Annotated in this window: 177 protein-coding genes; 100 read left to right on the top strand and 77 right to left on the bottom strand. The window is 64.7% G+C overall.

Going from position 1 to position 194,184, the window contains the following annotated elements; translation table 11 throughout:
• Nucleotides 1–372: 372 nt before the first annotated feature.
• Nucleotides 373–774 (top strand): hypothetical protein, encoded by a 402-nt coding sequence (locus CH271_RS14980; protein ID WP_094634108.1) that lies wholly within the window; start codon nucleotides 373–375, stop codon nucleotides 772–774.
• Here the strand turns inward: CH271_RS14980 and CH271_RS14975 are convergent.
• Nucleotides 746–955: a hypothetical protein gene (locus tag CH271_RS14975; RefSeq protein WP_094634107.1), complete on the bottom strand. Its 210-nt coding sequence runs from the start codon at nucleotides 953–955 to the stop codon at nucleotides 746–748. The two genes, CH271_RS14980 and CH271_RS14975, sit on opposite strands and share 29 nt — an antisense overlap.
• A gap of 94 nt (nucleotides 956–1,049) precedes the next feature.
• Here CH271_RS14975 and CH271_RS14970 point away from each other — a divergent pair, with 94 nt between their 5' ends.
• From CH271_RS14970 to CH271_RS14950, 5 genes are all read left to right on the top strand, one after another.
• Complete coding sequence (locus CH271_RS14970) at nucleotides 1,050–1,577, top strand: MarR family winged helix-turn-helix transcriptional regulator (protein WP_094634106.1); 528 nt, start codon at nucleotides 1,050–1,052, stop codon at nucleotides 1,575–1,577.
• A gap of 72 nt (nucleotides 1,578–1,649) precedes the next feature.
• On the top strand, nucleotides 1,650–2,843 hold the full coding sequence (locus CH271_RS14965; RefSeq protein WP_094634105.1) for a homogentisate 1,2-dioxygenase: 1,194 nt from the start codon (nucleotides 1,650–1,652) through the stop codon (nucleotides 2,841–2,843).
• On the top strand, nucleotides 2,840–3,628 hold the full coding sequence (locus tag CH271_RS14960; protein ID WP_094634124.1) for a hypothetical protein: 789 nt from the start codon (nucleotides 2,840–2,842) through the stop codon (nucleotides 3,626–3,628). Before CH271_RS14965 ends, CH271_RS14960 begins: the two co-directional genes overlap by 4 nt.
• 31 nt (nucleotides 3,629–3,659) lie before the next feature.
• Nucleotides 3,660–4,826, top strand: a complete 1,167-nt coding sequence (gene fahA / locus CH271_RS14955; RefSeq protein ID WP_094634104.1) for a fumarylacetoacetase — start codon at nucleotides 3,660–3,662, stop codon at nucleotides 4,824–4,826.
• 174 nt (nucleotides 4,827–5,000) lie between these two features.
• Nucleotides 5,001–6,545: a multicopper oxidase family protein gene (locus CH271_RS14950; protein WP_094634123.1), complete on the top strand. Its 1,545-nt coding sequence runs from the start codon at nucleotides 5,001–5,003 to the stop codon at nucleotides 6,543–6,545.
• Between the two features lie 30 nt (nucleotides 6,546–6,575).
• Here the strand turns inward: CH271_RS14950 and CH271_RS14945 are convergent, their stop codons facing one another.
• From CH271_RS14945 to CH271_RS14930, 4 genes are read right to left on the bottom strand one after another with little or no spacing between them, the layout of a single operon-like run.
• Complete coding sequence (locus CH271_RS14945; protein ID WP_094634103.1) at nucleotides 6,576–7,208, bottom strand: response regulator; 633 nt, start codon at nucleotides 7,206–7,208, stop codon at nucleotides 6,576–6,578.
• Nucleotides 7,205–8,422 (bottom strand): sensor histidine kinase, encoded by a 1,218-nt coding sequence (locus CH271_RS14940; protein ID WP_256986420.1) that lies wholly within the window; start codon nucleotides 8,420–8,422, stop codon nucleotides 7,205–7,207. Before CH271_RS14940 ends, CH271_RS14945 begins: the two co-directional genes overlap by 4 nt.
• Nucleotides 8,409–9,041, bottom strand: coding sequence for a response regulator (locus tag CH271_RS14935; protein ID WP_037187600.1), 633 nt, complete (start codon nucleotides 9,039–9,041; stop codon nucleotides 8,409–8,411). The genes CH271_RS14940 and CH271_RS14935 overlap by 14 nt, the downstream gene beginning before the upstream one ends.
• Nucleotides 9,038–10,219 carry a sensor histidine kinase gene (locus CH271_RS14930; protein WP_170945871.1) on the bottom strand — a complete coding sequence of 394 codons (1,182 nt, stop codon included), beginning with the start codon at nucleotides 10,217–10,219 and terminating at the stop codon, nucleotides 9,038–9,040. Before CH271_RS14930 ends, CH271_RS14935 begins: the two co-directional genes overlap by 4 nt.
• Nucleotides 10,220–10,402: 183 nt before the next feature.
• Between CH271_RS14930 and CH271_RS14925 the strand changes: the two genes are divergently transcribed.
• Both CH271_RS14925 and CH271_RS14920 read left to right on the top strand, forming a co-directional pair.
• Nucleotides 10,403–11,485: an ABC transporter permease gene (locus tag CH271_RS14925; protein ID WP_094634102.1), complete on the top strand. Its 1,083-nt coding sequence runs from the start codon at nucleotides 10,403–10,405 to the stop codon at nucleotides 11,483–11,485.
• Nucleotides 11,482–12,165 carry an ABC transporter ATP-binding protein gene (locus CH271_RS14920; protein ID WP_037187594.1) on the top strand — a complete coding sequence of 228 codons (684 nt, stop codon included), beginning with the start codon at nucleotides 11,482–11,484 and terminating at the stop codon, nucleotides 12,163–12,165. The genes CH271_RS14925 and CH271_RS14920 overlap by 4 nt, the downstream gene beginning before the upstream one ends.
• A gap of 32 nt (nucleotides 12,166–12,197) precedes the next feature.
• Here the strand turns inward: CH271_RS14920 and CH271_RS14915 are convergent, their stop codons facing one another.
• Nucleotides 12,198–12,713 (bottom strand): Lrp/AsnC family transcriptional regulator, encoded by a 516-nt coding sequence (locus CH271_RS14915; RefSeq protein WP_094634101.1) that lies wholly within the window; start codon nucleotides 12,711–12,713, stop codon nucleotides 12,198–12,200.
• 160 nt (nucleotides 12,714–12,873) lie between these two features.
• On the opposite strand from CH271_RS14915, the gene hppD reads away from it, so the two are divergent.
• Nucleotides 12,874–14,079 carry a 4-hydroxyphenylpyruvate dioxygenase gene (hppD, locus tag CH271_RS14910; RefSeq protein ID WP_094634100.1) on the top strand — a complete coding sequence of 402 codons (1,206 nt, stop codon included), beginning with the start codon at nucleotides 12,874–12,876 and terminating at the stop codon, nucleotides 14,077–14,079.
• A 28-nt stretch (nucleotides 14,080–14,107) separates the two neighbouring features.
• Here the strand turns inward: hppD and CH271_RS14905 are convergent, their stop codons facing one another.
• Nucleotides 14,108–14,593 (bottom strand): Lrp/AsnC family transcriptional regulator, encoded by a 486-nt coding sequence (locus tag CH271_RS14905; RefSeq protein WP_037187587.1) that lies wholly within the window; start codon nucleotides 14,591–14,593, stop codon nucleotides 14,108–14,110.
• 158 nt (nucleotides 14,594–14,751) lie between these two features.
• Here CH271_RS14905 and pdhA point away from each other — a divergent pair, with 158 nt between their 5' ends.
• From pdhA to CH271_RS14880, 5 genes are all read left to right on the top strand, one after another.
• A complete protein-coding gene (gene pdhA / locus CH271_RS14900) occupies nucleotides 14,752–15,867 on the top strand; it encodes a pyruvate dehydrogenase (acetyl-transferring) E1 component subunit alpha (protein WP_094634099.1) in 1,116 nt (371 codons plus the stop codon).
• On the top strand, nucleotides 15,864–16,868 hold the full coding sequence (locus CH271_RS14895) for an alpha-ketoacid dehydrogenase subunit beta (protein WP_094634098.1): 1,005 nt from the start codon (nucleotides 15,864–15,866) through the stop codon (nucleotides 16,866–16,868). Before pdhA ends, CH271_RS14895 begins: the two co-directional genes overlap by 4 nt.
• On the top strand, nucleotides 16,865–18,121 hold the full coding sequence (locus CH271_RS14890; protein ID WP_094634097.1) for a dihydrolipoamide acetyltransferase family protein: 1,257 nt from the start codon (nucleotides 16,865–16,867) through the stop codon (nucleotides 18,119–18,121). The genes CH271_RS14895 and CH271_RS14890 overlap by 4 nt, the downstream gene beginning before the upstream one ends.
• The gene (gene lpdA, locus CH271_RS14885; protein WP_094634096.1) at nucleotides 18,118–19,485 is read left to right on the top strand and encodes a dihydrolipoyl dehydrogenase; all 1,368 of its coding nucleotides are present in this window, start codon (nucleotides 18,118–18,120) and stop codon (nucleotides 19,483–19,485) included. The genes CH271_RS14890 and lpdA overlap by 4 nt, the downstream gene beginning before the upstream one ends.
• 322 nt (nucleotides 19,486–19,807) lie before the next feature.
• Complete coding sequence (locus CH271_RS14880; RefSeq protein WP_094634095.1) at nucleotides 19,808–20,542, top strand: hypothetical protein; 735 nt, start codon at nucleotides 19,808–19,810, stop codon at nucleotides 20,540–20,542.
• Between the two features lie 82 nt (nucleotides 20,543–20,624).
• Here the strand turns inward: CH271_RS14880 and CH271_RS14875 are convergent, their stop codons facing one another.
• Nucleotides 20,625–21,926: an MFS transporter gene (locus CH271_RS14875; RefSeq protein WP_094634094.1), complete on the bottom strand. Its 1,302-nt coding sequence runs from the start codon at nucleotides 21,924–21,926 to the stop codon at nucleotides 20,625–20,627.
• Nucleotides 21,927–22,221: 295 nt separating this feature from the next.
• On the opposite strand from CH271_RS14875, the gene CH271_RS14870 reads away from it, so the two are divergent.
• Nucleotides 22,222–23,631 carry an FAD-binding oxidoreductase gene (locus CH271_RS14870; RefSeq protein WP_094634120.1) on the top strand — a complete coding sequence of 470 codons (1,410 nt, stop codon included), beginning with the start codon at nucleotides 22,222–22,224 and terminating at the stop codon, nucleotides 23,629–23,631.
• Here CH271_RS14870 and CH271_RS14865 read toward each other — a convergent pair.
• The 5 genes from CH271_RS14865 to CH271_RS14845 all read right to left on the bottom strand — a co-directional run bounded on the left by CH271_RS14865 (nucleotide 23,615) and on the right by CH271_RS14845 (nucleotide 28,179).
• Entirely contained in the window at nucleotides 23,615–24,727 is a 1,113-nt protein-coding gene (locus tag CH271_RS14865) for a helix-turn-helix domain-containing protein (RefSeq protein ID WP_094634093.1), read from the bottom strand. The genes CH271_RS14870 and CH271_RS14865 overlap by 17 nt on opposite strands.
• A 30-nt stretch (nucleotides 24,728–24,757) precedes the next feature.
• Nucleotides 24,758–25,126, bottom strand: a complete 369-nt coding sequence (gene paaI / locus CH271_RS14860; RefSeq protein WP_179274719.1) for a hydroxyphenylacetyl-CoA thioesterase PaaI — start codon at nucleotides 25,124–25,126, stop codon at nucleotides 24,758–24,760.
• A gap of 23 nt (nucleotides 25,127–25,149) precedes the next feature.
• Nucleotides 25,150–25,467: an EthD family reductase gene (locus tag CH271_RS14855; protein ID WP_094634092.1), complete on the bottom strand. Its 318-nt coding sequence runs from the start codon at nucleotides 25,465–25,467 to the stop codon at nucleotides 25,150–25,152.
• Nucleotides 25,464–27,491 (bottom strand): phenylacetic acid degradation bifunctional protein PaaZ, encoded by a 2,028-nt coding sequence (gene paaZ / locus CH271_RS14850; RefSeq protein ID WP_094634091.1) that lies wholly within the window; start codon nucleotides 27,489–27,491, stop codon nucleotides 25,464–25,466. Before paaZ ends, CH271_RS14855 begins: the two co-directional genes overlap by 4 nt.
• Nucleotides 27,492–27,567: 76 nt before the next feature.
• Nucleotides 27,568–28,179 carry a TetR/AcrR family transcriptional regulator gene (locus tag CH271_RS14845; RefSeq protein WP_094634090.1) on the bottom strand — a complete coding sequence of 204 codons (612 nt, stop codon included), beginning with the start codon at nucleotides 28,177–28,179 and terminating at the stop codon, nucleotides 27,568–27,570.
• Nucleotides 28,180–28,290: 111 nt separating this feature from the next.
• On the opposite strand from CH271_RS14845, the gene CH271_RS14840 reads away from it, so the two are divergent.
• The 11 genes from CH271_RS14840 to CH271_RS14790 all read left to right on the top strand — a co-directional run bounded on the left by CH271_RS14840 (nucleotide 28,291) and on the right by CH271_RS14790 (nucleotide 38,026).
• Nucleotides 28,291–29,490: a thiolase family protein gene (locus tag CH271_RS14840; RefSeq protein ID WP_094634089.1), complete on the top strand. Its 1,200-nt coding sequence runs from the start codon at nucleotides 28,291–28,293 to the stop codon at nucleotides 29,488–29,490.
• The gene (locus CH271_RS14835) at nucleotides 29,487–30,209 is read left to right on the top strand and encodes an enoyl-CoA hydratase/isomerase family protein (protein WP_094634088.1); all 723 of its coding nucleotides are present in this window, start codon (nucleotides 29,487–29,489) and stop codon (nucleotides 30,207–30,209) included. The genes CH271_RS14840 and CH271_RS14835 overlap by 4 nt, the downstream gene beginning before the upstream one ends.
• The gene (locus tag CH271_RS14830; RefSeq protein ID WP_094634087.1) at nucleotides 30,206–31,057 is read left to right on the top strand and encodes a 3-hydroxyacyl-CoA dehydrogenase family protein; all 852 of its coding nucleotides are present in this window, start codon (nucleotides 30,206–30,208) and stop codon (nucleotides 31,055–31,057) included. The genes CH271_RS14835 and CH271_RS14830 overlap by 4 nt, the downstream gene beginning before the upstream one ends.
• Complete coding sequence (locus tag CH271_RS14825) at nucleotides 31,054–31,824, top strand: enoyl-CoA hydratase/isomerase family protein (protein ID WP_094634086.1); 771 nt, start codon at nucleotides 31,054–31,056, stop codon at nucleotides 31,822–31,824. The genes CH271_RS14830 and CH271_RS14825 overlap by 4 nt, the downstream gene beginning before the upstream one ends.
• 121 nt (nucleotides 31,825–31,945) lie before the next feature.
• The gene (gene paaA / locus CH271_RS14820; RefSeq protein WP_008712389.1) at nucleotides 31,946–32,893 is read left to right on the top strand and encodes a 1,2-phenylacetyl-CoA epoxidase subunit PaaA; all 948 of its coding nucleotides are present in this window, start codon (nucleotides 31,946–31,948) and stop codon (nucleotides 32,891–32,893) included.
• The gene (gene paaB / locus CH271_RS14815) at nucleotides 32,890–33,252 is read left to right on the top strand and encodes a 1,2-phenylacetyl-CoA epoxidase subunit PaaB (protein WP_032404451.1); all 363 of its coding nucleotides are present in this window, start codon (nucleotides 32,890–32,892) and stop codon (nucleotides 33,250–33,252) included. Before paaA ends, paaB begins: the two co-directional genes overlap by 4 nt.
• A 28-nt stretch (nucleotides 33,253–33,280) precedes the next feature.
• Complete coding sequence (gene paaC, locus CH271_RS14810; protein ID WP_094634085.1) at nucleotides 33,281–34,198, top strand: 1,2-phenylacetyl-CoA epoxidase subunit PaaC; 918 nt, start codon at nucleotides 33,281–33,283, stop codon at nucleotides 34,196–34,198.
• Nucleotides 34,199–34,239: 41 nt separating this feature from the next.
• Nucleotides 34,240–34,701: a 1,2-phenylacetyl-CoA epoxidase subunit PaaD gene (gene paaD, locus CH271_RS14805; protein WP_094634118.1), complete on the top strand. Its 462-nt coding sequence runs from the start codon at nucleotides 34,240–34,242 to the stop codon at nucleotides 34,699–34,701.
• Complete coding sequence (gene paaE, locus CH271_RS14800) at nucleotides 34,701–35,795, top strand: 1,2-phenylacetyl-CoA epoxidase subunit PaaE (RefSeq protein ID WP_094634084.1); 1,095 nt, start codon at nucleotides 34,701–34,703, stop codon at nucleotides 35,793–35,795. Before paaD ends, paaE begins: the two co-directional genes overlap by 1 nt.
• A 16-nt stretch (nucleotides 35,796–35,811) precedes the next feature.
• Nucleotides 35,812–37,119, top strand: coding sequence for a phenylacetate--CoA ligase PaaK (gene paaK / locus CH271_RS14795; protein ID WP_094634083.1), 1,308 nt, complete (start codon nucleotides 35,812–35,814; stop codon nucleotides 37,117–37,119).
• Nucleotide 37,120: 1 nt separating this feature from the next.
• Nucleotides 37,121–38,026: a helix-turn-helix domain-containing protein gene (locus CH271_RS14790; protein ID WP_094634082.1), complete on the top strand. Its 906-nt coding sequence runs from the start codon at nucleotides 37,121–37,123 to the stop codon at nucleotides 38,024–38,026.
• A 10-nt stretch (nucleotides 38,027–38,036) separates the two neighbouring features.
• On the opposite strand, the gene CH271_RS14785 is transcribed toward CH271_RS14790, so the two are convergent.
• From CH271_RS14785 to styD, 9 genes are all read right to left on the bottom strand, one after another.
• Nucleotides 38,037–39,272, bottom strand: coding sequence for an acyl-CoA dehydrogenase family protein (locus CH271_RS14785; RefSeq protein WP_094634081.1), 1,236 nt, complete (start codon nucleotides 39,270–39,272; stop codon nucleotides 38,037–38,039).
• Nucleotides 39,273–39,387: 115 nt separating this feature from the next.
• Entirely contained in the window at nucleotides 39,388–40,335 is a 948-nt protein-coding gene (locus tag CH271_RS14780; protein WP_170945868.1) for a helix-turn-helix domain-containing protein, read from the bottom strand.
• 120 nt (nucleotides 40,336–40,455) lie between these two features.
• On the bottom strand, nucleotides 40,456–41,985 hold the full coding sequence (locus CH271_RS14775) for a GMC family oxidoreductase (RefSeq protein ID WP_094634079.1): 1,530 nt from the start codon (nucleotides 41,983–41,985) through the stop codon (nucleotides 40,456–40,458).
• A gap of 102 nt (nucleotides 41,986–42,087) precedes the next feature.
• Nucleotides 42,088–43,797 (bottom strand): amidohydrolase, encoded by a 1,710-nt coding sequence (locus CH271_RS14770; protein WP_094634078.1) that lies wholly within the window; start codon nucleotides 43,795–43,797, stop codon nucleotides 42,088–42,090.
• 22 nt (nucleotides 43,798–43,819) lie between these two features.
• Entirely contained in the window at nucleotides 43,820–44,305 is a 486-nt protein-coding gene (locus CH271_RS14765; protein WP_143546060.1) for a hypothetical protein, read from the bottom strand.
• A gap of 11 nt (nucleotides 44,306–44,316) precedes the next feature.
• A complete protein-coding gene (locus tag CH271_RS14760) occupies nucleotides 44,317–45,735 on the bottom strand; it encodes an APC family permease (protein WP_094634076.1) in 1,419 nt (472 codons plus the stop codon).
• On the bottom strand, nucleotides 45,728–47,674 hold the full coding sequence (locus CH271_RS14755) for a primary-amine oxidase (RefSeq protein WP_094634075.1): 1,947 nt from the start codon (nucleotides 47,672–47,674) through the stop codon (nucleotides 45,728–45,730). Before CH271_RS14755 ends, CH271_RS14760 begins: the two co-directional genes overlap by 8 nt.
• 86 nt (nucleotides 47,675–47,760) lie before the next feature.
• Nucleotides 47,761–48,330, bottom strand: coding sequence for a TetR/AcrR family transcriptional regulator (locus tag CH271_RS14750; RefSeq protein ID WP_082323530.1), 570 nt, complete (start codon nucleotides 48,328–48,330; stop codon nucleotides 47,761–47,763).
• Between the two features lie 287 nt (nucleotides 48,331–48,617).
• Nucleotides 48,618–50,102 carry a phenylacetaldehyde dehydrogenase StyD gene (gene styD, locus CH271_RS14745; protein ID WP_094634074.1) on the bottom strand — a complete coding sequence of 495 codons (1,485 nt, stop codon included), beginning with the start codon at nucleotides 50,100–50,102 and terminating at the stop codon, nucleotides 48,618–48,620.
• Nucleotides 50,103–50,403: 301 nt separating this feature from the next.
• Here styD and CH271_RS14740 point away from each other — a divergent pair, with 301 nt between their 5' ends.
• Genes CH271_RS14740 through CH271_RS14730 form a run of 3 tightly spaced genes read left to right on the top strand, consistent with a single transcriptional unit; the run spans nucleotide 50,404 to nucleotide 53,427 of the window.
• Nucleotides 50,404–51,462 carry a carbon-nitrogen hydrolase family protein gene (locus CH271_RS14740; protein WP_094634073.1) on the top strand — a complete coding sequence of 353 codons (1,059 nt, stop codon included), beginning with the start codon at nucleotides 50,404–50,406 and terminating at the stop codon, nucleotides 51,460–51,462.
• Nucleotides 51,455–52,456 (top strand): phenylacetaldoxime dehydratase family protein, encoded by a 1,002-nt coding sequence (locus CH271_RS14735; RefSeq protein WP_094634072.1) that lies wholly within the window; start codon nucleotides 51,455–51,457, stop codon nucleotides 52,454–52,456. The genes CH271_RS14740 and CH271_RS14735 overlap by 8 nt, the downstream gene beginning before the upstream one ends.
• Before the next feature lie 20 nt (nucleotides 52,457–52,476).
• The gene (locus CH271_RS14730; RefSeq protein ID WP_037187511.1) at nucleotides 52,477–53,427 is read left to right on the top strand and encodes a helix-turn-helix domain-containing protein; all 951 of its coding nucleotides are present in this window, start codon (nucleotides 52,477–52,479) and stop codon (nucleotides 53,425–53,427) included.
• A gap of 2 nt (nucleotides 53,428–53,429) precedes the next feature.
• Here CH271_RS14730 and CH271_RS14725 read toward each other — a convergent pair whose 3' ends face one another.
• Nucleotides 53,430–54,407 (bottom strand): alpha/beta hydrolase, encoded by a 978-nt coding sequence (locus CH271_RS14725; protein WP_052047322.1) that lies wholly within the window; start codon nucleotides 54,405–54,407, stop codon nucleotides 53,430–53,432.
• A gap of 261 nt (nucleotides 54,408–54,668) precedes the next feature.
• Here CH271_RS14725 and CH271_RS14720 point away from each other — a divergent pair, with 261 nt between their 5' ends.
• A complete protein-coding gene (locus CH271_RS14720; protein ID WP_256986419.1) occupies nucleotides 54,669–55,121 on the top strand; it encodes a MarR family winged helix-turn-helix transcriptional regulator in 453 nt (150 codons plus the stop codon).
• Nucleotides 55,118–55,504: a DUF5313 family protein gene (locus tag CH271_RS14715; RefSeq protein WP_094634070.1), complete on the top strand. Its 387-nt coding sequence runs from the start codon at nucleotides 55,118–55,120 to the stop codon at nucleotides 55,502–55,504. Before CH271_RS14720 ends, CH271_RS14715 begins: the two co-directional genes overlap by 4 nt.
• Here the strand turns inward: CH271_RS14715 and CH271_RS14710 are convergent.
• Nucleotides 55,498–57,879 (bottom strand): ATP-binding protein, encoded by a 2,382-nt coding sequence (locus CH271_RS14710; RefSeq protein ID WP_094634069.1) that lies wholly within the window; start codon nucleotides 57,877–57,879, stop codon nucleotides 55,498–55,500. The two genes, CH271_RS14715 and CH271_RS14710, sit on opposite strands and share 7 nt — an antisense overlap.
• A 123-nt stretch (nucleotides 57,880–58,002) precedes the next feature.
• Here CH271_RS14710 and glgX point away from each other — a divergent pair, with 123 nt between their 5' ends.
• Entirely contained in the window at nucleotides 58,003–60,045 is a 2,043-nt protein-coding gene (gene glgX, locus CH271_RS14705) for a glycogen debranching protein GlgX (RefSeq protein WP_094634068.1), read from the top strand.
• A 60-nt stretch (nucleotides 60,046–60,105) separates the two neighbouring features.
• Here the strand turns inward: glgX and CH271_RS14700 are convergent, their stop codons facing one another.
• The 3 genes from CH271_RS14700 to CH271_RS14690 are packed head-to-tail and all read right to left on the bottom strand — an operon-like array spanning nucleotide 60,106 to nucleotide 64,177.
• Nucleotides 60,106–61,812, bottom strand: coding sequence for a glycerol-3-phosphate dehydrogenase/oxidase (locus tag CH271_RS14700; RefSeq protein WP_037187502.1), 1,707 nt, complete (start codon nucleotides 61,810–61,812; stop codon nucleotides 60,106–60,108).
• Nucleotides 61,809–63,326, bottom strand: coding sequence for a glycerol kinase GlpK (glpK, locus tag CH271_RS14695; RefSeq protein ID WP_037187500.1), 1,518 nt, complete (start codon nucleotides 63,324–63,326; stop codon nucleotides 61,809–61,811). The genes CH271_RS14700 and glpK overlap by 4 nt, the downstream gene beginning before the upstream one ends.
• A complete protein-coding gene (locus CH271_RS14690; RefSeq protein ID WP_032379865.1) occupies nucleotides 63,323–64,177 on the bottom strand; it encodes an MIP/aquaporin family protein in 855 nt (284 codons plus the stop codon). The genes glpK and CH271_RS14690 overlap by 4 nt, the downstream gene beginning before the upstream one ends.
• A 121-nt stretch (nucleotides 64,178–64,298) precedes the next feature.
• Between CH271_RS14690 and CH271_RS14685 the strand changes: the two genes are divergently transcribed.
• The 5 genes from CH271_RS14685 to CH271_RS14665 all read left to right on the top strand — a co-directional run bounded on the left by CH271_RS14685 (nucleotide 64,299) and on the right by CH271_RS14665 (nucleotide 68,995).
• Nucleotides 64,299–65,282 (top strand): sugar-binding transcriptional regulator, encoded by a 984-nt coding sequence (locus CH271_RS14685; protein ID WP_094634117.1) that lies wholly within the window; start codon nucleotides 64,299–64,301, stop codon nucleotides 65,280–65,282.
• 76 nt (nucleotides 65,283–65,358) lie between these two features.
• A complete protein-coding gene (locus CH271_RS14680; RefSeq protein WP_373454622.1) occupies nucleotides 65,359–66,600 on the top strand; it encodes a DUF6745 domain-containing protein in 1,242 nt (413 codons plus the stop codon).
• A 49-nt stretch (nucleotides 66,601–66,649) separates the two neighbouring features.
• Nucleotides 66,650–67,105: a hypothetical protein gene (locus CH271_RS14675; protein WP_037188815.1), complete on the top strand. Its 456-nt coding sequence runs from the start codon at nucleotides 66,650–66,652 to the stop codon at nucleotides 67,103–67,105.
• A 131-nt stretch (nucleotides 67,106–67,236) separates the two neighbouring features.
• Nucleotides 67,237–68,568 carry an MCE family protein gene (locus CH271_RS14670; protein WP_094634067.1) on the top strand — a complete coding sequence of 444 codons (1,332 nt, stop codon included), beginning with the start codon at nucleotides 67,237–67,239 and terminating at the stop codon, nucleotides 68,566–68,568.
• Between the two features lie 67 nt (nucleotides 68,569–68,635).
• Nucleotides 68,636–68,995 carry an STAS domain-containing protein gene (locus CH271_RS14665; RefSeq protein ID WP_094634066.1) on the top strand — a complete coding sequence of 120 codons (360 nt, stop codon included), beginning with the start codon at nucleotides 68,636–68,638 and terminating at the stop codon, nucleotides 68,993–68,995.
• Here CH271_RS14665 and CH271_RS14660 read toward each other — a convergent pair.
• Nucleotides 68,972–70,120 carry a PP2C family protein-serine/threonine phosphatase gene (locus CH271_RS14660; protein WP_094634065.1) on the bottom strand — a complete coding sequence of 383 codons (1,149 nt, stop codon included), beginning with the start codon at nucleotides 70,118–70,120 and terminating at the stop codon, nucleotides 68,972–68,974. The two genes, CH271_RS14665 and CH271_RS14660, sit on opposite strands and share 24 nt — an antisense overlap.
• Nucleotides 70,117–70,917: an alpha/beta fold hydrolase gene (locus CH271_RS14655; protein ID WP_037187486.1), complete on the bottom strand. Its 801-nt coding sequence runs from the start codon at nucleotides 70,915–70,917 to the stop codon at nucleotides 70,117–70,119. Before CH271_RS14655 ends, CH271_RS14660 begins: the two co-directional genes overlap by 4 nt.
• 86 nt (nucleotides 70,918–71,003) lie before the next feature.
• On the opposite strand from CH271_RS14655, the gene CH271_RS14650 reads away from it, so the two are divergent.
• Nucleotides 71,004–72,056, top strand: a complete 1,053-nt coding sequence (locus tag CH271_RS14650; RefSeq protein ID WP_170945867.1) for an NAD(P)H-binding protein — start codon at nucleotides 71,004–71,006, stop codon at nucleotides 72,054–72,056.
• 23 nt (nucleotides 72,057–72,079) lie between these two features.
• Here the strand turns inward: CH271_RS14650 and CH271_RS14645 are convergent, their stop codons facing one another.
• From CH271_RS14645 to CH271_RS14605, 9 genes are all read right to left on the bottom strand, one after another.
• Nucleotides 72,080–73,162, bottom strand: coding sequence for a GGDEF domain-containing protein (locus tag CH271_RS14645; protein ID WP_052047318.1), 1,083 nt, complete (start codon nucleotides 73,160–73,162; stop codon nucleotides 72,080–72,082).
• 120 nt (nucleotides 73,163–73,282) lie between these two features.
• Complete coding sequence (locus CH271_RS14640) at nucleotides 73,283–74,767, bottom strand: amidase (protein ID WP_094634064.1); 1,485 nt, start codon at nucleotides 74,765–74,767, stop codon at nucleotides 73,283–73,285.
• Nucleotides 74,768–74,866: 99 nt separating this feature from the next.
• Nucleotides 74,867–76,330: a benzaldehyde dehydrogenase gene (locus tag CH271_RS14635; protein WP_094634115.1), complete on the bottom strand. Its 1,464-nt coding sequence runs from the start codon at nucleotides 76,328–76,330 to the stop codon at nucleotides 74,867–74,869.
• A 48-nt stretch (nucleotides 76,331–76,378) separates the two neighbouring features.
• The gene (locus tag CH271_RS14630) at nucleotides 76,379–77,887 is read right to left on the bottom strand and encodes a GMC family oxidoreductase (RefSeq protein ID WP_094634063.1); all 1,509 of its coding nucleotides are present in this window, start codon (nucleotides 77,885–77,887) and stop codon (nucleotides 76,379–76,381) included.
• Between the two features lie 159 nt (nucleotides 77,888–78,046).
• Entirely contained in the window at nucleotides 78,047–78,964 is a 918-nt protein-coding gene (locus tag CH271_RS14625; protein WP_094634062.1) for a helix-turn-helix domain-containing protein, read from the bottom strand.
• Between the two features lie 3 nt (nucleotides 78,965–78,967).
• Entirely contained in the window at nucleotides 78,968–79,252 is a 285-nt protein-coding gene (gene catC / locus CH271_RS14620; protein WP_094634061.1) for a muconolactone Delta-isomerase, read from the bottom strand.
• A 5-nt stretch (nucleotides 79,253–79,257) separates the two neighbouring features.
• The gene (catA, locus tag CH271_RS14615) at nucleotides 79,258–80,124 is read right to left on the bottom strand and encodes a catechol 1,2-dioxygenase (RefSeq protein WP_094634060.1); all 867 of its coding nucleotides are present in this window, start codon (nucleotides 80,122–80,124) and stop codon (nucleotides 79,258–79,260) included.
• A gap of 43 nt (nucleotides 80,125–80,167) precedes the next feature.
• Nucleotides 80,168–81,271 (bottom strand): mandelate racemase/muconate lactonizing enzyme family protein, encoded by a 1,104-nt coding sequence (locus CH271_RS14610; protein ID WP_094634059.1) that lies wholly within the window; start codon nucleotides 81,269–81,271, stop codon nucleotides 80,168–80,170.
• Nucleotides 81,268–82,197, bottom strand: coding sequence for a LysR family transcriptional regulator (locus CH271_RS14605; RefSeq protein WP_094634058.1), 930 nt, complete (start codon nucleotides 82,195–82,197; stop codon nucleotides 81,268–81,270). Before CH271_RS14605 ends, CH271_RS14610 begins: the two co-directional genes overlap by 4 nt.
• A 206-nt stretch (nucleotides 82,198–82,403) precedes the next feature.
• On the opposite strand from CH271_RS14605, the gene benA reads away from it, so the two are divergent.
• From benA to CH271_RS14575, 6 genes are all read left to right on the top strand, one after another.
• Nucleotides 82,404–83,789, top strand: coding sequence for a benzoate 1,2-dioxygenase large subunit (gene benA / locus CH271_RS14600; RefSeq protein WP_094634057.1), 1,386 nt, complete (start codon nucleotides 82,404–82,406; stop codon nucleotides 83,787–83,789).
• A 1-nt stretch (nucleotide 83,790) separates the two neighbouring features.
• A complete protein-coding gene (benB, locus tag CH271_RS14595; protein ID WP_037187472.1) occupies nucleotides 83,791–84,330 on the top strand; it encodes a benzoate 1,2-dioxygenase small subunit in 540 nt (179 codons plus the stop codon).
• Nucleotides 84,331–84,361: 31 nt separating this feature from the next.
• Nucleotides 84,362–87,082, top strand: coding sequence for a benzoate 1,2-dioxygenase electron transfer component BenC (benC, locus tag CH271_RS14590; protein WP_094634056.1), 2,721 nt, complete (start codon nucleotides 84,362–84,364; stop codon nucleotides 87,080–87,082).
• Between the two features lie 60 nt (nucleotides 87,083–87,142).
• Complete coding sequence (locus CH271_RS14585; RefSeq protein WP_094634114.1) at nucleotides 87,143–89,830, top strand: LuxR C-terminal-related transcriptional regulator; 2,688 nt, start codon at nucleotides 87,143–87,145, stop codon at nucleotides 89,828–89,830.
• A 152-nt stretch (nucleotides 89,831–89,982) separates the two neighbouring features.
• Entirely contained in the window at nucleotides 89,983–91,332 is a 1,350-nt protein-coding gene (locus CH271_RS14580) for an MFS transporter (RefSeq protein ID WP_052047317.1), read from the top strand.
• Nucleotides 91,329–92,576: a benzoate/H(+) symporter BenE family transporter gene (locus CH271_RS14575; protein ID WP_094634055.1), complete on the top strand. Its 1,248-nt coding sequence runs from the start codon at nucleotides 91,329–91,331 to the stop codon at nucleotides 92,574–92,576. The genes CH271_RS14580 and CH271_RS14575 overlap by 4 nt, the downstream gene beginning before the upstream one ends.
• 17 nt (nucleotides 92,577–92,593) lie before the next feature.
• Here the strand turns inward: CH271_RS14575 and CH271_RS14570 are convergent, their stop codons facing one another.
• The 6 genes from CH271_RS14570 to CH271_RS14545 form a co-directional block, all read right to left on the bottom strand.
• Nucleotides 92,594–93,769 (bottom strand): 4-hydroxybenzoate 3-monooxygenase, encoded by a 1,176-nt coding sequence (locus tag CH271_RS14570; RefSeq protein ID WP_094634054.1) that lies wholly within the window; start codon nucleotides 93,767–93,769, stop codon nucleotides 92,594–92,596.
• Between the two features lie 67 nt (nucleotides 93,770–93,836).
• Complete coding sequence (locus CH271_RS14565) at nucleotides 93,837–94,589, bottom strand: IclR family transcriptional regulator (protein WP_094634113.1); 753 nt, start codon at nucleotides 94,587–94,589, stop codon at nucleotides 93,837–93,839.
• Nucleotides 94,590–94,625: 36 nt separating this feature from the next.
• A complete protein-coding gene (locus CH271_RS14560; protein WP_094634053.1) occupies nucleotides 94,626–95,768 on the bottom strand; it encodes a citrate synthase 2 in 1,143 nt (380 codons plus the stop codon).
• 42 nt (nucleotides 95,769–95,810) lie between these two features.
• Nucleotides 95,811–97,316 carry a carboxyl transferase domain-containing protein gene (locus tag CH271_RS14555; RefSeq protein WP_094634052.1) on the bottom strand — a complete coding sequence of 502 codons (1,506 nt, stop codon included), beginning with the start codon at nucleotides 97,314–97,316 and terminating at the stop codon, nucleotides 95,811–95,813.
• Nucleotides 97,313–98,512, bottom strand: coding sequence for a CaiB/BaiF CoA transferase family protein (locus CH271_RS14550; protein ID WP_037187382.1), 1,200 nt, complete (start codon nucleotides 98,510–98,512; stop codon nucleotides 97,313–97,315). Before CH271_RS14550 ends, CH271_RS14555 begins: the two co-directional genes overlap by 4 nt.
• Before the next feature lie 211 nt (nucleotides 98,513–98,723).
• Nucleotides 98,724–100,094 (bottom strand): SLC13 family permease, encoded by a 1,371-nt coding sequence (locus CH271_RS14545; protein WP_094634051.1) that lies wholly within the window; start codon nucleotides 100,092–100,094, stop codon nucleotides 98,724–98,726.
• A gap of 195 nt (nucleotides 100,095–100,289) precedes the next feature.
• On the opposite strand from CH271_RS14545, the gene CH271_RS14540 reads away from it, so the two are divergent.
• The 7 genes from CH271_RS14540 (at nucleotide 100,290) to CH271_RS14510 (ending at nucleotide 109,614) form a co-directional block, all read left to right on the top strand.
• Complete coding sequence (locus CH271_RS14540; RefSeq protein ID WP_094634050.1) at nucleotides 100,290–100,988, top strand: FadR/GntR family transcriptional regulator; 699 nt, start codon at nucleotides 100,290–100,292, stop codon at nucleotides 100,986–100,988.
• Nucleotides 100,989–101,172: 184 nt separating this feature from the next.
• On the top strand, nucleotides 101,173–102,333 hold the full coding sequence (locus CH271_RS14535; protein WP_094634049.1) for an acyl-CoA dehydrogenase family protein: 1,161 nt from the start codon (nucleotides 101,173–101,175) through the stop codon (nucleotides 102,331–102,333).
• Nucleotides 102,334–102,369: 36 nt separating this feature from the next.
• On the top strand, nucleotides 102,370–103,578 hold the full coding sequence (locus tag CH271_RS14530) for an acetyl-CoA C-acetyltransferase (protein WP_094634048.1): 1,209 nt from the start codon (nucleotides 102,370–102,372) through the stop codon (nucleotides 103,576–103,578).
• A gap of 35 nt (nucleotides 103,579–103,613) precedes the next feature.
• Entirely contained in the window at nucleotides 103,614–105,788 is a 2,175-nt protein-coding gene (locus tag CH271_RS14525; protein WP_094634112.1) for a 3-hydroxyacyl-CoA dehydrogenase NAD-binding domain-containing protein, read from the top strand.
• A gap of 28 nt (nucleotides 105,789–105,816) precedes the next feature.
• Complete coding sequence (locus CH271_RS14520) at nucleotides 105,817–106,446, top strand: TetR/AcrR family transcriptional regulator (protein WP_037187367.1); 630 nt, start codon at nucleotides 105,817–105,819, stop codon at nucleotides 106,444–106,446.
• A 133-nt stretch (nucleotides 106,447–106,579) separates the two neighbouring features.
• Entirely contained in the window at nucleotides 106,580–108,127 is a 1,548-nt protein-coding gene (locus CH271_RS14515; protein WP_094634047.1) for an acyl-CoA synthetase, read from the top strand.
• Entirely contained in the window at nucleotides 108,124–109,614 is a 1,491-nt protein-coding gene (locus CH271_RS14510; RefSeq protein WP_094634046.1) for an aldehyde dehydrogenase family protein, read from the top strand. Before CH271_RS14515 ends, CH271_RS14510 begins: the two co-directional genes overlap by 4 nt.
• Nucleotides 109,615–109,618: 4 nt before the next feature.
• On the opposite strand, the gene CH271_RS14505 is transcribed toward CH271_RS14510, so the two are convergent.
• From CH271_RS14505 to CH271_RS14485, 5 genes are read right to left on the bottom strand one after another with little or no spacing between them, the layout of a single operon-like run.
• Nucleotides 109,619–110,818 carry an MFS transporter gene (locus CH271_RS14505; RefSeq protein ID WP_094634045.1) on the bottom strand — a complete coding sequence of 400 codons (1,200 nt, stop codon included), beginning with the start codon at nucleotides 110,816–110,818 and terminating at the stop codon, nucleotides 109,619–109,621.
• 3 nt (nucleotides 110,819–110,821) lie between these two features.
• Entirely contained in the window at nucleotides 110,822–111,484 is a 663-nt protein-coding gene (locus CH271_RS14500; RefSeq protein WP_094634044.1) for a class II aldolase/adducin family protein, read from the bottom strand.
• Nucleotides 111,484–112,419, bottom strand: coding sequence for a carbohydrate kinase family protein (locus tag CH271_RS14495; RefSeq protein WP_037187356.1), 936 nt, complete (start codon nucleotides 112,417–112,419; stop codon nucleotides 111,484–111,486). Before CH271_RS14495 ends, CH271_RS14500 begins: the two co-directional genes overlap by 1 nt.
• Nucleotides 112,416–112,895: an SRPBCC family protein gene (locus CH271_RS14490; protein WP_037187354.1), complete on the bottom strand. Its 480-nt coding sequence runs from the start codon at nucleotides 112,893–112,895 to the stop codon at nucleotides 112,416–112,418. The genes CH271_RS14495 and CH271_RS14490 overlap by 4 nt, the downstream gene beginning before the upstream one ends.
• Nucleotides 112,877–114,304, bottom strand: coding sequence for a flavin monoamine oxidase family protein (locus tag CH271_RS14485; RefSeq protein WP_094634043.1), 1,428 nt, complete (start codon nucleotides 114,302–114,304; stop codon nucleotides 112,877–112,879). The genes CH271_RS14490 and CH271_RS14485 overlap by 19 nt, the downstream gene beginning before the upstream one ends.
• A gap of 138 nt (nucleotides 114,305–114,442) precedes the next feature.
• On the opposite strand from CH271_RS14485, the gene CH271_RS14480 reads away from it, so the two are divergent.
• The 4 genes from CH271_RS14480 to CH271_RS14465 all read left to right on the top strand — a co-directional run bounded on the left by CH271_RS14480 (nucleotide 114,443) and on the right by CH271_RS14465 (nucleotide 116,768).
• The gene (locus tag CH271_RS14480; protein ID WP_082323467.1) at nucleotides 114,443–115,054 is read left to right on the top strand and encodes a TetR/AcrR family transcriptional regulator; all 612 of its coding nucleotides are present in this window, start codon (nucleotides 114,443–114,445) and stop codon (nucleotides 115,052–115,054) included.
• A gap of 476 nt (nucleotides 115,055–115,530) precedes the next feature.
• On the top strand, nucleotides 115,531–115,950 hold the full coding sequence (locus CH271_RS14475) for a hypothetical protein (protein ID WP_141216999.1): 420 nt from the start codon (nucleotides 115,531–115,533) through the stop codon (nucleotides 115,948–115,950).
• 133 nt (nucleotides 115,951–116,083) lie between these two features.
• Nucleotides 116,084–116,218 carry a hypothetical protein gene (locus CH271_RS29320; protein WP_255138846.1) on the top strand — a complete coding sequence of 45 codons (135 nt, stop codon included), beginning with the start codon at nucleotides 116,084–116,086 and terminating at the stop codon, nucleotides 116,216–116,218.
• A 304-nt stretch (nucleotides 116,219–116,522) separates the two neighbouring features.
• A complete protein-coding gene (locus CH271_RS14465; RefSeq protein ID WP_037187347.1) occupies nucleotides 116,523–116,768 on the top strand; it encodes a hypothetical protein in 246 nt (81 codons plus the stop codon).
• A 52-nt stretch (nucleotides 116,769–116,820) separates the two neighbouring features.
• Here the strand turns inward: CH271_RS14465 and CH271_RS14460 are convergent, their stop codons facing one another.
• The gene (locus CH271_RS14460; protein ID WP_037187345.1) at nucleotides 116,821–117,405 is read right to left on the bottom strand and encodes a TetR/AcrR family transcriptional regulator; all 585 of its coding nucleotides are present in this window, start codon (nucleotides 117,403–117,405) and stop codon (nucleotides 116,821–116,823) included.
• A gap of 111 nt (nucleotides 117,406–117,516) precedes the next feature.
• Here CH271_RS14460 and CH271_RS14455 point away from each other — a divergent pair, with 111 nt between their 5' ends.
• The 4 genes from CH271_RS14455 to CH271_RS14440 are packed head-to-tail and all read left to right on the top strand — an operon-like array spanning nucleotide 117,517 to nucleotide 121,923.
• Entirely contained in the window at nucleotides 117,517–118,431 is a 915-nt protein-coding gene (locus tag CH271_RS14455) for a metal-dependent hydrolase (protein WP_094634040.1), read from the top strand.
• Nucleotides 118,428–119,546 carry a PDR/VanB family oxidoreductase gene (locus CH271_RS14450; RefSeq protein WP_094634039.1) on the top strand — a complete coding sequence of 373 codons (1,119 nt, stop codon included), beginning with the start codon at nucleotides 118,428–118,430 and terminating at the stop codon, nucleotides 119,544–119,546. Before CH271_RS14455 ends, CH271_RS14450 begins: the two co-directional genes overlap by 4 nt.
• Before the next feature lie 17 nt (nucleotides 119,547–119,563).
• Nucleotides 119,564–121,093 carry a flavin-containing monooxygenase gene (locus CH271_RS14445; protein ID WP_037187340.1) on the top strand — a complete coding sequence of 510 codons (1,530 nt, stop codon included), beginning with the start codon at nucleotides 119,564–119,566 and terminating at the stop codon, nucleotides 121,091–121,093.
• Nucleotides 121,090–121,923: an SDR family NAD(P)-dependent oxidoreductase gene (locus CH271_RS14440; RefSeq protein ID WP_094634038.1), complete on the top strand. Its 834-nt coding sequence runs from the start codon at nucleotides 121,090–121,092 to the stop codon at nucleotides 121,921–121,923. Before CH271_RS14445 ends, CH271_RS14440 begins: the two co-directional genes overlap by 4 nt.
• Nucleotides 121,924–121,946: 23 nt before the next feature.
• On the opposite strand, the gene CH271_RS14435 is transcribed toward CH271_RS14440, so the two are convergent.
• Entirely contained in the window at nucleotides 121,947–122,600 is a 654-nt protein-coding gene (locus CH271_RS14435; protein WP_094634037.1) for a TetR/AcrR family transcriptional regulator, read from the bottom strand.
• A 125-nt stretch (nucleotides 122,601–122,725) separates the two neighbouring features.
• On the opposite strand from CH271_RS14435, the gene CH271_RS14430 reads away from it, so the two are divergent.
• From CH271_RS14430 to CH271_RS14415, 4 genes are read left to right on the top strand one after another with little or no spacing between them, the layout of a single operon-like run.
• Nucleotides 122,726–123,859, top strand: coding sequence for a VOC family protein (locus CH271_RS14430; protein WP_094634036.1), 1,134 nt, complete (start codon nucleotides 122,726–122,728; stop codon nucleotides 123,857–123,859).
• Nucleotides 123,856–124,791 (top strand): fumarylacetoacetate hydrolase family protein, encoded by a 936-nt coding sequence (locus CH271_RS14425; protein ID WP_094634035.1) that lies wholly within the window; start codon nucleotides 123,856–123,858, stop codon nucleotides 124,789–124,791. The genes CH271_RS14430 and CH271_RS14425 overlap by 4 nt, the downstream gene beginning before the upstream one ends.
• Nucleotides 124,788–126,389 (top strand): bifunctional 3-(3-hydroxy-phenyl)propionate/3-hydroxycinnamic acid hydroxylase MhpA, encoded by a 1,602-nt coding sequence (gene mhpA / locus CH271_RS14420; RefSeq protein WP_094634034.1) that lies wholly within the window; start codon nucleotides 124,788–124,790, stop codon nucleotides 126,387–126,389. The genes CH271_RS14425 and mhpA overlap by 4 nt, the downstream gene beginning before the upstream one ends.
• On the top strand, nucleotides 126,386–127,201 hold the full coding sequence (locus CH271_RS14415; RefSeq protein WP_037187326.1) for an SDR family oxidoreductase: 816 nt from the start codon (nucleotides 126,386–126,388) through the stop codon (nucleotides 127,199–127,201). Before mhpA ends, CH271_RS14415 begins: the two co-directional genes overlap by 4 nt.
• On the opposite strand, the gene CH271_RS14410 is transcribed toward CH271_RS14415, so the two are convergent.
• From CH271_RS14410 to CH271_RS14400, 3 genes are all read right to left on the bottom strand, one after another.
• The gene (locus tag CH271_RS14410; protein WP_179274838.1) at nucleotides 127,198–128,298 is read right to left on the bottom strand and encodes an alpha/beta hydrolase family protein; all 1,101 of its coding nucleotides are present in this window, start codon (nucleotides 128,296–128,298) and stop codon (nucleotides 127,198–127,200) included. The two genes, CH271_RS14415 and CH271_RS14410, sit on opposite strands and share 4 nt — an antisense overlap.
• A gap of 53 nt (nucleotides 128,299–128,351) precedes the next feature.
• Nucleotides 128,352–129,476, bottom strand: a complete 1,125-nt coding sequence (locus CH271_RS14405; protein ID WP_094634032.1) for a HoxN/HupN/NixA family nickel/cobalt transporter — start codon at nucleotides 129,474–129,476, stop codon at nucleotides 128,352–128,354.
• 99 nt (nucleotides 129,477–129,575) lie between these two features.
• Nucleotides 129,576–130,178, bottom strand: a complete 603-nt coding sequence (locus CH271_RS14400; RefSeq protein WP_094634031.1) for an SACE_7040 family transcriptional regulator — start codon at nucleotides 130,176–130,178, stop codon at nucleotides 129,576–129,578.
• A 114-nt stretch (nucleotides 130,179–130,292) separates the two neighbouring features.
• Between CH271_RS14400 and CH271_RS14395 the strand changes: the two genes are divergently transcribed.
• From CH271_RS14395 to CH271_RS14370, 6 genes are all read left to right on the top strand, one after another.
• Nucleotides 130,293–131,870, top strand: coding sequence for a carboxyl transferase domain-containing protein (locus tag CH271_RS14395; RefSeq protein ID WP_094634030.1), 1,578 nt, complete (start codon nucleotides 130,293–130,295; stop codon nucleotides 131,868–131,870).
• A 5-nt stretch (nucleotides 131,871–131,875) separates the two neighbouring features.
• On the top strand, nucleotides 131,876–133,870 hold the full coding sequence (locus CH271_RS14390; protein ID WP_094634111.1) for an acetyl/propionyl/methylcrotonyl-CoA carboxylase subunit alpha: 1,995 nt from the start codon (nucleotides 131,876–131,878) through the stop codon (nucleotides 133,868–133,870).
• Nucleotides 133,867–135,033: an acyl-CoA dehydrogenase family protein gene (locus CH271_RS14385; RefSeq protein ID WP_094634029.1), complete on the top strand. Its 1,167-nt coding sequence runs from the start codon at nucleotides 133,867–133,869 to the stop codon at nucleotides 135,031–135,033. Before CH271_RS14390 ends, CH271_RS14385 begins: the two co-directional genes overlap by 4 nt.
• Nucleotides 135,030–135,515: a MaoC family dehydratase gene (locus CH271_RS14380; RefSeq protein ID WP_037187309.1), complete on the top strand. Its 486-nt coding sequence runs from the start codon at nucleotides 135,030–135,032 to the stop codon at nucleotides 135,513–135,515. Before CH271_RS14385 ends, CH271_RS14380 begins: the two co-directional genes overlap by 4 nt.
• A complete protein-coding gene (locus CH271_RS14375; RefSeq protein WP_094634028.1) occupies nucleotides 135,512–136,324 on the top strand; it encodes an HpcH/HpaI aldolase/citrate lyase family protein in 813 nt (270 codons plus the stop codon). The genes CH271_RS14380 and CH271_RS14375 overlap by 4 nt, the downstream gene beginning before the upstream one ends.
• 81 nt (nucleotides 136,325–136,405) lie before the next feature.
• Nucleotides 136,406–136,858 (top strand): MarR family winged helix-turn-helix transcriptional regulator, encoded by a 453-nt coding sequence (locus tag CH271_RS14370; RefSeq protein ID WP_094634027.1) that lies wholly within the window; start codon nucleotides 136,406–136,408, stop codon nucleotides 136,856–136,858.
• 1 nt (nucleotide 136,859) lies between these two features.
• Here the strand turns inward: CH271_RS14370 and bla are convergent, their stop codons facing one another.
• From bla to CH271_RS14355, 3 genes are all read right to left on the bottom strand, one after another.
• A complete protein-coding gene (gene bla / locus CH271_RS14365; RefSeq protein ID WP_094634026.1) occupies nucleotides 136,860–137,789 on the bottom strand; it encodes a class A beta-lactamase in 930 nt (309 codons plus the stop codon).
• 97 nt (nucleotides 137,790–137,886) lie between these two features.
• Nucleotides 137,887–138,696 carry an enoyl-CoA hydratase-related protein gene (locus CH271_RS14360; RefSeq protein WP_252342000.1) on the bottom strand — a complete coding sequence of 270 codons (810 nt, stop codon included), beginning with the start codon at nucleotides 138,694–138,696 and terminating at the stop codon, nucleotides 137,887–137,889.
• A complete protein-coding gene (locus CH271_RS14355) occupies nucleotides 138,680–140,215 on the bottom strand; it encodes an acetyl-CoA acetyltransferase (RefSeq protein WP_252341999.1) in 1,536 nt (511 codons plus the stop codon). The genes CH271_RS14360 and CH271_RS14355 overlap by 17 nt, the downstream gene beginning before the upstream one ends.
• A gap of 61 nt (nucleotides 140,216–140,276) precedes the next feature.
• On the opposite strand from CH271_RS14355, the gene CH271_RS14350 reads away from it, so the two are divergent.
• Nucleotides 140,277–140,882 (top strand): TetR/AcrR family transcriptional regulator, encoded by a 606-nt coding sequence (locus CH271_RS14350; RefSeq protein ID WP_252341998.1) that lies wholly within the window; start codon nucleotides 140,277–140,279, stop codon nucleotides 140,880–140,882.
• Between the two features lie 22 nt (nucleotides 140,883–140,904).
• Here the strand turns inward: CH271_RS14350 and CH271_RS14345 are convergent, their stop codons facing one another.
• Nucleotides 140,905–141,726 (bottom strand): endonuclease/exonuclease/phosphatase family protein, encoded by an 822-nt coding sequence (locus CH271_RS14345; protein WP_094634023.1) that lies wholly within the window; start codon nucleotides 141,724–141,726, stop codon nucleotides 140,905–140,907.
• A gap of 144 nt (nucleotides 141,727–141,870) precedes the next feature.
• On the opposite strand from CH271_RS14345, the gene CH271_RS14340 reads away from it, so the two are divergent.
• Both CH271_RS14340 and CH271_RS14335 read left to right on the top strand, forming a co-directional pair.
• Nucleotides 141,871–142,509, top strand: a complete 639-nt coding sequence (locus CH271_RS14340; RefSeq protein WP_094634022.1) for a LysE family translocator — start codon at nucleotides 141,871–141,873, stop codon at nucleotides 142,507–142,509.
• A 51-nt stretch (nucleotides 142,510–142,560) separates the two neighbouring features.
• Nucleotides 142,561–142,791: a hypothetical protein gene (locus CH271_RS14335; protein WP_094634021.1), complete on the top strand. Its 231-nt coding sequence runs from the start codon at nucleotides 142,561–142,563 to the stop codon at nucleotides 142,789–142,791.
• A 32-nt stretch (nucleotides 142,792–142,823) separates the two neighbouring features.
• Here the strand turns inward: CH271_RS14335 and CH271_RS14330 are convergent, their stop codons facing one another.
• Entirely contained in the window at nucleotides 142,824–143,504 is a 681-nt protein-coding gene (locus tag CH271_RS14330; protein WP_143546059.1) for a hypothetical protein, read from the bottom strand.
• Between the two features lie 171 nt (nucleotides 143,505–143,675).
• Entirely contained in the window at nucleotides 143,676–145,295 is a 1,620-nt protein-coding gene (locus tag CH271_RS14325; protein ID WP_094634019.1) for a BCCT family transporter, read from the bottom strand.
• Nucleotides 145,296–147,580: 2,285 nt separating this feature from the next.
• Here CH271_RS14325 and CH271_RS14315 point away from each other — a divergent pair.
• On the top strand, nucleotides 147,581–148,273 hold the full coding sequence (locus tag CH271_RS14315; RefSeq protein WP_094634017.1) for a hypothetical protein: 693 nt from the start codon (nucleotides 147,581–147,583) through the stop codon (nucleotides 148,271–148,273).
• A gap of 18 nt (nucleotides 148,274–148,291) precedes the next feature.
• On the opposite strand, the gene CH271_RS14310 is transcribed toward CH271_RS14315, so the two are convergent.
• The 3 genes from CH271_RS14310 to CH271_RS14300 all read right to left on the bottom strand — a co-directional run bounded on the left by CH271_RS14310 (nucleotide 148,292) and on the right by CH271_RS14300 (nucleotide 150,482).
• Nucleotides 148,292–148,738: a DUF2569 domain-containing protein gene (locus tag CH271_RS14310; protein WP_141216552.1), complete on the bottom strand. Its 447-nt coding sequence runs from the start codon at nucleotides 148,736–148,738 to the stop codon at nucleotides 148,292–148,294.
• 41 nt (nucleotides 148,739–148,779) lie between these two features.
• Entirely contained in the window at nucleotides 148,780–149,301 is a 522-nt protein-coding gene (locus tag CH271_RS14305) for an ImmA/IrrE family metallo-endopeptidase (protein ID WP_094634015.1), read from the bottom strand.
• A gap of 74 nt (nucleotides 149,302–149,375) precedes the next feature.
• Nucleotides 149,376–150,482, bottom strand: a complete 1,107-nt coding sequence (locus CH271_RS14300) for an integrase (protein WP_249305516.1) — start codon at nucleotides 150,480–150,482, stop codon at nucleotides 149,376–149,378.
• A 414-nt stretch (nucleotides 150,483–150,896) separates the two neighbouring features.
• Between CH271_RS14300 and CH271_RS14295 the strand changes: the two genes are divergently transcribed.
• On the top strand, nucleotides 150,897–151,712 hold the full coding sequence (locus tag CH271_RS14295) for an SDR family NAD(P)-dependent oxidoreductase (protein WP_094634013.1): 816 nt from the start codon (nucleotides 150,897–150,899) through the stop codon (nucleotides 151,710–151,712).
• 52 nt (nucleotides 151,713–151,764) lie between these two features.
• Nucleotides 151,765–152,769 carry a GAF domain-containing protein gene (locus CH271_RS14290; protein WP_094634012.1) on the top strand — a complete coding sequence of 335 codons (1,005 nt, stop codon included), beginning with the start codon at nucleotides 151,765–151,767 and terminating at the stop codon, nucleotides 152,767–152,769.
• Nucleotides 152,770–152,864: 95 nt separating this feature from the next.
• Here CH271_RS14290 and CH271_RS14285 read toward each other — a convergent pair whose 3' ends face one another.
• Nucleotides 152,865–153,317, bottom strand: coding sequence for a helix-turn-helix transcriptional regulator (locus CH271_RS14285; RefSeq protein ID WP_094634011.1), 453 nt, complete (start codon nucleotides 153,315–153,317; stop codon nucleotides 152,865–152,867).
• A gap of 1,126 nt (nucleotides 153,318–154,443) precedes the next feature.
• On the opposite strand from CH271_RS14285, the gene CH271_RS14280 reads away from it, so the two are divergent.
• From CH271_RS14280 to CH271_RS14210, 15 genes are all read left to right on the top strand, one after another.
• Entirely contained in the window at nucleotides 154,444–155,778 is a 1,335-nt protein-coding gene (locus tag CH271_RS14280; protein ID WP_249305514.1) for a hypothetical protein, read from the top strand.
• 45 nt (nucleotides 155,779–155,823) lie between these two features.
• Nucleotides 155,824–156,489: a hypothetical protein gene (locus CH271_RS14275; protein WP_249305513.1), complete on the top strand. Its 666-nt coding sequence runs from the start codon at nucleotides 155,824–155,826 to the stop codon at nucleotides 156,487–156,489.
• 3 nt (nucleotides 156,490–156,492) lie between these two features.
• Nucleotides 156,493–158,661 (top strand): cutinase family protein, encoded by a 2,169-nt coding sequence (locus CH271_RS14270; RefSeq protein ID WP_094634009.1) that lies wholly within the window; start codon nucleotides 156,493–156,495, stop codon nucleotides 158,659–158,661.
• A gap of 115 nt (nucleotides 158,662–158,776) precedes the next feature.
• Nucleotides 158,777–160,405 carry a peptidoglycan DD-metalloendopeptidase family protein gene (locus CH271_RS14265; protein ID WP_249305511.1) on the top strand — a complete coding sequence of 543 codons (1,629 nt, stop codon included), beginning with the start codon at nucleotides 158,777–158,779 and terminating at the stop codon, nucleotides 160,403–160,405.
• Between the two features lie 55 nt (nucleotides 160,406–160,460).
• Nucleotides 160,461–161,111 carry a hypothetical protein gene (locus tag CH271_RS14260; RefSeq protein ID WP_094634007.1) on the top strand — a complete coding sequence of 217 codons (651 nt, stop codon included), beginning with the start codon at nucleotides 160,461–160,463 and terminating at the stop codon, nucleotides 161,109–161,111.
• Nucleotides 161,108–161,725 carry a hypothetical protein gene (locus tag CH271_RS14255; RefSeq protein ID WP_094634006.1) on the top strand — a complete coding sequence of 206 codons (618 nt, stop codon included), beginning with the start codon at nucleotides 161,108–161,110 and terminating at the stop codon, nucleotides 161,723–161,725. Before CH271_RS14260 ends, CH271_RS14255 begins: the two co-directional genes overlap by 4 nt.
• A 53-nt stretch (nucleotides 161,726–161,778) precedes the next feature.
• Nucleotides 161,779–163,239: a MinD/ParA family ATP-binding protein gene (locus CH271_RS14250; RefSeq protein ID WP_141216551.1), complete on the top strand. Its 1,461-nt coding sequence runs from the start codon at nucleotides 161,779–161,781 to the stop codon at nucleotides 163,237–163,239.
• Nucleotides 163,240–163,307: 68 nt separating this feature from the next.
• Nucleotides 163,308–163,721: a hypothetical protein gene (locus tag CH271_RS14245; protein ID WP_249305509.1), complete on the top strand. Its 414-nt coding sequence runs from the start codon at nucleotides 163,308–163,310 to the stop codon at nucleotides 163,719–163,721.
• A gap of 55 nt (nucleotides 163,722–163,776) precedes the next feature.
• On the top strand, nucleotides 163,777–164,520 hold the full coding sequence (locus CH271_RS14240) for a hypothetical protein (protein WP_094634004.1): 744 nt from the start codon (nucleotides 163,777–163,779) through the stop codon (nucleotides 164,518–164,520).
• Between the two features lie 35 nt (nucleotides 164,521–164,555).
• Nucleotides 164,556–166,823, top strand: coding sequence for a hypothetical protein (locus tag CH271_RS14235; RefSeq protein ID WP_141216550.1), 2,268 nt, complete (start codon nucleotides 164,556–164,558; stop codon nucleotides 166,821–166,823).
• A gap of 97 nt (nucleotides 166,824–166,920) precedes the next feature.
• On the top strand, nucleotides 166,921–168,495 hold the full coding sequence (locus tag CH271_RS14230) for a hypothetical protein (protein WP_094634002.1): 1,575 nt from the start codon (nucleotides 166,921–166,923) through the stop codon (nucleotides 168,493–168,495).
• A gap of 43 nt (nucleotides 168,496–168,538) precedes the next feature.
• Entirely contained in the window at nucleotides 168,539–170,053 is a 1,515-nt protein-coding gene (locus CH271_RS14225; protein WP_094629896.1) for an ATP/GTP-binding protein, read from the top strand.
• Nucleotides 170,050–170,931: a hypothetical protein gene (locus tag CH271_RS14220; RefSeq protein WP_094634001.1), complete on the top strand. Its 882-nt coding sequence runs from the start codon at nucleotides 170,050–170,052 to the stop codon at nucleotides 170,929–170,931. The genes CH271_RS14225 and CH271_RS14220 overlap by 4 nt, the downstream gene beginning before the upstream one ends.
• The gene (locus CH271_RS14215; RefSeq protein ID WP_249305507.1) at nucleotides 170,928–172,700 is read left to right on the top strand and encodes a type IV secretory system conjugative DNA transfer family protein; all 1,773 of its coding nucleotides are present in this window, start codon (nucleotides 170,928–170,930) and stop codon (nucleotides 172,698–172,700) included. The genes CH271_RS14220 and CH271_RS14215 overlap by 4 nt, the downstream gene beginning before the upstream one ends.
• Before the next feature lie 4 nt (nucleotides 172,701–172,704).
• A complete protein-coding gene (locus tag CH271_RS14210) occupies nucleotides 172,705–173,310 on the top strand; it encodes a hypothetical protein (RefSeq protein WP_094629898.1) in 606 nt (201 codons plus the stop codon).
• 516 nt (nucleotides 173,311–173,826) lie between these two features.
• Here CH271_RS14210 and CH271_RS14200 read toward each other — a convergent pair.
• A complete protein-coding gene (locus CH271_RS14200; protein ID WP_141214649.1) occupies nucleotides 173,827–174,255 on the bottom strand; it encodes a DUF2690 domain-containing protein in 429 nt (142 codons plus the stop codon).
• Nucleotides 174,256–174,409: 154 nt separating this feature from the next.
• Here CH271_RS14200 and CH271_RS14195 point away from each other — a divergent pair, with 154 nt between their 5' ends.
• Nucleotides 174,410–175,198: an NBR1-Ig-like domain-containing protein gene (locus CH271_RS14195; RefSeq protein ID WP_094629900.1), complete on the top strand. Its 789-nt coding sequence runs from the start codon at nucleotides 174,410–174,412 to the stop codon at nucleotides 175,196–175,198.
• Nucleotides 175,199–175,352: 154 nt separating this feature from the next.
• Nucleotides 175,353–176,096, top strand: a complete 744-nt coding sequence (locus CH271_RS14190; protein ID WP_094629901.1) for an Abi family protein — start codon at nucleotides 175,353–175,355, stop codon at nucleotides 176,094–176,096.
• A 22-nt stretch (nucleotides 176,097–176,118) separates the two neighbouring features.
• Here CH271_RS14190 and CH271_RS14185 read toward each other — a convergent pair whose 3' ends face one another.
• Both CH271_RS14185 and mobF read right to left on the bottom strand, forming a co-directional pair.
• Complete coding sequence (locus CH271_RS14185) at nucleotides 176,119–177,372, bottom strand: hypothetical protein (protein WP_141214650.1); 1,254 nt, start codon at nucleotides 177,370–177,372, stop codon at nucleotides 176,119–176,121.
• Between the two features lie 449 nt (nucleotides 177,373–177,821).
• Entirely contained in the window at nucleotides 177,822–182,384 is a 4,563-nt protein-coding gene (gene mobF / locus CH271_RS14180; protein ID WP_094629903.1) for a MobF family relaxase, read from the bottom strand.
• A gap of 214 nt (nucleotides 182,385–182,598) precedes the next feature.
• On the opposite strand from mobF, the gene CH271_RS14175 reads away from it, so the two are divergent.
• The 6 genes from CH271_RS14175 to CH271_RS14150 all read left to right on the top strand — a co-directional run bounded on the left by CH271_RS14175 (nucleotide 182,599) and on the right by CH271_RS14150 (nucleotide 185,446).
• On the top strand, nucleotides 182,599–182,901 hold the full coding sequence (locus CH271_RS14175) for a hypothetical protein (RefSeq protein ID WP_094629904.1): 303 nt from the start codon (nucleotides 182,599–182,601) through the stop codon (nucleotides 182,899–182,901).
• 422 nt (nucleotides 182,902–183,323) lie between these two features.
• Nucleotides 183,324–183,842 (top strand): hypothetical protein, encoded by a 519-nt coding sequence (locus CH271_RS14170; RefSeq protein WP_094629905.1) that lies wholly within the window; start codon nucleotides 183,324–183,326, stop codon nucleotides 183,840–183,842.
• Nucleotides 183,839–184,174, top strand: coding sequence for a hypothetical protein (locus CH271_RS14165; protein ID WP_094629906.1), 336 nt, complete (start codon nucleotides 183,839–183,841; stop codon nucleotides 184,172–184,174). Before CH271_RS14170 ends, CH271_RS14165 begins: the two co-directional genes overlap by 4 nt.
• The gene (locus CH271_RS14160) at nucleotides 184,171–184,551 is read left to right on the top strand and encodes a hypothetical protein (RefSeq protein ID WP_094629907.1); all 381 of its coding nucleotides are present in this window, start codon (nucleotides 184,171–184,173) and stop codon (nucleotides 184,549–184,551) included. Before CH271_RS14165 ends, CH271_RS14160 begins: the two co-directional genes overlap by 4 nt.
• 19 nt (nucleotides 184,552–184,570) lie before the next feature.
• Nucleotides 184,571–185,083, top strand: coding sequence for a hypothetical protein (locus CH271_RS14155; protein WP_094629908.1), 513 nt, complete (start codon nucleotides 184,571–184,573; stop codon nucleotides 185,081–185,083).
• A 150-nt stretch (nucleotides 185,084–185,233) separates the two neighbouring features.
• Complete coding sequence (locus CH271_RS14150) at nucleotides 185,234–185,446, top strand: hypothetical protein (RefSeq protein WP_094629909.1); 213 nt, start codon at nucleotides 185,234–185,236, stop codon at nucleotides 185,444–185,446.
• An 84-nt stretch (nucleotides 185,447–185,530) separates the two neighbouring features.
• Here the strand turns inward: CH271_RS14150 and CH271_RS14145 are convergent, their stop codons facing one another.
• The 4 genes from CH271_RS14145 to CH271_RS14135 form a co-directional block, all read right to left on the bottom strand.
• Nucleotides 185,531–186,388 carry a hypothetical protein gene (locus tag CH271_RS14145; RefSeq protein ID WP_094629910.1) on the bottom strand — a complete coding sequence of 286 codons (858 nt, stop codon included), beginning with the start codon at nucleotides 186,386–186,388 and terminating at the stop codon, nucleotides 185,531–185,533.
• A gap of 85 nt (nucleotides 186,389–186,473) precedes the next feature.
• Nucleotides 186,474–187,070 carry a DnaB-like helicase N-terminal domain-containing protein gene (locus CH271_RS14140; RefSeq protein WP_094629911.1) on the bottom strand — a complete coding sequence of 199 codons (597 nt, stop codon included), beginning with the start codon at nucleotides 187,068–187,070 and terminating at the stop codon, nucleotides 186,474–186,476.
• A 90-nt stretch (nucleotides 187,071–187,160) separates the two neighbouring features.
• Nucleotides 187,161–187,292 carry a hypothetical protein gene (locus tag CH271_RS29315; RefSeq protein ID WP_254924082.1) on the bottom strand — a complete coding sequence of 44 codons (132 nt, stop codon included), beginning with the start codon at nucleotides 187,290–187,292 and terminating at the stop codon, nucleotides 187,161–187,163.
• Between the two features lie 27 nt (nucleotides 187,293–187,319).
• On the bottom strand, nucleotides 187,320–187,562 hold the full coding sequence (locus CH271_RS14135) for a glutaredoxin domain-containing protein (RefSeq protein WP_008719967.1): 243 nt from the start codon (nucleotides 187,560–187,562) through the stop codon (nucleotides 187,320–187,322).
• 481 nt (nucleotides 187,563–188,043) lie between these two features.
• Here CH271_RS14135 and CH271_RS28870 point away from each other — a divergent pair, with 481 nt between their 5' ends.
• Nucleotides 188,044–188,214, top strand: a complete 171-nt coding sequence (locus CH271_RS28870) for a hypothetical protein (protein ID WP_170944875.1) — start codon at nucleotides 188,044–188,046, stop codon at nucleotides 188,212–188,214.
• Between the two features lie 183 nt (nucleotides 188,215–188,397).
• Here the strand turns inward: CH271_RS28870 and CH271_RS14130 are convergent, their stop codons facing one another.
• Both CH271_RS14130 and CH271_RS28865 read right to left on the bottom strand, forming a co-directional pair.
• Nucleotides 188,398–189,408: a DUF4192 domain-containing protein gene (locus CH271_RS14130; RefSeq protein WP_094629912.1), complete on the bottom strand. Its 1,011-nt coding sequence runs from the start codon at nucleotides 189,406–189,408 to the stop codon at nucleotides 188,398–188,400.
• Between the two features lie 48 nt (nucleotides 189,409–189,456).
• Nucleotides 189,457–189,597, bottom strand: a complete 141-nt coding sequence (locus CH271_RS28865; RefSeq protein ID WP_155289314.1) for a hypothetical protein — start codon at nucleotides 189,595–189,597, stop codon at nucleotides 189,457–189,459.
• A gap of 555 nt (nucleotides 189,598–190,152) precedes the next feature.
• On the opposite strand from CH271_RS28865, the gene CH271_RS14125 reads away from it, so the two are divergent.
• Complete coding sequence (locus tag CH271_RS14125; protein WP_094629913.1) at nucleotides 190,153–192,078, top strand: ATP-dependent nuclease; 1,926 nt, start codon at nucleotides 190,153–190,155, stop codon at nucleotides 192,076–192,078.
• A 118-nt stretch (nucleotides 192,079–192,196) separates the two neighbouring features.
• Here CH271_RS14125 and CH271_RS28860 read toward each other — a convergent pair whose 3' ends face one another.
• The 4 genes from CH271_RS28860 to CH271_RS28855 all read right to left on the bottom strand — a co-directional run bounded on the left by CH271_RS28860 (nucleotide 192,197) and on the right by CH271_RS28855 (nucleotide 193,890).
• Nucleotides 192,197–192,361 carry a hypothetical protein gene (locus CH271_RS28860; protein WP_155289017.1) on the bottom strand — a complete coding sequence of 55 codons (165 nt, stop codon included), beginning with the start codon at nucleotides 192,359–192,361 and terminating at the stop codon, nucleotides 192,197–192,199.
• Nucleotides 192,362–192,446: 85 nt separating this feature from the next.
• On the bottom strand, nucleotides 192,447–192,791 hold the full coding sequence (locus tag CH271_RS14120; RefSeq protein ID WP_094629914.1) for a hypothetical protein: 345 nt from the start codon (nucleotides 192,789–192,791) through the stop codon (nucleotides 192,447–192,449).
• On the bottom strand, nucleotides 192,788–193,639 hold the full coding sequence (locus CH271_RS14115; RefSeq protein WP_094629915.1) for a hypothetical protein: 852 nt from the start codon (nucleotides 193,637–193,639) through the stop codon (nucleotides 192,788–192,790). The genes CH271_RS14120 and CH271_RS14115 overlap by 4 nt, the downstream gene beginning before the upstream one ends.
• 86 nt (nucleotides 193,640–193,725) lie before the next feature.
• Entirely contained in the window at nucleotides 193,726–193,890 is a 165-nt protein-coding gene (locus tag CH271_RS28855; protein ID WP_157226197.1) for a hypothetical protein, read from the bottom strand.
• Nucleotides 193,891–194,184: the final 294 nt, after the last annotated feature.

The following is a 194,184-nucleotide window of genomic DNA, read 5'->3' as shown; positions in this document are numbered from 1 at the left end:
GACCACATCGATCACGGTGAACACCGGATCCGACACCGGTAACCACTCACGCATATCCACCGGCAACAAGAACTGCTGATCCCGATCCACCGGGCGATACCCTTTGGCCACCAGCACATTCTCCCAGCCGACCACTCCGGCTACCACTCAACACGCAGCAACATCAACAAGCGCTCAATTCGCAACAGCCCGTTTCCCGTTTGTGGGAGCGAATTGTGGACACTCACGTCGGTGCCGTGAGGCGTCGACGCACCGTATCGATGATGCGGTCCACCACGTCCGCGAGGTCGCTACCGCTACACCCAGCGTCCCGAGATCATCGTGCAACAGACCAAATGGTATGTAAACCCCTCGGGGCCTAGGCTCGGCTGCATGCCGGACGCCGTCTATCGCGCACCCATGCCGGGCGGCGTCGAGCGTGCCCTCACCTACGGCCTCTGCGGAATGTCGGCCGACGACGAACGCTCACTACGACGCGTCGAACGCTTCGAGCAGGTACCCGACGGATCGTGGATCTGGACGCGAACCGAGCGTGGGGAGTACTTTCTCGGCCGCGTCTCCGGCCCTATGCGTGAAGATCGCAGCGCCGACGCGGTGGCGTCGAACATGATGTTCGTGCGGGACTGCGAGTGGACGAACGAACCCGTTCCCGAGCGCGAGGTTCCCGCGGCGACACTGCAGACCTTCGCGCGCGGTGGCCGCAATTTCCAGCAGACCCACGACCCGCGGGTCGGTGCGGAGTCGGCTAGCGTGTGGCGAGCGCGAGGTCGTTGACCTGGGGATCTACCTGCACGACGGAGTAGCCCTGAATCTCGAACTTGTTCTCGCCCTCGGGCGGTCCGAGGACGGCACGGACGATCAGCGTCGCTGCCGCAGCGACGAGTGCGATCACGATCACCACCGCTGCCACGATCAGCAGGGTCCGTGGACCACCGAACAGGTTCTTCGAGCTCATGGGTCCATCATGACCCCTCCGGGATGGGACACGAATCGCGCCTGCCGAAGTAATAAAGGTGTTGATCAGATGAGTTCATGGCTACAGTGAATCGGTGACCGATTCACCCGAGCCCGACTTCTGGTCGTTCATCGAGACCGCCAACACCACGCTGGCCCGGGACTACGGGTTCGAGCATCAGCTGGCGACCGAGGTGCTGCTGACCCTCAACCGAGCGTCGAACATCGTCACCTACGACCTCGAAGCGACGGTCCATCGCCCGCGAGGCTGGTCGTGGTCGTCGTTTCGGCTGATGTTCGTCACGTGGTTGTCGGGCCCGATCGAGCCCAAGCGGGCGGCCGAGCTCACGGGTATGAGCCGCGCGGCCGTATCCAACCTGTCCAAGACCCTCATCGCCGGCGGACTGCTCGCCAGCACTCCCGACGAGAAGGACGGGCGTTCGGTGCGCCTCGCCCTCACCGCCCGGGGGCACGACGAGATGGTCGAGGCGTTTGCCGAACAGAACGAACGAGAGAACGCGTGGGCCAGCGCGCTCACCGAACCCGAGCAGCGGATCCTGGTGATGCTGTTGACCAAACTCATCACCCACCGCAGCCAATTCGACGTCCGGGGACGCAACTGAGGGTTGCGTAGATCACGTAAAAATAGTTAATGTGTTTACTACAAGCGGTGAAGACAACACAGGAGCGATGACGTGGCCTACTACCGGCAGCTCGGATCGGTACCGCCGAAGCGGCACACCCAGCACCGAACTCCCGACGGCAACCTCTACTTCGAGGAGCTGATGGGCGAGGAGGGCTTCTCTTCGGACTCGTCTCTGCTCTATCACCGCCACATTCCGTCGGCCATCGTCGACGCCACGGTCTGGGATCTGCCCGACCAGACAACGACCCCGAATCACCCACTGATGCCGCGGCACTTGAAGTTGCACGAGCTCTTTCCGGACTCCGTCGTCGCCGACACCGACGTCGTCACCGGTCGCCGGCTCGTCCTCGGCAACGCCGATGTCCGACTCTCCTACGTCGTCGCATCGAAAACCTCACCGCTGTATCGCAATTCGATCGGCGACGAGATGGTCTACATCGAATCCGGTTCAGCCACCGTAGAAACCGTGTTCGGAACCCTCGAGGCGCGGCAGGGCGACTACGTGCTCATTCCGCGTGCCACGACGCACCGCTGGATTCCCGACGGCACCCTGCGCGCCTACGCCATCGAGGCCAACAGTCACATTGCACCGCCCAAGCGCTTTCTGTCCAAGTACGGCCAGCTGCTCGAGAACGCTCCCTACTGCGAACGTGACCTCCGCGGCCCCACCGAGCCCCTACTGGCCGACGGCAGCGACGTCGAAGTGCTTGTCAAACACCGTGGTTCGACGGGCATCGTCGGAACCCGATACGTCTACCCCAACCACCCGTTCGACGTGGTGGGGTGGGACGGTTGCCTGTATCCGTACACGTTCAACATCTCGGACTACGAACCGATCACCGGCCGGGTGCATCAACCACCGCCTGCGCATCAGGCATTCGAGGGGGCCAATTTCGTGATCTGCAATTTCGTTCCACGCAAGGTCGATTACCACCCGTTGGCAATTCCGGTGCCGTACTACCACTCCAACGTCGACTCCGACGAGATCATGTTCTACGTCGGCGGCGACTACGAGGCCCGCAAGGGATCCGGAATCGGCCAGGGTTCGATCTCGGTACATCCGGGCGGTCACGCTCACGGACCGCAACCCGGTGCCTACGAACGCAGCATCGGTGCCGAGTTCTTCGACGAGCTGGCCGTCATGGTCGACACGTTCCGCCCCCTCGAACTCGGCGAAGGCGCTCTCGCATGCGAGGACACCGGGTACGCCTGGACCTGGGCCGGCCGGGGACCGAACCGATGATCCCGAAGTTCTTCCATCGCCTGTGCGACGACGCCGCAGTCTTCCCTCCCGGCAACGCGCCTGTCGATGTTGCTGTGGCACAACACCTCGAATACCGGGCCAGTTCTTTCGCAGACCTCGTCGGCCCGTTGGTCGTGCCGATGGACCGGGTGAACGAGCTGGACCTGGGTGCTCGGATGGAGGTGGCGTTGACCGCACCTGCCGGCCCGGGCAGCGTGGAGGCAGGCCTGCGGGACGCCGACCGCACGGCCGGCGTGACGGTCGTGTCCATCGAAGTGGCCATGCCCCACGGCACCGACATCGATGTGCTGCGCGGCATCACTCAAGACATCGACATCTATGTCGAAATTCCCCGAGACTCCCGAAAAGACGACATCTTCGACGCCGTCGACGAGTTCGGGTACCGCGCCAAATTCAGGACCGGCGGCGTCACGGCCGACAAATATCCGGACGAACACGAACTCGCCGCGTCCATCTACCGGGCGGCCCAGCGCGAGGTCCACTTCAAGGCCACCGCAGGTCTGCACCATGCCGCCCGTAACACCGATCCCCACAACGGATTCGAGCAGCACGGTTTCCTCAACGTGCTCCTCGCCGCGCAGGCCGCACACAGCGGCGCTCGCGTCGGTGAGCTCGAGAAGATACTGGCGATTCGAGACGCAGACGTCCTCGCCGGGCTCGTCGCCGGGATCGAGGGACAGCGTGCATTCGCCTCCTTCGGCACCTGCAGCATCCGTGAACCCCTGGACGATCTCGTCCGCCTCGGACTCGTCCCACCTCAGTGAACCCCATCCCCGTACATCAGGAGCGCCGCTCATGACGCACATCGACATCCCCGCCGATTCCGAGTTCGGAATCGACAACCTCCCCTACGGCATTGTCAGCACTCCGGGCACGAAGGCCCGCGTCGGAGTCCGCTACGGCAACAACGTGATCGACCTGCATGCAGCCCTGGGTGACGCAGACTTCGCGTCGACGAGCCTGAATGCGTTCATGGCTCGCGGACGCAATCGGTGGGTCGAGGTCCGCAAAGCCGTCACCGACATGATCGTCAGCGGTACGACCCCCGCGGAAGCAATCGTGCCCGTTTCCGATGTCACGATGCATCTCCCCTTCGAGGTGGCCGACTACGTCGACTTCTACGCCTCCGAGCATCACGCGTCCAATCTCGGCCGGCTCTTCCGGCCCGATGCCGAACCGCTGCTACCGAATTGGAAGCACCTACCCGTCGCGTATCACGGTCGGGCAGGCACGGTTGTCGTCTCCGGCACCGACATCAAGAGGCCTTCCGGACAACGCAAGGCACCCGACGAGGCGTCGCCCACCTTCGGGCCGAGTCGGCGACTGGACATCGAAGCCGAGATGGGCTTCGTCGTCGGCGTACCGTCCGACGGTCCCATCTCGCCGGATCGGTTCTCCGAGCACGTGTTCGGTGCAGTCATCGTCAACGACTGGTCGGCTCGCGACATTCAGGCCTGGGAGTACGTGCCACTCGGGCCCAACCTCGGAAAGAGTTTCGCGACGTCCATCTCGCCCTGGGTGGTGCCCTTGCTCGCATTGGAGCACGCGCGAACCTCGACGCCGGTGCAGGACCCGGAGCCGCTCGAGTACCTCCGCGAATTCCGTTCCTGGGCTCTCGATATCGACCTGACGGTCTCGTGGAACGGTCAGGTCGTATCCCGTCCGCCGTACAGTGCGATGTACTGGTCGCCGGCTCAGATGCTCGCGCACGAGACCGTCAACGGCGCACGCAGCCGAACCGGTGACCTGTTCGCGTCGGGCACCATCTCGGGACCGGAGAAGAATCAACGCGGCGCATTCATCGAACTGACCTGGGGCGGAAAAGAACCGGTGTCACTCGGCGCGGAGACTCGCACCTTCCTCGAAGACGGCGACGAGGTCGTCATCGCTGCGAGTGCTCCAGGGGAGAACGGTGCCCGTATCGGATTCGGTGATGTTCGAGGTCGGATCGTGTCTGCCTGACAGGAGTCGAGGGAATTACCACAGATTCTGAAGTAGCGGTAGGCCCCCGCGGTGGATTTCTTCTCCACCAGCCGTGGCCCTCGGGCGGATGCCCGCGACTGCCGAACCCCGGAAACTTGCTTGTGTCGCGAGGTAATCGAACACCGCAAGAAACCCGGGAGTGCAGTGAACGTCATGGTCCGAAACACGTTGAGCCGACGGACCTTGTTGGTGGGGTTGGTGTCTGCGCCGATCGCGCTGTCGGCGGGATGCGCTGCGAGTAGGTCTACTCCGGGGTCCGCTCCGTCCGGTGTAGAAGCCGCGACGTCCGATGGCGGCCGCCGGCCACTACCGGTGCCGCCCCTGGCGGACTCCACCGTCGACGCCGCCGGTGCCCGCCACTTCACGCTCACCGCACAGGCCGGCAGCACCGAGATGTTGCCGGGTGTGCAGACCCCGACATGGGGTTTCGACGGTTCGATCCTGGGGCCGACCATCCGGACCCGGCGCGGCGAAACCGTCGCGTTCACCATCGACAACGCCCTGCCGGAGGACACCACCGTGCACTGGCACGGTGTGCACGTCCCGGCGCGATACGACGGCGGACCCCACCAGACGATCACACCGGGTGGACGCTGGGAGCCGACGTGGACTGTGAACCAGCCGGCGGCGACGCTGTGGTACCACCCACACCCGCACGGTGCCACCGAGAAACATGCGTACCGGGGACTGGCCGGTATCTTCCTGGTCGACGACGAGGACGCCGACTCTCTCGATCTGCCGAAAACTTATGGTGTGGATGACTTCCCATTGATCATCCAGGATCGCCGGTTCACTGCAGACGGTGCTCTCGACGAGTCCGACCCGACCGATGCTGGCCTCCTCGGCGACACGATCATCACGAATGGAATCGCCGGCGCGCACGTGCAGGTGAGCACCGAACTGGTGCGACTGCGAATCCTCAACGGTTCCGGAGGGCGAATGTACAACCTCGGATTCGCCGACGACCGCGATTTCACGATGGTGGCCAGCGACGGTGGACTGCTCAGCGAGCCGCTCCCGCTGAGCCGCATCACACTCAGCCCCGGAGAACGAGTCGAGATCGTCGTGGCGGCGGGCGGTAGTTCTCCGATGATGCTGCGCGCGTTCCCGTTCGACGACCAGCCAGAAATCGACCGCGACATCGCATCCGACTACGGACTGACCGATTCCTTCGACGTGCTCGAGCTCCGACCGGTCCCCAACCCCGAACGATCCCGGGCGTTGCCGGCTGTGCTCGCCGACATCCCCCGCCTCGAACCGGCCACCGCGGTCGCCGAGCGTAGATTCGAACTGCAGTGGTTCATGATCAACGGCGAGCAGATGGACATGAATCGCGTCGATTTCACCTCGGCCGTCGACACCACCGAGGTGTGGACGATCCACAACGCGGACAACTGGCCGCACAACTTCCACGTGCACGATGTCCAGTTTCAGCTCCTCGACATCAACGGTGCGAAGCCTCTGCCTGCGCTGGCGGGGTGGAAGGACACTGTCTACGTTCCTCCCGGCACCACGATCCGGTTGATACTGCGGTTCACCGAGTACACGGACCCGACGTTTTCGTACATGTTCCACTGCCATCTGATGAGGCACGAGGATCAGGGCATGATGGGCCAATTCCTGGTCCTCGGACCGAACCAGACTGCAACCCCGATGCAGATGCCTGCAGACACACCCATGCAGCACGGCGGCCATTGAGCGCCGTCGACCGATCGTGCACTGTCGATGTCAACTGCGCCGGTAGGCCCACACCGCCAGCCGAACTCTGTTGTTGCACTCAGTCTTTGCCATCAGATTCGCCACGTGTGTCTTGACCGTCGAGACCCCCAGATGCAGACAGTCCGCGATCTCCTGATTTCCCAAGCCCTCACTGACAAGCCTGAGAACCTCGATCTCCCGCGGGCTCAGCTCGACGTTCTCGGTGCGCTCGACAGCACGCCCCTCCTCGACTGCCCGGTTCACGAGCCTTCGCAACAGATATGGGGAGAACGGGAGTTCGCCGTCGGCGACGCGACGGATGGCGTCCAACAGTTCGGCCGGTTCGGTGTCCTTGACGAGAAATCCTGCTGCGCCGGCCGCAAGAGCCGGGTAGAGGTGATCGTCATCGTCGAAGGTGGTGAGCACCAGCACCTTCGGTGCCGAGCCGGAACCCAGGATATGTCTGGTGGCCTCGATTCCGTCGAGGCCCGGCATCCTCAGATCCATCAGGATGACATCCGGTGACATTTCGGCGGTCAGACGAATCGCCTCCGCACCGTTGGCACCTTCGCCGACGACATCGATATCCTCGGTCGACTCACAGAGCATCCGCAGCCCGGCCCGGACCAGGCGTTGGTCGTCGACGATGAGTAGGCGGATCATCGTCCACGCTCCGAATCGGAGAAGGTGAGTCCGGCACGGACGGACCAGCTCCCGTCCTCGGCGCCGACCGCGAGCGTGCCCCCGGCGAGCGCGACACGCTCTGCCATGCCGGTCAATCCGTGCCCGGCAGGGTCGACGGCCCCGGCAGGGTCGTCGAGACGGCTGACTACGGACGCGATCACGCCGTCGTGCTCGCGGACGACCGAGACAGTCACGGGTTGATCAGGATCCGCGTGCTTCATGACATTGGTCAACGACTCCTGGACGACCCGGAGCAGGGTGAGCCTTCCGATCGTGTCCAGCTCGCCGAGGTCTGTATCCACCTCGGCGTCGACGGTGATCCCCGTGGCGCGGGTGCGCTCGATTGCTGCAGCGATCTCGGTGGATACAGCATCGGCCTCCACCGACGCGACCTCTCCGGGCGAGGGATCCCGAAGCGCTACGAGAAGTCTGCGGATGTCGTCCAGCGCACCCGACGCGGTGGCGTGGACGTCGTCGAGCACACTTCGAACGCGCGGGTCGGCCTCGGCCACGACATGCTGTGCGACACCGATCCGCAACACGATCGATGCCATGTGATGGGCCACCAGATCGTGCAACTCCCGGGCCAACGCGGCGCGCTCGGCCAGGCGGGCCCGCGCCGAATCCTCCAGCCTTCGCATGTCGGCGTCGGCGGCTCGCGCCCGATACGTGGCGGCCAAGCGGCGCTGAGCCCGCAAATACAGCCCGAACAACAACGGCAAGCCGACAACGGCAAGAGTTTCGACCGCAGTGGCAGGACGCCAGAAGGTCGAGGACTCACCGGCGGCAATCCCCCACAGAACCGCGACCGTCCACCACACGCTGGCCACGACCACCGGCGCGGATCGTGTCGAACGCATCGCCACCTCGGCCAGACCGGCCGCGCCGAGATAGGGAACCAGCTCCGACAATCCCCACGCGTGAGCGAGAAACATCGGCACCGCCAGCGCTGACAGCGCGAGCGAGACCGGTAGCGGCCACCGGCCGCCCAACAGAAAGACGACCGCAGCGGCCAGCGCCGCTGACCAGTACCAGAGCGGCACCTGGTACTGGTCAGGAAAGTTGCTGGCCAGCAGCAGCAACGGCACCAACGCCAACGGCACCCAGCGCACGAACGGCAGCAAGTTGCGGCGCGGGGACATCTCGATCACCCCTTCGGTCGGCGAGGACGAGCCGAACTCAATGTTGCCCATGCCGGATCAACCCCTTGGACGCTGCAGCTGCCACGGCAGAGGTTCGTGAATCCACGCCCAGCTTCGTGTAGATATGGGCCAGATGGGACTTGACGGTCGCCTGGCTCAGGAACAGCCTTTGACTGACCTGCACGTTCGAGTGGCCGTCTGCCACCAATTGCAGTACTTCGATCTCACGCAATGTCAATGTGCTGCCGGGTGTCCGCATCCGGTCCATCAGTCGAGATGCGACCGCGGGCGCGAGCGCCGACCCTCCCGCTGCTGCAGTGCGCACAGCTGCACAAAGATCATCAGGCGGTGCGTCTTTGAGCAAGTAGCCCACCGCGCCGGCTTCGATAGCGGCGAGGATGTCGGCGTCGGTGTCGTAGGTCGTCAGTACCAGTACGTGCGGTGCGCCGGGAGAGGCGGCAATGGCGGCAATAGCGTCGACGCCGTGCATACCGGGCCCGAACTGCAGGTCCATCAGAACCACGTCGATCTCGAGTTCGGCGGAGAGTTCGATCGCCTGCTCGGCCGTCGTCGCCTCGGCGATGATCACGAAGTCCGACTCGGTCTCGAGTACCGCACGCAACCCTGCGCGCACTATCGGATGGTCGTCGGCCATCAGTAGACGGATCATGTTCGCACCTCCAACGGCACAGTGACGGCGACGGCAGTGCCCTGGCCCGGTCTCGACTCCACCACCAGGGTGCCCTGCAGCGAGCGAGCACGTGACCTCATCCCCGGTAGTCCGAATCCGCGATCCCCAGCGCTGATGGTGTCGGGATCGAAGCCGACACCGTCGTCGACGACATCGAGCGCCACCTCGGTGTCCATGAAGCTCAGAGTTACTGTCACCCGGGTCGCGTCGGCGTGCTGCGTGGCGTTCGCCAGAGCGGACTGAGCGATGCGCAGCAGCGCGACCTCGTGTGCTGTGTGGAGGGGTATCGGTAGACCGGACAGCTGCCAGTCGACCGGTAGCCCTGCAGCTGCAGACGTGCCAGCACACAATCGTTCCAACGCCGAAGGCAGCGAGCCGTTCTCGAGATCCGGCGGGGTCAGCGCACGAACGAAGCGTCGAGCCTCCTCGAGGTTGCTCGACGCCGTTTCTCGGGCGTGTACAACATGCCTGTTCGCCTCGTCCGGCCGTTCGGGGAGTAGACGTTCGGCCGCGCGGAGCAGCAAGTGGATACTCGACAGCCCCTGAGCCAGGGTGTCGTGGATTTCACGGGCCAGCCGTTCACGTTCGGCGAGAACCCCGGCTTCGTGCTCCGCTGCTGCCAGCTCTCCGCGCGCGGCGGTCAGCTCCTCGATGAGCGTGCGCCGCTGTTCGCTCTCGCGGTAGAGCGCTTCGTAGCCGAGAACGACCGCGATCGCGACTGCGGCACCGAGCGAGGGCCCGACTACTGCCCCGACCTCGAAACCTCCTCGATGCCAGCAGAATCCAGCGATCGCCGTGAGGGTGGTCCACACAACCGCCGTCAGGCCCCACGTCGTCGGCAGAAGATGGAGCTGAAGAAAGAACAACGGGAACGCGAGGTAGACGGCTTCGGGGCTCACCACGAGCAATGCCGTCCACACCATCCCGACCGCCAGTAGCCATCCCGCGGCAGTTGCACCGGAGTGACGCACTCTCGGCCAGGTAGCCCCCACCGCGTACACCACGCCCAGGGCGATCGCGAGCACGATGACCGCAGTCAGGTGCGGTACGCGCTCCTGGACCGCACGTACTACCGACAGCGTGAGCAGTGCCGCCAGCATCAGATGTAAGCACCCGCGCAGGATGCGCATGACAGGGGTGAGCGACGACGGATCCATAACGACGTCCAGGTTATGCGGTTCGCACCCGACCGACATCGGCCAAAAGGTGTAGCGGACGGTGATCCTTCCGACTCGCGAACTGCACTCTCCCGGTCGATGCAAGCGAGCCCAGGCTGGGGCGAGAGTTGAACACAGTTGCCGGATACCTGATTCGGTCGTCCGCAGAGAAAGGCAGAAAACGTGTTCGTCGCCTGGAGAGACCTACGATTCGCCAAGGGGCGGTTCGCCCTGATGGGAACCGTCATCGTCCTGATCACGATGTTGGTCGGTCTGTTGTCCGGACTCACTGCGGGCTTGGGCAGAGAAAGCACATCGGCGGTCACCGATCTGCCGGCTGACCATCTGACGTTCTCGGCACCGACGGAACGCAACTCGGTGTCGTTCACCGACAGCACCGTCACCGAATCCACCTGGCAGCAGTGGGCAGCAGTGGATGGGGTGGAGCGAGCGGAACCGCTCGGCATCACGACCTCCAAAGCCGAGGTCGGCTCACGCAGCGCCTCGATCTCTGCGTTCGGCGTGCAGCCGGGCTCGACTCTGGCACCGGAATCGGACCTGATCCGCACCGGCAGCGCAGTGCTGTCCACGTCGGCCGCAGAGGAACTGGACGTCGGAATCGGCGAGGACTTCGTGCTCGGTGGACAGCGGCTGACGGTCGCTGCTGTCGACGGCGACGCCTCCTACAGCCACACCCCGGTGATCTTCATGGATTTGGGGGCCTGGCAGACATTGTCCGGTGGAGCCCCCGCAGGACCACTGCGCGCGACCGTGGTCGGATTGAGTATCGACACCGATGTCGACCTGGCTGCGGCCGACGAACGGATCGGAACACACACGGTGCCCACCGCGGACGCCAAGTCCGCCGTCGGCTCCTACAGCTCGGAAAACGGTTCGCTGCAACTGATGCGCGCGTTCCTGTTCGCCATTTCCGCACTTGTCATCGGGGCGTTCTTCACCGTGTGGACCATCCAACGCTGTGGGGACATCGCAGTTCTCAAGGCTCTCGGAGCATCTACCGCATACCTGCTCCGAGATGCCCTCGGTCAGGCCGTCGTGCTGCTGACCGCCGGCACCGTCGTCGGGACGGGTCTGGCTGCAGGAGTGGGCGCACTCGTCGGCGGCACTGTGCCGTTCGTCCTGGACCCCGGCACCGTGGTGCTACCCGCGCTGATCATCGTCGCCCTCGGCGCTGTCGGCGCGGCTCTGTCCATCAATCGAATTACGTCCGTTGACCCCCTCACTGCACTCGGGAGCGCACGATGAGCCTGCATCTGACCGGTATCACTCTCACCTACCCCGACGGCGACGCCCGGCTCACTGCGTTGGACGGCGTCGATCTGCACGTCGAGAAAGGCACGATGACCGCCGTCATCGGCCCGTCCGGCTCCGGCAAGTCCAGCTTGCTCGCTGTGGCGGCCACACTGATCACCCCTGACAGCGGTCGTGTCGTGATCGACGGAACACCCACTGCCGACATGACCCGCAAAGAGTTGACGACATTGCGACGCAACAAGATCGGGACTGTATTTCAACAGCCTAATCTCTTGCCGTCGTTGACCGCCGTGGAGCAACTCCAGGTCATCGCCCACCTCGGTGGTCATTCCCCCCGCGGTGCCGAAATATCCGCACTCACGCTCCTCGACGCTGTCGGCCTCGGCGAGCACGCGCACAAGAGGCCGCATCAACTCTCCGGTGGGCAACGACAGCGGGTCAATATCGCCCGAGCCTTGATGAGCAACCCTGCAGTACTGCTGGTCGACGAGCCCACAAGCGCACTCGATCACGAGCGAGGAGCAGCGATTCTCGATTTGATCGCTACCTTGACCCGCACCAACGGCACCGCGACCGTTGTGGTCACCCATGACCGCGCACATCTGTCCGACATGGACGAAGTAGTCGAAATCGTGGATGGGCGGCTGCTCGCCGACGCTCCGTCCAATTGAAGTGGCGAGCCGAAGGACCCTGCCCGCCAACCTCACTTACGAGTGGGTCGGTAGGCAGGGGCCTTCGGCGCTCGATCGGGTTCTGCCGTGTTCAGCAACGGCATCGCTCGAAACTCGACCAGTTCCGACAGCACGACCACACTGGTGGACCGTGCAATCGTACGAGACTGGTTGAGCACGATCAGAGTTCGCTGCAGATCGTCGTGCGAGGCGGCCGCGACCCGGCACAGTACGTCGCCGGCACCGGTCGTTGCGAATGCTTCCAACACCCCGGGTATCTGCTCCAGAACTGCGACGACGTCGCCGAGTGCGCCTTGGGCGATCTCCAACGTGACGAACGCCTGCACCCCGTAACCTGCTGCGGCCAAACCGATCCTCGGCTGATAACCGGTGATGACGCCGCTGTCCTCCAGGCGCTGCAGACGGGCCGACACCGTCGCACGTGCGACACCGAGCGTTCGCGACAGCTCGAGCACGCCGATTCTCGAATTGTCATACAGCGCCGCGAGCAGCGCTCGGTCCAACTCGTCCAAAGCGTATTCCACCATGCACCTCCCATTTGCTATACGAATCGTATAGCAAATCCCCCCTTTCACTGCTCTATCTGTACATCACATATAGGCGGAAGACTGTCGATTGACACCCCCACACCTCAATGTTGGGCTGATCGGAACAGTTCGCCCTCACTCGGATCCAACGGGAGACTTCATGAGCCTCGACAACATCCTCAACGACGACGAAAGACTGGCCGATCTCGACGCCGAGCAATTGCGCCAGCTCGTCGGCCTGGTCGAGTACGACGACAAGCGCGACCCCTTCCCGGTCAGCGGCTGGGACGCCATCGTGTGGGTGGTCGGCAACGCGACGCAGACCGCGCACTTCTTCCAGTCCGCGTTCGGCATGGAGCTCGTTGCGTATGCGGGCCCGACAACCGGCCAACGTGACCACCATGCGTACGTACTCAAGTCGGGCGCAGTGCGTTTCGTCATCAAGGGAGCCGTCGACCCCGACAGTGATCTGGTGGCACACCACACGCGCCACGGCGACGGCGTCATCGACATCTCGCTGGCCGTGCCGGACGTGGACCGGTGCATCGAACATGCGCGGGCCCAGGGCGCGCGAGTACTGCAAGAGCCGACCGACATGTCCGACGAGCACGGCACGGTCCGCACCGCGGCCATCGCAACCTACGGCGACACCCGGCACACGTTGGTGGACCGCTCCCGCTATACCGGCACCTACCTCCCCGGCTATGTGCCACGCCCTTCGACGTTGCAGCGACCGGAAGGCGCTCCCAAGCGCATCTTCCAGGCTCTCGATCACGTGGTCGGCAATGTCGAACTCGGAAAGATGGACGAGTGGGTCGACTTCTACCACCGCGTCATGGGTTTCACGAACATGGCCGAGTTCGTCGGGGCCGATATCGCCACCGATTACTCGGCGCTGATGAGCAAGGTCGTCTCCAACGGCAATCACCGCGTGAAGTTCCCACTGAACGAGCCGGCCATCGCCAAGAAGCGCTCACAGATCGACGAGTACCTCGACTTCTACCGAGGCCCCGGAGCACAGCATCTGGCGCTCGCGACCAACGACATCCTGTCCTCGGTCGATGCCCTCCGCGCGGCGGGCGTCGAATTTCTCGCCACACCCGATTCGTACTACGAGGACCCGGAACTGCGGGCCCGTATCGGTAACGTCCGAGTGCCGATCGAAGAGTTGCAGAAGCGCGGGATTCTGGTCGACCGAGACGAGGACGGGTATCTGCTGCAGATCTTCACCAAGCCGCTGGTCGATCGCCCGACGGTGTTCTTCGAGATGATCGAACGCCACGGCTCGCTCGGCTTCGGCATCGGCAACTTCAAGGCACTGTTCGAGGCCATCGAACGTGAGCAGGACGCTCGCGGCAACTTCTGACTCGAGATCTGTTCGACGCCGCCCACTGTCAGCGTTCGGTGGGCGGCGCAGTTCGTCCCAGACCACCTCGGTCCTCGTCGAAGATCAACCACGTGCGCGTCGCCCGGACGCCGTCGAGCGACTGCAGCCCCTCCAGCACCACTTGCCGCAAACTCTCGTTGTCGGGAGTCCTGATGAGTACCAGCACGTCGAAATCGCCACCGAGCAAACTGAAGTGGTCTACGAACTCCATCGACCGCAACCCCTCGGACACACTGCGCCACGAATCCTGACGGATGGACAACGCGATGAACGCGGAGGTCCCTAGCCCGGACGCCCCGTGATCGACCTGCACGGTGAATCGCTCGATGACACCGGAATCCTTCAGTCGGTCGACGCGCGTATAGGTATGTGCACGAGAGAGATTCAACCGATCGGCCAGCACCCGCATCGAGACCCGGCCGTCCGAGGTCAACTCGGCGAGGATGCGACGATCCGTGTCGTCCAATTCCACGCGTCTCGAGACGTCGTCCATTCGTCCGCTCCTACCTCGTGGTTCGTTGCGCCGATCGGACACTTTCGATTCCTGCGACAAGATCGGCAGCCATATGTCTGCAATCCTACGGCCATAGGACTTCTTCCTCACCGAATCGGCCAGAATCGCCGTACAAGCCGATTTCAGGAGAGTGCGACATGACGACCGTCGAGAAGGTTCCGGCAACGTCCTACCAACAGTTCATGCCTGCCGACCGTCCCGTGCAATATCTCGCACCCGATGGGACGGGCGTGGACAGTGCCGCCCGCTACGCACACCCGTCCAACGAGCGCCTGCTCGAGATGTACCGCTCGATGGTCCACGGTCGCCGATTCGACCAGCAGGCAACGGCATTGACCAAGCAGGGCCGGCTCGCGGTCTATCCGTCCTCGCGCGGACAGGAAGCCTGCCAGATCGCCGCCGCCTTGTGCCTGGGTGAGCAGGACTGGATGTTCCCGACGTACCGTGACTCGATGGCTCTCGCGGCGCGAGGCGTCGACCAGGTGGAGTTGCTCGGCATGCTCGCCGGCTACTGGCACTGCGGCTACGACCCGACCGCCTACAAGGTCGCTCCCCAATGCACCCCTCTGGCAACACAATTGCTCCATGCAACCGGTTCCGCCTACGCCGAGGCCAAGCAGGGTCGCGACACCATCGCCCTCGCGTTCTGCGGCGACGGAGCCACCAGTGAGGGTGACTTCCACGAAGCCCTCAACTTCGCTGCGGTGTTCCGCGCCCCGGTGATCTTCCTGGTGCAGAACAACGGCTTCGCCATCAGCGTTCCGCTCGCGCGTCAGACTGCAGCTCCGTCGTTGTCGCACAAGGGAGTCGGCTACGGCATCGGTAGCGAGCAGGTGGACGGCAACGACCCGATCGCGATGATGGCCGTGATGGACGAGGCCGTGAAGTACGTCCGAGCAGGCAAGGGACCGGTGGTCGTCGAGGCGCATACCTACCGCATGGATGCCCACACGAACGCCGACGACGCCACTCGTTACCGCAAGGCAGACGAGGTCGAGGGATGGTTGGCCCGAGATCCACTCTCGCGCCTCGATTCCTACCTCGAAACCCAGGGGCTTCTCACCGACGAGCTGCGCGAGCAGATGACGGTATCGGCCGACGCCGATGCTGCAGCCTTGCGTGCCGGCATGAACGTCGAGCAGGACGTCGACCCCGAGGATCTGTTCCGGTTCGTCTACTCCTCCCCCACCCCCGGCCTGACCGAACAACGCAATCAGGTCGCCGCCGAAATCGCTGCAGGAGAACTGTCATGACCACGATGACCATGGCCGGAGCACTCAACGCTGCCCTGCGCGACGCGTTGACCGAGGACGAGAAGGTCGTCGTCTTCGGCGAGGATGTCGGCACGCTCGGCGGCGTCTTTCGCGTCACCGACGGACTGACCCGAGACTTCGGTGACGATCGCTGCTTCGACACCCCACTTGCCGAGTCGGGCATCGTGGGATTCGCGATCGGAATGGCCATGTCGGGCTACAAGCCCGTCGTCGAGATGCAGTTCGACGCCTTCGCCTACCCGGCTTTCGAGCAGATCGTGTCGCATGTTGCCAAGCTGCGCAACAGAACTCGTGGATCGCTCACTGCGCCGATGGTCATTCGGATTCCGTTCGCCGGTGGTATCGGCGGCGTCGAGCATCACTGCGACTCGTCCGAGGCCTACTACGCCCACACCCCGGGCCTGAAGGTGGTCTCCCCGTCCACCGTCGCCGACGCGTACTCACTGATGCGCGACGCCATCGCGGACCCGGACCCGGTGATCTTCCTCGAGCCGAAGCGGCTGTACTTCTCCAAGGACGACATCGAGCTGACCAAGACCGAGCCGATCGGCACGGCCGTCGTGCGCCGTGCCGGTACCGACGTCACGCTTCTCGCCTACGGACCCACCGTGTCCGTGGCCATGCAGGCCGCGGAGTTTGCGGCGGAGGACGGCCGAAGCGTCGAGGTCATCGATCTGCGATCGCTCAATCCGTTCGACGACGAGACCGTCGCGGCCTCGGTGCGTAAAACCGGACGGTGCATCGTGATTCAGGAAGCACAGGGCTTCTCCGGTGTCGCGGCGGAGATCGCATCGCGCGTATCCGAGCGTTGCTTCCATCACCTGCACGCTCCGATACTTCGAGTGACGGGACTCGACATTCCCTACCCTGCACCGAAACTCGAGCACTTCCACCTGCCGTCCGCCGACCGCGTTCTCGATGCCATGGACCGACTGCAGTGGAACGATGCTCCCGACCTCAGCAAGGCGGTCACGGTATGAGCATGCAGGTATTCCTGCTCCCCGATCTCGGCGAAGGACTGACCGAGGCCGAGATTGTCGAGTGGAAGGTCAAGCCCGGCGATACGGTCACCATCGATCAGGTCGTCGTCGAAGTAGAGACCGCGAAAGCGTCCGTCGAGGTGCCCTGCCCGTTCGAGGGTGTTGTCGGCGAACTGCATGCGGCCGAGGGCACCTCGCTGGCCGTCGGCGCTCCCCTGATCAGCATCACCGGTGGTGCCGTCGCCGATGTGTCCGCGGCCCATGAGCGTTACCGCGAAGAGGAAAAGGCTGGCTCGGGCAATGTGCTGATCGGCTACGGCACCGGCCACGGCCCGACCGGTCGTCGTCGGAGAGCGGCTGCGCCGCATGTGAGCGGAAACTCGACCCAGGGGGCACTCAACCGCACCACTGCACCGAAGGTGCTCTCCCCCATCGTCCGGAGCATGGCGCTGCAGGGTGGGCTTGATCTGACGAGGATCGATACCGCCGGCAGTCATGGAGTCATCACCCGCGCGGATGTGGAACGGGCACTGTCCTCGAGCACTCCCAGCACCGAGGGCGTCACGCGAATTCCGATCACCGGTATTCGTAAGACCATCGCCGACAAACTCTCTCGTAGTCGCTCGGAGATTCCCGAAGCCACCGTCTGGGTCGACGTCGACGCGACGGCACTGCTGCAGGCCAGACGCGACCTCGACGCCTCCATCGACGGAGTCAAGGTCACGCTGCTGGCGGTGCTGGCTAAGCTGACGATGATCGCGCTGGCCAAGTTCCCTGAGCTCAACAGCACGGTCGATACCGCTGCGGGTGAAATCCTGCGCTACGAGAACGTCGGACTCGGCATCGCCGCACAGACCGATCGCGGATTGATGGTTCCTGTTGTGCCACAGTCCGATAAGGCCGATCTGAAGGAGCTCTCCGAGCGGTTGGCCGAGCTGACCGAACTGGCACGTACCGGTTCTCTCCCTGCAGCTCGCTTGAGCGGCGGAACGTTCACGCTCAACAACTACGGAGTATTCGGTGTCGACGGCTCGGCCGCGATTATCAACCACCCCGAGGCCGCGATTCTGGGGATCGGACGCATCATCGACCGCCCGTGGGTGGTCGACGGCGCACTCGCCGTCCGCAAGGTGGCGCAGCTGTCGTTGGCATTCGATCACCGCGTGTGCGACGGCGGAGTGGCCGGCGGGTTCTTGCGTACCGTGGCCGATTTCGTCGAGAACCCCGTCGCGGCATTGGGATCCGTCCGATGAGCGACGTCGATGTTCTCATCCTCGGCGGTGGATCCGGCGGGTACTCCTGCGCCCTGCGGGCCGAACAGCTCGGCCTGTCGGTCGCGCTGATCGAGGAGGACAAGCTCGGCGGCACGTGCCTGCACCGCGGATGTATCCCCACCAAGGCTCTGCTGCACACCGCCGAGGTGGCCGACGCGGTCCGCGGTTCGTCACATGTCGGCGTCACCGCATCGTTTGCGGGCGTAGATATGCCAGCGGCACTGGACTATCAGCGCAGCGTGGTCGCCGGCCTGTACTCCGGACTGCAAGGGCTATTGAAGCGGCCGGGCATCGAAATCGTGTCCGGTCGCGGCCAGGTGGTCGGTCCTCGTACCGTCGAGGTGGAGGGTCGACGCATCACCGGGTCTTCGCTGGTCCTCGCAACCGGATCGTATTCGCGCACCATCCCGGGCATCGAGCTTGGACCTCGAGTTCTCACCAGCGACGACGCATTGGCGCTCAACCGTATCCCCGAGTCTGTCGTCGTACTGGGCGGCGGAGTCATCGGCATCGAATTCGCCAGCATCTGGGCCTCTTTCGGCGCCAAGGTCACCGTCGTCGAGGCCCTCGATCGCATCGTGCCCGGTGAAGACGAGTGGTCCTCGAAGCAGTTGACCAAGGCGCTGCGCAAGCGCGGCATCGACATTCGCACCGGAACCAAGGTGGAGACCGTCACCGAATCTTCCGACGACGTCTCGGTGGCCCTGTCGTCCGGCGACACCCTCTCTGCCGATGTCGTCCTGGTGTCCGTCGGCCGCGGGCCCCGTACCGACGGTCTCGGTCTGGACGACCAGGGCATCGCCACCGAACGCGGCTTCGTCACTGTCGACGACAATCTGCTCACCACCACAGACGGCGTCTATGCCGTCGGCGACATCGTGGCGGGCTATCAGTTGGCTCACCGAGGATTTCAACACGGCATGTTCGTCGCCGAGCACATTGCCGGCCTCGCACCGGTACGTATCGACGGTGATCTCGTTCCGCGCGTGACCTATTCGCATCCCGAGGTTGCGTCGGTCGGTCTCACCGAGAAGGCTGCGGAGGAGAAGTACGGCTCGGTGACGTCGGTGGTCTACGACCTCGGCGGCAACGGCAAGAGCCGTATACTTTCCACTGCCGGCGGAGTCAAAGTGATTCGCGCGCGCAACGGCGGCTCTGTCGTGGGTGTCCACCTCGTCGGCGATCGAGTGGGCGAACTGATCGGCGAGGCGCAACTCGCGGTGGCATGGGAGGCACTGCCGTCCGAGGTCGGCAGCTTCGTCCACGCTCACCCCACGCAAAACGAGGCACTCGGTGAGGCAATGATGGCGCTTTCGGGGAGGCCGTTGCACGCGCATAGCTGACTCTTGATCGAGCGATACTTCTCTACTGCATTGTATTTCGTCCCCTTGGCCGGAACACGACGCACTAGGCCCTTGTTGGCCATATGCTTCGCTCATGGTCTTTCGTCGCTCCAGGCTCGTTGCGCTCGCTTGTGGGGCTTTGGTTTTCGCAGCAGGGGGTGCTTGCGGAACTGACGACAGTGCAGATGAACAACCCCCAGCAGAAGCCGTCGCCGATCCGTTTCTCCGCGGGAACACCTGCGCACCTGAAAGTCCCGCGGACGAGAACGTCGCCCCGGCTACTCGGCTGACGCAGCTCTCCCGGACGGCGGGAGAGCTTCTGATGGTCAACGGTATCGCACCCGGGCCTGACCTTGCAGTCGATGGGCAGCTGACGTCCAGTCAGGCCGCAGACCGTGCAAGTACTGTCCCCGGTGACGCGTCCGTCGCCGAAGCACTCTGGATAGCGGCACCCAGCCCGGATACGGGCTTGGACCCCATTCGCGACACCGCGGAGTACTACTCCGCAGACGCGCAACGCATCTCGACGTTCGAGGTCACCGAACAGAGTCTGAATCGGATGCTCGGACCGAATTGGTCATCCGTCATCGAGGTGGTCGAAGAATTCGCCGGCGACGGGTACGAACAGTACGTCGAGGCGGTTCGGAACGCACCACCGATGCGGGTATCGGACGCAGCGGCAATACGAGCGCAGCTGCGGGCAGCCGCCGTTGATGTCGGTCTGGAGAGCCAGTGGGAGACGGCACAATCGATAGTCCCCATCTACTTTCAGTCGTGCACGACGTCATCCGACGTCGCCGGGCACGATATCGACCTGTCCTCGTCGGTCCTCGGTGAGATTCTTGCCGCAGACGCGGTCGGCGCGGCTTTCGCCGAGACCATCGGACCTTCCGAGATGACCGAACCGTTGGCACTGGGCTTGCAGATTGTCCTCGGCACAGATCCGAACTCGGCTGAAGATAGTCAACTGACCAAGAATTACGACCCCAACGAAATTCTGTCGCCCGAGGACGTCGAACTGATGGAGGCGGAAGAACCAAGCCTGGATGGCCCCTGACCAGCACTGCAGCAGTGGTCTGAAGAACAGATGACGAAAGCCCCGAAACCGCAGTGGTTTCGGGGCTTTCGTCGTACGTGTGTCAGACGTTCAGATCCTCGTCTTTGCGGTTCTTGATTCGCGAGGTTGCCACGAAGGAGATCGCCGCCAGGATCATCAGGTAGATCGAGATCGACATCGAGGTGCCCGTTCCCTTGAACAATGCCTCGGAGATCGTCGGAACGAAGGCTCCACCGAGCACCGTGCCGATCGCGTAGCCGATGGACGCACCACTGAATCGGACTGCGGCCGGGAACATCTCGGCGTACAGGGCCGGCTGCGGACCGTACGAGAGTCCGAGTCCGACGGCAAACAGTCCGAGGGCCAGGTAGATCCAGTGCAGTTCACCGGTGTCGACGAGCAGGAAGAACGGGATGGCGCACAGCACCATTGCCGCGTTTCCGAGGTTCATGATGGTGGTGCGGGCGTAGCGATCGGACAGATGCGCGCCGAGCAGAGTGAATACGCCCCAGACGATGGCTGCGAACAAGCTCGCCACCAACACATCCACGCGAGCGAGTCCGTGTTCACGGGTCGAGTACGCGACGATGAATCCGCCGACGATGATGTAGCCGTTGCCGTTGGTGCCGATGAACGACAGCGCGGCCAGCATGACCTGCTTCTTGTTGGTACGCCACAGTGCACGAACAGGAGTGTGGTTGCGCTCCTTGCGTTCCGAGAGCTCCTTGAATACCGGAGTCTCCTCGACCCGGCGTCGGATGTAGAAACCGACGAGAATGAGCACGAAGCTGATGAGGAACGGGATGCGCCAGCCCCAGGCCTCGAACTGCTCTTCACTGAGCAGACCGGTGCACAGCGCCAGTGTGCCGACCGCGATGAGCATGCCGAGCGGAACACCCATCTGGGTTGCGGCACCGTAGATTCCGCGCTTGCCCTTCGGTGCGTGCTCGACGGCCATCAGCGCAGCGCCGCCCCACTCACCGCCGGTGGAGAATCCCTGCAGGATGCGCAGCACGATCAGGATGATCGGAGCCCAGATGCCGATTGTCGCGTAGGTCGGCAGCAGACCCATTCCGACGGTGGCCGCACCCATCAGGGTGAGGGTCGCGATCAGGACCTTCTTGCGGCCGATCTTGTCGCCGAAGTAGCCGGCGACGATGGCCCCGAGAGGACGGAAGACGAAGCTGATACCGATGGTGACGTAGGCGACCAGCTGTCCGGACGAGCCCATGGGCGCGAAGAACAGCTGAGCGAAGATCAGCGACGCGGCCTGCGCGTAGATGAAGAAGTCGTACCACTCGACGGTGGTTCCGACCATGCTGGCCATCGCGGCGCGGCGATGCTCACGCGACACCCCGGTGGGCGTCTCGACCTGTGTTGTCATCGACGATCTCGTTTCGTTCGGGCTCCGGCGCTCGGGCATCGAGCGGCAGTTCGGAGGGGTGTGGGGCGGGGTTGCGATGGGTGAAGGACGGCAACTATGCGCAAGCGCAGAACCGGATAAAACTCACCGTCCATTCGGTCGGTAATTACTGTGACCGGCGCCACCGTAGTTTGTCAAGGTGCTCGCGTACATAACAAGGCGATGGACGCACTTCGTCGGAAACTACCGATCGGGGCCTGTCGGTTCGTCCGAAACGACGCAGACGCGGGCAGTGACGCCCGTCATACTCGAACTCATGGCTGCACCCACGTCGACTCTCGCTCAGCACTCTCCGGTCATCGACGAACTGACGCGCGCCCTCGGTGTCGACGCCGTGGTGACCGACCCCGACATTCTCGCCAGTTACCGGCACGACGCCGCAGCTCTGTGCGAATCCACCCTGCCGCTGGTGGCGGTACTGCCGACCACGGAATCGGACGTGCAGGCCGTCATGGAAATCGCGTCGGCACACCGTATTCCCGTTGTGCCGCAGGGAGCATTGACCGGCCTGGCGGGAGCCGCGAACGCCAGCGTCGGAGCCATTGCCCTCAATACCCGACGCATGAACAAGATCGTCGAGTTGGACGTCGTCAACCGCACGGCCGTCGTGCAACCCGGTGTCACCAACAAAGAGTTGAAAGATGCTGCCTTGCAGCAGGGACTGACGTACCTTCCTGATCCATCCAGCTGGGAGGCGTCGACGATCGGCGGCAACATCGCCACCAATGCCGGCGGCCTGTGCTGCGTGAAATACGGCGTCACAGCGCGATTCGTCCGTGGGCTACGCGTCGTACTCGCCGACGGCCGCGCCACGTTCGTCGGTCGACGCACCGTCAAGGGCGTGGCCGGGCTCTCTCTGGCGGATCTGTTCGTCGGATCGGAAGGAACCCTCGGCATCATCACCGAGGCCACCGTCGGCCTCGACTTCCCCAGCGCTACACCACTCACGATGGCTGCGACCTTCCCGTCCACTGTCGCTGCAGGAGAGGCAGTGTCGCGGATTCGTGCAGCGGGCATCACCCCGAGCCTGTTCGAGCTGTTGGACCGCACCACCATTGCCGCAATCGACGCATACGCGCGGATGGATTTCGGAACCGATGCCGCCGCAGTGCTGATCGCGCAGTCCGACATCGGCGACGGTGCAGTGCAGGAGCTCGAGGCTATAGCCGCGCTGTGCACCGCATCCGGCGCGGTGGACGTAGCCGTCGCCGAGGACGAGGTCGAGTCGGAGCAACTGGTTCAAGCACGTCGGCTGGCGTACCCGGCGCTCGAGCGTCTCGGTTCACCGTTGGTCGACGATGTGTCCGTTCCTATTTCGCATCTGGCCGCAATGATCGACGAGGTCGGAAGAGTCGCCGACCGCATCGGCCTCGTCATCGGCGTCGTCGGCCACGCCGGTGATGGGAACATCCATCCGACGGTCATCGTCGACCCCGTCGACCCGTCATCGTTGGCCAAGGCACACAGCGCGTTCGACGAGATCGCAGCATTCGCTCTCTCGCTCGGCGGGACCATCACCGGTGAGCACGGCGTCGGCCTGCTCAAACGCGATCTACTCGAGACCGAACTCGATTCGGTTGCAGCGGAACTGCAGCGCGGCATCAAGGAATTACTGGACCCGCACTACCTGCTCAACCCCGGGAAGGTCCTCACCGCCCGGCCCTGAGCCGGAGCGACATCCACACGAGCAATCGAGTATCGGGATCATCGAGATCGAGATCGAAGAGTTCTTTCGTCCGCCGCAGCCGGTAGCGAAAGGTGTTGGCGTGCAGATACAGCGATGCCGACGCTGCGGCGACATTGGATTCGTGTGCGAGTAGCGCCAGTACCGTTGCGCCGTAGTCGGTACCTTCGGCAGCGTCGTAGGAGAGCATCCGTTCGACGGCAGGAATCGCGAGCGACACGTCCGAGAGCGCGTCGGTCGCCCTGTTCAGGGTGACGGGTATCCTGCTCTCCTCGAATGTCGTGGTGTGCGAACCCTTCTCGATCGCATCCAGCACCCAGTGCGCGTGGCTACGCGCCACCGCAGGCCGAGCATGCGGCCCGCCGACGGCGAATGTCACCGGCACACCGAATGCCACCTCCGCGCGCCGTCGGACATCCTCGGCCTCCTCGGCGACACCACCGTCGTCGTCCCTCGCCACGACGAAGAACACGACGTGATCGTCGACGACGAACCCGGAATCCGCATCACCGCCGAACGTGAGTTCCAACAGACCCCCGAGCTGCACGAGCAGGGTCTCCGGTTGCGCCGAGTCCACCTTCGCTGCCACTACCGCGAAGCGGCTACCGGGCGAGGTGACGACGGCGGGATCGGTCAACAACGCACGTGCCCTGGGGTTGCCGGGCTCGGCCGGACGACGTCGAGCGAGGAGCAGTGGCACCGCGGCAGCGGCTGCGCGAGTCAATGCGGTGACCGCGCCGCGGTCGGGTGGGCCGGACGGAGCAGTGGAGACGATGCACCAGATCGAGCCGAGGTACTCACCGTCCACCGAGACGGCCACCGCCAGTCGCGGTAGCGCGCCAGGAACGTCGACCACATGGACCGTCGAACTTCCCCGAAAGAGCGGATCGATGTGGTGCACCATGTAGCGGGCCGGGACCTGCTTGCCCAGAATCCCGTCGCGCCGCACGTCGTCGATCGGCTGCCCTGGAACGGATGAATACGCAACGACGTAGCCCTGCGGATCCATCACCGACACTGCACCGCCCACTGCCGTGGCAGTTGCGTCTGCCAGCGCCGAGAGGTCTGCAGTGGTCACCGATTCACAGTACTTTCATGTGCTGCACCCTTAGCGCGCTATGGTGCGACTGTCACCTCGGAATTCGGCGATCAGCTCACCTCGGCACGTCACCGACACGTCGTACAGACCGTTGCGGCCGAACCTCGCCCGTTCGACGGCGTCGGCGACCAGGACGTCGCCGGTCTTCGTCGGACGGAGATAGCGGATGTCACAGCGGGCCGCGACGGCCGAGTCCTCTTGCGAATTGCAGGCCATCGCGAACGTGGTGTCCGCCAACAGGAACACGTAGCCGCCGTGGGTGATGGCATAGCCGTTGACCATGTCCTCGGTCACGACCATCGACATCCGCGCGTGGCCAGGTGACAACTCGATCAATTCGATGCCGAGCTTGCGGGACGCGGCGTCGACCTCGAACATCTCTCGCGCGATCATCGAATCTGTCACGGCTGCAACACCGACTGCTCGTTCTGGGTGAACATCGTGACACCTCCGGTCGCGAAGTTGCGAAGATCCTTGCCTGCGGCCTTCATCTCGGGCGAGGCCAGTCCGGTCTTCAGCGATGCCTCGTCCGCGAAGTACAGGCTGGCGATCGCGTAGTACGGCGGTGGTGAATCGTCGAGCGAGTCGAGCGTGCCCCAGGTGAAGTCGACCAGTCCGGGGACTGCACGCGCGAGGGGCACGTGCACCTCGGCGTAGTGACGATCGAATGCGGCAGGATCCTCGGGCATTCCGTAACAGACGGCCACTCGTACGCTCATGATGCAGCCTCGGGCTTCGCGACGAGAGTGAGCACGTCGTACGTCGCTACGGGATCGCCGTCCTGGTTGACGACCACTGCGTCCCATCGCACCTCGCCGTAGTCGGCGCTCTGACGCGGGGTGATGAGCTTGGCCGTCAACGTGACCGTCAACGAATCCTCGGCCTTGACGGGCGTCAGGAAACGCAGACTGTCGACGCCGAAGTTCGCCAGGACGGGGCCCGGTGCGGGGTCGACGAACAGCCCTGCGGCAAGCGAGACCACCAGGTAGCCGTGCGCCACGATGCCGCCGAACAGCGGATTGGCCGCTGCCGCTTCGGGATCGGTGTGCGCATAGAAGGTATCGCCGGTGAACTCGGCGAAATGATCGATGTCCGCACGCGTGACCTGTCGTGGTCCACCGACGATGGTGTCACCGAGCTTCAGCTCGCCCAGATTCTTGCGGAACGGATGCACATCGCCGGTGATGCGCGCAGAACCGGCCACCCACTTGTTGCCCACCGCAGTCAGAACGTCCGGTGTTCCCTGAATTGCGGTGCGCTGCATGTGGTGCAGCACGCCGCGGATACCGCCGAGTTCTTCACCGCCGCCGGCCCGTCCGGGTCCGCCGTGCACCAGTACCGGCAACGGCGAGCCGTGGCCGGTCGATTCCTTGGCGTCCTCGGAGTTCAGGACCAGGATGCGACCGTGATACGGAGCGCTGCCCAGCACGATCTCGCGCGCGATGGCCGAATCCTTGGTCACCAGAGATGCAACCAGGGAGCCCTTTCCTCGGGCTACGAGATCGAGCAGGTCTGCAGCATTCTCGTAACCGATGACGGTCGAGACGGGACCGAACGCCTCGATCTCGTGCGGTTCGGATGCGGTCTTGTCGCCGGCCTTCAGCAGCACCGGTGCCATGAACGCGCCGGGCCGCGAATCCACGGAGTCCGGATCACCGAAGACGACCGTCGCCGACTTGGTCAGTCCACGAATGGATTTGAGCACCTCGTCGCGCTGATCGATGCTGGCGAGCGCACCCATGGTGACGCCCTCGTCGGCCGGATCACCGACGACAACCTTCTCCAGCTTCGCCTTCAGCGCCTCGATGACGGGCTCGACCGAGTCCTGCGGAACCAGCACACGCCGGATCGCCGTGCACTTCTGACCGGCCTTCGACGTCATCTCCGTGAAGACACCCTTGACGAAGAGATCGAGCTCTGGATCGCTCTGTGCCACATCCGAACCCAAAATGGACGCATTGAGAGAATCCGCCTCGGCCGTGAAGTGCAGTCCCTCGCCGACGACGTTGGGGTGTGAGCGCAGGGTCGCAGCGGTATCGGCAGATCCGGTGAAGGCCACCGAGTCCTGGCCGCCGAGGTGGTCGAGGACTCCGCGGGCACTGCCACACAGCAGTTGTACCGATCCCTCGGGCAGGAGTCCCGACTCGATGATCCGTCGGAACACCAGCTCGGTGAGATATGCAGTTTGGCTGGCGGGCTTGACGATCGACGGCACACCGGCGATGAACGCGGGGGCCAGCTTCTCGAGGAAGCCCCAGACGGGGAAGTTGAACGCATTGATCTGCACGGCGACACCTCGCCGCGAGGTGTAGATGTGCTGACCGAGGAAGGTGCCCTTCTTACCGAGTTGCTCGATCGCACCGTCGAGATAGACCGTCTCGTTGGGGAGTTCGCGTCGGGCCTTGCTCGCGTAGCTCAGCACGGTTCCGAAACCGCCGTCGATGTCGACGCCGGAATCGCGGGTGGTGGCTCCGGTGTGCCGGGAGAGTTGGTAGAACTCCTCCTTGCCGGCCAGCAGTGTCAGGCCCAACTGCTTGAGCAGCGCAGCGCGTTCGTGGAACGTCAGTGCCGCGAGCGCGGGCCCTCCGACGGTGCGGGCGTAGTCCACCATGCCTGCGACATCCAGACCGCTGGACGACACCCGGGCGATCTCGCTGCCGTCGACGGCGCTCAGCAGCGGTGCTCCCTCATCGGTTGCGGAATACCACGTGCCCTGGGCATAGCTTTCCAGAAGTCTGCTCACAACGCCTCCATCTCACCGTACGTTCGGTCGGTAATTACCATCGCCGTCGAACGCCGAGATGTCAAGACTCGTTCTGCTACGTGCGACGCAACCCGTCGAAGGTCAGCACCACCACCGCGTCGGCCAATTCCTCCACGGATCCGCCGGTGCGCGGGCGGTACCACTCGATGAGCGAGTTGACCGTGCCGAACACCAGCTTCGACGCCAGCGCCGGGTCGACACCGGGACGCAGGTCGCCTTCTTCGGCCGCGGCCACCACGAGCCCGGTGACGAAGGAATCGAATTCACGCCTGCGGGCGAGCGCGCGCCGCTCGACGTCGGTGTTGCCTCGCACGCGGAGCAATAGCGTCACGTAGGGCAGTTCCGCGCACAGGATGTCCACACTGCGTCGCACCAGGTATTCGAGGCGGTCGATGTATCGCCCTGTCGTGGCCCGATCCTCGGTCGTGACGGCGAACAGGGCATTGAGAGCCCGCGACAGCGCGAGTTCGAGCAACTCGGACTTGCCGGACACGTGGTGATAGATCGAGGACTTGGTGATGCCGAGCCGCTTCGCCAGAACCTCCATGCTGGTTCCGTCGTATCCACGGTCGTTGAAGACCTTGACCGCCACGGCCAAGAGCGAGTCCAGGTCATATCCCGGCCGCCCTGGCTGTCCGGTCTTGCGCGGCGCGCGTGCGGTTGTCATTGCCACATCTTCTCAGTCGACGCCCGATTCCACAGCACCGTGTGCAGCAAACCTTGCCAAACGACCGAATGTTCGGTTATTAATGACGCAACCGTACGAAGGAGATCTCCAGTGGGCGAAGTATTTCTCGTTGCCGGCGCACGCACCCCGCACGGACGCTATGGCGGAGCCCTTGCCTCGGTGCGTCCCGACGACCTGGCCGGGCTGGTCGTCGCCGAGGCGGTCCGGCGAGCGGGTGTGCCCGTCGACCGGATCGATGAAGTGATTCTGGGCGCCGCGAACCAGGCAGGCGAGGACAATCGAGACGTAGCGAGAATGGCGGTTCTGCTCGCAGGACTCCCCCACACGGTGCCGGGTTACACCGTCAATCGACTGTGCGCGAGCGGACTGACGGCAGTGGCCAACGCCGCGAGCACCATTCGTAGCGGCGAGGCCGACATCATCGTCGCCGGTGGCGTCGAGTCGATGACCCGCGCACCCTGGGTCATGGCCAAGCCGGGAACCGCGTGGGCCAAGCCGGGCGAGATCTTCGATACCTCCCTCGGCTGGCGCTTCACCAATCCGACCTTCGCCGCGCACGACGCGGGGACCGATCCCAAGATCACTCTGTCGATGGGCGAAACCGCCGAGGAGGTCGCGCTCAGCGAGGGCATCACCCGCGAGGAGTCCGATGCCTTCGCATTCCGCAGTCAGCAGCGTGCCATCGCCGCCCAGGATGCCGGACGCTTCGCCGACGAGATCGTGCCCGTCACGACCAAGAACGGCGAGGTCACCGAGGACGAGACACCGCGACGCGGAACCACACTCGAGAAGCTCGGCACGCTGAAGACCGTGTTCCGCAAGAACGGCATCGTCACCGCCGGAACGTCCTCACCGTTCACCGACGGTGCGTCGGCGCTGGTGGTGGCCTCCGAGGAGGCCGTGAACAAGTACGGCCTCGAGGTACGGGGCCGCATCGTCACCAGTGCGAGCGCAGGCATCGCACCGCACATCATGGGACTCGGGCCGGTGCCGTCCACACAGAAGGCACTCGCTCGCGCCGGGTGGTCTGCCGACGACCTCGGTGCCGTCGAGCTCAACGAGGCCTTCGCGGCGCAGTCACTCGGCGTCATCCGCCAGTTGAAACTGAACGAGGACATCGTCAATGCCGACGGCGGGGCCATCGCCCTCGGCCACCCCCTCGGCTCGTCGGGTGCCCGAATCCTGTTGACGCTGTTGGGCCGCATGGAACGTGAGAAGGCGTCCCGCGGGCTCGCGACGCTCTGCGTCGGCGTCGGGCAAGGCGTGTCGATGTTGATCGAGGCACCGTGAACACACTTGTCGTGGAGGAGCTGACTGACCGCGTTGTCGTCACCCTGAATCGCGAGAAGCAGCGCAACGCAATCGATTCCGAGATGATCGGCGAGCTGCACGAGGTGTGCGGGCTCGTGGAGCAGGATCCGAAAATCGTCATCCTGACCGGCGCGGGCGAGCACTTCGCCGGCGGTGCCGACATCAATCAGCTGCGGGCCCGCACCCGCGACGACGCATTGCGCGGCATCAACCGCAACCTGTTCGACCGCATCGCCGCACTGCCCCTGCCGACCATTGCTGCGGTGCGCGGCTACGCCCTCGGGGGCGGAGCCGAGCTGTCCTACGCCTGCGACATCCGTATCGCGTCGCCGACGGCCGTGTTCGGCAATCCCGAACCGGGCCTGGGCATCATGGCTGCCGCCGGGGCCAGCTACCGGTTGCCGACACTGGTGGGAGTGTCCGTCGCCAAGCAGGTACTCCTCGGTGGCCGGACGCTCGACGCAGAGGTGGCACTCCGCTCCGGCCTGGTGCTGGACGTCGTCGACGAGCCTTTGGCCGCAGCGCATTCCCTCGCGGATCGCATTGCCAAGCAAGCACCGCTGGCACTGAAGCTGACCAAGAAGATTCTCGATGCGCCCGGTTCGCACCCGTGGGCCGACGACATCGCGCAGGCTGTTCTGTTCGAGACCGAAGACAAACAACGCCGAATGACGGCATTTCTGGAGAAGAAGAAATGACAGCTCCTCGCGCAGTAGGTGTAGTCGGTGGCGGCCGCATGGGTGCAGGTATCGCGCAGGTGTTCGCGGCCCTCGGTTCCACCGTCGTCATCGCCGAAGCCGCCGACCAACAAGCAGCCCTCGGCCGAGTCTCGACCGGACTCGACCGGGCGCACGAGCGCGGCAAACTCAGCGAGGATCCCGCTGCGATTCTCGCCCGGGTCTCCACCGTCGCCGGGCCCGCGGAACTCCCGGCCGACCTCGACCTGATTGTCGAAGCGGTGCCCGAGATCCCGTCGCTCAAGGTCGAGGTGTTGGCTCTGATAGACAAAGTCGCATCCGACAACACGGTCATCGCGTCGAACACGAGCTCGATCTCCATCGCCGAACTCGGCGCAGCACTAAGTGATCCGAGCCGCTTCATCGGGATGCACTTCTTCAACCCGGTTCCGGCGTCGACTCTCGTCGAGATCGTGCGCGCGCCTGCCACCTCCCCCGACGTGGTGGAGCGAGTACAGCAGTGGGTGTCGCTCCTGGGCAAGACCGAGGTGCTCGTCAACGACTCACCCGGCTTCGCTACCTCGCGCCTCGGAGTGTGCCTCGGGCTCGAAGCCATTCGCATGTTGGAGGAAGGCGTCGCCGACGCCGAATCCATCGATCGCGCCATGGAACTCGGCTACAAGCACCCGATGGGTCCGCTGCGATCGACCGACCTCGTGGGGTTGGACGTTCGGCTCGCGATCGCAGAACACCTGGCGTCGACCCTCGGCGACAGGTTCACTCCCCCGCAGTTGTTGCGAGACATGGTTGCTCGCGGCGACATCGGACGCAAGTCCGGTCGCGGCTTTCACGATTGGACGAACGCATGACAGTACGGTTCGACGTCGCCGACGGCTTGGCGACCATCACCCTCGCTCGCCCCGAGGCGCACAACGCCCTCGACGTCGCGACGAAGGTCGCGTTGGCGGAGGCCGTTCAGAGCGCCGCTGCACCCGAGGTGCGCGCCGTGCTGATCACCGCCGAAGGCAAGAACTTCTGTGTCGGCCAGGATCTCGGTGAGCACGTCTCCGCACTCGAAGCCGATCCGGCCACGGCGATGGACACCGTCGGCGAGCACTACAACCCGGTGATTCGAGGACTCGCTGCCCTCGAAGTTCCGATCGTCGTCGCGATCCCCGGCGCATGCGTCGGCGCAGGCCTCGGGATCGCACTGGCCGGGGACATCCGAGTGGCCGGTACCAAGTCGTCGTTCGCGACGGCATTCACCGGCATCGGCTTGGCCAGCGACTCGGGATTGAGCTACACGTTGGTCGAGGCACTGGGATCGAGCCGAGCCGCGGGCCTGATGCTGCTCGGCGACAAGGCCACCGCCGCACAGGCCCTCGACTGGGGCCTTGTGCATCGCGTCGTCGACGATGCGGATGTTCTCGAGACAGCGCGCACACTGGCCGCGTCACTCGCAGCCGGACCGACCCAGGCCTACAAACAGGTCAAGGCACTGATCGCTCGATCCGGACTGTCCGACGCACTGGACCGCGAGGCGCAGGCGCAGACCGCCCTGGGCCAGACGCAGGACCACAAAGCGGCTGTCGACGCGTTCCTTGTCAAGAAGAGAGCCTCCTTCGTCGGCATGTGAGCGGAAACTCGATCCCTGCTACGAAGTTCCGCGCACCTGCGGCGCAGCCGCTCTTGTGCGCGGAGCTGCACTCGAGGCATACTGGTTACCAACCGATCATTCGGTAATGAAAGTAGGACTTATGACCACGTCAAACACCCTGTCCGCCGAGACGCTGCAGGACGGGTTCGACGAGACCATCGCCCGTGAGCAGCGCGTCGAGCCTCGTGACTGGATGCCCGACGGCTACCGCAAGTCGCTCATTCGCCAGATCGCTCAGCACGCGCACTCCGAGATCATCGGAATGCAGCCGGAGGGCAACTGGCTCACCCGTGCGCCGTCGCTGCGCCGCAAGGCGATCCTGATGGCCAAGGTGCAGGACGAGGCCGGTCACGGTCTCTACCTCTACTCCGCCGCGGAAACGCTCGGAGCGGACCGCGCCGACCTGACGGTCAAGCTCATCGAGGGCAAGCAGAAGTACTCCTCGATCTTCAACTACCCCACCCTGACGTACGCCGACGTGGGCACCATCGGCTGGCTGGTCGACGGTGCGGCGATCTGTAACCAGGTTCCCCTGTGCCGCAGCAGCTTCGGTCCGTACGCACGCGCGATGATCCGGGTCTGCAAGGAAGAATCGTTCCACCAGCGCCAGGGCTACGAACTGCTCGCCACGATGATGCGCGGCACCGACGAACAGCGCGCCATGGTTCAGGAATCGGTCAACCGCTGGTGGTGGCCGGCTCTGATGATGTTCGGCCCGCCGGACGACGAGTCCCCCAACACCGAGCAGTCGATGAAGTGGGGCATCAAGCGCCACACCAACGACGAACTGCGCCAACGCTTCGTCGACATGTCCATCCCGCAGGCGAAGGCTCTCGGAGTCACGTTCCCCGACCCGGACCTGAAGTGGAACGAGGAGCGCAAGTCGCACGATTTCGGCGAGCCCGACTGGTCCGAGTTCATGCAGGTGATCAAGGGCAACGGTGCCTCCAACGTCGAGCGCATCGCGAACCGGCGCGCAGCTCACGACGGCGGAGCCTGGGTCCGTGAGGCCGCAACCGCATTCGCCGAAAGGAACGCAGCATCATGACCGAATTCACCGCCGAGGGCGGCCACGGAGCGGTGCCCACCGAGGGTGTTCCGGTCGAGCCGAAAAGGGAAGCCGTCAAGGCAGATTGGCCCCTGTACGAAGTGTTCCTGCGCGGCAAGCGCGGCCTGAACCACGTGCATGTCGGATCGCTCCACGCTGCCGACGACCACATGGCGCTGCGGCATGCTCGCGACGTCTACACGCGACGCAACGAAGGCGTCAGCATCTGGGTCGTTCCGTCCAACTCGATCGTCGCGTCGTCTCCGTCGGAGAAGGATCCGTTCTTCGCACCGAGTGGCGACAAGGTGTACCGCCACCCGACGTTCTACGAGATCCCCGACAACGTTCCCCACATGTGAGACCCACACTTCAAGAGGACAAGCACTCATGACTGATCACGACAGCGCCTACGAGGGCCTCGTCGACGAGGACTCGCACGGGCAGTGGGCATTCGGGACGAGCTTCGACGACCCGCTCGCCGGAGTCGACACCACCGTGCCCGACGACGTCGACCTGAAAGCCCTTGCCGCGTACTGCCTCATGCTCGGCGACGATGCGCTGATCAGCTCGCAACGCCTCGCCGAGTGGAGCACCCGCGCACCGGAACTCGAAGAAGAAGTGGCACTGGCCAACGTCGGCCTCGATCTCCTCGGCCAGGCCCGGCTACTGCTGGCCCGCGCCGCCAAAGCCGACCCGACGGTCGTGCCGTTCATCGCGGACACCTCGCCCGCACCGGCCGAGGATGCACTCTCGTTCTTCCGCGACGACGCCGACTTCCGGAACGTGCGACTCACCGAGCTCGACAATGGAGACTTCGCGAAATCCCAGGTTCGCCTGCTGGTGTTCTCGACGTGGCGGCTCGCCGTCTTCACTCGCCTGCAGGAATCCCGGGATCCCGTTCTCGCCGCGGTTGCGAGCAAGGGCGTCAAAGAGCTGACCTACCACCGTGATTACGCGGCTCGCTGGGTCGTCACCCTGGGTTGCGGAACCGATGAATCGAAGCGACGTGTCCGCGAGGCCGTGACGCGAATCTGGCCGTACGTCTCCGAACTGTTCGTCCCGACGGACGAGGAAATCGCGCTGGCTGGGGTCGGTGTCGCCGTCGATCCCCGTGACGTGCGCGAGGAGTTCGATTCCATTCTGGCGCAGGTACTTCACGCCGCAGAGCTGGACGCCCCCGAGGGCAAGTCCGTGGGCACCATCGGTGGCCGCGGGGGCCGGCGCGGAATCCACACCGAAGCGTTCGGGCCGCTGATCGCCGAGATGCAGGTCGTGGCGAGAGCGCATCCGGAGGGGGTCTGGTGACCACACTCGAGAAAACCGCACGCGAGATCGCCGCGACCGTCATGGATCCCGAAATGCCACTGCTCACTCTCGACGATCTCGGCGTCCTGCGCGACGTCGAAGTACGCGAGAACGGCAGTGTGCTCGTCACCATCACCCCGACGTACTCCGGCTGCCCCGCGATGGCGACGATGCGCGACGACATCGCCCACAAGCTCCAGGATCACGGCTACGCGGATGTCGAGATCGTCACCAGCCTCTCCCCCGCATGGAGCACCGACTGGATCTCCGAGGAGGGCCTGCGCAAACTTCGCGAGACCGGTTACTCCACACCGGGACCGGCTCCTGCTCGTACCTCCGGCCCGGTTCCGTTGACCCTGAACGTGAAGCCGCGCCGAATCGACTGCCCTCGGTGCGGTTCCGCGAACACCCGCCTCACATCCGAATTCGGCGCAACGCTGTGCAAAGCCCAGTACCGGTGCGACGACTGCCTCGAACCCTTCGACCACGTGAAGGAAATCTGATGACCGTCACTGCCGAGCCGGAACTGAAGAACCTGCGCAACAAGCCCTTCCACACGTTGACCGTCGCCGACGTCGAATCGCTCTGCGACGACGCCGTCGCCGTCACGTTCGATGTGCCCGATGAGCTGCGTGCGGAGTTCGATTTCAAGCCGGGTCAGTCGCTGATGCTCAGCCGGACCGTCGACGGTATCGAGCACCGTCGCTCTTATTCGATCTGCGCCCCGGCCGGCGCGCGTCCCCGGGTCGGCGTCCGTGAGGTCTCCGACGGCCTGTTCTCCTCGTGGCTCGTCCACGAGGTCAAGGCCGGCGACCGTATCGACGTCCAGGGCCCCACCGGCAATTTCCACGCGGATCCGGCTACGGCCGGCAGGCACGTTCTCATCGCGGCCGGCTCGGGCATCACCCCGATGCTGTCGATTGCAGCCTCGGTCCTGACCAACCCCGACGCCGAAGTGGTTCTGCTGTACGGTAATCGGCGGACGCGAACGGTGATGTTCGCCGAGGAGATCGCGGACCTGAAGGACCAGTACGGCAGCCGGTTCGACGTCATTCACGTCCTGTCCAGGGAGCCGCGCGAGGTCGAACTGTTCAGCGGAAGACTCGACGCCGAACGACTGCGCGAGATACTCGACACCGTCGTCGCCACACCGGATATCGATCATTTCTGGTTGTGTGGCCCGTTCGGGATGGTCACCGATGCCCGACAGGTCCTCGGAGACCTCGGTGTGGCGAAGACCAGCATCCACGCCGAGCTGTTCTATGTCGACGACGTGCCCCCGCCGCAGGAGAAGCACCGCGAGCCCGGCATCACCGGGCCCAGCAGCGAGGTCACGATCATCCTCGACGGACGTGAGGTGAAAGGTGCACTGCCTCAGGACGAGTCGATCCTCGATTCGGCCGAGCAGCTGCGCTCCGATCTCCCCTTCGCGTGCAAGGGCGGCGTGTGCGGCACCTGCCGCGCGAAGGTCACCTTCGGCGACGTCGACATGCGCCGCAACTACGCGCTTGAGGACAACGAAGTCGACGCCGGCTTCGTGCTCACCTGCCAGACCTTCCCCGTCAGCGACACCGTGACCGTCGACTTCGACGCCTGAGACCGAGAGAACCCTCATGACCAGTGTGCTGTCCACCCCCACCGACACCCCCGACATCGAGTTCGCCTCGCGAGACCGGATATCCACCCTTCAGCTGGAGCGCCTGCAGTGGTCGCTGCAGCATGCGTACGACAACGTTGCTCATTACAAGAAGGCCTTCGACGACGCCGGTGTGCACCCGACTGATCTGAAGGATCTGTCGGATCTCGCGAAGTTCCCCTTCACCGCCAAGAAGGATCTACGCGAGAACTACCCGTTCGGGATGTTCGCGGTGCCGCAGGACAAGGTTTCGCGCATCCACGCGTCCTCGGGAACAACCGGCAAAGCCACGGTCGTCGGCTACACCGCGAACGACATCAGCAACTGGGCCGACCTGATCGCCCGCAGTCTCCGGGCCGGTGGCGTCAAGCCGTCGGACAAGGTGCACGTCGCCTACGGCTACGGCCTCTTCACCGGCGGTCTCGGCGCACACTACGGTGCAGAACGACTGGGCTGCACAGTGATTCCGATGTCCGGTGGCATGACCGATCGTCAGATCCAGCTGATCGAGGACTTCGAGCCCGACGCCATCATGGTGACACCGTCGTACATGCTCACGATCGTGGACGCGATGGTCAAGAAGGGCATCGACCCGGCCAAGACCTCGCTGAAGACCGGCGTCTTCGGCGCGGAACCCTGGACCGAGGAGATGCGCAAGGAGATCGAGAAGACTCTCGACATGGACGCCGTCGACATCTACGGCCTGTCCGAGGTCATGGGACCGGGCGTCGCAATGGAATGCGTCGAAACCAAGGACGGACTCCACATCTGGGAGGATCATTTCTACCCGGAGGTCATCGACCCGGTGACCGGCGAGGTTCTGCCCGACGGTGAGGAGGGTGAATTGGTGTTCACGTCCTTGTCCAAGGAGGCGATGCCGATCATCCGGTACCGCACCCGCGATCTGACGCGACTGCTGCCAGGTACGGCTCGCACGATGCGTCGGATGCAGAAGGTCACCGGCCGCACCGACGACATGATCATTCTGCGTGGCGTCAATCTCTTCCCGACTCAGATCGAGGAGCTGATTCTCACCGTTCCCGCCCTCGCTCCGCAGTTCCAGTGCGTGCTCGAACGCGCCGGACGCATGGACACCCTGACCGTCCTCGTCGAAGCCCGCCCCGACGCCGCGCTCGACACGCATCCGATGGCGGCGGCAACGCTGAAGAAGCTCGTCAAGGATCGCATCGGCGTCAGCGTTGGAGTCGACGTCGTGGCACCGGCCGCCCTCGAACGGTCCATCGGCAAGGCCCGCAGGCTGATCGACAACCGCCCGGCCGTATGACATGAGCCCGGTGGCACAGGATTTCGAGCACTGGCGCGAGAACGTCTCCACGGCGTTCGTGCCGCTCGACGCTGTGTCCACCGGGCCGTCGTCGTTCGAGGGCACTCTGGTGTCGTCGACTCTGGGATCGCTGCAACTGAGTGAGGTTGCGGGCCGTGAGGTCGATGTCCGGCGCACTCGTGCCACCATCAAGCGTGCCGATCCCGGCTTGATCAAGGTCGGCCTTCAGCTGAGCGGATCCGGGACGATCGTGCAGAACGATCGGGAGGCCGTACTGCATCCGGGCGACTTCGCGGTGTACGACACCAGCGCGCCGTACGATCTGCATTTCGCCGGGGACTTCGCGATGTTCGTGGTGATGTTCCCACGCGAGGCACTGCACCTGGCCTCTCGCGAGTTGACGACCGTCGCCGCCCGTCGAATCGACGGCGATCACGGTGTGGGCGCGCTGGTGTCGCCGTTCCTGCACGGGCTGCGCCGCACCACCGTCGACGGAACACTGCCGACGGCACCGATGCTCGAGAACGCGGTACTCGATCTGCTGTGCGCCGCCCTCGACGATGCTGCACCCGACTACGCACCGGGTTCCACGCTGCTGCTCGAGGCCAAGAGTCTCGTCGAGTCACATCTCGACGATCCGACGCTCTCCACCGCCACTCTCGCTGCGCGACTGCACATCTCGGTACGGTACCTACAGAAACTCTTCGAGGCCGACGGTCGCACGGTGGCGGGCTGGATCAGATCCAGGCGACTCGATCGGTGCCACCGCGATCTCCGCGACCCCCGTTTCGCCGCAGACAGTATCGGAACCATCTGCGCGCGTCACGGTTTGATCGATTCCTCCAACTTCTCGAAACTGTTCAAGGAGACCTACGGCATGTCGCCGCGCGCGTATCGCGCCGGGTGAGCGGGAGCCCTCACGCCATCCCGGACGCAGCGAGTGGGTCCCATCCAACAGTTCGCATCACGTCGTGCATCTGCCGACGACGTACACCGGTATTACTGCCCTCGATGATCGGGTACGCAGTGGCGTCCGCCAGATACCGCAGTATCGGGAAGCTCGGGTTGTACGCCTCGACGCCGACGATCTTGACCAGGTCGTTGATGACCGCGACCGCGGTCTCGGATCCGAAGATCTTGGCGTGCAGAGCCATTTCGAGTGCGCTCGGATGTTGTGACATCACCGCGTCGAGCGCGCGCCACGACAGCAGTCGAACCGCTTCGATCTTGCCTTTCGCGTCGGTGAGCACGTCGGCGACCGCTTGATGGTCGATGATCGGCACCGGCCCGCCCCTCTTCTCCGACGTGGCGAACGCAAATGCCGCAGCGAAGGCCTGGCGCATGGCGGCGACGGAGAACGTTCCGATCGATGCACCGCTCGCCAAGAATGCGTTGCGAGTCAGTTGCACTCCCTGCCCTTCCTCCCCGATCAGGTTGGACTTCGGGACGCGGACGTTGTCGAATCTGACGCGTGAGGTCAGGCACCCCTTGAGGCCGGGTAGGTCGTACACCTCTTCCACCGAGAAACCGGTCGCGAGCTGTTCGCGCTCGACGACGATGATCGAGACGCCACCGGGAGTCCGACACACGACCGTCATGATGTCGGGTCCCGATCCGTCCCACCCTCCCAGATGTGACGCCCAGACCTTCTCGCCGTCGAGAACCCAGTGATCGCCGTCGAGAATTGCGGTTGTCCGGGTCCCTTCGGCAGGCGGCGGCGCGTCGAAATTGGCACTGCCACCGGGTTCGCTGTACGCCATGGCAGCCACCGGGCTGCCGGCGTCGACCAGGAACGGCGCGACGAAACGGGCGATCTGCTCCGGGGTCCCGGCCTCGTACACCGGAGCCAGAGCTATCAGGGGACCCGCCAGACTGATCGTGAAATCTGGACTGGCAGAGGCGAATTCTTCGACGAACAGCGCTGCGTCCACACCGCTCGAGGCGAGTCCACCGAACGGAATCGGAATCAAGCCTTTCAGAAATCCCGCTTCCACCGCTTTCTCGAATACCGGTCGGGCCAACAGAGCGCGTTCGAGTGGGTCCGGCGTGGATCGCACCTGTGCGGACAGGTCGTGGAGATAGGTGTCGGCGAACTGACGCGCGCCCTTCTTCAGTGCTTCCTGCTGGTCGGTGAGATCGAAACTGATGGGCATGGGGCGTCCTCTTCCAGTCGGCGAGTTGCAGACTCCCATTTCACCGCCGGAGCACTCCGATGGTCTTGCTGTGCAGCGCAAGACTATGTGCTGTGTGCGCAACGTCCCCGGGTCCTCACGCCGAGCGGCGCGCCTGTGCCCGATAGTCGCGTGCAGACATCGAGTACTGCTGTCGGAAGGCCCTACTGAACGAGCTCGCATCGACCATGCCGTGGCGAATCGCAATCCGCGAGATACCGGCCGAGTTGTTCGGATCTCTCAGCACAGCGGCGATCGCAGCCAGTCGGTGCTCACGCAACACCGTGGCAAACGACGCTCCCTTGGAAAAGGCGTAGTGGACGGTCCGCGGCGACACCGACAACGCGCGCGCGACAACCGAAACGGACAACTCTGGGTCACCCAGATGCGTGCGGATGTATTCGGTCGCCGCCGCTGTGATCGCGCTCGACGAGTCTGCGGCAGTCCCCCACGTTTCACCGAGAACTGCCGCAACAGTGGCATAGAAAGCGCGCTCGAGATGTAAGCCTGACGACGTCGACTCATCCGGGGCGAGCTCCCACAGAGCTTTCATTATCGACGTCAGTGCCAGGCCGGTACCCGCACACGTATCCAACGGACGTCCGATCGTCGGTGCCTGCGGTAGGCCCGACTGCGCCAGGCAGCTGTGCGGGACCTGGTAGGACATGACGCGCCAGGGACCCTCGTAGTCGAACCAGTACGGACGAGTGGTGTCCACAACGGTGAATTGACCGGGCACGACATTGACGGCACCTGCAGATTCCGTGCGAACCCGACAGGTACCGGCCAATTGGACGTTCACGAAGTAGACGCCCTCACCGGTGTGCGCTACTTCCTTCTCTCCGTGCGCGATGCGTTGCCCTACGGACTCGAGCACGGCGCGATTGGTCGACCCGAGTGGCCTCAATTCGACGCGGGCATCAAAACCGCCGTCGACGATCGACTCGGTCTCGGGTGTGAGCGGAGTGAACTCACGGCAGATCACCTCCCGCCACACCTCGAATCGATCGCTTCGACGGTGGGTGGACAAATCGTGCACGACCATGTCGACTCCGCTCGAATACCGATGACCTCCGCACGAGGCATGCACCATCCATGGTGACGTCACTGCACTTCGGTGACGTCACCTCCACGTTTCGCGGGTGCAACAAGCCTGTCCGGTCCCCTAGCTTCCCAGGATCAGATCCGAGGCCCTCTCTCCCACCATGATGGATGGCGCGTTGGTGTTGCCCGACGGCACCGTGGGCATGATCGACGCGTCCGCGACCCGCAGTCCGTCGACGCCACGAACTCGAAGATCCGCTCCGACAACAGCATTGGCATCCGAGTCCGCACCCATCTTGCAGGTGCCGACCTGGTGGTGATAGGTACCGGCGGTTTGGCGAACATATGCCCGCAGGTCGTCGCGTGTACGCGCACTCGGTCCCGGAACCACCTCGGCCTTCCGCCACGGCGCGAACGCGTCGGACGCACCGATCTCGCGGCAGATCTCCACCGCGTCGACCATCGCTTCGAGGTCGTACGGATCGGCCAGAATGTTCGGATCCGCCAGCGGTAGCTCGCTCGGATCGGAGGACGCCAGCCGGAGCGTGCCGCGCGAGCGCGGAGCCACGATTCCGGGGGCGATCGTGTAACCGTTCTCGGGCACCGGGTACCCGTCGGCGGGGTACGGAATGTGCATGAACAGCGGCTGCAGATCGGGGGCAGCGCCGGCCCATCCGGTGCTGCGGGCATACAGCTGTGCCTCGAGCAGGTTGTTGGTTCCGGCGGCGAGCGGCTCGATCGACTCGTAGATGTTGCTGAGCAGCAGGTGATCGTGCAGATTCTCACCCACACCCGGCAGGTCGACGACCGTGTCGATTCCGAGTGCCGCGAGGTGCGAGGCTGGACCGATTCCACTGAGCAGCAATGCCTTCGGAGAGCCGAGGGCACCGCCGCACAGGACGACCTCGTGATCGGCGAACGCTCGCTGTGGTTCGGCATCGCCTCGGCTGAACTCGATTCCCACAGCTCGGCCGTTCTCGAGCACCACGCGATGAACGAGCGCTCCGGTGGTGACGGTCAGATCGGGATTGTCGAGCACCGGGCCGACGAAGCTCTTCCACGCACTCATCCGCTCCCCGTCGCGAGTGGTGGTGTGGTTGTAGCCGGCACCCACCATCTCGTCGGCGTTGAAGTCGTCGATCAGCTTGTGTCCGTGTTCGACGGCCGCGTCGACGAAGGCCGCTGCCAGCGGGTGCGGGGTTCCCATGATCGACACCGGCAGCGGGCCGTCGCCGCCGTGGAACTCGTTGGCACCGAGTTCGTGTGACTCCGAGCGCTTGAACAGCGGCAGCACGTTCTCCCACGACCATCCGGTGTCACCGGTGGCGGCGGCCCAGCCATCGTAGTCGCTGGAATGCCCACGCACGTAGATCATTCCGTTGAGGGACGAGCTGCCGCCGAGTACCCGCCCGCGGGGCCAGAAGATCCGGCGATCGTTGGCGTGCTTCTGCGGGGTGGTGAACAGCCCCCAGTCCTGCGACCCGCCCAGCAGCGTCGGCCAGCCCTGAGGTGAGTGGATCGCCGGGTCGGTATCCACGGGACCTGCCTCGATCACGTGGACGGTATGTCCCGCGTCGAGAAGCCTCCTAGCGATGACACTTCCCGCCGAACCTGCTCCCACTACGATGTAATCCGTCGAATTCGTCGACATGCGCTGCTTCTTTCTGTTGTGACCGTCGACACAACAATCGCCGATCACCGCGACGGAAACATGTAGCTGAGCGCACACATTCTGGGCCAGACGCGCCCTCGCTCAGTGGTCGAGCCAGGTGGAGCTGCGGAATACCTCCACACCTCCGACCACGGTCGAGACAACCTCGACCGAGGGAATATCGTGCGGATCCATGACCGTCAGATCACCGTCCAGAATGCACAGGTCGGCTACTTTTCCCGGCTCGAGTGAGCCCTTCCAGTCCTCCGCGAAGTCCTGCCACGCCGGGTTGATCGTGTAGGTCCGCACGGCGTCGGCCAATCCGATGGTCTGCTCCGGCCCACTGACCCGGCCGGATGCCCGGCTCTCCCGCAGCATCATCGTCGAGATGCCCTGACGCCAGTCCGGTGTGGTGACCGGCGCATCCGACGAGCTCATAAGGGCCACGCCCGACTCGATCGCACTGCGGTACGGCCACTCGTACGCTGCTCTCTCGACCCCGACGACGCCCTCCTCCAAGTCCGCGATCGTCCACTTGATCGTCGGATTCATGTTGACGCCGATGTTGTGCTCGGCCAGCCGGGCAAGAGTCTGTGCACTGATGAAATCGCCGTGGATGAGGTAGTGCCGCGCGTCGTCACGCGGATGGGACGATTGCGCCGCGATCAATGCGTCGGCGACCGTGTCGATGGCTCTGTCACCGGTGACGTGCACGCCGATCTGATGACCGGCCTCGTGCCCGATCCGGATCATCTCGGTCACCTCGTGCACCCGACGCTCGTCGGTGTCACCACCCACGCAGAGTGATCCGCACCCGCCACCGACGTACTCCTCGTGCATCCACGCCGTCTTGCTGGGCGGGATACCGTCGGCGAACACCTTCACGCCGAGGATCCGAAACATGCGCGGATCCGCGGTCGACGGCGGTTCGATGGTGCTGAGGTTCTTCTCGAATTCTTCTGCAGTTCCGCTCATTCCGGTGGGCAGCATCAGCGCCGAGACGCGAATGCCGAGGTCACCTGCCGCGGCGAGGTCGGCGTAGATCGACAGGCCCTCCTCACCCATCGCACCGCCGGCCAGATCTTCGCCGCCCGGCCCGAGAGCTGGGTCGGTGAAGCTGGTGATTCCTTCCCGCTGCAGGATGGAGATCGCGGATCGTACTGCTTCCGTTCGCCGTTCGCGTGTCAGCTTCGGCAGGGCAGACTGAACGAGACTCTGCGCCCCCTCCTGCAGGATGCCGATCAGTCGGCCCGATGCGTCCGTCGGCATCACTCCCCCGTCCGGCACGGCCGTCTTCTCGTCCACCCCCGCGTGTTGGAGAGCGACGGTGTTCACCCACGAGACGTGCCGGGAGAAGTCCTGCAGGAACACCGGGTTGTCGGGCGAGACAGAGTCGAGATCGAATCGCGTCGGTCGCACTGCGGAGTCGGCTACGCACTCCTCCAGATAGCCTTCGTCCCAGCCTGTTCCGACGATCCACTCTCCGGGCTCCGCTTTCGCCACCGCGCCGGCCACCGCGTCGACCACGTCGGCGATCGATCGAACGGTCGGAAAGCTCAGGTCGAGCGACAGCGGTGGGGTGTCCAGTCCGAACGCCACCGCGTGCAGGTGCGAATCGTTGATGCCCGGCAGAACGGTCTTGCCTGCGAGATCGACTGTCACGGTTCGCGGCCCGACGAACGCCTCTATGTCGGTATCGGTTCCGGCGGCCAGAACAACGCCGTCGGCGATCGCGAGCGCACTCGCGATCGTGAAATCCGTGTCCACGACGAACACTGCGCCGTTGCGATAGACGATGTCTGCTGTAGTCATTGTTGTCTCCTGGATAGTGGAATCAGATAGCTACGGGTGCCATTCCGATGATCATGAGAAGGGAACCGGCCGCGGCCCGTCGGCCCGAGCGGTTCCGGTGAAACATGTAGAGCGTCGATCCGATCCACACTGCGAGTAGGGCCACTACGACGAGACCCGGATCGAGACCTGGTCCATGGCGATGCATCGGAGCCGCCGGGGCCGCCTCGGCTGCCGAATGGGTATGGACCGAGGGCATGAGCAACAGCAGGACAGCCATACAGGTCAGGTCGACGACGCATGGACCCGACGGCGACGGCCGCGAAATGCCTGTGGTCACATACAGAGCCGCCACGATGAGTGCAAGACTCGCCACCATTGCGATGGTGGAATCCATACCGAACGCCACCATGGCCGCCATGACGGTGCCCATGCACAGGTGTGCCCACCGCACCCGCCCCGTGTGGTTGCCGCGTCCGAGCAGCGGAAGAACAGCACCCACTGCACCGAACGCCATCAGCACCGTCATGACCATCGGTGTCAGCCCGTCGGCTCGAGATCGAGGGCGCGAGATCCAGCCAGCCGAGCCACGAGGAGCCCGCCGACGAAGAACACCGCAACGACGATCAACAGCAAGGCGGCCAGCACTTCGGAACCACCGATCAACAGCGTGAAATTGTCCAACACGAGACCGAGGATCGCCGCGAGCCCCAGGGTTCCGAGCGCCGGGGCGACAAGGGTGTGCCAGGTGCGCGCATCCACGCTCGATCGACGGAAGAACGCGATGATCGCGGCACCCGTCAGGATCATCAGAACCAGGATGCTCACGGTCGCCAGTCCAGACATCCAGGTGAACAGCTGCAACACCGGGTCGGCTCCTGCGGCCGCGAAGACAACAAGAACCACCGTCGCCGAGACAGTTTGGAACAGCGACCCCATGTGCGGCGAGCCGTGCCGAGAGTGCGTGCGCGCCAGCATCGACGGGGCGACACCTTTGCGAGCGAGCGCGAAGACGTACCGGCCGATGGCGTTGTGGAACGCGAGAAGGGCGGCGAAGAGACTGGTGACCAACATTATTTCCATGATGTCCGCCGACATCGGGCCCAAGTACTGGGCTGCAGCCGTGAAGGTCAATCCCGCCGTGTCGTCGGCAGCGGCCTGCGCGACGGACGCACTGCCGAAGGCGAGTACCACGGCCCAACTCGACACCGCATACACCAATCCGATGGTGACGACGGCGGCGTAGGTCGCGATCGGAACGGTCCGAGTGGGGTTACGTGCCTCCTCACCGTAGATCGCGGTGGCCTCGAAACCGATGAACGACGCAATGGCGAACATCAGGGCGATTCCCGGGGATCCGCTGAAGAAGGCCGAGGGCGTGAAGGATTCGACGTCGATGCCGGCGGCACCGCCCTTGGCGAACACCGCGATCGACAGGATCACGATGATGCCGATCTCGAGCACCAGCAGGACCCCGAGCACCTTGGCACCGAGATCGATGCTGCGGTAGCCGAGCAGCGCCACGATCGCGACGAGCCCGAGCGCCCACAACCACCACGGCAGGTCGGGACCGCCGTACTTCACGACCAGGCTGTCGACGGTCGATGCAGCGAGGCCGTAGATGCCCGCCTGAATGGCGGTGTACGTCAGCAGCGCCAGACCCGCGGCACCGAGGCCCATGGTTCTCCCCAGCCCCTTCTCCACGTAGGCGTAGAACGCACCGGTGTCCACCATGTGTCGGCTCATGGCCGCGTAGCCGACGCTGAAGATCAGCAGGACGATCGCCGCGACGATGTAGGCGAGCGGAGCGCCTGCACCGTTGCCCGTCGCGATCATGACCGGCAGAGCACCACCGATGGCGGTCAACGGTGCCGCAGCGGCGATGACCAAGAACACGATCCCGACGACGCCGATGGAACCGCGCAGTGCGCCTGCCGAATTCGACTGTGTTTCAGACATTCTGCTCACCGCCTGCGCAACTGGAGACGGCACAGTGCGTAGACGTCGAGCGCGGCACATCGAGGGTGGGGTTGCGGTCGAAGAACCCCGAGGGCTTGAGCTTGAACCCGGTGTAGTCCACCGGCATGATCGGCCAGTCCTCCGGTCTCGGGAAGTGGGTGAGCCCGAACGTGTGCCACAGCACGATGTCCTCGTCGACGAGGCTACGGTTCGATGCTACGAATGCCGGCAGCCCGGCTCCCCCATGATGCTGGTTGACGAAGTCACCTGCGGCATAACGTTCGCTCCGGTCGAACTGCGTCACCCACAGATGCTTGGTGGCGAACGTGGCCCGTCGTGCGATCGACGAGTTGTCATCGGCCAGCAGCAGCGGCTGACCCTCGGGGTGCAGCGTGTATCCGACGGGCTTTCCGAGCCGGCTCAACGAGGTGGGATTGGTGACGTGCCAGACGCGGCCGACCGTGCCGTCGGCGACGCGTTGGGCCTCGGATTCGGTGCCGAGCGGGGTGTGTTGCAGGGCAAAGGCATTGCCGTGCAGGTTGTCCGGCCCCATCGGCACCCGGCGGGTCTCGATCTCCTCGACGGAGTTGCCGATGCCGTCGACCATCATGTCGAGTCGCGCACTGAACAGGTGCTGGTGGCACGGCGCTCCGAGTCCAGGGGCGATCTCTGTTGCGTAGGGGTAGTCACCACCGGGATGCCCGGAGGTGAAGACGATTCCGGTTGCCTTGACCTCGAATTCGATGGTGCCGTCGAGGTACAGGTACCAGAAGAAGCCGTAGTCGTAGTTACCGATGGTGGTGAAGAAGGAGATCACAAGTCGGCGCTGGCGGCGGGTCTCGTGCGAGCCCGACCACAGATCGGTGTGCTTCCACAGCACCCCGAAGTCCTCCTCGTGCATACACACGGCATTGGTCAGCGTCTTCGGATTGCCGAATTCGTTTGCGATCACAGCATCGAAATACGTGATGTCCCCGACGCAGTCGCAGCCGAGTTCGAGTGAATTCGCATACCGTCCCACCAGATACTCACCGGTGTCGAAGTAGTTCTGCCACGACCGAACGGGCGATGGATCGCCATAAGGGACAACCATTTCAGCGATCGATGCGCGATGGATGATCGGGCGAACGGTACCCCCGTCCTCGAAGCCGATCTGGTGCAGTACCAAACCTTCTCGGACGTCGAAACCGACGCGGAACGACCACTTCTCCCAGTCGACAAGATTGCCTCGTACCGTGAAGCTAGGACCCTCGGGTTGAGTGATCTCGATCGGCTTCTGTGTAGTGCGCAGCAGGCCGGTGACGGACAGATCGTCGAAGTTTCCCGATTCCTCAGGGATGGGGACCGCACCGAGATCGACGACCTTGTCCACCGTCCGGTTCATCACGTCGACGAACGCGACCAGCCCGTCGATGGGATGCGCCCACGCGTGATCCGCGGGGTGGTCCTGACGAAAGGCCAAGCCGCGCAGTATGCGTCGGCCATGCTCGCCCGGGTAGTCGAATACGCCTGCCGACAGGGGTGCCACTCGAACGTTTGCCACGTCCAGTCCGCGGGCGGCCAACGCGGCAAGCCAGTCCGGGTCGGTGGAGAGCACACTCTCGACGAGCTCGAATTCCTCGTCGAGCACCGGCATCTGGCCGTCACGAATCGCGTCGAGCCGGGTGGAGCCGATCACCTGACGCTCATCGATGGAGACGAGAAGGTCGACGGCATCGGGTGTCGAGATGTCGTGCAACAGCACCCGAAAGGTGCGTCGGGTGGACGGTTCGGCGACATACAACTCGGCCTTGTCCGGTTCGTCCAGTCCGACGTAGACGAACCGCGTTGCGGCGGTGACGAATCCGGCGGCGTCGACGATGCCTCGAACCTGTGCGATCTCGTCTTCGGTGGGCATCGACAAGGCGTGGTCGATTGCGTGGGGCGTGAGGGTTGGCATGGATGTTCCTCGAGGTCGGGTGTTGGTTCTACAGACGTTGAATAACGAAGGCATGCGGGACCATGAGTCGCCCGCACACAGGGTGGTTACAGCTGAGCTATGAACCGGTCGAGCATCTCGAACTGCCGGCCGGCAGTGGTGTCATCGGGGGTGAGCACGCCGAGAATCTGCATACCCATCATCATGTTGAGCAGCATTTCGACAGCGAGATCGACATCGAAGTCGCCGGCGTCGCCTTCTGCGCGAGCCTGCTCGAGAAACTCCGCCATCCGCGCCCGCCACGACACCAGGGATCGATGGTTCGTGTCGTCCATGTGCTCGTCGTACATCGCGCGCTGCCACAGCGAGACTGCAATTCTCGCCTCGAGCAGAGTCTCTTCGGTCGTCGGCATCACTTCTCGACAGAAGATGCGGAGGGCTTCGAATCCCGTTGCATCGCCGAGCGCTTCGTCGATGCGGCGGTTCGTTGCCTCGAAGACGTGCTCGAATGCGGTGCGGAGTATCTCGTCCTTACCCGCGAAGTAGTGGCTCAGCGCGCCGTTCGTGTATCCCGCCTCGGTCGCGATGTCCCGCATGTTCGCGGCATCGATCCCCTTGGCAGCGATCAAACGCCAGGTTGCCGCGGTGATCGCGCGGCGGCGTTCGTCGTGGTCCACGAGCTTCGGCACAGCCCTACGGTAGCGGCTCCCTGCTCGGACCTAGGGTTCGGGCATCGTCATCATCGCCTTCCGATCCGTTCGGACGTTGTTCTACGTCCGTTGAACTAAATCTTGCGACCTGCTCGTTACGAATCGCGCTTCCGTCGGTAAACACCGCGTTACCCCACGTGAGCGGAACCTCGACCCCTGCTACGAAGTTCCGCTCACCTGGGTCGTTCCGCAGGCTCCACTCCCGCTCACCTGGGTCGTTCCGCAGGCTCCACTCCCGCTCACCTGCGCAAGCTCTAGAGAACGATCGTGACGACCTTCTCCTCTGTGTTGGCCTCGATACCGGCCCACCCGAGTTCACGGCCCGTGCCACTGGATTTCATGCCGCCCCAGGGGAGCGCGGGATCGATTGCCGCCCAACCATTCACCCACACCGCGCCGGAACGAACCTGCGCGGCCAGCGTGTGCGCCCTCGACACGTCGCGGGTCCAGATCGAGGCGGCCAGCCCGTACACCGTGCCGTTGGCGATGGCGATGGCCTCGTCGACGGTGTCGAACGGAATCACCGTTCCGACGGGCCCGAAGATCTCCTCCTGCGCGATCTTCATGTTGTTGTCCGCGTCGGCGAAGATCGTCGGCTCGACGAAATACCCTGCGCCGTCGGGCCGCCCGCCGCCCGCCGCCACCCGTGCTCCGCCGTCGCGTCCGGCCTGGATGTACCCGAGGACACTGTCGCGTTGGGTGGAATTGACCAGTGCGCCCATCGTCGTCGTCGGATCGAACGGATCACCCAACACCTGAGCCGACGCCGCAGCGGCCAAACCATCCACCACCTGAGAGTACAGCGAGCGATGCACGAGCACTCGGGTTCCGGCAGCACACACCTGGCCCTGGTTGAAGAACAGTCCCATCGCGGTTCCGTTGATCGCCGCCTCGAGATCCGCGTCCTCGAGAATGATCTGCGGGGACTTTCCGCCGAGTTCGAGCGTGGTCCGCTTGAACGTATCGGCAGCCTTCTTGGCGATGAGCTTGCCGACCCGAGGACTGCCGGTGAAGCTGATCTTGTCGACGTCCGGATGCCCGACCAAAGCGTCTCCGGTCACTTCCCCCAGTCCTGGAACGACATTGACCACTCCGGCAGGTACGCCCGCCTCGTGGATCAGACGAGCCAGATGCAGGATGGACAGTGGCGCATCCTCCGGCGGCTTGATCACCACGGTGTTTCCGGCGGCCAGAGCGGGCGCGAGCTTCCACGCGGCGATCATCAGCGGGGTGTTCCAGGGAACGATCATGCCGATGACGCCCACCGGCTCACGGACGGTGTACGAGTGCGTCGGCTGCCCGAAGTATCCCGCAGTGGGGATGGAGCTGCCGGTGATCTTGTCGGCCCAGCCGGCGAAGTGCCGGAACGTGGCTGCGGCATTGGGAATGTCGAGCATCGCCGGTTGGCCCACGGGCTTGCCCACGTCGAGAGCCTCGAGCCGCGCCAGCAGGTCCCCGTCACGTTCGATGAGATCGGCAATCCGATTGAGCAGCTTCCCGCGCACTGCTCCGGGAGTCGCGCCCCACTCGCCACCGAGCTGGGCACGGGCGGCACGCACCGCTGCATCGACATCCGACGCGGTGGCCGCCGCAACCTCGGCCAGTGTCTGTTCCGTCGTGGGGTTGATGTCGGTGAACGTGCCTCCGTCGGAAGCGCCGTGCCACTGCCCCGCGATGTAGAGCTCGGTGGCGGTGTCGGTCGGCAACGTCGGTGCGGCCGAATCCTGGACTGCAGTCATGTTTGTTGGCTCCTTCTCGGGTGCCGATAGCGGCACCTGTGGCGTGTCCGGTCCAGACTGCGCCCGGACAGGCGAGAAGGTCTTGTGTGATCGCGCACACATTGTGCGGCAGATGCGCACCGTCCTCAGCCCCGAGCCAGCGGGCCGGGATGACGAATATGTGTCGACACACCGGGCCCCGGTTACCGCCGTGTTTCACCGCCCTGGCGTGCGACGGAGAGTCAATTATTCCGACACATCGAGGCCATCCATCGGCCTCTCAGCAGGCAAAACTGGTGCCCTCCCACACGAAAGGCCCGCAATGACACACCACCAGTTTCGCGCCGCAGCAGTCCAGGCCGCGCCGGTATTTCTCGATCTCGACGCATCGATCGACAAGGCCATCGGCCTGATCGAGGACGCGTCCCGCGCCGGAGCCGAGCTCATCGCGTTTCCCGAGACCTACCTGCCCGGCTATCCCTGGTACATCTGGCTCGACGCACCGGCATGGGGTTTTCAGTTCACGCAGCGCTACTTCGACAACTCACTGGAGTACGGAACACCCCAGGCAGCTCGAATTGCGCAGGCCGCCAGAGACAACCACATCATGGTCGTGATGGGCCTGAGCGAGCGATACAAGGCCAGTCTCTACATCGCCCAGTGGATCATCGACGCCGAGGGCAAGACCGTCGCGATGCGCCGCAAGCTCAAGCCGACGCACGTCGAACGCACCGTGTACGGCGAAGGTGACGGCTCCGACCTGTCGGTATACGACACCGACCTCGGACGCGTCGGCGCACTGTGCTGCTGGGAGCACCTGCAACCGTTGTCGAAGTACGCGATGTACGCCCAGAACGAGCAGGTGCACATCGGAGCCTGGCCCAGCTTCTCGCTCTACACCGGCGCGGCCTACGCCCTCGGGCCCGAGGTCAACACCGCTGCCAGCCGCATCTACGCCGTCGAAGGCGGCTGCTTCGTCATCAGCCCCTGCGCGACCGTCTCCCCCGAGATGATCGACATCATGTGCACCGATGACGCCAAGCGCGCGATGCTCACCGCAGGCGGCGGTCATGCCCGCATCTTCGCGCCAGACGGCCAACTGATGCACGAGCCACTCGCACCCGACGCCGAAGGCATCGTCTACGCCGACATCGATACCAGCCTCATTTCGATCGCCAAGGCGGCCGCCGACCCGGCCGGCCACTATTCGCGTCCGGACGTGACGAGACTGTGGCTCGACAAGACTCCCGGCGACCGCGTCGTGTCGGGTGCGCAGCCTGTCGCGAACGCGCGGTACGACTTCACCGAGGACGTCGCCGCCGAGGTACGTCTGGAGATCACCGAACAGCTCGCTCGCGACGAGGACGCGGCCCGTGTCTGAACTCGAATCCGCGATCCCCGATCATCTCGTCGTTCCACGGTCGTGTCCGCGTCGAACACCCGAGGGCTACCAGCCGCCCTTCCCGTCGTACGTCGCGCGCTTTCCGGTATCCACCGAACGAGTAGTGATGGGCTACTTCGGAATACAAGGCCTGCCCGACGCCTCCCCGTGGGGTGACGAGGGTCCTTCCCGAACGGACCGGGCGCGCTACACCGACGAGGAAGGCATCGACACGACGGTGTTCATCGGCTACTGGGACGACGTCGCAGTGTTCGATCGCTGGTTCGACTCCGTCGGTCGGCACTGGACGAGCGTCAGAGGCCGCTTCGTCGAAATCATCAGACCGACCGTCGACCGCTACGAGACACTCTTCTCTTCCACCGGCCGCATGGAAGGTGTTGCCACTCTGACGGATTCACTCAGTGGAACCATCGAAGAGCATGCCTACTGGGGCGGGGTAAGGGATCGAATCCCGTTGTCGCAGAGCGACTCACTTGCCCCCAGCGGGGAGCCTCAGGTCGTACGCGACGGCGACAGAGTCACGATTGTGCCGCAGGAGAACCTCTGCCTCATCCGATCCGGGCAGGATTGGGCCGATACGGCCGGGTCCGAACGAGAGATGTACCTGCGGGACGTCGAACCGGTGTTGCGGGCCGGCATGGACTTTCTCCGCGACGACGGACTGGCCATCGGCTGCTTCGCCAACCGGTACATGACCGTCGTGACCGACGACGGCACCGATACCGACAAATCGTTCGGGATGAGTTGGTGGCGCAGTCTGAGCGACCTCGAAGCGTGGGCCGAGTCGCATCCGACGCACGTGGCGATCTTCGGTGCTGCGCTGAAGTATCTGTCGACGATGGGGCCCGCGGCGTCGCTGAGGCTCTATCACGAGGTCACCGTGGCAGCGGCGGACGAGCAGTACTTCGAGTACTTCGGCTGCCACGACCGCACGGGTCTGCTGCGTACCGCTGCGGAGCGTTCTACTCTGTGACGAGACGGGAGGTACCTGACATGGCCGATCCGCTGCGCACCGACTCCGTCGACCTGGCCGACAGCGTCGATTTCTGGACCGCTGCGGTGAGTCGGACGTACGTCGATCTCGAGTGCACGATTCCCGAGAACGCGTCGGCCATCACCGGGCATATCGAGTCCACCGGACTTGCGACTCTCGGGTTGTCGCGAGTGTCGGCGACAGCTCAGAGCGTGCTGCGAACGCCTGCAGGTATCTCCCGAACCAGTGACGACTACTTCCTGGTCAGTGTCCAGACGTCGGGGACCGGGTTCGTCGTCCAGGACGACCGAACTGCGGTCCTGCAACCGGGAGACTTCGCGCTCTACGACACCACCCGGCCGTACAGTCTTCGCTTCGACGACCCGTTTTCCCAGTACGTCCTGATGCTCCCCGGAGCGACGCTGAGGACGCTCGTCCGGGATACGGGTTCGTTGACCGCGCGGGCGGTGTCGGGACGACACGGAGCAGGGAAACTGCTCGTCAGCATGATCTCGTCGATCATGGACGACGCCGACATGAGTACCGCCTCGGCCGAGGCCGTGTCGCAGAGCGTCGAGTACATCCTGGTCGCAGGCCTGGTCGGACTCACCGGGGTCGAGAAGCCGGCGCCGTATGCGGCCTCGGAGAGACTCGGTGAGATCAAACGTGCGATGACCGCGCGGCTGCGGGATCCTGACCTCACCGTGACAGAAGTGGCTGCGTCCCTGCACTTGTCGCTGAGTACGGTGCATCGAGCGTTCGCCGGTGAGCCCTGTACCGCCAGCGAGTGGATCTGGATGCAGCGACTCGACGGCGTCAAACGCGCTCTGTGCGAACCCCAGAATTCCCGCACGACCATCGGAGCCCTGGCGGCGTCCTGGGGATTCACCGACCCGGCCCACTTCAGCCGCGCCTTCCGGGCCCGCTTCGGCTGCACTCCCAAGGACTTTCGCGACACCAACCGCGGGTGAGCTCAGATCCCGAGTGATCCCGCCAGCGTGGGCCAGCTCTTGGGCAGTTGCTCCACCCAGTAGGGCCACGAATGGGTTCCGGTCTCGGTGAAGTCGAACGTGGCGGGGATGTTCAACTGGCCGAGTCGATCCGCAAGTCGATGGGTGCAGTAGTTCGCGCCCACCTCGATGAGACCACCGACCACCACCACGTCGAGTGCCGACGCGCTGTCGAAGCTCTCGTGCGGCCCTGGCGCTCCCGTTCCCACCGACACGTACACGTCGGTGCCGCGCAGGCTTTCGGCGTTGACCACCGAATCATGTTGTGCCCAGGCGGGATCGAGCGGGCCACCCCACATGTTGTCGGCGTTTCCGCCGAATGCTCCGACGATCGCGCGGATACTCGCCTGCCCCATGGGCTCCGAGGAGGCGAAACAACCGCTGTACGACGCCACCCCGGAGTAGACATCCGGGTTACGTGCAGCCAGCATCATGGCCGACTGCGCGCCCATCGACAGTCCGGCGATCGCGTTGCGTCCGTTGCCGTCCACGGCTGCGTCGATCAGCGGCGGCAGCTCCTGGGTCAGGAACGTCTCCCACTGGTATCGACCCAGCTTCGGGTCGTCGCGCTGCCAGTCGGTGTAGAAGCTGCCGGGGCCGGCCAGAGGCAGCACGACGTTGACGTTCTTGTCGGCGAAGAATTCGGCCGCTCCGCCCTTGCGGAGCCACATGCTGTTGTCGGGGTCCTCTTCGCCGATGCCGCTGAGCATGTACAGCGTCGGCCGGGATCCGGTCTTCACTGCCGGAGTGAGCACCTGGACCTCGACGACGGCCCCCATCGCGGGCGATTCCACGCTCAGAGTTCGTAGGGTGTCGGACGCGATCGATGTGTCGACGATCCGAGCCACAGGCTCGACGGGATCGGCCGTCGCGACGCCGACCGAGGACACGGACAGCATTGCGGCGACGACGAACGGGGTGAAGATGCGTCGACGACGCATGGCGATCCTCTCGAGATTTGTCACAGGGCGGGATTTGTCACAAAGAAATGGCGAAGTGCATGGAGCATTGCACAGCAACCGACCGGATGAAATGCCGAACGAGAACTCATCCGATTCGGACCGACCGGGACTCTGACAACACATCACCGCACGAGCATTCGCCCCTTTTTGCAACATCTTTCGGGCATCGAGTTCTCAGTTTCAGTATTGGGTCGCCCACTAATGGTTAATGCACTAAGTAATTCTGGTAGCCTCGACGGCGTGACGACCACCGAAGATCCACTCGCGCTCGATCGCCAGGTCTGCTTTGCGCTCGCCGTCGCCAACCGTGCCGTGCTGTCGGTGTATCGGCCACTGCTCGAGCCGATGGGACTGACGCATCCGCAGTATCTGGTGATGCTGGCGTTGTGGGGCGAGTCGCCGATGTCGGTCAAAGCCATCGGATCGGCACTGCAGCTCGACTCGCCCACCCTCTCGCCGCTTCTCAAGCGTCTGGAGTCGATGGGGTTGCTCACCCGTAATCGAAGCGCCGAGGACGAGCGCGTTCTGCTCGTCGCGCTCACTGCGGCCGGGGCCGCGCTCCGCAAGAAGGCCGAGAAGATCCCACCCGCCGTCGTGGCGAAGCTCGGCGCGTCACTCGCCGAGCTCGACGAACTGCGACGCGTCCTCACCCGCGTCAACGACGCGGCCATCGCAGCAGGAGCACTGTCGTGAACACTCGCCCGACCCGCACCCGTCCCCGCTTCGGCCAATGGCTGGGCTACGCCGTCCTCGGCCGCAAACTCCCCGATTCCATGCAGGACTGGGTTCGACACGATCTCGTCGGGCCGGGAGCAACGCCGCGTCACATCCTGCGGTCGATGATTCCGTTCCTACCGATCTTCATCGGATTCTTCGTCCTCTTCCCAGGAGCGATCTGGCTGCGCGCCTCGATGGTGCTGCTCAGCCTGCTGCTCGCGCTGTTCTACACGGCGGCGTACATGGACCAGAACCGCGCCCGACGCCTCGAGATCCACGGGCTACCGGCAGACCTGAAGAGCGAGAAGAAAACGGCCGAACTCGAACGGGAACGCGAGAACTACCGCCGCAATCACTGACCTTCGCGGCTGAGCCCAGCGGTGAAGTCGTCGGCGATCATGGTTGCCAGGTCGCGAGTTTTGCGGTTCGAGTTCTGCGACAGTTCGGTCAGTTGCGCGAAGGCCGCGTCGGCGTCGATGCGGTACACCGACATCAGGATTCCGACGGCACGGCCGATGGCCGCACGGGTGTCGAGGGCACTGCGCAGCGTCGCGGCCTGGTTGTCGCTTTCTTCGAGCAACTGCTCGCGCATGCGGGACAGTTCGAGGTGCACTCGAACGCGGGCCACCAACTCGCGGTCGTGGAACGGTTTGACGATGTAGTCCTCGGCACCGCGCCCGAGGCCGTCGAGTACGAAGTCGGTTCCCGCTCGGGCGGTCAGCAGGATCACCGGCACCCGCTGCAGGTCGTCGTCGCGGCGGATCTCGTCCACCAGTTCCAGACCGCTGCGACCGGGAAGCATCACATCGGACAGTACGAGCCCCGGCTTCGTCGATCGGGCGCTGTCGAGTGCGGTCTCGATGTCGCCCGCGGTCGTGACGGACCAGCCCTCGGCGATCAGCAGGCGGACGAGATAGTTGCGCAAGTCGACGTTGTCTTCGACGAGCAGGATGTCCGCTCGGTCGGCGGTCACCGTCGCCGAGTCGTTCGAGGCGAAGATCGCCGACACCGAATCGGCAGCGGCTGCGGGCCGCTCGACGGCTGCGGCGGCCTCCACCGGTAGGCGCGGCACCACAACGGTGAAGACACTGCCGCGGCCCACCTCGCTGTCGACGTCGATACGCCCGCCGAGGGCGGTGAGAAGGTCCGATACGAGGGCCAGCCCGATGCCGGAGCCTTCGATACTGTGTGCGCCGGATCGTTCGACGCGGTGGAACCGCTCGAAGATGCGCGGCAGATCGTCGGCGGGGATGCCGAGCCCGGTATCGGCCACGACGAGGCGAACGGTGTCGGTGTCGCCCCTCAGTCGTACGGAGATCCGACCGGACTGGGTGTACTTCACGGCGTTCGCGACAAGATTGAACACGATCTTCGACCACATCTCGCAGTCGATCAGGACGACCACGTCCTCCCCTGCGTCGGAGACGAGCTCGAGTCCTCGATCCGAGGCGACCGACGCGAACATGGACACGCAATCGCGCGTCACCGCGGCGAGGTCGGTCGGCTCGGGATGCGCGACGAGTTGACCGGCATCCGCGCTGACCACGTCCAACAGATCGTCGACGAGCCTGCGCAGTCGCATCGACGCACGGTGAACGACATCGAGGGACTCTCGGTCGGACTCCGTCAGCGTCGACGCCACACTCCCCCGTACCGCATCCAGCGGACCGGTGAGCAAGGTCAAGGGAGTGCGGAACTCGTGTCCGACGTTCTCGAGCAGACGCGTCTTCGCTTCGTCGGCCTCCGCCAGTGCCGCAACGCGTCGTCTCTCCATCTCGAAGGCGTGCGAGGCGGTCAGTGCGGTCGACACTCGCTCGGCCACCGCGACGAGGAAGGACTCGACGGAGTCGTCCTGAGCGAGGTATTCGTCGACTCCGATCAGCAGGGCTCCGACGGGCCGAACCGATCCTGCCAGGGCCAACGGAACGACCACAGCGCTCGTGACGGCCCCGTCGACGTCGACGGTCGAATGGATCAGCCGTCCGTCCGAGACGTCGACGACGTCTGCGAGGTCCCAGGTTGCGGCTTCGCATCCGACCGCACCCGACGTCGCGATGTGGTCGAGTTCTCCGTCGTCGGACAAGCCGCGGCGCAGGTAGGCCGCCACGAGGGGGAACTCACGTGCCTCGTTGCCCAATGCCTCGACGGCGCGCCGGCAGATCTCCACGGGACCGCCGATGTCGTCACCGGTCAGCGACCCCAGGGCGAGCAGCGCACGCATCCGGCGTTCGCCGAGCACCTGCATGGTCACCTCGGTCGTGGCGACGAACACGCCGAGTACCGTACGGCCCGCTCCGAAGATCGGGCTGTACGAGAAAGTCCAGTACGTCTCCTCGGGGTAGCCGTGACGATTCATCAGGAACATCTGCCGAACACCGTGAACCGGCTTCCGGTCATCGATCACCTGCGTGCACAATCCGCCGACGTAGTCCCACATTTCGGACCAACAGTCACTGGCTCGCTGACCCGCAGCGTCCGGGAACTTCGCCCCGAGGAAATCGGTGTACGTGTGGTTGAAGATCTGCACCAGCTGCGGACCCCACCAGATCAGCATCGGGATCGTCGACGGCATGACGGTTCGTACGGCCGTCACCAACTCCTGCGGCCAGCTCTCCACCGGTCCCAGATCGGTCGCCGTCCAATCCAGCTCGCGAAAACGCGCGTCGGTGGCGTTGTCACCCGGAAACAGCTCGTCCAGCTGGGCCGAACTGCCGTCGGGTTGTGGGGAATTCATCGCCTCGTCCTTCGTAACCTGCGTTCCGCGGACATTCTACGGGCGCAATCTCGGCATCGATAGTAGCCGAACGGCCGGTATGCAGGCGTTTCGCTCGTCCTTCCTGGGGGTACAGCGGCCAGCATGCCCTCCTCATCAAGCCTCCCGTATCCCCTGGGTGTCTCGCAACTGTCCACCGACGGTGCCAACCTTGCCGTCTACTCCGAAACAGCGGATTCGGTGTCCGTGGTCGTGCTGAACGACGACGGAACAGAGCGCAGTACAACGCCTTTGACGCAGCTCACCGGCCACGTCTTCCACGATCTGGTTCCCGATGTCACGCCGGGTGCCCGCTACGGACTGCGCGTCGACGGCCCGTGGGATCCCGCGTCGGGGCTGCGGCACAACTCGGCGAAGTTGCTCCTCGACCCGTATGCAACCGCCATCACCGGTCAGGTCGATTGGAACGAGTCGGTCTTCTCGCATCTGCATGCCGAGCCGGAGACCCGCAACAACGAGGACTCGGGGCCTCACATGCCGTATTCCGTTGCGGTGCAGTCGAATTTCGATTGGTCCGGCGACGAGTCACCGCGCACACCCTTGGACAAGACGGTCGTCTACGAGGTTCATGTGAAGGGATTCACCGCCACCAATCCCGATGTACCCGAGGATATTCGAGGAACGTACGCCGGCCTGGCGCACCCCGCCGCGATCGCGCATCTCAAGCGCATCGGCGTCACCGCGGTGGAGTTGCTGCCGATCCACCAGTTCGTCCAGGATTCGCATCTGCTCGAGGAAGGGCGGCGGAACTACTGGGGATACAACTCCATCGGCTTCTTCGCGCCGCACAACGAATACAGCAGCAGCGGGGACACCGGCGGCCAGGTGGACGAGTTCAAGGCATTGGTCAAGGCCATGCACGAGAACGGCATCGAGGTCATTCTCGACGTCGTCTACAACCACACCGCCGAGGGCAACCATCTCGGACCGACGCTCTCGCTCAAGGGAATCGACAACGGCTCGCACTACCGACTGGTCGACGACGACCGGAGCGCGTACTACGACACCACGGGTACCGGCAACAGTCTCAACGTCGGCCATCCCGCAGCCCTGGCGCTGATCCTGGACTCGCTGCGGTACTGGGTGACCGAGATGCACGTGGACGGCTTCCGCTTCGACCTCGCCAGCACCCTGACTCGCCAGGACTCGGACCTGAACGTGCACAGCGCATTCCTGAGCCTGGTGCATCAGGACCCGACGCTGGCCCCGGTCAAGCTCATCGCCGAACCGTGGGACACCCAGGGCTATCAGGTGGGCGGATTCCCGGCCCGCTGGTCGGAGTGGAACGGTAAGTTCCGCGACGACGTCCGTGACTTCTGGCGCGGCGAGGGCGGTGCGCTTCCCGCACTGGCTCAGCGCGTCACCGGCAGCCCTGACGTCTACGAGAGCACCCGTCGACCCACGTTGGCCAGCGTCAACTTCATCACCGCACACGACGGTTTCACGTTGGCCGACTTGAATTCCTACGACGACAAGCACAACGAGGAGAACGGCGAGGACAGCCAGGACGGCGAGTCCGACAACCGCTCGTGGGGCTGCGGAGCCGAGGGCCCGACCGACGACGAGGGCGTCAACGCGCTGCGGGCCCGCCAGCAACGTAACCACCTGGCCACGCTGCTGCTCTCGGCCGGAGTTCCGATGATCCTCGGCGGCGACGAGCTCGGCCGAACGCAGAACGGCAACAACAACGCCTACTGCCAGGACAACGAGGTCTCCTGGTTCGACTGGAGCACAGCCGATCAGGACCTCATCGACTTCACCACCCATCTCATCGCGCTCCGCACCGAGCACCCGGCCCTGCGTCCCACCTGGTTCCGCCACGACAGCGATTCCGAGGAAGAGGGAGCGGGCCCGGACACCGTCGACTTCTACCGCGCCGACGGCGAGAAGCTGTCCGACGAGGATTGGTCGGACGGTAATGCGCACAGCATCCTGGTGTTGATGCGCGCAGGCGAGGGAGATGCGTCGTTCGCGTGGATGGTCAACGCCTCACCCGGGACCGTGGAATTCACCCTGCCGAAGGTCACGTGGACTCAGTCGACCTCGAGTGACCCGGACCAGGCCTACGAGGCCGGCGGCCCGTCCATCCTGATCCGAGAACATTCGTTCACGTTGCTGCAGGGCTGACCCGGTACCGACAAGCGATGGCGGCGGTCCTCTTCACGAGGACCGCCGCCATTACTCGGTTCAGCTCACCCCGGCGCGCACGTCCGGTGCCCCGAGCCGTGCTGCATCGGCAGTGTCGTCATCGGGCTGCTCCTGCGAATCCCGTTCTGCGAGAACACGAAGCCGGTAGTGCTCGATCTCCTCGGCGACATGCTGCGCGTCCCACCCGAGGATCGGCGCGACGAGATGCGCCACTTCCTCGGCCGCTGCCTCCCCGCGATCGGGAACCTCGATGGAGATGCGAGTACGACGCGTCAGAATATCCTCGAGGTGCCGCGCGCCTTCATGACTCGCGGCATAGACGGCCTCGGCCTTCAGGTACTCCGGTGCATTCTCGAGAGGCTTACCGAGCTCGGGATCGGCGTCGATGAGATCCAACAACTCACCCATCAGAGTGCCGTACCGACCGAGCAGATGCTCGACGCGTGAGACGCGCATCCCGGTGCGTTCGGCCGTCAGCGCGCGGGAGTTGAACGCACCGAGGTAACCGTCGGCACCGACGAGAGGAATGTCCTCGGTGACGCACTTCGGTACCGTCCGCTCGAGCCCGTGCACCGCGGAATCGACTGCATCCTTGGCCATCACGCGGTAGGTGGTGTACTTGCCACCGGCGATGACGGTCAGTCCGCGTACCGGGCTGGACACCGCATGCTCGCGCGAAAGAGTGCTGGTGGAATCGGATTCGCCGAACAGCAACGGACGCAATCCCGCGTACACGCCGACGACGTCCGTGCGATCCAGCGGATCGGCGAGCAACTTGTTCACGTGGCCCAGGATGTAGTCGATATCGCTCTGGCTCGCGGCCGGATGAGCCAGGTCGAGCTTCCAGTCGGTATCGGTGGTACCGATGATCCAGTGACTGCCCCAGGGAATGACGAACAGCAGACTCTTCTCGGTACGCGTGATGATGCCGGTGGCACTGTTGATGCGATTGCGCGGCACCACCAGGTGCACGCCCTTGGAGGCGCGGACCTGGAATTGTCCACGCCCACCGACCATCTGCTGCACCTCGTCGGTCCAGACACCCGCGGCGTTGATGACCTGCTTGGCCCGGACCTCGAAGGACCGGCCCGTCTCGAGGTCGCTCGCCACGACGCCGACGACCTTGTCGTCCTCCCGCAGGAACCCCGTGACGCGAGTGCTGTTGGCGCACAACGCACCGTAGGCAGCCGCGGTACGAGCGAGCATCATCGTGTGCCGCGCGTCGTCGACCTGACCCTCGTAGAACTTCACCGCACCGCGGATCGCCGAACGCTTACCGGACGGGAAGGACTCGAGCGTCTTCTTCTTGCCGAGGTGCTTGTGGTGGCTCGGGACACCGCGTCCGGCACCCATGACGTCGTACACGCCGATGCCGAGACCGACGTACGGACGGTCGATCACCTTCTCGAGCGGATAGATGAACGGCACCGGACGAGCGAGGTGCGGGCACAGCTTGTTCAGTACCAGCGAACGCTCCTTCAGCGCCTCGAACACCAACGCGAAGTTGAACTGCTCGAGGTAGCGCAGACCGCCGTGGAACAGCTTGCTCGAGCGGCTGGACGTGCCGGCCGCGTAGTCCCGCGCTTCGAGCAGGCCCACCTTCAATCCGCGGGTCACTGCGTCCAACGCTGTTCCCGCGCCGACGACGCCGCCGCCGATCACCAGGATGTCGAGCTCTTCGGCTTCCATCCTCGCCAGCGCGTCTGCGCGCGACTGTGGACTCAAAGCCGTTGTGGTGGAACTCATTCTTCATCAACCCAATCGAGAGTACGTGTTACTGCCTTCTTCCAGCCGGCGTAGAGCTTCGCCCGCTGGTCTTCGTCCATGGACGGAGTCCATGTCTTGTCCTCGGCCCAGTTCTGACGAATGTCGTCCTCGCTCGCCCAGTATCCGACGGCGAGGCCTGCCGCGTACGCCGCTCCGAGAGCGGTGGTTTCGGCCACGACGGGACGCACCACGTCGACATTCAGGATGTCGGACTGGAACTGCATAAGCAGCTCGTTGACGACCATGCCGCCGTCGACCTTGAGTACCTCGAGATCGACACCGGAGTCGGCGTTCATGGCCTCGATCACCTCACGCGTCTGGTACGCGGTGGCTTCGAGGACGGCACGGGCCAGATGACCCTTGTTGACGAACCGCGTCAATCCCACGATGGCACCGCGGGCGTCCGATCGCCAGTGCGGGGCGAAGAGTCCGGAGAATGCGGGTACGAAGTACGCGCCGCCGTTGTCGTCCACCGACCGTGCGTCGGTCTCGATGTCCGCGGCCGAGGAGATCATGCCCAGGTTGTCACGAAGCCACTGCACGAGCGAGCCCGTCACGGCGATGGAACCTTCGAGTGCGTACACCGTCGGCTGGTCGCCGATCTTGTAGCAGACCGTGGTCAGCAAGCCGTTCTTGCTCATGACCTTTTCGGTACCGGTGTTGAGAAGTACGAAATTGCCTGTGCCGTAGGTGTTCTTGGCTTCACCGGGAGACAGGCAGGCCTGCCCGAAGGTCGCTGCCTGCTGATCGCCGAGGATGCCTGCGATCGGCACTCCACTGAACGGTCCGCGCTCACGGCCGGTGCCGTACACCTCGGAGCTCGAGCGGATCTCGGGCATCATCGACATCGGGATGTCCATGTCCGCGCAAATGCTCTCGTCCCACTGCAGGGTGTCCAGGTCCATCAGCAAGGTGCGCGAGGCATTGGTCGGATCGGTGTAGTGCAACCCGCCGTCGACACCGCCGGTCATGTTCCACAGCACCCAGGTGTCCATGTTGCCGAAACACAGCTCTCCCGCTTCGGCTTTGGCCCGTGCACCGTCGACGTTGTCGAGGATCCACTTGATCTTCGGCCCGGAGAAGTAGGTGGCCAGGGGCAGGCCGGTCTTGGCTGTGTACTTGTTGGCGTCGCCGCCGCCGAGGGCGGTGGCGATGCGGTCGGTACGGGTGTCCTGCCAGACGATGGCGTTGTAGATCGGCTTGCCCGTCTTGCGATCCCACACCAGCGCAGTCTCACGCTGGTTGGTGATACCGACTGCGGCGATGTCCTCACGCGTCAGATCCGCTGCGGCCATGGCACCGGCCGCGACGGCGCGCACGTTGTCCCAGATCTCCGATGCGTCGTGCTCGACCCAACCGGCCTGCGGAAAGATCTGCTGGTGTTCCTTCTGATCGACCGCGACGACGGTGCCCGCGTGATCGAAGATCATGCAGCGTGAAGACGTGGTTCCCTGATCGATCGCGGCGACGTACTTTCCTGCGAACTCGGTCATGGCTTCTCTCCTGTGGTCTGGGTGTCTGCTGGGAGTCGTGATGGCGGCTCGGGCGTCGAACCTTCTTGTTTGCGTAGGTTCTTTCCGATGAGCAGGTCGTACAGGAACACTCCTATCGGTCCGCCTACGAGAGGTCCGACGATCGGGACCCAGAAGTACAGGCCGCCGTACTGATCACGCCAGGCTCCACCGTAACCGGTGATGTACGACGCCAGGCGAGGTCCGAAATCTCGGGCCGGGTTGATCGCGTATCCGGCGTTGGTGGCCCATGCGAAGCCGATGGCGACGACGATGAGGCCGACGATCAGTGGAGCCATGTTGGCCATCGGTGCGGTGCCGAGCGAATCGGTCACGGCCACAATGAGGAACAGCAGGATCGCGGTGCCGATGATCTGATCGATCAGTGCCGAGGACACGCTGACGGGCAACGTTCCGTTTCCGGGAAGCGTCGAGAAGATCGTCTGGGTGGCGGTGGTGTGCCCGGGGTCCACTGCGTTGATCATGTCGTTGTAGTTCCAGCGCACCAGCAGCGCGGCCACGAAGGCCCCTGCGGTCTGCGCGAGGATGTAGGGCGCAACCATCTTCCAGCTGAATCCGCGGAAGAGTGCGAACGTGATCGTGACCGCGGGGTTGAGGTGTGCGCCGGTGATACGGCCCGCGACGTAGATGCCGAACATCACGCCCAGCCCCCATGCCCAGGCGATCGAGTCGTGGTCTCCGAGACTTCCCGATTCACCCCCCGAAACGACCTGCGCGACGACGCCGACGCCGAACAGAATGAGAATCATGGTTCCGGCGAACTCGGCAGCCATGTGCGCCGGCAGTCCCCATTCCGGTTCCTTACGAGCCATTGTGTAGCCTCCGCAAAGTTGGTGATGCACGCCACATTGCGTGCTGTTTGCCACGGTAGACGGCCTGCACTGCGTTGCACAGCTGATGCACATATGTGCAAAGCGGTCGTATACTGCGATGGTGACGGACCAACGCAGTGCGCCCGAATCGGATCTGCGGACCGGCCATGCCACCCAGGCGGCGCGCCTCTACTACTTCCAGGACATGACGATGGCGGCGATCGGCCGTGAGCTGGGCGTATCTCGGTCGACAGTCTCGCGACTCATCACGTTCGCGCGGGCATCGGGACTGGTGGAAATCAAGATCTCCACCCCCCTCGGCCAGGCACCACGAATCGAGCGCGCATTCGCCGATCTGTACGACATTCGTGCACATGTCGTCCCCGTGTCGGAAACCGTCGACGAACTACAGCGCCTCGATCGCGTCGCCACCTTCGCAGGCCGATTGCTGACATCGTTCTTCGAGTCCGACATGGTGATGGGCGTCGCCTGGGGAACCACCGTCAGCGCCGTCAGTCGCAAGCTCGCACCCAAACGAACCCACAACTCGACCGTCGTGCAGCTCAACGGTGCAGCGAACACCCGCACCACCGGCGTCTCCTACGCCACCGACATCGTCCGAACCTTCGCCGACGCCTACGGTGCTGTGGCGCAGGGATTTCCGGTGCCCGCATTCTTCGACTACCCCGAAACCCGCAGACACCTGTGGCGCGAACGCAGCATCAAGCGAGTACTCGAACTGCAGGATCGGATGAACCTCGCCGTGTTCAGTATCGGCGTCATGAGCGGCGCCGTTCCGAGTCACGTCTACAGCGCCGGCTACCTCGAACGCGAGGACAGAGCCGAACTCCAACGCGACGGCGTCGTCGGAGACATCGCCACCGTGTTCCTGCGCTCCGACGGTAGCCACGATCGAATTGCGTTGAACGACAGATCGAGTGGACCGAGCCTGGACCGACTCAAGGTGGTACCGCGCCGAGTCTGCATCGTCGCAGGAGCGTCCAAACTCGACGCCCTCACCGCCGCGCTGCGCGGCGGATTGATCACCGACCTCGTCATCGACGACATCAGTGCGGCCCAGTTGATCCTCCGCTCGCGCGGCTGACCCTCTTGCGCTCATCCCATTCTCGTGTCACTCTTTTCTTCATGACAACCGGAAAGGCGGACACCGCCTCCCTCACGTGAGCGCCGTGCCGATGCCGTCGACATTTCCCCGTCGAGGCACATTCAGTGACAATCCCGATGATTATGCCGAGAGCATTCGTGCGATCTGTGCGCAGCGCGATCGATGGCTCGACTACGGCCTGAAGGCCGGCCCCTCCGACAGAACAGCCGCGGAATCAGCTGTGGCACAACTGTATCGACGATCAGGATACCAGGAGCCGAAGTTCGTCTGGGTGCCCTCTCCTCCAGCTGCTGCAGCGCTGATCACCGCCAGGACATTGACGAAGAATGCAAGTGTGGCAGCCCGGATCGCAACCGTTCTGTCCGATTCCCGACACCGGATGGACCAGCGAATCGATCGACGAAGAATCGAATGGCCGCGGTGGTATTTCCACCAGAATCCGAATGTGCGGGGCGATCGAGAGGCGCGAATCACCATCGCCACCCGAAGTCCGGAGGATGCGGCCCGCGCCGGCATCAGTCCCGATCCGATCATCCGCCGAACCGTGCGGAACTCGTTGCACACCAGCCTCTTCGACGGCGTGGCCACGGCCGTCCGATCCCTCGCGCCGCACCCCTTCGGCAGTATCACCTGGTACGGCCAACAGGAAGCCCATCGCGTCGCCTACTACGACATCTATCGCTCCTTCGACCTCATGACGTTCGGGCGCGAGGACAACGAACTTCTCGACGTTCAATCCGCCCTCGTCGAATCCACGGGATGGTGGTGGGCGTTCGACGACATCGCGGTGATGTCCGAACGCCCGACGGTTCTGCACGCCGAACCGCTTCCCGATCCGGTGCACGGTGAAGTGCGACTGCACAATTCGTCCTCTCCAGCGGTCGAGTTCGTCGACGGCAGCGGTGTCCATGTCCTGAACGGGACCGTGGTTCCCGCGTGGGTGATCCACGATCCGACGGTCGAGCGCATCACCGTCGAACGCAACGTCGAGATCCGACGCAGCGCCATCGAACGAATGGGCTGGGATGCCTATCTGGATCGAGCCGGTTTGCGACTGGTCGACACCGACGACGATCCGGGCAATCCCGGTTGCACCCTGCAACTGTTCGCCACACCCGCAGGATGGGGCGACGAGGGGCGAATACTGCTTGCCGTCAACGGCTCTCGCGAACGGGACGGCGAACGCCGTCGCTACGGCCTTCGCGTCCCCGGCGCGTTCTCGTCCGCGGTCGACGCCGCGGGCTGGACCTACGGTCTGGCCGGAGCCGACTACGGCCGACTGCTCCGCAGAACCTGACACCACATCTCGACACCACACCCCTTTCAACACACCCAAGGTGAAACACATGAACTCGAACATCACCCTGTCCGCACTGACCGACCTCACCGGTCTCGACGTTTTCGACTATCTCGACAAGGAGATATCCGTGCCCGTCATCGACGGCCTGCAAGCACAAGGCGATCTGATCGTCGTACCGTACGCACTGCTCGACGGCATAGTCGTCCCCACCGAACAGACCCGGCGCGAGAACGTGCCACTGACGGGAATCGAACTACTGCGCAGCGCCGCAGGCGGCAACCCGCACAGCCTGGTCGCCGACGGCGGATGGTGCTCGTGGGCGAGTCCCGTTCACGACGTCCGGGGCCTGGCTCTGGGCATCCTGACCAACTCGCAGACGGCGTACCTCATTCACCCCGAACACGGAGCCACCGGAATTGCTCCGGGTCGATACGTCATCGGCCGTCAGCGTGAAGGTGGGCAGGGCGGCTGGTTCCATTCCCCCCGGCTGATTGCCGACTGACACGTTATGGCGCACATCACATTATTGCCGAAGTGCTAGGTCCATCTCACAAACCAATCTTCGGTAGTAAGTGTGACGTTGTGTACCACTAAGGTTCGCGACATGACTGCTGTCGTCGTTGCGACTCATCCATGACCGGCTCCCCCTCGCCGGTCCAGAACCGACTCCTCGGAATCGGTCTCGTCGTACTCATCGTCATGTTCGTCGGGTGGAGTGTCACCTCGTACAACAAGACGTTCAAGGACGTCGTGACGGTATCCCTCGAGACCGATTCCGTCGGCAACGCACTTCCCAGCAACGCCGACGTCAAGGTTCGCGGAATGATCGTCGGCGAAGTGCGATCGGCGACGACGGCCGGTGGCGTCGTCACCTCGGAGTTGGCCATCGAGCCGGACATGGCCGAGATGATTCCGTCGAACGCCACGGCGCGACTGCTGCCGAAGACACTGTTCGGCGAACGGTACGTCGCGTTGGTTCTGCCGGACGGCAGGCCCGGGTCGCCGATCACCGAGGGCACGGTGTTGAAGCAGGATCGCAGCGGCAACGCGATCGAGGTCGGACAGGTGCTCGACGGCCTGTTGCCGCTGCTCCAGGCAGTGCCGCCGGAGGACCTGTCGAACACCCTCGGCGCACTCGCACAGGGTCTGAGCGGTCGCGGTGAGAAACTCGGGCTCACGATCGACAGACTCGAGAACATCTTTGCCGGGCTCAACACCGAATTGCCCGCGATTCAGGAGGACCTGCGCGGGCTCGCCGACTTCTCGCAGACCTACTCCGATGCGGCTCCCGAGTTGATCAACGCGTTGGACAACCTACGGACCACCGGCAACACCGTCGTCGAGAAGCGGCCGGCCCTCGAAACGCTGTACTCCTCGATCACGTCGGCCTCGAGCACGACCGCGGATTTCCTCGATGCCAACTCTGCCGATCTCATCGGGCTGGCCGCGAATTCCCGCGAAGCACTCGAGGTGTTCGCCGAGTTCTCCCCGGCTCTCGGCTGCACCGTCGCCCAGTTCGCCGAGGGCGCACGACGCGGCAGGATCGTCACCGGGGTCGGCGACGAGTATCCCGGCATCAACGTCTCGATGCCGTTCGTCAACCCGAAGGGTCGGTACCTACCGAACCAGGACGAGCCGCGACTGTTCGAGCAGAACCGGCCCCCGAGCTGCCCTACGCCCCTCGATCGCTCGACCGGCGAATACTTTCCCCAATATTCGGGCGGCTCCTCCAACGACGGCTCGTACCAGGTGCCGTCGAGAAACCCCGGCGAACAGGACATTCCGTCACTTCCGGTTCCTCAGTTCTCCCCCGTGCCCGCGTCGTACGCGAACTCGGTCACCGAGCAGCAGACTCTGGCCGTCGTCTACGGCGGGGCCACGGGGATCTCGCCCGACGCAGTGCCGTCCTGGACCACGACGGTCGGCGCTCCCGCGCTCAGAGGAACGCAGGTCACGTTCAGCTAGGACCTACTGATTGAATGGTCCGCATGCCCCGTCGACGAGCGCGGCGGGTAACGATTCAGGAGTACACATGCCAGCCGATACGAACACCGCCGGATTTTCCATCCAGTCCAGCAACGACGGGCACGCGGCCGTCATCGCTGTCGCCGGTGAACTCGACGTCACCACGGCCCCCGCGCTGTCGACCGCGATCGACGCGCAGGTTTCCACCACGCCTGCCGCACTGATCGTCGATCTGAGCAAGGTCTCGTTCCTGGCCTCGGCTGCCATGACCGTGCTGGCGTCGACGCAGAAGGATCACGGGGACACTCTTGTCTTCTCGGTCGTCGCCGACGGGCCGACAACCAGCCGCCCGATCAAACTGATGGGCCTCGATCAGGAATTCGCACTGCACGCCGATCTGGCGTCAGCCCTCGCCGCTCTCGACTGACGACACTCCAAGCGCCATCACGGCTGCGTCGTCGGCCAAGCCGGTGCCGAAGCTGTTCAGCAGGACCCGTAGATCCTCGACGATCATCGCGGGCGTCGCCGGGGCGTGGGCACTGGCGAACTCGAGCAGCGCGCCCTCGTCGTCGTATCGACCTGTGCCCACCCGGGCCTCGGTGAGCCCGTCGGTGTAGAGCATCAGGGTGTCGCCCGCGCTCAACGTCACGGTGGCAGGCACGAAGCGCGCGTGACGCAGAATTCCGACCAGTTGCCCACCCGTCATGTGGACGTACTGTGCGCTGCCGTCGGCGCGCATCACCAGCGGAGGCGGATGACCACCACTGGCCATCGACACCTCGAATCCTCCGGCCGAGCGGCTGAGCACCCCGAACACTGCTGTGCAGAACTGCGCATTGTTCTCGCGGAACTCCTGCCGCAGAACCGAGTCCAGGTTGTGCAGTACCGCGACCGGGTCGTGGTCGTACACCGCAGCCGCGCGCAGGGTGTACCGCGTCAACGACGTCACGGCTGCGGCCGACGCACCCTTGCCGCACACGTCGCCGAGGAAAAATCCCCAGCGATCGTCCGACAGCGGGAACAGATCGTAGAAATCTCCACCCACCTCGTCGCTCGATGCCGCGTGATAGTGCGCGGCAGCGGTCATTCCCGACGGCGGCAGCAGCGCTGGCGGCAGCAGCGACCGCTGCAGTGTCTTCGCCAGCAGCTCCGCTCGCGTTCGGGACTCGAGCAACTCGCGCTCGTAGGTGCGACGGTCCCTGGCGTCGAGCGCGGTGATGCGAATCAGTACCGGCGTGTCCGTCTCGTCGGTCTTGACGTTCGCGGTCATGAACACGGGCAGCCGACGCCGATCGGAGGTCACGAAATCGATCGCAATGCCGTCGAGCTGGCCGGACATCCGCAGAATCGGACCGAAATGGGTCTCGTAGTGGATCCGGCCACCGGCGGTGAGAAGTTGGGTGAAGTCGGTCCCGATCAGGGCGTCGACGTCGAAGCCGAGCCAGTTCGCCAGCGTCGAGTTCAGTCTCACGATCCGCATGTCCGGAAGAACCGACAGATAGCCGCAGGGCGCGTTCTCGTACAGGTCCTCGATGTCGAGCTCGTTGATCACGACGATCTCACGAAGGTCGCAATCGCCTCGGCGGTCTGCTCGGGTTCGGTGACGTGCGGGCAGTGCCCGCTGGCGTCGAGGGTCTGCAGAGTGCTGCCGGCGATGTGTTCGTGAACGTATCGGCCGACCTGAGGCGGGGCCAGCGAATCCCGCGCACAGTCGACGATCATCGTGGGCAGGGCAACCCCGGCCAGATCAGCGCGATTGTCGGACAGGAAGGTGGTGCGGGCGAACACCCGTGCGCACTCGGGATCGGTTCGGCAGAAGCTCGCCGTCCACATGTTCTCGAGATCCGGTCGATCCGGCGCATTCACCACGATCGGTGCCATCGATGCGGACCAGCCGAGATAGTTGCTGTCCAACGACTCGAGCAACTCGTCGATGTCCTCACGGCTGAACCCACCGCGGTAGTCACCGTCGTCGATGTACCGGGGGGACGGCGTCAGGAGAAAGAGCTTTCTGAATCTTTCGGGAGCCGCCTGGACCGCGAGAACACCCATCATCGACGCCACCGAGTGACCGACGAACGTCACGTCACGAAGATCGAGTTCCTCGACGATGTCGACGATGTCGCGGGCGTAGGCATCCAACGGCGCGTACTTGTCGGCATCCCACGCCGAGGGGTCCGACGCTCCGGACCCGACGTGATCGAAGAGCACGACCGAGAAATCCGGAGCCAGAATATCGGTCACCGAACGCCACAGAGTCTGGTCGCAACCGAACCCGTGAGCGAGCATCACCACAGGGCCGTCGGCAGCCCCGACGACCCGAACGTTGTTCCTGATGCGCGCACTCACCCGCACAGTGTGTCATCTGCCTCCGACGCCGGGGAGTGAGACTGCTCCGACGGGGTATGGCCTCTGTCTACAGAAACGAGAATCTCATGCGAGTGCTGGTCACCGGCGCAACCGGATACATCGGGTCTCGGCTGATCCCCGTGCTCCTCGAGCAGGGGCACGACGTGCACGCTGCCATGCGCGATCCGAGTAAGAAGTCGCGCTTCGCGTGGGGCGCTCACGTCACCGCGGTGCACTTCGACCTCGACGATCACGAGACCTTCGACACCGCGACCGAGAATGTGGACGCCGTCGTCTATCTGGTGCACTCGATGGACGAGGGCGATTTCGTCGAGAAGGATCGCCACGCCGCGCAGTCCATGGCCGCCGCCGCGGAGCGCAACGGCCTGCGCCGCATCGTCTACCTCTCCGGCCTCATCCCCGACGACGGCACCCCGTTGTCCGATCATCTGCGCTCTCGCCTCCAGGTCGAGGAGACGTTCCTCGACAGTTCCGTCGACGCCACCGTGCTGCGGGCGGCGATCATTCTCGGTTCGGGATCGACCTCCTTCGAGCTGGTGCGACGGATGACCGAGCGTCTGCCCCTCACGCCCATCCCGACGTGGATGCGCAGGCAGGTGCAGCCCATCGCCGTCGTCGATGTGGTCGCCATCATCGCCCGTGCCCTCGGCGACACCGCACGCCCGGGAACGTTCGACATCGGCGGAACCGAGACGATGAGCTACCCGGAGTTGCTGAAGGCGTACGGCAGCGTTGCCGGTCTGCGTCGCGTACAGATTCCGGTTCCGCTGTTGCCGACCGGCCTGGTGGGGCGCGCCGTCGCCACCATCACCGCCATGCCTCCTGGCACGGTGATCTCGTTGGTGGACAGCCTCACCCACGACATGGTGGTGCGCCGTGGGAACGCGGCAACGGAGGTGTTCGCCGAGCCCGGCACGTCACTGATGAGCGTCCGGGAGGCCCTGGAGCGTTCGATCACCGTGACCGCCGAGGAGGGCACCGATGCCCACGCGGATCCCCAGGCTGCCGCCGACACCGATCCCGAGTGGGCAGGCGGAGTCGTCGACATCGTGGACGGCCGTGTGCGGCAACGGCCGTCGGGAATTCTGGGAAAGGCTCAGCTGGGGGCGACCCGGTAGACGCGCTCGGGAGAGTAGGTCGACTAGGCGAAATCGACGACCGACACTTCTCCCCCGCGTTCTTTCGCGTCGTACATGGCGGCATCGGCTCGGTGCAGTAGTTCGTCGAGACGAAGCCGGCGATCGGTGGTCGGCGTCCAGGCGATTCCGATACTCGTACTGATGCCGATGCCATCGAGGTCGAACGACCTCAACACCGAGCAGCCCGAGACGAAAGTGTCGAGCTCGTCGCGATCCGCGGGGAAGACGACTGCCACGAACTCGTCCCCACCGAGGCGTGCGGCCACGTCCGTCGGTCCGATCGCCGTCCTGAGCCGGTCGGCGACCGACCGTAGGGCCGCGTCGCCCAGGCTGTGTCCACCACGGTCGTTGAGCAGTTTGAACCGGTCGACGTCGATCACCGCCACTCCGATCAGGGGTGGCGTGGGAGTTTCGGCAAGTCTCTCGTCGACAGCCGAGTACATGCCTCGTCGGTTGAGCAGTCGGGTCAGCGGGTCGAGGCGCGCGTGGACGGCGGTCGCGCGTATCGATCGTCGAGCGGTCTCGAGGATCGCCTGGATCACCAGCGGAAGGACCACAACCGAAGACAGCGCAGGGGCGAAGTAGATGTAGAGATCGAAAACGCCCACATCTTCGGTCTGCACGCCCCAGACCGTGAAGCCTGCGATAACGACGCCGGCGAAAGCACAGTGCGCCGCCAAGATGCGCCAACCCAGTAGAAATGCGATGAACACGCCGACCAAACCCATGTGGATGGTGGCGCACAACCGAGCGGGAGACCCCGTGGTCAGTGCGGCGGCCACGACTACGCTGACGTCCGCCCATGCGACGAATGCGATGGCAGCGCGGTAGCCAGGCCACGGCCGCAGGAACCACCACGCCCCCACCACCGCTGCGGACGCCATGACTGCGCCGTGGACCGACCGCGCCAGGAGTCCCTCGGGCCCGAGCGGATGCACTTGCACGATGACACCGAGAATCACCATGGACATGCACAGCGCACAGATCGCATATCTGAGCACTCGCAGCTGGCCGGTCGATTCCAGCGCGCGGGTAGCGAACGCGAACTCGGCTTCTCCGACACCGCGACGGCTCTGCTCAGGCATCGGATTCGATCGCCTTCCGTCGGCGTGCGAGCGGCCCGAGTCGAGGACGTGCCGCGCTGTGCGGCAATGGTAAGCCACGGAGTTCTCGAAAGATTCGAAACAACGGCCGTGGAAGCGGAGCTACCCGAGGGTGTCGTAGTGGTGCGACCAGGGCGCTGCTCGTTCCCACTGACCCGCGAGTTGGACGAGCAACCCCTCGCCGCCGAGCGGAGCGGTGAAGTGTGCACCCATCGGAAGACCGCTCGGCGTCCAGTACCCGGGTAGTGACAGCGCGGGACGCCCTGTGACGTTGGCCAATTGGGTGTACGGAATCCACGAGATGTTGTCGTCGATCATCTGATCGACGATGCCGGTGTGCCGAAGCAAGCCAGCGGTTCTACTGCGCAACAACAAGTCCGACGCAAACTCCAGCGGCTTCGCAAGGTCGAATGCGCCCACTTTCGGCGGTAGTTCCGCAACGGTGGGCGTCAACAGCAGGTCATAGGTCTCGAAGTAGGTGGCCAGTGCCCGTACGTGCACGTGGCGACCTTCCACCGCCTGGAGGTAGTCGACGCCTCCTGCAGATCTCCCCAGAGCCGCCATGATCCGCGTATCGCGCTCGAAAGAGTCGTCACCGCAACCGGTTCGACGCTTGACCTCATCCAACTCGTAGGCCAGGTAGGTGAACCAGGCCAACAGGAATTCTCGGTTGAGGCTCGCGTCGTCGTACGGCGGGGCGTCGAGAAGTTCGACGGTGTGGCCCAGGTCGGTCAGGGTTCTCGCAGCCGATTCCATCGCGGCAACGGCCTGCGGATCCGGCGTCGGATTCACCGACGTCACCGCATACATACCTATACGTAAAGGCTTCGGGTCCTTGCTCGTCAGAGACAGGAAGCTGCCCTCCGGACGGGCCGGCAGGTAGCCGGACGTCGCCTCCCCGCCTGCCAGCACGTCGAGCATCGCGGCGGTGTCGCGTACCGATCTGGACACCACTCCGTTCACGGCTGCTCCGTGCATCGCCTCGCCGAAGGTGGGACCCGACGGCACCAGCCCACGGCCGGGCTTGAGTCCGACGAGTCCACAGCACGACGACGGAATGCGAATGGAACCCCCGCCGTCGCTCGCCCCTGCCACCGCGGCGATGCCGGCAGCGACCGCGGCGGCCGACCCGCCCGAGGAACCACCGGGAGTTCTGCTGCGATCCCACGGATTTCGCGCCGGACCGAACACCGTCGGCTCGGTGATTCCCTTCGCGCCGAACTCCGGTGTGTTGGTCTTGCCGAAGATGACGAGGCCGGCATCGAGCCAGCGCTGCACCACAGTTGAGTGCTCGGGCATCGGCAGATCCCGCAACGCACGAGATCCACTCGCAGTGGGCAACCCGGCATAGTCCTGCGAGAGATCCTTGATCAGAAACGGTACGCCCGCGAACGGACCCTCGAGCGTTCCTGTTACCTGCTCGTTCGCCTGCTCCGACATGAGTCGCACGATGGAATTGAGCGATGGATCGACCGATTCGGCCTGCGCCAGAGCACAATCGAGCAACTGCCGGGGCGTCACCTCGCCGTCGGCCACCAGTTTCGCCAGGCCGAGACCGTCGTGCTGTCGATACTCGTCGATGCGCATGAAGTCAGCCTAATTCCCAGCACCGCCACCGGGTGTCGAACTCGCAGTTATGGATGGATTCCGGGCCTATCCTCTCCACAACTGCGAGTTCGGCAGGTCTCAGAACGGGAACGTATGCGCGTGGTCTCGCACGGTGAGCCACTGCCACTGCGTGAACTCGTCCCAACTGCTCTGAGTTCCGAATCGAGCGCCGTTGCCCGAGGCCCCGGTTCCCCCGAAGGGCGCGTACGCGTCGTTGTTGAGGGTTTGATCGTTGACGTGGACGATTCCTGTGGTCAGGCGGTCGGCCAGATGCCTGCCCCGATCGGCCGATCCGGTCTGGATCGCGGCCACCAGACCGTATTCGGTGTCGTTGGCGACGGCAACCGCCTCGTCCTCGTCGCGCACCACGACGACGGGGGCCACCGGCCCGAATATCTCTTCCCGGAAGGCCGCCATCGACGACGTGACTCCCGCGAGAACGGTTGGCTCGTAGAACAATTCGCGATGCTTGCCGCCGGCGCGAACCTCCGCTCCGGCCGCCACGGTCTCGGAGACGATGCGGTCGACGTTCTTCAGCTGCGTCTCGTTGATCAGCGGTCCGAGTGCTACCTGCTCGGTGAACGGGTTACCCACCGGAAGGTTCTTCGCCCGAGCGGCAAGGCGATCGAGGTACTCGTCTGCGACGGACTCGAGCACGATATGTCGGCCTGCTGTCATACACACCTGCCCCTGGTGCAGGAACGATCCCCACGCGCCTGCGGAACTGGCTGCTTCCAGATCGGCGTCGTCCAGGACGATCAGTGCGTTGTTGCCACCGAGTTCGAGGGAGACGCGCTTGAGCGTGCGGCCTGCTGCCTCACCGACTTTTCGGCCGACAGCCGTGGATCCGGTGAACGAGACCATGCCGATGCCCGGATGCTCGGCCACCGCGGCCCCGGGCTCGGCGTCACCCGGCAGCACGTGGAACAGGCCCTCCGGAACTCCGGCCTCCTCGAACAGCCGCGCGAACAGTACCCCGCCGGATACCGCGGTCTGCACGTCGGGCTTGAGGACGACGGCATTGCCGAGGGCCAGAGCAGGAGCCACGGCGCGAATCGACAGGATCTGCGGAAAATTCCACGGGCTGATGACACCGACGACGCCGATCGGCACGCGACGGCCGACGCTCGAACGCCCGGCCTCGCTGGTGGGCAACAGATGGCCGTAGGGCTGGGTGGGCAGCGCCGCCGCTTCCCACAGTTCGCTCAACACTAGTCCGACCTCGAAGGCGGCCTTCCCCGGTACCGACCCGCCCTCACGGATGAGCCATTCCTCGAACTCGCCGCGGTGGGCCTCCAGCACCTTGGCGACCTCTCGGATCACGGCCGCACGCTCGTGTCCCGGTGTTGCCGCCCACGCCGGTTGCGCAGCGCGAGCCCTGGCCACGGCGTCGTCGACGTCGGCGGCATTCGCCAGACCGATCTCGCCCAAACTCGCACCGGTCGCCGGCTCGACGGTGGTCGTGGTCCCGCCACCACCGGTACGCCAACCGCCGCTGTAGATCTGGCCGTTCCAGTCGGTACCCAACAGAGTGTTGCTCATGCCCATTCTCTTCTCTCTCGTACTCGTTGTCTCGAAATACTCTGCAGCTCAGCCGATCAGATCGGCAGCCTTCTCGGCGACCATGACCGTCGCAGCATTGGTGTTGACGCACACGACCCTCGGGATCACGGATGCATCGACGACGCGCAGGCCGTCGATACCGTGTACCCGAAGGTCCGGACCGACGACGGAATCCGGGCCTGTTCCCATGGCGCAGGTACCCACCGGGTGGTAGTAGGTCCCCGTGCCACGGGCGATGTAATCCCGTAGTGCTGCATCGGATTCGACTTCGGCACCGGGAAGTACCTCGGTCAGACCCCACGCGGCGAATGCGTCGGTCGCCGCGATCGTGCGGGCCACCGCAATGGCGTCGACCAGACGATCCACGTCCGAGGTCTCGGCCAGATAGGCCGGGTCGATCAGGGGCAGATCGTCCGGATCCGCCGATGCCAATCGGACACTGCCGCGACTGTCGGGCACAGTGGTGACACCGAACGTGATGCTGTTCTCCGGAGCGACCAGGGACGGCTGATGGAACGGCACGTGGATGAACATCAACTGCATGTCCGGACCGTCGAGTACGTCGTCGCTGCGCCACAGCATGGACACCTCGGCGTGATTGGTCGACGCAGGCGGAATCGGTTGCGCTGCTTCGTAGACGACGCTGCACAGGGGATGGTCGTGCAAGTTCCGTCCCACACCGGGCAGATCATGGACGACGGCGATGCCCAGCTCGTGAAGTTCCTCGGCCGGTCCGATTCCGGACAGCAGCAGCAATCGTGGTGAATCCACGGCACCGGCGCTCAGAACGATCTCGTGCCGAGCCGACGCCGTCATCGACTCCCCGTCACGTCGGTACCTCACCGCGACGCAGCGGCCGTCCTCGACGACGAGGGACTGCGCCCTCGATCCGGTCGATACGGTCAGGTTGGGTCGATGCGCTTCGACGGGTGCCAGATAGGCCGAAGCCACGCTGAGACGAGCACCGTCCGAGATGGCCAGATCGTGCCACCCTGCACCTTCCTGCTCGGTACCGTTGAAGTCGTCGGTGATCGGATGGCCGGCCTCGGCCGCCGCATCGAGAAAGGTCTGCGACACCGGGTTCGGCGAGGACGACGGTGCGGGACGCAACGGACCCTTGTCGCCGCGAACCTTGGCGTCCGCGCCGATCACCGTCTCGGACTTCATGAAGTACGGCAGCACTGCATCGTAGGACCATGATTCACCCGCGACCTGTGCCCAGGTGTCGAAGTCGTTGCGGTGACCTCGGAGGTGGACCATGGCGTTGATGGAACTGCTGCCGCCGAGGGTGTGCCCGCGGGGCCAATTGTGCGCAGCGCCTCCGGCGCACGGCTGCGGAACCGTGTCGTAGGCGTAGTCGACATCGGTTCCCCACAGTGACGGCCAGGCGGGCGGCACCGTGAGGTCCGGGTGATCGTCGCGGCCACCGCTCTCGAGCAACAACACTGTCACATCCGGGTTTTCACTGAGTCGTGACGCGAGTACACAGCCGGCGGATCCGCCACCGACGATCACGTAATCGAATGCTTCGTCCATCGTCTTCAATCCCTTCGAAGTGACCGGCCCCACACCGGTAGGCCTCCAGTGTGCGCAGCGAGCCGACGACGCGATTGACGATTTCCGACACAGTTCTTGTCGATATCCGCCGAATATCGCCGGATCCGTTGTTGGACAGATATGTTCGCAGAATCGAGGTCAGCGAAGTGCGGAACGTTCCGCAGCTGGACTGATGCCGAATCTGCGCTTGTACAGGCGACTGAAGTGCGCTGCATCGGAGAAGCACCAGCGGCCGGCCACAGCGCCGACGGTAGACCTCACTGCTCGGGACGCGAGGAGGTCTCGCCTGGCACCGTCGAGCCTCATCTCCCGAATAGTTGCTGTGACAGTTGTGGTTTCGCCGACGAAGAGCCTGTCGAGGCTACGCGAGGACATCGCCAGCGCGGCCGCGACGGAGTGATGACACAGACCGGGGTCGAGGAGATGCTGCTCGATGTAGGTCAGGACGGCGAGTTTCCTCGCCTGCTCTCCCGGTCCCTCGACGTCGATGTGCGCGTCGACGGTCAGGGCACTGCCGATGAGGCTGAGACCGGCATCGGCGAAGCGCAGAGCCGAGCCGGGATCGACCGAGTCCTTCTCCGTCTGTCCCAGTGCCGCTCGTACGAAGGACTCGAGTACAGCGCCGGGACCGGCACCGATGTCGTGCGGGCGCTGCATCGCGGCATCGATCAACTTCTGCGGTAGCCGAAGCGCGTCGGGAGGGAACACCATCACCGCACAACGCCACTCGCCCTCGAGTCGAAGATCGTACGCTTTTCGGGTGTCGTAGAGACCGAACTGTCCAGGACGAAGAGCCAGTTCGTTGTCGCCTTGGCGAACCAGAGCCCGACCCTGCAGCTGCACACAGACTTTCACCGCATCGGTGGGTCGTCTGCGCACAGCCGATCGCGTTCGTCGCACCGTCTGCGGCGAACCGCCGACCTCGAACGTGCCCAGCTCACCGATCGTGACGCCCTCGATCGACCCGGTCAACGGGCGATCGTCGATATGCTCGGGTACGAGCCCGGCGAACACATCGCCGAGCTCGTACCGCCACTGCTCACCCTGCCAGGACACGATTCACCCCGTGGAGATGTCCGAAGGGTGCCCGGCGAGCGGAGTCACGTCGATGCTCATGTACGGAAACAGCGGTAGATTCCACAGAATCTCGTGAAGTCGCTCGTTGTCTCGCACGTCGAAGATGCTCAGATTCGAGTACTGGCCCACCAGTCGCCAGATGCTCACCCATTCGCCGTCGCGCTGCAACTGCTGCGAGTAGGCCTTCTCCCGTGCGAGAGTGTCGGTTCGCACGTCCGCATCGAGATTCTGCGGGAGCGCGACGTCCATCTTCACTGCAAAAAGCATGCCGCTCAGGCCTTGTCGAGAACGAAGTCGTACGTGACTTCCTGTCCGCCGTCGACATCGCTCGGGTCGAGAATGAGCTCGGGCTTGACCGCACTCGCGACGTCGTCGTCGTTGTGTGCGTCACCGGGGAAATAGAGTTGGGTGGTGATCTGCTGGTGTCCTGCTGCCGCGACCTTGAGGTGCAGGTGCGCCGGACGCCACGGGTGCCACCCGGCCGCGGAGATCAGATTTCCACACGCTCCGTCGGTCGGAATCTGGTACGGCGCGGGCTTCATGGTGTGAATCCAGAACTGTCCCTGATCATCTGCAGTGACCGTGCCGCGCAGGTTCCACTCCGGGATGCCGGGTGCGAACTGAGAGTAGAAGCCGTCGGCGTCGGCATGCCAGATCTCGATGACCGCATGCGGCAGCGCGGCACCGTCGACGCCGCGCACCTGCCCCTTGAACAGGAGTGGGGTGCCTTTCTCCCCATCGCGGGTGGGCAGGATCGCCGCGGAACCGAGTTCGGGGGCATCGGGAACGTAGTAGGGGCCCTCGATCGTGCCCTTGCTGCCCTCACGCGACTCTCCGGCCACCTCCTCGACGACGTGTTCGACCCACACGTCGAGGAAGAGCGGCCACTCCCCGGTCTCACCGACGTTGATCAGCCATGCCTTGAGGGCGTTGTACTCCTCGTAGGTGACCTTGTGTTCGCGGACCGTGTCGTGGATTGCCGAAATCACCTGACGGGCGAGCAGACTCACGCGTTCGGGCGGGGTGTCGGCAGCGGCCTGCTTGTCGGAGGTGAAGCGCTGGGTGGCGTTCGCACCCGACGCGGCAGCTGTTGCCACCTCGGCGGGGAGGTCTGTCGTTGCTGCGTGGTCGATGCTCATGGTGAACTCCTTGTGTCTGGTACGTGTTATCGGAGGCTGAAAATCACTGGTCGGTGCGGTATTTCGCGAGTTTGTCCGGGTCGATGCGCACGCCAAGTCCCGATCCCGGCAAGACACCGAGCGCACCGTCGCGAATCTCGAGACTCTCGGTGAGCAGGTCGTCGCTCATGTCGAGGAAGTTGGACAGCTCGCCGGCTCGACGCGATGTCAGGTCGAACGCCGCGCCGAAGGCAACCGTGCAGGCCGTGCCGAGCTGTCCGTCGATCTGGTTCCCCATCACCACGTCGACGCCGAGGCCCTCGCACAGGTGGTGGGTCCGCTGCGACGTGGTGAATCCGGTGCGGGCGGTCTTGATGCTCACCGCGGTCGCCGATCCGCCGAGAATTTCGCGGGTGACTTCGGCCGGGGTGGTCGCGGATTCGTCTGCTACGAAGGGGATGTCGAGTTGCTGGACGAGCCAGCGGCGGCCGAGGACGTCGTCGGCCGGGCACAGTTCCTCGGCGAGAGTGAGCCCCAGATCCGACATCTCTTTCATGGCACGCGCCGATTCGGCGGCGGTCCAGCCTCGATTGCCGTCCACGTAGAGTTCGACGCCGTCGCCCAGTCCTTCTCGCAGAGCACGGACGACTGCTGTGTCGAGGTCGACGGGCCGACGGCCGACCTTGACCTTGAAGACCTCGATTCCGTATGTCTCCCGCATCCTGGTGGCTTCGTCGACCATCGCAGCCGGCGTATCGAACCCGAGCATGTGGCTCACTCGCATCCGGTCGGTGTATCCGCCGAGCAATTCGGTGACGGGTAGGTCGAGGGTCTGCCCCAGGGCATCCCAGATGGCCATGTCCACTGCCGACTTCGCAACCGGATTGCCAACGGTACGAGCCATTTTCGCGTGCACCACCTCGCGCTCGACGAGGGTGAGGCCGACGATTGCGGGCGCGAAGAGGGTCTCGATCACCGCAGCCACTCCACGCTGGGTCTCGCCGTAGGTGAAGGGCCGGGGCGGAGCGTCGGCGATACCGACCACACCGTCGTCGGTGTGAACCCGAACGAGTACGTGCTCGGCCGCGTGAACCTCACCGCTGGCGAACTTCAGCGGCTTCCGGTAGGGGATCGAATACGGGACAGCCTCGACTGCGACGATCTTCATGACATGTCCTTCGGCTGAGCAAACGGTACGGATGGTTCGAGTCGAGGGAGCACTCCTGCGTCCTCGAGGGCACCGACAAGCGCATCGACGAGTGCCGACGGCCGATCTCGGCACCAGGCCAACGCCAGATCGATAGTGCTCGCGCCGGCGATGTCGCGGAACACGACGCCGTTCAACTGCAGAGCGCGGACGGATTCGGGAACCAACGCCACGCCCAATCCGGCCGCGACGAGCGCGAGCAACACCGAGGTGTCCGGGGCCTCGTGCTCGCGCCTCGGGCTGAAGCCCGCAGCGCGACAGCTCGTCACCACGGCTTCGTTGACCACCGAATGCGTGTCGGCGTACATGACGAAGTCCTCGTAGGCGAGATCGGCGACGTCGAGCGCCGGTTCGGTGGAGAACCGGTGATCGACGGGCAACGCGAGCACCAACGATTCCGTGGTGATCGTGCGCAACACCAGATCGTCACCCGCAACGGGAGGACGTAGCACCGCTATGTCCAGATGTTCCGAGCGCAGACCGTCCACCTGCGCCGGGGTGAGTAGGTCCCCGTGAATTTCCAGGGCAATGCCGGGCAGCCTCTGCTTGATCGCGCGTGCGATCGGCGGCAGTTGGTCGAAGGCAGCTGTGCCGGTGAAACCTATGCGCACCAGTCCGTATCGGCCGTCGGCGATCCTGCGCACTCCCCGCGCACTCTGCTCGAGATTGTCCAGGTTGCGCAGCGTCTCTCGATAGAAGAACTCCCCGGCCGGAGTCAGGCTCACCTGACGGGTCGTCCTGGCCAGCAGCGTCACACCCAACTCGGCCTCCAACTGACGCACCGATTGCGACAGCGCCGGCTGAGCCAGGTGCAACCTCGTAGCGGCTTGCCCGAAGTGCCGAGTCTCGGCAACGGCTACGAAGTGGTAGAGGTGCCGAAGTTCCATGACCGAGCCTCTCTGTGCATGGTGGGTGACCCTGACCACAGTAGGGATGGAATCCATCGTTGACAAAGACCTATTTTCGACTGATTGATAAGCAACAGCGATCAATGGTCACCCAGGTTGGGCCTAGGCAAAGCCCTGGTGTGACGGCGACCACTCCCTGACACAGTCGCTTGTAATCGAACTCGAAGCGCCTGGAGGAACCCGATATGACCGACATGCTGGATCACGTACAGAACACGATCGACAGCGCGGTGATCGACGACGTCGCGGCGGGCATCTACCGCGCCAACCGCAGCATCTTCACCGACGAGGAGGTCTTCGAGCTCGAGATGAAGCACATCTTCGAGGGCAACTGGATCTACCTCGCCCACGAGAGTCAGCTCCCGAACAACGGCGACTACTTCACCGTGCACATGGGCCGTCAACCCGTCGTGATCACCCGCGACAAGGACGGTGAACTGCACTGCCTCATCAACGCCTGCGCGCACCGCGGTGCGATGCTGTGCCGACGCAAGACCGACAACCGCACCACGCTCACCTGCCCCTTCCACGGCTGGACGTTCCGTAACGACGGCACTCTGCTCAAGGTCAAGGATCCCGACGGTGCCGGCTACCCCGACACGTTCGACGTCGACGGTTCGCACAACCTCACCAAGGTCCCTCGCTTCGAGAGCTACCGCGGCTTCCTCTTCGCCAGCCTCAACGACGATGTCTCGACCCTCGCCGAGCACCTCGGTGACACGACGAAGGTCATCGACATGCTGGTCGACCAGTCTCCCGAGGGCCTCGAAGTTCTGCGCGGGTCCTCGTCGTACACCTTCGACGGAAACTGGAAAGTGCAGGCGGAGAACGGTGCCGACGGTTATCACGTCAGCGCCGTGCACTGGAACTACGCCGCGACCACCTCGCGCCGCAACAACGGCGAATCGAAGAACACCACCAAGGCGCTCGACGCAGGTGGCTGGGGCAAGTCCGGCGGCGGCTACTGGTCCTACCCCAACGGCCATCTCTGCCTGTGGACCTGGGCGGCCAACCCTCAGGACCGCCCGCTGTGGGACCAGATGGACTCGCTGAAGGAGAAGTTCGGCGACGCCAAGGGCGAATTCATGGTGAAGGGTTCACGCAACCTGTGCCTGTACCCGAACGTCTACCTGATGGATCAGTTCAGCACGCAGATCCGGCACTTCCGGCCGATCGCGCCCAACAAGACCGAGGTCACCATCTACTGCATCGCACCCAAGGGTGAGAGCAAAGAGGCTCGCGCACATCGCATCCGGCAGTACGAGGACTTCTTCAACGCCTCCGGCATGGCGACCCCCGACGACCTGGAAGAGTTCCGCTCGTGCCAGCTGACGTTCCAGGCGACCAATGCGCCGTGGAACGACATGAGCCGCGGCGCGGAGCACTGGCTCACCGGACCCGATCCGGTGGCCGAGGCACTCGACATGCCCGGTGTCATCTCGGCGGGTGTCAAGAACGAAGACGAGGGCCTGTTCCCCGTTCAACACGGCTACTGGCGCACGACACTGCTCGCTGCTCTCGACAAGCAGCGCGCAGCCGATTCCGCACCCACTGCAGCACAGGAGGTCTGACATGACTGCCACCGTCGACAACACCGACAGCCGGCAGACCGCCCCGGCTCGGCTGATCACCCAGTCCTCCATCGAGCAGTTCCTCTACCGCGAAGCGCGCTACCTCGACGATCGCGAGTTCGAGAAGTGGCTCACATGCTACGCGGACGACGTCGAATACTGGATGCCCTGCTGGGACGACAACGACCTGCTCACCGAGGATCCTCAGACCGACATCTCGCTGATCTACTACGAGAACAAGGGTGGCCTGGAAGACCGCGTGTTCCGCATCCGTACCGAACGTTCCAGTGCCACATCGATACCCGAGCCGCGGACCAGTCACAACATCAGCAACGTCGAGGTCATCGAACGTCGAGGAGATATCGTCGACGTCCGATTCAACTGGCACACCATGTATTTCCGGTACAAGACCATCGATCCGTATTACGGAACCTCGTTCTACACGATCGACTTCTCCGGCGACTCGCCACTCATCCGGCGCAAGACCGTGGTGCTGAAGAACGACTACATCCACCACGTCGTCGACATCTATCACTTCTGATCGACCTGCCGTAATCCCGAGGAGTTCCATCGTGAGTCATTCCGTCGCACTGTCCTTCGAGGACGGCGTCACCCGCTTCATCACGTGCGAGGACGAACAGACCGTCGCCGACGCCGCGTACCGCTCGCGGATCAACATCCCTCTCGACTGCCGGGACGGCGCGTGCGGAACCTGCAAGGCTCTGTGCGAATCGGGTGAGTACGACGGCGGTACCTACCTCGACGACGCGCTCTCGCAGTCGGAATCGGACGAGGGCTACTGCCTGCCCTGCAGCATGAAGCCCACGTCCGATCTGGTGCTGCAGATCGCCAGCACCTCGGCGGTGGCGAAAACCCGAGCGGCAAGCCATGACACGGTCGTGACCGCCGTGGAGAAACTCACTCCCACGACGGTCAGGCTCGCTGTCGAGGCACCGGCAGGTGGCACGCTCGCCTTCCTTCCCGGCCAGTACGTCAACATCACCGTCCCCGGCTCCGAGGAAACCCGGTCCTACTCCTTCAGCTGCGTCTCCGGATCGGACGAGTTGGAATTCCTGGTCAAGCTCACCCCGGGTGGACTGATGTCCACCTACCTGAGCGACACGGCGGCCGTGGGCGACAAGATCTCGTTCACCGGCCCACACGGTAGCTTCTTTCTGCGCGAGGCCCAGCGACCTGCACTGCTGCTGGCCGGCGGCACCGGGTTGGCTCCGATCCTGTCGATACTGCGCACCATGGCGGCCGAATCCAGCACTCGTTCCGTGCATCTCGTGTACGGCGTCGGCACCGACGACGACGTCGTCCAGCTGGACGAGCTCGCTGGCCTGGCCTCGACATTGGACGCATTCACGTGGGATCACTGTGTCTCGGACCCCTCGACCACCGCTGCGAACAAGGGGTACGTCACTACCCTGTTGAACGACGCACACCTCAACGGCGGCGATGTCGCGGTCTACCTGTGCGGTCCGCCTCCCATGGTCGAGGCCGTCAGAACGCATTTCACCGAGGCCGGAATCGAACCGACCGGCTTCTACTACGAGAAGTTCGCGCCGTCCTCGGCAGCTGCGAAGGAGAGTCTCGACGACGACACCGATTCTGCGACAGAGGTTCTGGCGAACGACGACCGGACATCGACCATCGATGCGGCAGTCGCCACGGCCGATGCCGACGTCGTTCCTGCGGCGTCGGCGGATCTCGAACCCGCTCTCGATGGCAGGAGCATCTTCGGACGAGCGGTGTTCGGAAGTCGCGTGAAGGAACCCCTGCACAAGCGGGACACGGGCTTCTCTGCGTCCGACGAGGCGGAAACCATGCGCGCGATCGCAGGTCAGCGCGTCGCCGTGGTCGGCTCGACGGCCGACCAGGGCGGGTTGGACGAGGGCTCAGACCTGGTCCTGACTCCGGAGGCACACTCCGTTGCAGCGCAACGCATCTGGTCCTCACGAGATATCCAGCCGCTCGTCGTGCGGAGTTCCGAAGCTCCCCCGGTGTCTGCTTCGAGTTCGGGGTACGAGATCGGCGAGGAACATCCCTCCGTGCACGAGTCGGACGCGGTGTTCGAGGCCAGGCGCGCCCTCGAACTCGGTGCCCTCGAACTCGTGATCGGGCGACTGTCCTCGCAGCAGATCTCCGGATACCGACTGTTGGCCGAGACCACCACCCGCTACGTCGACGGCGATCGGTTCGTCGATGCCGCCGCGTACACCGAGACCAATGCCGCTTTTCACGATTACCTCTTCACCCAGACGGGCAACGAGCATCTGCTGCAGGCCTATCGGGCCCTCGGGGTCAAGGCTGCGATGGAGGAGGTGCTGCGCAACGCGACCTGGTGTGATCCGCTGTGCGCCCAAGATCACCTCGACATCGTCGACGCGTTCGAGGCCGGGGACCGTGAGCGCGCCCGAACGCTGATCGCCGATCACGCCGACCGCTCGAAAGCGACGATGAAACGCGCCATGCACGAATCCCGGTCGAACAAGCGCCCCAGGTTCGTCAGCCCTGGTCGGTTCGCCGGCAAGGTCGTGCTGATCACCGGCGCAGCCCAGGGCATCGGCGAATGCGTCGCCCGGCGCATCGGAGCCGAAGGCGGATCACTGATCCTGGCCGACCGGTCCGAGTTGGTCGAATCGCTCACCGAGGAGTTTCGGCACGACGGTGTCGACGCCACACCCGTTATCGCCGACCTCGAAACCTGGGAGGGCGCGTCATCGGTGGTCGACGCCGCACTCGCGGCACATGGACGCGTCGACGTGTCCATTCACGTCGTCGGCGGCACCATCTGGGCCAAACCGTTCGCCGAATACCCGCCCGAACAGATCGAGAAGGAGATCTCCCGGTCACTGTTCCCGACGCTGTGGTCATGCCGCGCCGTGATCCCACACATGATCGAACGCGGCGGCGGCACCATCGTCAATGTCTCCTCGGTCGCCACCCGCGGCATCCACCGGGTCCCCTACGCCGCAGCGAAGGGCGGCGTCAACGCGATCACCGCCACGCTCGCCCTCGAGGCAGCGCCGCACGGTGTTCGAGTGGTTGCCACCGCCCCCGGGGGTACCGAAGCACCGGCGCGACGAGTCGCCCGTGGCCCTGCGCCCTCGACCGAGCAGGAAAAGAACTGGTACCAGGCCATCGTCGATCAGACCGTGGAGTCCTCTCTGCTCAAGCGCTACGGAACACTCGACGAGCAAGCCGCAGCAATCTGCTTCCTCGCCTCCGACGAGGCGTCGTACATCACCGGCACCGTGCTCCCGGTGGCCGGCGGCGACCCGGGCTGAGTGATGACCGTGTTGGCTCGATCGCCGGACGCACTCTTCCGCCGCGGATACGGTGACGTCATGTCCCCCTCACCGTTGATCGGCCGCGGTGAACTGCTGGACGTCCTGGTTCGGGCGGTCGACGCCTCCGCGACGGCATCGGCTCTTGTGGTGCTGAACGGCCCGGCGGGCATCGGCGCATCGTCGATTCTGCGCGAGCTGGAGCGGACAGTCGACGCCGAAGTGCAGCGCACCGGTGCGGTGCCGTGGGAAGCACAGCTCCCGTTCGGCCTCGTCACCCAACTCGTACCCGGAAGCCGTGCCGACAGTTCCGACGCGGTCGAGTGGGGCAATCGAATCGCCGACGCGTTGCCTCCGGATCGTCCGACACTTCTGTTGATCGACGATGCGCAGGACGCCGACGCGGACTCGCTCCGTGCGCTCGCCTCCGCGGTCCGACACCACCGAGCAGCGGGCCTGGCGGTGGTGTGTACCCGAAAACCACTGCCCCAGGGCAACATCGAGGCCCATCGGGTTCTCGATCGCGCCGCCGACCTCTCGTTGGCCGTACCGGCAATGACGGTGTCGGCCGTTGCCGAACTCGCCGCACTACAGGGGATCATCCTGTCACCGTCCTCGACTGCTCACCTGACACGTCACACCGGTGGACGTCCTCGACACGTCTTGGCGCTGCTGGACGAGGTGCCGCGCGAGAGCTGGAAGGGTGTTCGACCCGACCTCCCTGCGCCCGCCTTCGTCGAGGCAGACGTTCGGACCACTCTCGCTCTCTGCACGGACGAAGCTCGACGTCTGGTGTCGGCCGTCGCCGTTCTCGAAGACGGCCGACCGTTGACCACGGTGTGCGAGGTCGCCGGCATCGACGATCCCTGGCCTGCTGTCGATCTCGCAGAACAGTTCGCACTGGTGACCGTCCGACGCAGCTCCGCGGCGACCATCCTCGAGGTTCACGATCCAGCGGTCCGAGCCGCGGTGCTCGCGACGATGAGCAGAGTCGAGCGCGCACAGGTACATCGAGCTGCCGCCGCAGCCGAGGCCGACCCGGCCGATCGGCTGGCGCACCTGGTCGAAGCGTCGCCACTACCCGATCCGCTGCTGTCGGACCGCTTGGACGCCCTGGCCGCGACCCGTGCCGGGATAGGCGAATGGGCAACGGCAGCACGCCTTTACCTGCTGTCGAGTAGGTCCACCCAGGAACCGCACGCACGCGAGGATCGTCTGGTTCGCGCGGTGGATGCACTGATCGGTGCCGGGGACATGCGCACTGCCTCGGATTACCTCGCCGAGATCGAAAGCCTGCGCGAGACCCCGACTCGCAATGCCGTTCTCGGCTATCTGGCAATACTGCGCGGCCGCCCCAACGAGGCCGAAGCTCGACTCACCCGGGCCTGGCAGCTGGTACGGACGCGGCACGAGCCCGAGGTCGCTGCCGTCATCTGCCATCGGCAGGTACTGCACAATCTGGCGCGCTGCGACGGTGCCAACCTCGTGCTGTGGGCCGATCGCGCAGTCGAACTCGTCGGAGCCGACCACGCAACAGCGGTGGAGGCGCAATCCATTCGTGGTCTCGGCCTGGCGGGCACCGGCCGGGTCGCCGAAGCACTGAGCAGCTATCGGGATCTGTGGGGCCACGCGAGCACCGGGGCCGTCGGACAACGGGTGCAGATGGGCGCAGGCTGGTTGCACTTCGCGACGGACCACATCGATCTCGCACGCTCCGAACTCGAAGCCGCAGCACCGACCGACTTTCTCGGTGGTTCGACCCGAATCTCGTTGTGGGCACACGGTTGGCTGGCGCGCACCTACTTCGTCACCGGCGAGTGGGATGCGGCCCTGCGGTTGGTCGCAGCGGGTTCCGACCTGGCCGACCGTTCCGGAGCCGCATTGATCGTTCCTCTGCTCCAGTGGACCGCCTCGCAGATCCACGCACTCCGCGGAGACTGGGAGGCCGCTGCGACCAGCGCACACCGCGGCGATTCCGGCGCTCGTGACTACGAGATCATGCGCGTGCCAGCGGCTCTCGGCCGAGCCGCCATCGCGGAGGCGCAAGCCGACTACGCCGGAGTTCTCCGCGCCCTTGCCCCGTTGACCGAGCAGTGGGCTCACGCCGATGTGTCCGAGCCCGGTTTCTGGGCGTGGCCCGACGTGTACGCCAATGCGCTGATAGTCGAGGGCCGACTGGAGCAGGCCGACGAATTCTTGATTCCGCACGAGGCGAGAGTGCGCGATCGTGGTCATCGCTCGGCACACGCGCGCCTGGCGTGCGCTCGTGGCCGGCTGCACGGCGCGATGGGCGATCTCGACTCTGCCCGAGCATCGTTCGAGGATGCACTCGCCTCGTTGGCACCGCTGCCCCTGACGTACGACCGCGCGCGAGTCAACTACGCCTACGGGCAGACCCTGCGCAGGGCCGGCAAGAGGCGCGAGGCCGATGCCGTCGTCAGCGCGGCACGCGAGGGTTATCTCGCACTGGGTGCCACCACGTACGTTCGACGGTGCGACCGTGAACTCAAAGCCGGTGGCGTGCATGCTGTTCTGAAGAACCGCGCACACGATGCTCTGACCCCGCAGGAAGACGCTGTCTCCGGCCTGGTCGCCACAGGAATGACCAATCGTGAGGTAGCAGCCGAGTTGTTCCTGTCGGTCAAGACCGTTCAGTTTCACCTGACCAGGGTGTACGCCAAGATGGGCATCCGTTCCAGGGCCGAATTGGCCGCTGCCCGTTCGACCGACGAATCCTCGACAACATGATTGGAGCACAACAAGTTTCGCAATGTCGAGGTAAGCACTAGGCAAAGCCCTGGTGTGACACGGCACACAGTTTGCGACAGTTGTCTCACCCGCTCGGCCGTCAGCGCCGATTCAGCTTCCCTGCGGTACTCCCTGACCGAAAAGGATCCCCGATGACTGCACCGGACTCCACCGCCACCACCAGTTGGGCCAGCGACCGACACCGCCGAAGCGTGCTGTGGATCGTCGCACTGTCCACTGCAGCAATTGTTTTCGACGGCTACGACCTCGTCGTCTACGGCACCGTACTGCCGACTCTGCTCGCCGATTCCGCCCAGCTGGGCGCGCTGGATCCGGAAACCGCAGGCGCACTCGGCTCCTATGCCTTGATCGGAGTCATGGTCGGGGCACTGACAGCCGGTGCCTTCGGTGATCGGATAGGTCGCCGCAGAACGATGTTGACGTGCATCGTCTGGTTCTCGGTCGGGATGGCGGCAACCGCACTGGCGCAGAACATCACGATGTTCGGCATTCTCCGGTTCCTGACCGGCATCGGAGTCGGCGGACTCGTCGCCACCGTCGGTGCCATGATTGCCGAATTCGCACCGCCCGGACGACGAAACCTGTTCAATGCCATCGTCTACAGCGGCATTCCGGCCGGCGGTGTGCTGGCATCACTGGCCGCGATCACCCTGCAGGATTCGATCGGCTGGCGCGGGCTGTTCTGGATCGGCGCACTCCCGTTGGTCGTACTGCTCCCCCTCGCCCTGCTGCGGATGCCGGAGTCCCCACGGTGGCTCCTGGCACACGGACGCGTCGACGATGCGCAGCAGATCTGCGCTCGGACCGGCATTCCGATGCCCGAGGCCGAGCCTGTCGTCGCCGGCGATCGCGTCGGGTTCGCCGCACTGGCCCGCAAACCACTGCTGCGCCCGACGGCCCTCCTCGGACTGATGAGCTTCTCCGGTCTTCTGCTGACCTACGGCCTCAACACCTGGCTGCCACAGATCATGTCCGAGGCCGGATACAACGCGAAGGGATCACTGTCGTTCCTGTTGGTCCTCAACGGCGGTGCCATCGTCGGCGGTCTGATTGCATCCCGTGTCGCCGACCGGACCGGACCGCAACGCGTCATTGCGGTCACGTTCTGTCTCGCCGCGCTGTCGTTGGTTCTGCTGACGCTGAACTTCCCACTCGGAGTCCTGCTCGTCGCCGTGGCAGGTGCAGGCATCGGTGCCATCGGTACCCAGGTGTTGATCTACGGATTCGTCTCGAACTACTACCCCACCACCGCCCGCGCCGCAGGTGTTGCATGGTGCGCCGGATTCGGGCGTCTCGGCGGCATCCTCGGGCCCCTGCTCGGCGGCATCTTGCTCGGTGCCGGCATCGCGTCGTCCACGGCGTTCTACATCTTTGCGGTCGTGGCCGTGCTCGGAGCTCTCGTCACCACCGCCGTTCCCGCTGTTCGGTCCCTGCGCCGATCCGATCCACAACCGAGCGAGCCAGTGAAAGTGGCTGAATGACCGACATTTTCGAGCGTCTCACCTCGAACGAACTGCCCGACCGTCGCCCGCCCGGTCTGCGTGCTCTGCGCGCCGACTTCGGCGGGCAGTACGTCGGCGCGGGTGCAACCGGTGTTCTGTTCAGCGCGACCGGGCCCGTTGCGGTCATCATCGGTGCCGCGACAGCCGGTTCGCTCACCGCCGCGCAGACGGCGTCATGGGTGTTCGGGGTGTTTGTGCTCAACGGCATCCTGACCGTGGTGGCGAGCTGGGCCTACCGGATGCCGCTGAGCTTCTTCTGGACCATTCCGGGCACCGTTCTGGTCGGTCAGTCGTTGGCCTCGCTGACCTGGCCGGAAGTCGTCGGGGCGTATCTCGCGACCGGGGTTCTCATCATCGTGCTCGGGGCCACCGGCGTCGTCTCGAAGCTGATGGCGTTTCTACCGCACAGCGTGGTGATGGCGATGGTGGCCGGCGCATTCCTGTCGTTCGGAACCGGACTCGTGCAGTCTGTTTCGTCCCACGTGCTCGTCGCAGGCAGCATGGTCGCGGCGTGGTTGGCCCTGACGCGATCCGATACGTGGTCGAAACGAATACCCCCGGTGCTCGCGGCATTGGTCGCCGGTCTCGCCGCTCTTGCGGTCACCGGCGGCTATATCCGGGTGAGCGGCCCCGCAGCAGAACTACCCCTGATCGGTCTGCCCGAACTCGTTGCGCCCTCGTTCAGTGGGGCAGCAATGGCGCAGTTGGTCATACCGCTTGCCATCACCGTGGTCGCAGTGCAGAACGGTCAGGGCGCTGCCGTCCTGAACTCTGCGGGCCATCGGCCCCCGATGACCGTCGTCACCATCGCCTGCGGCGTCTGGTCACTTCTGGTGGCTCCGCTGGGTGCGGTGTCGACATGTCTTGCCGGCCCGACCAACGCGCTGCTCGTTGCCGTCGGCGAACGGTCGCGGCAGTACATCGCCGGAATCACCTGCGGCGCTTTGGCCATCGTGGTGGGTGTGCTCGCTCCGCTACTGGTGCGTGGCCTGGCCGTGGTACCCGCAACATTCATCGCCGCACTTGCAGGCCTCGCCATGCTCGAAGCACTGCGCGGTGCATTCACGGCTGCATTCTCCGACCCGACCGGTCGCCCGGTGCTCGCGCCCCTGATCACCCTGCTGGTCACCATCTCCGGCACCGACGTCGGAGGCCTCGGTGCTCCGTTCTGGGGATTGGTCGCCGGTGTCGCGGTCACCTACGCCCTGGATCGTCGCAAGTGAGTTTCCCGCCAAAGGGGTCAGAATCCGATCGGTAATCCGGCGTAGTTCTCGGCCAGTCCCATCGCACCCGCTTCGCTGGAGGCCACCCACTTCAATTGCGAGAGTTGCAGTTGCGCATCGAAGGGGTCGTCGCCGGTATGCAGCATCGTCGTCATCCACCAGGAGAAGTGCGTGCAGCGCCAGACGCGACGAAGGGCGGTGTCGCTGTAGGCATTCGCTTTGTCGGCGTCGCCCTGTTTCAGCAATGCCGCCAATGCAGGCGCAAGCATTGCCACATCCGCCACCGCGAGGTTGAGACCCTTTGCGCCCGTGGGCGGAACGATGTGCGCGGCGTCTCCGGCGAGGAACAGATTCCCGTGTCGCATCGGGGTCTGCACGTAACTACGCATCGGCAGCACACTCTTCTCGGTAATCGGCCCCGGGTTCAGCGTCCACCCGTCCTGGCCGTGACCGAGCCTGGTGGCCAACGCATCCCAGATTCGATCGTCGGACCACGTGTCGATATCGGTACCGTTGGGCACCTGCAGATACAGCCGGCTGACCGTCGACGATCGCATGGAGTGCATCGCGAATCCGTCCTGATGCCAGGCGTAGATCAGCTCGTCCGTCGACGGCGCGACGTCGGCCAGGACGCCGAGCCAGGAGTACGGATACACCCGTTCCCAGGTGTTGCGCACCGAATCCGGCATCGCTGCGCGACTCGGCCCGAAGGAACCGTCGCAGCCGGCGATGACGTCGGCGTCGATCCGCATCGATGTTCCCGACGCGTCGGTGAACGTCACGAACGGTGCGTCGGACTCGACGTCGTGCAACGCGGTATCGGAGACGTCGTAGAAGATCTGCTGACCGGCCTTCTCGCGCGCGGCGACGAGGTCCTTGGTCACCTCGGTCTGCCCGTACACCCATACGCTTCGATCGACGAGGGTGCGAAAGTCGATGTGGTGCCGCTCTTCCGGCCACTGCAGGTAGATTCCGCGGTGCTCGTGGCCTTCGCGATGCAACCGTTCACCGAGGCCGTGGTCGTCGAGCAACTGGACCGTCGAATGTTCGAGAATGCCGGCGCGAATTCGGGAGAGCACGTATTCCTGTGTGCGCGACTCCATCAGAACGGAGTCGATTCCCTGCTCCCCGAGCAGGTGGGACAGCAGCAGACCCGCGGGCCCTGCACCGATGATGGCGACCTGTGTACGCATGAGTCGAGTACACCGCGCGTTCTGGCCGCGAACAAGGCGGTGTTTCCACTCAGTGAAAACCTGCCTCTCACCCCCGCAGGCTTCTCTCGATTCCTCGGGCGGCAACCTGCAGAGCGGCAACCATTCTGGCTCGATCACGGCCGATGCTCGGAACCACGATGCCCAGCGCAGCCACCACACTCTCGCCCTCGCCGCGGACCGGTACGGCCACCGAACACGCCCCCAACGTCATCTCCTCGACCGTCTGCGCATACCCCTCACGATGCACTCGGCGTAGTTCGACGTCCAACTTCCCCGGATGAGTGACGGTGTACGGGGTGATGCGGGCCAGGTTCCTCAGCACGCGATCGTGCACCTCGCGTGGGGCGTAGGCCAACAACACCTTGCCGACTCCGGTCGCATACAGAGGCAGGCGAGCTCCGACCCGGCTGACCGCTGGTACCGACGCGTGTCCGGCCAACCTGTCGAGATAGAGCACTTCGTCGCCGTCGCGGATGGCCAGATGCACCGTGGCGAGGGTCGCGCCGTAGATGTCGTGCAGAAACGGCGAGGCGACCTCTCGCAGATCGGCTTGATCCCGCGCCAGCAATCCCAACGTCCACAGTCGGCGTCCCACCACGTAGCGGCCGTCGTCGCCGCGGACGAGCGCGCCCCAATCGACCAGTTCACGCACCAGACGATGCGCGGTGGCAACGGGCAGATCGGCACCCTCGGCCAGTTCGGTCAGTGTCAGCGCAGGGGTCTTCTCGTCGAACACGGCCAGCAACGCCAACAGTCGCGAGGCCACAGAGGACCCGGGATTCCGCACGTTCCCAGCCATCAGCACGACGATAGCGCCACACCACCAACTTCCCGCTCAGGACGGGTTTCGCGCCACCCAGCCGTCGACGGACTCGGGGGTGCGGGGTTCGGGGCCGGTGTAGAGGGCGGCCGGTCGGACGAGCTTGCCCAGGCGCTTCTGTTCGAGGATGTGTGCGCACCAGCCTGCGGTACGTCCGCAGGTGAACATCGCGGGCATCATGTGCGCGGGCACCTCGGCGAAGTCGAGGATCACCGCGGCCCAGAATTCGACGTTGGTCTCGATGGCGCGGTCGGGGCGGCGTTCGCGCAGTTCGGTCAGTGCGGCTTGTTCGAGTGCGGCAGCGACCTCGTAGCGCGGTGCGTTCAGTCTCTTGGCGGTGGCGCGCAGCACGCGGGCGCGGGGGTCCTCGGCGCGGTAGACGCGGTGCCCGAAGCCCATGAGCTTTTCTTTGCGGTCCAGGATGCCGGTGATCAACGCGCGCGCGTCACCGGTCTTTTCGACTTGTTCGATCATCGGCAGGACGCGGGCGGGTGCGCCGCCGTGCAGGGGCCCGGACATCGCGCCGATGGCACCGGACAGGCAGGCGGCGACGTCGGCTCCGGTGGAGGCGATGACGCGGGCGGTGAAGGTGGAGGCGTTCATGCCGTGTTCGGCGGCCGAGACCCAGTAGGCGTCGATGGCAGCGACGTGAGCGGGGTCGGGTTCGCCTTTCCAGCGGACCATGAATCGTTCGGTGACGGTCGCGGCCTGGTCGATGCGGGTCTGCGGTATTGCGGGCTGGTAGATGCCGCGGGCGGATTGGGCGACGTAGGACAGGGCCATCACCGAGGCGCGGGCGAGGTTGTCGCGGGCGGTGGTGTCGTCGATGTCGAGCAGGGGTTGGTAGCCCCAGATGGGTGCGAGCATCGCCAGGCCGGCTTGGACGTCGACGCGGACGTCGCCGGTGTGGATCGGCAGGGGGAAGGGTTCGGCGGGTGGGAGTCCGCGGCCGAATGCGCCGTCGACGAGCAGGGCCCAGACGTCGCCGAAGGTGACGTTCTGGGCGACGAGTTCTTCGATGTCGACGCCGCGGTAGCGCAGTGCGCCGCCGTCCTTGTCGGGTTCGGCGATGTCGGAGGTGAACGCGACGACACCTTCGAGACCGGAGACGAAATCCTCGGGAACCTTCGAGTTCGACTCGGCGATCGTGGCAGTCATGGTTGTCTCGTTTCGTGAAGGGTGATCGTTCCGGGCGGGTTTTCAGGCTGAGGCAGTAGCCGCGAAACCGATTCGGTTGAAACGCTTTTCCCGGGCGATCATCCGCATCGATGGATCCTGGGCAATCAGGTCGGCGAGCTCACGGTGCAGCACCGCACCCACTCGGTCGCAGAACTGCTGCGATTCGTCTGCTGCGTCGGGCAATTCGGGAATGATGATGTCGACAACGCCTGCGCGGTAGAGATCGAGGGAGCGAACTCCCTGCTTGGTGGCCATCTCGGCGGCGTGAGTCGTATCGCGATGCACGATGGCCGACGCACCCTCGGGCGGTAACGGAGACAACCACGCATGCTGAGCCGCGAGAACACGGTCCGCGGGCACCAGAGCGAGCGCGCCGCCGCCGGTTCCCTGACCCAAAAGCAATGACAGCGTGGGCGTTTCGAGATCGACCATATCTGCGATGCATCGCGCGATCTCGCCGGCCAGGCCACCCTCCTCGGCCTCCTTCGACAGCGCGGCACCAGCGGTATCGATGACGGTGACGAGTGGCAGCTTCAGATCTTGTGCCAAACGCATTCCGCGTCGGGCCTCGCGTAGCGCTGCGGGGCCGAGCGGGGTCTTGGTCGTCTGACCGCGTCGGTCCTGACCGAGCAGAACACAGGGCATGGCGCCGAATCGAACGAGCGCAAGAATCAGTCCCGGATCGGACTCGCCCTGACCGGTTCCGTTGAGCGGCAACACGTCTGCTGCGGTACTGAACAGCAACTCGCGGACGCCGGGACGATCGCTCCTACGTGAGGCCAGGATCGACGTCCACGCGGGCACGTCTTCGATCTTCCACTCCAGCGCTTCGACGGTGCGTGGCCGGCACGACGGGATGTCGGTCATGATGCGCAGCGCCCGATCGACGATTTCGCCGAGCTGCTCGGGCGGGCGGATGGCGTCGATGAGCCCGTGGGCCTGGAGGTTCTCCGACGTCTGTACGCCCGTGGGGAACTTCGCGTCGTAGAGCGCCTCGTAGACGCGGGGGCCGAGGAACCCGACGAGGGCACCTGGCTCGGCGACGGTGACGTGGCCGAGCGATCCCCAGGACGCGAAGACTCCGCCGGTGGTGGGGTGGCGCAGGTAGACGATGTACGGCAGGTTCGCCGCCTTGTGTGCGGTGATCGCCGCGGTGATCTTGACCATCTGCAGGAAGGCGACGGTGCCCTCCTGCATGCGGGTTCCGCCGGAGGTCGGCAGCGCCAGCAGCGGCAGCCGCTCGTCGGTCGACCGGTGCACCGCGTTGACCAGCCGCTCGCCCGCCGCAACACCGATCGAGCCGGCCAGGAAGGCGAACTCCCCGAGCAGAATGGCCACCTTGCGGCCGCGGATGGTGGCGGAGCCGGTGAGTACGGACTCGTCCAATCCGGTCTTCTTGCGGGCCGCGGCGAGTTCGCTCGCGTACTCGTCGTCGACGACGTAGTCCGCGGTCGGGGTATCCCAGGAATCGAAACTGTCGGCATCGATGACGAGATCGAGAAGTTCGAGGGCGGTCATTCTGGTCATCGGATCGCTTCTTTCAGCCAGTCGCGGACGAGTTCGTCGTCGGCACCCAGTACCGGCGGTGCCAGGTGATTGGTTTCGGTGACCTCGGTGCCGTCGGATTCGAAGAATCGCAGGGGCGGCCCGGGAAGAGTGACCTTGCCGAGCGTCGCATGCTCGACGTCGACGAGAAGGCCCTGGGACTTGGTCTGCTCCCACTCGTAGACCTCTTGGATATTGCGCACTTTTCCTGCGGGAACACCGATTTCGTCGAGCAGAGTCAGCAGCGGCTCGGTCTCGTAGGTGCGGAAGATCTTCGAGACGAGTTCGATGACGTCGTCGCGACTGTCCACGCGCTGGGGGTTGGTGGCCATGCCCTCGAGGTCGGGGTCGATACCGAAGCCCTCACAGAACCGGTGCCACAGTCCCTCGCTACCGACCGAGATCTGCACGGCACCATCCGAGGTCGGGAACAGGCCGTACGGGCAGATCGACGGATGGTGGTTGCCCTGAGCCTTACCGATCTCGCCGGCGACCGTCCATTTGGTGCCCTGGAATGCATGTACTCCGACGACGCTGGCGAGCAGCGACGTCCGAACCACCTTGCCGCGGCCGGTGCGGTCCCGCTCGCGCAGAGCGGCGAGAACCCCGAAGGCTCCGTACATTCCGGCGAGCAGGTCTGCGATGGGAACGCCGACACGCTGGACGTCGTCGGGGCTCGAGCCGGTGAACGACATCAGCCCGGCCTCACCCTGGGCGATCTGGTCGTATCCGGAGCGGCCACCCTCGGGGCCGTCGTGGCCGAACCCACTGATGGACAGCACCACTGTTCGCGGGTTGATCTCGGCGATCCGCTCGGGCGAGAAGCCGAGTCGGTCGAGAACACCGGTGCGGAAGTTCTCGAGCAGGACGTCCGCTCGTTCGATCATGTGCTCCAACGCTTCTCGGCCCTCGTCGGTCTTCAGGTCGAGTGCGATGGACCGCTTGTTGCGGTTGGCCGAGAGGAAATACGTCGACTCACGCTCGGCGTCACGCGGAGTGACGAAGGGAGGACCCCAGACTCGGGTGTCGTCGCCGCCCTTGGGGGTCTCGACCTTGATGATGTCTGCGCCGAGGTCGCCGAGCATCATCGCCGCGTGCGGGCCGGCCAGGGCGCGGGTCAGATCGACCACCACGGTGCCTTCGAGCGGTCCGGTTCTGCCTGTCGTGTTGAGGGGCATCGAAGTGATCCTTTGCGTCGAAGCGGGGTGCGAGCTGAACCCTGGAGGATTGGATTATTGGGCCAGTGGCCTATCCAATTCAATTGGACCAGCGATCCGAAGAGAAGTCAAGTACCGATTTGAGTGCCTTTACCCAGCTCAGACGCGTGATGGCGGCACGTCGAACACACGTGCCGCCATCATCGAGCGCTTGCTTCGGGCTGCGGTACCGCTACAGCCAGCCGGGTACGACCAGCAATCCCCAGGCAATCAGCGGGCCGATGATCACGACCAGGGCGCTGTATTTGAGGATCTGCTTGTAGAAGACATCACGGTCGATGTCCTGAGCATTGGCGAGCACCAGGGCTCCGTTGGTGGAGAACGGGCTGACGTCGACGATGGTCGATGCGATGGACAGAGCCACGATGACTCCGATGGCTCCTACTTCACCGGCGAGCAGGAACGGAACGGCCAGCGGAATGGTGACGCCGAGGATCGCAGTGGACGAGGCGAACGCCGAGACGATGGCTCCGATGTAGCAGAGCAGCAGTGCCACGAGCAGTGGGATTCCGATTCCGGCAACCGCGTCGCCGACGTATTCGACGGTTCCTGCTTCCTGCAGCACCCCGACGAACGTGAGCACGCCACCGATGAGCAGCACCGTCGACCAGCTGATCTGGTTGATCGCGCCCTTCTGCGCCTTGGGCGATGCGAGAGCGAGGACCACGGCCACCGTCATCGCGATGAATCCGACGTCGAGATCGAGCACGAGGGCGAACAGCGCAAGCGAAGCCAGGCCGACGAGCGTGAGAATCTGATCGAAGGTGATGGCCTTGACCGCTGTGGCAAGAGGCGGTGCGTTCTCGACGGTGACCGTCTGACCGGACGGACGAGGCGTCGACGCCCCGAAACCGCGCATGACCGTTCGCGAACCCGAACCACCGACTCCGCCGGTGTCACCGTCGGGACGCGTGCCGTCCTCGTCGTGCACACTGCGTCCGATGAGGGAGCGGCCACCGAGGAACATGAAGAGCGCTGCACCGATCGCGGCATTGAAGAGCATGCTGCCGAGGAAGAGCGTGAGCGGGCTGTTGACCAACCCTGCGTCGGCGGCGATGTTGTTGACCGTGACGCCGTAGATGCTGATGGGCGAGAATCCACCTGCCTGCGCGCCGTGGATGACCATCATGCCCATGAGCAGGGCGTTGATCTTGTAGCGCGCGGCGAAACCGAGGGCGATCGGGGCAACGATGGCCACCGCAGCAGGCCCGAGCGCACCGATCGAGGTCAGGACACCGGTGATACCGAACATCACCCAGGGGATGAGTGCCACCCGGCCTCCGACGAGTCGAACGGCTCCGCGGACCAGGAGGTCGACCGTGCCGTTGTTCTGCGCGATGGCGAACAGGTAGGTGATGCCGACGAGCGTGAGGAAGAGACTGCTCGGGAAGCCTGCAATGATGTCGTCGGCACCCATGCCCACGGCAAGTGTTCCGACGAAGAACGCCGCCACGAACCCCAACGCGCCCATGTTCACGGGGAACACGGTTGCGGCGAGGAACATGACGACGAGCGCAAGGATGGGGATCAACTCGGTCGACATCGAAGGTCTCCGGTCCGTCTCGAATAATCACTCGAGCGGTTGCCCGAGATCTTCAGTGGCTAATTGGACTGGCCACTGAGTCAATAGGGACTCAACCAGTGAAGTGGATCACTTGTCAAGACCCAATGTGTCCGCCGTTACCTTGACCTGGACGGCTAGGGTGAAGGCCCAGAGGAACAGAGAGCGAGTGACACAGTGGCTGAGCAAATTCGCCCCGTGACCCGACCGCGGCTGTACGAGGTCATCGTCGAACAGCTGTGCAAGCACATCGCCGACCGCGAGATGAACCCTGGCGATCGACTCCCGCCGGAGCGTGAGCTGGCCGGCCACCTCGGGGTCAGCCGAGCATCCCTGAGCCAGGCCCTCGTCGCCCTCGAAGTGCAGGGCATCCTGTCGGTCCGGCACGGCGACGGCGCAGTGCTCGTGCGACGACCCGTAGGAGACATGGCGATTCGCGCTCTGCGCGAGCACGCAGACCGGCTACCCGAGGTGATCGAGGCCCGCGAGGCACTCGAGGTGAAACTCGCCGAACTGGCCGCGACGCGTCGCAGCGACGACGAAATGGCGGCGATCGACCACGCCGTATCCGTGATGGCCACCGAGATCACCGACGGCAATCGAGGCGACTCGGGCGACGAGTTGTTCCATCACGCGATCACCGAGGCGGCGCACTCACCGTTGCTCGCCAGGCTCATGGGGGAAATCGCCGGCCTCATTCGCGAGACGCGCATCGAATCACTGTCGCAGTCCAACCGCCCTCAGGCCTCGCTCGAGCATCATCGACGCATCGCCGAGGCCGTGCGCAGGCAGGATCCGGCCGAGGCCGGACGGGCGATGGCCGACCACATCCGACTCGTCTCGGACGTGGCGCTACTGCGCTCGGTCGACAGCTAGAGAACTCGAGAAGCGACCGCCCGCCGAGCTCGAAGGCAGGGACGAATTCGGGCCCGAATTCGTCCACAACTTCGAGTTGGGCAGGGTGGAGAGCACCATTGGTTGACATCCACGGCACCGTCGCGCCATCATTATTGGCACAGCGCCAATAAACCACGGTTGCGCTTCGAGCCAAGGACCCACCATGACTGCACTCGCAGACCGCACCAGTGACGACCTCGCCACCGAGCTCGCCGACGTGCGACAGCTCGCCCGAGGATTCTTCGAGAAGGAGGTCGCGCCGCACCGCGAGGAATTTGCGGCAGCCGGGCGCCCCAGCCGCGAGGTCTACCGAACCGCAGGCAGCCTCGGACTGCTCGGCATGTCGGTACCCGAGCAATACGGCGGAGGCGGCGGCGACTTCCGCCACGAGGCGGTGCTGTTCGAGGAGCAGGTGCGCTCCGGCGACTCGGCCATGCAGCTCGGCGTGCACAGCGGCATCGTTCCGCACTACCTCCTGGCCTACGCCTCCGAGGAGAAGAAGCAGCAGTGGCTGCCGAAGCTGTGCTCGGGAGAGTGGATCGGTGCCATCGCCATGACCGAACCGGGCACCGGCTCGGATCTACAGGGCATCACCACCCGCGCGGTGCGTGACGGCGACGACTACGTCGTGACCGGCGGAAAGACGTTCATCTCCAACGGAGCTCACTGCGATCTGATCATCATCGCCGCCAAGACCGATCCGTCCGCGGGGGCCCGGGGACTGTCACTGCTCGTCGCCGAGGTCTCCGACGACACCGCAGGTTTCCACCGCGGACGCGTGCTGCACAAGATCGGCCAGAAGGGCCAGGACACAGCCGAACTCACCTTCGACGGGCTCCGCATCCCCGCCGCGAACCTGCTGGGCGAAGCAGAAGGTCGCGGCTTCGCGCAGTTGATGCAGCAACTCCCCCAGGAACGCCTGATCTGCGGCATCGCCGCCGCCGCGATGATCGATGCCGCCGTCGCGCAGACCGTCGAATACACGAAGTCGCGCAGCGCTTTCAGCAAGACACTGTTCGATCTGCAGAACACCAAATTCGAGCTCGCCGAATGTGCAACGATCGGCCGCGTCGTCCGCACCTTCGTCGACGACGCAATGGCACAGCACATCTCGGGCAGCCTCGACGTCACCACGGCAGCAATGGTCAAGTACTGGACCACCGACCGACAGTTCGAGGTGGTCGACCGTTGCCTGCAGCTCTTCGGTGGCTACGGCTACATGGAGGAATACCCCATCGCCCGCATGTTCGTCGACGGCCGCATCGCGCGCATCTACGCCGGTGCCAACGAAGTCATGAAAGACCTCATCTCCCGCTCCCTGTAGAACTCGGCAATCTTGTTGCCCCAGAAAGGCACCACCATGGAGGCGTTCCTCTACGACGCAGTGCGCAGCCCACGTGGCCGCGGTAAGAGCTCCGGCTCACTGCACACCATCAAACCGGTCGATCTGGCTGCGAACACGTTGTCCACGTTGCTCTCTCGACACTCGCAGCTCGATCCGGCCCTGATCGACGACGTCGTACTCGGAGTCGTGACCCCCGTCGGCGATCAAGGCTGCGATATCGCCCGAACCGTTGCGATGGTTGCCGGCCTGCCGGACAGTGTCGCCGGCGTTCAGCTCAACCACTTCTGCGGATCGGGATTGGAGGCCGTCAACACTGCGGCGCAACGTGTTCGGTCCGGATGGGATCAGCTCATCGTCGCCGGTGGCGTCGAATCGATGTCTCGTGTCCCACTCGGAGCGGACGGCGGCGCATGGCCGTGCGACCCGCTGACCAACTACGGCAGCTACTTCGTTCCGCAGGGAGTCAGTGCGGACCTCATCGCAACGATCGAAGGGTTCGACCGCGCCGAGGTCGACGCCTTCGCAGTGCGCAGTCAGCAGCGCGCGGCGCACGCCTGGTCGATGGGCCACTTCGAGAAGTCGGTCATCCCGGTCTTCGACGCGAACGGCCGGCTGATGCTCGATCACGACGAAATCATGCGACCCGAGACGACCACGGCCGATCTCGCTGCACTGAAGCCGTCGTTCGCCCGGATGGGCACGCTCGCCGGGTTCGACGCCGTCGCGATGCAGAAGTACACCGAGGTCGAGCGCATCGATCACGTCCACCACGCAGGCAACTCGTCCGGCATCGTCGACGGCACCGCGATGGTTCTGATCGGCTCCGAAGAGGCCGGTCGCGCAGGCGGATTGACTCCACGCGGACGCGTGGTGGCCGGTGTCGTCGCCGGATCGGATCCAACGCTGATGCTCACCGGTCCGGTTCCGGCCACGCACAAGGTGCTGGCCGCGGCGGGGCTCACTCTCGACGACATCGCGGTGTTCGAGGTCAACGAGGCATTCGCTTCGGTAGTGCTCAATTACGCGAAGAAGCTGGACATCGACCACGAGCGCATCAACGTCAACGGTGGCGCGATCGCCATGGGCCACCCACTGGGCGCAACGGGCGCGATGCTCACCGGAATGGCCCTCGACGAACTCGAGCGCCGGGGTGAGCGCTACGCACTGATCACGCTCTGCATCGGTGCCGGAATGGGCGTCGCCACCATCATCGAGCGCCTGTGACCATCACGAGAGAGAACAACGACCCGAGGACCTCGATGACCACTGCAACTGCTCTGCAGACTTCCACGATCACCGGCGAGATCGGCACCGACCGCGTACTCGTGCTGACGATCGACGACCCGACGCAGTCCACCAACACGATGAACACCGCGTTCGGCGAATCGCTCGGACAGACCGTCGACTGGCTCGAAGCCAACGTCGATGACTACGACGGCATCATCGTCACCTCGGGGAAGGATTCGTTTTTCTCCGGTGGCGACCTCGAACTGCTGCGCGACGCAGGACCCAACGACCACAAGGCCATTGCCGACGCCCTCGACTTCACCAAGGACAAGTTTCGCCGGCTCGAGACGCTGGGCAAGCCCGTGGTGGCTGCGCTCGGCGGCACCGCACTCGGCGGCGGCTTCGAGATCGCGCTGGCGTGCCATCATCGAATCGCGCTGAGCAGAAACAATTCTCGATTCGGACTACCCGAGGTGACGCTCGGTCTACTACCCGGCACCGGCGGCGTCACCCGAACGGTTCGAATGTTCGGCATCGTCGAGGCTCTGACGCAGGTGGTGGGCCAGGGCCAGCGGTATCGGCCGGCGCAGGCCCTCGAACTCGGCCTCGTCGACGAGGTCGTCGACACCCACGAGCAGATGATGGCGAACGCACGTGCCTGGATAGTCGCCAATCCCGACGCGCTACAGCCCTGGGACAGGAAAGGATTCAAGATCCCCGGCGGCACCGCGGCCTCACCCGCATTGGCTGCGCAGCTGCCTGCCTTCGCGGCAACGGTACGCAAGCAGGTCAAGGGTGCACCGATGCCCGCTCCGATCGCGGTGGTTGCTGCGGCCGTGGAAGGGTCGGTGCTCGACTTCGAGTCGGCATCGCTGGTGGAAACCCGGCATTGCACCTCGCTCGCCTGCGGAGCGGTCTCGGGCAATCTGATCCAATCGATGTTCTTCGACCTCGGATCGATCAACAAGGGTGGCTCTCGTCCGAGCGCCGAACCGCACCGGGTACCCGAGAAGGTGCTGGTGATCGGTGCGGGAATGATGGGTGCAGCCATCGCCTACGTCGTCGCCTCGGCCGGGGTTCCCGTTGTGCTGCGCGATGTCTCGATGGAATCCGCCGAACGCGGTAAGGATTACGCGCGTTCGATTCTCGGCAAGGCCGTCGCAAAGGGACGCAAGACCCAGGCCGACGCCGATGCGGTGCTCGCGCTCATCACGCCCAGTTCCGACGCGGCCGATGCCGAGGGTTGCGATCTGGTCGTCGAGGCCGTGTTCGAGGATCCCGCCGTCAAGCAGAGTGCTTTCGAGGCGGTCGACAAGTATCTGACCGCCGACGCACTGCTGTGCTCGAACACCTCGACCCTGCCCATCACCGAACTGTCGGCGGGAGTCTCGCGCACCTCGGACTTCATCGGCACGCACTTCTTCTCCCCGGTGGACAAGATTCCGTTGGTGGAAATCGTTGTGGGAGAACACACCAGCGACTCCGCGCTGGCCCGCGCGTTCGACTTCGTTCGCTTGATCGGCAAGACTCCGATCGTCGTCGGAGACAGTCACGGCTTCTTCACCACCCGCGTCATCGGCCGGTTCATGGACGAGGCGATATCGCTGGTCGCCGAGGGCGTGCATCCGGCCACCGTCGAACAGGCGGCTCTCCAGGCCGGCTACCCGTCCGGTGCGCTGGCCCTGATGGACGAGATTTCGTTGACCCTGTCTCGGCACATCCGCGAGGGCATGGCCGAGGCCGCGCGCGCCGACGGTCGACCGTGGATCGTCTCGAACTCGTACGCCCTGGTCGATCGCCTGGTCGACGAGTTCGACCGCCCCGGCCGCAAGGCCGGGCGTGGCTTCTACGAGTACGCCGAGGACGGCACCAAGGCCGGATTGTGGCCGGGTCTGGTGGAGCACTATCACCGCCCTGATCACGGAATTCCGTTCGAGGACATGATGGATCGCATGCTGGTCGCGCAGTCGCTCGACTCGATCGCGTGCCTCGACGAAGGTGTCCTGCGGACCGTCGCCGACGCGAACATCGGCTCCATCCTCGGCATCGGCTACCCCGCGTGGACCGGTGGTGTGCTGCAGTTCGTCAATCAGTTCGACGGCGGCCTTCAGGGATTCGTCGAGCGGGCCGACCGACTGCGGGCACGGTACGGCGATCGGTTCGTCGTACCGAGGTCACTGCGCTCACGCACCGAGCGGTACCTCTGACGACTGGCGGAGTCGGTTCGGTGCAATCATGACAACCATGCCGGCTGCAAGTACACCCAAGTGGAATCGACTGGAACCGGACGAGCGACGAACGCAGATTCTGGCGAGCGCTGTTCGCTTGTTCGGTGACAAGCCCTACGCCGAGGTGTCGATGTCGGACGTCGCTGCCTCGGCCGGCGTCGCCCGCGGGCTCATTCACCACTACATCGGCAGCAAACGCGATCTGTACCTCGAGAGCGTTCGCTTCCTGGTCACCGTGCCGCCGATCGAAGACGTGCATCTGCCCACGGGCTCGCTCGAGGAGCGGGCCCGTGGCAGTGTGCACTGGCTGGTGGGGGTGATCGAGACACACGGCGCGGCGTGGGTGTCGGTGGCGAGCGGATCGGGCGTCGACGAGCAGGTGGCGGGCATTCTCGACGAGGCCGACGATCTTGCTGCCGAACGCGTGCTCGACGCAACGGCATTCGAGGGCCGAGGCGGTGACCGGCGAGTTGCGACCTCTGCGGTCCGTGCGTTCGGCGGCATGGTCAAGGCGGCGGGCCGCGAATGGTTGGTGCGCGGCACTCTGACGCGCGAACAGGTCGAGATTCTGTTGACCGATGTGCTCGTCACCGTCCTCGGTACGGTGCGCTCCCTGGACGACGCCCGAGACCGTTAGCCAGACAATCCATTTCGCCGATCCATTCGAGTGGTAACCGCACATATCGCCTATTGACACAGTGCCAATAAGGTGGAACTGTGACGGTGTTCACCTCGGGCACCCTCGCCCCCTCTCGTACAAGGGACTCGCCATGTATCTCACTCAAGGCCTCCACCGCTCCGCGGCAACCACTCCGAACCGGGCAGCAACGGTGATCGGCGATCGCGTTCGTACCTTCGCCGAACAGATCGACAGAGTGGCAAGACTGGCGGCAGGCCTGCACTCCATCGGCGTGGAGTCCGGCGATCGAGTTGCGATGCTGGCGTTCAACAGCGACCGGTACTCGGAGTACCTGCTCGCGGTGCCGTGGGCCGACGCCGTGCTCAACCCCGTGAACATCCGGTGGTCGCCCGTGGAGGTCGCGTACGCCCTCAACGACTCCGACACCAAGGTCCTGATGGTCGACGACACCTTCGGCGCCATGGTCCCGGCACTGCGCCCCGCATGCGCCGGCCTGCAGACCATCGTCTACTGCGGGGACGGAGCCACCCCCGAGGGCATGGTCTCGTACGAGGACCTGATCTCTTCCCACGATCCGATTCCCGACGCGCGACGCAGTGGCGACGCCCTTGCCGGCCTGTTCTACACCGGTGGCACCACCGGCTTCCCCAAGGGTGTCATGCTCTCGCACGCGAACCTCGTCACCTCGGGCCTGGGAACGGTGGCGACCGGACAGCTGCTCGACGACGCATCGATCCTGCTCCATGCCGCACCGATGTTCCACCTCGCCGATCTGGCCGCATGGGTGGGTCAGGTCATGCTCGGCGGCACCCACGTCATGGTTCCGTTCTTCGAGCCGACCGCCGTCCTCGGCGCGATCGCGAAGCACGCCATCACCGATGTGCTGCTGGTACCGACGATGATTCAGCTTCTCGTCGACCACCCCACGTTGAGCGAGTTCGACACCTCCTCGCTGAGCCGCGTGCTGTACGGAGGATCCCCGATCTCCGCGGGCGTCCTCGAGCGCACCCTCGCCCGGCTCCCGCAGGCCCGCCTCACTCAGGCATACGGCATGACCGAGCTCGCACCCGTCGCGTCGCTGCTCTGGCCGGAACACCATGTGGGAGAACGCATCGGCTCGGCCGGTCGCGCGGCCCCGCACTCGGAGATCCAGATTCTCGGCCCCGACGACGAGCAGTTGGCCACCGGATCCGTCGGCGAGATCTGTGTTCGCGGTGGACACGTGATGCTGGGCTACTGGAACAAGCCGGACGAGACCGCCGCGGCCGTTCGCGACGGTTGGATGCACACCGGCGATGTGGGCTACCTCGACGCCGACGGGTTCCTGTTCGTGGTCGATCGACTCAAGGACATGATCATCACCGGTGGCGAGAACGTCTACAGCGCCGAGGTCGAAAGCGCGCTGAGCCTGCACCCCTCGGTGCTGGCCTGCGCCGTGATCGGTGTTCCCGACGGCGAATGGGGCGAGCGCGTCCACGCCTGTGTCGTACTGGCCGAGGGCACCTCGCCGAGTGTCGAAGAGCTTCGTGATCACACCCGCAGCTACGTTGCCGGATACAAGACTCCGCGCACCATCGAGTTCGTCACCGCACTGCCCATGAGCGGTGCGGGCAAGATCCTCAAGCGCGAACTGCGGGACGCGCACGTTGCGAAGGACGCGCTCGGAGCTTCCCTGTGACCAGCCAGGTCGAGGCACGAGCCACCTTCGATTCGATCTCCCCGATCGACGACGGCCCGGTCGCCTCGTTCGCCGTCGATTCGGCCGAGTCCGTCGCGCGAACGGTCGGCCTGGCGCGGAGGGCGCAGCGCACCTGGGCGGCACTACCACCGCGTACTCGCGCCCGGCACCTGCGGGCATGGCGACACCAAATCTGGAGTCACCGCGCCGAATTCATCGATCTGATTCACCGCGAGAACGGCAAGCCCGCCGACGATGCACTGCTCGAGATCGTACTGACCCTCGAACACATCGCGTGGGCGGAAAAGCAAGCACCACGGCTCATGCGGTCGCGTCGAGTCGACCCCGGGTTGTTGCTCGCGAACTACTCCGCTCACGTGGAGAAGGTGGCGCTCGGCGTCGTGGGCGTCATCGGTCCGTGGAACTACCCGCTCTATGCACCCAACAGTGCGATCGGTTCGGCTCTGGCCGCAGGGAACTGCGTGGTGTTCAAGCCGAGCGAGTACACCCCCGCGGTGGCGGCTCGATACGTGCGCGCCTTCCACGAGGCCAATCCGTCTCTGCCACTGGGCATTCTGTCTCTGGTGACCGGGTACGGCGAGACCGGTGCCGCGCTGTGCCGCTCGGGTGTGGACAAGATCGCGTTCACGGGCTCGACGAGAACCGGCTCGAAGATCATGGCCACGTGCGCCGAGACGCTCACACCGGTGGTCGTGGAATGCGGCGGCAAGGATCCGGTGATCATCGCGGCCGACGCCGACATCGCCGCAGCAGCCGAGGCAGTGGCCTGGGGTGCTTTCACCAACAGCGGCCAGACGTGCGTCGGAGTCGAGCGGGTGTACGTCGAGCGCAGCGTCGCAGCACAATTCACCGGAGCGCTCGTGCAGCACGCACGTGCCATCGCGCCCGGTAGCGACGCGTCGGCCACCTACGGACCGATGACGATGCCCAGTCAGATCGACATCGTCCGACGCCATATCGCCGACGCCGAGGCGGCCGGTGGCCGAGCACTGATCGGCGGACTGTCCTCGATCGGCGAGCGATTCGTCGGACCCACCGTGTTGGTGGACACGCCCGAGAACTGCTCGGCCGTCCGCGAGGAAACGTTCGGCCCCACGGTCACCGTCCGTGAGGTCGACAGCATCGACGAGGCGATCGAGCTGAGCAACGATCATCGGTACGCTCTCGGCGCATCGGTGTTCTCCCGCTCGCACGGCAAAGAGATTGCGGCGCAGCTGGTGTGCGGTCAGGTCACCGTCAACTCGGTGATCGCGTTCGCGGGAATGGGATCGGTTCCGATGGGCGGCGTCGGTGCCAGCGGCTTCGGTCGGGTACACGGAGACGAGGGGTTCGCAGAATTCTGCCGCACGCACAGCCGCGTCACGAAACTCTTCGACATCCCCGGATTCGAGTTGGTCACGCTCCAACGCCGACGGTGGGTCATGCCGCTGATCGACCGAGTGCTGGGGCTGCGTCACCGCCGCTGAGCGATCAGCGCACCGATTTCACCTGCCATGTCACCGCTGCCCCGAGTGCGGCCAGTACCCCCACTGCCGCGAACAGCGCCGGGTACCCACCGACGGTGGAGAGGAACACGCTCGCGAGCAGCGGAGCCATGGCAGGTGGAACGATCGCCCCGATGTTCATCACACCGAGATCGGTCGCCCGACTGTCGGCGGACGGCAGAACCCCGGTCACCAGTGCCTGATCGACGGCCATGTACGCGCCGAATCCGCCGCCCAGCAACGCAGCCGAGACGAACGTCGCGTCCATCGTGGGATGTACCGCCAGGACGAAGCCGGCAACGGCCTGCATCGATGCCGCGACCGCCACGAAGATCTTTCGGCGACGCATCCGGTCCGACAACGGACCGAAGGTGAACGTGCACACCACACAGGCGATCAAATAGACGACGGTGACCTCGAGCAGCGATGCCGTCGGATCGGCGACTCGAAGGCCGTCGGTGAGGAAGAACAGCAAGTAGCAGGTGCCGAGCGAGTTGGCCACGTTGACCAGCATTCGACCGCCGAAGGCCCACGCGAAATCGCGGTGACGCAACGAATCGAGCAGCGAGGCCACGATGCTGCGCAGGCTCAACAACGCTGTCGACGAATCGGTTTCGCGATACGACAGTAGAAACGGTACCGCGCAGATCACCAAGGCGATCGCCACGGCGAGGTACCCGCCCAGCACCGACAGAGCGAGCGTGGACACCAGGGCCAGGCCCGCCACCACGCCCAGTGCCTGCGGCGCATAGATCGCACTCGACACCGTGCCACGCTGCTCGTCCGGCACGCGGTCGGCCACCACGGCCGTCAACCCTGCTGTTGCAGCACTCAATCCGAGCATCGCCACCGACCACGCCGTCCCGATTCCGAGGACGGTGTTCTGCAGCCCGGTGACCACCAACGCACCGGCGAAGAACAGGACACCGCCGCCGAACCACACGCGCCGCCGCCCCAACCTGCTGCGCGTGCGATCGCACAGCGATCCGCACACAGGCAGACCGATCAGCAGCACCACGGCGGAGACCGCGTTGATCACGGCGAAGTCGAACACCTTCGATTGCGGATCGATCTCCTGCAATCGCTCGGGTAGAAGCAGCTGCAGTGGAACCAGATCGGCCATCCAATAGCCCAGCCACGCCACCGAAAACACGGCAATCCAGAGCGGACGCACCCGGGTGGTCATCGGTCAGTCTCTTCGCACGGGTGCTGCTGTTCCGTATGCACGGCGCACCACCTCGTCGAGGGTCGCCGCCAGCTGCGCGTTGTCGAGGGTGCGTGGGTTCGCCACCGACGCAGCGGAAAGATAGACCCCGCAGAGCCATTCGAGCAGCTCGATGTTCGACAGCGCGGCCCCGAGATCGTGACCGGTGGCGACCGAGCCGTGGTGGGCCATGATCACCGCCGACCTCGAGCGCATGGCCGTCACCACCGCGTCGGCGAGCTCGGCCGTACCGAACGGCGCGAACGGCACCACCGGGACCCTGCCGCCGAGGGCCAGCTGCGCGTAGTGCACGGGCGGCAGTTCGTCCACGACGAGCGAAAGCGCAACGGCCGCAGAAGAATGTGCATGCACCACCGCCCGAACCTCGGACGACGCGTAGATGCCGAGGTGCAGGCCCAGTTCCGAGGTCGGTTCGTACGCACCGGCGCGCACGACTGCGTCCAGACCGACGACCGTGACATCCTCGATCGTGGCGTCCGCCAACACCAGCCCGGTCGCCGTCACCGCCACCACATCACCCGCGCGTGCGCTGACATTGCCTGCCGTACCGAGAACCAGGCCCCGTCGGCCCAGGTGCCGGGCGGTCTGGGCGACGGACTGCCGTAGCTCGTCCACGTCGGTCGGCATCAGATGGTCCTGCAGGTACGCGCGAACTTCCGAACGAAATCGAGGTCGTACGTGCCGAAGTCGGTTCCGAGGCCCTGCGCCACCTGCGCGGCGGTCGCATTGCCCAGTTCGGCCGACTCGACGACGCTCATACTCAGGGACAGGCCACGAACGAACCCGGCCGAGAAAGCATCTCCGCATCCGCTGGTGTCCACCACGTCCACGGAATACGCGGGGACCTCGACGGCTCCGTCGGTAGTGACGACGAGAGTGGGCGACGCCCCCGCGGTGGCCACCACGCAGGACGCTCCGAGCTCGAGCAGCCGACGACACCCGTCTTCGACAGTGCCGCAACCGGTCCAGCCGAGGACCTGCTCGTCGTTGGGCAGCAGGTAGTCGACGTGGGGCAGCGCGGCGGCGAACGCACCGAGTCCTTCCGGAACGGACGGTGCCAGGCTGTCCACCGTGACGACGACGCCGTCCTCGTGCGCACGGCGTGCGATGTCGCATGCGGTGTCCGGTCCGAAGAACTCGGGCCCGCCGAGATGCAGGAAGTCGACGTTGTGAAACATGTTCCACGGAACATGCTGAGCCAGATGACCGTTGGCTCCGATCACGTGCAGAGCAGGCCGAGATCCGTCCGGCCTGATCGGCAACACCGACGCCGAGGTCTGCACCCCGTCCAGGCGATGAACGAGGGAGACGTCCACTCCGTCGTCGGCGAGGAGCTGCAGTAGAAACGCACCTGCCGAATCACCGCCGACGACTCCCGCGGTGTGGACCGCGGCCCCCAGTCGGGACAGCACCAGCGCCGTTCCCGCGGCTGTGCCCGCGGCCGACATCGCGATCTGCTCCGCCAGGACCGCCGCCTGACCGTCGGGAATCTCGGTCACCGGCCGCACCAGAGTGTCGAGTATGTGCACCCCGAGGGTGAGGACTTCCGCCGGTTCTCTCATCGGATCGTCGCGGTTCGCTCGGAGAGGATCAGCGCCTCCAGGTTGCACATCGAGACGTCGAATCGTGCGGACATCCCGGCGGTCGCGATGGGCCGTACAAGACGTCCCAGCCAGCGCGGGGAGACGTCGAACCAGAACTCGAAGGTCATCGCGGTGGAGGTCCCACCGCTCAGCGGCGCGAAGCGAAAGACGTTCGCCACGTTTGTGAGTGGCGCAAATCCCTGGCCCGAATCGATTCGCAGGCGGTTCGGTTCCAGATGCCGCACGGTCCACGTGGCGTGAGTGGTGAAGCGTCCGAGCGCCGCCACTTCCTCGGTGTACACACCACCTGATCGTGCGGTGCCGTGATGAGCGGTGACGGCACGGACGTCGGACACCCATTCCGCGTAGCGGCCGGTGTCACCGGTCAGTGCCCAGACCTCTTCCGGACTGACCGAGAGTGTGCGATGAGCCGAGACTACGAAGCGTTGTTCCACGAGAGTTCTCCTTCGGTCGAAAGTATTTCTGCTGCTGCCTTTTCACCCGATCGCACGGCGCCGTCCATGTATCCGTTCCAATAGTCGGAGTGCTCGGCACCGGCCCATCGCACTCGTCCGAACGGAACGTCGCGCCACCGTCCGAGCCCGGTCAACACTCCGGGGGTCAACACCGCGGTCGGCCCGCCGCGCGTCCACTGTTCGTCGGTCCAGTCCAGTTCGATCCACTCCGTCGGTTCGAGTGCGCGCGGACCCACCACCGAGGCGAAAGCACGCAGCACCTCACCGCGGCGCTCGGATTCGTTGCCCTCGGACCAGTTTCGGCCACCTCGATGGCGCGCGCCCCAGGTGCCGACGAATCCCATCAGCACTCCGTGGCTTCCGTCAGGAGGTGAGTTGTCGAACATCGAGGACACCGGTACGTCGCTGTCGCGAAAGAGCGCCTGGCCGGAGAGCCCGCTCGTACGCCAGAACGGTTCGGGATACACGGCCTCACACTTGGCCAATCCGCCGAAGTTCATCCGCTGGAACAGTGCTTCCTGAGGCGCGGGCAGCGCAGGGCTCCAGTCGATTCGGGCGGCCAGGACGGGCGGGATCGCAACGACCACCGATCGGGCCACCCACGATTCGGTATCGCTGTGCACCACCACGCGATCCGGATACTGCTCCACGCGGCGCACGGGGGTCTCGAGGCGGACCGAATCACCGAGTCGCGAGGCCATTTCGATGCAGATCGCCTGTGAGCCACCGAGGAATCGCCACTGCTGCGCTCCACCGGCGACACTCATCAACCGGTCGACGGTGCCGGGGGTGTACTCGTTGCCCGCCCCGGCGATGTACGCCAGGCCGAAAAGCGCCGACACGTCGGCGGATGTGCCACCGAACACCGAACCGAGCAGAATGTCGAGCAGTTCCACGCCGCCGTCGGTGGCCGAGTGCCTCCGAGCCCAGGTGGCGAGGGTCTGCGTGTCCCATTCGGTCGCACGCGGTGCCGACCACGGTCTGCCCACGGGGATCTGCCCGGCGGCCCGATCGATTCGCGCCACCAGCATCCCGACGTCAGGAAGTGCTGCCAGGTCCGGCGGCACACCGCCGTCGAAGCGTCGGGCGCGTCCGTTCTTGACGTAGATGCTCGATCCGATGTCGTACGCGGGGAACGTCCCGACGCCCACCGACGCGGCCAGGCGGAGGATGTGGTCCTGTGTCGGACCGACGAACTGTCCGCCGGTCTCGACCACCGCGTTCTCACCGAGTGCGTGATTGACCGTCCGCCCGCCCACCCGGTCTCTGGCCTCGAGGACCTGGACGGTCAACCCTGCCGCCGCCAGTTCCCTGGCGGCGGTCAGACCCGCGAGTCCTGCGCCGACGACCACTACGTCCACACGCGATGCTTCCGGAATGTCGGTCATGGGTGCTCCTTTTCGGGGCTGTTCGATGTAGCGGCGACAGTAGCTCAATATTGGCCACTAGGCCAGGATTGACCGAAAGCGCCTGCTGAAGAGCACTGCGATGGGGGTATACGACCGCGCCCCGGCTACGTTGTATCGATGACCGAAGAGCGCCGAAAGACTCGATACGCACGTGGCCAGGAGCGCCGCGACGCGCTGGTCGACGCTGCCATCGGCGTGATCGGAACGCGTGGACTCGAACGTGTCTCGTTTCGGTCCGTGGCCGACGCCGCCGGCTTTCCGCCGTCGACCACCAGCTATTTCTTCGGCTCGGTCGGCGAACTCATCGATGCCGCGATCACTCGAATCGCCGAGAACGTGACAGCGAAAGTGACGGCTCTACTCGACGTCGCGCACACCGGCGGGCTCACTCGCGACGATCTCGCCGACGCGATCATGGACCTCGTCTCGCTGCTGTCCTCTCCCGAGGACGACGACTCCCTCGTCCAGTTCGAGGCATACCTCGCCGTGCGTAGACGACCCGAGCTGGCGGATTCGGTGCACCGAATCATGCGGATGATCGAGGAGGCAGCCGAGGCGGCTCTGGGGGCATTCGGTATCGCGGAACCACATCTACCGGCTCGGCATTTCCTGGCCCTGATCGACGGCTACACCCTGCACGAGATCGCCAGACCGACACCGGGTGGCAATCGAACGGCGTTGCGTGACGCACTGTTTCGGGTTCTCGACTCGTACGATCGGGCACCCTGATTCCAGTCCGCGTTGCTACGGATGAATGTCGAACACCAAAATCGCGACACGCTCGTCTACCCAAGACATAAACCAGCTATGCCCGAGCTATCAACAGCTTCGACATGATCCCGGTACCTGAATCCAGCACGGAACACCCGACGGCACGACGGTCCCGGCATGGAGAGTGGCCCCGTGCCCATTCCGTGACCATGACCTCCATCACATCCGTGTTCCACGACGTTTGCGCAGGTGAGCCGGCCGATCGGCCCGCGTCGATGACGGTCGAACAGCCTCCCGTCCTACGCCGCGATGCGGGCGGGCATCCACGGCGTCGACGCGAACGCGCGAATGGTGATGTAACGTCCGGTCACACCAGCATCAGTTACTATTCAGCTAACTACTTGGAGCCGGAGGGGACATCAGCGCTATCGATGTCCCGGTTTCACCTCACCGGCCTCCAACCTCCCATTCACGTACTCAGTCAGGAGAATCCCATGACCGATACCCACCGCGTCACCGCAAGCTCCGTCGCCTTCCGGCGCTTCCGGCCGGTTGCAGCCGGTGCCGTGATCGCAGCAGCCACGATCGCAGGAGTCGGTGCGCTCGGGGCCGGCACCGCCGGGGCGGCGACACCGATCGTCGACACCGACGCGGGTTTTGCAGGAATCGTGCTCGACCGCGCCGAAACCCGACTCGCCGCCGAGACCAATGCCGGTGTGTTGATCAACCTCGCGCTCGGCGATTCCTGGACGGTCACCCTCCCCGACGATTCGATCTGGTACACCGGCGGATGGACACCGGTCACCGGAGATCAACTCTTCGACGAAGCCGCCGCCCGAAACGGTCAGGTCGCCCTCTACCTCACCGACCCCGCTCAGTATCAGAACCTGCTGTGGGTGATCTCCGGCTGGTGAACGCCGGACCGCGCAGACACTGCCGCCCAACAGAACCCGGCGCTGCACCCCGTCGTCGACGCCTCGCCGGTCGAACAGTCGGATTCGGTGCGTGCCCGCCGCGTTCATCGGTACTTCGGAAAGAGACAAACCCATGTACACCGTGCTCGTACCCGGCTTCATCGTGTCCGTGACCGTGCTCGCCCTTGCCATCCCCGCGCTCATCGTGGTCGAGACACTCGACGCCATCGCGACCTGCCGACGCAGTGCACCCGCGCCGGCACGGTGAGTTCCCACGGCTCTCGGCTCGGGCCGGGGCATGCATCGATCGCAGCGATCAGGCAACCTTCCTTGCTCTCGAGCTGCGCCCGAGGTGCTCGATCCTGTTCGATGCGTCCGCCTCGAGGGTGCGCGCGGGAGCGGACCGGTGCCCCGCAGGTGTCGGCGGTCGACAGCCGACTCGATGCTCGGCGGCGTCGACCCGCTTGCGCGGCCTGCACCTCGGTCCGCTGGGCGGGCACGAATGCGTCACACACCGTTTCGGGCCGTGCTCCGTGCACGCGGACGCGGGTGCTGTCTGATTCAATACCGACATGACTGCAACACGAAGTAACACACAAATCAGTCACAAAGTTGGTGACACAGTCCGAATTCGACGCGACGCCGGTATCAGCGAAGGAAAGCTCGTCGAGGACTTCGCGGACTCACTGATGTCCGATGCGGATCTCGGGCGAGATTGGGCGCAACCACGCCGGTGGGCTGTCGCACTCGCTACGGGTGTGCTCGTATTCGTGGACGACAGCGATCTTCTCGAGGGCGACGCCGTCGATACACCGTGACATGGATGGCCGCGAATGAGCCGGAAGGTGCTCTGGGTGACTTCGCGTCGAATCAGGAGCCGCGGTGGCTATCGCCCACGAGCAACGGCACGATGTTGCGGTGCGCGAACGCGAGCAGATCGTCGTAGGTATCGAGCGGAGCGGCGGCCGACGGCGTCAACAGGATCGAATGAACTACGCGCACAACAATTTCCGGCGCATCCGGTACGGCAAACGTGTCGGATTCCAGTTCGCCCCTTGCGATGTGCGCGGCGGCGTTGATCGCGGGCGCGAGCAAGGCCGATGCATTCGTGGTCAATTGCTCGAGCACCAACGAACTCTCGGAATCGAACATCTTCAGCAGCACGGGGTTCGTCCGCACCGAGTCGATGGTCGTCGCGAATCCGTGCGCGGCCCGATCGGCTCGTGACGCCTGCTGCGAGGCAGCTGCCGCCACCGCCACGAACAGTCGCGACGACTCCCGCGCCATGACGGCCCGCACCAGGTCGTCCTTGGACCCGATCCGACGATAGACGGTCACTCGATTGATTCTGGCGCGCTTGGCGACGTCACCGATGGTGGTTCGAGGGATTCCGACCTCACCGAACAGCTCCAAGGCGGCATCGAGAATCGGCCCGTCGTCACCATCTGGATGCATCGTTCGATCCTATCGGTCGTCCGGCCAGTGTCATGCAACATTGCAACACAAGTTGTTGCTATGTAGCATCCGTGTCAGCAGCATCACCATCTCGGAGAAACGGAGTTGCGAATGTCTCGGAACAAGGCGGTCGACTCGAACGAGCAGTACACGGACGAGTCCTACGCGATAGTGGCGCGTGCGGTGACATTCGACTGGTCCGGCGTTCCACTCCAGTACATCCCCCACGAGTGGTACGCCACCCACTTCTGGAACGTGATGCACCTGGTCCTGCCCGAGGGAGAACGAGCGATGGCGGACGTGTTCGCCCAGGCGCTGCCGTTCATCGACGACCGTCGACTGCACGAGGAGGTCGTGGGATTCGTGGGCCAGGAAGCAACGCACGCGTCCTCCCACGAGAGCTTCCGCAACTACCTCGTCGCACACGGAGTGGACATCGAACCGATCCTGCAACGCATTCGCTTCGCCGTGGGTGTGGTGTTCGGCGACCACGGCCTCACCGGCCGCGCCGGCAAAGCCTGGCTGGACGAACGCCTCGGAATTTATGCTGCAGCAGAGCATTTCACCGCCGTGGTAGGCGAGTGGCTGCTCGACAACACGGAATTCGACCGCATCGGCGTCGACCCCACGATGCTGGATCTGCTGCGCTGGCACGGCGCGGAAGAGCTCGAGCACCGCAACGTGGCATTCGACGCGTTCCAATACGTCGACGGTGGCGGATTCCGCCGTGCCCGAACAGCAGTCGTCGCCAGTGCCGGATTGGCCGTGCTGTGGTTCAGCACCGCCGCGTACCTGTACAAGAACTCGGTTGCCACGCCGCGCACCGGACGACGCCGAATGCGCACCCCCTGGCCCCTCGCCTTCGCACGCGCGTCACGCAAGAATCTCATTCCCGGTCTGTCGTTCCTGTTCGTACAGCTCGCCCTCTACATCCGTCCGGGCTTCCACCCCTCGAAGATGGGCGACATCGACAAAGCAGTGCAGTACCTCGCCATCTCCCCCGCAGCCCTGGCGGCCCAGCAATGACAGACACAACCGTGGTGACCACTCCCACCCACAGTCATCTGGGCGAGGTCACCGTGACCGCGCCCGGACTCGGACTGCGGGCCGTCGGTGCCGCGTCCCGCATCTACGCCAAACTCGTCACCGATTCGTCGATCGTGACGGCCCTGTCCCCCGCGCGGCCCCGCCGAAGCGTCGGATACGAATTCGAGACCGTCGTCGACGACACGATCGACGAGGCCGAGGACGTTCTCTCACTGTTGTTGTCTCGCAGAGACGGTGCGCAGCTTCCGACGTGGTTGCCCGGTGCGCACATCGACGTCACCACCCCGTCCGGTTCGGTGCGGCAGTACTCGCTCGCCGGTCGCCCCGGCGCAGGTGATCGCTACCGCATCAGCGTCCGCAAGATCCCCGGCGGCACGGCGTCCACCGAGATTCACACCCTCACCCGCGGCGATGTCCTACGAGTTCGCGGACCCCGCAACGCCTTTCCGATGGCCGAGGCCGAGCACTACCTCTTCGTGGCAGCCGGAATCGGCATCACACCCATCCGGGCGATGATCGAACGCGCCGTTCAGGACGGGGCGCGGTGGACGCTGTACTACCACGGTCGGTCTCGGGCAAGTCTGCCGTTCGTCGCCGTGCTGCAGCAGTTGGCACTGACCTCGCGTGGCCAGGTGATCGTCAAGACCGACGATGTCGACGGATTTCCGATACCGGCGGACATCGTCGATCTCGGGATGGGCAACTCCGCGATGTACGTCTGTGGGCCCGCGGCACTGTCGAGCAGGCTTCGCGCCGAGGCCCTCTCGAGTACCGCCGTTCGTGAGTTCCACACCGAATTGTTCGCGCCCGCACCGGTGGTCGACGGCACGCCGTTCGTCTTGCGGCTCGCTCGTTCCGGCGAGACCGTCGAGGTCGGTGCCCAGGAGACCGCTCTCGACGCCCTCCGTCGGTCGAGGCCGGACCAGCCCTATTCCTGCCGCCAGGGCTTCTGCGGAGCGTGCGTGGTCGGTCTCGTCGGCGGACGCGTCGATCACCGCGACCGCGTTCTCGATGCCTCCGAACGCGAGAAGTCGCTCACCCTGTGCGTCTCGCGTGGTGCCGTCGACGGCGAAGTCGTCGTCCTCGATCTGTAGAAGGAGCTCGAACTCTCATGACTGCAACACAATCCGGCACGGTTATGCCGCAGATCGACGTCGCTATCATCGGCGCGGGTTTCGGCGGTCTCGGTGCCGCAATCCGACTCGAGCAGGAAGGACGCGGCGACTTTCTGATCTTCGAGCGCGACACCGCCGTCGGTGGAACGTGGCACGTGAACACCTATCCCGGTGCGCAGTGCGACATCCCGTCCGCGCTGTACTCGTTCTCGTTCGCACCCAACCCGGACTGGACGCGGTTGTACCCGCTGCAGCCCGAGATCGAGGCGTACCTCAACGACTGCACCGACAAGTTCGGAATCCGGGATCGTATCCGCTTCGGTCACGAGGTACTGGACGCAACCTGGAACGACGAGCAGGCCCGATGGGTGGTGCGGACGAGTGCAGGAACGTGGTCGGCGCGCATCCTCATCGGAGCTCTCGGTCCGTTCAGCGAGCCGGCCACGCCCGAGATCGACGGCCTGGAATCGTTCTCGGGCAGTGTGTTCCACTCGGCGAAGTGGAACCACGAGCACTCCGCCGAGGGGCGACGCATCGCCGTCATCGGCACCGGAGCATCTGCGGTGCAGTTCGTTCCGCGTCTGGCCCCCGAGGCCGCACACCTGACGCTGTTCCAGCGGACACCGACATGGATTCTTCCGCACCCCGACCGGCCGATCTCCGAATCCGGCAGATCCGTGCTCAGGAAGTACCCCCTGGCCCAGCGCGCCATGCGCCGCGTGTTCGATCTGTTCCAGGAAGCGTTGGTCCCCGGACTCATCGGCCATCGCTCGTTGCTGGCACCGCTCACGGCCATGGGACGTGCCCACCTGCGTCGCCAGGTGAAGGATCCTGTTCTTCGCGAGAAACTCACGCCCGGTTACGAATTCGGTTGCAAGCGACCTACCTTCTCGAACAAGTTCTATCCCGCACTGTGCCGAGAGAACGTCACCGTGGAGACCACCGGCATCGCTCGGATCGTGCCCGAGGGCATCGTCACCACCGACGGGACCGTGCACGAGGTGGACGCGATCGTCCTCGGGACGGGATTCACCGTCTCGGGCCACACCGGCTTCAGGCGCATCGTCGGCCGCGACGGAAAGTCGTTGGCAGACAGGTGGCCCGACGGCGAGATGTCGTCGTACCGGGGTACCACGGTGCACGGCTTCCCGAACTTCTTCATGCTGCTCGGCCCCAACTCGGTGGTGTACACCTCACAGGTGGTCACCATCGAGGCGCAGGTGAACTACATTCTCGCGGCGTTGCGCGCCATGGACTCCAACGCGATCACCGCGCTCGAGGTGAGCATGCGTGCGCAGTCGACGTTCGCCGAACACACCGACCGCAAGCTCGCGGGTTCGGTGTGGAACTCGGGCGGGTGCAAAAGCTACTACCTGAGCCCGTCGGGCCGAAACGTGACGTACTGGCCCGGTTCGGTGCGTGACTTCACTCAGCGGATGGCCACGATCGAACTCGGCCACTACCACTGGCGCAGTGCAGATGTGCGTCCCGATACCGAACTCGTGACGTCCGAGGACCTCGCATGAAGAACCGTATGGAACTGGCCGGAAAAGTGGCGTTGGTGACCGGTGGAGCGCGTGGAATCGGAGCCGCAACGGTAGCGGAATTGGTATCCGCCGGAGCCTCGGTGGCAGTGGTGGATCGAGATTTTCCGCCGGACGCCGCGAGTTCCGAACGGATCCTGCTGCTCACCGGCGACGTCACCGATCCCGACGCGATGGCAGACTGCGTCGCCGCGACGGTGAGCACGTTGGGCGGTCTCGACATCGTGATCGCCAACGCCGGCATCACACCACCGCCCGCCACCATCAGGACCGTCGACCGCGCGGTCTTCGACTCGGTGATGGCCGTGAACTTCGGCGGTGTGCTCAACATCGTGCGGGCTGCGGCCGACGAGATCGTCGCGAGCGGTGGCCACATTCTGCTGGTGTCGTCGTGCGCGGCATTCACTCCCGGCATGGGCGGGTCTGCCTACATGGTGAGCAAGGCGGCGGTCGAACAGCTCGGCCGCGCGCTGAGAATCGAACTCGCCGCCGTGGGCGCAACGGCGGGTCTCGCGTACTTCGGTGTGGTGGATACCGATCTGGCCCGCAACACCCTCGACAGCGATCCGATGGGCCGGCGGATCGGCGGATTCCTGCCGTGGCCGCTGAACCGGCGTCTGCCCTCGCAGCGCGCCGCGGAGTTGCTCGTGCACTCGGTCCGCACGCGTCGGGCCCGCCTCATCGCGCCGTCCACCTGGACGCCGTACTTCTGGTTCCGCGGAGTTCTCAACCCGATTCTGGAACGCAGACTCGTGAAGGACCGCGCGATCGCCGAGATCATCCGGGATCTGGAGAGGACACACGCCCGCTGAGTCTCGCCTGCCTGCGCTGACTGCTAGTCGTTGTCGCCGTCCACGCTCGGTACGTCACTCATGGGCGGTAGCGATCGCGCGCACAGGTCCTGTGCATCGGTGTCGGATACTCCGAGGGCGAGCAGAACGCCGTAGGCCATCCGGTCGACGGACTCGACGTCGCTGCGCTCGGGCTGCTCGAGCAGTAGCTGACCCATGCCCAGCAGTGCGCCCGCGACCAACGCCAGCGACAGCTGGATGTCCGGGACGCGGAAGTAGCCGGCAACGACTCCGGCCTCGATGTCTCGCGCGGCGCGCGGACCGAGTCCGTGTTGTGAGGTGATCAGTTCCGGACCGGAATGGATGAGCACGCGGCTCAGTTCCGGCTGCAGCCGGAACAGCCGGCCTGCGATTCGGAAGGACCGGGTGAAGGCTTCTGCCGGGTCGGCCGAGCTGTCGGTCAGCGAATCGAGATAGGTGCCCAGCAGTTCCAGGGCACCGTCGACTGCGGCCTGGAACAGCTGCTCGCGGCTGACGAAGTGGTTGTAGAAGGACCCCATCCCGACGTCGGCAGCCTGGGTGATCTCCGCGATCGGAGCATTCAGTTCGCCGCGAGCGATGAATCCTTGCGCAGCCGCGATCAGCGCGCCGCGCGTGCGCGCTTTACGCCGCTCTAGCCGATTCGGGGTCTCTGTCATGTTCCCTACTTCTGTCTGCGCTGGTCGACGCCCTGACCCTTCCTCACCGCTGACGAATTTGTCAATACTATTGACTGACGACGCACTCATAGGTGACGATATTGTCACCAACGAGGGAGGGCTTCATGGGACACGACGTCGACGGCCACAAGGACATGCACGTGGACCAAGGCGCACTCCCCGGCGAGCACCCCGGTCGCGCGAAAGATCCGATCATCAAGGTTCGAGACATCGCCTGGCTGGAGTTTCGCAAGCCGGATCTGATCAAGGCCGAGGCATTCGCCGTCGCCTTCGGTTTCACCGTCTCGCTTCGCACTCCGGAGGAGATCCATCTGCGCGGCACTCAGGTCGGCGCGCCGTGCGTGATCATCCGCCGCGGTAAGCGAACACGCTTCGTGGGCGCAGCCTTCGCCGCCGCAGACGATGCCGACCTCGTGACATTGGCCGAGGCCACCGGGCAGCGGGTCCAGCGCCTACCCGACACACTCGGCGGTGCCGCGGTCACTCTCACCGACCCGGGCGGGCAACCCGTCCAGGTGGTGTCCGGGTACACCGACCATCCCGAACTTCCCGGCCAGGAAGCGCACACCTACAACTTCGGTGAACCCCGCTACCGGCTCAACGCGACGCAACGGCCACCGCGTCAGCCCGCCCGAGTCCAGCGCCTGGGACACGTGGTGCTGCAACGCACCGGCTACCTCGAGAACCTGGACTGGTACCTGCATCACCTCGGCCTGATCGTCAGCGACTTCCTCTACTACGACGGTCAGCGTGATCGCGGTCCCGTGATGAGTTTCATCCGCTGCGATCGCGGCAACACTCCGTCCGATCATCACACTCTCGCAATGACTCTCGGTCCGTCCAACCGGTACGTGCACTCCGCCTACCAGGTGTCGGATCTCGATGCGATAGCCGCGGGCGGGGAGTACCTCACCCAACGCGGGTACCGGCATTCGTGGGGTATCGGCAGGCACATCCAGGGCAGCCAGATCTTCGACTACTGGCGTGATCCCGACGGTTTCCTGGTGGAACATTTCAGCGACGGCGACATGTTCGACAACTCCCTCGAACCCGGCTGGGCTCCGATGACCGCGTCCGGGCTGGCCCAGTGGGGGCCGCCCGCGTCGAAGGACTTCCTCGGAATCGCCCCCAGCATAGCGTCATTGCACGAACTGAAATCGATCTTCTCCTCACTGCGCAACGACAACGAGTTCGACACCGATCGCCTTCGCGGCCTGATGAAAGTGGCATCCTCATGAGCATCGCTGTACTCCGCACCGCCGACGCCTGGTGGGTCGAAACCCCCGCGGGCGCGTCACGCATCGACACCGCGGCGGTGAGCACCGCCGAGCTCCTCGCCGATCGGCCTGCCATCGAATCCGCGCGCAGCGCAACCGATGTCGTTGCAGTGGAGACACTGTCGTTGATCTCGCCGGTGACGGCTCCCTGCCGCGTCATGGCGAACATGACCAACTACGTCTCTCACGTCAAGGACTCGGGAATGAACCCCGAGACGGTTCCGCTGACGTTCTTTCGCAAGACCTCCGGTTCCATCAGCGGACCCACCGACGACGTCATCAAGCCGACGCACGTGAAGCTGCTCGACTACGAGATCGAGATCGGACTCGTGTTCGGCAAGACGCTCACCGTCGGAACCAAGGTCGACGCCTCCAACGTGGCCGAGTACGTCGCCGGCCTCGTGCTCACCAACGACGTCTCTGCCCGCGACGTCCAGTTGCCGAAGACTCAGTTCTACGAGGGCAAGTCGTATCCCACCTTCACTCCGGTCGGGCCGCGCCTGGTCCTTCTGGAGGCCGGTGAGTTCGACCGGTTCGGCGAACTCGCCCTGACCCTGCGGGTCAACGGCTCTGTGCGACAGGACAGTACGGTCGCCGACATGATCTACCGCCCGGTCGAGTCACTCAAGGCCCTGAGCAAGTTCCAGCGGATCGACGCAGGCGACCTGCTGCTCACCGGTACTCCCGGCGGCACCGCATTGAAGGCCCCCGCCAAGCCGATCGAGATGATCGGATCGCTGGTTCCGCCGTCGGTCAAGTGGAAGGTCTTCTTCAAGAAGCAGGCCAAGAATCCCGCGTTCCTGAAAGACGGTGACGTCCTCGAACTGACCTGCTCGACTCCCGACGGAGCCCTCGATCTGGGGGTCCAGCGCACCCGGGTCTCCTACCGATGACCGGTACCGAGTCCGACGGCACTCACTTTCCAGTGGTGATCGTCGGAGCCGGTCCGACGGGCATGACCGCTGCGTTGCTGCTGGGCCGGTACGGCGTGCCGTGCCTCGTGCTGGACAGGTGGGAGGACGTCTACCCGCAGCCGCGGGCAGTCCACCTCGACGACGAGGTGTACCGCATTCTCGGTGATCTGGGCCTGGCCGAGGACTTCGCGGCCATCTCCCGTCCCGGTCGCGGACTGAGGTTGTGCACCAGGGACATTCGAACCCTGGCCGAGTTCGAGCGCGATCCCGACGATCGACCGCACGGCTACCCGCAGGCCAACATGTTCGATCAACCCGAACTCGAGCGTCTGATGCGTTCTCACATCGCGCGTTACGACTCCGTGCAGATGCGTGGCGGATGCGAGATCACCGATGTGCAGAACCTGACGGATTCGGTCCGGGTCCGGTACGACTCGACCGAGGACGGGACGCCACATTGGGTGACCGCCGACTACGTCCTCGGTTGCGACGGGGCCAACAGTGTGGTGCGCAGGTCCATCGGTTCGAAAATGGAGGATCTCGGTTTCGAGCAGCGATGGTTGGTCGTGGATATCGAGACCGACGTCGATCTCGGGCAGTGGGATGGCGTGCACCAGGTGTGCGATTCCGAGCGATCGGCGACGTACATGCGCATCGGCCCCACCCGCTACCGCTGGGAGTTCCGGATGCTCGACGGCGAGACCCTCGACGAGTTCACCGATCTCTCGGCCATCCACCCTTTCATCGCACCGTGGTTCGTTTCCGGCGAGATCCCGGACATGAAGCTGATTCGCAGCGCGGAGTACACCTTTCGTGCACAGGTGGTGGACCGGTGGCGTGATCGCCGGGTCTTCCTGCTCGGCGATTCCGCGCATCTGACGCCGCCCTTCATCGGGCAGGGCATGGGCGCAGGGCTCCGAGATGCGCGCAATCTGATCTGGAAGATCGTCGGCGTGCTCGACGGGCATCTGAAGGAGACCTCGCTCGAGAGCTACGAGACAGAACGAAAGACGCACGCCAAGCAGATGATCGAATTGGCGGTCGCGATCGGATGGGCCATGACCGGCGGCAGCCGGCTCACCGGCATCATGCGCACGAACATCGCACCCGCCCTCGGCTACCTACCGTTCGTCGGCGAGAAGGTCACCGCCAGCACCACCCCGTCACTCGCTCGATCGCAGTACGTGCTGCGTTCGCCCGTCCCGGTTCGCACACTGGCCGGAAAGCTGTGCCCCAACAGTCCGTTGGACAGCGGGGCTCGTCTGGACGACCTCGCGCCGGGCCGGTTCCTGTTCGTCTCGTCGACACCCCTGGCCATCGGGCACCGTCGAGAGATCGAACGCCGCGGAGCCGTCGTCGTCGAGGTGGCGGCGTCGTCGGAGCTGGGGGTCTGGCTGCGCCGCGGACACGCTGTTGCCGCCATCGTGCGACCGGACCGCACGGTCATGGCGTCGGGCACCTCGGTGCCCTCCCTGCACACCAAAGTACCGACCACAGCTTTTCGCAGGACAGAATGCCCGGCACCCGTAGTGACGAAGCCGGCACCTACCCGCACCGTGAACAAGAGGCGTAGATGAACACTGCAATAGTCACCGGAGCGACGTCGGGAATCGGCGAGGCCGTCGCCGAGGTTCTGATCGCTCGCGGCTATCACGTCATCGGAACGAGCCGCGACAGCTCGTCGGTGGCCGACCCGATACCCGGTGTCGAATACCGCGACCTGGACCTGACGGACCCATCATCGATCCGCGGGTTCGTGGACGGCATCGCCGAGACCTCGGTCGATGTGCTGATCAACAACGCAGGCGAAAGCCAGTGCGGCCCACTCGAAGAGCTGCCCATCGAGGCGATCACCCGGCTCTTCCAGCTCAACGTCTTCGGAGCGATCGAGTTGACCCAGGCCGTGCTGCCGGGCATGCGAGATCGTGGCAGCGGAAAGATCGTCAACATCGGGTCGATGCTCGCGAGCTTTCCGCTGGCCTACCGTTCGTCGTATGCCGCCACCAAGGCTGCGATCAAGGGGTTTTCCACCGCCGCGCGCTACGAGCTCAAGCCCTACGGAATCGACATCACCACAGTCGAACCCGGCTCCATCGCCACCGGGCTCTCGGCCCGTCGGACCAAGTACTGCGGCCCGCATTCACCGTACCTCCGCGACTTCACCACGGTGATCTCGCAGCTCGACGCCAAAGAGGCCGAAGGCATCACGGCCGAGACCGTGGCCCTCACGGTTCTCAGAGCCGTCGAGGACAAGAAGACGCTGCCCATCTACGCGGTCGGCAGCAATGCCCCTGCGGTGTTCTTCGCCCAGCGATTGCTGCCGCGCACGGTACTCGAACTGTTCACGGCCCGCGCCTACGGACTGCCCAGCAAACGACCGGTGAACTAGCGAAACAGGTTCGCGACGAACGGAATCGAATCGGCCTGCGACTGGACGAAGGCCCCACTGTGGTCGGTGTTGTAGGCCCTGAACGTCACCGGCTGACCGTTGGCCGTCAGACGGGCGACGTAGGCGGCGGTGGTTGGGAACGGAACGTCGATGTCCTGCACGCCGTTGCCCATGAAGAAGGGCTTGTCGAAACCTGTTTCGGGCATCGCCATGTAGTCGTCGAGAACGGCGGTGAAATTCGGCAGGCCGGTCAGTGGCGCGGTGAAGAAGTCGCCGATCGTCACACCGTCGAGTTGTGCCTCGAAGTCCGATACGCAGCTCGTCTCGGCCAGGTCTGCGTACTTCTTCCCGAGCGGGGTCAGGATGTCGTCCAGCCCGAGCTCGGGATGCGCGTAACGCAGCGACGCACCGATGTACGCGACATAGGCGGTCAGGCCCGACGGTAGTTCCACCGGCGGAACGCCCGGTCCACCGATCGAGACCAACTTCTCGATGTACGCGGGAGTTCCGGTACCCACCGCCCCGCGGTAGTCGAGATCGGGGCCGCCGAATTCGGTTGCGTAACGGGCGGTGTAGATCGCTGCGCCACCGCCCTGGGATTGGCCGACGGCCACCCAGGATCGCGAGAGGTCCTCGCTGTGGTTGCGGCCCGCCTTGACCATGTCCACCACGTTGTGGGCCGTGGTTCGACCGTCGAGATACGCCGGTAATCCGGGCGTTCCGAGGCCGGCATAGTCGCTGGCGACGATGGCATAGCCCTGCGCGAGCCAGTTCGCCAGGTACGGCAGATCTCGCTCGGCGTAGGACGGACCGATCAGCGACGGCGCGCATGCGTCGCCGAGCCCGGATGTGCCGTGAGCCCACGAGATCACCGGCCAACCACCCTCCGGCGCAGTTCCCGGCGGTAGGAAGACGGTGCCGGTGCTCAGAGCCTTCTCACCGAAGGTGTCGGTGGTGACGTAGGTCAGCACCTCGGCCGAGGCAGCGCCGGGAATCCAGAGGTCTCGGTCCAGATCGCGAGTCGAGACGACGTCACCGATCTCCTGAGTGATAGCCGGTGCAGCGGAAGCGGGTACGGCCAGCAGCGCCGTCACCATGCTCGACGCGAGCGCCGCGGCAACCGAGAGGGCACCGATCCGACGACGAGAGGTCACTGGTTCTCCATTCCATTCGAGTGTGCGAAGCCACTGCGTTCGTCGATGCGCGCCACCTTGTAATACACGACCGCTCCGATCCACACGAGGAAGAACGTACCGACGACGAGCTGGCCGGCCAGATTGAGATCGATGACGGCCAACGCGTCCCACAACCCGCCGGTCAGCTCGAACTGTTCGGCAAGCAGGGTCAACAGCTGCACCGTGCCGATCACCAGTGCCACGAAGACGGACAGTCCCGTCATCGTCATGTTGTAGTAGATCTTGCGCACCGGCGTCACGAATGCCCAGCCGTACGCCTTGGACATGAAGATGCCGTCGATGGTGTCCATGGTGGTCATGCCCGCGGCGAACAGAACCGGCAGCGCGATGATCGCCATCGGCGGAAGTCCGCCTGCCATGGCCGTCGTGCCTGCGACCGCAAGCAGACCGACCTGAGTGGCGGTATCGAACCCAAGCCCGAACAGCAGACCCAGCGGGTACATCTGCCACGAATGGTTGATCAGCTTGTCGTAGCGACCTCGGAACAGTCGATTCATCAGCCCACGCTTGGCCAGCAACTCGTCGAGGCCGGCTTCGGTGAACTCACCTCGTTTCGCGCGGCGCCAGACTCCGACGATTCCCGCGAGCACTGCGATGTTCAACGCCGCGATGAGATAGAGGAACGTTCCGGACACCAACGTGCCGATGATGCCGCCGACTCCGGCGAACGCGTCCTGGAACGCCGTCGCCTGCGACGCCACGAACGCGATGGCGGCGACGAAGACGAACACGACCGTCGAATGACCGAGTGAGAAGAAGAGCCCGACGGCCAACGGCCGCTTGCCCTTCTGCAGCAGAAAGCGGGTGGTGTCGTCGATGGCGGCGATGTGATCGGCGTCGAACGCGTGCCTGAGCCCGAGGGTGTACGCCAACACGCCTGCTCCGGCGTAGACCAGCGTGCCGTCGGCTCCGGTGAGGTTGTGGATGCTCGGAATGGAGTTGTAATGGGTGAACAGACCCCACCCGACCACGTGCAGAGCGGCGACGAAGCCGGCCATCGCCAGCAGTCGAGGAACCTCGTCGAGAGTGAATCGACTCTGCCGTCGGCCGAGCTCGACACGCGAGAGTTGGGTCGTCATGGAGACATTGTGGCCGATGACGACGAATTACTCTTCGCCACAGCGCGCAGGTGATCTGAGCGCCCACTATTTGTGTCCGCAGGCGGGGTCACTGCCCCACTACGAGGACACCCCCAAGGCCCCCAGCGTCATTGCCCGCAACACGGGACGAGCATTCTTCGACGGAGTACGCCCCGCGCTGTTGGGCGTGGAGTTGATGAGACCGAACACCGCGTGTGCCGTGGTTCGAGCGTCGGCCTCGTTCAGTTCCGGGCCGAAAGCGCAGAGCACCCCGACCCACAGTTCCACGTACTCGCGCTGCATTCGGCGCACCTTGCGTCGAGCACCCTCGGGAAGGCTCTGCAGGTCGCGATCCTGGATCTTGATGAATGCCGGTGTGTCGAAGGCAAAATCGAGATGGAACTCGACCAACGCAGACAACGTATCCACGGCCGCCCCGCCACGATCGACCACCGCACGGCCACCGTCGAGCAGATACTCCGAGATTCCGACCATCAGCTCGACGAGCACTGCCTCCTTGTTCGGGAAGTGTCGGTAGACGGCCGGTCCGCTGACGCCGACTGCCGCGCCCAGGTCCTCGAGTCGCACCGAGGTGAAGCCGCGCTCGGCGAACAGTGATGCGGCAGCATCGAGCAACTGCTGTCGACGCTCGGCCTTGCGCTGCTCGCGCACCGTCGTCGGCCTTGCCTCCAACTCCTGCACTGGCTCCCCCTCGACCCTGGACTCTCAGTTAATCGTAGTTTACTATGATGTCAGTTATCAACCATTAACTGAACTCCTGTGACACCGGCGTCCAACCCCTAAGGCGTGCACCTCATGGCAATCGATATTGCTGCCAACCGGGCAGATCACGAGCGTCTCACCGGCGAGCTGGCCGAACGGCTCGCCGCGGCGGCGCTCGGCGGTAGCGAAAAATCCCGGGAACGCCACATCGCGCGAGGCAAACTCCTCCCCCGCGACCGCGTCGACGAGCTACTCGATCCCGGCAGCCCGTTCTTGGAGATCGCACCACTGGCCGCGAACGGTCTCTACGACGACGAGTGCCCCGGCGCAGGAGTGATCGCCGGCATCGGGCGCGTCTCCGGGCGCGAATGCGTCATCGTCGCCAACGACGCCACCGTCAAGGGCGGCACGTACTACCCGATGACGGTGAAGAAGCACCTGCGCGCGCAGGAGATCGCACTGCAGAACACCCTGCCGTGCATCTACCTCGTCGACTCGGGCGGCGCGTTCCTCCCGCGTCAGGACGAGGTGTTTCCCGACCGCGACCACTTCGGCCGCATCTTCTTCAATCAGGCGACCATGAGCGCCAAGGGAATTGCGCAGATTGCCGCCGTCATGGGCTCGTGCACCGCCGGCGGTGCCTACGTACCGGCGATGAGCGACGAGGCGATCATCGTCAAGAACCAGGGCACCATCTTCCTCGGCGGCCCGCCACTGGTGAAGGCCGCGACCGGAGAGGTCGTCACCGCAGAAGAACTCGGCGGTGGTGATCTGCACTCCAAGATCTCCGGCGTGACCGATCATCTCGCCGAGGACGATCGAGACGCACTGCACCGCGTCCGTAGCATCGTTTCCACCCTCGGGCCCCGGACACCACGGCCATGGGACGTCGTCACGACGCGTGACCCCGTAGCCGACCAAACCGAGCTCTACGACGTCGTCCCCACCGACCCCCGCACTCCGTACGACGTGCGTGAGGTGATCGGCCGCGTCGTCGACGCGGGTGAATTCGACGAGTTCAAAGCCGAATACGGCAAGACGCTCGTCACCGGATTCGCCCACATCCACGGCCATCCCGTCGGAATCGTCGCCAACAACGGTGTGCTGTTCGCTGAATCTGCCATGAAGGGCGCGCATTTCATCGAACTGTGCGACAAGCGCAGCATCCCGCTCGTCTTCCTGCAGAACATCTCCGGGTTCATGGTCGGCCGCGATTACGAGGCAGGCGGCATCGCCAAACACGGCGCGAAGATGGTCACCGCGGTGGCATGTGCCCGTGTCCCCAAGATCACCGTCGTCATCGGCGGGTCCTACGGCGCAGGCAACTACTCGATGTGCGGCAGAGCGTATTCACCACGCTTCCTGTTCATGTGGCCCAACGCGCGAATCTCGGTGATGGGCGGCGAGCAGGCGGCCTCGGTGCTCGCGACGGTGCGCAGCGAACAACTCGACGCGGCAGGCAAGCCCTGGAGTGACGACGACCAGGAATCGTTCAAGGCTCCGATTCGCGACCAGTACGAAAGCCAGGGCAACCCATACTATTCGACGGCCCGCCTCTGGGACGACGGCATCATCGACCCGGCCGATACCAGGCAGGTTCTCGGACTTGCCCTCTCGGCGTGCGCCAATGCGCCGCTCGAGCCGGTCTCCTACGGCGTTTTCAGGATGTGAGAGGCATGACCACGATAGACACCATTCTGATCGCCAACCGAGGCGAGATCGCTGTGCGGGTGGCACGAACGCTGCGCCGCATGGGAATTCGCACCGTTGCCGTCTACAGTGACGCCGATGCCGACGCCCGCCACGTCCACGAGGCCGACACCGCGGTACGACTCGGCCCCGCCAACGCACGCGAGAGCTACCTCGACATCGCCAAGGTGATCGCGGCCGCGAAAGCCACCGGAGCACAGGGAATTCATCCCGGATACGGCTTCCTGTCCGAGAACTCCGAGTTCGCATCAGCCTGCGCCGAAGCCGGAATCGCCTTCCTCGGGCCACCGGCGAAGGCCATCGAAGTGATGGGCGACAAGATCGCCGCGAAGGCCGCCGTCAGCGCATTCGGTGTACCCGTCGTCCCCGGCATCTCTCGCCCCGGCCTCACCGACGCCGACCTCGTCGCCGGTGCGCCGGACGTCGGCTTCCCGGTGTTGGTCAAACCCTCCGCCGGTGGCGGCGGAAAAGGTATGCGTCTTGTCGAACGCGCCGAGGACGTCCCTGCAGCATTGACGAGCGCTCGCCGGGAGGCAGCCTCGTCGTTCGGCGACGACACCCTCTTCCTCGAGCGATTCGTGTTGCGGCCCCGGCACATCGAGGTCCAGATCCTCGCCGACGGACACGGCAATGTCATCCACCTCGGCGAACGCGAGTGCAGCCTGCAGCGCAGGCACCAGAAGGTCATCGAGGAGGCACCGTCGCCGTTGCTCGACGACGCAACCAGAGCACGCATCGGCGAGGCCGCCTGCAACACTGCCCGCAGTGTCGACTACTCCGGTGCCGGCACAGTCGAATTCATCGTCTCGGCCGAGCGTCCCGACGAGTTCTTCTTCATGGAGATGAACACTCGTCTCCAGGTCGAGCACCCGGTCACCGAGATGGTCACCGGCCTCGACCTCGTCGAGTGGCAGGTCCGGGTGGCATCGGGTGAGCCCCTCACTCTCGCGCAGAACGACATCACGCTCACCGGACATGCGATCGAAGCCCGCGTCTACGCCGAGGATCCCGGCCTCGGATTTCTCCCCACCGGCGGTGCCGTCGTCGGATTGCGCGAGCCATCTGCGCCGGGAATCCGCGTCGACTCCGGCCTTGCCGTCGGAACGGAGGTGGGCAGCAACTACGACCCCATGCTCTCGAAGGTCATCGCGCACGGACCCGATCGCGCGACCGCACTGCGCAGTCTCGATCGTGCACTGGCCGACACCGCCGTACTCGGTGTCGTCACGAACATCGAATTCGCACGGTTCCTGCTCGCCGACAACGATGTTCGTACCGGCAATCTCGACACCGGCCTACTCGACCGTCGCGTCGAGGATTTCGTGGCCGCCGAGGCGACCGACGAGGCGCTGATCGCCGCCACCGCAGTGCAGTGGCTCGACGCGTGGCAGGCCGCGGGACAGGACGTCTGGGCAGCACCATCGGGTTGGCGAGTCGGCGCGAAAGCTCCGTTCCATCGTCGCCTCGCGTCCGGCGGTCGGACGGCGCATGTGGCCATCACCGGTACAGCGAGCACGGCAACGGTCGTCGTCGACGAGGGATCGCCGCGCACCCTCCGGGCTACGGCCACCGAGGATTCCGTGGATCTGGTGATCGACGGTCTCCGAGAATCGATGACCTTCGCCCGAAACGGCTCGGCCACCTGGATTTCCAGTGCTCGCGGCACCTGGCGCATCGATCGGATTGCCGAGGCGAGCGTCCGCGAGGACGATGCCCATTCCGGTGACGCCGAGATCCTCTCGCCGATGCCGGGCTCGATCATCGCGATCGGAACCACCACCGGCAGCGCCGTCACCGCGGGCACGGCCATCGTCGTCGTCGAGGCGATGAAGATGGAACACACCCTGACCACCCCTATCGACGGCACAGTCGAACTGACTGTCGCAGTGGGGGATCAGGTCCGCGTCGATCAGATCCTCGCCCGAATCGTTCCCACACCCACCGAAGAGGACCAGCCATGACCGATCACCTGTCGTCGTCGAATCTGCCCGACGAATACCAGCAACTGGTCAAATCCGTTGCCGACTTCACCAGGACGGTCGTCGCACCGGTCTCGGCGAAACACGATGCCGAGCATTCCTTTCCGTACGAGGTAGTCGCAGGCATGGCCGAGATGGGCCTGTTCGGCCTGCCGTTTCCCGAGGAGTTCGGCGGCATGGGCGGCGACTACTTCGCGCTGTGCCTGGCGCTCGAGGAGCTCGGCAAGGTCGATCAGAGTGTTGCCATGACTCTCGAGGCCGGCGTCTCACTCGGTGCCATGCCGGTGTACCGCTTCGGCAACGACGCACAGAAGCAGCAGTGGCTGCCCAAACTCACCGCAGGCAAGGCCCTGGCCGCGTTCGGTCTGACCGAGCCCGGTGCCGGCAGCGACGCGGGCGGCACCAAGACCACCGCCAAGCGCGACGGTGGTGATTGGATCATCAACGGCAGCAAGCAGTTCATCACCAACTCCGGCACCGACATCACCGAGCTCGTCACCGTCACCGCGGTGACAGGGGTCGACGAAGCGACCGGGCGCAAGCAGATCTCGTCGATCCTCGTCCCCACCGACACCCCGGGATTCGTCGCAGAGGCTGCCTACAACAAGGTCGGCTGGAACGCGTCGGACACACACCCGCTCAGCTTCACCGATGTGCGCGTGCCGCAAGAGAATCTGCTCGGCGAGGAAGGCCGCGGGTATGCGAACTTCCTGCACATCCTCGACGAGGGCCGGATCACGATCGCGGCGGTGTCGGTCGGTGCGGCGCAGGGCTGCGTGGACGAGAGCGTGAAGTACGCCAAGGAGCGCGAGGCCTTCGGTGCTCCGATCGCCCGCAATCAGGCGATCTCGTTCAAGATCGCCCGCATGGAGGCCCGCGCACACACCGCTCGAACCGCGTACTACGACGCCGCGGCATTGATGCTGGCGGGCAAGCCGTTCAAGAAGGCCGCGTCGATCGCCAAGCTCGTCGCCTCCGAGGCCGCCATGGACAACGCGCGCGATGCCACCCAGATCCACGGCGGCTACGGTTTCATGAACGAGTACGTTGTCGCCCGTCACTACCGCGATAGCAAGATCCTCGAAATCGGTGAGGGTACAACCGAGGTTCAGCTGATGCTGATCGCCCGGAGCCTCGGACTGTGAGCGACAAGAGGATTCGCCAACGCGGCCTGTGGTTCGAGGAGATGGAACTCGGCACCGTCTACGAACACCGACCCGGCCGCACCATCACCGAGGCCGACAACACGCTGTTCACCACGCAGACGATGAACACCCAGGCCCTGCACCTCGACGCGGCCTACAGCGAGACAACACCTTTCGGGCAACGACTGGTGAACTCCATGTTCACCGTGTCCACGCTCGTCGGACTGTCGGTGACGCAGTTGACCCAGGGCACCATCGTGGCGAACCTGGGCTTCTCGGAGGTGTCGTTTCCCAAGCCGCTGTTCCACGGCGACACCCTCTACGCCGAGACCGTGATCTCGGACAAGCGCGAATCGAAGTCTCGCCCCGGCGAGGGCATCGTGACGTTCACGCACACCGGTCGAAATCAGCACGGGGACGTCGTCGCAATCGCCGTCCGCAAGACACTCGTCCGGATGCAACCACCGGAGGAGGCGTCGTGAACTGGGTTCCGCCGGGACCGGCGTGGCTGTTCTGCCCGGCAGACCGACCCGAGCGGTACGACAAGGCCGCAGCACGAGCGGATGTGGTCATTCTCGATCTCGAGGATGCCGTCGGCGCTGCCGACAAAGCGGGCGCTCGTGAGTCCGTGGCCGCCACTTCTCTGGACCCGGCGCGCACCATAGTCCGAGTCAACGCGCACGGCACCGACGATCAGTCCGCGGACCTCGCGGCATTGCAGCAGACCGAGTACACCACCGTGATGCTGCCCAAATGTGAATCGGCAGAACAGATCGCGGCTCTGGCTCCACTGAATGTCGTCGCGCTGATCGAGTCCCCGCTCGGCGCGATGACGGTATTCGACGCCCTCGCCGCCGACAACGCCATCGGTGCCATGTGGGGTGCCGAGGACCTGGTTGCCGCCATGGGTGGCAACTCGAGCAGGCTCTCCAACGGGCAGTATCGTGCTGTGGCGCAGCACGTTCGGTCGCAGACCTTGCTCGCAGCCAAGGCACGCGGGCTGTTCGCGTTGGATTCGGTGTTCCTCGACATCCCCGATCTCGACGGTGTCCGTGCGGAAGCCGACGATGCCGTGGCCGTCGGCTTCGATGGAAAGGTGGCCATTCACCCCAGCCACATCCCCGTCATTCGCGAGGCCTATGCGCCGACTGTCGAGGAAATCGACTGGGCCATGGCCGTGCTCGACGCCGTCTCACACAATCGCGGTGTCTTCGCCTTCCGTGGCCAGATGGTCGATGCCCCGGTGCTCGCGCATGCTCGACGCATCGTCGCGCGCAGTTCCCCCTCCTAGCCCCCAGTACTTGCACGCGCCGTTAATTGCCAGCGCGGTATGGTAGGTGGTCACGAGTACAGGTATCGAGAGGCACGACACATGAGCGCACACGACCCCGCCCTGACTGCCCTTGCGCAGAATTGGCTTGCGCTCGCGGTCCTGCACGGACGTATCGAAAGCCGCATCGAGCGCGCGCTGCAGACCAACCACAATCTCAGCGCGCGCGAGTACTGGCTGCTCGACGTCCTGGGCAGGCAGCACGACGGGGAGGGTGGGCATCTGCAGATGAAGCAGGTGGCCGACGCCGTCGTCCTGAGCCAGAGCGCGACGACTCGCCTGGTCACACGCCTCGAGGATCGTGGGCTGCTCACGCGGTACCTGTGCCCTACCGATCGCCGCGGCATCTACACCGACGTCAGCAAAGAAGGACTTGCACTCCTCGAGGCAGCTCGACCGACCAACGATGCGGCGCTACGCGAGGCCCTCGACGAGGCGTCGACCGAGTCGGATCTGATCCCACTGGTCGACGCCGTCCGCCGCGCCGAAAGCTGATTCACTCCACCTGTTCCACGGCTGCTCTGGTCGCGTCGGCTACCAACGAGTTCATCGCCGGCGAGTCTTCCACCCCCGACGTCGTCGCGCTGAGCACGACCAGCAGGATCCTCTGCCCGTCCGGACCGAGGAGCAGCCCCGCATCGTTCGAGACGCCGTAGCTGCCCGTGCCGGTCTTGTCTGCCGAGGTCCACTGTTCGGGGATTCCGGCGCGGAACCGGCCGTCGGAAGTCTGGGTGTCGGTCATCCACGCCAGCAGTCGATCGCGGGAGGCCGGAGTGAGTACGTCGCCGTCGAGCAGGGTTCGGTAGCCGGCGGCCATCGAGTTCGGTGTCGTGGTGTCGCGTGGATCGCCAGGTATGGCGGTGTTCAGTTCCGGCTCGGTGCGATCGAGCCGGAACTCGGTGTCGCCCAGCGAGCGCGCGAACTCTGTGAGTGCCGCAGTTCCACCGGCCTCGCGGATCAGAAGGTTGCCGGAGGTGTTGTCACTCTTGGTCAATGCGGCCGCTGCCAGATCTGCAATCGTGACAACGGATCCTGGTTCCCAGTCGACAGCAGACTCGGGCACCTTGTCCTCGGCGGTGATCGTTCTGGTGTCGGTCAGCTGCAGTGCGCCAGCATCCACGGCGGCGAGTACGGCACCGACGGCATACACCTTGAACGTCGAGCAGAACGCGAAACGTTCGTCGCCGCGATGACTTTCGGTGGAACCGGAGCCGAGATCGACGGCACTGACACCGAGACGCGCGGTGTCCCTGGCCTCGAGATCGACATAATTCTGTTCGGCCGAGGCTTGTTCGGTGGTGGACTGGGCGGCGCTCGCGGCTGTCTGCGGCGGTTCGGTGGTGGTCGTCGAAGAACAGGCAACGCCTGCGGTCAACGTCGCCGCTGCAATCGCGATGAGCAGGCGGGTGGATGTCGAGGTACGCATGGGATCATGCGATCACAGAAACCCCGGTAGCTGGCTCACCGCCCCTCGGACATCCATTCCGTTCTCGGCGTCATAGGTGGTCGCGGGCATCGTCCACTCACCGCGCGGTCCATGTCGGAGTGCGTTTCTGCAGGAATGCGGTGATTCCTTCGACGACGTCCTGCGTGGTGGCGAGTCGATCCAACTCCTGACGGTTCTGTTGCCATGAATCTTCCTCGTGCGCGATGGTGCCGTCGGAGATACGTCGAGCGAGACGCTTGGATGCGCGCACGGCGAGCGGCGCACCCTCCGCACACAGGCGAGCGAGACCGAGTGCGGTATCGAGGACGTCGTCGGGTGCGGCAACCCTGTTGACCAACCCCCATCGGGCGGCCTCCTGCGCGGAGATCGGCTGTCCGGTCAAGATCATTTCCAGCGCAACGTGTTCCGGTACCGCAGACATCAGTCGAAAGGCACCACCTGCACCGGCGACGAGTCCACGGCGAATCTCGGGTAGGCCGAATATGGCCGTGTCCGAGGCGACGACCATGTCCGAGGCCAGAGCGATCTCGGTTCCGCCTCCCATCGCAGACCCGTTCACCGCCGAGATGACGGGAACCGAAATCGGATGTTGGACAATCCCGGCGAATCCCCAATGCTCGGTCTCGGGCGGGGTCACCGCGCCGGGGCCTCCGGTGCCGAGGGCTTTCAGATCGGCACCCCCGCAGAAGGTCGACGATCCCGCACCGGTCAACACGATGGCACGGATGTCACGGTCCGCCTCGGCCGACTCCCAGGCTTGCCCGAGGAGCGTGTGCACGCGTGCATCGATGCTGTTGGCAGCCTTCGGTCGGTTGATCGTGACGACGAGAACATGACCTTTTCGCCTCGTCAGTACAACAGGTTCGATGCTATCGGCGTCGGACACGAATGTTCCCCTCGTTCGACTCGACACTGACTGTTGCTCCGATGATTTCGCGTGCAGGTTCGCTCCGATAGAGGGACAACGCATGCGCACTGGCCGTATCGCCAGGCACCGTCTGTGCGGCAACGCGTCGTCCGCGTTCGTCCCTCCCGACGAGGAATGCCTGGTTCGGTTCCTGCTGCCGTGAATGCTCGACGGAGACAGTCTCCACCACGAGATCCCCGTCCTCGACAGGTGCGCGAGGCGGCGGATTCGGCGTCAGCACTGTGGGTTCGGGATTTCCGATGTAGCCGAGCGGATGCTGGTCGGCGCCCAACAGCACGGAGTGGTGGTAGGTCAGATAGCCACCGTTCGCGTGCACCAGCGCACAACTCTTCCCGCCCCGAATCTCCCGAACGGATGCGGTGATCGAATGCAACGAATGACTGCTGAGAGGCCCACCGAAGGACGAATGGCCACCGGTCACTGTGGGAATCAACGACTTCGGCGTTCCGAGGTGACATGTGGCAAGGGTCGGCACGATCGGGAAGCAGCTGTAGACGTCCAACACGTCCAGTTGCTCGACCCCGATCTCCGCTCGGTACAACGCGCGATCCATCGCGTCTTCCATCGCTGGGGACCGGCCGAAACTGCTGCGGTCGAGAATGTCGACCGTGTCCTCGGCACCGGCACCGCCCCAGACGTACACGATGTCACCCTTGGGCACACCGCGTTCGAGAGCTTCGGCCAAGCTCGTCACCACGATGCACGCCGCCTGGTCGACGAACGGCATGGCGTTCATCGACAGCGGATACGGCTCGCACACGATGCGGTTTCTCGGCGACGGCGTTCCGATGTCTACAGCCGTCCGCGCTGTGCCGTTCCAGGAGTACGGATTCTTCTCGGACACAACGGAGAAGGTCGCATACAGCTCGCTGCACTCGGCCTGCCGCGTTGCCGGATCCATGCCGGCCTCGAAGCGAAAGCGGCTCTCGAACAACGGATAGATCCGAACCGGTGAGATCAGACCGGCTTCTTGCATTGCAGCGCTGCCGAGTTGATCGAGATCGAAGGTGGGCGGACCGCCCGGATCCGTGCTCCACCCTCCGTCCTCGACGGGGTCTCGTCCGGCCTTGACCAGCGCGCTCATCGAGGCCTGGGCTTCACCGCCCGCGATCACCGCAACCGTCGACTCTCCGGAGGCGATGCGCGCGGCCGCGCGATCGAGGAGTCGGGCAGGCCATTGCCCACCGATCGGAGCGTCGAACAGATCTGCCGGTGTGGCACCGAATCTACGTCCCAGCGCAGCGGCGGGACTGGCGTAGGCCCAGCTGGCGACATGACAGAACGCGATGCTGTCCGCGCGGCGAATCCATGGGTCCGACGTCAGCGAGTCCTGAAGTGCCGCAGTCGCAGCGAGTGCGATCAGATCCATGGGTTCGACGCTCATGGGTTCGCCGCGGCCGCTTGCTTCACCGATTGCCACGATCACCGGAATGCGTGTCGGATCCACCGTCGACGCCTCGTGCCGTACAGAACTCATGAAAGCAAACCTATTACAGACAGAGATTGTCCGCAATGCCACCGGGTGCGACAATCCGGGGGTGACCGACGAAGCCAAGAGCCGACGAGGACGTCCTCGCGATCCGCATCTGGAAGACCGCGTCTACGACGCGGTGCTCGAGGTGTACTGGGAAAAAGGGTGGTCCGGCTTCACACTCGACGCCGTTGCCCGCCGCGCCTCGGTCGGTAGGGCCGCGCTCTATCGTCGCTGGGAATCGAAGGGGGCCTTGGTCGTCGATGCGCTGGAAGCCAGGAGTCCACTCGCGTCGCCGATCGACTTCGGCACGCTGCGGGCGGATCTCGTCGAACTCGCAGTGCAGCTTCTGCAGGGTTACCGAGGGACAGCAGGTCTGGTCAGTCTGAGGGTCGCCCTCGATGCGCGGGTGCACCCCGATCTTCTCGGACACATGATCGACACTCTCAACCGGAGCCGACTGGTCGCAGCGCGCCTCATCGTTCATCGAGCTCAGACTCGAGGTGAGTTGCCGGAGTCCGCCGATACCACCCGAATCCTCGAACTGGTGACCGGAGCGGTGTTCAGCCACGTCATCTTCTCGCATCGCACCGATGCCGATCGAGCCGAGACCGACCGCGTCTACGCCGAAAATCTGGTCGACGCGGTCCTCGGCGGGGTCGGCACGACATGACACGAACGGCCGATTCCGCCGATCACCGGTGGCTCGATGTCGTTGCGCACCGAATACTCACCGAGATCGCTCGGTGATCGGACACTTCCGGCATGGCGATGACCTCGAAGCTTCGTACGGCAGTCGGTGAAGACACCAGCAGATAGCTGGCGCTCCGAATGTCTTTCGTATAGCTCGATGTTCGTGTATCGGCATCTCCGACGAGGTCGGTCATTCCGTGGTCGGCAAGCACAGCGAATGTCTTGCTCGTCGGCAGGAGATTCAGGTCGCCACAGAGCACAACGACGTCGGCCGACGGACGAACATGCTCGACGATCTCCGCCAACTTCCTTGCTTGCTCCAGCCGAATGGGACTGTCGCCCTTCCCTGCTGGATCGCGCAGACCATGACATTGGATGACGGAGACGAAGATACCTGCGAGGCGATCCCGAACGGTGACCGTCAGCGCCGCTCGTGGACGATCGTCCACGCTCCACTCGGCGTGATCGACGAACCGGGAATGGACGAACCGCGCGTCGAGTCCTACGACGGGAACGTCGTCACGAACCCAGGTCGCGATCCCGAAGTCCTGCCTCAGTTCGACGCCGTCACTGTCGGTGACAGGGCCGGCGTCGTTGGCTACGAAATACGGCGTGTATCCGGGCAGTGCGGCCGACACGTCGTCGAACAGGTTGAGCCGCTGCGGCAGAGTGCGCTCACCGTCGGCAAAAGTCGCCCAACCTGACCGATGTGGCGTGCGCGTGACTTCCTGAAGACACAGGACGTCGGCGTCGACGGTTCTGAGCCATCCGATGAGCTCGTCGTACATGGCACCGCCCCATGCATTGATCGATACGATCTTCACGGGGTGATGATCGCAGACGAAGTCGAGACGGAGCAGTCCATTTTGGGGCTGCCATGACTCGATTGTTTCACCGAGCGGCGACCGCACTGCAGTTCGCAGAGGTGACCAGAAAGGACATTCCATGACGAAAGGCCACGAGCACCCGTGACCGTTCAATGGCCCGTGTTCCTGTCTCTCGTGCTCGCCAGCTACGTCTCCCCCGGACCCGACACCGTGATGATCCTGCGGTCGAGTGTCGGGGGACGGCTCGTTGCGATGGCAGCGGCAGCCGGCGCGTTGAGTGGACTCACCGTGCACCTTCTCATCAGTGCAATCGGTTTGTCGGCGTTGATCGTCGCCGTCCCCGGTAGTCTCACCGTTCTCGCGCTGATCGGTGCCGCGTACCTCGCTTATCTCGGTGTTCGAGCGCTGACAGAGAGTCGGCGAATGAGAGTGCGCGACTCGAGCTCACTCGATACCGAGAACTCGCCCGTGTCGATCACACGCGCCTTCCGCACGACGTTGGCCACCAATCTGACGAACCCGAAGGTGATCCTGTTCTTCGTTGCTGTCCTACCCCAGTTCGTCGACCGGTCGTCTTCGTGGCCGATCGCAATGCAACTCGGCATCCTCGGCACTCTCGACGTCCTCGTCGGAATCCTCTATCTACCTGTTTTGGTCTTGTTCGGTGTCAGGGCATTTCGGAACCTCGGGACACGAGGATTGGCCAACCTCGAACTCGGGGTAGGCGTCGTCCTGCTGATATTTGCCGCGGCACTCATCGCCGAAGCGTCTGTGGGATAGCCGAAGACAATTCTTGTAGCGCCACCGGCCGACGCATGAGACCGTGAAGGGATGGAACCCATGCGACCGGTCGACTACGTGGAGCAGTCGACTTCGGGATCCGAAAAGCGCAAGCAGCGTTGGTGGCGAGTGTTTTTCGGATGCCTGGTGATCTATCAGTTGATTGCCTTCGTCGTGTACGACGTCGGGTTCTGGTGGGTGGCTCTGACGAGTATTGCCCTGTGCGGATTGTACGAACTGCTGTGGGCCGTGCTCAACCGCTCCAACTCCCGCAGGAGGTAGCCGTTGAGCACGGCCGATCGAATTGCAGGAAGTCAGCGCTTGGATCGCTCGCCGATCACGGACGCGGCTGCCCCGACGACGAAGACGAGCGCCGTCAGCAGGATGTTCGACCACAAGCTGAAGCGGCTGTCGAATGTAAGCGTTTGTGGCACAAGATTCTCCACGTTGTAGAGGTTCGACGCCAGACTCGCCGCGACGGCCGCGACTCCTACTGCGACCACTACTCGCGACCGCAGAGCAACGCCCCAGACCAACACCGCTACCGACATGGTCAACAGCGGAAGAAGTCCACGAATCGTCAAGTTGCCCATGTAGAACAGCAGTCCGCCCTGCACGACAACGACCGTGGCAATACACAATCCAACACTGACCGCGAGCCAGACACGAACGCGCAGTTCGGTGCCCGATCTACGTTCACTCCACGTGCAGTAGAGAGCGACTGCCCCGATGCACACCGGCAGTGCAATCAGCCAATAGAGACCCGCTGCCGGTGATGCGAGATACGCAGATCCGCCGAACCACATCGGACTCGATACCGACTCCCCGGAACCGAACGGCTGCCGAACGTAGAACGGCAGCGCGCCGATGAACGTCACCGCGATGATCAACAGCGGGACGGATAACCGCGCGGGCACGGCATGCGGTCGAGGATCGGCCCCGACCCCGCCCAGCCGACCGCGTTCGCTCGAGATTCTGTCCGGTCGATCGCTCACGCGCCCTCCCTCCAAGGTTTCAGCAAACCCTACGCCCGGTTTGTTTCGATTGTCCAAGTATCTGCCGAGTCGGCCGCACACACCGCGCACAACGACAGAGCCCCGAACCGCATCGCTGCAGTTCGGGGCTCGTCGTCTCTACGCCGAAGGGATTGAGATCTCGAGCGGCCCCTAAGCCAACTTGTCTTTCTTGCGGTGAGGTGGCGGGTTCAGAACCATCGGATCGTTACTGAGATCCCGGTACAACGAGACACACAATCCGATCATGACGACCACGAAGGGTGCCGCTGCAATGATGGTCATCGTTTGGAGGCCGTTGAGCGCGTCGGAGCCGCCGGTCCACAGGATGATCGCCGCTGTTGCGCCGGTCAACGTGCCCCAGAACACCACGACCCACTTGCTCGGCTCGAGCGTTCCGCGCTGCGACAGCGATCCCATCACCATCGACGCGGCGTCGGCACCGGAGACGAAGAAGATACCGACGAGCACCATGACGAGAACGGTCGAAATGCCGAACAGGGGCAGGTTTTCGAGCATTCCGAACAGCTGCGACTCGGTGCTGTCGCGGGTCGCGAGGTCGATGCCGTCCTGCTGTTCACCGATACCGGCACCGCCGAAGATCGCGAACCACACCAGTGACACAGCACTCGGGATCAGGATGACACCGACGATGAATTCACGAATGGTGCGGCCACGGCTGATGCGCGCCAGGAACATTCCGACGAACGGGGTCCACGAGATCCACCACGCCCAGTAGAAGATGGTCCACGACGAGAGCCACGAAGCCGTCTCGGGATCCGAGTTCGCCGCCGACCGGGCGGACATGTCGAACAGTTGAGACGCGTAGTCGCCGATACTCGTCGGAATGATGTTGAGGATGAACACAGTCGGGCCGACGACGAACACGAAGATGGCAAGGACCAACGCAAGCACCATGTTGGTGTTGGAAAGCCACTGAATGCCCTTGGAGACGCCGGACACCGCCGATGCCACGAACGCCAGCGTCAACAACGCGACGATGGCGACGAGCAACAGTGTGCCGCTCTCACCGATCCAGCCGACCACCTCGAATCCGGAACCGATTTGCAGCGCACCGAGTCCCAGCGATGCTGCAGTACCGAACAGCGTCGCGAAGATGGCCAGGATGTCGATGATCTTGCCGATCGGGCCTTCGGCGCGGCGACCTATCAAAGGAATGAACGCAGAGCTGATGAGTTGCTTGCGACCGCGGCGATACGTGCCGTACGCGATGGTCAGGCCCATCACCGCGTAAATGGACCACGGATGCAAGCTCCAATGGAACATGGTAGTGGCCATGGCAGTTCCGACGCCACCGCCCGTTCCCGGAGGCGGTGTGACGAAGTGAGTCAGTGGCTCGGAGACGCCGTAGAACATCAGGCCGATGCCCATGCCTGCACTGAACATCATCGCGATCCAGCTGACGGTCTTGAATTCGGGCTTCTCGCCGTCTGCACCCAGCGGGATACGTCCGAACTTGGACACCGCCAGATAAAGCGAGAAGATCACGAACCCGGTGGCGGCGAGGATGAAGAGCCAGCCGAGGTTGGTCACGAGCCAGTTCAGTGTCGAGGACGAGACGGACTCGAGATTGTCCGGCACCACCAGGCCCCACACGATGATGGCAACCACAACGACGGCTGCGACACCGAAGACCACTCTGTCGAGTCGAGGCGGGCGGATGGCGGAGGTCGACGTCCCGTTCTGCCCGGCGTCGACCTCGTGACGGTCAGGGTCGGAAGAGCCGACCGGGATGTGAGTTCGGGAAGTCATAGATGCCCAGGTAACGCCGTATTTCGACTGTTGGCAACTCGGAACACCGAGTCGTACCTGGAATGTGCCGCGACAACGCCGACGAAAAAGCCCCGAACCGCATCGCTGCAGTTCGGGGCTTCTCCTTCTGTGCGCCCGAAGGGATTCGAACCCCTAACCTCTTGGTAGTAGCTCACACGGATTTGCGGACCGATATGGATCCACATACACCATCCGGCCAGCTGTTTTCGCAATTCAAGTATCCACCGAAGTTCTGATGGAACCACCCGAACCGAGATCAAAGTGTTGAGTAAGTGTTGAGCGAGTTCCAGGGTCGAGCGTCCTGCGAAGTCTCACTCAGTCCATCAACGTCTGCCCGTTTAACGGGCCCGGTGCCACCTGGGCAGGGCAGGTCCAACTGGTCGGTGCGTCAACGAGCACGGAGGTCCGACGACGCAGCATGTGACTGCGCATATCGGCACCGATCTCGCCGTGCGAACACGATGGCCTCGGGCGCGCCCGACGTAAACGGCAGTTACCGCACCGTCAAGGTTCCTTGACGGATGTGTATGCACCTCGGGTCGTGACCACCAAACCTCGACCCGACTGAGCCGCTTCGCCGGGCCGCTACGCCGGTGTACTTACACCTCAAAACTGCCGCTGGGAGGGCAGGTCTCGAACCGTTCTAATAATGACGGAGACTGTCACCACCTCACGAAGGAAATGAGGGATCAGAGACTCCGATAGCCTGTCGAGCCCTCGTCACGCGTTAGTTTTTCTCTTACGTTCCTTTGGTGTCGTCTATCCTTGCGTCAGAACTCCCGCCGGTCCCACCAGCAGTAGTCGTTGAGATTTTCGTCTTTCTCGTATCGGACACCAATCTCCGTCAGCCACGTAATGACTCGCTCGCAAGTCGCCTGCAGAACTGTCGTGAGAAACTCTACGGATGCTGGTTCATTGGCAGCAGGCACACTGGCGAACAGTTCGAATATGTCCGGCCAAAACTGACCGATGTATTCGTCCCACCCGGTCGGCAGTGGGCTCGGGGGGAAGTGGCTCTCGGTCCCCTGCCGTGTATTCTGCCGCCAGATAGCCAAGAGCTTTCACCATCTCTTTCGCTGCACCCAGCGCTTGCATCGCGGCTCGCCTGGGGTTGTCGTCAATGTGGGCAGCGCTCTCGTTCAATGCGCGTCGAAAATGCTCTACATCGTCACTTGCGGTGGACTCATGGGTCGGAGTCATGGTCACGCGACGGTTGGCTGCCAACTCACAGCGAAATTCATCGATTGCTTCACCAACGTAGTGACGCCATGCTCGAACGGTTGGCGAACCCGTCAAGCTATCAACGTAGTCGCTTGAGTCCGTGCTGCTCAGATGCATCAAGATGTGCTGTGGCTCATGTGCCGCAAGGTGTTCCAAGATTTGCGTTTGGTCGTCGACTTCGGCCTGGGATTCGGGAGATTCGTTCAGAAAACGTTCCCAGTCGATCACAACGTCCCACGTGTCGTCACTAGCCAGCACGGTCTTGGCTTGAGCTATATTCGCCCCCCTCGTTGTGGTTTAACCCGAACCTCCTTTTCCGTACAAATCCGGTTGGAGGTTGGCGAGGGTGGCAGCCATCGACGCCGTGATTCGGATTCGAACGACCACGTCGTCCGGGAGGTACTCATCGAAGACAGCCAGCACCATTTGACGACGACGGCTGAGAAGTCCGCGCGGAACGATGCCAGGTAGCAGTGATGGCCCACCTCGCCACTCAAACTCGTCCTGAATCACGGTGCGTATACCGTCATAGACCACTGCCTTGTTGGACGTACGCCCACCCGCGGCGGTCTCACGTTCCAACGGCTTCTTCCGATCCCGTTTCCTGGACATGTAGTGATCATGCCGACAGACACCGACACATAGCGCTGCACATGCCGGCGAACCGCACGGAAGTTACGGTGGGCACAACGCGATTCCCCATCGCTCGCTACGCGCGCCGGCGCAGGCTTGGCCTGATTGGCGGATGAGCCGGAAGCAGCTTTTGGAGGTGGTAACGGCGATTTACTGCACTGCCCGCCGTTATGTGGTCTGATGCAGTCGTGCTCCGGAAAGCCATTTACTCGCTCGGCCTGGCTCAACATCCACCGCTTGGACGTGTAGTTTCCAGAGTGGAGCGAGGTTGCACTTTGATCAACTGGTCTATGCGCGGGCCTACGGCCCCCGACTTTCCAGACAGCGATAGCTCTCTTGCCCGTGATGACGCTCCGGCTCTTCCCGAAATACCTCCCCGAGGCGTGGTAGGCGCGGCGGTCGGACCGATCATGTGGGCCACCGACCAACTTTCGGCATTGCATATTTTGACCGACCAAGTCGCCCACACAATGCCGTTCAACCACCATGCGGCGAGTTTTATGTCGTTGTGCCGGACAGCATTCGAGTGCTCTTCGCAGGCAATCTGGGTAATGTCCTCCCCAGATCGCGAGATTAGACGACGGCGCGCAGCCGGGATGTCGCTCGCAAACGTTGGCGACGCCAAGCGATACCTTGACGGTGAGATCTCACTGGCACTGGGTCGAGGGGAACCCGGCCCGACATTGGAGCGCGACGAAGTCCAAGGATGGATTGCCGAGTTGAACCGACTCGGCCCGCAATCGGCAAAACCCACCGCGAGGGTTATCGCAGCCGGACGATGGATCCAGGACAACTCTCCTCCACACCTGGCGGCAGAAATTGGCTCCAGACCGATTGGACTACTTGTCGAGCAGCAGTACAACGTATGTTCGAGCTTCAGCCACGGAGAAACCTGGCCGGCTACCCTTGTCGGAGGTGACATCTCATCGATGTTTTCGATGATGGCAGACGCTATCGCGGTAGCTGTCTACGTCACCGAATGCGCAGTTGCGTTGATCGAAGCGCACGCCACCACCACCGGATCGACACGGGCGATTCACTATCCAGACCGTTTGAGTTCGACCATTAGGGCTTGGCAGCCAATTTACAGCTGGACAGACTAACGAACTGACCGAACGGAGCTACACCGAATCAGTTGGACTCGGCCGTATCAGCCTAGCCCGGGAAGCATTGCTGCCTGGGTTGTCGAACAAATAGTTCGCAATTATGTACGCGATGCCGAGCACCTCGACGACCGTTGCGCTGATCCAGGCAATCATCACTGAGTCTGCAATATCCCCCTTGTTCCAGATCATGAAGATCGTGAACAGGACAAAGTTTCCGAACAGGCTTCCGACTACGGTTAATCCGGCCCACTTGAAAAAACGCTTGCGCAGCCTGTTCTGTTGCCGGGCCTTCTTCTGTTCAGCCCGGTTCATTTTCGCCAGGTGGTTCCGACCCTCTTCTGCGGTCCCCATGAAAGTTGGATGCTGACTTTGGAGGTCACTCAACTTGGCGTTGTCGAAGAACTCGTCCAAGTCCTCAGGGTCCGGATTCGCTTCAAGCCATGCATCGAAGTCATCATCCATAGGGCCGTTGTCGTCTGGTGCCCCAAACTCCTCGCCGTGCACTAACTTTTGCCCAGTCGCCGCAACCGGGTCTGCATTGCTGGAAGCGAGATGTCGAAGGCCTTGGCCATCTCGATTGTGCTCATGCCGCGGGCTGACAGCATCTTCACAGCTTGAGGCGGGGCAAGAAGGTTTCCTGCGAACTCATCGGCGTAGAACTCGTGCAAGTCGCGGCCAGCGGGTGCACCGCGGTAATCAGTGAAAGAGAACGACCCCTCCGGGTCGACCTTCACGCGTTCGATGTAGTGACCGATTTCGTGGGCGACGGTGAAGTTCTGCCGCGCAGGCGTGTCATTTTCGTCCACAATGATCTGAGGGGCTCGCCCCTTCTTGCGAATCAACATGCCAGAGATGCCCGGATCCAGGGTCATATAGGTGATCTCGATACCAAGGCTTCGCGCGATCGAGAAGGGATCGATTGGTAGTTGGGTACCCCAATGCGCCCGACGCGTTTCCTGCGCATCTTCGAGCGCAGCATCTTTTACCAGTGCCACCGACTTCACCTCCTCCTGGCCAACCGTCACGACCAAATTACTTACATGTTATTCCACGAGCTGACGTGGCTCCAGTTGCCGCCCCACGCGAATCGGCGCAGTACTTACAGGCCGATGTCGGTAACGGCGTTGCCCACCAGCGGTGCGTATTCGCGGCGGTACACCTCGACGGAGTCGAGTCTGGCGTGTCCGGTCTGTCGGGCGATGGCGGATCCGTCGGCACCGTTGCGGTTGCCTTGGGTGACGAAACCGGCGCGGAGCGAGTGGCCTCCGAGCTTGGCGAGAGCCTTGAGGTCGTATCCGGCATGTTCGGCGCGGCGGCGGATGGTTTGGTGGATTGCCGCTCCGGATAGCGCGGTGGAACCGAGATTGCCGTTCTTGGTGACTGTACGAAGCAGGGGCACCCGTGCGGCGGTGCGGGGCACCCTCCCACGGCACACGTGACCGTCGAATGGATCCCGCTTCCTGAGAAGCCGGATCACTGAAGGCCGGCCGCCGGCATCGAAGGCGGCGACCACCTGCGCCCATCGGACGTACGCGCAGGGCGGGCAGGTCTGGTGGGACTCCGTGTAGGGCAGGGCTTTCACCGCTCCCCTACCCTCCTGGTCGGTCTTCGACTTACGTAGCCGGATGTGGAGTCCGTCGTGCCGGTGCACGGTGACGTCTCCGCAGACCATCTCGGAGAGTTCGCTGCGGCGGTAGGCACCGGCGAACCCGAGGAGCAGAATGGCCGAATCGCGGCGTTCAAGGACCTCGTCGGCCCAGCCGTGACACCGTTCCCGCGCGGTCGCGACGAGCAGCTTGATGTCGTCGACCAGCAACGGGTCTCGCGGGGTGCGGGGTCGGTCCCCCGCGGCCGCGTACTCCCGCCGGATCCCCGACAGGGTTGCAGTGACGAGTTCGTGCGCGGAGGGCGATAGATGTCCGGTGGTTCGGTGTTGGTGGTTGATCGCCGCGATCCAAGTACCGAACGTGGCGACGGCATAGGCCCGCTCCCCTGCTTCGGTGCGGGTATCGGCGGCGTCGACGAGGTAGGCGGCGACAGTGACCGGGTGCGCCGGTAGCGTCACGTGACCATTCGTCTCGCACCAGCTTGTGAAGCGTTTCCACGCGGCCGCGTAGGTCTTGCGCGTTCCCTCGGAGCGGGAGGACTGCACGGCGCTTGCGATCCGCTTCGCGACGGCGGGCGGGATCTCCGGCTCGACAGCCATCGGCCTTCCCGTGCCCGAAATGCCTGCGGAAGGGGTCACCGCATGTGTTCGGCCTGGTCGGAAGTCCATATGCGCAGCCTAACGCAGATTGCCGACGTCTCTGCAGAGCGAAACTGTGCTGAACTGGTGTTTTCCTCAAGACGGCGCGGAAAATGCAATTTACCGCGGCGACATTAGATCGACTTTCAGACACCTATCTACACCGACCGTCCCGCAAATGCGTTGCCAACATTTACGGACCCGAGTCGTACTCACGCATATGGTTCACCGCTCGTCCGAGCGCCTCCGAACAAAGCGCACCGGAACGACTAGATACAAAACGAAATACAGACCAGCTGGTTGCTAGCGCGACTGCAAGCCTTTCGTTACTGTTCCTAGTTACCCAAGGTAGCGAGGCGCAGGAGGGGCGAGCAGATGCCAGGTGAATGGAAAGCAGCGATTACCGGCGCGGGTTCGGGCGTAGGCCGCGAGATCGCCTTGCAGCTAGCACAACAGAAGTGGTCACTCGCGCTCGCCGACAGCAACTACGACGCCCTCCTCGACACACAGTCTCGATGTGCTGCGACGGCCGCGATCGCGCGAGCGACCCGTGTCGACGTCTCCAGCCGGGCCGAAATCACTTCGTGGGCCGCATCTTCGCGCAATGGGCTCGGCGGTATTGATGCGGTCTTCAACGTCGCAGGTGTTCTATATAGCGGCGATGTCATCGACACTCCCCCAGCTGATTTCGATCTCGTGATGGCAACCAACTTCGAGAGCGTCGTCAACAGCTCTCGCGCTTTTCTGCCGGACATTCTAACGTCACGTCGAGGCCGAATTATCAACGTGTCGTCCGCATTTGGAGTCATGTCCGCACCAGGCTACTCGGCATACAACTCATCCAAATTTGCCGTTCGGGGCTTTACCGAAGCCCTGAACCAGGAACTCCGCCTGGCGTCACGAACCGCGCGTGCGACCTGTGTGATCCCTGGTGGACTCAAGACGTCGATCGCTCGGACGGCGCGGGCGGCACCGGGCGTTGATCACGTGCGGACTGCCGATTTTTTCGATAGACGCATAGCCCGAACCACCCCCGAAGTGGCCGCCCAAAAAATCATTGCGGGTGCGTGGAGGGGGAAGTCGCAGGTGACAATAGGGAACGACGCCCGCCTCGTCGCCGCGACAACGCGCGTGCTTGGCCCTCACTACCAACGGCTGCTGCCTTCGCTCCGAGCACTGCGACGGACCTAGCAAGTCGTCATCAACAGAAACCACTCACCAGACCTGCGGGGGTCGGTCAACCATGTCGAATAGCTGGATCCTGATAGAGACGTTCGGAGATGAAGAGCCGTCCGTGATCGGAGTTGGGTCCTCGCCCAAGTCTTTTGTTTCACCTCGTCATGTTCTGCGCAGCTCCGCCAGCCGCAACGAGGCACTGGCCGCGGTGACGGAGACGCTTGTTACGGGAGCCATGGTGGATCGGCTGTCCAGAGACCGATACAGGCGAGTACTGGCCGAACCACTGCAAACCTTTGCGGGCCGTACGCACGGGGCATGGGTGTGGCTCGGCCGGCGCGATGAGACTCCACCTCCGCGAGACGCCACCGGGGCGTGGCAGTTCAACCTCACGAATAGCACAGCAAGCGGAAGCAATGATCTACTCGATTTGTACCGCGTTCCGCAAAACGAGCGCGAGACCCAGCGCGCACTCGCGGGAGCGTTCACCCGACTTGTCACAAACCGTGACGAGAGCGAAGCTATGGCCAAGATCGTGCAGTCAGCACCGGGCACTACCCATCAAGCAGTTTGGACAGTGAGACGGGACGACGGCGAACTTCGGGCCGCGCACTTCTCGTGCCGGATGATTGCCGAAGACCAGGCTGCGGGCACCGAAATAATCCTGAGGGGCATCACGCATGACATCGGCCCCGCAGGTGAAATCACTATCGCTCCCCCACCCACGATACTCGAGCATCGTGTCCTGGAGGCGTCTACCAAGGAGGGCGAGTACCGCGCACTGGTCAACCTCAGGACTCTGAACTTGTTGCGCTGGTACAACTCTGAACCTGTACCGAATATCTGCTGGGAAAACCTTCCCGACGAACCGGTACCGGCCATTCATCCGGACGACGTACCAATTGCGAAGCAAATGTCGAATGCACTCGCACGCGAACGCACTAACGCCGTGCTTCGATTCAGAACTCTCGACGGACATTGGAAGCCCATGAAAGTCAACGCGGTTCTGGTCTCGCTTGATCAGCACACCACGGCCGCACTTGTCACTCTGACCGAATTGTGCGAAGAGTAAAAAATCTCGCGGATCCATGCGGATCTACAGAGACTATTGCGGACTCACGTCGATCGCAGCGCCCGCACTGCACGTACGTTTAATAGTTGCGTTTTTTACAAGGACTGCGCGCGTGTCGTGCGTGCATCGCGAGTTCGACTCCATGCAGCTGCCACCGTTCGGGTGGATACCCCATACGCTTCCGCAAGCGACTCGATGCGCTCCTCCGTCTCAGGCTTGCGCCCCCGCTCGATGTCGGCGAGAACAGTGGCCGACATCCCCAACATCCGCGCAGCGTCGCCCTGGGAAAGCGCCGCATGCACCCTCAGGTCGGACAATTTGAGCTGAGACTCCGGAATCGGAACTAAGGCTGCGACCGACGTGTGCAGGGCATTCGCGATTCGACCAAGGGTCGCCGGCGGTGGCGTTGAACGCCCCGTTTCCCAGGTGGATACCGCTTGCCTAGTCGCGCCCACAGTCGCCGCAAGGTCGTCAGCACTGAACCCAGCGCGTACCCGAAGCTCGCGCAACCGATCGGCCCGAAATCCACGAACCCCGCTTCGCGGCACTGTCCCCACTCTCTATCGACCTTCCAAGACAGCTTCATCTTCCTCGATCCACGTCAACCTCGATGTCTTGTGCGTTTTATAGTTGCGCGCTATCGTTGCAACAATGCGCTCGCCCGTTCCGAGTTCCACAACCTTCAACCAATTGCGCGGTGCACCAAACCTGTTCTACAGTCCTATTGCGCGCCCAAAAGGGATTCCTCGGTGCTTGTCGCTCTCGGCACTGCTTGTAGCGCGGGACATTAGGACGGTTTGCTCACAGATTCCGTCCGATCATTCCTGTCGGGAGTTCCACATGGTCACGTCGCTCGCGGTTTCCGCTCCACCATTGCCGTCGACAGCTAAGCCCAGAATTGGACAGCTTCGAAGTTCAGTGCTGGGCCAACACGGACGAGGCGCGACGACAAGTGCGTTCGACCGACATTGCCACTTTAGCCAAGGGTGTGGGGGTGGACCGAGGTGAGTGCCGCACGGGATGCGATGGAGTCAACTTTCCTCGCACAGAGACAGTTTTGCGCGTCAATCGTCGTGAATCGGACACATGGTGACTTGATTGCATGCTCGCTCGACCACGGGCATTCCGGTCGCCACCAGTACATCGGTGACGACGGAGCCCTGCTAGCCGAGTGGGGTCCATCCACATCGTGCACTGATCGATCCATTACTTCCAGTAAGCCGTAGACCTGGCGGTTCGAATTGCAGCCCGACCCGAGTGGGCTTCTGCTGATAGTCCCGCTCGTGAGCTACAGGAGCTCCCCCGACGTCCTGTAGCTCGAACGGTGGACCGGCGCGAGGGTCGCGCAGTAAGCGCATTTCATCATGTTCGGTACTGCGCGGCCCCGCCGGGACATCACCCCTCGAACCCACACCCGTTCTGACAGAGAGGATTTCGATACCCGATGTGGATTTTCCAGCAGCCTTGGTTCTGGTCGGTGTTCTTCGGCTGGCTCTGAGCCTCTAGCACGTGATGGGTGCGTGCGACTGGCCCACAACCTATGGATCGCACGCACCCATCCACTTTCTCCACTCACTTGATCTAGAACCAATCGTCGCCAGAACGGTTGCTCCGCAATCGCATTCACCAGAACGACCCGACCATCGGGTCGCACCAGGAAGGGATCGACACACAATGCCAGCAACACCGGGCACCGGACACCACCGCTCACCCAACACGCGAGGGCGGGTGATCAAATCGCTGCCCGCCATGGCCGCGGTGACGATCGCAGGCCTGACCATGCAGGCCGCTCCCGCGCAGGCCGCACCCTCACAGCCGGGCGTCATCGCCCCGCAGGAATCACAGCCGGGCGTCACCGGCACACCGCAAACGGCTCCGGCCACCCCGCCGCCGGCCGCACCGGAAGAACGCCAGTACCTACCCGGCTACCAGCCATCACCACAGGTCCAGCAGACCCCGTCGCGTAGCTATGACGACTACCTGGCCGGTAACCAGCAGTCCTCGTACTACCAGAACACCTACTACGAAGCCCCTGCTCCGCAGGCCGCCCCGAGCGAAGCACCCCCGGCATTGCAGGCGACTCCGCCGCCCCCGCCGCCGGTCCCGACGGTGCAGCGCAAGGTCATCGCCCCGATCGACGCACCTGACGGGTACTTCCTCGTCGGCGGTGAACTCGTGCCGTACGACCCGAACATCGTGGACCGCAATTTCGTCGAGCAGTTCAACAACACCACCCAGGCAATTCAAGCCGACGGTGGTAACTGGCTCGTGGACAACGGTTTCGCCGATGCACCTCGTGCCGACCGCATCGCGGCCGGTACCGCCACCGGTGTCATCACCGGTGGCGCTGTCGGCCTGGCTGCATCGGTGGCCCCGGCCGCAGTGATCACTGGCACCGGTGCTGCTATCGGTGGCGCGCTCGGACTTGCGGCGACGACCGCAGCCACACCCGCGGTCATCTGGGCCGGACCGGTGGGGTACATCTTCGTTCCCGGTGCGGCCGCACTTGCCGGTGCCGGCGTCGGCGCTGCCCTGTCGGCACCGATCGTGCTGGGTCTGACCGGCGCTGGCGCTGCCATCGGCGGTGTCCTCGGTGCCACCGTTCTCGGCGGCGAACAGCAGATCATCGAAGAGCCGGCCCCCGCACCCGCGGTGGTTCCCCCGGCCGCCGACAGCGTCCCGGCGATCCCGCCGGCCGCGACCGTCGATCTCCCCGGACCCGTCGGGCAGGTCCGCGACACTCTTGCTGCCGACCCGAACGGCCGCCAGGTGCTCGCGGCCGCCGACACCGCAGTCCAGAACGCGGCACCGATCGTCGACAAGGCCGTCAGCGACGCGTCGGTGTGGACCGCACCTGCCGTCGAAGCAGCACAGGGGTTCACCTCGAAGGCCCTCGAGCAGCCTGCCGTCGCCGACACCGTCGCCGCGGTCACCACCGCAGCAGCACCGATCGTCGATCAGGCCAACGCCGCGCTCGCAGGACTGAACGCCGCCTTCGCCCCTGCGTGACCGCTCTCTCCCCGGATTCATCTGTCCCCGAAAGGATTCACCCTCATGGCGCGTGAGCACCACGGTTCGTCGATCGTCAGCGCCACCGGCCCGAGCCGGTCACCGAGACGTCCACAACCACCGCGCGCCGCATCCGGATCCCGTGACGGCAGTCGTCGCCGAGCAGCCCTGCTGTTCGGCGGCGCTGCCGTCACGGTCGCCGCAATCCTCACCGGCGTCATCGTGGCCACCGGTGACGACCCGCAACCCGCGCAGGGCCCACTGCCGGCCGATGCACTGATCACGTCCGCGCCGTCGACGTACACCGAGCAATCACCCAGCGAGAGCTCACCGACGTCTGCTCCTGCCGAGTCCGCGCAGGGTGATTGCTCGATGCCCGCGGGCGGGCAGGACAGCGGCGAGAACGCCATCAGGGCGTTCGAGTACCGCCTGTACGTCGAACGGTCCGGTGCCGCCGCGTTCGAGCTCCTCTCCCCGGCCGCCCCGCCGTTCACCAGCGTGGCGAACCTCGACGCGGGTATCGCCGCGACCCCTGTCGGCTCGATGTACTGCCTCGACCTCGATCCGGTCCTGCCCGGGCTGTTCACCCTCACCGTCAGTCTCGTCCAACCCGACGGGACACCCGGCCCGAAGTACCGCACCCAGCGCGTCACCACCTCCGTGGTCGACGGGCGTCATCTCATCGAATCGATCACCGAAGTAGGGGAATAGACCATGCGCAGTGCCGTCTCCGTCCGACTCGCCGCCCTGACCGCCGCCGTGGCCACCGGACTCGTCCTCGTGGCCCCGGTCGCCTCCGCCGCACCCGCAGCCGGGTCGCCGTGCGCGCGATACGTGGCGGTCCTGGCACCGGGAACCACCGAGACCCGCGCCGATGCCGACCCCACCAAACCGGCCGGAATGCTCGGACAAGTCGGCCAGGAGCTGCAGCGCCGCTACGGATCTCAGATCCAGGTCGTCTACCCCTCCTACCCCGCACAGGCATTCCTCCAGTCCGGCATGACGTACGCGACCTCCAAGACCGAAGGCGATCGGGCCACGGTCGACGCCCTCACCCGCTGCCCCGGCTCGAAATTCGTCATCGGCGGCTACTCCCAGGGCGCTCAGATCGCCAACGACGTAGCGGTCGACATCGGGACCGGGTCCGGACCGACGCCGCCGGCCTCGGTACTGGCGGTCGCACTGCTGGCCAACCCCAAGCGCGGCACCGCAGGTGCGAAGGTCGTCGGTCCCACCCTCGCCGGTCAGGGAATCGGAGGACCCGACGCCCGCGGATTCGGTGCCCTGTCGGGGAAGGTCTTCGACATCTGCCACCCCGACGACAAGTACTGCAACACCGAAACGTCCTCGAACTCCTTCCTGGCCTCGCTCGGCCGCATCCTCGCCAACCCACCCGGCACCGTAGAAACAGCAGCCGGAGCCACCGTCACACCCGGCACCAGCGCGCCCACAGCCACCGCAACCGGCCAATCCACCGCAGCAACCGCGACAGGCCAGTCCACCGCGACATCGACGCAGCCCACCTCGACCAGCGCCACCGAAAGCACCCCCACTCCGTCGACGTCCTCGACCCCCGGAGCCCCGACAGCCACCGGCGCGGGTGCAGGTGCGTCGTCGTTCCTGGACGCAGTCACCTCCGACTACGGATTCGCCGACCTCTCCGCCGCACCCGGTGCCGCGTCCTCGCTGGCAGCCTCGGTGGACAAGCTGCAGACCGCCGGCGCTCCGACCTCGACCTCCTCGGCTCTCGACATCGCCGAGATCGGCCAGCAGGCCAAGCTCCTGTCCGGCACGTTCGCACCGGTCGCCCAGACACAGTCGTGGATGGCGGCGAACCCCGCCGCCCGTGACGGCCTGCGCACCGCAGCCGAAGGGTCACCGGAAGCAGCGACCAGCGGAGTCGTCGACGCGCTCGACCAGATCGACATCCCCAAGATCGTCGGTGCCGCCGACCAGGTCGTGAGCTTGGCGAGCAGCGTCCTGTCGGGCGCATCGGCTCTGAGCGGCTCGACCCCGTCCGCAGCCGGCGCAGCTCCCACCGATGCCGCGAGCACGTTTGCGGCCTTGTCCGGCCCCGCGCAGACGTTGAGCACGGGAGTGTCTCCGCTGGCCAGCACCCCGGCCGATCAGCTCGCGACCGCGACATCGGTTCTGTCGGCCATCAAGCCGGTCACGATCATCAACCAGGTCCTAGGCGTGGTGACCGGGGTGACGTCGGTCGACTACAACGGCGTCGCGGCGAACCTGCAAGCCCTCCCCGGATTCTTGCTCTCGGGCAACATCAAAGAAGCGCACCGGGTTTCGGGTGAGCTGAACAATCAGCTCTCTCCACTGGTGAAGATGGCTGCCGGGGTCGATCTGTCCTCGATCGCGCGGTTGATCAGCCTGATTCCGGACCCGTCCGGCACCGCGGCCGCGACGTCGATGGTGGCAGGTCTGCTCGCGAACGTCGACGTCATCCGCCTCGCCCGCGACGTCGGACAGCTCCAAGAGGTCGCATGGCAGGTCGTCGAGACCGGAAACCTTCTCGCTCTCGGTCAATTGCTGCCCATCGGAATCGATCTCGCCAACGTCGCACTCGGCGTCCTGATGCCGAGCCAGAAGATGTCCGCCGACCAACTGCACGCACCCACCGATGCGATGACCGCGCTGATGAGCAGCCAAGCACAGAGCAGCGACCTTGTCGGACTGGGAAATTCGGCATTGGCGACGGTCACCTCCCCGGACGCCGCAGCCCTGGGGCAGATCGTCGACGCCGGCGTCACCGCAGCGAGCTTCCTGGGCTCGCGGGTGCACGAGTCCTACGGCCAGTGGCTCGTCGACGGCAAACGCACCGCCCTGCAGGAAATGGTCGAGATCTACACCAAAGCAATCGGAGGCTGACCGCGCCGGACACCGAACCCGTTGCCCCCGAACACCTATCCGGCCCACCGCACCTGTCCACCCGCAGCGCATGTGACCTCGCGTCACCGATCAGATGAAAGGACGTCGAAGGCATATGGGCAAGTCCAGCACCACCTCGAACGGCATCAAAGCCGGGGCCGCGGTCATCGCGGCCGCGGTGGTGCTGGTCGGCGGCGTGGTGCTGGGCAGCGACAACCCCAAGAAGGTCGACGACTGCCTACCCACAGCCCCGGCGGCCGGGCAGGTGGCACCGGGACCGGGAAACAAGACCCAACCCGTGCTGGCCGGAACCTACGAGATCACCTCCGGTTTCGGTCCTCGGTGGGGCACGATGCACCGCGGCGTCGACTTCGCCGGGCCTTTGGGCACCCCGATCTACGCGGCGACCTCGGGAACCGTCGCCGAAGCCGGTCCGGCAGCGGGGTTTGGCAACTGGGTCATCATCGACACCACCATCGACGGCCAGCGACTGTCCACCGTGTACGGCCACATGAGCGCCGACACGATCACGGTGAAGAAGGGCGATCAGGTCACCGCGGGTCAACACATCGCCGGCATCGGCAACGAAGGCGGATCGACCGGCCCGCACCTGCATTTCGAGGTCTGGCAGGGCGGGCGACTGCCCGACGGCGCGGGAACACCGACCGACCCGCAACCCTGGCTCGCCGGTGCCGCCGAACCCACACCAGCCGCCCCCACGACCCCGGACACCTCGGCTACCTCGTCCCCGGCAATCGTCAATGCCGCCTCGGTCCGCCCGATCGGCGGGGCCGGATGCGCCCGCCCCTCGATCGGTGGATCCGACCTCAAACCGGGCAGTGTCCCACCCGAATTCGAGCCCTGGATCAACCGAGCAGCGGCCACCTGCCCGGAGATCACCGCACCGCTCATTGCCGGGCAGTTCAAGCAGGAGAGCAAGTTCGACGTCAACGCCTACAACGCCCGGTCCGGTGCCACCGGCCCGGGACAGTTCCTCCCGTCCACCTGGGAGCAGGAAGGCGTCGACGGCGACGGCGACGGCAAGCGGGAGATGAACTCGGTCGCCGACGCAGTGATGTCGATGGCGTCCTACGACTGCAAGATGGTCGAGCTGTCGAAAAAGGGCCTCGCCGACGGTCGACTGACCGGCAACGTCGTCGATCTGGCGCTGTCGATGTACAACTGCGGACCCGGTGCCACTCTTTCCCAGGGCCACACCTGCACCAACAGTGAAACCCAGGGCTACATCACCAACATCCGCAAGTTCGCGATCGAGGAGTTCACCGCACCAGTAGCCGCGATCGTTCCCGGTGGCCCGTCGTCCGGATCGGCCGTCGTCGACGCCGCCACCCGGTGGCTCGGCACGCCCTACGCCTGGGGCGGAGGCGACGAGAACGGGCCGACCGTCGGCACCCGAGACGGCGGGGTCGCCGATATGTACGGAGACTTCGCCAAAGTCGGATTCGACTGCTCCGGTCTGGTCAAATACGCCGTCGCCCAGGCCACCGCGGGCCGCATCGTGCTCCCGCACCTCGATTCCGCCCAGATCAACGACTCCCGCGGCACGACCATCGCCAACCCTGCCGACCTGCGGCCGGGCGACATCATCCAACCCCACTCCGGACACATCTTCATCTGGATGGGCGCGAACACCGTCGTCGAAGCTCCCCAATCCGGCGACGTCGTGAAGATCTCGCCCTGGACCCCTCCCGCGTCCGGACTGAAAGCCAAACGCTTTGTCTGACATCACACTTCCATGCCCGCCCTACCCGTCCACCGATGAAAGGCAGAACCTCAAGATGACCGTTTCGGCAGCAACTGAATGGGAGCAAGCAGCGGCCGCAGTGCACTCGGCCGCCGACACCCTGCGCGAGTACACCAGCGCCGACCTGCGGACGTGGGCGAAGGAGAACAACCTGTTCGCACGCTCGATGTGGCCGAAGATCAAACGAGAACTCGTCAAACAGCTCGACATCGACTACGACGAGCTCCGCGAGAGCGAAGCGATCGCACGCACGAACGAAATTGCCGCCGTCGCAGAGAATGCACCACTGATCGAGCTGTACGCCGCCGGCGACGACCGCGGCAGCTTCGCCATTCTCGGACCGGTCGACGACGCCGCTTGGTACGGCACCTTCCACCGCAACGACACGGTGTTCCGCAAAGGCAACCAGACCTCCGCCGACGACTCCGCCGCCGGCAAGGCGATCTTCCTCGCAGGCAAAGCCCGCGAGCACGCCGGCGTCGAGGCAGTGCGCCTGCTGCTGCACATCAGCAACCCCCACGTCGACGGAACGGCACTGGCGGGCGTCGCAGCCAGCCACGGGGTCTCCCTCGAACTCGACATCACCGACGACAACCGCGCCGTCGACTGGTGCGAGGAAACCGGTTTCCAGGCCTGGCAAGCGATCCGGCTCTCGGACCTGTTCGTCGACGAGGACCCGTCGTGACTGCCGCCCGGAACGCCGCCATCGCCGCCGCGCTCCTGGTCGCCGTCGGCCTGGCCGCAGGTTGCTCGTCCACCGACACCGCCACACCGCCGACCACCGCCACCACCGCAGGTGCACCGGCGCAGCAGTGGACCCCCGGCGCGGCCCCCAGCGCCACCCAGACACGGTCGCCGGCCACCACCCCGGCCCAGATACCGGACACCCTGGCCGGGGTCGACGACAGCGATCCTGTCGCTGTCGCCGATGGGGTGGTCACCACGTGGTTCACCTGGAACACCGCCGTCGACGCCGGGCCGAACGACGCCGCTGCCCGTACCGGGTCCGCTCTGACCGACCGCTTCCGTGAGCAGCTCCTCGCCACCACGCCCACCGGGAGCCCGGGCGGTCAATGGCTCGAATGGGCCTCGGTCGACGCCCAGGTCTGGCCGACGGTGTCCAACGTGCCCAATCAGGGCGCGATCGATACCGCGAGCGCTGTGCACCGGATGTACCAGGTCGAGCAGACCGCGATCGCCGCCGACGGCTCGGTCGCCGGCGTCGACACCGTCCAGGTCGCCGTCCTTGTCGTCGACGACGACGGCCGTTGGAAAGTCGATGCGGTGCAACAACTGTGACCGATGACCGCGCAGCACACCCCGGATCCGCCCCCTCCCCGAAAGGAACTCCGATGAGCATTCCTGACCCGTACAGCGAGCACCGCGAGAACTATGAAGCCGAGACCGCCGTCGACCTCCGCAAGCAACGCTTGCGCCGCCAGAGCGACCCCAACCCCGAACCTGCCGTCGTCGACGAGGACACCGACGGTGAGCACGACGCCGGCACCGACGCATTCGACGACGGGGACGTCAACGAGGTGTTCGCCGACCCCTACCAAGTGGGTCAGGATGCGTTGGCAGCCAACGAAGAACCTGCTATCGACATTCCTGCCGAGTACGGCGGCCGCGACTTCGACTCCGAGACCGCCGAGCTCGACAACCGCCCTGCCCTCTGGGGACTACGCGGCCGGGTCAACGCCGCTCTGGGACTGACCCGCCCACCTCTACCCGAGTCCGCCGAAGCCCGGTTCCGCCAATCGGTGCGACGGGTCCAGCAGCCGCTCCCGGGATGCATGGTCGTCTCGGTCATCGGTCTCAAGGGCGACGCGGGCAAGACCTCCACCACCACCGCGCTGGCGAACACCTTCGGCACTCACCGCGGCCGCGGAGTCGTCGCCTGGGATGCGTGCGAGAACTCCGGCACTCTCGGCCATCGCGCGCACCGCACGACCGATCCCGAACTCGGACCGTGGGACATCCTCGAGAACGCCCGCGCCCTGGCCTCCGCCGATGCAGTCTCGGGCACCCTGGGGCACTATCTGCGCCTGCAGCCCACCCATGACGAGGTGCTGGCCTCCGACAGCTCGACGAGCCGCCAGAGCGGGATCGGGTGGGACGAATGCGCCGCGCTCATGGCAGTGCTGCGCCGTCACCGTGACCTGATCATCGTCGACACCGGCAACAACGCCACCGCCAGCAACTGGCAGTGGGCCGTGCAGCATTCCGACATCCTGGTCATCCCGCTTCCGCTGCGACGCGACATGGCGATCCTGACGATGAACATGCTCGACGGCATCATCGCCCGCGGCTACGAGCACCTGGTGCGATCGGCGCTGATCCTGACCGTCGTCCTTCCCGGCGACAAGGACTCCGTCGATACAGCACTGCGGCTCGAAGGCTGGCTCGAGAAGGAGTTCGAGGCCATCGGCGGGGTCGGACGCATCATGCGGGTGCCCTACGAGCCGAAGTTCGCCAGCGGTGAGCGGATCCGCTATCAGGAGCTCGGACAGGCGACCGTCGAGGCGTACACCAACGTGGCAGCGGAGATCGCCGACAGGCTCGCCGATCGCGCGTACGAGCGGACCGCCGAATACGCCGATGCATATGCCCCACAGGAGTTCACACGTCCCTCGCAGGCCGAACGCCGCCCGCCGCGTCGTCCGTACTCGCTCCCCCCGCACTCGATCCCACAGCCCGCTCCGCAGAGCTACGACGCCGACGCGGACTACGACCGGCACCCGCCCCGGGAGCAGTGGCGGCCGCGAGCCGTCCCACCCCGAGACCAACCACCCCGAGAGGACCCGTTCCGATGACCACCGAACCTGTTGCCCCACCCGACTCTATTGCTCTACCAACCGTTTCCAGTGAAAGGACGCCACCGATGATCACACCGCCTCCCACCCCGACCCGGGGCCGCGCCCTCGCTCGTCGCGCAGGGAATGCCGCAGCGATGACCGCCGCCGCACTCACCCTCGCGGTCATCTTCGCCGGCCCCGCCTCCGCCCAGGACTTCAACCCGATCAACGGAATCAAGCCGTCGTTCGAGTTCCTCGGCCCGTCCTTCCAGAACGTGTGGGCGCGGGTCGCCGCCTCGATCTGGGGTGTCCTGCTCGCCGGAGCATCGGTGAAACTGCTTGTCGCGCTGTACAAGATGCGCGCCGCGAAAGCCGGCGGTTACGGCGCGGAGATGAGCGACTCGATGGGCGAGGCGAAAGTCGCCGGGGTCGCGGTCGGCGCTCTGGCCATCGGCGGCGTCATCGTCGGCGCAATCATGTTCGTCGCCAATCCTGGCTGACCTATCACCAACAACGTTCCGGCTCAACCCCATTCGATGAGAAAGAAGAACTGACATGGCACGAGATTTCTCCGCAGTCGGCGCCGCCGGCTCGACCACCAGCGCGACGGGATCGGCGTCCGGCTCGCCCGGATCGGGCCTGTTCGGGCTGCCCAAGTGGGTACTGGCGATGATCGCCGCCGCCGTGGCGTTCGTCGTCGTGATTGCCGTGGTCGTGTTGACATCCGGGGGGAGCGAGAGCTCCACCGATGACGGAGCCGATGCGATCCGCGCCGCGCACGGCCCGACCACCACCATCGACGGCGTCCCTGCCGGCTACACCCGCGATCAAGCGGGCGCCCAGACCGCCGCGGTGAACTTCACCCAAGCCAACGGCCAAGCCTATGCAGGTCGCATCGATGCTCAGCGCCTCAAAGACGTTGCCGTAGCGGCAGAACCGACACCGGCGTTGACAGAGGTCCTCGACGTCTCGTCCGAGCGCCAGGAGACCGAGCGCGGCACGGTCAACGGCGTTCCGATGATCGTCACAGTGGAGAACTTCTCGCAGGATTCGGCGACGGTGTCGGTCTGGGGCATGGGAGTGAGCCAGAGCCGGGTCAGCCAGGACAGCGACAAAGTCGGCATCTTGGCCATCTACTCCACCACCACCGTGACGATGGTGTGGGAGAACGACGACTGGAAGGCCAAGGACTGGAGCTACAAGTCCGGCCCCACCCTCGAGGAAGCACAGTTCCCCGCCGATGAGTCCTCCCTCGCCAAGCAGGCCGCGGACGGCTTCTACGCCTTCTACGTCAACTGATGAAGGGTCGGCCTGCGATGTGGCGAAGGATTCTGTTGACGATCGCGGTGGCGGTCATCGCGGCGGTCGGGTTCGCGTGGCCCGCGGCCGCGCAGCCCTCGGCTGTTCCGGCACCGGTTCCCGGTGGCGGATCGACCGCGACCACGACGGCGAAGAAGCTACCCGAGACCTTTCCTGCGGATCTCCGCAAATACATCGCAGGTACCGACGAGTTCAAAGCAGCACCGTGGTTCACCGGGCCCTGCAAGGACAAGGGCGGCGATATGGGCCAGTACGTCGGATCGGTGATGAGCAACGAAGGCCGCCTGCTGTATTGGACGGCCACCGAGAACGACCGCATCGCGCGGTGGACCGCCGCGGTGTCCGTGCGCAAGGACCCGGTTCTGATCGGTGTCCTCATCGATGCCGGCGCGGTCGGCTCGCAGACCACCGGTGTCGATCTCGGGGTCGAGCAGAACCGCAAGGCCGCGCTGTCCATCACCGACGATGCGGTGCTCGAATCGTTCTACCCGCCGGTCTATCCCGCCGGCGATGCCGCGATGGCTCCCCCAGCCCCGACCTGCGCACAGGATCTCGCCCGGTGGACGACCAAGACTTCGAGCACCTGGGGCTTCGAGTGGGCCTCGACTCCCGATGCGGCCTCGCTCGCCGAGATGAAGGCGCAGCCCAATGCCGACCAGGTTCCCGAGCAGGCCTGGACCGACGCGTGCGCCGAGGGAGTGCCCGGGTCGCTGTGCATGCACGCGATGTACGTCAACTGCAGCAAGGCAACCGACCGCGACGACGAGGTGACCTGCCGAGAATGGAACACCAGGGTCGGAAAACTGTTCGGCGGCACCATGAACTGGATCGATCAGAACACCAGCTTCAGTGACCGCCTGAGCGAGACCCTCGAGTCAGCGTTCAAGGCGACCCCGCAGTACAAGGTCGGCAAGATGTACGTCGACGGCTTCTCCTGGGTGTGGGACAACACCGTCGGCGCGGTCGGCGACATCGTCGCCTTCGTCAAAGACCCCTCCGACGTCATCGACTCCTGGGCGAACAAGCTCAAGAGCGCCGCCGTCGGCACCACCACATCGGTCCTGCACGGGCTCGCCGGTATCGGTGAGTTCAACCCCACCGACCCCGAATTTCTCAAGGTCTACGCGATGTCGACGGGTCTGGGCATCTTCGTCATGGCGCTGATGGTGCTGCTGGCAATCTACAAATCCTCCGACGGCAGCAGACCCGGTATGGAGCTGGCCAAAGACCTGTTCGCCTACGCCCCGGCCGGGGTGATGATGATGCTGTTCGCGCCCTCGTTCGCGCAGTTGTTGATCTCGCTCGCGCACGAACTCTCGGTCAGTCTGGTCTCACTGCTCGGTAGCTCCACCGACGAGGTGGTCGACAACATCTCCTCGGTCCTCGGCCCGCTGACAGATACCACCCTGATCGGCGGTGCCGTCGGTGCCATCGTCGGGTTCGGGTTGATGTTCCTCGGCGCGTTGTCGCTGTTCTTCGGGTTCTTGATGCACGCGAACGCCCTGCCGATCCTGGGCGTGGTCTCGGCGATCGCCTTCGGCATGTGGGTGCATCCGAACTGGCGCAAGAAGGCCCTCCGCCCAGTGATGGTGTTCCTGGGCATCGTGTTGTCCAAGCCTCTGCTGTTCGTCATCCTCGCCGCGATCTTCGCGGCCATCAACATCTCCGCGGCCGGCGCGGTCGCGGACGACGGCGAGCTCGAATCCCTCGGGGACCTCGGCTCGATCGCCGTGTGCCTGGTGATGGTCGGACTGGCCCCGTTCGCGCTGCTCAAGTGGTCTCCGATCCTGCCGAGCGCCTCCGATTCCGCCGACTTCGGCAGTAGCGGGTCGGCCACGGGTCAGATGATCGGATCGAGCGCGGGGATGTACCAGATGCGCGCCGGCGGCGGCGGTGGAGGAACCGGGGGCGGCGGGAGCGCGGCCTCGCGCAATGCCGGTGTCGCCGATGCACCCGGCCGCGTCGGTAGCGGCGGTAGCGGCGGTGGCGGTGGTTCCCGGCCGGGTGGCGGCTCGTCGGCATCGAGCACCCATGCCGGTCAGCAGAGCGGCCAGACCGCATCGAGATCCGGCGGTCTACCGGGCAAGAGCGGTGGCCACGGCGGCGCGAAAGCAGGTGGCTCGGAATCGAGGCTGCTCGCCGCCGCCGGAAAGACAGCAGGAATGGCGGCGGGCGCCGCGACTGTCGTCGCTCCGATCGCCCTCGCCTCGGCCGGGGCCGCGATGAACAAAGCCGGAGCGGCCGCGCAGAGCGCCCCCGAACACCCCGACAGCGACAACTGATGTCCCACAACACGAACGGAGAGACCATGACCGCCACGACTGACATCGGCTGGTTCGGTCCGCACCCAACGCCGACTGCCCGGCGGGGGGCGCGGCGGTGAGCGGGCCACGGTCGGCGATTCTCGGCCGTCAGACCGCGCGCCGGGGAGTGCTCCCGTTCCCCGAGCCGGTCGTCGCCGCATGGGCAGCCACGCTGGTGGTGGCCCTGTATCTGCTGTTCATGGTCGGGCAGTCGACGTGGACGTTGGCGATCGATGCCGTCCTGATCGGCGGCGTCCTGTGCGCGACACTCGATTTCGGCCTGCACGAGTCGTACGCGGCCCGCAAGGTCAAAGCGATCCGCAACAGGCAGCGCCGCAAGAGAGGCGAGCACGTCTGGGTCTCGCCTTCCGATCCGCACTACGGCGACCCCGCCCTCGATCCGGGGTGGACGATTCCGGTTCCGCTGTACCGCACCGAGCCGGTCGACCTGGCCGGAACGGGCCTCGACGACATGTTCATCCTCGAACATCGCACCCCGGGCGACAACGACTACTACTCCGTTCTCATCGCGAAACAGGGCCTGGCCGAAGGCCTGCGCGGCGACGATGCGTGGGCGGTCACCTCGGCGGCGTTCGGGCGAGTGCTCGCCGGATTCGCCAAACGGTCCTCGTTCGTCCGCGGCCTGGAACTGCTGCACCGCAGCGTCCCCGCCGACATGGTCCCGCACGAGAACTGGGTCACCGAACAGATAGCGGCCGGCGACCCCGACCTGGCCGTGGTTCCGGCGATCCGGTCCTACGGACAGTTGATCGACCGGATGAGCCCGTACTCCGAAGAGCACCGCTCCTACGCGGTGCTGATCTTCCCGAAGTCGGCCGCGTTCCTCGCCGAAGCCGCGCGGATCGCCCGCCGCAAGGACGCCCCGCTGGTCGGCGGTATCGCCCAGGTCATCCGCGATGACACCGCCCGCGCCGTCAGCGCCCTCGAGCGTGCCGGAATGGGGCGCGTGGAGGTCTACGGCGAACAGCGCGCCTGCGCGGTCCTGCGGGCATTCCAGGACCCCAGCTACCCCCTCGACGCCCACAGGGGCGTCCGGTGGGACAACTGCTGGCCCTCCTACGTCGGACGGGACGAATCGGTCGAGGTCGCCGGCACATGGCACACCCGAGTCGGCATCATCCCCACCCGCGCCATCGAACCGGTCGAAGTCGGCCCGCTGTGGCTGGCGACCCTGCTCACCGGAGTCGAACCCGATGCCGGCGACGACGAGATCCCCGCAGCACCGACCATCCGGACGGTGACCGCGCGAATGGACTTCGTCGAGGCATCCAAGGCCCGCGCTGCGACCAAGAAGGACGTCACCCAGGACAAGGCCCGTCAGATCACCGAAGAGCGCAAGGGAAAGATCACCGACGGTGCATCGGAGGTCGCGATCAGCGAATCCTCCCGTCGCCGTGAAGATCTCATGCCCGGAACCGGGCACCACGGAATGATCTACACCCTCGCCGTCTCGGTCACCGGCCACGACGAAGACGACGCCCTGCGGGCGTGCACACGCGTCGAACAGGCCGCCGACGACTGCGGTATCGGCGAGATCGAATGGCAGGACAACCGCCACGACGTCGCCGCATTCGTCACCTTGCCCCTCGGCCGCGGACTCGCGGCCACCAAATGGACCCGCTCCCGATGAACCGAACCCAGAGTCCGCCGACCACAGAACGAGGCGAGAGACGATGACCAGTACCGACAACAAGCAGGACCGACGCCGTGGCCACGCCGCCACACCGCGCACCGCCCGCCGTTTCTCGCTGACCCGGCGAAGCAAGCGCACCGGCCCCGATCTGGCCGCGCAGGCCGACACGGCCGCCACTCTCGCCGCGGCACAGTCCGCCGGCATGATCACCACCCGTCGGCACCCGCCGACGCGGAAGAAGTGGCTCGACCGATGGGGCTGGTACGAGATCCGCGTCGAGGGCGCGTGGACGACCACCCGGCAGGGCGAAGCGCTGAACCTGGCCACGATGCGCCGCTCGGTGCGTCACGAGGGCCTGCTGACCGGGCTGAACAAGATCAGCCAATCCGGAGTGATCACCGACCCCTACGCTCTCTACGGGTCGGAAATCGAGAACATCAACATCGCCGTCATCGGCGACATCGGCAAGGCCAAGTCCTCGCTCATCAAGACCGCGATGTGCCTGCGCCAACTCGCACTCCCGAACCGGCAGGTGGTGGTGATCGACAAGAAACGCCAGGGCAACAAGGGCGGCGAATACAGCGGAATCGCGGATGCTGTGGGCGCTGGTTCGATCCGATTCCGCACCGGCACAACGGGAATGCGCATCAACCTGCTCGACCCCGCGATCGCCACCGGCGTCGAACGCACCGACGGAGTCGCCCCGGCCGGCCAGGAAGCACTCGTCGGGGCAGTCATCGAGGACACGATGGGCCGCCCCCTGGTCGAGACCGAGAAAGCCGCACTCGGGCTCGCTCTGCAAGTGGTCAACGACCGCGCAGCCCGGGAGAACCGCGAACCGATCCTGATGGAACTCGCCGACGAGCTCCTGGGCCCCTCCGCCGGCAGCGGCGCAGCGTTCGGTGATCAGTGGGCGCAGGAATCGCGGCGTTGGGGCCTCAATCCCGGTCTGGCGCTGCGGGAGCTGTGCTTGGGCGATCTCAAGGGCCTCGTCGACGGCGCGACCTCACCGGAGGTCCGCGCGGCTCTCGATCACCCGTTCGTGCACTTCGACGTGTCGGCGTTGCCGAACAAGGGTCCGGCCCTGCGGGTGATCATGACCGTGATCAACACCTGGTTGGCGAACGTGCTCGCCTCCCGGTCCGCCCGGCACATGCAGACCCTGCTGCTGGTCGAGGAAGGCTGGCACGTCGCCGACGGCTCCACCGGAAAGGTCTTCCGCGAGAACATGAAGCTCTCGCGCGGTCTGGGACTGTCGACCGTCTCGGCGTTCCACCACATCTCCGACCTGCCGGTCGATTCGCCGGCGCGGGCGCTGATGAAAGAGGCCGGCATCGTCTTCCTCTACGGGCAGGACCGGGTCGAGGACGCCGAAGAAACCGCCCGCATGTACCACCTGCCGCCGGGGTCGACCGAAATCATCATGTCCCTCGCCAAGGGCCACTGCCTGGTCAAATACGGCAACGCCGACCCGATCCTGATGGAACACGTGCGCTCGGATCTGGAAATCGCACTCACCGACACCGACGAAGTGATCAAAGGAGCAGCAGCATGACCGACCACTCACGCAGCGCAGCGCTCTCGCACCCTACGGCCGACCGTTCGACTCTGGTGGGTGTGGACGTGACGACCCTCGATGTGGCGGGCAGTACCGCCGTAGGTCGACTGTTCCGGTCTCGTTCGGCAGCAACGGCATTCGCCCTGACGCACGCCGCACAATCCTGGGCCACGCTGGTCTCACTCGACTTCACCGTCTTCGAGTGCGATACAGCGTCAGTCGATTCGGCATCGGAGGGCATGTTCTGCGCGTGGGACGAGGTGTCCGTGACGGGCTCGGTAGCCGAGACAGCCTGCGCTTTAGCGATTCTCGACGAATACAGTCTTGGGGTGAGGCGGGCGAGGTTGCCGCTGCCCGCTGCTCTGACGGCCGAGATCTCCACGCTGAGCAACGCCGTCGCTTCGCCGGTGCATCCATCACGGGTCGACGACCCCGACAAGGTGGAGGTCCGCCTGTGCAGCATCAGGCCGGACCCGTTGCCGCACAGCAGAACATCGATAGGGTTCTACGGCAGCGACGACGCGGAGCGGGTGGCCGGGGTCCTGGCGTATCGGTTCGGCGGCGACATCGCACCAGCGACCGAACGGGGCTGCATCCAGGTCCACCACAGCGCCGACATCAGCGACGTTGACCGCGCCGCGGTCGCCCGCTACACCCGCATCGGCGAACTGCGCGCCAACATCGCCGCACTGGACCCGCGACGAGACATCGCGGCGATCACGCGCCTCGACGGCGAGCTCGACACCCTCTGCTCGGCCGTACTCCATCGACGATCGACACCCTCGCCCACTCCCGTCGCCGGCAGCGACGTGGTCCGCAGATACCTTCCCGCGCCTGCTCCACGGCCCGACTCCAGCGAGGACCGCCCCCGATGAGCACACCAGAACTTCGCCCCACTCCCCCGGTACTTCCCTACGGCACCGGCCCCGTCGTCGGTTTCGTCGCCGGTGCATTCGTCTCCGTGGTCGGCGGCGGCTACCTGTCCGGTCTCGTCGCCGGCACCGGCCCTGCACTTCCCGCCGGCATCTACGGGGTGATCCCCGTGGTGGTAGGCCTGTTCAGCAACCCATCCGACCCCGCGTCGGCGTGGCCGGTAGGTGCTCAGCCGGGCGGCCCGATCCTGACCTGGCTGTGCATCGGCATCATCGCGGCCGCATGCATCCTGCTCGGAGCTATCGTCTCGGCGAAGAACATGGCCCGCAAAGCATCTCGGCGGGTGCGGGCGAACGGATTCGCCGATCGGGCCGCGCTCGCAACTGTCGGGATCGACGAGAAAAGCGCGGTGAAGAAGGCCAAGGCCACCCGGCTCTCACTCTCCGACGTCCCGGTCCGCCGGATCGAGGCAGCAGCGGAGACCACGCGCATCGGCACGCTGTACGACGACAAGAAACAAGGGGTGTTTCTGCAGTACCGAGACGGTGTGCTGGTCGAAGGCCCCACCGGATCCGGTAAGACCTGGCGCATGTTCTACAAGGCGGTCGTCGAGGCGATCGGGCCGGTGGTGGCCACCTCGACCCGCGGTGACCTTCTGCGCGCGACGTGGGCCGAGCGCGCGGCTGTGGGCAGGGTCGAGGTGTTCGATCCGGACGGGCTGACGGTGTATCCGAACAAGATGCAGTGGTCGATTCTCGACGGCTGCGACGACCCCGAGGTGGCCATGCGGCGGGCCGCGGCGTTGGTGCAGGCCATGCCGATGGACGGCACCTCGAATTCGAGCTACTGGAACGGCAAAGCCGCGATGCTCATGCGCGGCTACCTGTATGCCGCAGCGGTATTGGACAAGGATCTGGTCACACTGCGGGTGTGGGCTGCCTCGCGCAACGTCAAGCCCGTGCATGAGGTTCTGTCGAGGGATCTACCGGACTGGGACGCCGACCTGAGTCAGGCGCTGGAATCGAAAGCCGATTCCTCCGACGACATGATCGGTGCCTGCACACGCCTGCTCGAGCCGTTGGCGTCGCCGAAGCTGATGCGCTCGCTCAATGTCCCGCTCAGCGAATCGGCGGATCTACGTTCCCTGATCACCGAAGGCCGCAACACCGTATATCTCATCTCCGAGGGTGGCAGTGCGTCGGCGGCCGCGATGACGACCGTTCTGTCGGCCGAGCTCTATCACGTGGCGAAGACCCACGGCCTGACCCAGCCCGACGACAAGATCGACCCGCCGCTGCGCATGGTGCTCGACGAGATGAACAACGTCGCAGCAATCCCGAACATGCCCTCGCTCATCACCGACTCCGGTGGCCGCGGAATCCAGATCTGGGCCGGAGTGCACTCCCGGCTGCAGAACGAACAACGCTGGGGCCACGTCGCCGGCCAGCAACTGTCCAACGACTCCCCCACTCGCCTGTATCTGACCGGCCTCGGCGACGCCGACGAGCTGGCGACCATCTCGAAGGGCCTGGGAATGCGTGACGAATACATGAGCGCCTCCCGGATGGCCGGGCCCCGGTCGGTCCCGGTCATGGCCGGCAGCGACATCGCCCGGATGCCCGCCGATCAAGCCCTACTGCGCTACCGGGAGGCCAAACCGATCAAGCTGCACGTTCCCTCCGTCTGGGACGTACCCGTGCTCGCCGCCCGCGTGAAGGCCAATCAGAAGGCGTTCGACGAGTACTGCGCTACCGGTTACGAGAAGAGCTGACGTCATGGCACTCCCGGCGTATACCCCCGGTGCGATCGACTGGCCGTACCTCGACAAGGACAGCGCCGCCCGACTGTGGGTCGAGCTCGGCACCTGGGTGGAATGGCTACGCGACCGCTACGAGCTCGGCCGCACCATTCCCCCGTGCTGGTTCAAACACGGCCCAGTGGTCGAAGAGCTGACCGCAGCGATGTTCGCCCGCCGTGAGGCGTACCAACAGGGCAAGAACGCCTATCACGGTGGGCCCGCAGCGTGGCACTACCAAGTTCTCTGGCCGATGGTGCACCGGATGAAGTCGATCACCGACTTCGAGCAGTGCACTCCCCACTCGTGCGGGTTCACCCCGCCGACGCCGGCCGTCGCCGGCGACTTCGCCGAATTCATCGCCACCGACATCGACGAGCGCGACGACTCACCGATCGAGCCGACCCAGCACGACGCCGCACCCGCCGAGGCCCCATCGGAACTGACGATGGAGCAGGTCATCGACATGATCGACACCGACAGTGCTGTCGCAGAAGATCCCGCCGACGATTTCACCGCCGTCATCATCGACGACGCACGGTGGGAGTACGACGAAGCCACTGAGACCTACAAGCCTGCCCCTTGAGATCGATTCCGGAACAAGGGGTGTCGAGTCGCGGTCCGGCGGACGTCCGGACTGGCACTCGTCTCTCATCCCACAGCGTCAAGGCCGTACAACGTAAAGTCTCTGCGATGCCCCTGCTATCGAAGTCACTCGGCGAATCGGTGACACTCGAAGATACAACCATCAGGACATTCACATTCAACGTCGTTGGCACCCGTCCCATTCGGCGGTTCTCCTACCGAACCATCGAGCACATCACAATCCCCGCCGACGCCTTGTACCCAAATTCCTGGGTATCCGTGCCGCCTGGAAAATTTCACCCAGGGAGCACCTTCACCACCGAATATGCACATGGCGCTGGCCCCGGACCCGTTCTCGTGGAAGTCCGGTACACCATCTCGGCACTGCTACCGTTCTGGTTCCTCTCCCAACAGTTCGTGCTGCGCTAGAACTAGACCCAACGTTCTTCCCTGGCTTGCACACCGAACGAGCCCCACCACACTGGGTGTGGTGGGGCTCGCCGGCGAACTGGGACGACTAGCAGAGCTGCTTGTTTCCGGTGTCCATCAGACCGATGCCGTTGGCGTTGCCGATCTTCACGCGGAAGGTCACGCACGCACTGCCCGGGGCGTACACCATCGGCGTCCAGTAGCTGTTCGGGCTGTTGCCGTACGAGGGTGACCACTGCCAACCCGAAGCCTGCGAGGCAATGCCGGCTTCGCTCTGCCGGCCGGCGGCGCCCGTGACGCGGACCCAGTTCGTACCGCAACTGGGGCTGTACCGAACCTCGACCTTTCCGGAGCCGAAATACGTGTTCTCCCAGATCGTCTGGGCACCGTTCGCGCACCCGGTCGAGAGCGGATCTCCGCTCGGGGCTGCCTGCGCCGTACCAGCCGCGCCGACAGTCAGGGCTCCGGCTGCAGCTCCTGCCATGGCCAGGGCTGCGATGTTCCTCTTGAGTTTCACTGGACTCTCCTCATCCCGAGAACACTGTCGGCAAAAGGCTTTTCACCGTTTCCGATCCCGTGGGACAAGACTGCACCCGCACATATTTATGACGCACCCGCTAAATTAATGGATCGCCTCGCGCACTCGCGCGACGCCAGGGGGGAGCACCGTCATGGACGAGGGTAAGAGCACGCGTGGGCGGGGTCGGCCACCGAAGAAGCTCGATCCACCCACCGATGCGCTCGGACGCTTCGCCAATCACGTGCGATCGGGACGTGCGATCGCGGGCTTGAAGCAGACCGAGCTCGCGGAGCGGGTGGGGTGTACACCAGGAAGCCTCAGCCAGATCGAACGCGGCATCCTGCGTCCGAGCCCAGCGTTGGCCACGGCGCTCGATCAGGCTCTCGGCTGGAACGGCTTGCTGCTGTCTCTGTTTCGTGATGCCCAGGAGGAAAAGGACCGAAAGACCGCTGACCGCATCGGCCGCTCCCACGACCCGACGACCGGAGCGCTGTCGACCGAGCTCACGCCTGCGGATCTACACCTCGAGCCCGGGGATGTGTCTCTGTGGGTCGCCGACATCACGATTCCGGACGGGACACTGATGGCTCCCGGCGAACGCTTCACGAAGATCTGGCGCGTCCGAAACGGTGGATCGGTCCACTGGGAAGACCGCTACATCAAACGGATGGGCCCTCTCGGCGGTTCCAGCCAGGTCGCAACCCCCAGCCTCACGCCGATCCCCGACACCGCACCCGGTGAACTCTGCGACATCGCAGTGGAATGCAAAGCCCACGTGCTGCCCGGGAGCTCGCAAGCCAATTTCAAGATGAGTGACGCGCACGGCCGCCTGTACTACCCGAACACCACCCCGGAAGGCGTCTTGTTGGCGATCACGGTCGTAGAGGGACTCACTCCCCGCTCGGCCGCCGATGGGTCACGCGACGTTCGGGGACTGTGAACCGCCAATTGCACCGTTCGAAAGAACTCAACCCCGCCACAGAGTGGCGGGGTTGAGTATGTTCAAGGGTCACGCAACTGCGGACGATTACCACCTTTAAGATAACCGATGATCCGTCAGCCTTCGGCGGAAATGCTAGCAGGCAGGAGCACGGGTGACAAGCACGGCCGCAGGCGAGGTGAACCTGGACTTCGTCTTCGAGTCGATGCCCCACGCTCGGATGCAGAAATACCTGGACGCAGCGGGGCACCGCAAGGTCGAGGGTGCGCTCGATCTGTATCGATGGAACCTCAAGGCGTCCACAGCGTTGTGGGAGGTGATCTGTCACGCCGAGGTGACACTTCGCCATGCGATCGACATCTCGCTCAGCGAGCGGCACGAGCAGCTGCGCAGGGAAGACGATTGGGTCTTTTACGCGCTGGAAGTCCCTGAGGGTACATCGGAAATGGGCAGTTGCTTCGAGGACCTGTCCAAGGCGTACGGGAAGCTGAAGAAGCGGGTCGGCAAGGGCAAAGGCGGGTTCGAGAGAGTCGCGGACATCGGCGCGGATGACGTGATTGCTGCTGTGGACTTCGGGTTCTGGAAGTTCATGGTTTCGGGAGACAAGGAAATAAAGTTCGGGACTCGAATCAGGCGAGGCTTCGACAACGCGCCGCGCGGCAAAACTAGCAACGACATGGCGTTTCTGCGTCAGGTGGTCAACCCACTGCACACGGTGCGCAACAGGATTGCCCACCACGAGCCCATCTGCTTCGAATCGGGCAATTTCATCAAGAACAAGTTCGACAATGCCATCGCGCTGATCGGCTACTTCGACGACAACCTTCGTGACTGGGCGAGAGATCAGTCCGCCCTCGACCAGATCCTCGAAACAAAGCCGTACATGCGCCGGAGATGACCTGGACCGCCTCTGGACTTCCTCATTTCCCCAACAAACGTTCGGCCACGCGGTCGTCGACCGGCAGATCCTCCAGCCAGAGCGGCACGGGGTACGCAAGGCGACTCAGGACGACGTCGACGGCATCGGTTGCGAAGGGTGCCGTCACCGAGTCCGGCGGCGGTGGATAGATCACTCGGTAGGGCACTTGCTCGTCGGACTCTTCACCTGCCGGAATCAGATTCCGCGAGGGATTCAACTTTCCACGTCGGCGGTTCGGCATCGGGTCGAATACATCGATCAGCCCGAACTCGTCCAGAGCATGGATCGCTTCCAGGTAGGTGTCCTCGCTGAGTCCATAGCGTTCCCATCGAATCGTTTCTCCGAGGGCCACGCCGATGTCTTTTTTCGACGAGCGCGGCTGCCCCTCCATACGCTGGGTGAATTCGACGATTGCCAGGAAGGTGGCTATCTCGCCCGGTTCGAGGACGAGGTGCCAGCCGCGGGCGAAAAATGCGCGCGGTACGCGCACGGTCTCGGGACTGCGCCTTTCCGCCGGCACTGTGTACCGTCGACCGTTTCCGGCCTCGGAGTTCAGAATCCAGTTCTTGAACCTTCCCGCCACCGGGTCCGATCCGGTGTGCACCAGCCCGACATCGTGCAGCACGGACAGCGCCCGGTTCAGCGCCCGACCTCGTTCGCGATTGATTCGAGCAGGTGAAGTTGGTTTGACATGAAGACCACAAAGCTTCCACCACGCCGCGAGCTCCGGTTCGCCGAACACGTTGGGGTGCTTGTTGACGAACGTCTTGCCGGCCTCGAACTCGAGGTGCGCTACGTAAATCGCCGACATCAGAACCCTCAGTGCCGAGTTCTTACGGTTGATCAAGCGGGTGGACGCAGGTCGGGTGTCCAGATCTGTTGAGCGAACATACTTCTCGCCGGGGGCGCGAAGAGGGCGTTTCGGATCGAGTCGGACGAACGGAGTCCGGATTCTGACGTCCTCGAACCTGACGTCTTCGTATTGGCTGCCGAGGCCGAGCAGGCTGTATTCCTTGGTTGCTGCTTTCACCGCGTCCTTGCGAGCCAGCAGGGCCTCGCGACGAGCGGTCCTGCGCGCCTCCCATCCCTCGAACACTGCTTTGTTGTACTGCTCCTGACGCGCGAGTTTCGCCTGTTGCTCCGCGGTGAACTTTTGAGCGAACACCCGTTTGGGGATTGCCGACGGCTCCCCGGTGTCGGTAACGTCGCTGTTCTCGGGCTCGCCGAGATCCTCCGATTTCGCCATGTCAACCATCAGATCTCCTCGAATTAGTACCGATGTAGCCGGTGCTGCGGGAACCGGACATTGCAACGTTAAAGTAGATAAGAGTAACGGGGCTATGTCCGGCCAGCCTAGACCCGGTGACCGGCCACCACGGTACTCCGAGCGGCGTGCGTGCAGCTCCAGAGCCCGCCACAGTTGTCTGCATGAACAACACACCGAACGGATCGAACGACGATCCTGACCAGGCCGGACGGAACCTCTTTCCGTCACTGACGACTCCTGCCGCATTTGCAGTTGCGGGACTTATGGGTGCGACCGCTACGTACTTCTCGCGGGACCCATCCATTGGAGCAACGATCTTCGCCGCCGTACTGGGTGCTCTGACGAGAAAGTAGCCCACGGCGTGTATGAGGCCGTCCGCGTGGCGGGCGGCCTCACACGCGGTCTCACCGATGGCCACGAGTGCGACCGGCCCGCGCTTACAGCCGCGGGCCGCGCCGCTGGTGTCCGTGTTCGATGTTCTGCTGCGCGATGGTGTGGTGGTGCTCGATGTTCTCGGCCTCGCGCTGTAGTCGCTGCTGTTCTTCGTGCTCGTCGCGTCGTTGCTGCTCAATGTGGTCGTGCAGGGTGTCGATGTTCGTGTGGACGGTGTTGTACGGCGCGTGCTCGGCCCGGTTCTCGGGTCGGTCGCCGGCGATCGAGGTGGTGTCGGTGATCTGGTAGCGGTCTCGGTAGGCGGCGATCTCAGCGGCGGTGCGATTCCATTCGGCCGCGAGGGCGTCGTCGTCGGGCCGCTGTTCGAGGTGGCGGGTGAATTCGAGGTCCGGGGTCGAGGCCGGGTCGGGGACGGCGGCGATGCGGTCGACGGCGGCGGCGTGCTCGGCGGCGATGTCGTCGTATCGGTTGTCGAGTTGCTCGCCTAGGACGGGATCGACGAGGTGGGCGTCGAGGTCCGGTGACGGCACCCAGTGCGGTGCGTCCTGGTCGACCGGTGTCCGGTGTGTGGGCGCGATGTCGTCGAGTGCGTCGACGATGCCTCCGGCGAGGACGCCGGGGTGTGTGGCGGTGTGGATGTCGCGGCACAGCTCGTCGAGGTCGTAGCCGCCGTGTGCGGTCAGTTCCCGCATTCGGGCGATAGCGGTGTTCCACCGGGGGTCGTCGCTACGTGCTGCGGTGGCCATCGCGATCGGGAAGTGCTCGCGCATCGTGTCTTCGTGCTCGGCGAGCCACCTGGTGTTCGCGCGTTCGGCCGCGTCGGTGACGGCGGGTACGAGGTCTTTGATGAGGGCGCGGGCGGTGACGTCGTCGCCGCGTGTGGTCAGTTGCTGGGCGTGCCAGGCGAGAACGTTCTCCGGTGACAGTCCCGCCAGCGCTGCGGTGCGCAGGTGTCGGCCGAGTCGGTGCACGCCGGGTTCGGCGATGAGGCGTTCGGCGGTCGCGGGTTCGAACGCGGCCTGGATGGGGCGCTGGACTCGTGCAGCGTCGAGTTCGGCGTGGGCAGCGTCGTAGTCGCGGATCCGTCGGCCGATGCCATCGGTTTCGGCGGGTGCCGGCCGAACGGTGGTGTAGCGGTCGGCGACGAGTCGGGCGTAATCGTCGAGCTCTTTGTCGGTGCCGGGTGTGCGCGGCGGGAGCGGGGGCAGCTCGTGTTCCGGTCGCCCGGTAGCGCCGGCCACCGTGTCGGTGGTGTCGGTGGTGTCGGTGGAGCTGCGTGCCTCGATGATCCGTGAGTTGAGCACTCTCGCGACGTCGCGTGCGGTGTGGAGCTCGCCGGCGGCGAGTGCGTCGACGAGGACGTGGCGGGCGCTGTCGCCGCGGTCGTGGATCTCGGCGAGGGTCGCGCGCAGTGCTGCGAGGCTTCCGGGGTGTTCGGCTTGCGCGGTCGCCAGAAGCGCTGCCGGGAGTGCCCGGTCGAGGACGGTGTCGAGCCAGTGATCACGAAGCCGGGTGTGGGCGGCGAGGTATGCCTCGCGGAGCCGGTCGGGGCTGTTCGCGTGTTCGGCGGCGTCGCGTATCGCGGTGATGGCGGCCTTGTGGCCGTTGTCGTTGGCGAGGATGCCGGTGAGGACCTCGCGGGAGTTCGGGGTGTCGATCTCCGAGAGGTGCATTCCCTCGGTGTCGAGTGTGACGCCCGGTTCGACGGGCACGTACAGCTCGTTGTTGGTGCGCCCGCGGGTGGCCGCGACATAGAGCCCGGCCCGGTCTGTGGTGGGGCTGAGCGCGGTGTGGGAGGTGTCGACGGTGATGCCTTGGCTGCGGTGCACGGTGGCGGCGTAGCCGAGTTCGGTCAAGCCGGACACGTAGTCGGCCGGCAGGGTGACCGTGCCGTCGTGGGTTTTGCTGCGGACGGTCAGCGAGCCGTCTTTGCCGACTGCGGTGACGGTCCACAGGTCACCGTTGCGGACGAACATGTTCCGTCGCCGACCACCCTTGGTGCGCAGCCACCGTGCGTTCTTGCGGGTGAGGACGGTATCTCCGACCCCTGCGGTGAGCTCGTCCGACAGCTCGGCGGTGCGGCGGGACTTCACCGTTCCCTGGCTACGGAAGTGCTCTTGGATGGCGAGGTTGACGGTGCGGACGTCCTCGCCGGTGGAGAGCATGACGAGCGAGGACTTACCGGCTGCGATGTCGGCGAGGTACGCCCCGGCGGCGGCGTCCTTCATCTCCGCGGCAGTGCCGGTGTGGACCCATCCGCGTTGGTAGAACATCTCGAGACTGGCCGGGTCGCCGTGCCGCAGATCGAGCGAATTCTCGGCCTGTTCGGTGTCGCTGCCGAACCGCACAACGGTGGTCAGTTCGGGCGCGCGAGTCTCTTCGGCGAGCAGCCGCAACGCACCGCCCGTTTCGACGGCGTCGAGCTGGTTCGGGTCACCGAGCAAACGCACGACCGCGCCTTTGGCTGCAGCGATCTCGGTGATGGCGGCGAGGTCTTTGGTCGAAGCGAGGGAGGCTTCGTCGACGAGCAGCATCGCACCGGGGCGAATGTCGATCCGGTCGGACAGGGTCAGGGGTTCGTCGCCGTTCTTGCCTCGCCACGGGTAGGTCAGGGTGGCGAGAGTGTGCGCGGTGACCCCGATTTCCTCACCGAGGGTTTCCGCTGCGACGGCCGACGGTGCGAGTGCGATGACCTGATATCCGGCCTTCTTCCACGTGTCGGCGACGGCCTTCATGGCGGTGGTCTTGCCGGTGCCGGCCGGTCCGATACCGACCGCAACAAGGGTGCCGCTACCGACGAAATGTTCCGCGAGTTCACGTTGCCCGGCGTTGAGAGTGCGTCCGTCCTTGCCTTTCGCGGCGGCGGTGATGACCTTGTCGAGCGCGGCCTGCGGAGCGATGTAGGCGACCGGGGTCTGTGCGGCGTCGAGCAGGGAACGTTCTGCGGCGAGGACGGTGTGCGAGGTGTGCAGGGCGGTGCCGGGGCGGGTGAGGATGAACTCGCCGTCGCGGCGGCGCAGCGCCGTCGGAGCTTCGGGCAGCTCTGGGAGCGGCATGTGTACCGATGTTGCGAGGACACGGTCGATCACGGCGGCAGTGGCGGCGCGCCGTGCGGTGTCGTCGGTGAACGCGACGGCGGCGAAGTTCGCATCGACGGCGGAGTGGACGTGGGTGATCGCCCAGTTCGATCGCTTGTCTTCGAGGCGTTCGAGCACGCGCTCGACCTCCTCGTCGAGGGAATCGAGGGTGCGCATGTGCTCGCCGACCTCGCGCACACCGGAGGCGTGCTCTCGTTGGACCTGTTGCCACCCCGCGGCGAGGGCGTCGACCTCGCGTGGGGTGCCGAGGATCTGCGCGGACCGGGTGAGCCAGGCGTTCTGCATCTCGCGCAACGTCTGCGGTTCCTGCTTGCCGGCGCGGGTGTCGAGGTTCGCCTGTTGGTAGAGCGAGTACATCGCTTTCGGGGACGGCATCCGGCCGTGTTCGGCGCGGTACTCGGCGACGAGCTGGTCTCTGCGCGTTTCGATCTGACTGCGGCGTGAGGAGAACATCTCGCACAGCTCACGCGGGACCTGCTCGATTTCGACGACGTCCTGCCGGCCGTGACCGGTGGAGCGGGCAGCGAGGGAAAAACCGAGTTCGGTATGCAGCTTGGACATGATGGTGGCGTTGTAGCGCTGCGAGGCCGGCACCGCGTACCGGTGCAGGATCGACCCGTCGAGGGCCCGCCATTTACCGTCGGATTCGGTGCAGACCTTGATCGAGACGACGGCGTGGGTGTGCAGGTTCGGATCCCCGGCGCGGGAGTCGTAATGGTCGTAGAGGGTCGCGACCAGACCGGTGGTGTCCTGGACTTCCTGGCTGGTGTTGCCGGTACGGGTGAAGCACGCTTCCTTCTCGATCCAGCCGAGGGCGTCGGTGACGGTCTCTTTGTGGATGCGCTCGATTTCTCGGCGGGTCCCGTCGTCGGCGAGCGCCCACATCACCGACACGCTTTTCGGTGGGGTGAACACCAGGTCGTAGCCGGCCACGGGCTGGCGGACGCGGGACTTCTGCGCGCTGATCCACGAACGGAGCTCGCGCTGATCTTCCGGCGGGCGGCCGTGGCCGTCGGTGAACAACCGGGTACCGACCTCGTCCATGATCTGCTGCGACTGCGCTTTCGACGGCGCGTGCCCGTGCTCCCTACGGAACTCCCCCACCGCTGCCTTGTGCTCGCGGAGCAGTTCGATGTCGTTGGAGAATTCGGGGAACTTACGGCCCAGGCGGGCTGCTTTGAGCGCGGCCTTCTCGTTCGCGCCCTTGGTAATTGAATCTTCGATCAACGCCGAGGCGTTCGGATGCAGCCCGCTACCGAACAACGCTTTCATCTGCGGCTCGGACACCTGCCCACCGCCGGTGATCGACGGCCCCGCAGTCGGGTCGATCCCGGCCTGCATCTGCTCCAGATTGTCCAGGCCCGCACCGAACCAGACACCCGGCGGTGTGCCGTGCGCGGTGTAGTAATCGGTCAGATCTTGGCCGTGCTCCCGTTCGCGGTCAGCGGTGGCCACCTGCTTGGTCAGGTACTCGTAGCCATCGCCCGCGTGCAGTACGTGGAGCGTCATCACACCGCCACCCTAGACGCCGCAGGCGGGCAGGCGGAAGGCCGGAACCCCCCAAAGTCTGAAATTCAGCAAGAGGTGTGTAAATCACCTAGGCTTTTGGCAGGCGAAGCCTGTGCAGTAAGGCCAAGCCCTCAGATGTCTTCGGCCAGGCCACAGACTTGGGGCGGTCGGAGCTGGGGTCGCGGGGGTCAGGAGATCGAGAGGCAACGGGGTCATGGGGTCGACAGGAGATCGGGTAGCCGCCCGTGAGCGGGGATGGCAGAAGGCCACCCGCCAGGCGGGTACAGCGGTGCGGGAGCGCGAGAGGGCGGCGCGGCGATTCGTTGCAGCGCGGGCACAACGGGACGCCGCCGAACAGGTGATGGCTGCCGAGTTGGAACGGCTGTCGACGTCAGAGGGATCTGTGCCCCGTGCGGCGGAGCTAGTCGGCGTGGATCTGGTAGAGGCCGAGCGGCTGATGTCCGCACGTCAGATCGTCAGAGCTGTTCCTGAGAGCGATGACTCGACGTCGTCGTGAACACCCCACTGTCGGAACCTCGACGGGACCACCGGACGAGCCCTCGCCCGCCGGTCCCACGTGAGCACCGTATGGGTGCGATGTCCCCTATCTGTGTGTCCGGCCCCGATTGTGGGTGCCTGAGATCGAGCGGAGCGGTGGGAGGAATCTCGGGCATCCACATGAGGATGAAGGCCGGTGCACAGTTGGGGGCACCGCACCCGATCCCCTCCCTCGTCGATGACTCCCCCGCCGGGCCGTGCACCGGTCGGGCAGGTAGGTCGTCTCGTCCGTCCGCTGTCGTCTGCGACGCCTGGGCGGTAGAGTTTGCAGTGCGTTCTGGCGGTGCCGTGTGGGCCCTCCGCCGAACGTTGATCACGTGCACCCTCACCGACTCTCCCCGTGTCTGCGGGCGGTCGGTTCGACGAGAAAGGCCCACACACATGACTGTCACCCCGTTGGACAAGGACGCGATCCGCGCGGCCGCCGAAGCGGCGATCAACGAGCGCATCGCGAAGGTCGAGGCGATCACCGACGCACAGCAGAAGGTCGTCGAGGCCGAAGCAGACGACGCGAAAGCGCGTACGGCCGCCGACGCGGCGATCAAGGAAGCCCAGGCCGCGAAACGGTCCTCTGCCAAGTCCGTCGAGAAGGCCAAGGACGCGGTCACTACCGCGTTGCGGGCCGCGCTCGACGGTGGATGGACGGCGCAGCAGTTGCGGGAGATGGGGTTGACGGTGCCGACCTCTGTCATCGCGTCCCCGAAGCCGGCCTCGACAGGATCGGGACGCAAGAAGCGGCCGGTGCGCATCGGTGTTGCGAGCACCGCCACCGACGCGGACAAGCCCGGTTCGGGCGAGTCGCCCGACGCCGCTACTCCCCCGCATACCGACCCCGCACCGAACTCCGAGACACCGCCTGCGGCGCAGGAGTTCGCCTCCGCCGGGCAGGGTGCGCAGTGAGCGCCCTCGGCGCGCTCGGCGTCGTCGTCTCGAACTCCGTCGGGCCCGACCCGTCGACGTTCGCCGCGTCGATCGCCTACGCCGACAGTGCCGGTGAGCCGGGAGCACCGGTTGCGTACGGCGAGTTCTTCACCTTGCTCGACGCAACCCAGTTCGTCGTCACGCAATGCTGGGTACTGGCGATCACCCGCGAGCAGGAGCACCTCGCCGCGACGATCGTGCGCGGCGGTCCGGTCGACACCGGACTGCACCTGCTCGATTCGGCCGGGACGCCGACGGAGATCTCCGACGCCGTCGGACAGCTGTTGATGGATCAGGCGGGTGCGCGATGACCGGCAACCACCCTGAGACGGACCTGAGCGAGTCCGATGTGTTGGAGCTCGACATCCTTGCGCTGCTGCAAACCGCGGAGGCGAACGAGGCGTTCGACACCTACGGCCCTCTCATCACCACGCGGACCGCGCCGCAGTTCGCGGACCTGTTGCGGATGATCAACGCTCTCGCGGCCGGCGGCGACTTCGAGTCGGCGATCGACGCGGAAGTGTTCGCGGCCGTGCGCTCCCCCGTCGACATCTCGCGGTTGGAGAAGTTCGGAGTGTTCGACACCTCGGACCCAGTCCTCAAACTCACCGCCGTGCAGACGCTCCGGACGATCCACGACGCCGAGACAGAACCGGTAGAAGCACAGTCGCCGGGAGACGTTAGGTGATGGTCGGCGGGCCGGGTCGGTGCCGGAACCGTTAGGTATCGGCGGGGCAACAGAACTCACGCGGTTCGAGCGCTACATCGTGCGCGGCCCGCACGTTGATTCGTGTGCGATCTGGGTCGGCGCGGTAGCCGATGACGGGTACGGCCGGTTCTGGTTGATGCGCGATGGCCGGCAGCGGGTGGTGCGCCCGCACCGGTACGCGTTGGCGCGTGCGCTCGGTGTACCGCTCACCGACGAGGTGACGGCATTGCACCTGTGTGACAACCCGATCTGTGTACGAGTCACTCTCGACGAGGACACCCGCGTTGGCGGGGTGCGTCACGTCGTCGACGGGACGCAGTCACAGAACCTGCTCGATATGGGAGCCAAGGGCCGCGGGGGTGGCCGGCGTCAGCGCGGGCTTTGGTACGGGCCCGATCGGGTCGCGAGAGCGGCGCGGTCGCGGCGGCTGCGCGATGCGGTGCGCGGTGGGTGGGACGAGGGCGCTGTGCGTACTGCGTTGCTCGATGAGGCTTCCCCGACGCTGTTCTGACTCCCGAACGTGTGTGGGCGGTGATGGCCGGTCGGTTGTGGCACCGACTGTGTCGGTGGGTGGGTGTGTACTGACAGCCAATCGAAGACCGGTCGCGTCGAAACGTCTGCGCGAGTGAAGGACACGAGGAACGAAAGGGGTGGGCTGGAGATGGCTGTGTATCTCGTGGCCGCTGCGATCCTGGCGTACGTGGTGTTGCGGTCCGGACAGCGAGCGGACGGCACGTGGAAATTCGCGCCGTTGCGCGCGACGGGAATGCTCGCCAGTGGTGTGTTCCGGATCGTGGTGTTCGTGGCCGTGTTCGCGTTCGCGTTCGCGCTCGGTGCATTGTTCAGCTCCGGTCGCAGTACGTTCATGCCCTAGCCTGCGTCCTTCTCGGCGACAGCGACTGCCCGACAGATGAACCCCCGCCATATTGTGGTCGGGGGTTCGATCGTTCCAGGGGTTCTACTGGTGGGGCCAGCCGCGGACGAGCTTGTCGGTGCTCGCGTGCACGGCGTTGAAGGCGTCGACGAGGTACGTCAGCCACGACGCTGCGGTCTCCGGGTTCGGGACCAGTGTGGAGGGGACGGCGTTCTGTTCCTCGTCGGAGAGTTCGTTGAAGTCGGCGGGGTAGTCGGTGGTGTCACCGTCGACGATGTTCGGTGCGCCGTCGATCTCATAGGTGATCACGAATTCGAGCTCGTGCCGGTTCGGGGCGGTGAACTCGGCCGACAGTGCGAGCTCGCCCCACAGTCGCCGGTCGTAGGTGACGGCCCCGGAGTTGATCGCGGCCTGCAGCAGCCAGTGCGGAGTCCACAATGCCTGCGCGCTGCCCGGTTCGGGCCACTCGAAGTCGTCGTCGAGCACGTCGGCTTTGGCGAGGTCGAGGGTGAGCAGCGGCGCGGCGGCCGGCGCGCGGGTTCCGTCGGCGGTGGGTGCGGTCATGGCCGGTGCCTCCAGGGTGTCGGTGTGGGTGTGGGTGACGATGAGGACACCGAGGTCGGTGCCGATGTTCGCACTGTCTCCGAGAGCGTCGAGCAGCCGTTCGGCCAAGGTTGCGGCGTCAGCGGCGCGGTAGGTGCCCAGGGTGCTCCACGTCGCGGCGTCGTACGAGGTTTCTGATGCCGAGCACACCTGCACAGTCAGCGCGCCACTACCGGTGGGGACGCGCTCGAGGTCGCCGGACGCGTCGACGACAGCAGCGATCTGCTCGCGGACGTGGACGGGCAGACCCGCATCGACAGCGGCACCGGTCGGGGGTGCGTTCGTGCGGTCCGGCGCGCCCTGTGGCGGCCGTTCGGCGTGCTCACCTGTCTCTGTCACGGTCCTCGTCTTTCGGTTGTGGCCAGCTAGCACCGTAGTGCCCTCGGCGTCGTCGATGCGCCCACCGGTGCCCGCGCGGGTTCGTTCAGGATGTCGGTGGTTGCCGAAAGCTGTTGAGCCTTTTGAACGCTGCCCGCTGCCGGATGCCGAGTTCGACCATGTAGTCGAACAGGTCGGCTTCGGGTGCTTCTTCGGCGGCCTGAGCCAGTCGTTGGCCCGCGATGTGGAAGCTGCGGCGGTAGGACTGGGACAGGACGTTGTCGGCGTAGTGCACGGCCGCGACGGAGTGTGCGCCGGCGGTGACGATGCCCATGAGGCGTTTGCGTAGCGGGGCGTCTTTGGCTCCGTCGGCTCCGGATCGGATGAGCGCACCGGTGACGGAGGCGAAGTCGTGGGGTTGGCCGGCGGTGATGAGGTCGACGATGTGGCCGTACATACGCGCGTGCGCGGGATCCTCGAAGTCCGCCGCGGTGAGCGTCCTGGTGATCCGCTCGACGTCGCTTCCATCGGCACTCTGGTTGCGCACATCCATCAAGGCGCACAGGAGCATCGCTTCGGGGTCGGTGGCCGGGTCGTACCCGGGTTCGACCGCTGTGTCGAGGTCCTCGACGGGTGCGAGGTCCGCGCGTGCCTGCGCTGCCGGGTCGTCGCCGGGTGTGGGGACTGCGCGTAGTGCGTTCATCGTCGGGCCTCGCGTTCGTGTCGGTGTCGGGTCAGAAGTCGTCGTGAACGGATATGGGATTACTAGCGGCCACGCCTTCGGGGGTGGTGGTCACGATGCGACTTGCTCGGCGTCGCCGTATGGGGTGTCGTTCTGTTCGGTGTCGCGCTCTGCTGCGAGTTCGGCATCGATCTGGCGGTCGATGTAGTCGGCGTCGGGGATGTAGGCGGGGACGAGGTGCATGGCGGTTCTCCTGTGTCGGTGGGGGTGTCAGGCTGCGAGTGCGTCGAGTCGGCCGATTCGGAAACCGGACCAGTCTTCGCGGTCACCGTCGCTTCGGTCGACGACCACGACGGGCGCTTGGAGGTAGCCGAGCTCGGAGGTGACGAAGTGGCGGGCGGTGTCGTCTTCGGTGATGTCGACGATTCGGTATTGGAGACCGTGCTTGTCGAGCCGTCGTTTCGTTGCATCGCATTGGTCGCAATTCGGTTTCGTGTACACGGTGATCGACATGGTTGCCTCCTTCTCGGAATTGTTCTATTGGCTTTTATTCTACGTCAAAAATGCCGTTTGCACCAGGTGTAGATATAGTCATTTACGTTGCGCTATAACGTTTTTCGGTGTTTTTCACTTACCCATTTCGATACCCGATGGGCCCGTCGAAAACGGGTGCGGATACGTGTATCGGGCTTCCTTTATTGCGTTCTTTTCGCTTCCGGGTGGCGCGGAGAAGAGACGGCGGCGCACGGCGTCGATGGTCAATGCCTGGCCGGTGCGAGTGTTCGCCGGGGAGCGCAGCGAGTGCGGGTCGGGCGAACAGTCGTGCTGGGCCCTGTGGGCCGGAGCGTGAGCGGAGTGAAGGGGTTGATCCGGGAGAGGACGGGTGATGCATTCTCGTTGCGCAGTCAGACGGATCGAAAAGAACCTCCCTCTCTCGGTGTCGCTGCACTCGTGGCGGTGGCTGTGTTCGTGCTGGTCGGTAGGGTGCTGGGGTATGGAGCGCTCGCGGATCGAACATGCCTTGTCCAAAGCTGTGGTGAACGCTGAGCCGCCGCCGTCGGATCTGGCGCTCGATGCGATCGTGGCCGGTGTTCGGGTCGAGGACACTCGTCCCGCCGCCGCCGAGGTCGATATGGTGTGGCCGGCCGATCCGACGTCTCTCTGAGCGCTGTTCCGCTCTTCCTCTGCCACGCCACCTCGCCGCACCCGCCGGCCCTCCTGTCGTTGCTGCGGGTGGTGCGCGTTTGTCGGTGTGAGGGCTCGATGCCCGATGCACCGGCCCCGCGCCCGCGACCTGGATTGCCGGGCGTGGCCACCTCGAACCGGTGGCCACGCTCGGCAGCGATCGTCAGGTGTAGCTCTGTACTGTGCCGATGTGGGCGGCGACGTAGTCGGGGGTGATGACTGCGCCGATCCCTCTGACCTGTTCCGGCGGCATTCCGGCGTTGAGGACGCGCAGGAGAATTCCCGTCAGGCTGGGCAATGGCACGTTGGCTCGTTCGGTGGTGCGCTCGGCGGCCTGCAGTGCTGCGTGTGCTGCTGCGCCGTCGCCGGTGCAGTACAGGAAGTAGGCGGCGATGGTGAGGGCGTTCGCGCGGGCGGTGCCGCGTAGCGGGGCGGCGATGCGGGTGAACGCGTCTGCTGCGTCGGCGTCTCCGTGGACGGACAGGGCCAGGAACGCGTCTCGGACTTCGAGGTGGCCGGTGGCCAGTGCCAGGCCGACGCGGGCGGTGAGGTCGGCGCTGGGGATTTCGCGGGCGTGGATGACGGCTGCGAGCTCGTCGAAGGTGACGGGTAGGAAGTCGGTGCCCATCGTGGCGGCGGCGGCGAGTGCGAGGGATTCGGGAATCTCGGTGGTGGGGGCGTATCGGGCCTCGAGGTCGGCGCGTGATGGGGCGATGACGGCTCCGTCTGCGGTGCGGGCGGTCGCGAGTTCGGTGGTGGCGGGGTCGGGGATGGTGCCGTCGGTGAAGCGGTCGAGGTCGGTGAAGGTGGTTCCTGCGGTGAGGCTGTAGGTGTGCAGGGCGCGGATGGTTCGGATTCCGACTGCGGCGAGCGCGTCGCGGATGGCGTCGAGTCCGAGCAGGGCTGCGCCTGCGTGGGTGGTGTCTGCGATGGCGGCGAGGATGACGGCGGTGACGGGGGTGTCCTGCCGGGTGAGCGCGTCGGTGATGATGCCTGCGGCGGCTTCGGCCTGGTGGGCGTCGACGCGGGCGGTAGGCGCGACCAGGTGCGAGCCGTTCCCGTCGTCGGCCAGGGCGATGATGACGACAGAGTTGTCGGGGGTGAAGCCGAGCAGGGCGGGGATGGCGGCGAGGGTGTCGGCAGCGGTGGCGAGGGACATGCGGTGTTGGGTCATGGCGAAAGCCTTTCGGTGTGTGCGGGTGTGGTTGGGGTAGCGCGGTTTTCAGTGGCGGAGTTCGCGGCGGGCGGTGCGGCGGTCGCGGCGTGCGCTGGCGCGTTTGACGGTGCGCCGGACTTTGCGGCTGCCGTTTCGGTGGACGATGATGTCGATTTCGTCGGCGGTGGTGGGGTGCTGTGCTCGCATGGTGACCTGTTCCTCTCGACTGGTGGCCGGACCTTCGCCCTGCCAATTTCTTTCGCCGTGGTGGCTGGGGAGAGAAACCAGCGCACGGGAACGACGGGGCAACCCTTCGGCCGGACAGTTTTCGTGGGAGCGCAGCGACTACGGGACGAAAAGTGTTCGGAGCCTTGGCCGTAGCGCAGCGGAGCGAGGGGTTGAGCCGGCGGGCACGGGTGATGGATGCTCGGAGAAGCCACCTACGTCGAAAGAAATTGATTCTTTTCGCTCTTTTGAGTGCGGAGCGAAGCGGAGTTCGGTTCGGTGCAGTCCGTAGGGGTGCGTGTGGCCCGCCAGGGCCTGCTTGTGAACGTGGCCGGCTTCGGGTGGTGGGACGCGGAACGCCGCCGGAGCTGGTGCTCTACGGCGGCGTGGTGTGGGGTACGGCTGTGAAGGTGATTGTGCGGGAGCGACGGAGGGTGACGACGCTCGGTGTCGCGGTAGCTTTAGTTTTGAGGTTGCCCCTTACCGGGGTCGACTCTGGGTAGCCTTGAGCACACTAATCGAGGAAGTGAGACTTGGGTGCGATTGAAGTCGGTCCGTATCAGAAAATTCAGGAACATCGTCGATAGCGGCGAGCTGCTTTTCGACGACTCACTCACGTGCTTGGTGGGTTTGAATGAGGCTGGCAAGACGAGCTTTCTTCAGGCGCTTCTCCGTATCAAGCCTCACGGCAAAGCGGAATTGGTAGTGAAGGACGACTACCCGAGGTGGTTGTGGAAGAAGGACCAGCGCGAGGACACTATCGGGTCTGAAAGTGCGATTTCGGCCGTTTTCGAGCTGGACGACGCCGACGTAACAGCCATGGAGGACAGGTTCGGCGCAGGTGTCATGGCATCGAGGACGGTAACCGTATCGCGTTGGTACAACGAGCCCCAAGCCTTCGTTACCAACCCGGCAAACGGGTCCGTCCTGGTCGCGGCGGCGCTGTCGAAGTTGGACATCTCAAACGAGGCCCGCGAAGCGTTCGGGCAGGCCAATAGTCTCGCCGCGGTACGGAAGGTCCTCGCAGAACTCGAGAGCAAAGACGGGTGGCAAGACGACGTCGCTGAAGTCAAAGCGGTGTTTGACGGCGACAAGAACCCGTTCGACCGGAGTCGTAACGCCATCTGGGCCCGGGTTCCGACCTTCTTCTATTTCGACGAGTATGCCCTGCTACCCGGCCGAATCAACATCGCCAGCTTGAATGGAGCCGATGCGATCGCATCCACCGGCACCCAGACCGCGCGGGCTCTGCTCAACCTTGCCAATACTTCCCCCGAGGAACTGGTTTCTGATGACTATGAAGACCGAAAGGCAGAGCTGGAAGCGGTCAGTGCAGATCTGACCGACGAGATTTTCACGTACTGGAAGCAGAACGCGAACCTGAGAGTGGCGTTCGATCTGGACAAGGACGTGCGACTCGTACCGACGAACAACGGGTACCCCGACAGCACTAGGGCCGAGATCGATCACTATCTCGAGATCCGGGTGGAAAACACCGAGCACCGATACACGTCGAACATCGACCGCCGGTCCCACGGATTCCAGTGGTTTTTCTCGTTCCTTGCGGCGTTCACCGAGTTCGAGGCGAAAAGTAAGGGCACAAATTTCATTGTCCTGCTGGACGAGCCGGGTCTGAGCTTGCATGGTTTGGCTCAGCGCGACCTGCTGACGTTTCTCAACGATCGTCTGGGTTCTGCAGTGCAGGTCGTGTACACCACGCATTCGCCATTCATGGTCGAAACCGATCGGATCGAGCGGATACGCATAGTGGAAGACAAGGGCAAGAGTGTGGGAGCGAAGGTCACACAAGATGTCCTAGGGGTCAATGACAACAGCTTGTTCCCGCTCCAAGCGGCCCTTGGGTACGACGCGACCCAGCACCTGTTCGTGGGTAAGGACAACGTTGCTGTCGAGGGTGCTAGTGACGTTGTGTTCCTGACTGTGTTGTCTGCTCGGATGGCCGCGACTGAACGCACGCCGCTCCATGCCAGGTGGAGTCTTCTGCCGACCGGCGGTGCGTCGAATTTGCCTGCATATATCGCCCTGCTCGGAGCCAGGACAGATCTGACCGTCGTGATGGATTCCGGTACCGAAGGTGGAGGCCGGATACAGGCAGCCTTGGACGCCGGGCGGATACATCGCAACCGTTTGATCAGAGTTGGTGAAGTAGTTTCGCGCACCCACGCGGACATCGAAGATTTATTCACTGTGGCTGACTATTTGACGCTATTCAACAAGGCCTACAACACCTCGATCACAGAAGCGAACCTTGAGGATCAAAAGGCATCACGGATTGTGGAGAGGCTCAAAGCACACCATGGCTCGTTTGACCACTATGGCCCCGCAGACGCTCTGATGCGCAACCCAGACCTCGTTGATGCCTTGAGTGCAGAGACTCTCGACAATTTCGAGGAGTTATTCAAGAAGATCAACAGTTCGCACCGCTCTCCCCGATCCCGTTGAGCCAGTTCGAGTCCACGCGATGGTGGCACCGGTGCGCCATTGATTAGGACTGAGCGAGAGTGGATTCACCTGCTGGCTGCCCGTTTGTTGATGGGGTGGCTGCTGCAGGGTTGGCCGTTCAGGTGGTGGCGGGTACGAGGGTGTCGGGTTTGACGAGGTAGGGGTAGACGCCGGGGCCTGGTGTTTCGTTTTCGACGAGGATGAGGCCCTCGGGTTGGATGTCGCGTACGACGACGATGCCGGGTGCTCCGGGTGCGAGGTGGTAGCGGTCGCCGATGTTCACGGTCTCTCCTGTGCTGCTGCGGTGGTGTGTGTTGATTGTCGGTGGTTGAGGTCGATCCTGATGGCTTCTTCGGTGGTGGTGTCGGTCATGTGATGGGTGTGATGGCGGCGGCGGGGCACCATTGTCGGTCGAGGTCGAGCCGTCCCATTTTGTTGCCGGTGGGGATCGAAAACGACACGCTCGCAAGCCAATCGCCGGTACCGGTCCGTGCCCAGGCGTACAAGGTTCCCTCGACAATGCTGTCCATGGCCAAGCCCTCGGCCCGGACTTTCAAAGGTGTGGTGTCACGGAATCCCCCGCCTCCGGATCGTCCGATCGCGAGCGCGACGTTCACTTTCACTGACCTCGGTGGGTCGACGATGCGGCGGGTGGGTGGCTCGAAGGTGGTGGGCCAGGAGTCGAAGATGCCGGCGGAGTTGTCGGTGGTCATTGCGCGGCCGCGAGTGGCCGGTGGACGGTGAGGTCGGCGGGTGCGGGTGTCCAGCGCAGACCGTGCTCGCCGAAGCTCGGGGCGGTGAGGGTGTAGCGGCCGGTGCGGTGTGGTGTTCCGCGGCCGTGGACGGCGGTTTCGAGGGTGATGGACTTGATGCGCCCACGGCCCTGTTCGATTCCGCCGTAGCCGCAGACGGTGGAGGCGATCGTGAGATCGATACCGGGCATGTGCCCGTCCGTCAGCAGCAGCACATTGGCGTGACGACGGTTGCGTGCGAGCAAAGCTCTTGCGCGCGTCGGTGGTACGTCTCGTCCGTGCACGGTGGTGACGACCAAATCCAGCCCGTCGAGACAGATCGAGGCGGCGTCGAGAGGATCCCCGGCCCCGGGATCGACGAGGTGGACTTTCGCGAGATCGCCGCCGTGTTCGTGGACGGCGAGCAGGCTCAGGCGTGGTTGGCCGATGAGGGCGACGTGGTGGCCGGCGGCGGATGCTTCGGCGACGAGCGCGATGAGCATGGACCCGGCGCCGGTGACGGTGATGGCGGTTCCACGGGCCAGGGCTCGGCGTGGGAGCAGTGCGGCGAGCGGCGGGGGTACGGGCATGGTCCGCAGGGTTTTGCCGCGTACAGCGCCGCTGAGTGGTTCCGGATCGTCGGCCTTGCCCGTGAGGTCCGTATCGCCTGCGATGGGCGCCGCTGGTTCGGGTGCGGTGATGGTGGGGAGTTCGGTGGGTGCGTGGTCGCGGCGGCCGCCGGGCACGGTGGCCATGCGGCGGCGCAGGACATCGAGTTGGGTGGCCTTGTCGAGTCCGGTCAGGTCGGGGATGGCGTCGACGGTGGCCATGGGGATCGACCTTTCGCCGTGCCGGTGGGAACTACCGTCAGACTATCGAACGCGTGTTCGACTGTCGAATGTGCTGGTGAGCAGGTTCAGCGGGGAACGACGCTGCCGTCGAGGTCGGCCGCGGTGAAGGTCCAGGCGAGGTGCCGATATAGCCGGAGGTCGCGTTTCACCTGGTCGAGGGCATGGGGCACAGCCGGGTGGTCGGGGTCGTGGCCTTCCGATCGGATGGCTGCGCGCTCGTCGTCGTCCATGTCCTATTGGACGCACGGGGCGGCGCGGCGGTTCCGGCAACAGTCATTTACTCGAATGACTGGACGAGAAGGTTCGGAGGCGCGGCGGTGGCCGCGTCGACGGGTCGTTTCGAACGAGCCAGGGCCACGCATCTGTGATGCGTGGCCCTGTTCGATGTTGGGTGACGGTGTTCGCCAGTGCGCCTCTCGGCAGGTGGCCGCTCGTAGCGGCTGATGGTTGGTACCCGGGGCATTGGGATCGAACGCCGTCGAGTCCTACAACGACAGTGCTGTCGGTGGTATTCCAGCCTGTGC

This window comes from Rhodococcus sp. 05-340-2 (assembly GCF_002258915.1).
Classification (GTDB): Bacteria; Actinomycetota; Actinomycetes; order Mycobacteriales; family Mycobacteriaceae; genus Rhodococcoides.
The sequence above is the reverse complement of the archived record's forward strand: the minus strand, read 5'-3'. Positions and strand labels throughout refer to the sequence as shown.

Coding starts and splice junctions, on each gene's coding strand:
- CH271_RS14445 (WP_037187340.1), top strand. CDS start 119,564: ATGACTGCAACACAATCCGGCACGGTTATGCCGCAGATCGACGTCGCT.
- CH271_RS14875 (WP_094634094.1), bottom strand. CDS start 21,926: ATGACAACACAGGTCGAGACGCCCACCGGGGTGTCGCGTGAGCATCGC.
- CH271_RS14570 (WP_094634054.1), bottom strand. CDS start 93,769: ATGCGTACACAGGTCGCCATCATCGGTGCAGGGCCCGCGGGTCTGCTG.
- CH271_RS14905 (WP_037187587.1), bottom strand. CDS start 14,593: ATGGACGACGTCTCGAGACGCGTGGAATTGGACGACACGGATCGTCGC.
- CH271_RS14265 (WP_249305511.1), top strand. CDS start 158,777: ATGGGCAAGTCCAGCACCACCTCGAACGGCATCAAAGCCGGGGCCGCG.
- CH271_RS14215 (WP_249305507.1), top strand. CDS start 170,928: ATGAGCACACCAGAACTTCGCCCCACTCCCCCGGTACTTCCCTACGGC.
- CH271_RS14645 (WP_052047318.1), bottom strand. CDS start 73,162: ATGCCTGAGCAGAGCCGTCGCGGTGTCGGAGAAGCCGAGTTCGCGTTC.
- CH271_RS14140 (WP_094629911.1), bottom strand. CDS start 187,070: ATGAACGCACTACGCGCAGTCCCCACACCCGGCGACGACCCGGCAGCG.
- CH271_RS14385 (WP_094634029.1), top strand. CDS start 133,867: ATGACCGATCACCTGTCGTCGTCGAATCTGCCCGACGAATACCAGCAA.
- CH271_RS14525 (WP_094634112.1), top strand. CDS start 103,614: ATGACCACTGCAACTGCTCTGCAGACTTCCACGATCACCGGCGAGATC.
- CH271_RS14945 (WP_094634103.1), bottom strand. CDS start 7,208: ATGATCCGCCTACTCATCGTCGACGACCAACGCCTGGTCCGGGCCGGG.
- CH271_RS14975 (WP_094634107.1), bottom strand. CDS start 955: ATGAGCTCGAAGAACCTGTTCGGTGGTCCACGGACCCTGCTGATCGTG.
- CH271_RS28855 (WP_157226197.1), bottom strand. CDS start 193,890: ATGGACGACGACGAGCGCGCAGCCATCCGATCGGAAGGCCACGACCCC.
- CH271_RS14275 (WP_249305513.1), top strand. CDS start 155,824: ATGGCGCGTGAGCACCACGGTTCGTCGATCGTCAGCGCCACCGGCCCG.
- CH271_RS14630 (WP_094634063.1), bottom strand. CDS start 77,887: ATGGACGAAGCATTCGATTACGTGATCGTCGGTGGCGGATCCGCCGGC.
- CH271_RS14670 (WP_094634067.1), top strand. CDS start 67,237: ATGACCGGCTCCCCCTCGCCGGTCCAGAACCGACTCCTCGGAATCGGT.
- CH271_RS14845 (WP_094634090.1), bottom strand. CDS start 28,179: ATGACAACCGCACGCGCGCCGCGCAAGACCGGACAGCCAGGGCGGCCG.
- catC (WP_094634061.1), bottom strand. CDS start 79,252: ATGCTTTTTGCAGTGAAGATGGACGTCGCGCTCCCGCAGAATCTCGAT.
- CH271_RS14545 (WP_094634051.1), bottom strand. CDS start 100,094: ATGTCGACCGAGTTGATCCCCATCCTTGCGCTCGTCGTCATGTTCCTC.
- CH271_RS14940 (WP_256986420.1), bottom strand. CDS start 8,422: ATGGGCAACATTGAGTTCGGCTCGTCCTCGCCGACCGAAGGGGTGATC.
- hppD (WP_094634100.1), top strand. CDS start 12,874: ATGAGCCTCGACAACATCCTCAACGACGACGAAAGACTGGCCGATCTC.
- CH271_RS14465 (WP_037187347.1), top strand. CDS start 116,523: ATGACTGCAACACGAAGTAACACACAAATCAGTCACAAAGTTGGTGAC.
- CH271_RS14295 (WP_094634013.1), top strand. CDS start 150,897: ATGCCAGGTGAATGGAAAGCAGCGATTACCGGCGCGGGTTCGGGCGTA.
- CH271_RS14280 (WP_249305514.1), top strand. CDS start 154,444: ATGCCAGCAACACCGGGCACCGGACACCACCGCTCACCCAACACGCGA.
- CH271_RS14605 (WP_094634058.1), bottom strand. CDS start 82,197: ATGGAACTTCGGCACCTCTACCACTTCGTAGCCGTTGCCGAGACTCGG.
- CH271_RS14555 (WP_094634052.1), bottom strand. CDS start 97,316: ATGACCAGAATGACCGCCCTCGAACTTCTCGATCTCGTCATCGATGCC.
- CH271_RS14755 (WP_094634075.1), bottom strand. CDS start 47,674: ATGCCAACCCTCACGCCCCACGCAATCGACCACGCCTTGTCGATGCCC.
- CH271_RS14830 (WP_094634087.1), top strand. CDS start 30,206: ATGACAGCTCCTCGCGCAGTAGGTGTAGTCGGTGGCGGCCGCATGGGT.
- CH271_RS14960 (WP_094634124.1), top strand. CDS start 2,840: ATGATCCCGAAGTTCTTCCATCGCCTGTGCGACGACGCCGCAGTCTTC.
- paaC (WP_094634085.1), top strand. CDS start 33,281: ATGACTGATCACGACAGCGCCTACGAGGGCCTCGTCGACGAGGACTCG.
- CH271_RS14405 (WP_094634032.1), bottom strand. CDS start 129,476: ATGACGACCCAACTCTCGCGTGTCGAGCTCGGCCGACGGCAGAGTCGA.
- CH271_RS14580 (WP_052047317.1), top strand. CDS start 89,983: ATGACTGCACCGGACTCCACCGCCACCACCAGTTGGGCCAGCGACCGA.
- CH271_RS14560 (WP_094634053.1), bottom strand. CDS start 95,768: ATGACTGCCACGATCGCCGAGTCGAACTCGAAGGTTCCCGAGGATTTC.
- CH271_RS14240 (WP_094634004.1), top strand. CDS start 163,777: ATGGCACGAGATTTCTCCGCAGTCGGCGCCGCCGGCTCGACCACCAGC.
- CH271_RS14635 (WP_094634115.1), bottom strand. CDS start 76,330: ATGAGCAACACTCTGTTGGGTACCGACTGGAACGGCCAGATCTACAGC.
- CH271_RS14790 (WP_094634082.1), top strand. CDS start 37,121: ATGAGCCCGGTGGCACAGGATTTCGAGCACTGGCGCGAGAACGTCTCC.
- benB (WP_037187472.1), top strand. CDS start 83,791: ATGACTGCCACCGTCGACAACACCGACAGCCGGCAGACCGCCCCGGCT.
- CH271_RS14700 (WP_037187502.1), bottom strand. CDS start 61,812: ATGAGTTCCACCACAACGGCTTTGAGTCCACAGTCGCGCGCAGACGCG.
- CH271_RS14640 (WP_094634064.1), bottom strand. CDS start 74,767: ATGCGCATCGACGAGTATCGACAGCACGACGGTCTCGGCCTGGCGAAA.
- CH271_RS29320 (WP_255138846.1), top strand. CDS start 116,084: ATGTACACCGTGCTCGTACCCGGCTTCATCGTGTCCGTGACCGTGCTC.
- CH271_RS14395 (WP_094634030.1), top strand. CDS start 130,293: ATGGCAATCGATATTGCTGCCAACCGGGCAGATCACGAGCGTCTCACC.
- CH271_RS14450 (WP_094634039.1), top strand. CDS start 118,428: ATGACAGACACAACCGTGGTGACCACTCCCACCCACAGTCATCTGGGC.
- CH271_RS14485 (WP_094634043.1), bottom strand. CDS start 114,304: ATGACCGACATTCCGGAAGCATCGCGTGTGGACGTAGTGGTCGTCGGC.
- CH271_RS14530 (WP_094634048.1), top strand. CDS start 102,370: ATGGAGGCGTTCCTCTACGACGCAGTGCGCAGCCCACGTGGCCGCGGT.
- CH271_RS14765 (WP_143546060.1), bottom strand. CDS start 44,305: ATGACGGTGCTGATGGCGTTCGGTGCAGTGGGTGCTGTTCTTCCGCTG.
- CH271_RS28870 (WP_170944875.1), top strand. CDS start 188,044: ATGGAGCGCTCGCGGATCGAACATGCCTTGTCCAAAGCTGTGGTGAAC.
- CH271_RS14495 (WP_037187356.1), bottom strand. CDS start 112,419: ATGAGAGAACCGGCGGAAGTCCTCACCCTCGGGGTGCACATACTCGAC.
- pdhA (WP_094634099.1), top strand. CDS start 14,752: ATGACGACCGTCGAGAAGGTTCCGGCAACGTCCTACCAACAGTTCATG.
- CH271_RS14135 (WP_008719967.1), bottom strand. CDS start 187,562: ATGTCGATCACCGTGTACACGAAACCGAATTGCGACCAATGCGATGCA.
- CH271_RS14270 (WP_094634009.1), top strand. CDS start 156,493: ATGCGCAGTGCCGTCTCCGTCCGACTCGCCGCCCTGACCGCCGCCGTG.
- CH271_RS14170 (WP_094629905.1), top strand. CDS start 183,324: ATGACTGTCACCCCGTTGGACAAGGACGCGATCCGCGCGGCCGCCGAA.
- CH271_RS14460 (WP_037187345.1), bottom strand. CDS start 117,405: ATGCATCCAGATGGTGACGACGGGCCGATTCTCGATGCCGCCTTGGAG.
- CH271_RS14780 (WP_170945868.1), bottom strand. CDS start 40,335: ATGGTCGTGCACGATTTGTCCACCCACCGTCGAAGCGATCGATTCGAG.
- CH271_RS14730 (WP_037187511.1), top strand. CDS start 52,477: ATGGCCGATCCGCTGCGCACCGACTCCGTCGACCTGGCCGACAGCGTC.
- CH271_RS14575 (WP_094634055.1), top strand. CDS start 91,329: ATGACCGACATTTTCGAGCGTCTCACCTCGAACGAACTGCCCGACCGT.
- CH271_RS14775 (WP_094634079.1), bottom strand. CDS start 41,985: ATGTCGACGAATTCGACGGATTACATCGTAGTGGGAGCAGGTTCGGCG.
- CH271_RS14260 (WP_094634007.1), top strand. CDS start 160,461: ATGACCGTTTCGGCAGCAACTGAATGGGAGCAAGCAGCGGCCGCAGTG.
- CH271_RS14690 (WP_032379865.1), bottom strand. CDS start 64,177: ATGGCTCGTAAGGAACCGGAATGGGGACTGCCGGCGCACATGGCTGCC.
- CH271_RS14915 (WP_094634101.1), bottom strand. CDS start 12,713: ATGGTGGAATACGCTTTGGACGAGTTGGACCGAGCGCTGCTCGCGGCG.
- CH271_RS14335 (WP_094634021.1), top strand. CDS start 142,561: ATGGAACCCATGCGACCGGTCGACTACGTGGAGCAGTCGACTTCGGGA.
- styD (WP_094634074.1), bottom strand. CDS start 50,102: ATGACTGCAGTCCAGGATTCGGCCGCACCGACGTTGCCGACCGACACC.
- CH271_RS14770 (WP_094634078.1), bottom strand. CDS start 43,797: ATGACTACAGCAGACATCGTCTATCGCAACGGCGCAGTGTTCGTCGTG.
- CH271_RS14415 (WP_037187326.1), top strand. CDS start 126,386: ATGAACACTGCAATAGTCACCGGAGCGACGTCGGGAATCGGCGAGGCC.
- CH271_RS14195 (WP_094629900.1), top strand. CDS start 174,410: ATGGACGAGGGTAAGAGCACGCGTGGGCGGGGTCGGCCACCGAAGAAG.
- CH271_RS14225 (WP_094629896.1), top strand. CDS start 168,539: ATGACCAGTACCGACAACAAGCAGGACCGACGCCGTGGCCACGCCGCC.
- CH271_RS14520 (WP_037187367.1), top strand. CDS start 105,817: ATGACAACCATGCCGGCTGCAAGTACACCCAAGTGGAATCGACTGGAA.
- CH271_RS14515 (WP_094634047.1), top strand. CDS start 106,580: ATGTATCTCACTCAAGGCCTCCACCGCTCCGCGGCAACCACTCCGAAC.
- CH271_RS14935 (WP_037187600.1), bottom strand. CDS start 9,041: ATGATCCGTCTACTGATGGCCGACGACCATCCGATAGTGCGCGCAGGG.
- CH271_RS14325 (WP_094634019.1), bottom strand. CDS start 145,295: ATGACTTCCCGAACTCACATCCCGGTCGGCTCTTCCGACCCTGACCGT.
- catA (WP_094634060.1), bottom strand. CDS start 80,124: ATGAGCATCGACCACGCAGCAACGACAGACCTCCCCGCCGAGGTGGCA.
- CH271_RS14760 (WP_094634076.1), bottom strand. CDS start 45,735: ATGTCTGAAACACAGTCGAATTCGGCAGGCGCACTGCGCGGTTCCATC.
- CH271_RS14430 (WP_094634036.1), top strand. CDS start 122,726: ATGGGACACGACGTCGACGGCCACAAGGACATGCACGTGGACCAAGGC.
- fahA (WP_094634104.1), top strand. CDS start 3,660: ATGACGCACATCGACATCCCCGCCGATTCCGAGTTCGGAATCGACAAC.
- CH271_RS14245 (WP_249305509.1), top strand. CDS start 163,308: ATGATCACACCGCCTCCCACCCCGACCCGGGGCCGCGCCCTCGCTCGT.
- CH271_RS14725 (WP_052047322.1), bottom strand. CDS start 54,407: ATGCGTCGTCGACGCATCTTCACCCCGTTCGTCGTCGCCGCAATGCTG.
- paaK (WP_094634083.1), top strand. CDS start 35,812: ATGACCAGTGTGCTGTCCACCCCCACCGACACCCCCGACATCGAGTTC.
- CH271_RS14220 (WP_094634001.1), top strand. CDS start 170,050: ATGACCGACCACTCACGCAGCGCAGCGCTCTCGCACCCTACGGCCGAC.
- paaA (WP_008712389.1), top strand. CDS start 31,946: ATGACCACGTCAAACACCCTGTCCGCCGAGACGCTGCAGGACGGGTTC.
- CH271_RS14300 (WP_249305516.1), bottom strand. CDS start 150,482: ATGGCTGTCGAGCCGGAGATCCCGCCCGCCGTCGCGAAGCGGATCGCA.
- benA (WP_094634057.1), top strand. CDS start 82,404: ATGACCGACATGCTGGATCACGTACAGAACACGATCGACAGCGCGGTG.
- CH271_RS14355 (WP_252341999.1), bottom strand. CDS start 140,215: ATGAGTTCTGTACGGCACGAGGCGTCGACGGTGGATCCGACACGCATT.
- paaD (WP_094634118.1), top strand. CDS start 34,240: ATGGATCCCGAAATGCCACTGCTCACTCTCGACGATCTCGGCGTCCTG.
- CH271_RS14410 (WP_179274838.1), bottom strand. CDS start 128,298: ATGGTGACGGCGCTGCTGGCCGTACCCGCTTCCGCTGCACCGGCTATC.
- CH271_RS28865 (WP_155289314.1), bottom strand. CDS start 189,597: ATGCGAGCACAGCACCCCACCACCGCCGACGAAATCGACATCATCGTC.
- CH271_RS14290 (WP_094634012.1), top strand. CDS start 151,765: ATGTCGAATAGCTGGATCCTGATAGAGACGTTCGGAGATGAAGAGCCG.
- glpK (WP_037187500.1), bottom strand. CDS start 63,326: ATGACCGAGTTCGCAGGAAAGTACGTCGCCGCGATCGATCAGGGAACC.
- paaE (WP_094634084.1), top strand. CDS start 34,701: ATGACCGTCACTGCCGAGCCGGAACTGAAGAACCTGCGCAACAAGCCC.
- CH271_RS14740 (WP_094634073.1), top strand. CDS start 50,404: ATGACACACCACCAGTTTCGCGCCGCAGCAGTCCAGGCCGCGCCGGTA.
- CH271_RS14150 (WP_094629909.1), top strand. CDS start 185,234: ATGGCTGTGTATCTCGTGGCCGCTGCGATCCTGGCGTACGTGGTGTTG.
- CH271_RS14185 (WP_141214650.1), bottom strand. CDS start 177,372: ATGGTTGACATGGCGAAATCGGAGGATCTCGGCGAGCCCGAGAACAGC.
- CH271_RS14585 (WP_094634114.1), top strand. CDS start 87,143: ATGTCCCCCTCACCGTTGATCGGCCGCGGTGAACTGCTGGACGTCCTG.
- CH271_RS14425 (WP_094634035.1), top strand. CDS start 123,856: ATGAGCATCGCTGTACTCCGCACCGCCGACGCCTGGTGGGTCGAAACC.
- CH271_RS14175 (WP_094629904.1), top strand. CDS start 182,599: ATGGGGTCGACAGGAGATCGGGTAGCCGCCCGTGAGCGGGGATGGCAG.
- CH271_RS14550 (WP_037187382.1), bottom strand. CDS start 98,512: ATGCCCCTCAACACGACAGGCAGAACCGGACCGCTCGAAGGCACCGTG.
- CH271_RS14890 (WP_094634097.1), top strand. CDS start 16,865: ATGAGCATGCAGGTATTCCTGCTCCCCGATCTCGGCGAAGGACTGACC.
- CH271_RS14535 (WP_094634049.1), top strand. CDS start 101,173: ATGACTGCACTCGCAGACCGCACCAGTGACGACCTCGCCACCGAGCTC.
- CH271_RS14920 (WP_037187594.1), top strand. CDS start 11,482: ATGAGCCTGCATCTGACCGGTATCACTCTCACCTACCCCGACGGCGAC.
- paaI (WP_179274719.1), bottom strand. CDS start 25,126: ATGTTCGAGGTCGACGCCGCGTCCCGCAAGCTCGGCATCGAATTGATC.
- CH271_RS14160 (WP_094629907.1), top strand. CDS start 184,171: ATGACCGGCAACCACCCTGAGACGGACCTGAGCGAGTCCGATGTGTTG.
- bla (WP_094634026.1), bottom strand. CDS start 137,789: ATGCGTACCTCGACATCCACCCGCCTGCTCATCGCGATTGCAGCGGCG.
- CH271_RS14250 (WP_141216551.1), top strand. CDS start 161,779: ATGAGCATTCCTGACCCGTACAGCGAGCACCGCGAGAACTATGAAGCC.
- CH271_RS14130 (WP_094629912.1), bottom strand. CDS start 189,408: ATGACCCAACACCGCATGTCCCTCGCCACCGCTGCCGACACCCTCGCC.
- CH271_RS14610 (WP_094634059.1), bottom strand. CDS start 81,271: ATGAAGATCGTCGCAGTCGAGGCTGTCCCGTATTCGATCCCCTACCGG.
- CH271_RS29315 (WP_254924082.1), bottom strand. CDS start 187,292: ATGCACCTCGTCCCCGCCTACATCCCCGACGCCGACTACATCGACCGC.
- CH271_RS14565 (WP_094634113.1), bottom strand. CDS start 94,589: ATGGCTGGGAACGTGCGGAATCCCGGGTCCTCTGTGGCCTCGCGACTG.
- CH271_RS14895 (WP_094634098.1), top strand. CDS start 15,864: ATGACCACGATGACCATGGCCGGAGCACTCAACGCTGCCCTGCGCGAC.
- mobF (WP_094629903.1), bottom strand. CDS start 182,384: ATGACGCTCCACGTACTGCACGCGGGCGATGGCTACGAGTACCTGACC.
- CH271_RS14455 (WP_094634040.1), top strand. CDS start 117,517: ATGTCTCGGAACAAGGCGGTCGACTCGAACGAGCAGTACACGGACGAG.
- CH271_RS14980 (WP_094634108.1), top strand. CDS start 373: ATGCCGGACGCCGTCTATCGCGCACCCATGCCGGGCGGCGTCGAGCGT.
- CH271_RS14315 (WP_094634017.1), top strand. CDS start 147,581: ATGTGGGCCACCGACCAACTTTCGGCATTGCATATTTTGACCGACCAA.
- CH271_RS14475 (WP_141216999.1), top strand. CDS start 115,531: ATGACCGATACCCACCGCGTCACCGCAAGCTCCGTCGCCTTCCGGCGC.
- CH271_RS14880 (WP_094634095.1), top strand. CDS start 19,808: ATGGTCAACGGTATCGCACCCGGGCCTGACCTTGCAGTCGATGGGCAG.
- CH271_RS14950 (WP_094634123.1), top strand. CDS start 5,001: ATGGTCCGAAACACGTTGAGCCGACGGACCTTGTTGGTGGGGTTGGTG.
- CH271_RS14710 (WP_094634069.1), bottom strand. CDS start 57,879: ATGAATTCCCCACAACCCGACGGCAGTTCGGCCCAGCTGGACGAGCTG.
- CH271_RS14210 (WP_094629898.1), top strand. CDS start 172,705: ATGGCACTCCCGGCGTATACCCCCGGTGCGATCGACTGGCCGTACCTC.
- paaB (WP_032404451.1), top strand. CDS start 32,890: ATGACCGAATTCACCGCCGAGGGCGGCCACGGAGCGGTGCCCACCGAG.
- CH271_RS14120 (WP_094629914.1), bottom strand. CDS start 192,791: ATGACCACCGACAACTCCGCCGGCATCTTCGACTCCTGGCCCACCACC.
- CH271_RS14440 (WP_094634038.1), top strand. CDS start 121,090: ATGAAGAACCGTATGGAACTGGCCGGAAAAGTGGCGTTGGTGACCGGT.
- CH271_RS14665 (WP_094634066.1), top strand. CDS start 68,636: ATGCCAGCCGATACGAACACCGCCGGATTTTCCATCCAGTCCAGCAAC.
- CH271_RS14675 (WP_037188815.1), top strand. CDS start 66,650: ATGAACTCGAACATCACCCTGTCCGCACTGACCGACCTCACCGGTCTC.
- CH271_RS14435 (WP_094634037.1), bottom strand. CDS start 122,600: ATGACAGAGACCCCGAATCGGCTAGAGCGGCGTAAAGCGCGCACGCGC.
- CH271_RS14870 (WP_094634120.1), top strand. CDS start 22,222: ATGGCTGCACCCACGTCGACTCTCGCTCAGCACTCTCCGGTCATCGAC.
- CH271_RS14930 (WP_170945871.1), bottom strand. CDS start 10,219: ATGGATCCGTCGTCGCTCACCCCTGTCATGCGCATCCTGCGCGGGTGC.
- lpdA (WP_094634096.1), top strand. CDS start 18,118: ATGAGCGACGTCGATGTTCTCATCCTCGGCGGTGGATCCGGCGGGTAC.
- CH271_RS14505 (WP_094634045.1), bottom strand. CDS start 110,818: ATGACCACCCGGGTGCGTCCGCTCTGGATTGCCGTGTTTTCGGTGGCG.
- CH271_RS14310 (WP_141216552.1), bottom strand. CDS start 148,738: ATGGATGATGACTTCGATGCATGGCTTGAAGCGAATCCGGACCCTGAG.
- CH271_RS14825 (WP_094634086.1), top strand. CDS start 31,054: ATGACAGTACGGTTCGACGTCGCCGACGGCTTGGCGACCATCACCCTC.
- CH271_RS14500 (WP_094634044.1), bottom strand. CDS start 111,484: ATGCCGACCGACGTGGACGAGCTACGGCAGTCCGTCGCCCAGACCGCC.
- CH271_RS14390 (WP_094634111.1), top strand. CDS start 131,876: ATGACCACGATAGACACCATTCTGATCGCCAACCGAGGCGAGATCGCT.
- CH271_RS14785 (WP_094634081.1), bottom strand. CDS start 39,272: ATGCCCATCAGTTTCGATCTCACCGACCAGCAGGAAGCACTGAAGAAG.
- CH271_RS14650 (WP_170945867.1), top strand. CDS start 71,004: ATGCGAGTGCTGGTCACCGGCGCAACCGGATACATCGGGTCTCGGCTG.
- CH271_RS14370 (WP_094634027.1), top strand. CDS start 136,406: ATGAGCGCACACGACCCCGCCCTGACTGCCCTTGCGCAGAATTGGCTT.
- CH271_RS14480 (WP_082323467.1), top strand. CDS start 114,443: ATGACCGAAGAGCGCCGAAAGACTCGATACGCACGTGGCCAGGAGCGC.
- glgX (WP_094634068.1), top strand. CDS start 58,003: ATGCCCTCCTCATCAAGCCTCCCGTATCCCCTGGGTGTCTCGCAACTG.
- CH271_RS14855 (WP_094634092.1), bottom strand. CDS start 25,467: ATGAGCGTACGAGTGGCCGTCTGTTACGGAATGCCCGAGGATCCTGCC.
- CH271_RS14115 (WP_094629915.1), bottom strand. CDS start 193,639: ATGGCCACCGTCGACGCCATCCCCGACCTGACCGGACTCGACAAGGCC.
- mhpA (WP_094634034.1), top strand. CDS start 124,788: ATGACCGGTACCGAGTCCGACGGCACTCACTTTCCAGTGGTGATCGTC.